Annotated in this window: 203 protein-coding genes, 5 tRNA genes and 2 pseudogenes (2 of these 210 running past the window's edge); 35 read left to right on the forward strand and 175 right to left on the reverse strand. The window is 42.7% G+C overall.

All coding sequences use genetic code 11. From position 1 onward, the window contains the following. From ABFV83_RS07400 to ABFV83_RS07460, 13 genes are all read right to left on the reverse strand, one after another. Positions 1–138 carry the 5' end (the start) of a ribose ABC transporter permease gene (locus ABFV83_RS07400; protein WP_349948255.1) on the reverse strand. The gene continues 825 nt to the left of window position 1, outside the view, so the window shows 138 of its 963 coding nt (coding positions 1–138); it begins with the start codon at positions 136–138; its stop codon lies beyond the left edge, outside the window. Next, positions 122–1,633: a sugar ABC transporter ATP-binding protein gene (locus ABFV83_RS07405; protein WP_349948256.1), complete on the reverse strand. Its 1,512-nt coding sequence runs from the start codon at positions 1,631–1,633 to the stop codon at positions 122–124. Before ABFV83_RS07405 ends, ABFV83_RS07400 begins: the two co-directional genes overlap by 17 nt. A gap of 30 nt (positions 1,634–1,663) precedes the next feature. Continuing rightward, positions 1,664–2,062, reverse strand: a complete 399-nt coding sequence (gene rbsD, locus ABFV83_RS07410) for a D-ribose pyranase (protein ID WP_349948257.1) — start codon at positions 2,060–2,062, stop codon at positions 1,664–1,666. Further along, positions 2,056–2,994: a ribokinase gene (gene rbsK, locus ABFV83_RS07415; protein WP_349948258.1), complete on the reverse strand. Its 939-nt coding sequence runs from the start codon at positions 2,992–2,994 to the stop codon at positions 2,056–2,058. Before rbsK ends, rbsD begins: the two co-directional genes overlap by 7 nt. A gap of 15 nt (positions 2,995–3,009) precedes the next feature. After that, positions 3,010–3,645: a deoxyribose-phosphate aldolase gene (deoC, locus tag ABFV83_RS07420; protein WP_349948259.1), complete on the reverse strand. Its 636-nt coding sequence runs from the start codon at positions 3,643–3,645 to the stop codon at positions 3,010–3,012. Positions 3,646–3,730: 85 nt separating this feature from the next. Further along, the gene (locus ABFV83_RS07425; protein ID WP_349948260.1) at positions 3,731–4,744 is read right to left on the reverse strand and encodes a LacI family DNA-binding transcriptional regulator; all 1,014 of its coding nucleotides are present in this window, start codon (positions 4,742–4,744) and stop codon (positions 3,731–3,733) included. Positions 4,745–5,032: 288 nt separating this feature from the next. After that, positions 5,033–6,973, reverse strand: a complete 1,941-nt coding sequence (locus ABFV83_RS07430) for a vWA domain-containing protein (protein WP_349948261.1) — start codon at positions 6,971–6,973, stop codon at positions 5,033–5,035. A gap of 12 nt (positions 6,974–6,985) precedes the next feature. Next, complete coding sequence (locus tag ABFV83_RS07435) at positions 6,986–8,221, reverse strand: hypothetical protein (RefSeq protein WP_349948262.1); 1,236 nt, start codon at positions 8,219–8,221, stop codon at positions 6,986–6,988. Position 8,222: 1 nt separating this feature from the next. After that, positions 8,223–10,325 (reverse strand): hypothetical protein, encoded by a 2,103-nt coding sequence (locus ABFV83_RS07440; protein WP_349948263.1) that lies wholly within the window; start codon positions 10,323–10,325, stop codon positions 8,223–8,225. Between the two features lie 237 nt (positions 10,326–10,562). After that, positions 10,563–12,356, reverse strand: a complete 1,794-nt coding sequence (locus tag ABFV83_RS07445) for an oleate hydratase (RefSeq protein ID WP_349948264.1) — start codon at positions 12,354–12,356, stop codon at positions 10,563–10,565. A gap of 484 nt (positions 12,357–12,840) precedes the next feature. Continuing rightward, positions 12,841–13,413 (reverse strand): TetR-like C-terminal domain-containing protein, encoded by a 573-nt coding sequence (locus ABFV83_RS07450; protein ID WP_349948265.1) that lies wholly within the window; start codon positions 13,411–13,413, stop codon positions 12,841–12,843. Positions 13,414–13,681: 268 nt separating this feature from the next. Then, a complete protein-coding gene (locus ABFV83_RS07455) occupies positions 13,682–14,914 on the reverse strand; it encodes a dicarboxylate/amino acid:cation symporter (protein ID WP_349948266.1) in 1,233 nt (410 codons plus the stop codon). A 28-nt stretch (positions 14,915–14,942) separates the two neighbouring features. Then, entirely contained in the window at positions 14,943–16,130 is a 1,188-nt protein-coding gene (locus ABFV83_RS07460) for a MalY/PatB family protein (RefSeq protein ID WP_349948267.1), read from the reverse strand. Positions 16,131–16,352: 222 nt separating this feature from the next. Here ABFV83_RS07460 and ABFV83_RS07465 point away from each other — a divergent pair, with 222 nt between their 5' ends. Beyond that, positions 16,353–16,898: a MarR family transcriptional regulator gene (locus ABFV83_RS07465; RefSeq protein ID WP_349948268.1), complete on the forward strand. Its 546-nt coding sequence runs from the start codon at positions 16,353–16,355 to the stop codon at positions 16,896–16,898. A gap of 169 nt (positions 16,899–17,067) precedes the next feature. On the opposite strand, the gene rpmF is transcribed toward ABFV83_RS07465, so the two are convergent. The 4 genes from rpmF to ABFV83_RS07485 all read right to left on the reverse strand — a co-directional run bounded on the left by rpmF (position 17,068) and on the right by ABFV83_RS07485 (position 19,786). Next, positions 17,068–17,247, reverse strand: a complete 180-nt coding sequence (gene rpmF, locus ABFV83_RS07470; RefSeq protein WP_158418430.1) for a 50S ribosomal protein L32 — start codon at positions 17,245–17,247, stop codon at positions 17,068–17,070. Positions 17,248–17,249: 2 nt separating this feature from the next. Next, positions 17,250–17,777: a DUF177 domain-containing protein gene (locus ABFV83_RS07475; protein ID WP_349948269.1), complete on the reverse strand. Its 528-nt coding sequence runs from the start codon at positions 17,775–17,777 to the stop codon at positions 17,250–17,252. A 225-nt stretch (positions 17,778–18,002) separates the two neighbouring features. Continuing rightward, positions 18,003–19,196 carry an acetate kinase gene (locus ABFV83_RS07480; RefSeq protein ID WP_349948270.1) on the reverse strand — a complete coding sequence of 398 codons (1,194 nt, stop codon included), beginning with the start codon at positions 19,194–19,196 and terminating at the stop codon, positions 18,003–18,005. Positions 19,197–19,216: 20 nt separating this feature from the next. After that, complete coding sequence (locus tag ABFV83_RS07485; protein ID WP_349948271.1) at positions 19,217–19,786, reverse strand: phosphate propanoyltransferase; 570 nt, start codon at positions 19,784–19,786, stop codon at positions 19,217–19,219. A gap of 165 nt (positions 19,787–19,951) precedes the next feature. On the opposite strand from ABFV83_RS07485, the gene ABFV83_RS07490 reads away from it, so the two are divergent. Continuing rightward, positions 19,952–21,211 (forward strand): nucleotidyltransferase, encoded by a 1,260-nt coding sequence (locus ABFV83_RS07490; RefSeq protein ID WP_349948272.1) that lies wholly within the window; start codon positions 19,952–19,954, stop codon positions 21,209–21,211. Here ABFV83_RS07490 and ABFV83_RS07495 read toward each other — a convergent pair. From ABFV83_RS07495 to ABFV83_RS07540, 10 genes are all read right to left on the reverse strand, one after another. Further along, the gene (locus ABFV83_RS07495; protein ID WP_349948273.1) at positions 21,206–21,712 is read right to left on the reverse strand and encodes an NUDIX domain-containing protein; all 507 of its coding nucleotides are present in this window, start codon (positions 21,710–21,712) and stop codon (positions 21,206–21,208) included. The genes ABFV83_RS07490 and ABFV83_RS07495 overlap by 6 nt on opposite strands. Before the next feature lie 36 nt (positions 21,713–21,748). Then, positions 21,749–22,093 (reverse strand): phenylpyruvate tautomerase MIF-related protein, encoded by a 345-nt coding sequence (locus ABFV83_RS07500; protein ID WP_349948274.1) that lies wholly within the window; start codon positions 22,091–22,093, stop codon positions 21,749–21,751. Positions 22,094–22,159: 66 nt separating this feature from the next. Beyond that, positions 22,160–23,332, reverse strand: coding sequence for an SAM-dependent methyltransferase (locus ABFV83_RS07505; RefSeq protein WP_349948889.1), 1,173 nt, complete (start codon positions 23,330–23,332; stop codon positions 22,160–22,162). Positions 23,333–23,405: 73 nt separating this feature from the next. Further along, complete coding sequence (locus ABFV83_RS07510; RefSeq protein ID WP_349948275.1) at positions 23,406–24,047, reverse strand: histidine phosphatase family protein; 642 nt, start codon at positions 24,045–24,047, stop codon at positions 23,406–23,408. 25 nt (positions 24,048–24,072) lie between these two features. Next, on the reverse strand, positions 24,073–25,437 hold the full coding sequence (locus ABFV83_RS07515) for a PFL family protein (RefSeq protein ID WP_349948276.1): 1,365 nt from the start codon (positions 25,435–25,437) through the stop codon (positions 24,073–24,075). Between the two features lie 39 nt (positions 25,438–25,476). Next, complete coding sequence (locus ABFV83_RS07520; RefSeq protein ID WP_054791792.1) at positions 25,477–25,749, reverse strand: ACT domain-containing protein; 273 nt, start codon at positions 25,747–25,749, stop codon at positions 25,477–25,479. Between the two features lie 23 nt (positions 25,750–25,772). Then, positions 25,773–26,570, reverse strand: coding sequence for an MBL fold metallo-hydrolase (locus ABFV83_RS07525; protein ID WP_349948277.1), 798 nt, complete (start codon positions 26,568–26,570; stop codon positions 25,773–25,775). A gap of 65 nt (positions 26,571–26,635) precedes the next feature. Then, on the reverse strand, positions 26,636–27,205 hold the full coding sequence (coaE, locus tag ABFV83_RS07530; protein ID WP_349948278.1) for a dephospho-CoA kinase: 570 nt from the start codon (positions 27,203–27,205) through the stop codon (positions 26,636–26,638). Positions 27,206–27,312: 107 nt separating this feature from the next. Next, positions 27,313–29,862, reverse strand: a complete 2,550-nt coding sequence (gene polA / locus ABFV83_RS07535) for a DNA polymerase I (RefSeq protein WP_349948279.1) — start codon at positions 29,860–29,862, stop codon at positions 27,313–27,315. Between the two features lie 87 nt (positions 29,863–29,949). Beyond that, positions 29,950–30,297 carry a zf-HC2 domain-containing protein gene (locus tag ABFV83_RS07540; RefSeq protein ID WP_349948280.1) on the reverse strand — a complete coding sequence of 116 codons (348 nt, stop codon included), beginning with the start codon at positions 30,295–30,297 and terminating at the stop codon, positions 29,950–29,952. A gap of 134 nt (positions 30,298–30,431) precedes the next feature. Between ABFV83_RS07540 and ABFV83_RS07545 the strand changes: the two genes are divergently transcribed. The 3 genes from ABFV83_RS07545 (at position 30,432) to upp (ending at position 32,722) form a co-directional block, all read left to right on the forward strand. Further along, positions 30,432–30,514, forward strand: a tRNA-Leu gene (locus ABFV83_RS07545). Between the two features lie 190 nt (positions 30,515–30,704). Then, entirely contained in the window at positions 30,705–31,547 is an 843-nt protein-coding gene (locus tag ABFV83_RS07550) for a hypothetical protein (RefSeq protein WP_349948281.1), read from the forward strand. Between the two features lie 545 nt (positions 31,548–32,092). Continuing rightward, positions 32,093–32,722: a uracil phosphoribosyltransferase gene (upp, locus tag ABFV83_RS07555; protein ID WP_054737837.1), complete on the forward strand. Its 630-nt coding sequence runs from the start codon at positions 32,093–32,095 to the stop codon at positions 32,720–32,722. A gap of 78 nt (positions 32,723–32,800) precedes the next feature. Here the strand turns inward: upp and ABFV83_RS07560 are convergent, their stop codons facing one another. The 8 genes from ABFV83_RS07560 to ABFV83_RS07595 form a co-directional block, all read right to left on the reverse strand. Next, positions 32,801–34,129 carry a sodium-dependent transporter gene (locus tag ABFV83_RS07560; protein WP_349948282.1) on the reverse strand — a complete coding sequence of 443 codons (1,329 nt, stop codon included), beginning with the start codon at positions 34,127–34,129 and terminating at the stop codon, positions 32,801–32,803. A gap of 11 nt (positions 34,130–34,140) precedes the next feature. Continuing rightward, positions 34,141–34,824 (reverse strand): UDP-N-acetylglucosamine pyrophosphorylase, encoded by a 684-nt coding sequence (locus tag ABFV83_RS07565; protein ID WP_349948283.1) that lies wholly within the window; start codon positions 34,822–34,824, stop codon positions 34,141–34,143. An 11-nt stretch (positions 34,825–34,835) separates the two neighbouring features. After that, a complete protein-coding gene (locus ABFV83_RS07570) occupies positions 34,836–36,950 on the reverse strand; it encodes a DNA topoisomerase (protein ID WP_349948284.1) in 2,115 nt (704 codons plus the stop codon). Between the two features lie 77 nt (positions 36,951–37,027). Then, on the reverse strand, positions 37,028–37,918 hold the full coding sequence (locus tag ABFV83_RS07575) for a DMT family transporter (protein ID WP_349948285.1): 891 nt from the start codon (positions 37,916–37,918) through the stop codon (positions 37,028–37,030). A 77-nt stretch (positions 37,919–37,995) separates the two neighbouring features. Beyond that, on the reverse strand, positions 37,996–39,054 hold the full coding sequence (locus tag ABFV83_RS07580; RefSeq protein ID WP_349948286.1) for an aldose epimerase family protein: 1,059 nt from the start codon (positions 39,052–39,054) through the stop codon (positions 37,996–37,998). A 66-nt stretch (positions 39,055–39,120) separates the two neighbouring features. Next, positions 39,121–40,209, reverse strand: a complete 1,089-nt coding sequence (gene asd, locus ABFV83_RS07585) for an aspartate-semialdehyde dehydrogenase (protein ID WP_349948287.1) — start codon at positions 40,207–40,209, stop codon at positions 39,121–39,123. A gap of 160 nt (positions 40,210–40,369) precedes the next feature. Further along, on the reverse strand, positions 40,370–42,604 hold the full coding sequence (locus ABFV83_RS07590; protein WP_349948288.1) for a DNA topoisomerase (ATP-hydrolyzing): 2,235 nt from the start codon (positions 42,602–42,604) through the stop codon (positions 40,370–40,372). A 12-nt stretch (positions 42,605–42,616) separates the two neighbouring features. After that, entirely contained in the window at positions 42,617–44,536 is a 1,920-nt protein-coding gene (locus tag ABFV83_RS07595) for a DNA gyrase subunit B (RefSeq protein ID WP_349948289.1), read from the reverse strand. 155 nt (positions 44,537–44,691) lie between these two features. On the opposite strand from ABFV83_RS07595, the gene ABFV83_RS07600 reads away from it, so the two are divergent. Continuing rightward, a tRNA-Gly gene (locus ABFV83_RS07600) sits at positions 44,692–44,762 on the forward strand. 219 nt (positions 44,763–44,981) lie between these two features. Continuing rightward, the gene (locus ABFV83_RS07605; protein ID WP_054737624.1) at positions 44,982–45,182 is read left to right on the forward strand and encodes a cold shock domain-containing protein; all 201 of its coding nucleotides are present in this window, start codon (positions 44,982–44,984) and stop codon (positions 45,180–45,182) included. A gap of 273 nt (positions 45,183–45,455) precedes the next feature. Here the strand turns inward: ABFV83_RS07605 and ABFV83_RS07610 are convergent, their stop codons facing one another. The 3 genes from ABFV83_RS07610 to ABFV83_RS07620 all read right to left on the reverse strand — a co-directional run bounded on the left by ABFV83_RS07610 (position 45,456) and on the right by ABFV83_RS07620 (position 49,087). Further along, positions 45,456–45,737 carry an acylphosphatase gene (locus tag ABFV83_RS07610; protein WP_349948290.1) on the reverse strand — a complete coding sequence of 94 codons (282 nt, stop codon included), beginning with the start codon at positions 45,735–45,737 and terminating at the stop codon, positions 45,456–45,458. A 405-nt stretch (positions 45,738–46,142) separates the two neighbouring features. After that, positions 46,143–47,549 (reverse strand): tyrosine phenol-lyase, encoded by a 1,407-nt coding sequence (locus tag ABFV83_RS07615; protein ID WP_349948291.1) that lies wholly within the window; start codon positions 47,547–47,549, stop codon positions 46,143–46,145. Next, on the reverse strand, positions 47,549–49,087 hold the full coding sequence (locus tag ABFV83_RS07620) for an alanine/glycine:cation symporter family protein (RefSeq protein ID WP_349948292.1): 1,539 nt from the start codon (positions 49,085–49,087) through the stop codon (positions 47,549–47,551). Before ABFV83_RS07620 ends, ABFV83_RS07615 begins: the two co-directional genes overlap by 1 nt. 283 nt (positions 49,088–49,370) lie before the next feature. Between ABFV83_RS07620 and ABFV83_RS07625 the strand changes: the two genes are divergently transcribed. From ABFV83_RS07625 to ABFV83_RS07635, 3 genes are all read left to right on the forward strand, one after another. Beyond that, positions 49,371–50,015: a GntR family transcriptional regulator gene (locus tag ABFV83_RS07625; protein WP_349948293.1), complete on the forward strand. Its 645-nt coding sequence runs from the start codon at positions 49,371–49,373 to the stop codon at positions 50,013–50,015. Between the two features lie 593 nt (positions 50,016–50,608). Next, positions 50,609–50,681, forward strand: a tRNA-Thr gene (locus ABFV83_RS07630). A 94-nt stretch (positions 50,682–50,775) separates the two neighbouring features. Continuing rightward, a complete protein-coding gene (locus ABFV83_RS07635; RefSeq protein ID WP_349948294.1) occupies positions 50,776–52,323 on the forward strand; it encodes an SPFH domain-containing protein in 1,548 nt (515 codons plus the stop codon). 119 nt (positions 52,324–52,442) lie between these two features. Here ABFV83_RS07635 and ABFV83_RS07640 read toward each other — a convergent pair whose 3' ends face one another. The 28 genes from ABFV83_RS07640 to ABFV83_RS07775 form a co-directional block, all read right to left on the reverse strand. Further along, on the reverse strand, positions 52,443–53,333 hold the full coding sequence (locus ABFV83_RS07640; RefSeq protein ID WP_349948295.1) for a GGDEF domain-containing protein: 891 nt from the start codon (positions 53,331–53,333) through the stop codon (positions 52,443–52,445). Between the two features lie 16 nt (positions 53,334–53,349). Continuing rightward, positions 53,350–53,895, reverse strand: a complete 546-nt coding sequence (locus tag ABFV83_RS07645) for a flavodoxin domain-containing protein (RefSeq protein ID WP_349948296.1) — start codon at positions 53,893–53,895, stop codon at positions 53,350–53,352. Between the two features lie 148 nt (positions 53,896–54,043). Beyond that, positions 54,044–54,115, reverse strand: a tRNA-Glu gene (locus tag ABFV83_RS07650). Positions 54,116–54,140: 25 nt separating this feature from the next. Next, positions 54,141–54,214 (reverse strand) — tRNA-Pro (locus tag ABFV83_RS07655). Between the two features lie 152 nt (positions 54,215–54,366). Next, positions 54,367–58,926, reverse strand: coding sequence for a PolC-type DNA polymerase III (locus ABFV83_RS07660; protein ID WP_349948297.1), 4,560 nt, complete (start codon positions 58,924–58,926; stop codon positions 54,367–54,369). Positions 58,927–58,934: 8 nt separating this feature from the next. Further along, positions 58,935–60,011: a flavodoxin-dependent (E)-4-hydroxy-3-methylbut-2-enyl-diphosphate synthase gene (gene ispG / locus ABFV83_RS07665; protein ID WP_349948890.1), complete on the reverse strand. Its 1,077-nt coding sequence runs from the start codon at positions 60,009–60,011 to the stop codon at positions 58,935–58,937. Between the two features lie 142 nt (positions 60,012–60,153). Further along, a complete protein-coding gene (gene rseP, locus ABFV83_RS07670; RefSeq protein ID WP_349948298.1) occupies positions 60,154–61,212 on the reverse strand; it encodes an RIP metalloprotease RseP in 1,059 nt (352 codons plus the stop codon). 1 nt (position 61,213) lies between these two features. After that, positions 61,214–62,356, reverse strand: coding sequence for a 1-deoxy-D-xylulose-5-phosphate reductoisomerase (locus ABFV83_RS07675; protein ID WP_349948299.1), 1,143 nt, complete (start codon positions 62,354–62,356; stop codon positions 61,214–61,216). A 101-nt stretch (positions 62,357–62,457) separates the two neighbouring features. Beyond that, a complete protein-coding gene (locus tag ABFV83_RS07680; protein WP_349948300.1) occupies positions 62,458–63,258 on the reverse strand; it encodes a phosphatidate cytidylyltransferase in 801 nt (266 codons plus the stop codon). A gap of 19 nt (positions 63,259–63,277) precedes the next feature. Further along, on the reverse strand, positions 63,278–64,000 hold the full coding sequence (locus tag ABFV83_RS07685) for an isoprenyl transferase (RefSeq protein ID WP_349948301.1): 723 nt from the start codon (positions 63,998–64,000) through the stop codon (positions 63,278–63,280). 201 nt (positions 64,001–64,201) lie between these two features. Next, a complete protein-coding gene (gene frr, locus ABFV83_RS07690; RefSeq protein ID WP_349948302.1) occupies positions 64,202–64,756 on the reverse strand; it encodes a ribosome recycling factor in 555 nt (184 codons plus the stop codon). A 14-nt stretch (positions 64,757–64,770) separates the two neighbouring features. Continuing rightward, on the reverse strand, positions 64,771–65,472 hold the full coding sequence (gene pyrH, locus ABFV83_RS07695) for a UMP kinase (RefSeq protein WP_349948303.1): 702 nt from the start codon (positions 65,470–65,472) through the stop codon (positions 64,771–64,773). Positions 65,473–65,628: 156 nt separating this feature from the next. After that, positions 65,629–67,332, reverse strand: a complete 1,704-nt coding sequence (locus ABFV83_RS07700; RefSeq protein WP_349948304.1) for a peptide ABC transporter substrate-binding protein — start codon at positions 67,330–67,332, stop codon at positions 65,629–65,631. A gap of 193 nt (positions 67,333–67,525) precedes the next feature. After that, positions 67,526–69,217: a peptide ABC transporter substrate-binding protein gene (locus tag ABFV83_RS07705; RefSeq protein WP_349948305.1), complete on the reverse strand. Its 1,692-nt coding sequence runs from the start codon at positions 69,215–69,217 to the stop codon at positions 67,526–67,528. A gap of 106 nt (positions 69,218–69,323) precedes the next feature. Further along, on the reverse strand, positions 69,324–70,301 hold the full coding sequence (locus ABFV83_RS07710; protein WP_349948891.1) for an oligopeptide/dipeptide ABC transporter ATP-binding protein: 978 nt from the start codon (positions 70,299–70,301) through the stop codon (positions 69,324–69,326). Then, on the reverse strand, positions 70,301–71,305 hold the full coding sequence (locus tag ABFV83_RS07715; RefSeq protein WP_349948306.1) for an ABC transporter ATP-binding protein: 1,005 nt from the start codon (positions 71,303–71,305) through the stop codon (positions 70,301–70,303). The genes ABFV83_RS07710 and ABFV83_RS07715 overlap by 1 nt, the downstream gene beginning before the upstream one ends. 13 nt (positions 71,306–71,318) lie before the next feature. Next, a complete protein-coding gene (locus ABFV83_RS07720; protein WP_349948307.1) occupies positions 71,319–72,359 on the reverse strand; it encodes an ABC transporter permease in 1,041 nt (346 codons plus the stop codon). A 17-nt stretch (positions 72,360–72,376) separates the two neighbouring features. After that, a complete protein-coding gene (locus ABFV83_RS07725) occupies positions 72,377–73,294 on the reverse strand; it encodes an ABC transporter permease (RefSeq protein WP_349948308.1) in 918 nt (305 codons plus the stop codon). A 129-nt stretch (positions 73,295–73,423) separates the two neighbouring features. Beyond that, positions 73,424–74,347, reverse strand: a complete 924-nt coding sequence (gene tsf / locus ABFV83_RS07730; RefSeq protein WP_349948309.1) for a translation elongation factor Ts — start codon at positions 74,345–74,347, stop codon at positions 73,424–73,426. A 189-nt stretch (positions 74,348–74,536) separates the two neighbouring features. Further along, entirely contained in the window at positions 74,537–75,277 is a 741-nt protein-coding gene (rpsB, locus tag ABFV83_RS07735) for a 30S ribosomal protein S2 (RefSeq protein WP_349948310.1), read from the reverse strand. Positions 75,278–75,599: 322 nt separating this feature from the next. Continuing rightward, positions 75,600–76,415, reverse strand: coding sequence for a GTP-sensing pleiotropic transcriptional regulator CodY (gene codY / locus ABFV83_RS07740; protein ID WP_349948311.1), 816 nt, complete (start codon positions 76,413–76,415; stop codon positions 75,600–75,602). A 133-nt stretch (positions 76,416–76,548) separates the two neighbouring features. Next, a complete protein-coding gene (gene topA, locus ABFV83_RS07745; protein WP_349948312.1) occupies positions 76,549–78,618 on the reverse strand; it encodes a type I DNA topoisomerase in 2,070 nt (689 codons plus the stop codon). A gap of 14 nt (positions 78,619–78,632) precedes the next feature. Then, a complete protein-coding gene (gene dprA / locus ABFV83_RS07750; RefSeq protein ID WP_349948313.1) occupies positions 78,633–79,733 on the reverse strand; it encodes a DNA-processing protein DprA in 1,101 nt (366 codons plus the stop codon). Further along, a complete protein-coding gene (locus tag ABFV83_RS07755; RefSeq protein ID WP_349948314.1) occupies positions 79,720–81,267 on the reverse strand; it encodes a YifB family Mg chelatase-like AAA ATPase in 1,548 nt (515 codons plus the stop codon). Before ABFV83_RS07755 ends, dprA begins: the two co-directional genes overlap by 14 nt. A gap of 236 nt (positions 81,268–81,503) precedes the next feature. After that, positions 81,504–82,283: a TIGR03915 family putative DNA repair protein gene (locus ABFV83_RS07760; protein ID WP_349948315.1), complete on the reverse strand. Its 780-nt coding sequence runs from the start codon at positions 82,281–82,283 to the stop codon at positions 81,504–81,506. Continuing rightward, positions 82,280–83,608 carry a putative DNA modification/repair radical SAM protein gene (locus ABFV83_RS07765; protein WP_349948316.1) on the reverse strand — a complete coding sequence of 443 codons (1,329 nt, stop codon included), beginning with the start codon at positions 83,606–83,608 and terminating at the stop codon, positions 82,280–82,282. Before ABFV83_RS07765 ends, ABFV83_RS07760 begins: the two co-directional genes overlap by 4 nt. 417 nt (positions 83,609–84,025) lie before the next feature. Then, positions 84,026–86,263, reverse strand: coding sequence for a hypothetical protein (locus tag ABFV83_RS07770; RefSeq protein WP_349948317.1), 2,238 nt, complete (start codon positions 86,261–86,263; stop codon positions 84,026–84,028). Further along, positions 86,250–88,433, reverse strand: coding sequence for an MMPL family transporter (locus ABFV83_RS07775; RefSeq protein WP_349948318.1), 2,184 nt, complete (start codon positions 88,431–88,433; stop codon positions 86,250–86,252). The genes ABFV83_RS07770 and ABFV83_RS07775 overlap by 14 nt, the downstream gene beginning before the upstream one ends. Before the next feature lie 240 nt (positions 88,434–88,673). Here ABFV83_RS07775 and ABFV83_RS07780 point away from each other — a divergent pair, with 240 nt between their 5' ends. The 3 genes from ABFV83_RS07780 to ABFV83_RS07790 all read left to right on the forward strand — a co-directional run bounded on the left by ABFV83_RS07780 (position 88,674) and on the right by ABFV83_RS07790 (position 92,285). Then, the gene (locus tag ABFV83_RS07780) at positions 88,674–89,255 is read left to right on the forward strand and encodes a TetR-like C-terminal domain-containing protein (RefSeq protein WP_349948319.1); all 582 of its coding nucleotides are present in this window, start codon (positions 88,674–88,676) and stop codon (positions 89,253–89,255) included. Between the two features lie 120 nt (positions 89,256–89,375). Then, the gene (locus tag ABFV83_RS07785) at positions 89,376–90,440 is read left to right on the forward strand and encodes a hypothetical protein (RefSeq protein WP_349948320.1); all 1,065 of its coding nucleotides are present in this window, start codon (positions 89,376–89,378) and stop codon (positions 90,438–90,440) included. Between the two features lie 171 nt (positions 90,441–90,611). Then, on the forward strand, positions 90,612–92,285 hold the full coding sequence (locus ABFV83_RS07790; RefSeq protein ID WP_349948321.1) for a S8 family peptidase: 1,674 nt from the start codon (positions 90,612–90,614) through the stop codon (positions 92,283–92,285). A gap of 34 nt (positions 92,286–92,319) precedes the next feature. Here the strand turns inward: ABFV83_RS07790 and ABFV83_RS07795 are convergent, their stop codons facing one another. The 19 genes from ABFV83_RS07795 to ABFV83_RS07885 all read right to left on the reverse strand — a co-directional run bounded on the left by ABFV83_RS07795 (position 92,320) and on the right by ABFV83_RS07885 (position 109,764). Then, entirely contained in the window at positions 92,320–93,516 is a 1,197-nt protein-coding gene (locus ABFV83_RS07795) for an MFS transporter (protein WP_349948322.1), read from the reverse strand. Beyond that, positions 93,513–94,370 carry a PRD domain-containing protein gene (locus ABFV83_RS07800; RefSeq protein WP_349948323.1) on the reverse strand — a complete coding sequence of 286 codons (858 nt, stop codon included), beginning with the start codon at positions 94,368–94,370 and terminating at the stop codon, positions 93,513–93,515. The genes ABFV83_RS07795 and ABFV83_RS07800 overlap by 4 nt, the downstream gene beginning before the upstream one ends. A gap of 20 nt (positions 94,371–94,390) precedes the next feature. After that, positions 94,391–95,815, reverse strand: a complete 1,425-nt coding sequence (locus tag ABFV83_RS07805; protein WP_349948324.1) for a glycoside hydrolase family 1 protein — start codon at positions 95,813–95,815, stop codon at positions 94,391–94,393. A gap of 13 nt (positions 95,816–95,828) precedes the next feature. Next, positions 95,829–97,748 (reverse strand): beta-glucoside-specific PTS transporter subunit IIABC, encoded by a 1,920-nt coding sequence (locus ABFV83_RS07810; protein ID WP_349948325.1) that lies wholly within the window; start codon positions 97,746–97,748, stop codon positions 95,829–95,831. Positions 97,749–98,081: 333 nt separating this feature from the next. After that, entirely contained in the window at positions 98,082–98,699 is a 618-nt protein-coding gene (locus tag ABFV83_RS07815) for a dihydroxyacetone kinase subunit L (protein WP_349948326.1), read from the reverse strand. Between the two features lie 89 nt (positions 98,700–98,788). Beyond that, positions 98,789–99,802: a dihydroxyacetone kinase subunit DhaK gene (locus ABFV83_RS07820; RefSeq protein WP_349948327.1), complete on the reverse strand. Its 1,014-nt coding sequence runs from the start codon at positions 99,800–99,802 to the stop codon at positions 98,789–98,791. Positions 99,803–99,835: 33 nt separating this feature from the next. Further along, positions 99,836–100,999, reverse strand: coding sequence for an iron-containing alcohol dehydrogenase (locus ABFV83_RS07825; RefSeq protein ID WP_349948328.1), 1,164 nt, complete (start codon positions 100,997–100,999; stop codon positions 99,836–99,838). 11 nt (positions 101,000–101,010) lie between these two features. Further along, complete coding sequence (locus ABFV83_RS07830; RefSeq protein ID WP_349948329.1) at positions 101,011–101,736, reverse strand: CoA-transferase; 726 nt, start codon at positions 101,734–101,736, stop codon at positions 101,011–101,013. 11 nt (positions 101,737–101,747) lie between these two features. Further along, a complete protein-coding gene (locus ABFV83_RS07835; protein WP_349948330.1) occupies positions 101,748–102,560 on the reverse strand; it encodes a CoA-transferase in 813 nt (270 codons plus the stop codon). Between the two features lie 31 nt (positions 102,561–102,591). Beyond that, entirely contained in the window at positions 102,592–103,926 is a 1,335-nt protein-coding gene (locus ABFV83_RS07840; RefSeq protein ID WP_349948331.1) for a CoA-disulfide reductase, read from the reverse strand. A gap of 21 nt (positions 103,927–103,947) precedes the next feature. Further along, the gene (locus tag ABFV83_RS07845; RefSeq protein WP_349948332.1) at positions 103,948–105,072 is read right to left on the reverse strand and encodes an extracellular solute-binding protein; all 1,125 of its coding nucleotides are present in this window, start codon (positions 105,070–105,072) and stop codon (positions 103,948–103,950) included. Positions 105,073–105,101: 29 nt separating this feature from the next. Next, entirely contained in the window at positions 105,102–105,362 is a 261-nt protein-coding gene (locus tag ABFV83_RS07850) for a EutN/CcmL family microcompartment protein (protein WP_054741092.1), read from the reverse strand. Then, positions 105,359–106,015, reverse strand: a complete 657-nt coding sequence (locus ABFV83_RS07855) for a phosphate propanoyltransferase (RefSeq protein WP_349948333.1) — start codon at positions 106,013–106,015, stop codon at positions 105,359–105,361. Before ABFV83_RS07855 ends, ABFV83_RS07850 begins: the two co-directional genes overlap by 4 nt. A 36-nt stretch (positions 106,016–106,051) precedes the next feature. Further along, positions 106,052–106,351 (reverse strand): BMC domain-containing protein, encoded by a 300-nt coding sequence (locus ABFV83_RS07860; RefSeq protein ID WP_054741090.1) that lies wholly within the window; start codon positions 106,349–106,351, stop codon positions 106,052–106,054. Next, entirely contained in the window at positions 106,352–106,711 is a 360-nt protein-coding gene (locus ABFV83_RS07865) for a BMC domain-containing protein (protein WP_349948334.1), read from the reverse strand. A gap of 21 nt (positions 106,712–106,732) precedes the next feature. After that, positions 106,733–107,011 carry a BMC domain-containing protein gene (locus ABFV83_RS07870; protein WP_038281638.1) on the reverse strand — a complete coding sequence of 93 codons (279 nt, stop codon included), beginning with the start codon at positions 107,009–107,011 and terminating at the stop codon, positions 106,733–106,735. A gap of 6 nt (positions 107,012–107,017) precedes the next feature. Beyond that, positions 107,018–107,356, reverse strand: a complete 339-nt coding sequence (locus tag ABFV83_RS07875; protein WP_349948335.1) for a BMC domain-containing protein — start codon at positions 107,354–107,356, stop codon at positions 107,018–107,020. A 16-nt stretch (positions 107,357–107,372) separates the two neighbouring features. Beyond that, entirely contained in the window at positions 107,373–108,794 is a 1,422-nt protein-coding gene (locus tag ABFV83_RS07880) for an aldehyde dehydrogenase family protein (RefSeq protein ID WP_349948336.1), read from the reverse strand. A 10-nt stretch (positions 108,795–108,804) separates the two neighbouring features. After that, a complete protein-coding gene (locus tag ABFV83_RS07885) occupies positions 108,805–109,764 on the reverse strand; it encodes a class II aldolase/adducin family protein (protein ID WP_349948337.1) in 960 nt (319 codons plus the stop codon). 271 nt (positions 109,765–110,035) lie between these two features. Between ABFV83_RS07885 and ABFV83_RS07890 the strand changes: the two genes are divergently transcribed. Beyond that, positions 110,036–110,803: a DeoR/GlpR family DNA-binding transcription regulator gene (locus tag ABFV83_RS07890; protein WP_349948338.1), complete on the forward strand. Its 768-nt coding sequence runs from the start codon at positions 110,036–110,038 to the stop codon at positions 110,801–110,803. 66 nt (positions 110,804–110,869) lie between these two features. On the opposite strand, the gene mtnA is transcribed toward ABFV83_RS07890, so the two are convergent. The 6 genes from mtnA to ABFV83_RS07920 form a co-directional block, all read right to left on the reverse strand. After that, positions 110,870–111,976 (reverse strand): S-methyl-5-thioribose-1-phosphate isomerase, encoded by a 1,107-nt coding sequence (gene mtnA / locus ABFV83_RS07895; protein WP_349948339.1) that lies wholly within the window; start codon positions 111,974–111,976, stop codon positions 110,870–110,872. A gap of 72 nt (positions 111,977–112,048) precedes the next feature. Further along, entirely contained in the window at positions 112,049–113,272 is a 1,224-nt protein-coding gene (mtnK, locus tag ABFV83_RS07900; protein WP_349948340.1) for an S-methyl-5-thioribose kinase, read from the reverse strand. 39 nt (positions 113,273–113,311) lie between these two features. After that, positions 113,312–114,331: an ABC transporter permease gene (locus tag ABFV83_RS07905; RefSeq protein ID WP_349948341.1), complete on the reverse strand. Its 1,020-nt coding sequence runs from the start codon at positions 114,329–114,331 to the stop codon at positions 113,312–113,314. Position 114,332: 1 nt separating this feature from the next. Continuing rightward, positions 114,333–115,844, reverse strand: a complete 1,512-nt coding sequence (locus ABFV83_RS07910; protein ID WP_349948342.1) for a sugar ABC transporter ATP-binding protein — start codon at positions 115,842–115,844, stop codon at positions 114,333–114,335. A gap of 41 nt (positions 115,845–115,885) precedes the next feature. Beyond that, entirely contained in the window at positions 115,886–117,055 is a 1,170-nt protein-coding gene (locus ABFV83_RS07915; RefSeq protein ID WP_349948343.1) for a substrate-binding domain-containing protein, read from the reverse strand. A gap of 694 nt (positions 117,056–117,749) precedes the next feature. Then, positions 117,750–118,937, reverse strand: coding sequence for a phosphopentomutase (locus ABFV83_RS07920; RefSeq protein WP_349948344.1), 1,188 nt, complete (start codon positions 118,935–118,937; stop codon positions 117,750–117,752). Between the two features lie 586 nt (positions 118,938–119,523). On the opposite strand from ABFV83_RS07920, the gene ABFV83_RS07925 reads away from it, so the two are divergent. Continuing rightward, a complete protein-coding gene (locus ABFV83_RS07925; protein ID WP_349948345.1) occupies positions 119,524–119,883 on the forward strand; it encodes a helix-turn-helix domain-containing protein in 360 nt (119 codons plus the stop codon). An 88-nt stretch (positions 119,884–119,971) separates the two neighbouring features. Continuing rightward, positions 119,972–120,391 (forward strand): pyridoxamine 5'-phosphate oxidase family protein, encoded by a 420-nt coding sequence (locus ABFV83_RS07930; RefSeq protein WP_349948892.1) that lies wholly within the window; start codon positions 119,972–119,974, stop codon positions 120,389–120,391. An 88-nt stretch (positions 120,392–120,479) separates the two neighbouring features. Here ABFV83_RS07930 and rpoN read toward each other — a convergent pair whose 3' ends face one another. The 11 genes from rpoN to nirJ2 form a co-directional block, all read right to left on the reverse strand. Beyond that, positions 120,480–121,850: an RNA polymerase factor sigma-54 gene (gene rpoN, locus ABFV83_RS07935; protein WP_349948346.1), complete on the reverse strand. Its 1,371-nt coding sequence runs from the start codon at positions 121,848–121,850 to the stop codon at positions 120,480–120,482. A gap of 247 nt (positions 121,851–122,097) precedes the next feature. Then, positions 122,098–123,126: a D-cysteine desulfhydrase family protein gene (locus ABFV83_RS07940; RefSeq protein WP_349948347.1), complete on the reverse strand. Its 1,029-nt coding sequence runs from the start codon at positions 123,124–123,126 to the stop codon at positions 122,098–122,100. A gap of 119 nt (positions 123,127–123,245) precedes the next feature. Continuing rightward, the gene (locus tag ABFV83_RS07945; protein ID WP_349948348.1) at positions 123,246–124,556 is read right to left on the reverse strand and encodes an L-serine ammonia-lyase, iron-sulfur-dependent, subunit alpha; all 1,311 of its coding nucleotides are present in this window, start codon (positions 124,554–124,556) and stop codon (positions 123,246–123,248) included. 157 nt (positions 124,557–124,713) lie between these two features. Further along, positions 124,714–124,971 carry a hypothetical protein gene (locus tag ABFV83_RS07950; protein ID WP_054741057.1) on the reverse strand — a complete coding sequence of 86 codons (258 nt, stop codon included), beginning with the start codon at positions 124,969–124,971 and terminating at the stop codon, positions 124,714–124,716. A gap of 18 nt (positions 124,972–124,989) precedes the next feature. Next, positions 124,990–126,264 carry a dicarboxylate/amino acid:cation symporter gene (locus ABFV83_RS07955; RefSeq protein ID WP_349948349.1) on the reverse strand — a complete coding sequence of 425 codons (1,275 nt, stop codon included), beginning with the start codon at positions 126,262–126,264 and terminating at the stop codon, positions 124,990–124,992. A gap of 62 nt (positions 126,265–126,326) precedes the next feature. After that, on the reverse strand, positions 126,327–127,502 hold the full coding sequence (locus tag ABFV83_RS07960) for a MalY/PatB family protein (protein WP_349948350.1): 1,176 nt from the start codon (positions 127,500–127,502) through the stop codon (positions 126,327–126,329). A 259-nt stretch (positions 127,503–127,761) separates the two neighbouring features. Further along, the gene (locus tag ABFV83_RS07965) at positions 127,762–129,846 is read right to left on the reverse strand and encodes a sigma 54-interacting transcriptional regulator (protein WP_349948351.1); all 2,085 of its coding nucleotides are present in this window, start codon (positions 129,844–129,846) and stop codon (positions 127,762–127,764) included. Between the two features lie 252 nt (positions 129,847–130,098). Next, on the reverse strand, positions 130,099–130,875 hold the full coding sequence (locus tag ABFV83_RS07970; protein ID WP_349948352.1) for an ABC transporter ATP-binding protein: 777 nt from the start codon (positions 130,873–130,875) through the stop codon (positions 130,099–130,101). Further along, positions 130,872–131,864 carry an iron ABC transporter permease gene (locus ABFV83_RS07975; protein ID WP_349948353.1) on the reverse strand — a complete coding sequence of 331 codons (993 nt, stop codon included), beginning with the start codon at positions 131,862–131,864 and terminating at the stop codon, positions 130,872–130,874. The genes ABFV83_RS07970 and ABFV83_RS07975 overlap by 4 nt, the downstream gene beginning before the upstream one ends. Next, the gene (locus ABFV83_RS07980; RefSeq protein WP_349948354.1) at positions 131,851–132,795 is read right to left on the reverse strand and encodes an ABC transporter substrate-binding protein; all 945 of its coding nucleotides are present in this window, start codon (positions 132,793–132,795) and stop codon (positions 131,851–131,853) included. The genes ABFV83_RS07975 and ABFV83_RS07980 overlap by 14 nt, the downstream gene beginning before the upstream one ends. Then, the gene (gene nirJ2, locus ABFV83_RS07985) at positions 132,792–133,805 is read right to left on the reverse strand and encodes a putative heme d1 biosynthesis radical SAM protein NirJ2 (RefSeq protein WP_349948355.1); all 1,014 of its coding nucleotides are present in this window, start codon (positions 133,803–133,805) and stop codon (positions 132,792–132,794) included. Before nirJ2 ends, ABFV83_RS07980 begins: the two co-directional genes overlap by 4 nt. Positions 133,806–134,182: 377 nt before the next feature. Between nirJ2 and ABFV83_RS07990 the strand changes: the two genes are divergently transcribed. Genes ABFV83_RS07990 through ABFV83_RS08000 form a run of 3 tightly spaced genes read left to right on the forward strand, consistent with a single transcriptional unit; the run spans position 134,183 to position 137,144 of the window. Then, complete coding sequence (locus tag ABFV83_RS07990) at positions 134,183–135,436, forward strand: ABC transporter substrate-binding protein (RefSeq protein ID WP_349948356.1); 1,254 nt, start codon at positions 134,183–134,185, stop codon at positions 135,434–135,436. Beyond that, a complete protein-coding gene (locus tag ABFV83_RS07995; RefSeq protein WP_349948357.1) occupies positions 135,433–136,134 on the forward strand; it encodes a GTP-binding protein in 702 nt (233 codons plus the stop codon). Before ABFV83_RS07990 ends, ABFV83_RS07995 begins: the two co-directional genes overlap by 4 nt. Further along, entirely contained in the window at positions 136,131–137,144 is a 1,014-nt protein-coding gene (locus ABFV83_RS08000; RefSeq protein WP_349948358.1) for an ATP-binding cassette domain-containing protein, read from the forward strand. The genes ABFV83_RS07995 and ABFV83_RS08000 overlap by 4 nt, the downstream gene beginning before the upstream one ends. Positions 137,145–137,288: 144 nt before the next feature. Here ABFV83_RS08000 and ABFV83_RS08005 read toward each other — a convergent pair whose 3' ends face one another. From ABFV83_RS08005 to ABFV83_RS08040, 8 genes are all read right to left on the reverse strand, one after another. Then, positions 137,289–138,248: a D-2-hydroxyacid dehydrogenase gene (locus tag ABFV83_RS08005; protein WP_349948359.1), complete on the reverse strand. Its 960-nt coding sequence runs from the start codon at positions 138,246–138,248 to the stop codon at positions 137,289–137,291. A gap of 120 nt (positions 138,249–138,368) precedes the next feature. Beyond that, the gene (locus tag ABFV83_RS08010; RefSeq protein ID WP_349948360.1) at positions 138,369–140,111 is read right to left on the reverse strand and encodes a phage tail sheath subtilisin-like domain-containing protein; all 1,743 of its coding nucleotides are present in this window, start codon (positions 140,109–140,111) and stop codon (positions 138,369–138,371) included. A gap of 65 nt (positions 140,112–140,176) precedes the next feature. Continuing rightward, positions 140,177–141,211 carry a LacI family DNA-binding transcriptional regulator gene (locus ABFV83_RS08015; protein ID WP_349948361.1) on the reverse strand — a complete coding sequence of 345 codons (1,035 nt, stop codon included), beginning with the start codon at positions 141,209–141,211 and terminating at the stop codon, positions 140,177–140,179. Between the two features lie 76 nt (positions 141,212–141,287). Next, on the reverse strand, positions 141,288–142,577 hold the full coding sequence (locus ABFV83_RS08020) for an alpha-L-fucosidase (protein WP_349948362.1): 1,290 nt from the start codon (positions 142,575–142,577) through the stop codon (positions 141,288–141,290). Beyond that, positions 142,570–143,607, reverse strand: a complete 1,038-nt coding sequence (locus ABFV83_RS08025) for a glycoside hydrolase family 18 protein (protein WP_349948363.1) — start codon at positions 143,605–143,607, stop codon at positions 142,570–142,572. Before ABFV83_RS08025 ends, ABFV83_RS08020 begins: the two co-directional genes overlap by 8 nt. Before the next feature lie 23 nt (positions 143,608–143,630). Further along, positions 143,631–145,181: an extracellular solute-binding protein gene (locus ABFV83_RS08030; RefSeq protein ID WP_349948364.1), complete on the reverse strand. Its 1,551-nt coding sequence runs from the start codon at positions 145,179–145,181 to the stop codon at positions 143,631–143,633. A 41-nt stretch (positions 145,182–145,222) separates the two neighbouring features. Continuing rightward, positions 145,223–146,137 (reverse strand): carbohydrate ABC transporter permease, encoded by a 915-nt coding sequence (locus ABFV83_RS08035; protein ID WP_349948365.1) that lies wholly within the window; start codon positions 146,135–146,137, stop codon positions 145,223–145,225. Between the two features lie 10 nt (positions 146,138–146,147). After that, positions 146,148–147,095, reverse strand: a complete 948-nt coding sequence (locus ABFV83_RS08040) for an ABC transporter permease subunit (protein ID WP_349948366.1) — start codon at positions 147,093–147,095, stop codon at positions 146,148–146,150. A gap of 341 nt (positions 147,096–147,436) precedes the next feature. Between ABFV83_RS08040 and ABFV83_RS08045 the strand changes: the two genes are divergently transcribed. Next, positions 147,437–148,864: an amino acid permease gene (locus ABFV83_RS08045; protein ID WP_349948367.1), complete on the forward strand. Its 1,428-nt coding sequence runs from the start codon at positions 147,437–147,439 to the stop codon at positions 148,862–148,864. A gap of 106 nt (positions 148,865–148,970) precedes the next feature. Here the strand turns inward: ABFV83_RS08045 and ABFV83_RS08050 are convergent, their stop codons facing one another. Further along, on the reverse strand, positions 148,971–151,235 hold the full coding sequence (locus tag ABFV83_RS08050) for a YARHG domain-containing protein (protein ID WP_349948368.1): 2,265 nt from the start codon (positions 151,233–151,235) through the stop codon (positions 148,971–148,973). 308 nt (positions 151,236–151,543) lie between these two features. Continuing rightward, positions 151,544–151,927 carry a VOC family protein gene (locus tag ABFV83_RS08055; RefSeq protein ID WP_349948369.1) on the reverse strand — a complete coding sequence of 128 codons (384 nt, stop codon included), beginning with the start codon at positions 151,925–151,927 and terminating at the stop codon, positions 151,544–151,546. Between the two features lie 380 nt (positions 151,928–152,307). Here ABFV83_RS08055 and ABFV83_RS08060 point away from each other — a divergent pair, with 380 nt between their 5' ends. Beyond that, entirely contained in the window at positions 152,308–152,523 is a 216-nt protein-coding gene (locus tag ABFV83_RS08060) for a hypothetical protein (protein WP_349948370.1), read from the forward strand. A 219-nt stretch (positions 152,524–152,742) separates the two neighbouring features. Here the strand turns inward: ABFV83_RS08060 and ABFV83_RS08065 are convergent, their stop codons facing one another. The 9 genes from ABFV83_RS08065 to ABFV83_RS08105 all read right to left on the reverse strand — a co-directional run bounded on the left by ABFV83_RS08065 (position 152,743) and on the right by ABFV83_RS08105 (position 158,914). Further along, positions 152,743–153,102, reverse strand: a complete 360-nt coding sequence (locus tag ABFV83_RS08065) for a NifB/NifX family molybdenum-iron cluster-binding protein (protein ID WP_349948371.1) — start codon at positions 153,100–153,102, stop codon at positions 152,743–152,745. Further along, positions 153,095–153,943 (reverse strand): Mrp/NBP35 family ATP-binding protein, encoded by an 849-nt coding sequence (locus ABFV83_RS08070; RefSeq protein ID WP_349948372.1) that lies wholly within the window; start codon positions 153,941–153,943, stop codon positions 153,095–153,097. Before ABFV83_RS08070 ends, ABFV83_RS08065 begins: the two co-directional genes overlap by 8 nt. Before the next feature lie 100 nt (positions 153,944–154,043). Beyond that, positions 154,044–154,904 (reverse strand): 4Fe-4S binding protein, encoded by an 861-nt coding sequence (locus tag ABFV83_RS08075; RefSeq protein WP_349948373.1) that lies wholly within the window; start codon positions 154,902–154,904, stop codon positions 154,044–154,046. Next, the gene (locus ABFV83_RS08080) at positions 154,882–155,286 is read right to left on the reverse strand and encodes a hypothetical protein (RefSeq protein WP_349948374.1); all 405 of its coding nucleotides are present in this window, start codon (positions 155,284–155,286) and stop codon (positions 154,882–154,884) included. Before ABFV83_RS08080 ends, ABFV83_RS08075 begins: the two co-directional genes overlap by 23 nt. Before the next feature lie 181 nt (positions 155,287–155,467). After that, on the reverse strand, positions 155,468–155,845 hold the full coding sequence (locus tag ABFV83_RS08085) for a DUF134 domain-containing protein (protein WP_349948375.1): 378 nt from the start codon (positions 155,843–155,845) through the stop codon (positions 155,468–155,470). Between the two features lie 592 nt (positions 155,846–156,437). Continuing rightward, positions 156,438–156,668: a hypothetical protein gene (locus ABFV83_RS08090; RefSeq protein WP_349948376.1), complete on the reverse strand. Its 231-nt coding sequence runs from the start codon at positions 156,666–156,668 to the stop codon at positions 156,438–156,440. 197 nt (positions 156,669–156,865) lie between these two features. Further along, on the reverse strand, positions 156,866–157,924 hold the full coding sequence (locus ABFV83_RS08095; RefSeq protein WP_349948377.1) for a YdcF family protein: 1,059 nt from the start codon (positions 157,922–157,924) through the stop codon (positions 156,866–156,868). Between the two features lie 206 nt (positions 157,925–158,130). Then, positions 158,131–158,517, reverse strand: coding sequence for an SPFH domain-containing protein (locus ABFV83_RS08100; RefSeq protein ID WP_349948378.1), 387 nt, complete (start codon positions 158,515–158,517; stop codon positions 158,131–158,133). Next, a complete protein-coding gene (locus ABFV83_RS08105) occupies positions 158,471–158,914 on the reverse strand; it encodes an SPFH domain-containing protein (RefSeq protein ID WP_349948379.1) in 444 nt (147 codons plus the stop codon). The genes ABFV83_RS08100 and ABFV83_RS08105 overlap by 47 nt, the downstream gene beginning before the upstream one ends. 212 nt (positions 158,915–159,126) lie before the next feature. Here ABFV83_RS08105 and ABFV83_RS08110 point away from each other — a divergent pair, with 212 nt between their 5' ends. After that, positions 159,127–159,378: a hypothetical protein gene (locus ABFV83_RS08110; protein ID WP_349948380.1), complete on the forward strand. Its 252-nt coding sequence runs from the start codon at positions 159,127–159,129 to the stop codon at positions 159,376–159,378. Between the two features lie 193 nt (positions 159,379–159,571). Here the strand turns inward: ABFV83_RS08110 and ABFV83_RS08115 are convergent, their stop codons facing one another. The 3 genes from ABFV83_RS08115 to ABFV83_RS08125 all read right to left on the reverse strand — a co-directional run bounded on the left by ABFV83_RS08115 (position 159,572) and on the right by ABFV83_RS08125 (position 162,156). Further along, positions 159,572–160,195, reverse strand: coding sequence for a hypothetical protein (locus ABFV83_RS08115; RefSeq protein ID WP_349948381.1), 624 nt, complete (start codon positions 160,193–160,195; stop codon positions 159,572–159,574). Between the two features lie 177 nt (positions 160,196–160,372). Further along, positions 160,373–161,134, reverse strand: a complete 762-nt coding sequence (locus ABFV83_RS08120; protein WP_349948382.1) for a nucleotidyltransferase domain-containing protein — start codon at positions 161,132–161,134, stop codon at positions 160,373–160,375. Beyond that, the gene (locus tag ABFV83_RS08125) at positions 161,134–162,156 is read right to left on the reverse strand and encodes a nucleotidyltransferase domain-containing protein (protein ID WP_349948383.1); all 1,023 of its coding nucleotides are present in this window, start codon (positions 162,154–162,156) and stop codon (positions 161,134–161,136) included. Before ABFV83_RS08125 ends, ABFV83_RS08120 begins: the two co-directional genes overlap by 1 nt. Before the next feature lie 1,188 nt (positions 162,157–163,344). On the opposite strand from ABFV83_RS08125, the gene ABFV83_RS08130 reads away from it, so the two are divergent. Beyond that, positions 163,345–164,310: a helix-turn-helix transcriptional regulator gene (locus tag ABFV83_RS08130; RefSeq protein WP_349948384.1), complete on the forward strand. Its 966-nt coding sequence runs from the start codon at positions 163,345–163,347 to the stop codon at positions 164,308–164,310. A gap of 323 nt (positions 164,311–164,633) precedes the next feature. Here the strand turns inward: ABFV83_RS08130 and ABFV83_RS08135 are convergent, their stop codons facing one another. Both ABFV83_RS08135 and ABFV83_RS08140 read right to left on the reverse strand, forming a co-directional pair. Continuing rightward, complete coding sequence (locus ABFV83_RS08135) at positions 164,634–165,128, reverse strand: DUF4489 domain-containing protein (protein WP_349948385.1); 495 nt, start codon at positions 165,126–165,128, stop codon at positions 164,634–164,636. Positions 165,129–165,681: 553 nt separating this feature from the next. Then, positions 165,682–166,062, reverse strand: a complete 381-nt coding sequence (locus ABFV83_RS08140; RefSeq protein ID WP_349948386.1) for a hypothetical protein — start codon at positions 166,060–166,062, stop codon at positions 165,682–165,684. Between the two features lie 74 nt (positions 166,063–166,136). On the opposite strand from ABFV83_RS08140, the gene ABFV83_RS08145 reads away from it, so the two are divergent. Then, positions 166,137–166,853, forward strand: a complete 717-nt coding sequence (locus ABFV83_RS08145; RefSeq protein WP_349948387.1) for a hypothetical protein — start codon at positions 166,137–166,139, stop codon at positions 166,851–166,853. Positions 166,854–166,891: 38 nt separating this feature from the next. Next, positions 166,892–167,332: an ABC transporter permease gene (locus ABFV83_RS08150; protein ID WP_349948388.1), complete on the forward strand. Its 441-nt coding sequence runs from the start codon at positions 166,892–166,894 to the stop codon at positions 167,330–167,332. A 582-nt stretch (positions 167,333–167,914) separates the two neighbouring features. Here ABFV83_RS08150 and ABFV83_RS08155 read toward each other — a convergent pair. Both ABFV83_RS08155 and ABFV83_RS08160 read right to left on the reverse strand, forming a co-directional pair. Beyond that, positions 167,915–168,730 (reverse strand): carbon-nitrogen hydrolase family protein, encoded by an 816-nt coding sequence (locus ABFV83_RS08155; protein ID WP_349948389.1) that lies wholly within the window; start codon positions 168,728–168,730, stop codon positions 167,915–167,917. A gap of 277 nt (positions 168,731–169,007) precedes the next feature. Further along, positions 169,008–169,195 (reverse strand): annotated as a pseudogene (locus tag ABFV83_RS08160) (hypothetical protein); the annotation flags it as partial. A 662-nt stretch (positions 169,196–169,857) separates the two neighbouring features. Between ABFV83_RS08160 and ABFV83_RS08165 the strand changes: the two are divergent. After that, positions 169,858–170,421: a 6-carboxytetrahydropterin synthase gene (locus ABFV83_RS08165; protein WP_349948390.1), complete on the forward strand. Its 564-nt coding sequence runs from the start codon at positions 169,858–169,860 to the stop codon at positions 170,419–170,421. A 326-nt stretch (positions 170,422–170,747) separates the two neighbouring features. Beyond that, a complete protein-coding gene (locus ABFV83_RS08170; RefSeq protein WP_349948391.1) occupies positions 170,748–171,233 on the forward strand; it encodes a helix-turn-helix domain-containing protein in 486 nt (161 codons plus the stop codon). A gap of 82 nt (positions 171,234–171,315) precedes the next feature. Here ABFV83_RS08170 and ABFV83_RS08175 read toward each other — a convergent pair whose 3' ends face one another. The 3 genes from ABFV83_RS08175 to ABFV83_RS08185 all read right to left on the reverse strand — a co-directional run bounded on the left by ABFV83_RS08175 (position 171,316) and on the right by ABFV83_RS08185 (position 173,226). Continuing rightward, a complete protein-coding gene (locus ABFV83_RS08175; protein ID WP_349948392.1) occupies positions 171,316–171,855 on the reverse strand; it encodes a methylated-DNA--[protein]-cysteine S-methyltransferase in 540 nt (179 codons plus the stop codon). A 31-nt stretch (positions 171,856–171,886) separates the two neighbouring features. Next, entirely contained in the window at positions 171,887–172,015 is a 129-nt protein-coding gene (locus ABFV83_RS08180) for an Ada metal-binding domain-containing protein (RefSeq protein WP_349948393.1), read from the reverse strand. Positions 172,016–172,575: 560 nt separating this feature from the next. Then, complete coding sequence (locus tag ABFV83_RS08185; RefSeq protein WP_349948394.1) at positions 172,576–173,226, reverse strand: flavodoxin family protein; 651 nt, start codon at positions 173,224–173,226, stop codon at positions 172,576–172,578. A gap of 124 nt (positions 173,227–173,350) precedes the next feature. On the opposite strand from ABFV83_RS08185, the gene ABFV83_RS08190 reads away from it, so the two are divergent. Together ABFV83_RS08190 and ABFV83_RS08195 are read left to right on the forward strand one after the other, a co-directional pair. After that, complete coding sequence (locus tag ABFV83_RS08190; RefSeq protein WP_349948395.1) at positions 173,351–173,677, forward strand: helix-turn-helix domain-containing protein; 327 nt, start codon at positions 173,351–173,353, stop codon at positions 173,675–173,677. Between the two features lie 137 nt (positions 173,678–173,814). Beyond that, positions 173,815–174,210, forward strand: a pseudogene (locus tag ABFV83_RS08195) (flavin reductase); the annotation flags it as partial. Positions 174,211–174,424: 214 nt separating this feature from the next. On the opposite strand, the gene ABFV83_RS08200 reads toward ABFV83_RS08195, so the two are convergent. Beyond that, positions 174,425–175,798 (reverse strand): amidase family protein, encoded by a 1,374-nt coding sequence (locus ABFV83_RS08200; RefSeq protein WP_349948396.1) that lies wholly within the window; start codon positions 175,796–175,798, stop codon positions 174,425–174,427. A gap of 274 nt (positions 175,799–176,072) precedes the next feature. Here ABFV83_RS08200 and ABFV83_RS08205 point away from each other — a divergent pair, with 274 nt between their 5' ends. The 6 genes from ABFV83_RS08205 (at position 176,073) to ABFV83_RS08230 (ending at position 182,913) form a co-directional block, all read left to right on the forward strand. Next, positions 176,073–176,462, forward strand: coding sequence for an IS110 family transposase (locus ABFV83_RS08205; protein WP_349948397.1), 390 nt, complete (start codon positions 176,073–176,075; stop codon positions 176,460–176,462). 747 nt (positions 176,463–177,209) lie between these two features. After that, entirely contained in the window at positions 177,210–177,368 is a 159-nt protein-coding gene (locus ABFV83_RS08210; RefSeq protein ID WP_349948970.1) for a hypothetical protein, read from the forward strand. A 714-nt stretch (positions 177,369–178,082) separates the two neighbouring features. Continuing rightward, positions 178,083–178,463: a DUF4183 domain-containing protein gene (locus ABFV83_RS08215; RefSeq protein ID WP_349948398.1), complete on the forward strand. Its 381-nt coding sequence runs from the start codon at positions 178,083–178,085 to the stop codon at positions 178,461–178,463. Positions 178,464–178,600: 137 nt separating this feature from the next. Next, a complete protein-coding gene (locus ABFV83_RS08220; RefSeq protein WP_349948399.1) occupies positions 178,601–181,537 on the forward strand; it encodes a DUF4183 domain-containing protein in 2,937 nt (978 codons plus the stop codon). Positions 181,538–181,614: 77 nt separating this feature from the next. Next, positions 181,615–181,989: a hypothetical protein gene (locus tag ABFV83_RS08225; RefSeq protein WP_349948400.1), complete on the forward strand. Its 375-nt coding sequence runs from the start codon at positions 181,615–181,617 to the stop codon at positions 181,987–181,989. Between the two features lie 30 nt (positions 181,990–182,019). Continuing rightward, entirely contained in the window at positions 182,020–182,913 is an 894-nt protein-coding gene (locus tag ABFV83_RS08230) for a hypothetical protein (protein WP_349948401.1), read from the forward strand. Positions 182,914–182,998: 85 nt separating this feature from the next. Here the strand turns inward: ABFV83_RS08230 and ABFV83_RS08235 are convergent, their stop codons facing one another. The 43 genes from ABFV83_RS08235 to dcm all read right to left on the reverse strand — a co-directional run. Continuing rightward, complete coding sequence (locus tag ABFV83_RS08235) at positions 182,999–184,075, reverse strand: PQQ-dependent sugar dehydrogenase (protein WP_349948402.1); 1,077 nt, start codon at positions 184,073–184,075, stop codon at positions 182,999–183,001. A gap of 561 nt (positions 184,076–184,636) precedes the next feature. After that, the gene (locus ABFV83_RS08240; RefSeq protein WP_349948403.1) at positions 184,637–185,107 is read right to left on the reverse strand and encodes a hypothetical protein; all 471 of its coding nucleotides are present in this window, start codon (positions 185,105–185,107) and stop codon (positions 184,637–184,639) included. Positions 185,108–186,158: 1,051 nt separating this feature from the next. Beyond that, entirely contained in the window at positions 186,159–187,649 is a 1,491-nt protein-coding gene (locus ABFV83_RS08245; RefSeq protein WP_349948404.1) for a D-alanyl-D-alanine carboxypeptidase family protein, read from the reverse strand. A gap of 574 nt (positions 187,650–188,223) precedes the next feature. Then, positions 188,224–190,473: an ATP-binding protein gene (locus tag ABFV83_RS08250; protein WP_349948405.1), complete on the reverse strand. Its 2,250-nt coding sequence runs from the start codon at positions 190,471–190,473 to the stop codon at positions 188,224–188,226. 366 nt (positions 190,474–190,839) lie between these two features. After that, positions 190,840–192,510, reverse strand: a complete 1,671-nt coding sequence (locus tag ABFV83_RS08255; protein WP_349948406.1) for a hypothetical protein — start codon at positions 192,508–192,510, stop codon at positions 190,840–190,842. Between the two features lie 400 nt (positions 192,511–192,910). Further along, entirely contained in the window at positions 192,911–193,855 is a 945-nt protein-coding gene (locus tag ABFV83_RS08260; RefSeq protein WP_092564498.1) for an HNH endonuclease, read from the reverse strand. A 156-nt stretch (positions 193,856–194,011) separates the two neighbouring features. After that, complete coding sequence (locus ABFV83_RS08265; protein ID WP_349948407.1) at positions 194,012–194,470, reverse strand: very short patch repair endonuclease; 459 nt, start codon at positions 194,468–194,470, stop codon at positions 194,012–194,014. Positions 194,471–194,474: 4 nt separating this feature from the next. Next, positions 194,475–195,257 (reverse strand): HNH endonuclease, encoded by a 783-nt coding sequence (locus ABFV83_RS08270; protein ID WP_349948408.1) that lies wholly within the window; start codon positions 195,255–195,257, stop codon positions 194,475–194,477. Between the two features lie 28 nt (positions 195,258–195,285). Continuing rightward, on the reverse strand, positions 195,286–196,275 hold the full coding sequence (locus tag ABFV83_RS08275) for a DUF6339 family protein (RefSeq protein WP_349948409.1): 990 nt from the start codon (positions 196,273–196,275) through the stop codon (positions 195,286–195,288). 19 nt (positions 196,276–196,294) lie between these two features. Beyond that, on the reverse strand, positions 196,295–197,161 hold the full coding sequence (locus tag ABFV83_RS08280; RefSeq protein WP_349948410.1) for a hypothetical protein: 867 nt from the start codon (positions 197,159–197,161) through the stop codon (positions 196,295–196,297). Next, a complete protein-coding gene (locus ABFV83_RS08285) occupies positions 197,151–199,208 on the reverse strand; it encodes a hypothetical protein (RefSeq protein ID WP_349948411.1) in 2,058 nt (685 codons plus the stop codon). Before ABFV83_RS08285 ends, ABFV83_RS08280 begins: the two co-directional genes overlap by 11 nt. Continuing rightward, positions 199,198–199,446, reverse strand: a complete 249-nt coding sequence (locus ABFV83_RS08290; protein WP_349948412.1) for a hypothetical protein — start codon at positions 199,444–199,446, stop codon at positions 199,198–199,200. Before ABFV83_RS08290 ends, ABFV83_RS08285 begins: the two co-directional genes overlap by 11 nt. A 237-nt stretch (positions 199,447–199,683) precedes the next feature. Next, positions 199,684–201,246, reverse strand: coding sequence for a DNA cytosine methyltransferase (locus ABFV83_RS08295; protein ID WP_349948413.1), 1,563 nt, complete (start codon positions 201,244–201,246; stop codon positions 199,684–199,686). 2 nt (positions 201,247–201,248) lie between these two features. Further along, a complete protein-coding gene (locus tag ABFV83_RS08300; RefSeq protein ID WP_349948414.1) occupies positions 201,249–201,605 on the reverse strand; it encodes a helix-turn-helix transcriptional regulator in 357 nt (118 codons plus the stop codon). Between the two features lie 124 nt (positions 201,606–201,729). Beyond that, positions 201,730–203,082, reverse strand: a complete 1,353-nt coding sequence (locus tag ABFV83_RS08305; RefSeq protein WP_349948893.1) for a recombinase family protein — start codon at positions 203,080–203,082, stop codon at positions 201,730–201,732. Continuing rightward, positions 203,000–204,280: a recombinase family protein gene (locus ABFV83_RS08310; RefSeq protein ID WP_349948415.1), complete on the reverse strand. Its 1,281-nt coding sequence runs from the start codon at positions 204,278–204,280 to the stop codon at positions 203,000–203,002. The genes ABFV83_RS08305 and ABFV83_RS08310 overlap by 83 nt, the downstream gene beginning before the upstream one ends. Beyond that, positions 204,277–204,687 (reverse strand): recombinase family protein, encoded by a 411-nt coding sequence (locus ABFV83_RS08315; protein ID WP_349948416.1) that lies wholly within the window; start codon positions 204,685–204,687, stop codon positions 204,277–204,279. The genes ABFV83_RS08310 and ABFV83_RS08315 overlap by 4 nt, the downstream gene beginning before the upstream one ends. Before the next feature lie 122 nt (positions 204,688–204,809). Continuing rightward, entirely contained in the window at positions 204,810–205,577 is a 768-nt protein-coding gene (locus ABFV83_RS08320; RefSeq protein ID WP_349948417.1) for an N-acetylmuramoyl-L-alanine amidase, read from the reverse strand. Continuing rightward, on the reverse strand, positions 205,564–205,977 hold the full coding sequence (locus ABFV83_RS08325) for a phage holin family protein (protein ID WP_349948418.1): 414 nt from the start codon (positions 205,975–205,977) through the stop codon (positions 205,564–205,566). The genes ABFV83_RS08320 and ABFV83_RS08325 overlap by 14 nt, the downstream gene beginning before the upstream one ends. A 77-nt stretch (positions 205,978–206,054) precedes the next feature. Continuing rightward, the gene (locus ABFV83_RS08330) at positions 206,055–207,446 is read right to left on the reverse strand and encodes a hypothetical protein (protein ID WP_349948419.1); all 1,392 of its coding nucleotides are present in this window, start codon (positions 207,444–207,446) and stop codon (positions 206,055–206,057) included. A 10-nt stretch (positions 207,447–207,456) separates the two neighbouring features. Continuing rightward, positions 207,457–209,274 carry a hypothetical protein gene (locus tag ABFV83_RS08335; protein ID WP_349948420.1) on the reverse strand — a complete coding sequence of 606 codons (1,818 nt, stop codon included), beginning with the start codon at positions 209,272–209,274 and terminating at the stop codon, positions 207,457–207,459. 15 nt (positions 209,275–209,289) lie between these two features. Continuing rightward, complete coding sequence (locus ABFV83_RS08340) at positions 209,290–209,652, reverse strand: hypothetical protein (RefSeq protein WP_349948421.1); 363 nt, start codon at positions 209,650–209,652, stop codon at positions 209,290–209,292. A gap of 2 nt (positions 209,653–209,654) precedes the next feature. Continuing rightward, positions 209,655–212,498: a phage tail tape measure protein gene (locus ABFV83_RS08345; protein WP_349948422.1), complete on the reverse strand. Its 2,844-nt coding sequence runs from the start codon at positions 212,496–212,498 to the stop codon at positions 209,655–209,657. 148 nt (positions 212,499–212,646) lie between these two features. Further along, positions 212,647–213,084, reverse strand: coding sequence for a hypothetical protein (locus ABFV83_RS08350; RefSeq protein ID WP_349948423.1), 438 nt, complete (start codon positions 213,082–213,084; stop codon positions 212,647–212,649). 70 nt (positions 213,085–213,154) lie between these two features. After that, on the reverse strand, positions 213,155–213,769 hold the full coding sequence (locus ABFV83_RS08355) for a hypothetical protein (protein ID WP_349948424.1): 615 nt from the start codon (positions 213,767–213,769) through the stop codon (positions 213,155–213,157). A gap of 34 nt (positions 213,770–213,803) precedes the next feature. Beyond that, positions 213,804–214,277: a hypothetical protein gene (locus tag ABFV83_RS08360; protein ID WP_349948425.1), complete on the reverse strand. Its 474-nt coding sequence runs from the start codon at positions 214,275–214,277 to the stop codon at positions 213,804–213,806. A gap of 91 nt (positions 214,278–214,368) precedes the next feature. Next, positions 214,369–214,533, reverse strand: coding sequence for a hypothetical protein (locus ABFV83_RS08365; protein ID WP_349948426.1), 165 nt, complete (start codon positions 214,531–214,533; stop codon positions 214,369–214,371). Further along, on the reverse strand, positions 214,530–214,907 hold the full coding sequence (locus ABFV83_RS08370; RefSeq protein WP_349948427.1) for a hypothetical protein: 378 nt from the start codon (positions 214,905–214,907) through the stop codon (positions 214,530–214,532). Before ABFV83_RS08370 ends, ABFV83_RS08365 begins: the two co-directional genes overlap by 4 nt. A 15-nt stretch (positions 214,908–214,922) precedes the next feature. Then, the gene (locus ABFV83_RS08375) at positions 214,923–215,582 is read right to left on the reverse strand and encodes a major tail protein (RefSeq protein ID WP_349948428.1); all 660 of its coding nucleotides are present in this window, start codon (positions 215,580–215,582) and stop codon (positions 214,923–214,925) included. Between the two features lie 3 nt (positions 215,583–215,585). After that, entirely contained in the window at positions 215,586–215,903 is a 318-nt protein-coding gene (locus ABFV83_RS08380) for a hypothetical protein (RefSeq protein WP_349948429.1), read from the reverse strand. Continuing rightward, positions 215,900–216,283, reverse strand: a complete 384-nt coding sequence (locus tag ABFV83_RS08385; protein ID WP_349948430.1) for an HK97 gp10 family phage protein — start codon at positions 216,281–216,283, stop codon at positions 215,900–215,902. Before ABFV83_RS08385 ends, ABFV83_RS08380 begins: the two co-directional genes overlap by 4 nt. Before the next feature lie 3 nt (positions 216,284–216,286). After that, positions 216,287–216,619: a phage head closure protein gene (locus ABFV83_RS08390; RefSeq protein WP_349948431.1), complete on the reverse strand. Its 333-nt coding sequence runs from the start codon at positions 216,617–216,619 to the stop codon at positions 216,287–216,289. Next, entirely contained in the window at positions 216,619–216,894 is a 276-nt protein-coding gene (locus ABFV83_RS08395; protein WP_349948432.1) for a head-tail connector protein, read from the reverse strand. Before ABFV83_RS08395 ends, ABFV83_RS08390 begins: the two co-directional genes overlap by 1 nt. 60 nt (positions 216,895–216,954) lie before the next feature. Next, positions 216,955–218,163 (reverse strand): phage major capsid protein, encoded by a 1,209-nt coding sequence (locus tag ABFV83_RS08400; RefSeq protein ID WP_349948433.1) that lies wholly within the window; start codon positions 218,161–218,163, stop codon positions 216,955–216,957. A 13-nt stretch (positions 218,164–218,176) separates the two neighbouring features. After that, positions 218,177–218,887, reverse strand: a complete 711-nt coding sequence (locus ABFV83_RS08405; RefSeq protein WP_349948434.1) for a head maturation protease, ClpP-related — start codon at positions 218,885–218,887, stop codon at positions 218,177–218,179. A gap of 72 nt (positions 218,888–218,959) precedes the next feature. Next, positions 218,960–220,234 carry a phage portal protein gene (locus ABFV83_RS08410; protein WP_349948435.1) on the reverse strand — a complete coding sequence of 425 codons (1,275 nt, stop codon included), beginning with the start codon at positions 220,232–220,234 and terminating at the stop codon, positions 218,960–218,962. Between the two features lie 120 nt (positions 220,235–220,354). Next, on the reverse strand, positions 220,355–224,977 hold the full coding sequence (locus ABFV83_RS08415; protein ID WP_349948436.1) for a hypothetical protein: 4,623 nt from the start codon (positions 224,975–224,977) through the stop codon (positions 220,355–220,357). Positions 224,978–225,210: 233 nt separating this feature from the next. Next, positions 225,211–226,758 carry a terminase TerL endonuclease subunit gene (locus ABFV83_RS08420; RefSeq protein ID WP_349948437.1) on the reverse strand — a complete coding sequence of 516 codons (1,548 nt, stop codon included), beginning with the start codon at positions 226,756–226,758 and terminating at the stop codon, positions 225,211–225,213. Continuing rightward, on the reverse strand, positions 226,758–227,237 hold the full coding sequence (locus ABFV83_RS08425) for a phage terminase small subunit P27 family (protein WP_349948438.1): 480 nt from the start codon (positions 227,235–227,237) through the stop codon (positions 226,758–226,760). Before ABFV83_RS08425 ends, ABFV83_RS08420 begins: the two co-directional genes overlap by 1 nt. A gap of 82 nt (positions 227,238–227,319) precedes the next feature. Next, positions 227,320–227,754 carry a gamma-glutamylcyclotransferase family protein gene (locus ABFV83_RS08430; protein ID WP_349948439.1) on the reverse strand — a complete coding sequence of 145 codons (435 nt, stop codon included), beginning with the start codon at positions 227,752–227,754 and terminating at the stop codon, positions 227,320–227,322. An 88-nt stretch (positions 227,755–227,842) separates the two neighbouring features. Continuing rightward, positions 227,843–228,736: an amidoligase family protein gene (locus tag ABFV83_RS08435; protein WP_349948440.1), complete on the reverse strand. Its 894-nt coding sequence runs from the start codon at positions 228,734–228,736 to the stop codon at positions 227,843–227,845. Positions 228,737–228,957: 221 nt separating this feature from the next. Next, positions 228,958–229,863, reverse strand: coding sequence for a hypothetical protein (locus ABFV83_RS08440; RefSeq protein ID WP_349948441.1), 906 nt, complete (start codon positions 229,861–229,863; stop codon positions 228,958–228,960). Positions 229,864–229,945: 82 nt separating this feature from the next. Next, positions 229,946–230,686: the 3' portion of a DNA (cytosine-5-)-methyltransferase gene (gene dcm / locus ABFV83_RS08445; protein ID WP_349948894.1), read on the reverse strand. Its footprint extends 567 nt past the window's final position; the window shows 741 of its 1,308 coding nt (coding positions 568–1,308); its start codon lies off the right edge, out of view — the gene reads right to left on this strand; its stop codon occupies positions 229,946–229,948.

The following is a 230,686-nucleotide window of genomic DNA, read 5'->3' on the forward strand; positions in this document are numbered from 1 at the left end:
AAACACATTAAACAGGTTGGAAACACTTAAAAAGCTTTCTGATAAAAAAGCGGCAAAGAGACAGATTACCAGTAAGATCAAAACCGAGCGATATATATTTATTTGGTTGATTAACCGTTTTTTAGTTTCCTGATTCATTTTCGCTTACCCCTCCAGATGCATGCGCTAATATTTTTTCCTGATTCATTTCCTGTTTGGAGATTTCTAATACCGTTCTTCCTTCCCGCATGACAATGACACGGTCACTGACTCCAATAAGCTCCGGCAGATCCGTGGAAATTACCAGGATGCTCTTGCCGGCCTCCGTCAGCTCATTCATAATGGCATAAATTTCCGCCTTGGCTCCCACATCTACTCCTCTAGTGGGTTCATCTAAAATCAGAATATCAGAATCTGCTAAAAGCACCTTTCCAAACACTACCTTTTGCTGGTTTCCGCCGCTTAACTTTCCGGCAGGCTGCTGTGCAGAACTGACTTTAATATTCAACGCTTTAACCTGTTCCTTTACGCGTTCCATTTCCAGCTTGTTGTCTAACCGGAATCCTTTGGTCAGCTTTTTTAAAGAAGACATGGAAATATTTTCTTTGATGCTTCTTATTAAAACAAGCCCTTCCTGTTTCCTGTCATCCGAGACAAAGCCGATTCCTGCTTTTAATGCTTTTCTTGGTGAAGAACAGTCCTTTTTTTCACCATGTACGAATATTTCCCCACTGTCCATTGGTATAGCGCCGTAAATCAGCTTGGAGAGTTCTATGGTACCGGCACCCAGAAGACCTGTAATCCCTAAAATTTCCCCTTTATGAAGCTTTAAGCTGACGTCATGGACTCCGTGGCTGTTCACCTTCCTGGCCTCAAATACCACTTCCTGGGGGTTGTAATCCCTTACCGGGTACAGGTTGGATACATTGCGTCCGACCATCATGGATACCACATCATCATAATCCGTCTCTCCAATGAGTTTTGATGCAACGAACTTTCCATCCCGGAAAACCGTAAGGCGGTCTGAAATCTGAAAAATCTCATCCATCCGGTGGGATATATAAATGATTGCGATTCCCTTTTTCTTCAGTTCCTCAATGGTCCGGAAGAGAATCTGGATTTCCTCTTCTGCCAGTGCTGCAGTTGGCTCATCCATAATAATGATTTTTGCTCCAATTGTCAGGCACTTGGCAATTTCCGTCATTTGAGCCTCTGCCACAGATAAGTTCCTGACCTTGGTCCTTGCACTGAACTTTAAGCCCAGATGATCCAGATTTTCCTGTGCGTCCCGGTACAGCCTGTTCCAATCCACCTTCCCAAACTGATTGACAGGAAGCCTTCCAAGATACATGTTTTCAGCCACCGACAGTTCCGGAACCATATTAAATTCCTGATAAATCATGGCGATTCCGTGCTTTTCTGCGTCTTTTGCGGAATGGAACACCACCTCTTTTTCATCCAGATACATGGTGCCGGAAGTATAAGGCTGTGCTCCCGCGATTATCTTCATTAAAGTGGATTTTCCTGCTCCGTTTTCTCCGCACAGGGCATGGACCTCTCCCTCAAAAATCTCCAGATGCACCCCGTCAAGAGCCTTGACACCGGGAAACGTCTTTACGATTGATTCCAGTTTTAAAACTAACCTTCCTCCCATATGTTTTCACCACTTCCCCTTTACTTCCGGTCAATATGCGCAGCCTGAGACCAGGACTACGTTGGTGTATCCCGTAAATTCGCCTGTCAGGATGATCGCCTTGGCCCCCTCAGTGATCTTTTTTAATTCCTTATGGGGCACATACTCCACCGGAATGCCTTCCGGCAAGAGAGCCAGCGCCTTCTCATGAAGTCCCGGGCTTACCTCAAGTGCCTCCTCTGCAAATATGGCCTTTTCCGTCACCATATACTTTTCTATTTCTTCCAGAACCTCCAGATAAGAGGGGCTTCCCGGCTTCCAGCCTAAGTCTACCCGTTCCACTCCCTTTGGAATAGGAAGGCCGGCATCTCCGATCACCAGCATATCCATATGCCTGAGTTCTGCCATGACCCTTGCTAATTGAGGGTGCAAAATTCCTGTTTTTAACATGACCGTTCCTCCTGCTTTCTGATAAATGAGTCAATTTCCTCCCGGTCAGGCATGGCCGGTGTGGTTCCGATTCTCTGTACCGAAATTGCGGCTAATGCATTGGCAAAGGCTGCCGCCTCCCATAAATCCTTTCCTTCTGCCAGGGCTGCCACCAGGCCGCCATTAAATGCATCCCCTGCACCGGTTGTATCAACTGCCTCTACCCGGTAAGCAGGCAGGAGGCCCCTCTTCTCAGGAGTTGCTAAGTAAACTCCTTTGCCCCCTAAGGTAATAAGTACATTTTTAACCCCTTTTTCAAAAAAGAAGTCTGCAGCTCTTCCTGCATTTTCTTCCCCATCCACCGGTATCCCGGTTAATATCTCAGCTTCTACTTCATTAGGTGTGATTAAATCCACCTTGCTTAAAATACTGTCACTGACCGGCTGTACAGGTGCTGTATTTAAAATGATTTTTACGCCTTTCTCATATGCAAGATCAATTACTTTTTCCACGGAAGAAATATTGGTTTCCAGCTGGGTCAACAGAAATTCCGATTGATCCAGCAGGTCTGAAATAGACTCTACTTCTTCATCTGTAATCGTGTCGCAGGCACCCAGAATAACGACGATTTCATTCTGGCTGGTGTTTTCATCCACCATGATCAGCGCGCAGCCTGTCTCTGTCTTACTGGTTCGGAATATCCGTCCCGTATCCATTCCCAGCTTTTTCATGGTATTTAGGGCCACATCTGCGAATGCATCCTCCCCAAGCTTTGTTACCATGGTCACATCGGCTCCCGCCTTATGAGCAGCTACCCCTTGGTTGAAGCCCTTGCCGCCCGGACCCATTTTAAAAATGCTTCCTTTAACGGTTTCTCCCGGAACCGGAAGATGGGGGCTTCTTCCCATCAGATCCACTACAAAGCTTCCGAAAACTGTTACCTTTTTCCCCATAACTCTTCTCCTTCCTTATAGCAAGACAATACCGTTGCCTGCCCCAATCCGGTCCGCTCCGGCTTCTATCATAGCCCGGGCTTCTTCTTGTGTGCGGATTCCTCCGCTTGCCTTTACTTTTGCCCGGTCACCTACTGTCTGCTTCATAAGTGCCACATCCTCCGGCAGTGCACCGCCTGTGCTAAAACCCGTGGATGTCTTTACAAAATCTGCTCCGGCTTCTATAGAAATCTCACAGGCTATTACGATTTCTTCTTTCGTTAAGAGGCAGTTTTCTAAAATAACTTTAACCACCTTACCTTGGGAAGCCTTTACAACTGCTTTTATATCATCACGCACCAGATCATAATTTTCATCTTTCATGGCGCCGATATTCATTACCATATCCACTTCATCTGCCCCTGCCTTCACTGCTTCGGAGGCTTCAAATGCCTTTGCAGAAGTCATCATGGTTCCCAGGGGAAAACCAACCACACAGCAAACCGCTACGCCGCTGCCTTTTAATTCCTGTGCAGCGAGAGGTACTTGACATGTATTCACGCACACCGATGCGAATCCATATTCTTTTGCTTCTGAACAATATCTTTTAATTGTTTCTGATGTAGCATCTGCCTTTAACATCGTGTGATCCACTAATTTTGCGATATCCATTTTTTCTCCTCTTTTCTTTTATTATCTATCCCCGGATATGTAACCGGTTACATACCCGGGGTAAAAATAAACTGCTAACCGCAGCCTATTTTGTTAATTCTGACCCGCGAAGCACCACCTGATACGGAACAAAGATTTTTCTGCCGGAGCTTTTGCTCTCTTTATTGGACAGCTTGTCAATGAGCATTGCCATTGCTTCATATCCCTGCTTCTTTGCATCACGTTCAATGGTTGATAGTCTGTAATCAATTATTTTAAGGGATTCAATCTGGTCAAAGCCTACGATTGATATGTCCCTGCCTATTTTAAGTTTCTGCTCGGTAAGATACTTGAGCACTCCCAGACTGGTCTGGTTATTGGAGGCAAAAATCGCAGTCGGCGGATCCGGAAGCTGAAGCAATTCCTTTGTCCGTTCGTATGCCTTAATGATCTTAAAGTCTCCGGATACAATATACTCTTCCTTAAGTTCAATCTCATAATCACTTAAGGCCGCCTTATATCCCTTTAACCGGTCTTTTCCTGGCATAGAAGTATTTGGACCTGTAATGATTGCGATCTTACGGTGTCCGGCATGAATCAACGCTTCCACCCCTTTATAAGCAGCGGCGTCATTTTCTACAAAAACCCCATCCAGACTGGAATTTTTAATGTTACGGTCAACTAAAACCACCGGAATTCCCTTGTTTTCAAATTGGATCAGCTTATCCAGAGTCACCCTGTCAAGCTCGGAAACCGGGGTTATGATCAATCCGGAAAGTCTTTGTCCTTCTGCCATCTGAAGGTACTGGTGTTCTCTTTCCTGCATTTCACCTGTATCAAATAAAACAATGTTATACTGTTTATTAGCCGCCAGTTCTCCCATTCCGCTTATGATGCTGGAAAAAAATTCATTGGCTATATCCGGGACAATAACCCCAATACTGGAAGAGTCGCGGATGCTTAAGCTTCTTGCTATGGCATTCGGTACGAAATCCGCTTCTTCAATCGCTGCTAAAACTTTCTGCTTCGTTTCGTCCTTTACGTATCCAGACTGATTGATTACTCTGGATACAGTCGCAGAAGAAACACCCACCTTTTTGGCAATATCCCGTATGTTCATTTATTAAATCTCCTTTATGTAACCGGTTACATATGAATATTAACATATTACGCAATGAATGTAAAGTGTTTTTCAACATTTTTTACAATGATTTTTGAACTTTTTTTATAAAAGTGTGAAAATTGCTTCTTCTATACCGTCTTATTGCTTATCTATTCTACTAATTGATTTTTTTCATCACTAATGCATTCCTTACAAAAGCAGCGTTTTCTCTAAAGAGCTGCTTATCGAGCGGGTAACCATTTCTATCCGTAAAAAGTTGGCATTCCTCGCATTCAGGCTTATCCGTCAGCTCTTGAAAATAGACTGCATATTCTTTTTTACGGCTTTCAGCAGTTCTTTAGGAAGCTTCTCCACTTGTTCTCCTAATATTATGCCGTGAGGCTCCTTGTAGCCGTCATTCCATATAAAATTAAATGTGCTTTCGCTGGCTGCACTGTTCTTTCCGATTTGAAAAGCGTAAAGGGCAACATCTTTCGATAAAAGCTCTTGGACAGCGTCCTTGGTCAGGCCGGGAAAACTGGAGGCTCCGTCAGTAATTTCAAAAACTATTTTTATATGCTTTCCGATTTTAAGCTGCCTTTCTTCTACAGGAGTGATGCTTCCGGATATTTCTTTCAGGCAGCTTGCATCGTCTGTAGCGCCATCGGTAGAATTAAGCCTTACGATGGAACGGATTATATCCGCCGATTCTTTTTCTCCGGAGGTTTTGTCCTTAAATTCTTTCATATGATAATATTTACTTCCGTAAAACCATGTTTCGCTTAAGACTTCTATTTTCTGGTTTAATTGTTCAGCATTTCGTTTAAGATATGTGTTCAAATCATCAATTGACAGCAACGTTACGGCCAGCGCTTCTCTTGCAGATTCAATCTTTGCAGCATTCATGGAGCCTGAATTATCTATAACAAAAGAAATTTCGATTCGTTCCGGCAATTGCTCTGCCTGGGTTTCCAGCAAATATCTGCTGAACACGGGAAGATTTTTATAATTTCCTTTTTTCTCCGCTTCCACAAAATCCGGATAGGCGGCAATAAAACTGTTAACGTCCAGCTTGCCTTTTATTTGCCCGTCTTTTTTTACGCTGATTTCTTTTTTGGCATCTCCAATAAGTTTACTCCAGAATTGGCGCATCTGCTTTCTTTCCGGCTTCATTTTATTTGAGTAATACTGAAAAAGCTGCTGATCATTCTGGCTGATGCCGTAAGATGTTAAATCGACCTTTCCAATCATTGTATTTTGAACTATTTCATTGTTTTTTTCCTGCTGGTCCAGCATCTCTTCAAGAATCGTTTTTTCTTCTTCCTCAGTGGATTCCAATGTATCCCTTTTTTCTTCTTCCGATTGTTCAAAAGGACTTTTTCTTTCACTTACCTGTTCCTGAGATGCGCCTTGGGATTTAAAAAATTCCATTGCATCTATTTCTTCTTTCCATAATTGCTCAAATACAGGATAAATAAAAGAACGAATCAGGGAATCTCTTTCTAAAATACCCTCTTCGCTGTTTATCTGACTTACTAATTGAGAATGAATAAAATCCAAAAAAGGCTGATTCAATATCCTTTTGCTCAATGGATTCTCACCGCAGCCTTTAATCTCAGGCGTTGATTTATAAATTTCCTTAAAGATAAAACTATTGATAAATGCCCTGTGCTTCGGCATTTCATCAATAGCCTTCATTTTATTGCCTGTCTGCTCCATATATGCAGCTATCTTTTTAAAATTAGCTTCATCTCTGTAAACAGGGCACATTTGCAGTACCCTTAAAAAGGAAGTCAGCTTATCCAGCCTGTGCAAAGCATCAAGTATTTCCTTTTTGACATATCCGGCTATCATATCCGGCTGATATGCCCTATCTTTTCCAAGCCCTTCTTTCTCAATGCGATGAAGGATATATCCGGTCATTCTGTCTTTTTCTTTTTTCCACCCTTTGCTTCTGTACAGATAAGCTTTCGTTTGTTTTTTCCAATCGGGATACATGGCAAGCTCATAATAAATATGCCATAAAATCTGATTTTCATCTAAGTCCCTGTCCAAAAAAGCCGCCAGCGGAAGATATAATATGCCCTTGGACGGATTTAACAAAAATCTTTCAAGCTTTGGATCAGGCATATACATCAGACTGGAATCCCCTGTAAACGTAGCTAACGAACGCTGCTCTCTCTGCAAAAAGGATTCCACATGTTTTGTTGACTCTTCTATCAGCTTCTGTTCATCATAATTAGGCAAGCCCCTTCCCTCCTACTGATATAACGGCAGATCCCACAAAGCTTCCGGGGTATCGATTCTATTAATATTTAGTGTGCATAATTCTCCTTCTACCCCCATCAGCAAATACTTTGATGGATAAAGCTTCAGCACATCGGTAAAAAAGGCCCCTTCCAGCATTGAATCTTTATTGATATGCCATTTTCCAAAATTTTCTTCCAGCAAATATATCATTCCGTCTTCGCTTAATATTACGGCTGTTCCTTTTGAAGACTCTGCATCAAAAAGATTCCCTTTAAGAAAATTTCCTTCATCAAGAATGTTTCTATCCGCCCCGTCAAGAGAAATGATATGAAGCTTACCATGATTCCCTATGGACAAAAGAGTATCCTTCTGACCCTTTTCATTTTCGAGACAATGGATTTTGCGTATTTCGCAATCTGGAATTTTAATTTCATTTACGATAGAAAAATGATTATATTTCTGTTTTATAAAATATATTTCTCCTGTTTTGGTGCCGACGGCAAAATCATCCGCTCCTGTTTTCTCCATTCCATTTATGTTTGAAATAGGAAGAGAAGCGTCTTTATGAAGTATCAGGCGGTATTCTTCTTTTTCTTTAACTATTTCCAGCAAAACCAGCTCTTCCTGCTCTTTTTCCGCGGCTATCAAATTATGGCTTATTGACAGGCATTGGCCAAACCAGCTCATTCCTGTTTCTGTCTTTATCTTTTTTATATGCATCTCCCCGCTTCCATTGGGGATTTGTTTAAAGTTGCTGCATGATAATAAATAGCAGCCGCCTTTGCTTCCAAAAAGCAGAATTTCATTCTTATTCAGCCTGTGAAAGGCCGATATCTTTTCTTTAATATCTTTAATGGGCAGACCCCATTCCTCCTGAATCCTTTCCTTGCCGGAAGGTTCCGTTCTTTTACTGATCTGAAAAAACTGCAATGCACAATCTGTACTTCCAGCAACAAACATATCCTGGGAAAGCCTTAAAACACTTTGAAAAAATCCTTCAAAGCCACAGGCTCCCAGCTTTGTTATAGATTCTGTTTTTATGGCATCCTTTGAATTTCCTGCATATGCCCTGTAATGGGGAATCATCTCCGTAAGAAGCTTTTCCTCCTTAGCGGAAAGCACTTCAAGGCATTTTTCAAAATCATCTTCTAAAATTCCTGTTTCCAGAATTTTATTTAGTTTTTGCCTTAAGTCTTTTACCTGCATTTTAAAATTTTCCTCATCAACCGATAAATTCAGCTTCATTTTAGCCTCCATGATTCTCCAAATGCTCAAGGAGAGCTTTTGAATGTTCCAAATGGGATAATTTCTGATCCAGCAGCTGATATTTTTTTGCATCAATCCTCAGCGTATCTTCCAGGTCCGCTTGAAAAATGTTCTTTAATTCTTCCGGTATATTTTTTCTTTGGGTACCCTTTCCAAAAAGCATATGAACTACATCCAAATGGCTCAAGGTCTGGGTTTTGGGGCGAACATAGCGATAAGGGCGGGTTCTGATTTCGTCGTAAGTGGTGATTGATTCTCCTATGCCTTTGGTTTCAATCTTCCAGCCTTCCTCTGCCGGAAAAAAGCCAAAGCGCACTGCCTGGGAAAGAATATAATTCTGATCGTCGGAATAAGTGATAGAGCTTATAAATCCGTCCCACAGGGCCTTGCTTAAATCCTTTTCTTCTCCTTGATTCCAATTGTCCAAAACATGCAGAATATTTCTTATGGACAATACGGATTCTCTAAGCTCCAGCTCCTCACCGGAAAAATCCTTTTGCTCTTCATCCTTCCATTTGCCCATAAATACATTTTGGGTAACACGGCAAAGCTGAGAAAACCGAAACAGCTCTTCAAGGGTCCGTTTGGGATTAGGTATTTGAATTGTTCCGTTAGCACTCGAAAGCCTTGCAATAATAACTCTGAAAAGTTCGTTTTTTTTCGGGTCTGCCTGTTCTTCCATAGAGCCTTTGGTATTCTGGGAAACGTAATTATATTCTATAGTTACAAACCGGGATTTAAACGCAGGGTTAAGTTCGTTTGTGCCTTCATAATTAACCATCTGGGTAGATAGATTTCCTGTTCCTATCAATGCAAACCCCGGCTTAATCAATACAGGACCTACCCCTGTAATATAAGCCGTACCCCCTGCATGGCGCTGCAGTATATCGTTTAATGCAATGAGATTCTGCATCGCGATGGTGTTAATCTCGTCAATAATTACAGGCCGGCCTTCTTTTACCGCGATCAATATTTCCTTCTCAATTTTCTTGATTTCCGTACCGAAAGCACTGTTGCTTGCAACCAATAAATCGGAGAAGCTGTTCCATATCTGTATTTTAAGCTGAAGCTTTTCTTCTTCCGTCATCTGCTGAAGCTTTTCTTCGTTTTCATGCAGCCACTGATAAAAATCTCCGATGATCATATCCAGATAATCATGATAGGATTTCTGAGAAAAGCTATGTTTGAGGGTCAGTGTCTTCTCCACAAACATATCTTCATAGGTCAGATTGTGAGAACCGGATATAAAGAGCGGCTGCAAAGACTCTATCTCTTCTTGCCTTCCATTTGTCAGTATTTCCTTATAATGCTGCTTTCGCTGTGTATTTATCTCCTTGAATTTTTCAATAGCCTCTTGTTCCCCGGCCTTTGGATTGGCGCAATACCATTTCTCCATTTGATCTTCAAGTTCTGCTTGAATTTTATTTTGTATTGAAAAATCCATGGCGGCTTCCGTGGCAAGCTGGGTCTTTCCGCTTCCTAAATGCCCTACAATATATACCGGCATTCCATGATTTAAAGAATCTATTACCTTTTCCTTTGCTTCCATTACATAAGGAACCGTTACTAAGCGCTGCTGATGCTGGGTTTCTATATCGCTCAGCAATTGACGGGTATGATAAAATTCCCATGCTTCGGCAGAGCCGTCCAAAAGCTTTTCTATCTCTTTTCTTAGGTGCTCTATACGGTCAACCCTGTATCTCGTAGCGGAATTGCTTCTATGATGGGAATAATTATTGCTCTCATAACTAACCCGCCTTTCCCATTTAAGAAAAAAAGTCTCGTACTCAATCAGATTTTCAATTTCCTCTATTGTCAAACCCTGATTTGCTGTTTCCTTTTCAACATAGGCCCTGTATTTTTCAAAATATTCAATGTCTGTATTTTCATCCGCCGCAGAGCTTTCGCTTATCTGTTCAAATCTTCTAAAGGCCTTGAAAAAGCCTCCTTGCCCGTCTGTAATTTTATTGTGCTCATCCTCTAATAACTGTGAAGATTCCTTTCGCAGCTGCTTTTCATACTGCTCCTGCATGGCTTCAATTGAGGGAATACAGCGCGGCTCAATGTCGTGTTTATCCTTCATGAAAAATTCCCCTTTGCACGATATTTATAGTCAAATAAATTCAAGCTTGTTTTAAAATCCATGAACAATGCATTTTTAAAAGTTTCAAAACATGCTCTATGACTGATATAGAACTTTTAGAACCCTTCTTAAATGGAATCTGTACATTTTTTAATTTGACTGGCTATAAATTAAAATCCCGGCTTTTAAAAAACCGGGATTTTAACCTTTTTATCTAATTTTACAACTTTGGTTAATTTATAAAACCCCATGTTCTTTCAGCATTACCTCAATGTCCGTTCCTGCTAACTGCTTCATAATCTTGCGTTTTGTAAGAGGAGGCAGGTTGAGCTTCGGTTTTTCTCCGTCAAGCAGACATATGGCTGCGCTGAGAAGATAACGAATATCGTAACGGGAACCAAATACTTCGGGAACACCCTTTTCCACTCCGGTTAAAACATATACGGCTTCCATAGCTGTACGTCCGGAATATTCAATGGTAAATACTGTATCGCGGCCGGGATCATCCAATGTTTCAGCGAACTGTCCAAGGAAAGCAAAGTTTACTGCATTCCTAGGCACTACATAAGGACGGTCACCAGATTCACGGGGCATAAATTGAGAAGTTATGAATGGCATCATTACTGGGATAGCTGTACATGTATTGGCTAACTCCTCTATTTCATTAACAGGTACGCCTATATGATACAACCATTCTTTTGTGATTTCCTTGCCGGTACAGTCTCTCATGGGCTTTTTAATATAGTCTCCCGGAACATCGGAGAATAATCCGTATACCCAAACTACAACGTCTTTTTCAGGCTGTCCGTAGTACTGCTCCTGACGGTTTATTGTCCAGCTCATAAGCCATGAAGAATCCAATGCGGTAACGATACCGCCTGTTACTGTACGGCCTGTATAAGGTGAGCGTTTTGTAATCTTTTCAATATATTTGGGCACGCTTTCGTCATGGCATGTTACAGTACAGGATTCCCAATTGGATTTTTCAGGCTCTCCGCAGAATTTATCCGGTCTTCCGAATTCATCGCATTGATCGGCGATATTTTTCCAAAGTGTCCAGCATCCGCCAGGTTCTTTATTGAAAGGAGCAGGCGTATTGTCATCGCCGCATCCGGAGCCTTCTGTCATGGAACCATTTGTAATAAATACTAAATCATTTTCCGACAAGTCTATAGAAATATCTTTTCCTTCTTTATCTACTGCAATAATCTTTGTAGCAGCTTTCTTTTCTTGAGAAATTGCAAACTCTACATTGTTTACGGTAACTCCATATCTGAATGTTGCTCCATTTTCCTCCAGATATTTAACCATAGGCATTACGAAGGAAGTGTACTGGTCATGGCGTGAGAACTGCAAAGCTGAAAGGTTAGGCAAACCGCCCACATGATGTATGAAACGGTTCATATAAAGCTTCATTTCAAGTGCGCTGTGCCAGTTTTCAAAGGCAAACATGGTTCTCCAATATGTCCAGAAATCACTGTCAAGAAGCTTGTCGGAGAATATATCTTCTATGGTTTTGTTTTCAAGCTCTTCATCGGATGTTGCTACAAACATGGCAAGTTCTTTTGCAAGTTCCTGGCCTAAATTGAATTTACCGTTGTCATAGCGAACGCCGCGTTCTTTTGTAATACGGCAATTGCTGAAGTTGGGGTCTTCAAGGTTTGTATAATACAGATGATCCAATACAGTCATATTCGGATCCTCTGTTGAAGGTAAAGAGCTGAATAAGTTCCAGAGAACCTCGAAGCACTGGCCCATTTCACGGCCGCCGCGTGCTACATAACCTGCGTTTTGCATAACTGCACCGTCTAAAGAACCTCCTGGAAGGTCAAGCTGCTCTAAAAAAACAATTTTACTGCCGTCCATATGGGCGTCCCGAATCAAAAAGCAGCCTGCTGCCAAGGCACCGATGCCGGTACCGATTAAATAAGCTTTCTTATCTTCGATTCCTTCCGGCTTTCTTGCATGAACCAATGCATGATATGTACCGTTTGTAAGAGTAAGTCTTTCATCATGAGTTTTAATTTTCATTCTTTGCCTCTCTTTCAAGATTTTTACTAACTGAAGTAATGTATAGCAAAATAAATGAATAACAGTAACAAAAACCATATATTTCAAATGGCTAAATATAGAGGTTTTATGTATTTAAGCCATTTATGAAAAACAGGCTTTTGCCACTCCCTTCATATTATTTTGCTTTAATTAGATTTTGAGCGCTCATCCGGCCTCAACAATAGGCAATATCCCATCAATTTTTGTAAACGCCGGCGCTCTTATTTCCTAATTGAGTTTATCATATAACTTTTTCACAACTTTTCATTAGACAAATAAGCCCAAGTGTTCAATTTTCGAACACTTGGGCTTATTTGTCTAATATTTAGACCTTAAAATAATCGAATTCCGCAAGCCGCAAATACTTTAAAAAAATCAGATTGAAATATTGCCCTGTCTTTCCCGCCTGTTTGCTTATTTTAAAGTTTGTTTACTTTAATCATCCATTTTATTTAATAATATTTTAAAAATCAAGTTTTCCGCTCTTTTTTAGAGACAGGGTAATATGACCGTCAAAAAGCTCGCCGATACGTCTGATAATTACATTGGGATCTTCTTTCATTCCTGAGCCTATCCAGTGCAGCACCATTTCAGTAAGAGCGCATTGATAGAAATAGGCTATAAGTTTCTTATCTTTGGTGGAAGCTTGAATCCCTTTGCTTTCGCTTTCTCTTTCAACATAACGGTACATAACATTTCCGGCGACGCTGAAAATATAGTTTTCCAATTCCTCTCTCTGCATGGAATTATATACATGATAAACCGCTCTTCTGTTTACCATTGCAAATTTAGCCGCAACAAGAAATCCTTCCTCCCATGAAAGGGTATCGTTATATTCATCAATGGCAGTTTGAAGCTCCGACTGGAAAATTTCCGATAGAATAGCATATATATCCGGATAATGGTAATAAAAAGTATTTCTGTTAATATCACAGGCTGTAACAATATCTTTTACTGTAATTTTATTCAACGGGCGCTCATTCAGCATTTTAACGCACATATCCCGAATCCTTTTTTTTGTATATAGCCGTGCCAAATTATACCTCCAGAACCCTTTATTTTTATTTGATATTATAACATAAAAGCCAATATTTGCAAATATCTTAAGCCTCCCCCTATTATCCGAAACTGGTCATAGAACGATCAGAAAAGCTCTCTTGTGCTAAGTACATCTTGAGGGGAGATGTAAGGAAACTCACGGCTTCTCCCTCTCTTAACGGAAAAGACGGACGATCAGCATTCCGCCGATAGTCCGTCTCTTGTTGTCGCATTTAGCTTGCCAACTACTCCCCAATTTAAAGTACTCAGCCGCAAAAACGATCTTTTTCTTTTTTCATCCAGTCCTTACCGTCAACGATCCTCGCTATCACCATAGCAAGTCCTGTATCCCCCGTTACATTCACTACAGTAGCAGGAGCATCTGTTATGGTCCCGATCAATACCATAACCGGTATGGCAACGGTAGGGAATCCAAATGCCGATATAATGAATATTTCAGCAACATATCCACCGGCCGGAATTCCTCCCATGACAACAGATGCTACCACCGCCACAACGATGGACATAATAATATTTCTGGGTGTTGCATAAGGAATTCCAAATATCGAACATAAAAAAGCAATTTTCAGGATTTGGATAATACATGCGCCGTCTTTATGTAAATTTGCTCCTAACGGTATGGTAATATCCGCAATATCATCAGGAATACCCAATTGTTTGCCCTGAATCATATTCAGAGGAAGAGTTGCCGCTGAAGAACAAGTTCCCAGTGCGGTTAATGTTGGAGCAAGTGCGGTCTTCCACCACCGTTTCACTCCGGCTGTACCGGCGCCAATATAAGCCATGACCGTTTGTGAAAAAACAAAATAGACAACGATGACAGCACAATAAATGATAATGGCACGGGAAAGAGGTCCTATTACCTGATCTCCATATTCTCCGATTAAGATCGCAAAATAACACCCCAAACCAATCGGTGCAATCTTCATTACGATTCCAATCACATTCACAATGATATCGGACAGTCCTTCCATAAGTTTTAGAACCGGCTTTCCTTTTTCTCCAGCCATAATAATTGCGATTGAAAACATAACGGTAAATACAATCAAAGCCATCAGATTGCTTTTAGAAAATAAAAGTGGAAAATCATTAACTGTAAACATACCTAAGAAATTCATGCTGCTGTTCACATTATCCGCCTTTTCTGCAAGATCCAGCACAGCGCCTTTGGCTGGGTCAAACATCAGTGCAGCAGCTACCATGAAAAGACATGAAATCACTCCGGTTATGATCGTGCCTATCAGAAACGTGATCAGTATTTTTCTTAGTTTCACCAAATTCTCCATTTTGGCAATCGCCGAAGTCAATGAGCAGAAAATCAGGGGAACAACACAACAGTAAAGCAAATTTAAGAAGATGTCCGCAACCGGCTGCAGTATTTTTGCGCCTTTCCCCCAGAAAAGACCGATCACTCCTCCCAGAACCATTGAACCCAGTAATATTACGGAAGATTTATATGTATTCCAAATGTTTTTCATATGTTTCTCTCCAATCACTTTTCAGTATTTACCTATTAATTTTTCTTAAATTTGTCTTTATGCTTTCAATTGCACTCATTACTATTTCAGGCGTCGTTCCTAAGTTCAGCCGGATAAAGCCTTTCCAGTTCTCACCGAACCATTCACCGTAATCGACAGCCAGTCTGCACTGATTTTGTGTAAATTCTTTTATTTGTTCAATGTCTACATAATTCCTTAAATCCATGAAAAGCAGGTAAGTTCCTTCAAGTGGAACAATATAAACTTCCGGGAACTCTTTCATCTCTTCCACTACCATCTGATAATTGTGACAGATCACCTTCTTCAGGGATTGATACCACTCATTCCCCCCTCTTAAAGCGGCCTCCACTGCCGTAATACCGAATATATTTACCTCCACATTATTAAATACTCTGGTGAACTCATCCCAGGTTTTTCTTAATTCCTCATTTTTGATTACAATCGTTGAAGTTAAGCAAGTTGCCAGATTAAAGGTTTTAGATGCTGCAAAGGCAGTAATCATATTGTCCCCATATTTTCCGTTGGCTATAGTTGCTGCCGGAATATGTTTTTTCTCTCCAAACACCAAATCCTGATGGATTTCGTCAGATACAACCAAAACATTATGGCGCGCGCAGATCTCCAGCATTTTCTCCAGCTCTTCTTCCGTCCATACACGGCCTGCAGGATTGTGAGGAGAACACATAATATACATCTTTACATGGTTCTCTTCAATTTTCTTTTCAAACGCTTCAAAATCAATGGTATAGATCCCTTTATCATAATTCAAATCACAAGTAACCAGATTACGTTTGCTGTCTTTCACACAGTTGTGGAATGGATAATATACCGGTGTAAGAATAATGACGGAGTCATTTTCTTCCGTATACATATTAACCGCCCAATACAAAGCCGCCACAACTCCGGGAGAAATCCGCATCCATTCTTTTTTCATTTTGTAACCATGATGGCTGTATTCCCAATCAATAACAGCCTCGTAATAGGAATCCGGCACGAAAGAATAGCCAAATATGCCATGATCAACCCTCTTATGTAATGCTTCAACAACAGCTTCCGGTACTTTAAATTCCATATCTGCCACCCACATGGATATCAAATCCGGATCCCCAAACCGTAGATCGAGCGCATCCCATTTTAAGGAAGCTGTCCCCATACGATCTACATAATACTTGCTGCAAAAATCTTTGACTCCCATTTAATAAACCCTCCTTTTAGTTTAATGCCTAAACAATTTTACATTTGAATTATATCGGTATACAAGAACTTTGTCAATATGTTTTTGTTTAATGTCTATACTATTTTTATACCTTTTTTCGATTTTTTATTTGATTTTTCCAGATTATTGTGTTAGACTTATGATTGGGTAAGTTTACCTTTATGGACTTTACACAAAATTTAATTAAAAGGGAATGAGTAAATGAAAGAGAACCAAAATTTAAATGAAAGTATTATTGACGAGACTTTTCACACATTAAATGAAAGGCACAATAGTATTTATCAGTTTGTTATGCGATATAATGACTATATAATCTCAACACATGATTATGGGCTTGGCATCCTGCTCAGCATGATTGAAGCACACACACTCACTTATATTGAGGAAAACCCAGGTATAACCATTACAGAGCTGGCCTCCTATTGGAATAAAACAAAAGGTGCATTATCACAAACAGTCAGCCGGTTATCTGAAAAGGGACTTGTTACAAAAGAAAAAAAAGAAGGAAATGCTAAAAATGTGCTCCTGTATGCTACAGATACAGGAGTGAAACTCAGCAAAGCACATAAACTTTATGATACAATCGATATCGCCAAGACAATGGGGGAACTAAAAAAGGAATGCACCCCTGAAGAAATCGATAACTTTTATAAAGTAATATCGGTATACAACAAAGTCATTCAAAATGATTTTGAAATCAACCGGGGAAAGAAAAATAATGTATGTTCTTCTGAACATTCAATTTAACCTCATCAAGCAGCAAAGCGGATTGCGAATATCCGGTTGACTTCCCTGCATCAAGCAGTCAAACTACGAGAAAGGCTCTTTTGAAAAATGAAAAGGCCGATAAAATAAGGCTTTCCGGAAATCCGGAAAGCCTTATTTTACCAGCTTTATAAGCTTATTCTTTTAAAGATTACTCAACAGAAATGATTTCTTTCTTGTTGTAAGAACCGCAAGCCTTGCATACTCTGTGAGGCATCATAAGTGCACCGCACTTGCTGCACTTCACTAAGTTTGGAGCGCTCATCTTCCAGTTTGCTCTACGTTTGTCTCTTCTTGCTTTAGAAGATTTGTTCTTTGGACAGATAGACATGGTTACACCTCCTTAAACTGTTTAAAAATATCCTGGATGACTGCCATTCTAGGGTCTGCAGACCTAATATCGCAGTCACAAGTCTCGTGATTGAGATTTGTTCCACATCTATTACAAATCCCCTTACAGTCTTCACTGCAGAGAACTTTCATAGGCAGGTTCAGTATGAGTTCATCACAAACCAACTGGTCTACATCCAGATTATAACCATTAACAAATGGTTGTTCTTTGAAATCTTCTACAATACCCGTATCCGTTTCACTTAAATCAAGAGTACGAATTACATCAAAATTCAGGTCAACACGCACCGGCTCCAAGCAACGGTCACATGGAATGAGCAAAGCTAATTTCGCTTTTCCTTCCACTTCCAGCTTTTTGTCTCCCAGATTCATAATCCGCAGCAGCACAGGTTCTGCATCCACCACTTCATAATCACCACCTGGCCCGTGATAGACCTTCATCTCAAGATCGGGTGTGTAAGTTTTCTCTTTCCCTTCCAGGGTGAACAACTCAGTTAAATTAATAAGCATACTAGTCTCCTAATACGCACCTATGTTATTATACATATGGGTGCACAATTTGTCAACAAATATTTCCATATTTGAAGTAACAGTTCAGCCGTACAGAAACATTTGTGCGATTTGTAAGTGGAAGCTTGCTCATCAGGCACAAATGATACAAATGTTTCCATAGGGCAGGTCAATCGGATATAATCCGCTTTGCCACTTGCTCACAGTGTGCCCCGCTTCACCGGATTATACCAGAGCCTTTGTCTCTCTTGCAATGGCCAGCTCTTCATTGGTAGGAATTACGCATACCTTTACCTTAGAATCAGGTGTGGAGATCATGACACGTTTTCCTCTTGTTTTATTGATTTCATCATCAATGGAAACACCAAGATAGCCTAAATATTCGCAAACCGCACCTCTGATAGGTCTATCGTTCTCACCTACGCCTGCAGTAAATACAATGGCGTCAACGCCGTTCATTGCTGCTGCATAAGCGCCGATGTATTTTGCCACGCGGTAAATAAATGCCTGAATGGCAACATCAGCCAGATGGTTCCCTTCTCCCTGTGCCTTCTGCACATCACGGAAATCGCTGGAAATACCGCCGGACATACCAAGGATACCGGATTTTTTATTTAAAATGTCCAGTACCTCATTGACGCTCTTGCCTTCCTTATTGCAGATAAACTGTACAACAGCAGGATCGATATCACCACTTCTGGTACCCATGATAAGTCCCTCTAAAGGAGTGAGTCCCATGCTGGTATCCACGCACTTGCCGCCGATGGATGCAGAAATGCTGGCTCCGTTTCCTAAATGGCAAACAATCACCTTGCCGTTCTTAGAATCCAGATCACAATACTTTAAGGCTTCATTGGATACAAATTTGTGGCTTGTTCCATGGAAGCCGTAACGGCGAATGCTGTATTTCTCATAATATTCCTGAGGAATTGCATACATGGAGGCTTTTTCAGGCATTCCCATGCCGAAAGAGGTATCAAATACTGCTACATTAGGAACTCCTGGCATTGCTTTCTCACATGCTTCAATTCCCATTAAGTTTGCCGGATTATGCAAAGGTCCTAAATCAAAACAGTCACGGATAACCTTTTTCACATCTTCATTTACTACGATGGAATCGCTGTAAATTGTGCCGGCATGAAGAGCCCGGTGGCCTACCGCAGAAATTTCACTGGTATCTTTGATTATGCCGTATGTTGGGTCAACCAATGCATCCATAACCAGCTTGATAGCAACGGTATGGTTCGGCATCTCTTTTTCTACTTCCATTTTCTCTTTTCCTTCTGCCTTGTGAGACAGCTTGGAACCGTTAATACCGATTCTCTCGCATAAACCGATTGCTAAGACTCCCTCATTCTCCATATCGATCAACTGGTATTTTAAGGAAGAGCTTCCGCAGTTAATAACTAAAATTTTCATCTTTCTTTAATTCTCCTTTATTATTTAATAATTTCGCCGTACTGTTCTCTGCTGCAGCTTGCCGCATTGGATTCATCTGTATCAATGTGCATTGCCAAAGCATAATTGTCTTTTACTCGTACAACCACATCTCCGAAGATAAGGCTTCTACCGTCTGTAGCAACCTTCACAGATACGATTTCATCATCCTTAACACCGAGTTTTTCTGCTTCTGCAGGAGTTGCATGGATATGACGTTTTGCAACGATCACGCCTTCTGTTATCTCGATTTCACCGACAGGTCCAATGATCTTGCACGCACCGCTGCCAGCAACGTCGCCGGATTCTCTCAAAGGCGCTGCAATTCCAATGGAACGGGCATCGGTTGCGGAAAGCTCTACCTGAGTCGCTTTTCTAACCGGTCCCAAAATGGAAATTCCTTTAAACTCGCCCTTAGAACCTATAACAGTCACTCTCTCCTCACAGGCAAACTGGCCTGGCTGGGATAAATATTTTTTCTTTGTTAACTCATAGCCCTTTCCAAATAAAATCTCAAGATGTTCCTGAGTTAGATGTACATGACGAGCTGATGTTTCAACGATAAAATTCATACCTATCTATTCTCCTGTTCTTTTAATCGATGTTTTTCACCGATTCTCAACTCTATTCTATGAGTATTCGTCAAAATTTTCAAGTGTTGTGTTAAAATAATTTGCATTTTTTGCGAAACAATCGCATAATAGAGTATAATAAAAAGAAAAAGGATATTTTTTAAGATGAAAAATAAAAATTCTCTTGCCGTTGGCATTATCGCTGAATACAACCCTTTTCACGATGGACACGCCTATCATATCAGGAGGGCCAAGGAGCTGACACAGTCAGAGTACTGCATCGTTGTCATGAGCGGAGATTTTGTCCAAAGAGGATCTCCTGCCATCTATGATAAATATACCAGAACAGCCATGGCATTGTCCTGCGGGGCCGATCTTGTGATCGAGCTTCCGTCAGTCTTTGCCTCCAGCAGTGCAGAGGATTTTGCCGCCTGCGGTGTTGCCCTCCTTAATAATCTGGGAGTGGTTGACGGCCTCTGCTTTGGAAGCGAATGCGGAAATGTGGAAAAACTTTCCGGTATTGCTTCTATTTTAGCCACGGAGCCCTCTGTTTATACGAAGGAGCTGCGCAGGGAGTTAAAAAAAGGGGCTACCTTTCCCCAGGCCAGAAACAAGGCTCTCATCTCCTGCGGGATCCTGGATGAGGAGGACGCCTCCATTCTGGCGTCCCCAAATAACATTCTGGGAATCGAATATTGCAAGGCTCTTTACCGGCAGAAAAGCTTAATGACTCCCGTCACCATTTCCAGAAAAGGGTATGGATATCACGATACCAGCCTTGCCCCAGAAGGTTTCAGCTCTGCCACCGGGATCCGAAAAGTCCTTCGTGAAAACCCGGATATTCTGATACAGGCGGAGTCCTCTCTGATTCAGGTACCGGATTCCGTAAAACAGATAATGGCCAAGGGCTTTCCAGTATTTCCTGATGATTTCAGCGCCTTGTTAAACACCACCCTGCTTAAACTGGACTACGAGGGAATTCCCTTTGAAAAGTATGCCGATGTTTCAGAGGAATTGGCGGCCAGACTTTTAAGGCAGCTTCCGGATTTCCTTCCTTTTGAGGAAAAAATCAACCACTTAAAAACAAGGCAGTATACCTATACCCGGATCAGCCGGGCCCTTCTCCATATCGCCCTCGGGATCACTTCCCACCAGGTCACTCTGGGACGAAACGCCGGTTATGCCCCATATGCCCGTGTTTTAGGCTTTAAAAAAACTTCCACAGACCTTATGGGAGAAATAAAAAAGAGAGGGAGCATCCCTCTCATCACAAAAACTGCCGATTCCAGGCTCATTCTTTCCGGAGCAGCCTGGTCCATGCTCCGGCAGGATTTTTACTGCTCCCATATTTATCAGACTATTCTACAGGACAAATATGGAATAAAAATGAAAAATGAGTTCACTCATTCCGTCGTCATCCTATGACGGCGGTTGAAGGAATTCGCTGATCCTGTCTTTATATAGAAGAAACCGGGATTTGGGAACTACGATTCCCTGTTTCCACATTTCAAGAAGCTGTTCAAATGTGGCAAATTTTGCATCTACCACTTCTTCCTGCTGAATGGTTATGTCTTTTATGGTAACATTTTGTCTGGTGATATAGGTGTCCACAAACCGCTCCTTCAGGCGGATGGAATGAATCAGGAGGAGCTGCTCTTTTTCTGCCCGGATCCCAACCTCTTCTGAAAGCTCACGAAGGGCTCCTTCAACGCTTGTTTCTCCAGCAAGAACAGAGCCTCCGGTGCATTCCCACATAAGGCCATAGGGCTTATCCGGATGCCTTCTGGTCAGCAGAATCTCCTGATTCTCGTTAACCAGCCATACATCCGCTACAAGGTGGTATTCTCCTGTACCCAGCGGAAGTCCGCGAACATGGGTTTTACCGGTGGCTACCCGGTTTTCATCATAAACATCCCAAAGCTCCATAAGCCATTCCTCCTGACCTAAGTATCAGCCGCGCAGTTAAAAGTTTCCTCCATTCCAACCCCAGTGATCCACTTCCTCATATTTTACATAAATTTTATCCTGGGCAATGGAAAGCACATCCTTATAGATTTTACAGATTTCAACAGTCAGCCGGTCGTAATCCCGTTCTGATGCATGTCCAAAAATCTTCACTTCCACAAAAGCCAGCTTTGTATTATTTTTCCCTTTAAAATAAAGGGAACAGTTATCTTCAAAACCAATCATGAGCCAGCTTTCCGATTTACCGGGAATGAGGCTGATGGCCTGTCCAAGTCTTGTTTTTAGTGCTGTTTTTTCTTCTTCTGATAATGTGACATTTACTTTAGAGTTGATGAAAGGCACTGATTACTCCTCCTTAAGCTGTTTGTTATATCATACCACAAATGACCAAAAATTACCATCTGCTTTCTATTTCCTATCCTCTTTTAACAGCAGATCTGCAAGGGTCAGCTTCCCATGGAGAAATCCCATGATTTCCTGGATCTCACTGCGGTTATCTTTCCTTCCTCCCTGTTTTACTCCCCTGATCAGAATATTCTTCGGAGTGTGCTCCATGTCAATGAATTCCAGGATCTGGGTACGGTATCCCTGGTTTTCCAGAATTTCTGCCCTGAGGGCATCGGTATAAAGGGCGGCCATCCGTTCCCGGATCAGTCCATATTGGAATACGGGAGCCATAAGCTCCTGATGCATGGTTTTGTTCAGCTCATGCTGACAGCAGGGAACCGATAAAATGACAGAAGCCCCCCATCGGACCGCCTTTGCCAGGGCATAATCCGTAGCAGTATCACAGGCGTGAAGGGTCACTACCATATCTACATGGTCCACTCCCTCATAGGAAGCGATATCTCCATGATAAAATTTTAACATATCATATCCATACCGTTCTCCCAGACGGTTACAGTCGTCAATGACCGTCTGCTTTAAATCCAGCCCGATGACGCGGATCAAATACCCTTTCAGCTCATGGAGATAGTAATACATGGCAAAGGTCAGATAGGATTTTCCGCAGCCAAAATCAATGATCACATTTTCTCTGTTCTTGTCAAGCCTGGGAAGGATATCCTCAATAAATTCCAAAAAACGGTTGATCTGACGAAATTTATCATACTTTGAAGCAATGACTTTTCCTTCCGCCGTCATAACTCCTAAGTCCACCAGAAAGGGAACCGGCGTTCCTTCCTTTATAATGTAGCTCTTCTGTCTGTTATGCTGAGGGACTGGGGAAGGTGCCTCAATTTTCTGCTGCCGCTTCACCTTGATGCTGAGACTTCCCTTTTTGCTCACCAGAACTCTTACCTGGCCTTTACGGGATTCCAGCTCCATCTGGCGCAGCTTACCATCTAACAGGTCTGCAATATAGGTTATGCATTCCTCTGCAGAATAATTCTTATGAAAGGCCTGGTTTCCCACCAGCTCCTCCGCCTGAAAAACCAGGCTTTTCTTTAGCAAAAGCGGGCGTACCTTTACCTTGGAAACGCCCTGCTTATCCGATGGATTGCTGATTACGATCCGAAGCAGATTTTCATCGAGAAATTCTCTGACTATTTGAATTAAATGTTCTTGTTCCTTTTGTTCCATAAAATCAGGCAATTCCTTTCTTTCCTGCCCATGTTCTTTGGGCATAAGGTACACCCCCAGGGTGTTTCTGCTTTCAGTTTTCTGCATCCACCCAGCTTACCCGCAAAAGCTCCGGATAAGGTTCCAGATGTGCAAAATCATTAAATCGTTCCATGAAAAAACGCCCTGTTTTTTCATTCCAGCACACTTCCGTGATGCTGCAGTTCTCAAGGGAATTTCCAAGGAGGCGGTAATATTTCGGCTCCATATGAAGCAGTGCTGTGGTCACAGTGCGGATCACTCCTCCGTGAGTCACAACTGCAACATTCTGGTAACCGCTTGCAGCAATTTCTTCAAGGACAGGAATGGCCCGTTTTATTACGTCCCCGGCGTTCTCGCCTCCAGGATAGGGCAAATCCTGTTCCATCCGTTCCTGCTCTTTCTTAAAATCTTTAAATCTTGCTGCTATGTCCCCATCCGCCATGCCTTCCATTTCTCCAAAGGAAATCTCCCTAAGTTCCTGCCTTATGATGTGCTTTCCATTCCAATAGCGGTTTGCCTCTCTGGCAGTTTCCACAGCCCGGATCAAATGGCTGGAATATACTGCTTCAATACCCTTGGAAGCCAGCCGTTCCCCGACTAATGCCGCCTGGCGGCGGCCTGCCTCGGATAGATCCACATCAACATTACAGAGTTTGCTGCTCTGCCTTCCATGGCGAATTAAATAAATATTCATCTCCTGTATCCTTCCTCCAGGGCAATTAATTTTTAAAGCTGTGAATGGGCGCCGGAATCCGTCCGCCTCTGGTTATGAATTTTTCACAGGAGTACCGGCTGACCGGCATAACAGGAGCATATCCTAATAAACCGCCGAATTCCACTGTTTCTCCAACGGATTTACCAATAACCGGGATAATGCGGACTGCGGTGGTCTTCTGGTTTACCATACCGATGGCGGATTCGTCTGCAATAATACCTGCAATGGTTGTGGCAGGTGTATCTCCCGGAATTGCGATCATATCAAGGCCAACCGAGCAGACGCAAGTCATTGCTTCCAGCTTCTCTATGTTCAAGGCTCCCATGGCTACTGCATCGATCATTCCCTGATCCTCGCTGACCGGAATAAACGCGCCGCTTAAACCGCCTACATAGGAAGAAGCCATGACGCCGCCTTTTTTTACCTGGTCATTTAACAGGGCAAGGGCTGCTGTGGTGCCCGGTGCACCTACCCGTTCCAGGCCGATCTCTTCCAGGATTTCAGCCACGCTGTCGCCAACGGCAGGAGTCGGTGCAAGAGATAAATCAATGATTCCAAAAGGAACATTCAGCCTTTTTGACGCCTCCTGGGCAACCAGCTGGCCCACACGGGTTATCTTAAAGGCGGTTTTCTTAATCGTCTCGCAGAGGACCTCAAAATCCTTTCCCCTGGCCGCTTCAATTGCAGTCTTAACAACTCCCGGACCGCTGACTCCCACATTAATGATGACATCCGCTTCCGTCACCCCGTGGAACGCTCCTGCCATAAAAGGATTATCATCCGGCGCATTGCAGAATACCACCAGCTTGGCGCAGCCGAGGGAATCAATGTCCTTGGTGGCCTTTGCCGTTTCCACTACGGTCTCACCCATAAGGGCCACTGCATCCATGTTAATGCCTGTTTTTGTGGAACCTACATTGACAGAGCTGCATACACGGTCTGTGCAGGCAAGAGCTTCAGGTATGGAACGGATCAGGTGTTCATCCGCCGCTGTCATTCCTTTGCTCACCAGGGCAGAATAGCCGCCGATGAAATTCACGCCCACTTCCTTTGCTGCACGGTCAAGGGTCTGTGCAATGGTCACAAAATCTTCCGGACTTTTACAGGCCGCTCCGCCGACTATAGCAATGGGAGTTACAGAAATTCTTTTATTTACAATGGGAATTGCAAAATCCTTTTCAATCTCCTTTCCCACTGCCACAAGGTCTTTTGCAACGGTTGTGATTTTATTGTATATTTTTTCATTCACCGCGTTTAAGTCACTGTCACTGCAGTCAAGAAGGCTGATGCCCATGGTAATGGTACGTACATCAAGCAGCTCCTGGTCGATCATTTTATTGGTTTCATTCACTTCAAACATATTTAACATATCGGGAACCCATCCTTTTCTTAAGCCTTGAACTTGTCATCAGATACGGTGCATGCTGGTAAAAATTTCCTCACGCTGGCATTTTACCTTTACTCCGATTTCATCACCAATCTGTTCCAGCTCGTCAGCCAGCTCCCCGAAAGGCTTTGTTGCGTCATTGATATCCACAATCATCATCATATTAAAGAAGCCCTGAACAATGGTCTGGGAAATATCCAATATGTTCACCTGGTTGCCTGCCAGATAAGTACAAATCTTTGCTATGATTCCTACGGTATCTTTTCCAACTACTGTAATAATCGTTTTGTTCATAATGTTTCTCCTCTTTCATTAGACTATACGGTGATAATTTCTGACATCTGATCTCTTTTTGCAACCTCTATGTAAAAATCCGATGCTTTATATGGATTATCTCCTTCTGTGATCTCCAGCCTTACGGTCTCATAAGCAAGCTCTTCATAATTATTCTCCTTGCTTAAATGGCCCAGCAGTACCTTTTTTAAATTATCATGGAGAATACAGCACAAAAGCCGCCCCGCATTCTCATTGGAAAGGTGTCCGTGATCTCCCAGGATCCGGCGTTTCAGATAGTAGGGATAGGGTCCTGCCTGCAGCATATTCACATCGTGATTGGATTCTAAAAGCACTGCATCAAGTCCCTGAAGATGCTCGATAATATACTGGTCGTAATGTCCCATATCCGTGGCAACCGCAACAGACTTGTGGTCATGCTGGATCCTGTAAGCCACCGGATTTGACGCATCATGGTCAATGGAAAAGGGCTTGACTTCCAGATCCCCCACATTAAAATCCACGTCAGGCCTGATGGCACAAAATAACTCCCTGGGATATTCCCCCAGATACTTCTGTTTTGATATCTCTTCCAGGGTCTCTCTTGTCCCATAAATAGGAACCCCATATTTTCTGGCAAGGACTCCAAGCCCTTTTGTATGGTCGGAATGTTCATGGGTAATGACGATTCCGGTAAGTTCACTACCCTTTATTCCTATCTCATTTAATCCCTGCTGGATCCGTTTGTTGCTTATCCCGGCATCCACCAGGATATGTGTGGAATCAGAGCCCACATAAATGCAGTTTCCGCTGCTTCCGCTTGCAATACTTACCAATCTCATTCTTTCCTCTTTTCAGCCCTGCTTTCCGGGGATAATGGTATACCCGCAGGGTGTTTTCCTCTGCTTTACAATATTTCAGCCAGTTGGCTTTTCACATCTTCCATGGAACCGTCATTTTCAATCACCCGCGTACAGCGTTTTAAAAACTCCGATTCAGAGGCCTGACTCGCTATGATGCGTTCCGAATGCTCCCTCGTATAGCCCCTGTTTTCCGCCAAACGGCGGATCCTGTTCTCCATTGACGCACGAACGTACCACATCTCCTCCCAGCTGTCATCCATTTTTTCATTCATAATTGCAAATTCTACCACAATAAGCTCTGCTTGGGAAGCAGAAATTTTATCCCTTATGGTTTTCCATACCATAGGGTGAATGATGTCATCCACGGTTTTCCTTGCCCTGTCATCCTGAAAAATACGTGTGGCCAGGGCTTTACGGTCAATGGTTCCATCGGAATTTAGAAGGCCCTCCCCCAGAGCTTCTGTCACAGCCAGATACCCTTCTTTTCCCGGCTCCATCAGCTCATGGGCTAATTCATCCGCTTTGATCACTTCCGCACCGTATTCCTCCTTTAAAATAGAAAGAACCAGGCTTTTTCCGGCTCCGATCCCTCCGGTCAATCCAATCACTCTCATCCTAACACCAACCCTTTATTCTCATGAAGGCAACGCCCCGCCGGACAAGGCTCCTTACCTATCCGGCGACAGCCCATAAAATACCTTGTAGAAGTCTGAAAGATATTTTACTTTGCATCAAACCAGGAATCCCCTACATTAGCCTCCACCTCAAGGGATACTGCAAGCTCTGCCGCATGCTTCATTTCTTCCACCAGAAGCTCTTTTACTTTATCAACCTCATCCTGATATGCTTCAATGAGAAGTTCATCGTGAACCTGCAGGACGATCCGGGATTTTAATCCCTGTTTTTTCAGGGCATTGTCCACACGGATCATGGCTATCTTGATAATGTCTGCCGCAGTGCCCTGAATGGGAGAATTCATGGCAACCCGTTCCCCAAAAGAGCGCTGCATGAAGTTGGAGGATTTCAGTTCAGGAACGGGACGGCGTCTGCCAAACATGCTGACCGCATAGCCCTGTTCTTTTGCCTCAGCCACAAGACCATCTAAAAATGATTTCACTCCCGGATAGGTTTCAAAATATTTGCTGATGTATTCCGAAGCCTCTTTTCTGGTGATGCTTAAGCCCTCACTCAATCCAAAGGAACTGATTCCATATACAATACCGAAGTTTACAGCCTTTGCGTTCCTTCGCTGAAGAGGAGTCACCTCATCAAGGGGAACATGAAACACCTGGGAAGCCGTGATGGCATGGATATCCTCCGCCTGACGGTAGGCCCCGATCAGGCGCTGGTCTCCTGACATATGAGCCAGCACTCTCAGTTCAATCTGGGAATAGTCCGCATCAACAAACAGGCAGCCCTCCTGAGGCACGAAAACCTTTCTGATTTCCCTTCCCAGCTCCATTCGGACCGGAATATTCTGTAAATTAGGTTCCGTACTGCTGATTCTTCCTGTAGCTGTGATCGTCTGGTTAAAGGTTCCGTGAATCCGCTCATCCGGACCAATGTAGGCTGCCAGCCCGTCTGCGTAAGTGGAATTTAATTTGGTCAGCTGTCTGTAATCCAGGATTAAGTTGACCGCAGGCCAGTCAGATGCCAGCTTTTCCAATACATCCGCTGCTGTTGAATAACCGGTTTTTGTCTTTTTTCCTCCCGGAATCTTCATATGGTCAAAAAGTACCTCTCCCAGCTGCTTGGGAGAATTGATGTTAAAGGTTTCTCCCGTTTCTTCATATATCTTCTGCTCCAATTCTGCAATACGGACCTTTAAGCGGTCGCCATATTCTTTCAGGCGTTCCCTTTCCACACGGATTCCTGCTTCCTCCATATGAAACAGGCTGTAAATCAAAGGCATTTCAATTTCATAGAACAGCTTATCCATGGCTGCCTTTTTAAGTGACTCACAAAGCAGGTCATGACATTTAAAGGCCACATAGGACATATAACAGATGCAGGAAACAGCCTTTTCCCTGTTTTCCTCCAGCGCGTACTTAACAGAGCCTTTTCCCAAAAGCTCTGTTTTGGATGGGATGGAAAGGTCCAGGTAATCCTCCGCCAGATCATTGTATTCATAGGAATCCTTTAACGGATTTAGCAGATATCCGGCAACGCCCGCATCAAATACCGGGCTTTCCGGCATAAGCTTTAAAAACGCAAGCTGGCTCTTTAAATGAATGACAGTTGTCTGCCCTGCCCTTTTACAGATCTCCTCTGCTTTCTCTGCCAGGTATTCCGGCTCAAGAGTTCCCTGAGGGATAAAGCAGTACACTTCTGTCTCACTGAGGCAAAGAGACAGGGCTGATACGGCCTTGTCCTCAACCACCAGCTGCAGCCCCAGCCGGCTGCCGGCTGCGCACTTTAAGAATATGGACTCAGCCTCTGAAAGGTCTGTAACTGCATAGAAGCCTGATTCCAGGGACGGTTCCTCCTCTTCTCCCGGAAAAGAGGCCGGAACGAAATCCATATCAATAATTTTTTGAATCTCCGCCTGTTCAAGGGTTTTCGTATAATCCAGGCGGATATCGCAATCCCTGCGAAGGGCAGTAAGAGCTTCCTTCCGCCTTACTGCTTCCTGATTCCCGGTAAGTGCTTCCCGGATTCTCTGGGATTCTATTGCTTCTATATGATTATAAATATTTTCAACGCTGTGATGTTCCCTTATCAGCTGACAGGCAGTTTTCTCACCGATTCCCCATTCTCCTGCCAGTGCAAAAACACCTGCAAGAGCCTCTGGCTCCAGGCCAAATTCTTCCCGTACAAGCTCTGGGGAATAGGATTTAAACTCCAGTCCCTCTTCCCCGACAGCAGGAAGCTTAAGGGTCACATGTTCTTCTACTGCCTGTAAAAGCGTTCGCTCATCAGACAGAATCACGACTTCCCCATCTTCCTCCTGGCACCGTTTTGCCAATGAAGCCAAAATATCGGTTGAAGTATATCCTTCCTTTTTAAGAACAGAAATATCCAGGGTAAGCAGCGTTTCCCTTAACCCCTCGTCCTCCTTTAAAAGCCCTTCGTACACTGCTGTATTTTTATATGATTCCTTTTTACCTTCTGTTTCAGAATCAAAGGCAACAGCCAGGTAGTCCGCTTCTTTTGCCTCCAAAAGCTTCATGATCAGGCTTTGAATACCTTTCGCTCCATTGGAAGGAAGTCCATAAAAGGCGTTCCTTAGCATACTGCTTCCATCTACTAATACTATCTTTTTTCTGCTCATGTTTCCTCTTTCCTGCCCACGCTTTTTGGGCAAAGTTCGCCCCGCTATATCGGGCGTAAAGGTATACCCGCAGGGTACATTTTCCCATCATAGTAAGCCCCACTGCATCCAGATCCGGCATTGCAGAAGGACTGTAAAAATCAGCGCCATTGCGCTGACCGTAGCTACCGCATACCTGGCGATTTTAATACATCGAATGACCTGAAGCCTTTGTCTGGACTGTTCTATGGCTGACTCCAGCGCTCCTTTTATATTATAATTCCCCGTTTCAGAATCCAGCTCCCTGATTCCCACATCCACAGTAAAGTATATTTCCAGCTCTTCCCGGCAATCCGGACAGGACTCCAAATGTTCCAGGAATTCCCCCAGTTCGTCGTCCGTCAGTTCATCATTGATGTATGGCATGACCAGACGTTCTACTTCCTTACATGTCATGGTCCTGACACCTCCTTAAATACATCTTCTGTCTATCATACAATATATTTTGTTCATTTTCAATTTAATAATCACAAAAAAACACTTGCCAAATGGAAAATCCTATGATAAAATAATGAGCGTTGTAAGGAAATGCCGGCATGTCGGAATGGCAGACGAGGCGGACTCAAAATCCGTTGATGGCAACATCGTGTGGGTTCAAGTCCCACTGCCGGCACTACACCCTTGGCAGGGAGCAAGGCTCTGGAGATCTGAGAAAATCAGATTTCCAGGGCCTTTTCTCTGTCTGGCAGCACCCATTTCCAATAATTTCCTATTTTTTTCTTAATTCGGGGAAAATCCCGGCCACAGCCCCAATATTTGTGATATACTGTAAAAAATCCGCAAAAATGAAGGAAGGTAATCCTATGAAACGAAGCACAGTTATCCCAGCCCTTTTCATCATCTGCGCCCTGATTTTAAGCGGCTGCGGACAAAAGAATTATGTTAAGACCAATTTGCCAGGCACCTCTGCCGCTGCGGACGGAGAATCCGAGCCCTCTGCCACGGAAGCATCAGAGCCTGTAAAAATCGAAAACCCTGATAATCAGGCTCAGCAAATGGAAACAAACAACAGCACTTCTTCCTCCGGCATCACTGCTGTCCTGCACACCTATAAGGAAGGAAATGTTTCCATTGAATATCCTGCTATCTCTGGTTTGGAGGATAGCGCAGCAGAGGAAAAAATCAACTCTCTGTTAAAAAGCAATGCCCTGAAGATATTAAAGGCCTATTCCATCAACAAAGAAAAGGACAGCCTTTCTGTTACAGCCAAGGTAAACTCCGTAGACAGGAAGCGGATCACTGCCATATACACCGGACTTATTTCCGGGGCTGGAGCAGCTCATCCGGTCAATGTGTTTTTTACCAACACAGTTGATATATCTCAGGCAAAGAATATAAGACTCAAAGATTATGCCGATCCAAATGTGCTGGCTGAATACATCCGTTCCGATGACTGCCAGTTCTACGATGCCTCTCCTGAACTTACAGAAGCCTTAATTCCTTTCCTTGCTCAAACAAGTCAGGAAACATATGCGACAATGTTCAAACAAGCGGATTTTCCCATGGAATCAGTATCCTCAGACTCCACTCCTGCTTTTCCGGAATCCTTCAGCTATGAAGATCACGGCACCATTATTATTTCCATTCCAGTTCCTCACAGCCTGGGGGATTTTGCGCTGATAAAATATACTCCTGAGACAAAATAGGAAAAATAGTTGCCTTTTACCCCTTTCTTTGATAAAATAGGACGGAAAATAAAAAGAAATGGGGTAGAATAATGAGTAACAACGAAAAACTGACAACCCGGGATTATCCGCTCAGCATCCAGCACCTGTTCCCTATATCCGGCGCTGCCGTGCATACCCTTACTGATAAGCTTCATTCCATCGCCGGCATTATTTTCTTTAAGTGTTGGCGCCTTAGTATTCCACTGCTGTACTAAATTTAAGGTTCCTGTATTCCCTGGTTCCTCCTTCGCTTTTCCGGCCGCTGCTACCGCAGTTATCCGACCGGAAGGAACCGTGATCCCAGGAAATCGGCCTTTAGCACAGGGTGGAATTATTTTTGCGGTATTTTGACTTGGATTCCCACAGCTTGGAGAACTTAATGTTAAAGCAAGCCCCATTTCATGAAACATTTCAGGTCTGTTTCCAGCAGTCATAATCGGAGTTCTTAGGAACCCCATATCGCCGGAAACTCCTGATACACTAAGAGAATAAAGAAAGGATTTAAAACTATTATGGACTTTTCAATGGACAATGTAACTGTTTTTACCCACCCGCTTATTCAGCACAAGATCTCTATTTTAAGAGATAAGAGGACAGGAACCAATGAGTTCCGCGCTCTCATCGAAGAGATTGCAATGCTGATGGGATTTGAAGCTTTAAGAGATCTCCCCTTGCAGGATGTAGAGGTGGAAACTCCCATTGAGACCTGCATGACTCCTATGATTGCCGGTAAAAAAATGGCTGTCGTTCCTATTCTTCGTGCAGGACTGGGCATGGTCAACGGAATCCTGGCCTTGGTTCCCTCCGCAAAAGTGGGCCACATCGGCCTTTATCGTGATGAAGTTACCCATGAACCTCACGAATACTACTGTAAGCTGCCAAGCCCTATTGAGCAGAGAACCATTGTTGTCACCGATCCCATGCTGGCAACCGGAGGTTCCGCAATCGCTGCTGTGGATTTCATTAAACAGCACGGCGGAAGGAATATCAAGTTCATGGCCATTATCGCTGCTCCAGAAGGCTTAGAGAAGCTTCGTGAGGCACATCCGGACATACAGATCTACATCGGACATCTGGACCGCCAGTTAAATGAAAACGCCTATATCTGTCCTGGCCTTGGTGATGCAGGGGATAGAATCTTCGGTACAAAATAGCAGACAAAAAAGAAATTCAAAAAACGCGCATTGATTTGGCATATTAAGCCGCTTCATGCGCGTTTCTTTTAGATATTTTTATCCGATTCCTTTATATAGAATGCTAAGTGCAAACACCAATGCAGCAAGAAAAACATAAACGAATTTTGCAGTAAAAAGATAAGCTGCCCCTAAAGGCTTCTTCCGTCCCCTGTTTAATTCTTCCATGATCCTGCCGTCTTTTAAAACCCAGTAAATCATGATGGAGCATAAAACAGCACCAAAAGGAACTACGTATATTGTTATCAAATCCATAAAGAATCCCATATACGGCTCATATTCTATGAAAAGCCCGGGAATAAATACTGCGGCCCCTACCAGGAAAATGGACTTTTTACGGGACAAGTGAAGGTGGGTCTGAACAGCCTCCGAGCACACCTCAAGCATGTTTACCAAAGAAGTCACCCCGGCAAACAACACAGAGAGGAAAAACAGCACTGCCACCCATCTTCCTGCCGGAATCATGGAAAATACCTTTGGGACTGTGATGAACATAAGGGGAGGACCGCTTGCAGGATCCATCTGGAAGGCAAAGACCGCCGGAATAATGGCAAAACCAGCCAAAAGCGCTGCAATTGTATCAAGTAGCGCGGTAGTAAGGGCTGCCTTGGGAATATCCTCCTTTTTATCCAGATAGCTTCCGTAAATGACCATTCCGGAGCCTGTAATGGATAAGGAAAAGAATGCCTGTCCCATGGCCATCACCCAGGTTTCCGGCTTCAGTAAGTACTCCCACCTGGGAACCAGCAGATATTCATAGCCGGCCAGAGAGCCTGGAAGAAAAAACACCCGTATTGCAATGATCGCAAACAAAATAAAAAAAGACGGCATCATGATTGCATTCACTTTTTCAATGCCCTTTAAAACGCCCCCTGTCAGTACTGCTACAGTAATGACCACCACAAGAAAATGCCAGGGCACACTGCCGAATTTTCCTGTCATGCCGGAAAAGTATTCCTTTGCATCCGTATTCATCATTACACCGGTCAGGGAACCAAACAGATACTTAAGAACCCAGCCTACAATAATAGCATAGCCAATGGCAATGCCAAGAGAGCCAATCAAAGGAATGGCTCCAAGAAATGCTCCGCCCTTTTTTCCTCTGGTCTTCATGGCATAATCATAGGAACCAATAGGGCCTGTCCCAGTCAGCCTTCCAAAAGCAAACTCGCCGGAAAGCCCGACTATACCAAACAAAAAAATAAAGCCGAAATACACCAGTAAAAAAGCAGCTCCCCCATACTGCCCCAGGCGGTAGGGAAACATCCAGATGTTCCCCATACCTACCGCAGAGCCAACAGAGGCGAGAATAAACCCGATCCGTGAACCAAAGGTACCGTTCTTCGCCGCAGTGTGTTGTTTATCCATTGTATTGTTCCTTATTCCTCAATAATTTTTTTCTCTACGATTTCTCCCTGATTCTTATAGATGGAATTCGCGTCAACACAGCTTCTGACACAGGAAAGAGGATAAACAATGGATTTCGGTCCGATTACGGTTCCTGGATTTAAGACTGCACCGCAGCCAATTTCAGTGAAATCGCCAATGATCGCGCCGAATTTCTTAAGTCCTGTCTCAATATCCCCGTCTTCTGCATGAACTGTAACAAGAGACTTATCGGTTTTTACGTTGGAAGCCAGAGAAGAAGCGCCCATATGAGACTTATAACCTAAAATGGAATCTCCTACATAGTTATAGTGAGGAACCTGTACACCGTCAAAAAGAATGGAATTCTTAATTTCAGAAGAGTTTCCTATTACAGCACCTTCTCCTATGATGGCATTGCCTCTGATGAATGCACAATGACGGATCTGTGCGCCCTTGCAGATGATTACATGCTCACCCATACAGGCTGTTGGCGGAAGATTTATGGATTTATGAATCCACACCGCTTTTCCTACGTGAACATACTCATCCTTTGGAAGACGCTCTCCCAGGGAAACGATGAAGTCACTGATTTTCGGAAGAATTTCCCATGGATAAGTGGTCTGTTCAAATAATAATTTGGCTATGGTATGGGTGGTATCAAATAAGTCCTGGTTTGTCATATCTTCTTTTTTCATTTTATAATCTCCTATTTTTGTTTTTTATAATTAGCTGCCGCAGCATCAAATACACCATGCAGATCGTAATGATTGTTGAGCCTTAAAACTCCTGCGGTCCGCCCGGCAACAAAATTCTCCAGTTTCTGCATATATTCTTCCGGGGTAATGGTCCCCTCGGCCACATAATTCAGCCCTTTTTCCCAGCTTGCCGTCAATTCCGGATTAAGGAGCTGTCTGATGGAAGCATTGACTACATCAAAAATCATTTCTCCCAAAAGAGTGGGAACAATTACCTGAGTCTTGCTGTTTAAAGAAAGATACTTGATATGAAACAGCTTTTTTAAAATCTCAGCCCGGGTAGCACTGGTTCCTATTCCGCTTCCCTTTATCTGGGCGCGGAGCTCTTCATCTTCTATAAGCTGTCCGGCGTTTTCCATGGCTAAGATCATGGAACCGGATGTATAGCGCTTGGGCGGGGAGGTTTCTCCTTCCTTAATCTGCAGCTTTTTAAGAGAAAGCTTCATCCCCTTTTTCAGGGTTCCAAGCATGGCAATAAATGCGGGATTATCCATTTGATTTTGAGAGGATTCCGGATTGTTTTCCTCCTGTCCGCTGTCTTCAGAGGGCGCTTCTGCTTTTCCTTCATCCTGCTGCTTCTTTTTCCCCCAGGATACCTCGGCGACCTTTAAATAGCCTGCTTCCAGCATGACACGGAAATTGGCATAGAAATGTTCCTTGCCCGGCACCTGGTTAACCGGTGCCGGCTCTGTATCTGCCACAAGCTCCAGTGCATATTTCTGATAGACAGCCGGCGGATAAAAGACGCTTATAAATCTTCTTGCTATGACCTCATAAACCTTCAGTCCCAGGGGAGAGAGTCCCCTTAATGCGGCCAGTCCCTGACCGGTGGGTATGATGGCATAATGGTCCGTTATCTGCTTATCATTAACGTACCTGGTTTTTTCAATGGTCTTGTAGGACCCCTTCTCCATAACCTCTGCCGCCGCTTCCGCCATAGGTTCAAAGCCCTTAAGCCCGGCAATGTTCTTATGGATTTCCTTTGCAACCGCCGTGGATAAAACTCTGGCATCGGTTCTTGGGTAAGTGACCATCTTCTTTTCATAAAGCTGCTGAACCAGCTTCAAGGTCTCATCAGGGCTGATCTTAAACATTCTGGAACAGTCATTCTGAAGCTCAGCCAGATTGTAAAGCAAGGGAGGATTCTTTGTTTCCTTTTTCTTTTCTATGGAAGCAACGGTTCCTTCCATGGGATTCATAAGAGACAGGGTACTGATCAGCTCTTCTGCGTATTTTCGTTCCTTAAAGCCATTTTCCTTATAAAGGAACGGGGATTCAAAATACCTGGATCCGGGGGCGCTTTTCCACTCCCCGTCAAAATCCATACCCGGTAGTTCCGGGTTTGCTGCATCCTCTCTGGAAAAGGTTCCGATTACACGGTAAAACGGGGTTTTAACAAACTCCCTGATCTCCCGTTCTCTCCGTACCACCATTCCCATGACACAGGTCATGACCCTGCCGACGGATATTACCGTATTCTTCCCGCTTTTTAAGTAATTGGAAATGTTCTGCCCATATCTTAGTGTAAGCAATCGGGAAAAATTAATTCCCATGAGATAATCTTCTTTTGCCCTTAAATAGGCGGAGGCCGAAAGATTATCGTATTCGGATTCATCCTTTGCTTCCCGGATGCCTCTTAAAATCTCTTCCTCTGTCTGGGAATCAATCCACACACGCTTCTGCTTCTTGTCCCTGACCCCTGCCATCTGCGCCACCAGACGGTATATGTACTCTCCTTCCCGCCCGGAGTCCGTGCACACATAAATGGTCTCCACATCAGGGCGGTTCAGCAGACTGCTTACAATCTTAAATTGCTTTTCAGCGTTTGGGATCACCTCGTACTTAAATTCCCTGGGAAGAAAAGGAAGGGTGGAAAGGCTCCACCGCTTGAATTTTGGATCATAGCTTTCCGGATAGCTCATCGTTACCAGATGCCCTACGCACCAGGTTATGATCACCTGATCCGATTCTATATATCCATCCCTGCGCCGTCCATTCGCCTTTAAAGCATTTGCAAACTCCTGGGCCACACTTGGTTTTTCTGCAATGTATAACGATTTTGACATATATCTCCCTACCGCCTTATGATAGTAACCCTTTCATTATAACACTAAAATTCATGAATGGCAAATCTTTCTGATAACTATGCTTTTGCGGAGCCTTTCCTTTTATACTCAGATAAGATAACAGAGGCGAACATCAGCACACATCCTGCAGCCAATTTTCTCGTCACCTGTTCCCCCAGAAACAGGACGGAAAACGTCAGTCCGAATACGGCTTCAAAAGATAAAATGATGGAAGAAGTATTGGGAGTCAGATGCTTTTGTCCCATATTCTGCAGAAGAAAACAGATCATGGTCCCAAAAATCCCCAGATACAGCAAACCAGTCATCATAGAAGGGTCGATCACGGTTAAATCTAAGGAACCTTCCAGAAACGGAGCTATTGCCCAGCTTAATATTGCCGCCACCACCATCTGGATCACAGTCAGAATAATGGGATCATGATCTACGGTATAACGGTCAATAAAAACAATGTGAAACGCAAAGAAAAAGCCACATACCAAAGTCATCAGATCGCCAGCATTCACCGATAAGTTTCCTTCCAGGGACAACAGGGCAAGCCCCAGCACTGCCATCCCTGCTGCTGCCACGTTGTTCCGGGAAGGCTTTTTTCTGTTATAAAACCAATGGAGAAACGGCACCAGAATCACGTATAATGTAGTGATAAAGGCATTTTTACTGGCAGTGGTATATTTAAGCCCATAGGTCTGAAAAAAATAACTGACAAACAAAAATACGCCTAAAAGTCCGCCGCACATCATATCTGTTTTACAGATCTTTTTCACCCGTTTCCAGAATACGGCCACCAGAGCAGCAGAAGCAATAGTAAAACGTAAAGCCAGCAAGTAGACCGGAGTAACCACTTCCACCGAATTCTTCATCACAACAAAGCCGCTGCCCCATATGATGGTTGTTATAATCAGACCTAAGACAGACAGCGCCTTGATTCCATTTCCGTTCTGTTTTTTCATATGTACACTTTAATGTCCTTTCATATAAGAGCAGGGGCGCAGTGTCCTGCGTCCCTGGTTTATTTTTCTGTTCGTTTCTATTTTATATTGGAGAACTTGTAAATGGTTGTTGTCTTGTATTCTTCGCCGGCCTTTAAGACTGGAGACTGGAATTCCGGCTTATTCACAGAATCTGGATAATACTGGGTTTCAAAGCAATAGCAGCAGCGTTTTTCGTATACCGCTCCGCCTTTGCCCTTTATTCCATTTAAGAAGTTTGCAGTGTAAAACTGCATTCCCGGGAGATCTGTATAAACCTCCATCCGGATGCCTGTCTTATCTGACTCCGATGCGGCACACAGGGAAACCTCACCTGGCAGGTGGTTTAAGACCCAGTTATGGTCATAACCTCCGCCGTATATCAGGGCCTCATATTCCTCATGGATATCCTGCTCAATGGGTTTCATCACAGTGAAATCCATGGGAGTTCCCTTAACAGAAGTGATCTCACCGGTGGGAATGGAACCTTTATCCGCTCTCGTATAAGCATCTCCGTCAATCCAGACACGCTGCTTCATGGCATCTGTGCTGCCCTGGCCGTCCAGATTGAAATAACTGTGATTGGTAAAGTTTGCTACGGTATCTGCATCACAGATCATATGGTAGGAAATCTCAAGGCTGTTATCCGGTGTAAGAGTATAGGTTACGGTAATGTTTGCATTCCCAGGGAATCCCTGGTCTCCATCCGGTGAAAAGAGGGAAAAGCTGACACTGGTTCCCAGATCATTTTCCTCTGCCTCACTGTCCCAAAGACGGCTCTGATAAAGATCCGGACCGCTGTGAAGATTGTTAGGTCCATTATTGGCTTTCAGCCTGTACTCTTTTCCATTGATGCTGAATTTCGCGCCTGCAATGCGGTTGGCGTTCCTTCCAATGGGAGCTCCAAAGTGAGGCGGATTTAAAAGATACTCATCTGCACTGTCAAATCCCAGGACCACATCAACCATGTTTCCACCCCTGTCAGGCATATTCATGTTGACCCAAACTGCACCCAGATTTGTGAAAGAAGCGGAAACTCCGTTTTTATTTACCAGTGTATACAAATACACTTCCCTTCCACCTTGCACATTTCCCCAAAGTTCTTTCTTGTATGCCATTTTCCTTCCTCCATATGCCTTTTATTGAAAGCTCCCTCCCTCCAGGCCGGGAGCTTTATGATTCAATCATTCCTTGGCTTTGATATATCCCTTTGCGGTTAAAAGCTCTGCGGACAGAACCGCACCGCCGGCCGCTCCGCGGACCGTGTTGTGGGAAAGGCCCACAAACTTATAATCGTAAACCGAATCTTCTCTTAAACGTCCTACGGAAATTCCCATTCCTTTTTCAAAATCCACATCAAGGTTTACCTGAGGACGGTTGTCTTCTTCTAAATACTGTATGAACTGTTTGGGAGCGCTTGGAAGTTTCAGTTCCTGAGGAAGGCCCTTAAAATTCACGATGCGGTCAATCAATTCCTCTTTGGTCGGTTTTTTGCGGAACTTTACGAATACAGCCGCTGTATGTCCGTTTAATACTGGTACCCGGATGCACTGACAGGTGATTACAGGCTCACTTGCTTTCACGATCTCTCCGTTTTCAACCTTTCCCCAGAGACGAAGAGGCTCCTGCTCGCTCTTTTCTTCTTCTCCTCCTATATAAGGAATGATGTTTTCTACCATCTCCGGCCAGTCCTTAAAGGTCTTTCCTGCTCCTGAAATTGCCTGATAGGTGGTAGCAACCACTTCATATGGCTCAAATTCCTTCCATGCCGTTAAAACAGGGGCATAGCTTTGAATGGAACAATTGGGCTTTACCACGATGAATCCCCGATCCGTACCCAGACGCTTTTTCTGATCCTCAATGACTTCAAAATGCTCAGGGTTGATCTCCGGCACCACCATAGGGACATCGGCTGTCCAGCGATGGGCGCTGTTATTGGATACTACCGGCGTACCGGTCTTTGCATAAGCTTCCTCAATGGCCTTAATTTCTTCCTTTGTCATATCTACGGCGCTGAAAACAAAATCAACACTGGCGGCAACCGCTTCCACTTCATTTACATTCATAACAGTCAACTTTTTTACGGACTCAGGCATTGGAGTGGTCATTTTCCAACGGTCACCTACTGCTTCCTCATAAGCTCTGCCAGCAGAACGAGGACTTGCTGCCACTGTCACCACCTCATACCATGGATGGTTCTCAAGAAGAGAAATAAATCTCTGTCCCACCATACCGGTTGCTCCTAAAACGCCAACTCGCAATTTTTTTTCCATCGCTTTCTCCTCTTTTCTTTTCATTTTGTAATCTTATCATATGCTAAATTCTTAATTATCCTATAACAAAGTGAAAAAAAAATCAATATTTATTCGCCAGAAAAATACATTTGTCCGTCCCGCAAATACATTTCTTTAAAATGTATGCTGCAGCAGAGCATTAAAGGCGTACCTTGCTGCCCTTTCCGTCACGTTTTCCAATCTTCAGCCGGTTTAAGTGGACCTCTTTTTCCTTATAATGAATGATAGGATCCTCGCCTAAAAGATGCACGGTCTCCAGCTCCTCACCGGGCGCCAGCTTGATTCCCCGCACGCCTCTGGCATTCTTCTTCATCTCAGGGATCTCCTCTACCTGGAAACGCAAAAATACGTCTGCCGATGTTTGAAGCACCACATCCGTCTGTCCTTCCACAAGCTGGACACTGATGACCCCATCCTCATCCTGAAGCTTGGTAGCTGCTACGGTCCTGTTATTTGTTTCAAATTCCTCGCCCGGCACCAGCTTTACAAGAGCCTGTCTGGTGGCGAACAATAATTTACGGCCCTTTAGGCCCTGTGCATGACATAAGTATATGATCTCTTCCCTGGTCCCGTCAAACTTGCTCAGATTATCAATAGGCGTTCCTTTATCCCGCAGCTTGCCGCCAGGGATATCCAGAATCTTCACCTGATGTAAATTACCCGTATTGGTAAAGATACATATTTTATCCGTATTAAAGCAGTTTACCACATGAGGATTCTCTGTTTCAATGGTTTCTTTATTTCTTTCATACGTATTCTTATCAAGCACCTTACAGTAGCCGAACCGGTCCATGACAAAGGCGACCTCTGATATGGCAACTGCCTCTTCTTCATAAACAGCTTCCCTTCCATCCTCAATAAGGGTCCTTCTTGGAGTTGCATATTCTGCTTTGATATTGTCCAGGTCTTTTTTAATGACCGCATCCATGTTCTTGCGGCTGGACAGGATTTTTTCATATTCAGCGATTTTTGCCAGCGTTTCCTTATACTCCTTTTCCAGTTGGAGAATCTCTAAGCCAATCAGCTTATAAAGGCGCATTTCCAGAATGGCTCCCGCCTGTTTTTCCGTAAAGCACAGCTTTTTCGCATCCTCTTCAAATCCTTTGACCCGGAAGTTTATGTTGGAGATATCTCCGGTCATCAGACAGTTTTTGGCGTCTTTTAAGTTCTTGGAACCTCTCAAAACTGCGATGATCAAATCAATGACATCACAGGCTTTTATAAGGCCTTCCCTGATCTCTTTCTTTTCCAGCTCTTTTTCCAAAAGGGTCTGGTACTTTCTGGTGGCATTTTCATATTGGAAATCCAGGTAATTTTTAAGAATTCCCTTTAAATCCAGAGTTTCCGGGCGCCCTCCTGCAATGGCAAGCATGTTGACACCAAAGGTATCCTCCAGCTTTGTCTTCTTATAGAGGATGTTGCGGATTCTGTCCACATCCGCATCCTTTCTCAGCTCCAGAACGATCCTGATCCCGTCTTTGTTGGACTGGTTGGAAATGTCCACCACATCCGTAAGCTTTTTGCTCTCAACCAGGTCTGCCACATCAATCAGGAATTTATTGATCCCGGCTCCCACCATGGTATAGGGGATCTCAGTGATTACCAGCTTATCCTTATCTGCCTTCCGTTTTCCAAGTTCCACCTCAATTTTGCCTCTGAGCTTGATTTTTCCTACGCCGGTTTCGTAGATAGCAGGCAAATCGCTTTTATTTGCGATGATGCCGCCAGTAGGAAAATCCGGTCCAGGCAGATATTCCATTAATTCTTTTATGGTAATATCCGGTTTGTCTATATATGCCCGGACTGCATCGATAACTTCACCAAGGTTATGGGGAGGAATGCTGGTGCTCATACCTACTGCAATTCCTTCCGCCCCGTTGATCAGCAGATTGGGAACCCGCACAGGAAGGACTTCCGGTTCCTTTTCCGTTTCATCGTAATTGGGTACAAAATCAACCGTCTTATCCAGGTCCTTTAAATAGACTTCCTCTGCAAATTTCTCCAGCCTGGCTTCCGTGTAACGCATGGCCGCTGCTCCGTCCCCCTCAATGGAGCCGAAGTTTCCGTGGCCATTGACCAGAGGCATCCCCTTTTTAAATATCTGGGACATGACTACCAACGTTTCATAAATGGAGCTGTCCCCATGGGGATGATATTTACCCATGGTATCACCCACGATACGCGCCGACTTCCTGTGGGGCTTATCATGGTTTAACCGAAGCTCGCTCATATCATATAATACTCGCCGCTGCACCGGCTTTAATCCATCTCTTGCATCCGGGATCGCTCTGGCTGTGATGACGCTCATGGAATAATTCATGTAGCTCTTCTGCATTTCCTCGGAATATTCTGTTTTAATGATTTTTTCTGCCATTACTCCTTCTCCTTACGCGTCAATCTCAGCTTCATCCGCATGCTCATAAATAAACTGCCGCCTTGGAGGCACATCGCTTCCCATGAGCATTTCGGTAATTTCCGAAGCCATACGGGCATCTTCGATTTCCACCTGTTTTAACACCCGCCTTTCAGGGTCCAGAGTGGTTTCCCACAGCTGTTCTGCATCCATTTCTCCAAGTCCCTTATACCGCTGCAGGGTAAATTCTCCCGTATGGGTCCTGCGGTAGCGCTCCAGCTCCTTTTCATCATAAAGGTACTGTTCTTCTCCCCGCTTTGGAACCACCTTAAACAGAGGCGGCATGGCTATAAACACATGGCCGTTATAAATAAGCTCCGGCATAAACCGGTACAAAAAGGTGAGAAGAAGGGTATCAATATGGCTGCCATCCACATCGGCATCGGTCATAAGGATGATTTTATGGTAACGCAGCTTTGAAATATCAAAATCATTGCCGTACCCTTCCGAAAAGCCGCAGCCAAAGGTATTGATCATAGTCTTGATCTCCCCATTGGCCAGTACCTTGTCCATAGACGCCTTCTCCACGTTCAGTATCTTACCACGGATAGGAAGGATGGCCTGATACTGCCTGTTACGGGCTGTTTTGGCGGAACCGCCTGCAGAATCTCCCTCTACGATAAAAATTTCACATTCTTTTGCATCACGGCTTTCACAGTTTGCCAGTTTTCCGTTGCTGTCAAAGGAAAACCTTGATTTGGAAAGCATGTTAGTCTTTGCCTTCTCTTCTGCTTTACGGATCTTCGCAGACTTTTCCGCACAGCCGATCACTGCCTTTAACACTTCCAGATTCCGGTCAAAATACCGCTGCAGCTCATCTCCTGCCACAGTGAATACTGCCTTTGTGGCGTCGGCACTTGCAAGCTTTGTCTTGGTCTGTCCTTCAAAAATAGGATCCGGATGCTTTACCGCTACAACGGCCGTCAAACCATTTCTCGTATCCGCTCCTGTAAAATTGGCATCCTTTTCTTTTAAAATACCCAGTTCCCTTGCATAGTTGTTGATCATCTGCGTGAAACGGGTCTTAAATCCAGCCAGGTGGGTTCCCCCTTCCTGGGTGAAAATATTGTTACAGAAGCCAAGAATGTTCTCCTCAAAGGTATCCACAAACTGCAGAGCAGCCTCTACTTCAACCTTATCCAGGGTTCCCTTAAAATAAATCGGATCGTGAATGGCTTCCTTCCCGGTATTTAATTCCCTTACATAAGCGATAATTCCATCCGGCTCATGATAAATAACGGTTTCCTCTTCTCCCTGCCTTTTGTTAGTATAGGTAATACGAAGCTCCGGATTCAAATACGCGGTTTCATGAAGACGGCTTTTTAACCATTCCGCTTTAAAACGGATCTTTTCAAATATCTCCCCATCCGGTAGAAAGTTGATCTCTGTTCCTGACTCCTTTGCTTTCCCTAACGTGGGAAGCAGGCCATCCACCAGTTCTACCGTTGGTATGCCCCGCTCATATTCGTCGTAATGAATCAGACCATTCTTATATATTTTAATTTTCATGTGGGCAGACAGGGCGTTCACAACCGAGGAACCGACTCCGTGAAGGCCGCCGCTGGTCTTATAGGCATCATTATCAAATTTACCGCCTGCATGAAGGGTAGACAGCACCACACGTTCTGCCGATATTCCCTTTTTGTGCATCTCCACCGGAATTCCACGTCCTGCATCCTTTACGGTACAAGACCCATCCGATTCCAGGGTGACCCATATCTGATTGCAGTAACCGGCAAGATGCTCATCCACCGCATTATCTACAATTTCATAAATCAAATGGTTCAGTCCCTTTGTCCCAACGCTTCCTATATACATGCCCGGACGTTTTCGAACCGCCTCAAGGCCTTCTAAAACGGTAATACTGTCCGCATTATACTGTGCTTTTGCCATGATACTCCTCCACATCTGGTATTGTCATATCCCATTATACAATGCCTCTTCCATTTTTGGCAAGTTTCTGGGATTTTTTTTGCTAAATTAATAAAAAGGTATTGAACTTTTCCAGCACCCTATGGTATAATATAAAACGTGTCAAATAAGATTACGCAGATATAGTTCATTGGTAGAACATCAGCTTCCCAAGCTGAGGAGGCGGGTCCGATTCCCGTTATCTGCTTCTTTTTTTATTTACAGGAAAAAAGAGGACTTCCGAAATAATTTGGATAGTCCTCTTTTTACGCTTGACTTCTTCGCGCTTCCATGCTATGCTCTATTAGTATTTTTAATAAAGTTTTGATTTCGCATATATTTGTAAGTCATTATTCTATTGATGATTTACACATATATGCGATTTTTATTTTTATGAAAATACAATAATCTTAAGGAGGTATCTTTCATGTATAAAGGTACAGTGAAATGGTTTAATGCACAAAAAGGGTTCGGTTTTATTTGCGATGAAGAGGGCAATGATATATTCGTTCATTTCTCCGGTCTTGCTATGGACGGCTACAAGTCTTTAGAAGATGGTCAGTCTGTCACTTTCGAAACAATCAACGGTAATCGTGGTTTACAGGCCGTTAATGTACACGTCGCATAATCTCCTGCCAAATTATTAATCACATCTAACTTATCCATTTTCTTCAAAATACCAAATTGATAAAATGTATATGTACCAAAATCTGTATATTAAAGAAGTCAGAGCTATGTTTAATAATTACAGCTAAGTCAGCAGGGTTTATTTATATATTCCTTGCTGACTCAACCTAAAATAACATTTAAACATATTTTTTCAAATAATCAATGACGCATACTTATTATAGAAATGTCCGTTTCTTGCTCAACTTTGATCTTCGCTTTTCTTTCCCCACTTTTAATACCTTATCTGAAATCCTTTTTCTTCCGACAGCGGGATTCGTACTGCCTGAAAGCTGTCAATCACAATATAACGGTCCTGCCTTAAACTGTCTAGCAGACGGTCTATTTCAGCTTCCCGCCCCTGCACTTCCATTTCCACCTGTCCGTCATCTAAGTTTCTCACCCAACCTGTAAGGCCAAGCCCCCGGGCAAGCTGCTGGGTCCGGAAACGAAAGCCCACTCCCTGAACCCGTCCGCTGACATATACGTGCTTTCGGATTTTATCCCATTTTTCCATAACAATCTCCTATACCCTGATATTTTCCAGCGACAGGGTCTCCTCATTACATATAGCTGGAAAATATCTCGAAGTGAGAATGATCTAAAAAGTGTTCTAGAAATTATGTTTTAAGCATAACATCCATTTTATGGTATTTCAATACTTATTTTAATTATTGACCATAGATGGTAAAACAAATTCAGATAGTTTATACAGTCTTTCATATGCTCTAAGGCTCAGGAGTAATGTTCCCGGCTCTGTTAATACTCTTAACTTTTTTGCTTTGTAACTCCTGATCAGCAAAATCCTGTGCAACGGATCTCTATTGTAATACAAAAAGGAAGCATGCTCCGGAGGTTCATTATGAAACTCCGGAGCATGCTTAAGAGGATATTTTTAAAAACATTAAATGATAACTTAGTTTCAGAATCCCTTAATTAACTCTCCATTCTTTGGTTCAAAGCGTCCGGTGAAGAAACGCAGAACTTCTGGCTCATATACCCATTTAAGGCCGCTGATATCATGTCTCATCTGATACAACTGGATTATTGCGTCAGCAACATAGTCCAGATGTGCATATGTATAAACCCTTCTCGGAATGGTGAGGCGGATTGTCTCCAGCTTCGGCACATGGTCCTCTCCTGTCTTAATGTCTCTTCCTGCGGAGATAATGCCGCGCTCCATGGTTCTAACCCCGGAGTACTCGTAAACAGCTGCCGCCAGAGCCTGTGCCGGGAAGTCCGTTTTCTGATCCAGATGGTCTAAGAATGTACGGGCATCTACGAAAATCGCATGACCACCGCTGGGCTTAACCATAGGAACTCCTGCAGCGTCCAGCTTCTCGCCAAGGTAACGGATCTGATTTACGCGGTGACTGATGTAGTTGTATTCCATTGACTCTCTAAGGCCAATTGCCATAGCTTCCATATCTCTTCCTGCCATTCCACCGTAGGTAGGCATACCTTCATACTGGACGACCATTCCAGTTGCACGGATATATAAATTTTTGTCATTCATGCACAGGAATCCGCCGATATTGGTCAGGCAGTCTTTCTTACCGGACATGGTGCAGCCATCGCCGTAGGAGAACAATTCGTGAACAATCTCCTTGATGGTCTTATCCTCATAGCCTTTTTCTCTTGTCTTGATGAAATATGCGTTCTCCACGCACCTGGTGGCATCAAACATTACCATAATGCCATGTTTATGGGCCATCTCGGATACGGCCTTTATGTTAGCCATGGAAACAGGCTGACCGCCTGCCAGGTTTACAGTAACTGCAAGGCAGATATATGGAATCTTGTCTGCGCCGACTTCGTCAATGAGAGCCTGGAACTTATTTAAGTCTACATTGCCCTTGAAGTCCAGGACTGCGGCTGGATCATGAGCTTCGTCAATAACCACGTCGCGGAAGGTAGCTCCATTGTGTTCCTGATGGAAGCGGGTTGTGGTGAAATACATGTTGCCCGGTACATAGTCGCCTGGCTTAATGGTAAGAGAAGACAGAATGTTCTCTGCGCCCCGTCCCTGATGAGTAGGAACTACATATTTGAATCCAAATAATTCTTGCACAGTTTCCTCCAGATGGTAAAAGTTCCTGGATCCGCCGTAGGCTTCATCACCCAGCATCAGTCCTGCCCACTGTCTGTCGCTCATTGCATTTGTTCCTGAATCTGTCAGAAGATCAATAAAGCATTCCTCTGATTTTAGCAGGAAAGTATTATATCCTGCTGTCTTGATGGCTTCTTTTCTCTCTTCTTTGTTAAGGTTGCCCATAGGCTCCACCATCTTAATTTTAAAAGGTTCTGGTGCAAATCTCATCATATCCATTATGATTCCTCCTTTAAAATGATTTTATTTTTCTTTTTAATTGAAAAATTCTTTTCGTAATCCTTAAGGGATGCAATTGCCTGGCCTGACAACGGAATGATTGCCAGCATATTGAAAATGGTCATCAGCCCTACTCCAAGATCTCCTAAATCCCACACAAAGCTGTATGCAGCGATTCCGCCGACAAATAGCATCACCAGTGCGAAAATCTTGTATCCTGTCTGAGCTGCCCATGTATCCTTGAAAATATAAGCCACATTACTGCGTGCATAGTATAGAATGCCAATAAACGTAGAAAAGCTGAACAGGAACAGGATAATTGCGATAAAAACAACTCCGAATCTGCCTAAGTGATAGTTCATGGCTCCCTGCAAAAGATCCATTCCCTCTAATCCTCCTATAACCTCAGCCGGTGCCAAAAGCATCAGAAATGCGGTACAGCTGCAGATTGCCAGGGTATCAATGAAAACGCCCAGAGACTGAATCAGTCCCTGCGTTACCGGGTGATCCACCTCGGCAGCCGCTGCTGCACAGGGAGCGGAGCCGCTTCCGGCTTCATTAGAAAAAAGTCCGCGCTTTACTCCATTCATGACAACGGCTCCCAATCCTCCTCCTACCAGAGGCTTTAGTCCAAATGCCTGAGAAAATATGGTGCCAAACACAGCGGGAAGCTGAGTAATGTTCCTGGCAATGATAAAAAACGTAATTGCGATATAGGCGCATGCCATAATTGGTACGACCTTGTCGAGCACCTTCACGGTAGCATTCTTGCGGAGCACGATACATGCAGAAACTGCAACCAGAACCACAGTAGTGGTCAACTGAGGAATACCAAATGCATTTTTAAAGGCAGTTGAAACCGAGTTCCCGATTACCTGGCTGATACCTGCCCAGCAAAGCAGACCTGAAAGCGCAAATGCAATTCCAAGGAATGTGCACTTGCACCCCTTTATGTAATACGTGTTGCCGTCCATTGCCACATATTCTGCTTCCTTCTGCACATCCTTTACAAAGATATCTTCATGCTTCACCTTTGTAATAAACCGGATTCTGTCCATGAAGTAGGCAGGTCCACCTCTGTATCCTCCATAGAGGGGATCTTTTTCTTTGTAAATCTGCGCCAGTGTTGATTCTATGAATGAAGTAGACGAACCTATAATAGCAGTCACCCACATCCAGAATACTGCACCTGCCCCACCAAAGGAAATAGCCGCTACCACGCCTGCCAGGTTCCCCATACCCACGCGGGTGGCCGTGGCGATAATCAGTGCCTGAAGACCGGAAATTGAATTCTGATCCTCTCCTGTTTTTTTCCTCAAAGTCGCCCGAATCATTTCAGGAAAAAGCCGGAATGGCAGGAATCTCGTTTTTATAGTGAAATATAGTCCTGCGGGAATCAACAGGATTACCAGCAATGATATGCCGAACTTGGTTTCACCATTTGAAAATTCCAGAATGAACATGTCGCCCCACAACAGGTTATTGAGTGCCATTACAATCTTTACGATGCAATGCACCAGCCATTCAAATAGTTGCATTTCCCCATCCTCCTTCTCATATTTAGTTTTTTGTATTCTAACTTCCAGTCCGTTCTATTGATGCATGATGCGTGATGCATCATGCATCGTTGAGTTTATTATACAATAATTTAAAAATTTGTCAATATTTATTTTTATATTTTTAAATATATTTATATTCCTATAGTTATGGGAAATATATAGACAAATCAGATCAACAATCGTCACTTTTATTGCTTTTAAGAAAGATTTATAGTAAACTGTAAAATACAAGCAATTAAAACTAATCAGGAAGGAGACGAAAATGAAGAATACTCTTGTGAAAATGACCCTAAGCGAACAGCTGTACAACATTCTAAAAAATGAAATCATGAGCGGAACCATTCCTCTAGGAAGCAAAATTACAAACAGAGAACTGCAGGAGCGTTTTTTAGTTTCCTCCACACCGGTGCGAGATACTATTAACAAGCTTTATCAGGACGGCCTCGTAAAAGAGGTTACAAAAACAGGTGCTCAGGTAATCAGCTTTGACTATGGATATGCGGCAGAAATCAATGAATTCATTGCGGCTATCTCCTGTGTAGCTCTCACTATGACCATTACCAGGGGGACAGCCAAGGAAGTGACAAAGCATTTGAAAAGATATCTGAAAAAGCAGACAATTGCTCCGGATGACGATGCCTACTTTGAGGCAGACTTCCATTTTCATAAGTCGTTCTTTGACTTCTGCGGCAATCAGTTTTTGAAAGAAACCTACAAGAGATACAATCTTATCCGCTTCCTTCTGATAAAGTTTGCTATCCGTACAGCTGAGGACCGGTCCTGTTCCATTAAGCAGCACAGGGATATCGTTAACGCCTACAGCTCCGGTGATTTTGACCTTGCGTCCCAGCTCCTTGAGCAGCACTATATCCATGGCCTTTCACTGATCAAAGAATACAATCCATAGAAAGAACCATCAGGCTAACGATTGTATCCATCCAGAAAAGTATTGGTCTCATTAATAGTTAACCAGCATTTCACATTTCTCTTATACCATTTGAACAGGGTTTCCACATTTTTAACAAACAGCTTGATGCACGGAAGCCCAGCCATTGTTTTTTCTATCTGAAATGTTAGGTCTAAAAAAGGAGACCTAACATTTTTTTAGGTTTCTTTCACTCTTTTCCATATTTTCCTTTTGTATGTAATATCTCATCTTTATTTAATTATAACATTCTATTAAAGGCATCCGCCTGCATTGGCCCGGCAAACACATACCCCGGATTACATCACAGGCCGCTGACGTTAAAAAATCTACGGTTTCTACGCATTATACTCCCTCTGCTGCAATGCATCGATAGGAATCTTCTATCCTTTGCATAAAAAATCAACTCCTCAGAAATAAGATTTTTCTCTTGGAATCCTTCACTAATTATAGCTTTTTATGTAAGGTTTGGTAATCCTTCCATAATTTAAGTTTTTTTACATGAAAGGGTTGATTTTTTACTATTTAGCTGTTATACTATCAAAGGTTCAGGCCTTGTAATAATACACCGGATTGCTTCCGTAGCGCAGTTGGTAGCGCAACGCATTCGTAATGCGTGGGTCGGGGGTTCGAGTCCCCCCGGGAGCTTATGAAAAACCTCGTATTTACGGGGTTTTTTCTTTATATAAAGAATTATCCTATACACTGTATCTGTAACATTTTAAGATTGAAAGGAGAAATTATGTTAGAAATTATTCTACCATTCGTTCTGGTCCTTTTAGCGGTAATTATCCTGCTTGGAATTTTAGCAAGCGGATACGTAAAAGCTCCGCCTGACAGGGCTTTCATTATTTCAGGATTGAAGAAAGAGCCAAAAATTTTAATTGGACGCGCCGGAATTAAAATCCCATTTTTAGAAAGGCTGGATAAGCTTTATCTGGGCCAGATGACGGTGGATATCAAGACAGAACAATCTGTGCCAACAAATGATTTCATCAACGTAAATGTTGACGCTGTGGCAAAGGTGAGAATCGAGCCAACAGAAGAAGGTATTAAATTAGCAGCAAAGAACTTCTTAAACAAAAACCAGGATCAGATCACACTTGACTTACAGGATTCCCTTCAGGGTAATATGAGGGAAATTATCGGTACTCTTACTTTAAAGGAAATCAATACTGACAGAGATTCTTTCTCAGATCAGGTTATGGAAAAAGCATCAAAAGATATGAAAAAGCTTGGTATCGAAATTGTATCATGCAATATCCAGAATATAAGCGATGAAAATGGCCTTATTAAGGATCTTGGTGCCGACAATACGGCAAGAATTAAGAAAGATGCTTCTATTGCAAAAGCCCAGGCTGAAAGAGACATTGCAATTGCCCAGGCTGAAGCAGATAAAGCTTCCAATGATGCAAGAGTGCTTGCTCAAACAGAAATCTCCCAAAAGAATAACGAACTTGAGATTAAGAAGGCTGAGTTAAAGAAAGAATCTGACACAAAACGGGCGGAAGCTGATGCAGCCTATGAAATTCAGAACCAGGAACAGCAAAAAACAATTCAGACGGCTACGGTAAATGCCCAGATCGCTAAAACAGAACGAGAGGCGGAACTTAAGAACAAAGAAGTTGCCGTTATGCAGCAGACTTTGGAAGCCGAAATTAATAAGAAAGCCGATGCAGAGCGTTATGCGGTGGAACAGAAAGCTTCCGCCGACTTAGCGAGAAGACAGCGCGAAGCGGAAGCAAAGAAATATGAGCAGGAAAAAGAGGCTGAGGCAAGGAAAGCCCAGGCTGAAGCCGAAAAATATGCTATGCTCCAGGAAGCCGAAGGTATAAAAGCCAAAGGTGAAGCAGAAGCCGCCGCAATCCAGGCGAAAGGTATTGCTGAGGCAGAAGCAATGGAAAAGAAAGCAGACGCGATGACCAAATACGGGCAGGCCGCAATGATGGAAATGATCGTAAAGGCATTACCTGAGATGGCAAAGGCAATTGCAGAGCCATTGGCTACCATTGATAAGGTTACTATTATTGACAGCGGCAATGGTGATTCAGGGGTCCCTTCCATGGGGGGCTATGTGCCGGCTGTCTTGGCTAAGACGATTGAAGCGGTAAAAGAAACAACAGGATTAGATATCACAGAAATCATGAAGGCAAATACATACGATGCCAAGGTAACCAGAAATGTAAATATCACTGGAATTCCTGATGGTACAGACATAAATGATCCGGCAAAAGCAGTAACTATTGCAGACATAAGTAAAGAAATTACTGAAAGCAACGACAAAGAATAAAAACAGGACTAAAAAAACACCTTGTATTTGTACAGACCCCCAAAAATCAGATTTTCAGGTCTAACTTTTGGGGGCACCACAATTTTTGACAGTACAGGGTGTTTTTTTTATCTTCTATCTTATATCCTTCCTATATCCGAACTTTTTTCCTTTTTTGCCTTATACATCTTTCCATCCGCCCTGCGTATAAGCTCCTCCGCAGTCACAGGAACCTCGTTCATGGTTTCTATTCCATAAGAAATAGAAAGAGGAACCCCTTTCACAGCCTGTCTTACCGGCATCTTTTTAACTTCCCTTTGTATACGGTCCGCAATTTCACGCGCCCGGTCTTCATCAGCGCCGCTCATGCAAAGAAGAAACTCATCTCCTCCATATCTTGCGGCCCAAACATCCTCAGAATCCGTATTTTGGGAAATGACTTTACCGGCCGCCTTGATCGCCATATCTCCTGTCTCATGTCCATAAATGTCATTAATTGATTTAAAGTTATCAAGATCCATAAAGCATACGGACAAAGGCACATGCTTCAATAAGGCATCAATAATATTAACCGGAAGGCGTTCATCCACAAAACGCCTGTTATAAAGGGAAGTGAGAGGGTCTTTCACAGCCGCATCATTAAGTTCCTTTATAAAGCGGGAAAATAGTTCTCCCTCATTATAATCACCGTTTCCGACAAACATTGTATCGGTAGCGTTTTTAAACAGCTCCAATACCGCAGGACTGGCGGCGTTTTCAATAGGAACAGCTGTCACAAGAAGAACCTCCTTCCTGCCCTTTTCCATCTTTATAAAGCTTTTGTTTTCGTGATAGGCTCTTACAGAAATGCAATTGTCACAAATTCTGCTGTTCTCCCAATAATGATAGCATACATCCGGCGTCTCAGCCAAAGAAGACTGTCGGTAGTCCAGAACCCTCTTGTGAAGCGGGTCCACCAAGCGTACCACATCATACATCTTATTAAAAAAGTCTAATTTGTCCTTTATCTCATCCAGCGAAATATAATCCATTCTAACCCCGTAATACTTATAAATCCCCAATATATTTTATAAGTGGCAATATGGTTTCTTTATTTGTAAAGTCAACGCTTTTCCCATAGCTTGCAAGCATCTCTTCATCTTCCTCAGTCAAAGAGTCCTGATCCCTTTTTGCCGCCATCTTGTAGACAAGATTCATCATTGTCCGATGCATGGGGCTGAGCTTTGAATAATTCATGCCTCCCCGCAAATGGAATACTTTAATCTTTTCCTGCATTTCCTCATTAAGCACCTTATTCAGGCCCTTTTTGATATTTTCCGTGTTAACTGAGTCGGAAGGATCAGCCAGCCCACAGGTAAAAAGCACCAGATTCTTCTGGGAGAGCCTGGAGAAATTCTTTGTCAATAACTTAATTCCGTTAACACCCCCGGCATACAGGCCGCCGCCAAAAATGATAGTATCATATGGTTCCAGATTACTTGCTTTTATGTCTTTTCCTTCAAACAGATCACAGGATAATTCCTTTGCGATCCATTCGGCATATTTTTTGGTCGCCCCATATTTTGATTGATATACTACAGCAATTTTCTTCATAACAGGCTCCTCTTATATTATTTATCTATGTAAGTACCTATGTATTACCAACCGTTTTATACCATTAACCAAAAAATAACAACATCCATATTATAAACTGTTCCGCTTAACGAAAAAACCCCCAGGCTGCTCCTGAAGGTTTTTATTATGACCTATCCGAGAATCGAACTCGGGTTTCCGCCGTGAGAGGGCGGCGTCTTGACCGCTTGACCAATAGGCCATTTACAAATATTACTGATACAGAATCGAGGCGACAAGATTCGAACTTGCGACCTCTGCGTCCCGAACGCAGCGCTCTACCAAACTGAGCCACGCCTCGATTACGTTAGGTAGTATAATACAAATCCCAGCGTATGTCAACCTTATTTTCAAAATTTTTTTATTTTTATTAAATACTGGAAAAATTGCTAAAAAATTCTGTAACCGTTTTATCCTAAAAAACCCAGGGTCACAGGGGTTTTGTTCCCCCTGTCAACCCAAGTCAAACAAGGACAGCTGGTTGGATTCCGGAAGATCAAAAAGAAGTCCCAGGTCTCCCATCAGGTCACAGACGGTCTTGCTGACCTTTGTCCTGTTTCTGAAATCTTCCCTTGACAGGAAGGTCCCATCCTTTACCGAATCCACGACAGCGTCAGCCGCCTTTTCACCCAGTCCGTCAATGCTGCTTAAGGACGGCATCAGCTTGCCGTCAATGATCTGGAAATGCCTTGCCTTTGCCCGGTAAATGTCTATGGGCATAAAGTCATACCCTCTTGCATACATCTCCTGTACAATCCTCATATCCCTTAAGGTATCCTGCTCTTTTTTAGAAAGAGTGTCGATCCGCTTTTTATAGTCGTCCAGATAATGCTCCAGCTTATCCCGCCCCTGACACATCAGCTCATAGCTGAAGCCATTGGCCCTGATGCTGAAAAAGGCGGCGTAATAAGCCAGAGGATAAAACACCTTGCAATAAGCAATACGCCACGCCATCATAACATAGGCGGCAGCATGGGCTTTGGGGAACATGTACTTGATCTTTTTACAGGACCATATATACCAGTCCGGAACTCCGTGGGCAGTCATCTCCTCTACCCACTCATCTTTCAGCCCTTTTCCTTTTCGTACGCTTTCCATAATGGTAAAGGAAAGGCCTTCTTCGAGTCCCATTGATATTAAATAAATCATGATATCGTCACGGGTACAGATCGCGGTCTGAATGGTCGCCTTCCCTTCCTGGATCAGGGTCTGGGCATTTCCCAGCCACACATCCGTACCATGGGCAAGGCCGGCAATTCGCACCAGGTCAGAGAAATACTTGGGTTGGGTGTCTATAAGCATCTGCATGGCAAAGTCCGTACCAAACTCCGGAACTCCCAAAGCTCCAAGCTTACATCCTCCGATATCCTCCGGCATAATTCCTAAGGCCGAGGTATCCTGAAACAGGGACATGACTTCCTTGCTGTCTAAGGGTATATCCTTTACCGGGTCAAACCCGATCAGATCCTGAAGCATACGAATCATGGTCGGATCGTCGTGCCCAAGAATATCAAGCTTTAACAAGTTGTGGTCAATGGAATGGTAATCAAAATGGGTGGTTACCGTCATGGTGGTCATATCGTTTGCAGGCCTCTGAACCGGGGTAAAGGAATAGATCTCCTCCCCATGGGGAAGCACGATGATTCCTCCAGGATGCTGTCCGGTGGTCCTTCTGACACCTACACAGCCCTGTACGATCCTGCTGATCTCACAATTACGTTTTCTGACTCCATGCTCTTCATAATAATTTTTCACATAGCCAAAAGCCGTTTTATCTGCCAGGGTACCTATGGTGCCTGCCCGGAAGGTCTGGCCCTTGCCGAAGATGACCTCCGTATAGTCATGGGCCTTACTCTGGTATTCACCGGAAAAGTTTAAGTCAATATCCGGCTCCTTATCTCCTTTAAAGCCCAGGAAGGTCTCAAAGGGGATATCAAATCCGTCCTTTGCCAGGGGAAGTCCGCACACCGGGCAAACCTTATCCGGCATATCACAGCCTGCCATACCGGAAAACTGTTTTACTTCATCCGAATCAAAATCATAATAGTGGCAGGAGGTGCAATAATAATGAGGACTTAAGGAGTTTACCTCCGTTATACCTGACAGATAAGCCACAAGGGAAGATCCGACAGAACCTCTTGAGCCTACCAGATACCCATCCTCATTGGATTTCCAAACCAGCTTCTGGGCGATGATATACATGACCGCAAATCCGTTGGATATAATGGAATGAAGCTCCCTTTCCAGCCGCTCCGTAACAATGGCCGGAAGGTTTTCTCCATAGATGGCATAGGCCCTGTCATAACAGATCTTTCTTAAATCCTCGTCGGAATTTTCAATGACAGGAGCACACTTATCCGGGCGCACCGGAGAAATCTTTTCACACATGTCTGCAATTTTTCTTGTATTTTTTATTACTACCTCTTCTGCCTTATTGGGGCCCAGGTAATCAAATTCCTTTAGCATTTCCTCTGTAGTCCGCAAATACAAAGGCGCCTGTTCGTCGGCATCTTTAAAGCCCTGGCCGGTCATAATGATCCTTCGGTAAACCTCATCCTCCGGGTCCAGAAAATGAACGTCACAGGTGGCACAGACCGGTTTTCCGAACTGTTCTCCAAGGGTTACGATTTTTTTGTTGATGTCGATGAGATCCTGCTCCGATTTTACCGTACTTTTCTCATCCCTGAGCATAAATCCATTGTTTCCCAGGGGCTGTATTTCCAGATAGTCATAAAAACTGACCAGTTTTGCCACTTCAGCATCGGAAACGCCGCGAAGAAGGGCCTGATACAATTCCCCTGCCTCACAGGCGGAGCCTATGATCAGCCCTTCCCGATACTTATTCAGCACGCTTTTTGGGATCCTGGGCCTTCTTGCATAAAAGTCAATGTGGGAGCAAGAAATCAAACGATAGAGATTTACCCTTCCCACATCATTAGCGGCCAGTATGATCACATGATAAGTAGGAAGCTTTTTAATCATATCGGCCGTCATGGTACTTAGCCCATTAAGCTCATCCAGGGTTTCCACCCCGCGCTCCCGGATCATTTTCACAAATGCCACAAATATTTCAGCCGTACAGCCTGCATCGTCTACCGCTCTGTGATGGTTCGCCAGGGAAATATTAAGCGCCTTTGCAACCGTATCCAGCTTATAGCGGTTAAGTTTGGGAAGGAGAAGCCTTGCAAGCGCCACCGTGTCAATGACGGTAGGATCAAAGGCCAGGTTAAACCTTGCCGCATTATAGGCGATAAAGCCCACGTCAAAGGCTGCATTATGAGCAACCAGAACGGAATCCCCGCAAAACTCCAGAAACTGAGGCAGTATTTCATTGATCTTTGGATAAGGAAGGACCATATTGTCATTGATACCCGTAAGCTGCTCGATCTCAAAAGGAATGGGCACATCAGGATTTACAAAGGTACTGAACTTATCCGTAATGACTCCGTTTATTACCTTTACCGCTCCAATTTCAATGATCCGGTTCCTGGAAGAGCTGAAGCCTGTTGTCTCAATATCAAAAACAACATAGGAATCCGACAAGCCCTGGTTTCTGGAATTTTCCACCAGCTGCTTTAAATCATCTACCAGATACCCTTCCACGCCGTAGATCAGCTTAAAGGTATCTCCCTTTTCCAGGGCATGATTTGCATCCGGAAAGGATTGGACACATCCGTGGTCTGTTATGGCAATGGCAGGCATTCCCCACCGCTTTGCCCGTTTCACGATATCCTTTACCTCTGATACGCCATCCATATCGCTCATTTTTGTATGACAGTGAAGCTCCACCCGTTTTTCAAGGCTGTTATCCACCCGCTTCCCGGTAAAATCCTCGGATTTCTTGATTCCAACCACTGACCCAAGAGTCAGCTCCCCGTCAAATTTGTCAATGGTCGTAACACCCTTGATGCGTATAAAGCTCCCCTGCACCACTGCTGCTTTTAAATCCTCAATCTGCTCTTCCCTGGCAAACATCTTCACCGTGATCGTATCGGTAAAATCCGTCACGTCAAAGATCATAATAGTCTTCTGGCTTCTCAGTTCTCTGCTGTCCACAGTTAAAATCTTGCCTCTGATGACCACTTCGCCGATTTCGCCGTCAATCTTCTCTATCTCAATGGTTTCCCCGTCAAAGTCCCGTCCATATAATACATCCGGATTATCCGAACGGCGTCCGTAGGAGGAGGAGCCCTTTTTATAATCCTTCCACTCCTTTTTCCCGGTATCCCCATCGCCTGTCTTTGGGGCCTCCTTTTTCCCTCCCATGCGCAGAGAAGGCACAGGAGTCTGGGAAGCCTGGTCAGATGGGGAAAAAGCCGCATATTCAGCCGTCAGGACATCCAGGGAAATACCATCTGCCATGGACGGGCCGGCTGCTCCCTCACCGTTTCCGGCGCCATACTCATTCCGGTCTTCACTATTCCTTATGGCAAAGGAGGTACGGCTCACGATTTCTTCCACCTCACGCTGCATCTGAAGCTCTTTTTGCTTTGCCAGCTCATTTTCTTTCGGAGCAACATATTCATACTGGACCTCTACCGGCATGCCGCACCGTTCATGGAAAATCTTTTCCAGAACTCTTTTTAAATCCCCGGCCTTTTCATGGGTAACAATGGTATCCTCTACCGTCATTTTAAGAAGATCCGGTTCAGGGAACTGGAATTCGGCTTTACGAAACATGTTGTATTCAATAATACTGTAATTTTTAAGCTCCACTAAAAGACTTTGACGGTATGCCTTTAAAAGCTTTTCCGGCGTGTACTGGCCCGATAAGCGGAACCGCTCTATAATCTTTATGGTGATCCGCTTGGAGGGAAACAACTGGTCCTTGATTCCTTTTTCCAGACCGCAAATATTTTGTTTATGTATGAGCCTTGGACTCATCAGGTAAATACGAATAGAGCTTCTATCCCTGCCTAAAGTGACCTTTTCCACTTCCACCAGATTTAAAAGCTCCCGTAATTCCTCTGTAATATGTAAACTTGGAAAAACTTCCAAAAATTTTTTTGACATTTTATCACCTATTGCATTTTCATAAGCTCTTCCTTCAGGGCATGAAGCAGCTCATCTTCCGGAACCTTGCGGATAATCTCTCCTTTTTTCATTAAGAGGCCTTCTCCGATTCCTCCCGCAATACCCAAATCCGCTTCCCTGGCTTCTCCCGGTCCATTTACCACGCAGCCCATAACAGCTACCTTAATATCAAGATGGTCGAATTCTGAAACCATTTTCTCCACTTGGTTTGCCAGAGAGATCAGATCGATCCTGGTCCTTCCGCAGGTCGGGCAGGATACTACCTCCACACCGCCTTTTCTTAAACCCAGTGTCTTTAAAATCAGCTTTGCGGTCTTCACTTCCTCCACCGGATCACCTGTTAAGGAAACACGGATGGTATCCCCGATTCCTTCATGGAGAATGATTCCAAGGCCTACGGAGGATTTCACTGTACCGGAGGCTAACGTGCCTGCTTCGGTTATTCCCACATGAAGGGGGTAATCCGACTGCATATCAATCAATTCATGGGCTTTGACGCACATGAGCACATTGGAAGATTTAATGCTGATAACAAGATTTTCATATCCCAGTTCTTCAATCATGCGGACCTTATGAAGAGCGCTTTCCACAATACCTTCTGCAGTCACCCCACCATATTTTTCAATCAGACTTTTTTCAAGGGAACCGCTGTTTACACCTACCCGGATGGGAATATCAAATTCCCTGGCTTTTTCCACCACAGCCCGGACACGTTCTGCTGATCCGATATTCCCCGGATTAATCCGAATCTTATCTGCTCCGGATTCTATGGCAGCAATGGCCAGCCGGTAATCAAAGTGAATGTCAGCTACCAAGGGAATTGCAATCTGTTTTTTTATCTGCTTTAAGGCTGCTGCTGCCTCCATATCCGGCACCGCAACCCGGATGATATCACAGCCAGCCTCTGTCAGGGCTTTGATCTGACCCACGGTTGATTCCACGTCCTGTGTTTTCGTATTACACATGGATTGGATCAGGACAGGATTTCCGCCGCCGATTACCCGGTCTCCAATACGGATTACTCTTGTTTTCTCTCTGCTCATACGTTCCTCCATTCTGTGCATGCCTATTCCCATACTGCCGATTCCAGGCACGCCCAAAACCGGAAGCAACCCGCTTTACGGGTTTCATCCGGTTATTATGGCAGCCATCAGGTAACCATATAAGTATATTCCTTTGGCCGTTACCTGATTAATTATGGTTTGCTCACGTAAATCTGCTGATATCATTAAATACTACAAATATCATGAGGGCCATAAGAGCCGCCATGCTGATCAGATTTACCAAGCCCTCTTTCTCCGGATCCATGCGCTTTCCTCTGATGGCTTCAATAATCAGAAATAAAAGCCTTCCTCCGTCAAGGGCAGGGATGGGAAGAAGATTCATAACGCCCAGGTTTGCACTCAGCAGAATACACATGCTGATCACATTCATAAGTGCCGCTGCAACGCTGACCGTAAGTCCGGCCTTAACTGAATCATCGATCATGACCACAATGCCCACAGGGCCGCTTAAATCATTGACGCTTGCCTTTCCGGTAAAGAGCATACCAAGGCTTTTTACTGTCAGCTTTACATCGTATTTCATTTCCATGTATCCATATTTTACAAGCTGGCCAAAAGAGGCGGCCTTCTGATTCTCAGGTGCAATGATAATGCCGATTAAATATTTTCCGCTATCCTCTGAATACTGGGGAGTAACGGAAACAGAGTGGGTACTTATATTGCCTGTAGAGGAATCAAGCCTGGAAAATTCCACAAGATTCATCTTTTCCTCAGGCTTTAAAAGCTTATAAAGAATATAATCCCGATACATGGATACATTTTCCCCATTGATCTGGAGAAGCTTATCTCCCGGACGGATTCCTGCCTCATAAGCAGGTGAACTTTCGGTTACTTCCTTTATATAGGTAGTATCATATCCGTTCATTCCTACAAGAAGCACTGCCAGAAAAAAGGCTAAAATAAAATTAAATATGGGACCGGCCGCAATCACTGACATCCTGGCCGGAATTGATTTGTTCTGGAACGCCCGCTCATCGGGGTTTTCCTCATCTTCCCCAAGCATCATACAGGAACCGCCGAGGGGCAGTGCCTTAATGGAATAAAGGGTCTCACCTTTTTTAAAGCGGACCAGCCTTGGCCCCATGCCGATTGAAAACTCAACCACCGCGATCCCGTTTATTTTTGCGAATAAAAAATGCCCTAATTCATGAATTAAAACGATCAGTCCAAAAACCAGAATCGCTACGATAACGCTGGACAATTTACCACCTGCTTTCTATATATTCATAAGCTGCAGCCTCTGCTTCAAGAATTTCCTCTATTGTGGGATTCTCTTTTATAGTATGCCCGTTCATAGCTCCCTCTATCATATCAGTTATTGCCGGATATGTAATTTCTCTATTTAAAAATTTGGCAACTGCCCTTTCATTGGCAGCATTGAAAACCGTTGGAAGTGTTCCGCCTTTTTTTCCGGCAAGATATGCCAATTTTAAACCGGGAAAATTTACCATATCTGGTTTTTCAAAAGTTATTTGACCGATACTCCAGAAATCCAGACGGTCACCGGGAAGAAATCTCCTCTCCGGATAGAAAAGCGCATACTGGATCGGGAGCTTCATATCCGGGGTTCCAAGCTGCGCCATAACCGCTCCATCCTCAAACTCCACCATGGAATGAATCACGCTCTTAGGCTGGATCACCACCTGCACCTGGTCCATTTCCACGCCAAAGAGCCACTTTGCTTCCATCACTTCAAGACCCTTATTGACCATGGTAGAGGAATCAATGGTAATCTTCCTGCCCATAGACCAGTTGGGATGTTTTAAAGCATCCTCCACCTGCACAGACTCTATCTCTTTTCTGGTTTTTCCACGAAAAGGGCCGCCGGATGCCGTCAGAAGGATCTTATGGATTGCTTTTTTATCTTCTCCGTTCAAGCACTGAAAAATAGCGCTGTGCTCGCTGTCCACAGGAAGAATCCTCACCCCCCGTTCTTTAGCCAATGGCATAATGATGTGCCCGGCAGTTACAAGGGTCTCCTTATTGGCAAGAGCAATATCCTTTCCAGCCTCAATGGCTGCAATGGTAGGACGGATTCCTATCATCCCCACTATGGCAGTGACCACAATTTCTGCAGAGCATTCCGTAGCAACTTCAATAAGTCCCTCCATTCCGGAAACAATACGGACCGGCAGATCCTTTACCGATGCCGCCAGTTCCCTGGCCTTATCTTCTCTCCACACGCATGCCATCTTCGGATGGAACTTTCTGATCTGTTCCTCTAACAGGCAGATATTGCTGCCTGCCGCCAGAGCAGTCACTTCTATATCCTTTTGATTTTCAGCCACCTCCAGAGTTTGTTTTCCGATGGATCCCGTTGAACCCAGAATTGCTATTTTCCTCATCTTATGCCGCTTACTCCTTTTCTTTTCCAATTTACCGCCATTCTTTCCGGGAAAAAGGCTTACCTTGTAAGGTGTTTCCAAAATCCAGGCCAAATGATCCTTTAACGTAAAAATGTCACCGCAAAATAAATGGCAGGAGCCGTAAAAAGCATGCTGTCAAAGCGGTCCAGAATTCCCCCATGGCCCGGAATTAATTTTCCATAATCCTTTACCTGGTGATTGCGTTTTATTGCAGATGCAGCCAGATCCCCAATCTGGGAGATTACCGCCCCAATGGCACAGGCCAGTCCGCAGGCTGCCTGGGGATTACGCATCTCCGTCATGGACCCTCCAAAAACAGACGCATAAAGAACTCCTAAAAGTGCTGCACCGGCCACTCCGCCGATTGCCCCTTCTATGGACTTCTTTGGGCTGAGTACAGGAGCCAGCCTGTGCTTCCCAATAAGCATTCCCACGCAATAAGCACAGGTATCACATCCCCATGAGCTTAAAAATACCAGCCACACCAGATATTTCCCGTCTGCCATGGTCCGGACCTGATAAAGATAGGACAGCATGACAGCAACATAAAAAACTCCAAAAAAGGCCACAGTCACCTCTTCCATCTGATACTTTGGAAAGGCAAATACATAAATACTCATAAGGATCATCAAAAATGCAATGGACATGAGCATCATAAACTGCTCTCCGCGAAACCACAGCAGCCCATAATAGGACAAGGTCGTTAAATATCCCATAAATCCCAGTGGGTTTTTCTGTATTTTCATCACACGATACAACTCAAACAAACCAATCATGGAAATGAAAATGGTTGTGGCAAAAAGCAAGACTCCCCCGCTTCCAACTGTAAAAAGAGCAATTATAACGAGAATGACTCCGCTTATCAGTCTGGTTGTAAACATGGCGTTTCCTCCCTCCGAATCACTTCACTCCCCCAAATCTTCGTTCCCTACTATTGTACGCTGCAATTGCCTTTTTCATCTCTTCCATATTAAAATCAGGCCAAAAGCAATCCGTGACATAGAGTTCCGTATAGGCCAGCTGCCACAGCAGGTAGTTGGAAAGCCGCAGCTCCCCGCTGGTGCGTATGAGAAGGTCCGGGTCCGGAATTCCCTCTGTGTCCAGATAAGAAGAAAAAACTTCTTCCGTCATATTCTCCGGCAAAAGCTTACCTTCCGCCGAATCCTTCATGATCTCCCTGACAGCCCGGACAATTTCATCACGGCCGCCGTAATTGACCGCAATGATAAAGGTAAGGCCTGTATTGCCTTTCGTCTCTTCCACCAGTTTACCGATTCCCTCTACAATATCCTGGTCAAACCGTTTCCTGTCACCGATCATCTTTACACGCACATTATTGGCCTTGGCGACTTTTAAAAGCCTGACCATATAATAGCGGAACAGCTGCATTAAGGCTCCCACTTCATCTGAAGTGCGTTTCCAGTTTTCCGTTGAAAAACCGTAAACCGTCAGATACTTAATTCCAAGCCTTGCTGCGTCCTCCACCGTTCTTTCTACAGTCACGCATCCTTCTTTGTGGCCCACGCTTCTTGGAAGCCCCCGTTTTTTTGCCCATCTGCCATTGCCATCCAATATAATTGCCACATGCTCCGGAATCACCATGTTCCCGTTCATTTTATCCATATAATGCCGCTCCTTTTAAAACAGAATAAAGAGTCTGCAAAGCAGACTCTTGCGCCGGAGCGCGGTTGCTTTAGCAACCATACTTCCTTAGCGCGGAGTGCGCCTCCTAGCGGAGCGCTGTTTTATATATCAGGGAATTCCAACAGAATTTCCTGATATATAAAACAGGACAGGCAAAATGCCTGCCCCTGTTCAACATTTTTATACAGTAAGAAGATCCTTTGACTTTTCTTCAATCATTTTGTCTACCTGGGCGATCATCTTGTCTGTCAGCTTCTGAATTTTATCTTCAGCCTCTGCCTGTTCATCTTCTGAAATTTCATCTGCCTTTAACTGCTTTTTAAACAAGTCATTGGCATCCCGGCGGATGTTACGGATAGCAATCTTTGCTGCCTCTCCCTTTTTCTTTACATCCTTTACCAGATCTTTTCTGCGTTCCTCAGTGAGTTCCGGAAATACAAGACGGATTACATTGCCGTCATTAGTCGGGTTAATTCCAAGTTCAGAGGTGAGAATTGCTTTTTCAATTGCCTTTAACAGGCTCTTCTCCCATGGCTGGATCACGATCATCCGGGCTTCCGGAATGGAAATATTGCCGACCTGCTGGATGGGGGTTGGCGTTCCATAATAATCCACTTTTATTTTATCCAGTACATGGGGGTTGGCACGTCCTGCGCGGATTGTCATGTATTCATTCTCCAGCGCTTTTAATGTCTTGTTCATCTTGTCTTCGTAAACCTGTAAACTCTCCTGCATATCGTCCTCCTGGTTTATGCGGTCACTATGGTACCGTTTATTTTTCCTTGCATTGCATTGGCAATGCTATCTTTTTCATTTAAGCTGAATACAGCAAGGGGCATCTTATTTTCCATACACATGATGGAAGCTGTTAAATCAATGACACCAAGCTGCTTTTCAATGACCTCCTGAATGGAGATCTTATCATATTTAACAGCATTGGGATTTGTCTTCGGATCGCTGTCATATACGCCGTCAATGGCCTTTGCCAGTAAAATGCAATCCGCATCCATTTCAATGGCGCGAAGCGCAATGCCTGTATCGGTTGAAAAATAAGGATGACCTGTTCCTCCGGCAAAAAATACAACTTTGCCTTCTGCAAAATACATGTTAGCCCTGTCCTTAGAAAAAAGCTCTGTCATGGAACCACATTCAAACGGGGTCAGTATCTGAGTACCCATCCCGGCATTACGAAAAATCTCGGAAACATAAATGCAATTCATTATTGTAGCAAGTATGCCGATCTGATCCGCCTTTGGACGGTCAATGGCATCGCTGGTTCTGCCTCTCCAGAAGTTACCTCCGCCAATAACAATGCCAACTTCGACACCTGCCTCCACGGATATTTTAACCTGCCGTGCAACCTCTTTAACAGTAGCTTCGTCAAAGCCCGTCTTATTCGCACCAGCAAGAGCTTCGCCACTGAGTTTTAATAATACACGTCTTGGATTCATAGCCTTAACTCTCCTGTACTTTTGTATTGTCTTAGGAGATTATAGCATACTTTCGGATGGTTGGAAAGAGGAAGTTTGCAGGCAGGGAGCAAAGACCGGATAAAAACAAAACACCCGGGAATTATTTCCCGGGTGTTTTTTAAATTCAGACAATCTTTACTGCTCCATGGTAGCATACTGGAAGAACCAGTATCCATATGGAGAATACCATGTGCCTTTTAACTTGGGATCCTGTAACCACGGCTGGCTGTAGTAAGCAACCGGAGCGATAGCGGAATCCTCTAAAATCATGTTCTCTGCTTCGTGCAGCAATGCATAGTGCTTTGCAACATCAGAAGTGGAGTTTGCTTCATCAAGCTTCTTATCAACTTCAGGGTTGTTGTACTTACCATCGTTATTACCGCTGGTGGACTTAAATAAGTTCAGCATATTGGATGGGTCGTCATAATCTAATAACCAGCCGTTACGTGCGATCTGGAAATCTCCTGCACGGCGGGTAGGTGTAAAGGTAGACCATTCAACGATCTTAATGTCCATATTAACTCCCAGCGCTTCCTTCCAGCAGCTCTGTAAATACTCAGCTAATGGTTTATGGAACAGCTGGTCATTGGTCATGTATTCAATGGTAGGGAATCCCTGACCATCCGGATAGCCTGCTTTTGCAAGAAGTTCTTTTGCCTTGGCAACATCAGCTTCATGATCGGCAACATTAAAGAAATCGCCGCTATTATTCTTACGGGTCACCTCTTCAAAGGAAGAACCATTTTCTGCATCAGAGATGCCAGGTCCAACGAAATTCGTTGCCGGGGCATAAATTCCCTGCATAACAGTATTGGCAACATAGTCACGGTCAATTGCAAGGCTAAGTGCCTTACGTACATCCGGGTTATTAAACGGTTCCTTCTGGGTCTGGAAGCTTATATAATATGTCCCCATGGTGGATCCGATCTGGAAATCCTCGGTCTCTCTAAGACTTGGGATTTCTTCCGTAGGAAGGGTCTTGATCATGGAAACTTCTCCAGCCTGATATGCGCTGTAAGTCGCATTTCCATCTTCCATCAGAACAAATTTCAAGGTATTTAAAGTAACCTTCTCTGCATTCCAGTAATTTTCATTTTTACCAAAGGTGATGTGGGAACCTGGTACCCATTCAACCATCTTTAAAGGACCATTGCTTACATAAGCTTCCGGCTTTAAGGTCCACTGATCGCCATTTGCTTCAATCGTAGCTTTTTGTACCGGAACCATGGATGCATGAGTGATCAGCTTTGAAAAATATACACAGGGAACTGATAACTCAACCACAAAGGTCTTATCATCCGGAGCGGAAACAGCCAGCGCATCCAGATCGCCTGCCGCTGCCTCTTCATATCCCTTTACATAGCCTAACATATCTCCTGCATACGGAGCAGCTGTGTTGGGATCAGCAAGTCTCTTCCAGGAAAATACAAAATCCTCAGCTGTCAGTGGTGTGCCATCACTCCACTTTAAGCCGTCACGAAGATGGAAGGTATAGGTAAGGCCATCCTCAGATACATCAAAAGATTCAGCCTGACCACCCACAATCTTGTTCTCTGGATCAACGATCATCAGAGGTTCAAATGCATGAACAATTATATTTGCACCATCTGCGGCGCTGTTCAATGCCGGGTCAATTGTTTCGGGATTTGGTCCAACCTGTACTGCAAGATCAAGTGCTGTGGATGTTCCATTCGCGGGAGCTGTGGTTTCGCCGCCGGCTGCCGCAGTTGTGTTTGTGTCAGAGCCTGCTTTTGTGCCTGCAGTATTATTTCCGCCGCAAGCGGAAAGAATCATACCGGAGGCCATAACAGCAGCCAACACAAGTGACATTTTTTTCATAAATTCCCTCCTAATAAAAATCATATTCTATCAACGCAATAACGCTTTAACCAGATACTGCGGCGACTTATTTTTTAGCATAACACAAAAACAGCAAAATAGCAACGGGAAAATAGTTTATCAGATAAGATTACACAGACAGAAAAACACCCGGGAATATTCCCGGGTGCTACTTATAAACAACAGATTTTTCTTATTCCATGGTAGCATACTGGAAGAACCAGTAGCCATACGGAGAATACCATGTTCCCTTTAACTTAGGATCCTGTAACCAGAATTCATTCCTATAATTAATAGGAGCAATGGCAGCATCGTTAAGGATTATGTTTTCCGCCTCATGAAGCTTCGCATAATGTTCTGCAACATCAGCGGTAGAGTTTGCTTCATTGAGCAGCTTGTCAAGCTCCGGATTTTTGTACATGGCATTGTTATTGCCGCTTGTAGACATCATTAAATTCAGCAGATTGGAAGGATCATCATAATCAAGACTCCATGAATCACGCGCAATCTGATAATCGCCGGCGCGGCGGGTAGGGGTAAAGGTAGCCCACTCAATGATCTTAATGTCCACGCTAATGCCAAGTGCTTCTTTCCAGCAGCTCTGTAAGTATTCTGCCACCGGTTTGTTATAGCCTGCATCATTGGTCATGTACTCAACAATCGGGAAGCCCTTTCCATCAGGATATCCGGCCTTTGCAAGAAGCTCTTTTGCCTTTGCAACATCTGCTTCATAATCTTCAATGTTAAAGAAGTCGCCGCCGTTGTTCTTCCGTGTTACATCCTCAAAAAAGGTTCCGCCCTCCGCATCAGAAACGCCGCGGGGAACAAAGTTTGATGCAGGAGCACCAATACCCTGCATAACAGTATTAGCCAGATAATCACGGTCAATCGCAAGGCTTAAGGCTTTACGCACATCCGGATTAGTAAATGGCTCCTTCTGGTTTTGGAAATCTATATAGGAAATACCCATGCCCGGTTCTACATGGAACTCTTCTTTGTCCTTAAGAGCCGGAATCTCCTCTGTAGGCACATCCTTAATCATGGATACTTCGCCGGTCTGATAAGCGCTGTAAGCTGCATTGGCATCTTCCATCAGGACGAATTTTAAAGTATTTAAAGTAATCTTATCTGCATTCCAGTAATTTTCATTTCTTGCAAAAGTAATATGAGAGCCTGGAACCCATTCGATCATCTTTAAAGGTCCGTTGGATATATAAGTCTCAGGCTTTAAACTCCACTGTTCCCCATTCGCCTCTACAGATGCCTGCTGTACAGGAACCATGGAAGCATGGGTAACAAGCTTTGAGAAATATACGCAGGGAGCGGATAATTCTACTACAAGGGTCTTGTCATCGGAAGCGGAAACGCCAAGTGCATCCAGGTCTCCGGCCGCAGCCTCTTCATAGCCCTTTACATAGCCCAGCATATCCGCTGCATAAGGAGCTGCCGTCTCAGGATCTGCCAGTCTCTTCCATGAGTACACAAAGTCATTGGCAGTCAAAGGAGTTCCATCACTCCATTTCAGACCGTCACGAAGGTGGAAGGTATAGGTCATCCCATCCTCGGATACATCATAAGACTCCGCCTGACCAGGAACAATCTTGTTTTCTGAATCCACGATCATCAGGGTTTCAAATGCATGTACGATTACGTTAGCACCATCGGCCGCACTATTTAAAGCGGGATCAATACTTTCCGGATCCGGGCCGACCTGAACTGAAAGGTCAAGGCCTCCTGATGTTCCTCCTGCGGGGGTGGTTGTCTCCCCGTTTGCCGAGGCAGTGGTACCGCCTGCAGATGGGCCAGCCGATTTATTACCGCCACAGGCGGAAAGAATCATGCCGGTTGCCATGACAGCAGCCAATACAAGTGACATTTTTTTCATAAATTCCCTCCTACAAAATATATTAATCGGCACAGCAACACGATATACGCTTGTTGTGCCGATCAATTCTTAGCATAGCATAAAAACCATAAAATGGCAATGGAAATCAGTTTACTTTGTCCAGGTGGTGGCATGCTGCATAATGGCCGGAAGAAACCTCTCTCCACTCCGGTTCTTGCGCAGCGCAAAGCTCGTCTGCATAAGGGCACCGGGTGCGGAAACGGCAGCCGGATGGCGGATTTACCGGGCTTGGTACATCCCCTTCCAAGACAATTCTCTTTGATTTACGGCTGATTTCCGGGTCTGCAATAGGAATAGCAGAAATCAGACTCTTGGTATATGGATGCACACTGTGGAAGGTCAGTTCATAGCTGTCTGCAAGCTCTACCATTTTTCCTAAGTACATAACGCCGATCCGGTTGGAGATGTGCTTCACAATAGAAAGATCATGGGCAATAAACAGGTAGGTCAGGCCCATTTCTTCCTGAAGCTGTTCAAACATATTGACAACCTGTGCCTGAATGGAAACATCCAGCGCCGATACCGGCTCGTCACAGACAATGAACTGAGGGTTCACTGCAAGAGCACGGGCAATGCCCACACGCTGACGCTGACCACCGGAAAATTCATGAGGATAACGGTTTGCATGCTCTGAATTAAGTCCTACGGTAGAGAGCACGGAAATGATCTGATCGGTACGATCCTTTTTACTGGAAGCTAGATGATGGATATCAATCGCTTCGCCGATAATATCCCCAACGGTCATACGGGGATCCAGACTGGCATAGGGATCCTGGAACACGATCTGCATCTTCTGACGGTAAGGGAGCATATTTACCTTGGTAATATCTTCTCCGTCAAAGAAAATCTTTCCTGCGGTAGGCTCATAAAGCCTGAGCAGAGTACGGCCTGTGGTAGTTTTTCCGCAGCCTGATTCTCCAACCAGTCCCAGAGTTTCACCCTTTTTGATTCCAAAGGAAACGTCATCTACTGCCTTTACGACCTTCTTCTCAAATAACTTGCCTCCGGCAACAGGGAAATACTGCTGTAAATTCTTAACCTCTACAAGATATTTATTGTCCATCATGCGTCTCCCTTCTGCGCCTGTTCATACTCCTGTTTCTGAAGCAGCCAGCAGGCACTATAGTGAATATCAGATATATCCGTATACGGCGGCATTTCACGCAGACAAATCTTCATGCAGGCCCTGCATCTGGGTGCAAAAGGACAGCCAGCCGGCGGATTCAGCATATCAACAGGGCTTCCTTCAATGGGAACCAGCTTGTTATGTTCTTTTTCCGTAAGCTTTGGAATGCTGCGAATCAATCCTTTTGTATATTCATGGCTTGGATTATAGAAAATATCATTTGTATCACCATATTCCACTACTTTTCCTGCATACATAACTGCAATGCGGTCGCACATGTTAGCAACAACACCCAGGTCGTGAGTGATCATGATGATTGCCATTCCAAGCTTTTCTTTGAGTTCCATCATCAGTTCCAGAATCTGCGCCTGAATGGTCACATCAAGAGCCGTAGTCGGCTCATCTGCGATTAAAAGCTTTGGTTCGCACGCAAGGGCAATGGCAATCATGACACGCTGACGCATACCACCGGACAGCTCATGAGGGTACTGCTTCAAACGCTTATCCGGCTCATTGATTCCTACCAGGGCAAGAAGTTCTCTTGCTCTTTCATTTGCCTGCTGCTTATTTTTATTTGTATGGAGCATGATCACTTCCGTAATCTGGTTTCCAATGGTATAAACCGGATTTAAGCTGGTCATGGGATCCTGGAAAATAATTGAAATTTCATTTCCACGGATCTTTCTCATTTCCTTCTCTGTCATCCGCTCAATCTGGTGGCCGTTAAACTGAAGGGATCCGCCGATCAAGCGTCCGGGATAAGCGGTAAGGCCCATAAGGCTGTAAGCTGTTACAGACTTGCCGGAACCGGACTCGCCAACAATGCCAAGAACCTCTCCCTCACGAAGATGAAGGGATACATCATTAAGAGCCTTAACTTCTCCTGCAGGAGTAAAGAAGGAAAGACGTTCATTTTCAATATTAACCAAATATTCACTCATTGATCTCTCCTCCTTAATCTTTCAGTTTTGGATCGAATGCATCACGCAGACCATCGCCCAACAGATTGAAACTTAAAATAATAATAGAAATTGCAAAAGCCGGTGCAAACAAACGGTGAGGATAGCTTTGCAGACCATTTAATGCGGCACTTGCAAGGCTTCCTAAAGAAGGCATGGGTGCAGCAACGCCAAGGCCAAGGAAACTCAAAAAGCTTTCCGTAAAAATCGAGGACGGAATCTGCAGTGTAGTCGTAACAATCAAAGTACCAATGCAGTTTGTAAGCAAATGCTTCTTAATGATATGACCGCTGGAGGCACCAAGGGCCCTTGCCGCGGTTACATATTCCTGTTCCTTTAAAATCAGGATCTGGCTTCGCACGATACGGGCCATACCCACCCAGTAAAGCAGGGCAAATACAACGAAAATACTGATCAGATTTACACCGATGACCTGGATCCACTGAAAACCTGGCTTTTGAGACAAGGCTTTTAGAGGCTGGTCAAAGGCAACGGAAAGCAATACGATAATCAGAATGTCCGGAACCGTATAAATCATATCAACAATACGCATCATGATCATATCCACCCAGCCGCCGAAAAAGCCTGCAATGGAACCGTAAATGGAGCCGATAAGTAAAATGATACAGGAAGCGATCAGACCGACCATCAGGGAAACACGGCTTCCCATCATGACACGGACCGCATAGTCACGTCCCAGACTATCCGTTCCTAAAATATGAGGAAATACATCCTCTCCCGCGTCCATGGCAGTCAGTTCCTTTTGGGAATACTGCATGGGAGCAAGATTTTCGCTTCCGCGGATCTGCTGCTCATAGCTATATGGGTAAAACTCAGGAACAATAAAGGACAATATAAATACAATAATGATCACAGCGAGGCTGACCATTGAAATCTTGTTCTTTTTAAGGCGCCTGATTCCATCCTTCCAAAATCCAACGCTCTTACGCATGACAGTTAGGCTTTCTTTTTCTGCATCACTTGCCGGGAGAAAGTCTTCCACATTAAGCTGCAATGATAATTTATTCTTTGGCATCTTCTTTCTCCTTTCCCTTACTTCAGATTAATCCGCGGATCGATGAATTTATAAGCAACGTCAACCAGCACATTCATGATAACCATTAAAGTAGCAAGGAAAATCGTAGTACCCATAATAAGAGGATAGTCACGTCCTGTAATGGAACCAATGAATTCAGATCCCAGACCTGGAATCGTAAATATCTTCTCAACAATAAAGCTTCCTGTTACGGTATAGGCTAAAAGCGGTCCTAAGTATGTAACGACCGGAAGAATCGCATTACGAAGTGCATGCTTAAAGATGCTGACCATCTGGGAAAGCCCTTTCGCACGAGCTGTTCGCATGTAATCCTGCCCCATAACATCCAGCATGGATGAACGCATCAGACGTGCGATATAAGAGGACGGGTAAAATGACAAAGCCATTACGGGCATAATGTAGTTTTTCCACGATGCCAGTCCAAACGTAGGAAGAAGTCCCAGCTTCAAGCTTAAAACATACATTAAAATAGTACATACCACAAAGCTTGGTACCGCGATACCGCATGTACTGAAGATAATAATGATATTATCAACAGCGGTTCCGCGCTTGAATGCAGCAATACTGCCTAATGGAACACCAACAAGAACAGCAGTCAGGATTGCCATCCCGCCGATTCTTGCAGATACAGGGAACTTTGTTTCAATGATCATATTTACTGTACGGCCACGCTGTTTTACACTCAAGCCCAGATTGCCGTGAAGCAAATCCTTCATATAGGTCGTATACTGTTCGCTTAATGGTTTGTCCAGGCCGTACTTTTCATTAAGGGCCGCCTGGGCCTGTGGACTGATAGCCTTCTCAGACATGAAGGGGCCGCCTGGCACCATATTCATGACAAAGAAAGTAACCGATGCAACAGCAAAGATGGTTACAATCGCCATAGCGATACGCTTTAAAATATATTTAGCCACTTTCCTCAACTCCTTTGGTATAGTGATGTTCGCTAATATGGAAACATCTGTCAATGGTAAACGGACACTGTCTTAAAAGAAAAATCCCATGGATACCCATGGGATTCCCCCCAGAATCCTGTTACAAGATTACTGCATCTGCTTTGCAACCTCTTCTGCAAAGTTGTCTTCCTTCTTTTCAAGGCCTTCGCCAGTTTCAAAGCGAACGAACTTCTTCACATCTACCTTACCGCCGACTTCCTTAGAAACCTGCTCTAAGTACTTGCCGACTGTTAAATCTCCGTCTTTTACATAAGCCTGGTCAACAAGACAGAATTCTTTTAATTCCTTGTTTAAACGGCCTACGATCATCTTCTCAAGAATGTTGTCCGGCTTATCCGGGTTCTCATTCTTAGCCTGTGCCTTTAAGATTTCTGTCTCATGAGCAATGAATTCCTGAGAAATTTCATCTCTCCTCACATACTTTGGTGTTAATGCAGCGATCTGCATAGCAATATTCTTTAAAGCTTCCTTTACCGCATCATTTACCACTTCTGCTTCCGCTTCGATCAAAACACCGATTCTTCCGCCGCCATGGATATAATCAACAACCACACCGTCAGTAGCGATCTTTTCAAATCTTCTGATGTTCATATTTTCACCGATCACTGCGATCTGGCTGGACAATGCCTGAGCAACGGTTAAGGAGCTGTCTTTTATCCATGTCTCTGTAAGGAATGCATCCATGTCTTTTGCCTGGGAAGCAAGGGCCTGAGCTGCAACATCTGCAACATATTCCTGGAACTGAGCGTTCTTTGCAACAAAGTCTGTCTCGCTGTTTACTTCAACGATTGCTGCAGACTTTCCGTCTCCGGTCACAACAGTGGTAACAATGCCCTCTGCCGCAATTCTTCCTGCCTTCTTAGAAGCAGCTGCAAGTCCTTTTTCTCTTAAGAACTCCACTGCTTTTTCCATATCTCCATCTGTCTGTGCAAGAGCTTTCTTGCAATCCATCATGCCCGCGCCGGTCATCTCTCTTAATTCTTTTACCATTCCAGCTGTAATTGCTGCCATTTGTTTTCCCTCCATCAATTGATTTCATCGCTAACGCCCATGCTTTTTTGGCATAAAGATATGCCTACAGGGTGTTCATTTCATCTTTGATCATCTCAAAGGTAATTTATACACAGGAACCTTTTTCCAGTAAAAAAAAGCTTCGACCCGCTTCTCAAAGCAGGTCGAAGCATCCAATCGCCTGAATAATTAAGCTTCTACAGTCTCTTCTGTTTCCTGAGCTGCTTCTGCTTCCTCCGCTACTGCCTCGCCCTGGTTTGCCTCGATCACTGCGTCTGCCATTTTGGATACAATCAACTTAACGGCTCTTATCGCATCATCATTACCTGGAATCACGAAATCAAGTTCTTCAGGATCACAGTTTGTATCAGCGATACCAATTAACGGAATTCTCAGTGTATGAGCTTCCTGAACGCAGATTCTTTCTTTCTTAGGATCTACAACGAAAATCGCATCCGGAATCTTCTTCATATCCTTGATTCCGCCCAAATTCTTCTCTAATTTATCCCACTCTTTCTTAAGAGCAATAACTTCTTTCTTAGGAAGAACATCAAATGTACCGTCCTCGGACATGGTCTCGATCTGCTTTAATCTTGCAACTCTGGACTGGATTGTCTTAAAGTTTGTAAGCATACCGCCAAGCCATCTTTCATTAACGAAATACATTCCGCAACGCTCTGCCTCAGATTTGATGGCATCCTGAGCCTGCTTCTTTGTTCCTACGAAAAGGATCTTGCCGCCTTCTGCAGCAATATCGGATACTGCCTTGTAAGCTTCATCTACCTTTACTACAGACTTCTGCAGATCAATGATGTAGATGCCGTTTCTCTCAGTATAAATGTATGGAGCCATCTTAGGGTTCCATCTTCTGGTCTGGTGACCGAAGTGTACGCCAGCTTCCAAAAGCTGCTTCATTGAAATAACACTCATGTTATTACCTCCATTTGGTTTTACTTCCGCCCGCTTCTTTTGCTTCCGAGGAGACCGGTATCCGGCACCTTCCTCCAGAATCCGCAGGCGTGTTTTTTGTCAGCCTAGCCAGTATAGCATATCTTTCTACACGATGCAAGTATTTTTTTATATTTTGTGTTCAAATCAAACACATGCTGCCATATTTTGTGTACTTATAAATCAACTGGATGGGAAGGCATATTGTCCGATTTTTAAATTAAATTTAAACGTTATTTCTTTCATCTTTTACTATAAAAAAAGAGCAGTTTTCTCTCTGCTCTTTTTCTTCTGACATTGGATTTTACATATCTTTTATATCACGGCGTTCCTGTATATTTTTAACGGTTCCGGCCTTAATGGTTTTCAATTCATCAAACACCACATCATTCAATACCTTGATATAAGTTCCCTTCATACCAGAGGATCTGGATTCAATCACTCCAGCGCTTTCAAATTTCCGAAGGGCGTTGACAATAACGGAACGGGTGATTCCTACACGGTCAGCGATCTTGCTTGCCACCAGGATGCCCTCATTGCCATCCAGTTCCTCAAAGATATGGGTAATGGCTTCTAACTCAGAAAAAGATAAGGTGCTGATTGCGGATTTTACAATCTGCACTTTTCTGGTCTCCTCCGCATTCTCCTCATTAACAGAACGCATCATTTCCAGTCCAACCACCGTAGTGCCGTATTCACTTAGGATGATGTCGTCTATATCATATTGGGAATCGGATTTATAAATAAACAGGGTTCCAAGTCTTTCCCCTGCAATGTCAATAGGTGTAATGATTGCCTGGTATTTTCTGATATTGTCACCAGTGAAACCCAGCGTTTCCAGATTAACGTTCTCCTTCGTTGATAAAATGCTGAGTAAACGCTCATTTAACATTGTATCGACATAACCGCCAACCTGGTCCGCGATCAGCTCCTGAATCTCCTCGATATTCGGTGTCAGGCCAATACCCAGCACCTTTCCCTTCTTGCTGATCACAAGAATATTCGAATTCAGGATCTCGGTCAGCACTTCACAGATATCGTTAAATACTACCTTATGCGAATTATTGTTATGCAATAATTTGTTAATTTTTCTAGTTTTGTCCAACAACTGTACGCTCATAGCCGAAAACCTCCTTAAGAATTTATGTGAAAAACTAAAATACACCTCTAATGATTAAATATTAACATTATTATATTCAAATAACAATAGTTTTTTGAAGATTTTCGATTTTCTTAATAATATTTCTTTTTTCCTATTTGTCAACGCTGTATCCGCATTGCTCATTTGAGCAAAGTAATTTGTTTCCTTTTTCAACCATGTAAGCACCGCACTTGGGACAGGTTTTCGTGGAAGGCTTCTGCCATGACATGAAATCGCATTCAGGATTTGCCTCACAGCCATAATATATTCTGCCCTTTTTGGTTTTCTTTATTACTACTTCTTTTCCGCATTTCGGACAAGGTACGCCGATCTTTTCCAGATAAGGCTTTGTATTCTTACAATCAGGGAATCCGGGACAAGCCAGGAATTTACCATGAGGGCCGTACTTTATGACCATGTTCCGGCCGCATAACTCGCAGATTTCATCTGTCACCTCATCGGCGATGGTCACGGATTCTAATTCCACAAGGGCTTTATCTACCGCTTCTTTTAAATCCGGATAAAAGTTTTTCACAACGGTCTTCCACTGGACGGAGCCATCTCCCACCCTGTCAAGAAGGTATTCTAAGTTGGCAGTGAAAGTAATATCCACGATGCTTGGGAAGCTTTGCTTCATCATGCTGTTGACCACTTCGCCCAGCTCTGTCACATAAAGATTTTTATTTTCCTTTGCCACATAACGTCTGGCGATGATAGTCGTAATCGTAGGGGCATAAGTACTTGGACGTCCGATCCCCTGTTCTTCCATGGCCTTTACAAGGGCGGCCTCCGTAAAATGCGCCGGCGGCTGGGTGAAATGCTGTCCGCTCTCTAGTTTATCCAGCTTAAGGATGCTGCCTTTTTCCAGATTTCCCAGCAATACATTGTTGTCTTCCTTATCATCTTCCTGTACATATACGGACATAAAACCGTCAAAGGACAGTCTTGAGGCGGAAAGCGTGAAAACATAGCTTCCGGCTCCCACTTTTACCGAAGTGGTCTCGTAAACGGCCGGCTGCATTCTGCTGGCTGCAAAACGTTTCCAGATCAGCTGGTAAAGCCTGAATAAATCCCGCTGCAGGGATTCCTTTACCATAACCGGGGTCAGGGCAATATCAGTAGGACGGATCGCCTCGTGGGCATCCTGGATCTTTGCATTGCTTTTTTTTGCCTGTTCCCCATTTGCCACATACTGGCTGCCATACTGCTTTCCGATGTATTCTCTTGCCGCAACATCTGCCTCTTCCGCGATTCTGGTGGAATCGGTTCGCAGATAAGTGATAAGTCCCACGGTTCCATGTCCTGTGACCTCCACACCTTCATATAGCTGTTGGGCCAGACGCATGGTTTTCTGGGTTGAAAAATTAAGTACCTTGGACGCTTCCTGCTGAAGGGTACTGGTAGTAAATGGTATGGGGGCTTTCTTGACTCTTTCCCCTTTTTTTACTTCCTCCACCTGATAAGTCTGATTTTCAAGACCTTTCAGTATTTTATCCAGTTCTTCCTTTTTACCAATGGCAATCTTGCCGTTTTTATCACCATAAAATTTTGCAGTCAGAGACTTTTTGCTTCCCTCCTGCTTTAAAATAGCTTCCAGGTTCCAGTATTCTTCCGGGATAAATGCATTGATCTCTTCTTCCCGGTCACAGATCAGACGCAATGCCACTGACTGGACCCGGCCGGCGCTTAAGCCTCTTTTTACCTTTGCCCAAAGCAGTGGACTGATCATATATCCAACCATACGGTCCAAAACCCTTCTGGCCTGCTGGGCATCCACCAGATCCATATCAATCGCTCTTGGGGTTTTTAAGGAAGCCTTTACCGCATTCTTTGTAATCTCGTTAAAGCTGATCCGGTACACCTGCTTATCCTTTAGTTCATCCAGCTTTAAGGCCTTCATCAGATGCCAGGAAATTGCTTCTCCCTCCCGGTCAGGGTCAGTCGCAAGATAAATCTTGTCGGCCTTTTTCACTTCTTTCCTAAGTTTGGCCAGGATATCGCCTTTTCCTCTGATTGTTATATATTTGGGATCAAAATCATGCTCCACATCAATTCCCATCTGACTTTTCGGGAGATCCCTCACATGTCCGTTAGAGGCATCCACTTCATAATTCGCTCCCAGGAATTTTTTTATCGTTTTTACCTTTGCCGGTGATTCCACAATTACTAAACAGTTCGCCATACCAAACTCCTCGCCTATAGTTTCTTACCATAATATTGATGGGACGTCTGCACGACACAGCCCTTTAGTTCTAATTCTAAAAGAGCGCTCATACAATCGCTGACAGACAATCCACTTAAAGATATAATCTTTTCCAGATTCATCGGTTGCAAATCTAGGCAACTATACACCATTTTTTCTTTTTTGACAAGTCCGTTCTTATCTTTTTCATGAACTCTTAATATATTACCACCCTGTAATTTGAAATATTCCAGCACAGAATCAGGGCCTAACAAAATTCCGGCGCCTTCGGAAATAAGCCGGTTACAGCCCGTACTTAAAGGATCTGTCACCCTTCCGGGAAGGGCAAAAATTTCTTTTCCCTGCTCAAGTCCCAGGTTTGCAGTGATCAGGGAGCCGCTTTTTTCCCGGGCCTCAATCACCAGGATCCCATCTGACAGCCCGCTGATGATCCGGTTCCTCATGGGAAAATTACAGGGCTTTGGTGCTTCGTCTGGCATAAACTCCGTAAGGATTCCTCCTTGGGCGGCCATCCGTTCATATAGTCCATAATTTTCCCTGGGATAGCAGATATTGATCCCGCAGCCTAAAACTCCATAGGTATCCCCGCCGGCATCTAACGCTCCCTGATGGCCCGCACCGTCAATTCCCCATGCCAGCCCGCTGATAATCTGGATTCCTGTCCTGGAAAGCTCCCTTGCCAGGTAAGCGGCCATCTGTTTTCCATAATTGGTACAGTTCCTGGCTCCGATGATGGAAACTGCAGGCCTTTCATCTTCAGGCAGCTTTCCTTTAAAAAAGATTCCCATAGGGTATCCATAAATTGCAAGAAGCCGTTTCGGATATTCTTTGTCATAAGGCGTAACAAAATGAATTCCTCTATTTTCCAATTCCCCAAGTTCTGATCTGCAGGCGTCTTTTTTTCTTTTCATCTCCTCAAAAAGGGAAACTTCTGTCTGCTTTAAAAGCCCTGACCGTTCCAATTCTTTTCCTTCTATATTATATATTCCTTTATAGCTTCCAATGTAATCATAAAGCTTTTTTATTTTTACGGCTCCCAGCGCCGGAACATGACAAAGCCAGTATAAATACTCCCGTTCCTCATGACGGTCCATAAATTCCTCCCCAATATTTTTCTTCCATGCTGCGCAGCCCCACCGCCTCTGCCAGATGGTTTTTTCTTATCTTATCAGAGCCTTCCAGATCTGCTATGGTCCTGGATACCTTTAATATCTTTTCATAACCTCTCACACTGAGTCCCAGATTTTCGTAAACCTTTCTTAAAAACTCCTGCTCCTCTTTTCCAAGACCACAGGACATCTCAATCAGAGCCTTATTCATGGAACTGTTAAAATATATCCCGCGGCCTTCAAACCGCTTTTTTTGAATCTTTCTTGCTTTCTCAACCCGTTTCCGTATGGAGGCAGAGGATTCACCGCCTCTTTTTTCCTGCAGCTCATCGTATGTGACCGCTGCGGATTCCGCGCAGATATCGATCCGGTCAAGCAGCGGTTTTGATATCCTGCTTAAATATTTGCGTACCTGCTGCTCAGAACATCTGCACCTTGTCCGGTCCGGGAAAAAGCCGCAGGGACAGGGGTTTAAGGCTGCCGCCATCATAAAGTCCGCCGGGAATTCATATGCGCCGAACATTCTGGAAACAGTTATTTTCCGCTCCTCAAGAGGCTGCCTTAAAAGTTCTATGGTATTTCTTTGAAATTCGGGTAATTCATCCAGAAACAGAACGCCTCCGGATGCCAGGGAGATCTCGCCTGGTTTTGGTATCCGTCCTCCTCCGGCCAGAGCCGTCGGGCTAATGGTATGATGAGGACTTCGAAAGGGCCGTTTTACCACCAAAGGCTCCTCCTGGGAAAGCAGCCCGCATACGCTGTATATCTTTGATATTTCCACAGCCTCCTCCATTGACAGGGAGGGCATGATCGTTGGAATTCGTTTGGCTAACATGGTCTTTCCGGACCCCGCAGGCCCGATATAAAGAATGTTGTGCATTCCCGCCACCGCTACCTCTGTGGCCCGCCTTAAGAGGAGTTGGCCTCCAATTTCTGAAAAATCTACATCATAAGTCTGCCTCTGTCCCATGACCCTGCCTTTTTTTAAATAGCTTGTTTTTTGTTTTTCCGGATAGTTCAGCTGATCCGTTAAATCTTTCAGATGGCCCACTCCGATAATTTCCATTCCTTCTATTACTAAGCCCTCTCTGACGTTCTCATTGGGCAGAAAGCACTGAGTCTTTCCGTCCTTTTTTGCAGCCGCGGTAATGGAAAGTGCTCCCCTTACGGGCTTAATCTCTCCGTCCAACCCCAATTCACCGGAAATCACGCAACTACGCAAAGAATCAGGCTTAACCATACCGGAAGCTGCCAGAATTGCCACCGCAATGGGCAGATCAAAAGCAGTTCCCTCCTTGCGGATGTCGGCAGGAGATAAATTAATAGTGACTTTTCTTGCAGGCAGCCGGAAACCGGAATTTCTTAGCGCCGTTCTTACCCGGTCCTGAGCTTCTTTCACCTCAGAAGAGAGATAACCAACCATGGAAAAACCCGGAAGTCCATCGCTGACATCCGCCTCTACCAGGATCGGGACCCCTTCTACTCCCTTAATTCCCACACTATGAACTTTACTGTACAAATACTGCCTCTCCTTTCCTTATGTATGCCCATGCTTTCCGGGCAGGGCCCACCCCGCTTTACCGGGTGTAAAGGTATACCCGCAGGGTATTTCATTATTCAGTTTCATAAACAACAAATCAGGAAAACATGCAGAAACGCATATGGAATGTTCCTGAACCGGAACCTGCTTTTATGATAACCGAAAGAAAGGGAAAAGGCAATGCTTTTCTCTCTTTTTCCCGAAACCGGAAGGACTTAGGAATCCTTTAAACCATGGGAAAATTCAGGCATATAGGCCCGGTAACGGAGCGGCATGTGATTACGCTGGCAAACCGGATTGGTCCGTTCTTTAATGGAAACACTTTTTCTGAATCGCTGAAAAAGTGCCTCATATTCGTCTTCATCCGACGCCTTTTTCATTCGTTCCTCCCACTCCGTTGAAATCAAATCCACCAGGAACCAGGGGCGGAATGCCGGATGCAAAACTGCCTTTCTCCTGTTTTCATCATAGATAACCCAACTCTCTCCTGAGAGGCGGTCCATAAAATGGGGAGCCAGAAGAACAAGTACATCATTCTTTGGTCCGATCCGGCTCACTAAAAGATCTCCCTCCATCTCCACAAAACGAACAAAGCCTGTGAGTAGATGAGTCTCATTATCAATATTTCGGCACATTTGAAAAATATCGAATACCTCCTTAACCTGGAGCATATGAACAATTTTTGCGCCAAAATGAAAGCCATAAATTAAAAAACGGTATATTTTATCCCCACGGTCTCTTTCCTTGCTTAATGCAGCTTTGTATACAGCAATATAGGCTTCCTCTGATATCTTTCCCCTGATAGCCTGTACCACCTTGTCTGCATTCCTGGCATTGACCGGAACCTCCTCATACTGGCAGAATAGCTCCATGGTGTCCCCATCTCCCATAAGTTCCAGCTTTACATTCTCATGTCCCTTTCTGCTGGTCCAAGCCGCATATACGCCGCTTAGAATGCCTTCCACACTGTTCTCGCACAAATAAACTGTCTTCATAGCCTGACTCCTCCTAAATCTGCCAAAGCAGGCACATTCATGTCATCAAACAAAGAAAGCTGGCGGAAAGTTCCCGCTGAACCGATCTCCCATACCTTTCTCTGCTCCTCACCCACAAGGTGGCTGGAAATGTAGTCTTCCTCGATCTTAACCGGATACATCATCCTGCCGGAACAGGTAATAAAATAAAGCGCCCGCTTTAATACAACGCCAATCTTTTTTAAGGCATCAAAATCAAGAGGCCCATTCCTTCTGGCCGCAATAATACGCTTCGCCGACTTTACTCCCATTCCGGGAACCCTCAGCAGAGTATAATAATCCGCCTTATTCACTTCCACCGGAAATAATTCCAGGTGGCGCAAGGCCCAGTCACACTTCGGGTCCAGAAGTACATTAAAATTAGGACGGTCTTCAGAAAGCAGTTCTCCCGCCTGAAATCCATAAAAACGCATGAGCCAGTCTGCCTGATACAGCCGGTGTTCCCGCAACAGGGGAGGTCCCCCCGGAAGGGCCGGCAGGCTGCTGTCCTGATTGACCGGAACAAATGCCGAATAAAAGACCCTTTTTAAATCATAATTCTGGTAAAGTGCCTCTGCCACCATCATCATCTGAAAATCATTCTCTCCAGTGGCCCCCACGATCATCTGAGTGCTCTGACCTGCCGGCACAAAGGACGGAGCCTTTTCGTATTCCATCAGCTCGTAACGGTTGGCCGCGATTCCTTTCTGAATCTGCTTCATGGGCGTTAGAATCTTGCTCCTGCTTTTACCGGGAGCCAGCTTTTTAAGGCCGTCCGCAGTGGGAAGCTCCAGGTTGATACTCATACGATCTGCCAGAAATCCGGTCTTTTCAATTAAGACCGGATCTGCGCCTGGGATTGCCTTTACATGGATATAACCGTGAAAATGGTATTCCTCACGAAGCTTTTTAAGGGTCTGGTAAATTAAGTCCATGGTATAATCCGCACTGTGAAGAACTCCCGAACTGAGGAACAGCCCTTCAATGTAATTACGTCGGTAAAACTGGATTGTCAGCCGGCACACCTCCTCGGGGGTGAAGGCAGTCCTTACCACATCGTTAGAGCATCGGTTGATGCAGTACTTGCAGTCATAGATACACTGGTTGGTAAACAATATTTTTAAAAGAGAAATACACCTGCCGTCTGCGGAAAAGCTATGGCAGATTCCCGCTGCCGTTGTATTCCCAAGAGCCCCTGCCTTTCCCTTTCGGTCCACTCCGCTGGAGGTACAGGCAACATCATATTTTGCGGCATCTGATAATATTTCAAGCTTTTCCTGAACACTTAATTCTTCCTGAATCAGCATTTTTACACCTCGAACGCATGTTCTTTTTCTTTATTGTAACATAGATAAATCTTTTTTTCAAGTATTTTCGAATGTATGTTCTGGAATCTGAAGATTTTGCACAATCAGAGCTATGAAAGTTCTTAATACAACATGGAAATTGGAATCCTATAAAAAAGCAACAGAAAAAGACAAGGAATTATATGACATAATCCATCTCTTTTTCTGCTGCCTATTAGTAAACTTAAAATTCTTCTGTTTTGAATCCCTTCCGGCCAGTCCTTCAGCCGGTCCGCGCATATTTATGTAATTTTGCCCTTCATCCGCCGTCTGGCAGAATCTAAGGGTCAGGTTATGTAACTTCGTCTAAAGCTTAATACAATGCCTCTGCCCAAGGCTTCACATAGTACTCCAGGAGGGAAAGATCCTGTTACATTGTTATTTAAAAACAGAAGTTATGGACGTCCAGATATATTTGAAGATATTTCCAATGCGGTGAAATATATTTCCGTCAGGATGAAAGTCCTCATCCACTTTTAAATCAACACTGTCCTCTTTATCTTTTATTTCTTCGGTACGAAGTATCATCTGAATGCTTCTGGGAGAGGGATTTTTCGCCGATGTCATGGACACCGGAGATGCCTCCAGATCAATGTTTAAAATGGTCGTATCATCCATTGTATATTCATCCCATTTATCATCAATCATCCCCTTGATGGTATCTTTTGCGTTTCTCAATACATCGGTCTGATCCAGCCCATTTCCCGCCTCATCTAACGTACCTGCAAGGCCGTTTAAGGTTTTCTCCGTGCTGCTGTTCAGGGAATCACCTACTACCTTCATCTGGCTTTCAAGAGAGCGGAAAAATACATTCATGGAATCAATGCCCCTGGAGGCGCTGTCCGTCATTTTTCCAACATCATTTAAGGTCGCGATCATATCATCATGGTGGCGGTTTAAAATACCATTTAACTCATCGGTGGAACTGATCAGATCATCGGCCGTATCACAGATGTTCCCTGTAGCAGTGGCTATGTCGATTATTCCGTTAATTGTTCCGTTTACAGGGCCTTTTAAAGAATGCAGGTCCTGCATCAGCATATCAGTCATCCCAAGCATTTTTCCCAAATCTCCGGTCAGTCCTGCACCGCTGTCAACAATCTGCGGAAGAATTGACGCCAGAGGAGCGGCTGCTCCCAGCATTTCCTTGGATGCCTTAGAAGGGGTGGCAATACGGCCGGTTCCCAATGCAGAGGACAAGTAACTGGTAAGGGCATTGATTTCCTGAATGGAGTAGCCTTTTTCATTAAACAGGTAGGAGGATATCTCATCTTCGTCTACGAGCCCTTCATCCTTGATCTCCTGGATTAAATTCCGCAAATCTTCATCCTTAATCCCTGCCGCTGACGTACTTAGGGTATTGCTAAGTGCTGCCAGCTTAGGAAGCGCCTGCCCAAGAGAAGCAAGCTCATCTGCCAGCTGCTTCTGCTCAGCCGTCAGGGTATTTAAGTGGCCTTCTACCTTTTTGACCTGCGCCAAAAAAGCCTGTGATTTTAAATCTGTCTGATTATTCTTTGCCATTTTTCGAAGTTCTTCCACTTCATCTCTTAAGTACCGGACGCTGTCCTGCAAATCTCCCAAATCCGGTGACAGGTCATCAAGAATACCCACCATGTGATTTGTCTGGGTCCTGATCTCGTTTAAAGCATTTCCGGCATTCTGGGTATGGTTGTAAAAGGGCCGCAGGGTCTGGGACAGATTGTCAAGAGCCGCCAGGGCTTCGTCCGCATTCTCATACACCTTGCCCTTGGAATCGGCAAATATCTGTCTGGTCTTATCAAGTCCTCTGAGACCATCCGCCGTATCCGCAATACCCTTTTGCATGTTCCCCATGGTATCAAAAACCACATCCAGGCTGTCACTGATGGCATCTGCGGAATCCTCCATGGTTTCCTTGGCATCTCTTAAATCCGCAACCTTATCAAGCTGGCTTACTGTCAAAGGCACCATCGCAAAGACTATGCCGGGAAATTTAAAATCATCGGAACCGATCCGGATGGAATAATGGCCTTCCTCCCCAGGCAGTTGAAAGAAAACAACCATATTTAAGTTGCCAACGGCCTGTATCTGGGCTCCTTCGGCCTCCAGGCTTAAGTTTTTATCCATATCCACAACTGTGTTTGCCATCAGGGCCATGTTATTCCGGTAGTAGTCGGATACTTGTTTATTGGGAACCAGATCTACATTGACCTCAATAAGTCCTTTTTCACCAGCCAGCTCTTCTGCCTTTTTTTCTACTCCGTTTAAACGGTAACTCACTTTAATGTCCCAGGGAAGCTGGGATTTCTCTGTTTTTGTCCGGCCTTCAAAATAAAAACGCGCTCCCGTTTCTTCCGGAGAAAAAGTGATGGAGCCGTCTTCTCCTATTACAGCTTCCGAATGGTCTGTTAAGTTCATTACCTTATCGTAAACTCCGTAATCCACGATACTGCTGTTCCCATTCATCAGATAATTTTTTACAATGCTGCTTTCCTTTATATCCCCATAAGGGTCCAGGGTCACATAAAGAGTTTCATCATACTGAGGTACATCAGGCGCGGCCAGAGCCGGCAGTACGGACTCAAGGGAAACGATAACAGCCAGGCCCATACTCAGAATTCTATTATACTTTTTCATGGTCATTCTCTCCTTTTATTTTTACTCTTCCATATCTTAAACGCCGTTTTTCCTTTCTCTTTGCCGCACGGAGCTGCTGCTTCTGAATCTGCTTGTCAAAGGTGCTAAGCAAGGCCGGAAGAAGGGAAAGCACTAAAACCATACTTAAGAGCGCTCCCCTTCCCACAAGGCGTCCCACCTGGGAAATAGCCTGTATAGACGACGTAAAAAACAAAAGATAACCGACTACCGTAAGAATACCGCCTGAGGTCAGAATGGAAAGGGTACTTTTTGAAATGGCAGCCATGGCGGAGTCCGTGTTATTCATGGTCTTCCTAAAGCCCAGATAATTATTAGTCATCAGGATGGAATAATCTATCGTAGCACCAAGCTGCAGGCAGCTTACAATGATGTATCCGATATATACCATGCTGTCCCCCATCACATAGGGCAGCGTCATGTTTAAGTAAATGGCTACTTCAATCGGTATGATTACAAGGATCGGAACCAGAACAGACTGGAAGGTGGCAAAAACAACCAGGGCAACTCCCGCCAAAGACAACAGGGAAACCTTATTATAGTCATCGGTCAATATGTCACGGATATCAATTGTCGTCGGAGTCATGCCTATCACATAAGCATCTTCCGGATAATATTCCCTGATCACCCGTTCCAGCTCCTGACTGCATTCAAAGGCGTACCGGCTCTCCTGAACTGTGTTTAGGGAAATCAAAAGCCTGGCATACCGCTCGCTTCGAAGTTGTTCGCTTACCTTCTCCGGAAGAAAGCTTTCCGGAATTCCCTTTGGCACGGTTCCTGCCATGGACATTGCATAATTAACAAATTCCAGGTCCTCCAAGGCATCTGTCAGCTGCCGTTCGGTCACAATAGAACCATTGGGAACTATTCCGATAATCATGTTTGATTTTCCGAATTCCTCATTGATGGCCCTGGTATCCTCAAAAACTCTGGTTCCCGGTCCGGCTCCGATGGCATCATCCCCGTAGTAGAAAACATTCATACTCTGTCCGAAATAACAGGGAACGGCCAGGAACAGGGCAATAATAAATACAGGCTTCCGAATCCGGTTCATCAGTTTTGCGAACCTGTCAAAGGAAGGAATAAAGGGCTTATGGGCTGTTTTTTCGATCTTATCATTAAAGTGCAGAATCAAAGTCGGCATAAGGAACAATACGGTAGCCAGACTGCAAATGATCCCCTTGGTCAGCACAAAACCCACATCCTTACCAATGGTAAAACGCATGAATGCAATCACAAGAAACCCTACAATGGTGGTGGCCCCGCTTGCCAGTATGGAACTGCAGGATTCCTTTATTGCCAGCTCCATGGCCTTATGCAGCTCAATGCCGGTATTTTTAATTGCCGTAAAAGTATGTAAAAGGAAAATGGAATAATCCATGGATACTGCCAATTGTAAAATGGCTGCCGTGGAAAACGTAAAAAATGATATGGTGCCAAACATCAGGTTAGATCCCATATTCAGGACAATGGCAATAATCATGACGAAAATAAACAAAAATGGTTCCATCCAGGATGTTGTGGTAAGGGTTAATATCACCCAGATGATTATAAGTGCCATTCCAATCGCCATGGTGATCTCTTTTGTTATGGATTCTTCCCGTTCCTTACTGGATACGGCACTTCCCGCAAAATAGCCTCTGTCTTTTCCTACAATTTCATAAATCCCGTCAACCGCGCTCCGGGTCACCTCACTATCATCGCCGTTTTCAAATATCACATCCATCAGAGCGTAGCCGTCACGATAATAATCTTCCATGGCAAAAGCATCCACAGACATCATATCCGTGATCCCCTGATTCAAAAAAGATGTTCCCATATAGACATTGGTGGTCAGATCCGGACCTATGACCAGATCCACCCCTTCCAGGTCGGATATCTGCTGTCTTATTCTTTTTGCTTCCTGAAGGCTTACATCCTCCACCATGATCCGGGCCATTCCAGGATATCCAAACTCATCCTCCATCACATCAAGAGCCTGTTTTGTTTGAGCAAACTGCGGCAGGTATTTGCTTAAATCGTAATTGACCTTTACAAAAGGAAAACAGATTGCACAGATGATGGCCGTAAGAAAGAAAAAAATCTCTATTTCCTTTCCCCTGAACACAATAAAATGTACGATTCTATCAAATAAACTTCTGTCTCTTTTCATAGTTTCCTCCATTACCCATCCTTATTCTGTTAATAGATATATTATTGACTTTTGAACACGTGTACATTATAATACTCTTGTAGATAAGTTTCAATAATCAATCAATAAAGAACAATCTATTAATAATCACAAATTTTATTTCAGTGCAATAATCAACACTTTTTGACATAATGATCATGACTTTTGGAGATTCAGACTCTGGAATTAGAAGCAAGTTCAGAAACACAATGGAGGAATTGTATGGAAATTCAAAAAAAGGATCGCCGCATCCGAAAAACTCAGAAGTTATTAAAGGAAAGCCTTCTTGAACTCATGGAAAAAAAGGACTTTAAGAATATTTCCGTAAAAGATATCACGGAACTGGCAGATTTAAACCGGGGTACCTTTTATCTTCATTATGCCGATACCTACTGTCTGTTGCAGGAGATGGAGTCCGAAGTCTTAAATGACTTCCAGGATATGGTAAGCAACTGCCGCTATGCATTTAAAAAGGACTCGCTCCTGCCCGTCGTCATACCAATCATACATTATATTGAAGAGAACAAAAAGATTTGTAAAATCCTTTTTGAGAACAGCTCCTCCAATGATTTCGTAAACCGTTTCCACACCCTTGTCTTAAAAAACGGCACAGCTGTCATCAGGGAGCAGTATCCGGCCGCCAGAGAAGTGACCCTTAACTATTACCTTGAATTTATCACCTATGGATTGACCGGTGTCCTAAAGCAATGGCTTGATACGGATATGCAGCAGCCAAAGGAAGAAGTGGCCGAATTTGTGGATAAGATGATCATGGGAACCGCAAAAAAGCTTCTGGTCGTTTAAACAAAATCATTTTTTATTCAAAATCCTTATTTTTCGTCTGGAATCAACCGATATATGAATATCGATGCCATCAGCCATTTCGCTGTATTTCGCATCAATAATTACACAAGGATGATCTTTATGCTAAAACAAAAAAAATCCAGGAAAGAGAAGATTCCCAAGACAAAGCCCCAAAAAGGGAAGGCAATAAAAACCAAACAAAATAAGGTAAAACCGGCCAAGGCCCCCAAAAATAAAGAAAAAGGAAAAGGTCTGTTGCCTAAAAATAAAAGAGTTCTCGTTTTAATGGCAGCCGCTCTGTTGATCGTTATTATGGGATCTGTTCAGGCCATTGTTCTGCTCACCTCCCAAAAGAAGGATGTGCAGAAAGAAGAAGCACAAGAAGCACCGACCTACTACTTTTCAAAAGACGAAGATATTTCTTCGGTTACTGAAATTGTAGGGGAACGGGATTTTAAAAAGCAGGAGGCTTCTGAAGCCAGCCTTGACACAGAAACGAAAGAAACTGAGGATCAGACAGAAAAACCTGAGGAATCTTCTGCCGGTGCTTCCTCACAAACATCCGGCATGGGGGAGTGTTACAAATACCTTAACGTGGAAGATACCTCTGCTGATATAAAAAGCTACATGGATTACCTGGAGGAAAAAAAGAATTTCATTAATATAACAGATAAGTCCCAGCAGCCTGAGTCCGGACAGCCTTCTGCAGACGAGGCATCAAAGACCAGCTCAGAGATCTATCAGCTTGCCGGGCCATCTAAAGATTCCTCTTCCTACCTTTCCATTACCCTGGAATCCGAAGCGGACAGCTATACCGTAACCACCAGCAAGGAAAACCAGCCCTGGAACACTTATTTTAAGGACCAGTGGAACCAGCAGAAAAAAATAATCGCTGATTTTGAAAAACAGCCAAAGGCGGCCAATACCATTGAACAGGCGGAGGATGCTGTCCGGGCCCAGAGTCAGGAAAAGCTTGGTCTGCCGGAAGCGATTGACTCTTATGAATATATTACAGCACCTGGAATATCGAAAATAGACGGAAATGATTATTATACTGTCAGGACCTACAAACGCCAGCCTGACAATACTCTGATTTATGTTGCCACCTATTTATTTGACTATAATACCGGCAGTGTAGCCTTTCAATACAATGAAGTAACAGGAAAGGCGGTTCCGCTGAACTGATTTCACACAAAAAAGACGGACAGTCCTACGGGCTGGTTCCGTCTTTTCCAATTTCCTTTTTATGTTGGAGGCATTAGCTCTCTTAAAGAACAGTAACCTTTCATGAAGCCCCATGTAAATGCATAAGATAAATATATACTGCGTTTAAAACAGCAGGTCGGGGGCTTTATCATGAATAAAATATTAGATAACGATTATTATGATCTGATCATCAGCAATGCTTTAGTTCCTGGTTTTAATACCGGAGATAACATAACGGTTCTGAATGATAAATATTCTTTGCTGCATATATGGAAAAACAATATGGACGCCTGTGACCTGGGCCGGCATCCTTATGATAATTTTCCCACTCTTTTTACACTTACTTCTAAAGTGAGCATGGAAAAATCAGGTATTACCAATGTCCGCAGACATCCCGATCTAAGCCTCATGGGGCTGGGAGTGACCATCGGCATCATAGATACCGGCATCGACTACCAGCATCCTGCATTCAGAAACCGTGACTGTACCACCCGCATTCTATCCATATGGGACCAGACCGACCAAAGCGGCAAGCCTCCCAAAGACTTTAGTTTCGGTTCGGAATACGGCAAAAACCACATAAATACCGCGCTGAAATCAAAGGATCCCTTATCCATTGTACCTACCTTTGACAGCAATGGACACGGTACGGCAATCGCCAGCGTTATTGCCGGTACTCCCGATGAAGAACACGATTTTACCGGCGTTGTTCCTCAAACTGAACTTATCGTAGTAAAATTAAAAGAAGCGAAACAAAATTTAAAAAAGCTGTTCTTTGCTCCGGAAGATGCCCAGTGCTATCAGGAATCAGATCTCATACTGGGAATTCGTTACATTCTCTCCGCTTCCCAAAAAACAGACCGTCCTCTCGTCATATGCATTGCAATGGGAAGCAGCCAGGGAGGCCATGACGGACTTGGCGTTATCAGCACTTACTTAGACCAAATCGTACAATTGCCCAGAACCAACGTAACAGTGGCAGCAGGGAATGAAGGAAACCACCGCAGACATTATTTCCATCATTCAGAGGCCGCGCCTTTCAGCAGTGAGTTTAACTTAAAAATAGGGAGAAATGATAAAAAATTCACAATGGAAATCTGGCCCTTTCCCCCTGGCAAAATAACCATTGAAATTTTCTCACCTAACCATGAAATCGTTCAAAGCATATCCCCTTCCGCCGGTGACTGCCAGAAATTCAGCCTTTCCCTTGGCCAGACTACCATATGGATCAATAATATCCTCTTGGAAGGCTCTACCGGGGATCAGGTTATTTTAGTACGGTTTGACAATCCAATTCCAGGAATCTGGCATTTCCACCTCACCAGCATAGAGAAAGAGCCTTTTTCCTTCCATTCCTGGCTCCCGTCAGGAAATTTAATTTCACACGAGACATATTTCTACCAATCAGACCCGAACACCACCATTACAGACCCGGGAAATGCCAGAAATCCCCTGACAGTTGCTGCCTATAATCAGTTGGAAGACAATATTCAGGTAGAATCAGGAAGAGGTTATTCAAGATTCGGTGTGATCGTTCCCGATATCGCCGCTCCCGGATACCGGATTCCCTGTGCGATCCCGGAAAATCAATATGGAAGCATTACAGGTACCGGAGCAGCCGCAGCACACGCTGCAGGAGCCTCTGCCATGATCATGGAATGGGGGTCCTGCAAAGGCAACCATACCACCGTCACCGGTGTCCAGATCAACCATATGATGATGAGGGGGGCACAGAGAAACAGCACCAATGCGTATCCCAATAATATCTGGGGATATGGCCAGATAGACGTATACAGACTGTTTCAAAGGATCTCTGTGATCTGATGAATGCATGGAATTTAAAATGTGAAAATGAGCTTTAGCTGCCTGCCTCCTGGCCGGCAGCTTCTCTTTTATAATATACGACTGCCCCAATGCCGCCCAGACAGGCAATCCCGGAAAGCAGCAAGTACCCGTTCAATATTCCTGCCCTTAAAGCCAGTGCCCCTGTAAAAACCGGGAAAGTTGTCATGCCCACCGCATATACAGCCTGGTATAGTCCCATTGCCGTGGATTTGCTGCAGGCCGGAATTTTCTGCATTGCTTCCGAGGTTGCAAAAGAAAACAAAATGCCGGTGGACATCCCCGGTAAAATTTGCAGCAGCAAAATCACAGGTACACTTCCTGCGGCCGGAACCAGTATACAATACAAAGCCACAACAGCAAATACCAGGGGGATCCAGAATCTTGGGCCTTTGCGGCTGCAAGTGCCGGAAGCTGCGAAAGCTGCAAACCCTACTGATGATATCATATAGATCACAGAGGATATCCCTACAATCCCGTCTGTTGCGCCCAGCGTTTTTAATATCTGGTTTGTAAATGACATGGCGGTGGTCAGCTGGATCCCCTGCTGAATCAGGGCAATGACAGAGAACATCCAAAGATGTCTGATTTTACAAACAGAAAGCAGTTCCCTTGTCTTATGTATGCCGGGTTTCACATCCCTTTCTTTGATCCCGGCAGAAAGAAGAAAAGCCAACAGGCCTGCACAGACGCTTAACAGACAGATTCCAGCCATGCCGATACGTTGATAGGTGATTGTGCTGCACAGAAAACCAAGAAGCATTCCAAAATTATTGAACAGTACAATCCGGCTGGTGGCTGCCTGCTGATCCCTGGCGGAAAAATGATTGGTATAGAACACCATAAAAGAAATCCACATGGCGGAAGCAAGTCCGGAGAAAAAATTGGCAATTAGAAAACCAGCTCCATTGCACCAAAATACCCGGAAAACAGATGCAGTCCCGGAAGCAATCGCTCCTGCCATAATAAAATACTTATGCCTGCCAACAGAATCCGCGCAAAGCCCTATGGGAAACCTTAACAGTAATTGGGAAATTCCATAAGCCCCCACAACCATTCCGGTAAATGCGCTGCTCGCTCCGCTGGCAGTCAAAAAAGTGGTCTGGTATGGAATATATACATATTGTGCAAACCAGAACAGCGATACCATAGCAAGATAACGGATTTCCTGATGGCGTGTAAACGTAAGCTGATTAAAAGTCTGTTCTTTCATGTTTTCTTCCTCTGAGCGTATTCCTCTAAAATCCTGTGAATGTGGACGGCTAAGTACATTTCTTCCTGTCTGGACAGCTTTGAATCAAATTTCTCTTTAATAAAAACGCCGATTTTTTTCACACATTCATATTCCCTGGTGCAGCTCTCAAGCACATGAGAGTAAAAAGAATCTTCATAATCATAGAAATCCTGATTGCCGTTTACAAGCCTCTGTGCAAAGAGACGCAGATGAGTCACAAAGCGGGTGTAGCCGATGCTGTCCTCATCGTAGAGAATGGAGAAATTGTATTTTACAATATCCAAAATTCCCTTGACCGTCTCAAATATCTTCTGGTTATCCGTACTGTCAGAGTTATTTGTCTGTGCATTGATAAAATGAAAAGCAATATTTCCAGCTTCATCTTCAGGAAGTTCCACCTGCAGCCGCTCCCTCACAAGCTGCAGGGCATATAAACCAACCTGGTATTCCTTTGGATTAAAACGTTTTAAGGTCTGCGTGTAAAAATTCTGTATTAAAATCCCCTCATTGTTTCTTTTTACAGCAAAGGACAAATGGTCCGTAAGTCCCAGATAAATATGCTCCATCAGTACCATTCCATAGGTGTCGATGGCATAATCAATGACCTGCTTGGCCAGCTCAAAATAGGTACTGTCTATTTCGGAAGCAAGCCTGATGATATTCTTGGATATAGACCGGTCCTTTAAGACAAATACCTTTTCAATGTCTTCACTTTTTAAACGGTGCCCGATGGACTTATTAAATCCGATTCCCTTGCCCATCAGGATCACTTCCCTGCCGCTGTCATCAAGTGCCAGCAGCAGGGAATTATTCATTACTTTTACAACCCTCATAACCCAACCCCATTTCTCACTCAGAGTTCGTTTCCATTGGTTTCAATCACTCGCCTGTACCAGAAATAACTGTCCTTTTTGATTCGGCGCATATCCTTTAAGTCATGGTCTTCCCGGTTGACATAGACAAAACCATACCGCTTTCGGAAGCCCTCATGGGAACTTAGAAGATCCATAAACGACCAGGGAGAATATCCCATGACCGAAACCCCGTCTTCCATTGCCTGGCTTATGGCCTGGATGTGCGCCCTTAAGTAGCTGATCCGGTACTCATCATGGATTTTGCCGTCTTCTGTCAGGGTATCGGCAGCTCCCAGACCATTTTCCGTAATAATGAGGGGAAGGTGGTATTTCTGATAATAGCTGTTCAACACGGTCCGAAGGCCAAGCGGATCGATCTGGGCTCCATATTCGCTGGAAGCCAGATGCTCATTTTTAATATGATGAAAATAACCATACTGGTCAAAATCCACTTCGTTGATGGGGAATGCTCTCTCCCCAGCCGGATGCCCCTCATCTGCCGGAAGATACCTGACACATAAGGTCCGGTAATAATTCAGGGCAATAAAATCCATCTTTGCGCCTTTTAAAATTTCCTCATCCTCCGGCTCCATAACCGGCACAATATTTCTTTCCTCCAGATAACGCATGTAATATCCCGGATAACAGCCGTAATAATGCATATCCAGGCAGTAATCCGTTTTAAACCAGTCGTTCATTCTGGCCGCCCACACATCCTCCGGTCTGTTACTTTCCGGATAGGTGCAGGTGGAGGATACCGCAGGACCTATCTTTCCATTTGGTATAATGGAATGGCAGGCTTTCACTGCCAGGGCATGAGCCAGGAACATGTGATAGTCCATCTGGGCTCTCTGGCGGTCGGCTTCCCATGGATCGTCTGCGGTGATGTTAACCCGCTCATTTACCCTCACCATAAGATTCTGCTCGTTGTGGACCTGCCAGTAGGTGACTCTGTCTCCAAAGGCTTTAAAGCATATGTTTGCATAACGCTCAAAGGCCTTTACACATTCTCTGGATTCCCAGCCATTGTATTTTTCAACAAGGGCGTAGGGAAGGTCAAAGTGATATAAGGTGATAAAAGGCTGGATACCCTGTTCCAGCAGACCGTCAATGATCTTATTATAGAAATCAATCCCTGCCTGGTTTGTTTCCCCATCTCCATCGGGTATGATTCTGGCCCAGGAAATGGAGAACCGGTAAATCTCCATCCCCAGTTCCTTCATGAGCCGGATATCCTCCTCCCAATGATGGTAAAAATCACTGGCGGCCTTACTGTCAGCCTGTATATCCGAACGCTTAAAGGAGTTTACATCGGCAACCGTAAGGCCCTTTCCTCCTTCATCCCATCCGCCTTCTATCTGGAATGCCGAAGAGGAGGCTCCCCACAAAAAATTCTCTGGAAAATTTGCTTTCCTTACTTCCATATCCTCATTTCCTTTACTGATTATTTTTGATTGCGATTACCGGCTTTTGGGGAGAAGCCCCGGCTCCGTTAATTCCCGTCACTTCGCGGAAAGCAGCGGTATTACTGATGATAATTGGAACAACCGTATCATATCCATCCTTCTTTAAGGCATCTAAGTCAAAGGACAGAAGTCTGGTTCCCTTTTTGACATGAGTGCCTTCTTCCACATATTTTTTAAAATGCTTTCCATCCAGCTGGACCGTATTGATGCCTACGTGAATAATCATTTCAGCTCCGCTGTCCAGCATAAGACCAAGAGCATGAAGGGTCGGGTAAACCAGGGTCACAGTACAGTCTTCGGGAGCAACGACTTCACCCTTTTCCGGGATAATGGCAATTCCGTTCCCCAATGCCATGGAGGAAAAAACCTCATCATTTACCGATGTCATGGGAACTGCCCTGCCTTCCACCGGCGAACTGATCAATATGTCTGCTTTGGAAGTGATATCCAAAACATCCTGAAATTCGGCTGATGCTTCCTCTGTTTTCCGGTCAGAAGCCCCGGCTGATCCAGAACCTTGTCCGCCTTTTCCAGTAATATCATCAAAACCAAAAAGCAAGGTAAGCCCCATTGCGCCAAAGAAGGATACGGCAACACCGATCAGATAATAAATAAAGGTCTTCATACCAAAAGCCGCATAGGTTGCAAAGGTAAGCACCCCATTATTGGCAAAGGAATCGCCGTACACGCCGCCTACGCCCATGATGGCACCGCCGATTGCGCCACAGATAATGGCATAGATCATAGGCCTTTTTAACCGCAGGTTACATCCGTAAATGGCCGGCTCTGTAATACCGCATACAGAAGCGGATATGGCCGCAGAAGCTGCCACTGTTTTTAAATCCTTGCTTTTCGTTTTTAACATAACCCCAAGGGCTGCACCGCCCTGGGAGAAATTTGCCGCACCGGCAAAAGCCAGCAGGTTCTGGTGGCCGAACTGGGCCACGTCATTGATACCAATGGGAAGCAAGGCCCTGTGTGCCCCAAAAATAACAAATACACACCACATACCGCCCACAAAAGCGCCGCACAGGGCAGGGCTTAAATTCATCATTCCAGTGTAGATAAAGTTAATGCCATTACCGATGTAGATGCCGATAGGGCCAAACACCATAAAGGTTGCAGGGATCATAACCAGTAAGGATATGCCTGGAACAAGTATGATTTTCAGCACTTCCGGAATTATCTTTTCTAAAAACTTCTGTATATATGCAAGAATAAACACCCCGATCACAATGGGAATTACTGATGATGCATAGCTTGCCTTAGTAATGGCAATACCGAACATGCTTACAGCTTCTTTCCCGGTCATCAGGGAAACAACTGCCGGGTAGCACATGGTACCGCCCAGAGCCATGGCAATAAATTCATTTGCCTTAAATACCTTTGCACTGGTATAGGCAAGAATAATGGGCATGAAATAAAACAATGCGTCTGTGGCAGCCATAATAAGAATATAAGTCTGGTTGACCGTAATATCCATCCCGTGATTGGAGGCCGTAATTCTTGCAATGGTCAGAAAACCTTTTAAAAGACCGGAGGCCGCAATCGCCGGAACCATAGGGGTGAACATGGAGGAAATGGCAATCAGAATCCGGTTCCAGACAGAACCCTTATCTTCACTGCCGGCATCTGTGCTTTCTTCTAATGATACCATGGGAAGGATTGCTTCGTAAACCTTTGTGACCTTTGTTCCCAGTACGACCTGGAACTGCCCGCCGCTTTCCACTACGGAAATAACACCTTCCAGATGTTCAATTACTTCTTTTTTTACCTTCTTTGAATCTCTTAACTCAAACCTTAATCTGGTAAAACAATGGGTGAGTCCCCTTATGTTATGGTCGCCGCCGACGTTTGCTATGATGTCTTTGGCTATTTGATTATAATTCATTTTCCAAACCCCTTTCAAGTGTTTTAATATCTCATCATCCGGCCGGAATGACAAAATAAAAAAGACCCGACCAAGCTATAGGAATCATAAGACCATAAATAATAATAAGTCTTATCACTCTTCGCTCAATCCGATCTTGCCTGCATTACCAGTAACACGTCTTCCTGTTTTGCTATTCAGTTGTACTCAACTAAGCACAATATAACACCGTTTGCAGATTGATGCAACCGATTTAAGAATTTTCTGCATTTTCACCAATTTTTCAACAGGAAAATCGTCTATTTTTCACAAAAAAACCGGAGCAAATCATTTCTGGTTACTCCGGTCTTTATTTTATCTGCCCGCTGCTGCCTTCATAATAAGTGCTGCCACAGCAGCCCCGGGATCCTTTAAGGAACGGGATGCTTCCCCTCTTGTTGCAGCTCTTCCGTGAACCGCAATCATCGTTGTGGTACGTTCAAAGCCATCCCATGCAGCCGTTGCAGCTTCCTCAAAAGCTTCTTTAAGGGGCTCTCCAGCTTCCACTTCCGCTTTAAGCACCTGCACTCCGGGATGAAATCCATCCAAAAAAGTCTTATCTCCTGGTTTTGCTTTGCCAAGATCAGCAACACCTGCCTCATAGGCTTCAAACAGAGCAACAACATCCGTATCGGACAATTCGGTCTTTCCTTTTAAGGTCTTTCCGGCACGCATCAGCCCTGCCGCCATCAATGTCCCCATGGTAGAAGGGACCTTATTTCCCATGGTCTTTCCTGCCTTGTACAAAAGCTTGCCCAGATCCGGCTCCGATCCATCCAATACCGCTTCGCAGGCCGCCTGGAATCCATCGGTCATGGTCAGTCCCAGATCACTGTCTCCCACAACACTGTCCAGTTCAATTAAATAGTTTCGGTTTTCCACCATGATCTTACTTATTCTGCCAAGCATGGCTATCAGTTCCTGCTGGTTCATATAAACCTCCATTCTGCCGCTGATGCCGGCGGCATACATAATCGTCACAAAGGGTATGTGTCCCTGCCACTTTCTTCTATATAATATCTTTAGACAATGCCCTGCTTAAAGAATGGGGTATCAGCCGGAGCATCCAGATAGCCCTTTAATTCCTCATCCATTTTCAAAAGGGAAATGGACAGGCCGGCCATCTCAATGGAAGTTACATACTCACCCACATAATAACGGTGGGCCTTGATTCCTTTCTCTTCCAGAATCTGATTGACCTTTCTCGCCACAATATACTGTTCGTCAAGAGGAGTGGCTCCAAGTCCGTTGACCAGAACCGCCACCTCATCTCCAGCGCAGTAAGGAATATCTTCAAGGATCTTTTCCATCATCTCTGATGTGATCTCATCTGCGGTTTCCATTTTCCCCCGGCGGATTCCGGACTCTCCATGGATTCCCATGCCGATTTCCATCTCATCCTCTCCGATCTCAAACCCCGGATGACCGACTCTCGGCACTGTACAGGGGGTAAGTGCCACTCCCATGGTTCTTACACTAGCAGCCGCTTTCTCTGCAATCCGTTTTACCTCTTCCAAATCCTTCCCGGCCGCAGCCGCAGCTCCAGCGCACTTATATACAAAAAAGATACCGGCCACTCCTCTTCTGGTGTTCTTTTCTCCGGGATCCGCCTTGGGAGATGCCACATCTTCCCCTGCAACAACGCTTTCCACACGGATTCCCTCTTCCATATCCGCCATCTCTGCCGCCATGTCAAAATTAAAGATATCCCCGTTATAATTTCCGTAAATATAAAGGACGCCTGCTCCGGAATCAATGCTTTTTGTCACGTTGAGCATCTGCTCCGCACTGGGAGACTGGAAAACATCTCCAACCGCGCAGCCATCTAACATTCCTTTTCCTACATAACCCAAAAACAGCGGAAGATGCCCCGAACCTCCTCCGGTCGCGATCCCCACTTTTCCCGCCACCTTATTGGAGGTAACCAGACAGCGTAAGTCGCCTTCCGCGTAAGTAACATAGTCTGGATGAGCAAGATAGATTCCCTCCAGCATCTCATTTACATAGTTTTCCGGCACATTAATCAGTTTTTTCATCTATTCCTTCTCCTTCCCACAATTTATTGCAGTTCAACCATATGCGTTCCGATATACTTCTATGACCTCTTGTACCGTCGGTTTAAAGGGATTGTCCTCCATACAGGAATCCCTCAGCGCAAGCTCTGCCAGAGCCTTAAAATCCATAGGATTTACTTTAAGCTCCCGAAGGTTCTGTGTAATCCCAACCTTCCTTGACAGCCGCCTGATACAGGCCACCGATTCCTTCACTGCCTGTTCCCCTGTCATGGCAGCCGCCCCGGGAAGCTTAAGTCCCTCCGCCACCTTCTTATACCGTTCTGCTGCTTCCGGTCTGCCTCCGTTAAATTCCATGACAAAAGGCAGCAAAACCGCATTGCAGATGCCGTGAGGCAGGTTCATGAGCCCTCCAAGTGAATGAGCCATGGCATGAACCATGCCAAGTCCTGCATTGGAAAATGCCATGCCCGCGCTGTATTCCCCATAAGCCATCATTTCCCTGGCTTTTTCATTGCTTCTGTCGGCCACTGCTTCCGGAAGATAGGTATGAATCACGTCCATTGCCCAAAGAGCGTCCTTATCTGTATAGGGGGTGGCCCGTTTCGCCACAGCCGCCTCAATGGCATGGGTCATGGCATCCATTCCTGTGGAAGCCGTAAGGGCTTTTGGCATGCTCATCATGAAATCCACGTCATTGACGGCAATGGTGACCATGCAGTTAGGATCTACCATACACATTTTGGAATGTCTTACCGGGTCAGTCACGATATAGAACGAGGTGACCTCAGAACCGGTTCCTGCGGTAGTGTTTACCGCAACAATGGGCATTCCCGGATTAAGAGAGCGGTCTACCCCTTCATAATCCTCTACCTTACCCCCGTTTGCCATCACAATGCTGACTGCCTTTGCCGTGTCTATGGCAGAGCCTCCGCCCACAGCCACCAAAAGATCCACTTTTAAAGCCCTGGCAGCCTCCAGGCAGTCATTCACAACCATTGTGGTGGGATTTGGCTCAACCAGGTAATAAATGGCATATTCCACCCCGGCTTTTAAAAGACAGGCCCCCACTTTGTCTCCGGTGCCATTTTTATACAGAAAGGGATCCGTAACAATGAGCCCCCGTTTAAATCCCCGTTTCTTAAGCTCATCCGGCAGCAGTCCGATGGATCCGCGGCCAAAAAAGCTGGTTCCTACTGCATTGATCCTCTCAAGTGCCATAAATGGCCTCCTTAGAATTCTATATTTCTGAAATCTCCCGGATCGATCCGTTTCAGCGCGCTCAGCTCTTCCTTTGTGGGAAGGGGCGTATAGGCGATATGGGAGTATTTTATGGGAAATCCGGTATTTTCCTGTACTTCTTCTAAGCTGGAAGTTGGGTGGATGGTTTCCAGGACCATTTCCCCGTTTTCCATTTTAAAGACGCATAGCGGGGTGATGATCCGTTCCACATTTCCCCTGGTAGTTACAAAATCCACCTGGTTCACAAAGGTGCGCTTGTCATGCTTTGTCCTCCAAAGAATCGCCCTTTTTGCCGTTGGAATGAGAACGGCACTGCCTGCTCCTCCCGGCATCCTCACCTTTGGTTTTTTATAATCTCCAATGACCGACGCATTGACATTGCCGCGGAAATCAAACTGGATCCCGCTTAAAAATGCAAGATCCAGCTCTCCTCTCATGGCCAGGTCAAATACTTCCATTAAAGGAAAATAAGCTGTGGCACGTTCCAAAAGCTCCGGGCCTGCACTGGTATACTTTTTAAGCCTTACCGGATCCGGATCTGTTCCGCCCGGAATATTCAGATGCACAGCCCCCGGCGCATGAAGCGCTTTTGCCAGCAGCAGCGCAATCATGGGCATATGGGAGGACACTCCATGAAACACCTTGCTGCCGTCAGGTATGAGGCGGGCCATGGCGCAGACCATAATATCACAGACTCTGTTTTTTTCTTCCATCATGCCATGCCCCCTTATCCTTTGTAGTCGGACTTTTCAAAAGCCTTTAAATAGGCATTCAGACCGTCCAAATCCTTCAGTTTTTTAAATCCCTTTAAATTCTTTCCGTCAATATCATAAGATCCCGGACAGGAACAGGGGGCCGCCCCTTTCGGCATTTTGACAACTGCTTCCACCAGAAAATGGGGAATATCCGCCTTTTTTGAGCTGCCAGTAAACGCAGATCCATGGACGATATTCTCCGCTGTCAGGATGACCCTTTTTGCTGCCCTGGAAAACAGAACATCCTCAAATAAGGGTCCTGTGATCCTGGCGTTGCCCTCTTCATCTGCCTCCTGCACATGGATGACCGCAACATCCGGCCTTATAGCCTTTACCACTGTCACCGGCTCTTTTGTAAAAGGATCCTCGACCCGTATAAAATAATCATTGGCATCGATCAGGTCGCTGATCACAAGCCCCTTTACAGGCATGAATCCCACTCCGTAGCTGGCGGCCCGGAGCGCAGAGATCACTGTATAACAGGCATGTTCATTTCCTTTCACAGTTCCGCTTTCAACAGCCCTGCGGTAATGTCCGGCCAGGGAATATTCACTTTCATAGCTGATAAAGCCGGCATCTACGCTGGAAACACAGCCTCCGAAGCAAAGCATGTCCACGTCCATGGCTCCTGCAGTCTTTACCAGCTTTAAGTCCCTTTTTTTCTGGCGGACCAGTTCCCGCACCATTGCCATGGGCGCCCGATGGAGCACATTACCCCCAAGGCCAAGGATATCCCCGTCATGGATCCGGGCTGCCGCCTCCTGCAAAGTCATTATTTTGCTCATGGTCTGACCTCACTTTCTATCCTGCTCTGCTTTATTTCGCTGCATTGCAGGCAATCTGAATGGCATCCCATACACCGGAAAAGGGAGGTGCATAAATAAGATCCGTCATTCCAAGCTCTGCCGTTGTCATCCCGCAGTGAATTGCCACAGCAAATACATCTGCCCGCAAAACAGCCCCCTTTTGTCCGCAGGTCTGTGCGCCAAGCAGCCTTTTTGTTCCTTTTTCATAAATCAGCTTAATGGTAATTGGCGTTGGATCCGGATAGTACGCCGGATGGTCATTTGCCTGGATGACCAAAGTCTTATAATCCTTTGAAAGACGTATGGCATCCCCTTCTCCCATACCCGTGCGTCCAAGCTCCAGCCCGCACACCTTGATGGCCGCAGACCCAAGAGCGCCTGTAAACTGTTCATGGCTCCCTGTCATATTAGCACCTGCGATCCTTCCGCATTTGTTTGCAACTGTTCCGAGTGCCAAAAAGCTGTCTTCCTCTAAAACTTCATGATAGACAAGAATACAGTCTCCCGCCGCATACACATCCGGAACAGAGGTTCTCATTTCCCGGTCCACCATCAGAGCACCGTTTTTCCCCATGGCAATTCCTGTATTTTTCAAAAATTCCGTACAGGGACGGACACCTACCGCAACGATCACTAAATCCGCCTCATAGGTTTCCTTATCTGTTTTTACATGATTCACATAAAGACCGTCTCCATAAAACCCTTCCACCTTTTCTCCGGTGTGAAGCAGGACCCCTGACTTTACCAGCTCTTCATGGGCCAGCGCTGCGATTTCCTCATCAAAGGGCATAAGAATTCTGGGAGCCGCCTCAAGCATGCGGACATTCTTTCCAAGGCTCAAAAATGCTTCCGCACATTCCACCCCGATATATCCGCCTCCAACGATGACGATGTTCCGGATTTCCGGCATTTTTGCGTATTCCTTTAAAAAGATCCCGTCTTCCATGGATTTCAGTACATGGACTCCCATAAGCTCCTTGCCCGGAAAAGGAGGAACCACAGCCGATGCCCCCACAGCTATCATTAATTTATCGTAAGAATCTGTAAATTCCTGGCCGTTTTCAAGATTCTTTACAAGAACCTCTTTCTTTTCCACGTCAACGGATCGTACCTCATGGCGGAGAAAGGTTTCTATGCCCATCTTGGTAAATGTCTCCCGTGTACGGGCGATCATTTTGCGGTAATCATTGTTATAGTCTCCCACATAATAGGGAAGTCCGCAGGCTCCATAAGAGAGAAAACCTCCCTTTTCATAGACCGTTACTTTTGCGTCCGGATCGACCCTGCGGATCTTGGAGGCGGCGCTCATTCCTGCCGCTACTCCTCCAATTATAATAATCTTCATGTTTTCTCCCTGATCATATCGTTACAGTTGGGTCATGCCATTTATCATTTGCCCGGCTTCCTTCATGGCTTCTTCTGCTGTCTTTTTTCCGGAAAATACCTCAAAGATTTTCTCATAAAGGACTCCGTTTTTCTCCCCAGCCTTTGACAGATCGGGAAGGGGTCTTGCAAGTTCCATCATCTTTTGCTGTACTGGAAACCAGGGACAGTCACCGGCCCCTTCCAGATAGCTTCCTCTTCTTATAGGAGCACCACTCTTTTTTCCTACCTTCTGATCCACCTCAGGCGAGCGAAGGTATTTAAGAAATTCCTCTGCAGCTTCCTTTTTCTTACAGCTTGAACAGATCCCAAAGGACCAGGTCACGTTCCAGGCCGTGGAAAACGTGGAAAATCCCAGGTCTTCCGGTTCCAGACAGCCTTCCTTAAAGACTTCTCCCATCTGGCCGCTCCAGGTAACTGCCATTGCTGCTCTTTTTTGCCGGACAGCCTCTGCAATTTCCCCGTTGCCGAAGCTTTCCGTACCATTAACTGCACAGGCTCTCAGTTCTATATAGGACTGAAGCCCTTTTACTGCCTCTTCCTTTCCGCAGACCGCAGATCCATGGGAGTCATAAGCGTCTCCCCCGTACATACGGAGAAAGGGAAGGGCATCGGTAAATATCTCGGACTTATCAGCCTTCATGGCCACTGCCTGTTCCCCGCAGGCCGCCTTGTAAGCTTTTGCCGTTTCTATGTATTCCTGGGGAGCAATGACGCTTCCAGGTTCCTTTCCCAACACCTGATAAAGCAGGCTTTTACGGTAAAGGATCATATGTCCGTCACAGAAGGAGGGAGATAAATATGCCTTTCCCTTGTATTTCATTTCTTCTGCAATTACCGGAAGGATGTCTTCTTCCTCAAGCTCCAGTTCCCAAAGGTATCCTTTTTCTGCAAAGTCACGAAGCCATAAATGGCCTGCAACCATGACAATATCATAATCCGCCTCTCCGGCAAATGCTTTCATCATCATCGGATAGTAATCCGCCCAGGGTACGATATGAAAATACACCTTTCCTTCATATCCGTCTAAAATCCCCAGTTCTTTATCCAGATACCCTTCCACCGCCGGATCTGCCACTGCCAAAACCTTAAGCGTTTCCTGTTCCATAAGCTCTACCTCTTCTATTGCTTTTAACCTTACTTTCCCGGCTGCGGCGGTCCATCTACGATGCCCACGATGTAGGCATCAACCGGCGCCGAACGGTCCAGGGCATACTGGGTCGTATTGTCAGTGGTTACAAGGACCAGTTCCCCAATTCCTGCACCAATGGTATCAGCAGCCACAAAAATATTGTTCTTATCCCCATAATAAGGCTCTACCAAAAGAAGCTTGAACCCAACTAAGTTCCTGCATTTTCTCGTGGAAACCACAGTTCCCATTATTGTTCCTAATATCATAGGGTCTCTTCCTTTCTAATGGTTACCCACTGTCCCTGTTTTAACTGGAACGCATTGGCATCGTCTGTGTCCACATGGAAATCCAGCCTGCTGTCACCGGTAACCCGAATCAGTACATGGCCAAGCACACCGCCCTTTGGCCCACCGACCGCAACGCTTACCCGGTCCTGATCCGATACCCCGAACCATTTGGCATCTTCCGGCGTCATATGGATATGACGGTCCGCAATGATGACGCCCTCTGTCAGCAGGACCTCTCCCTTTGGTCCTTTCAGCATTACCCCGGGAGTTCCCTTTAAATCTCCTGACGATCTTACGGCCGGCTGTATTCCCAGAATTCTGCAGTCACCGGAGGCCATTTCCACCTGGCTTTGTTTTCTCTCCGGCCCAAGAATCCGTACCCTGGAAAGAGTTCCTGCCGGGCCGGAGACAGCCACCTGCTCCTCACAGGCAAACTGCCCCGGCTGGCTTAAAGCTTTCATGGGAGTCAGCCGGTAGCCGGCTCCAAAAAGCACTTCCACATGTTCCTTTGACAGATGCACATGCCTTGCCGAGATTCCTACAGGAACCTGGTAAGGCTGTGTGCTCAGCCTCTTCCAGTTATCCAGGACCAGTGCGGTTACTTTCTGAATCAGTTCTTCCCTGTTTTCCATTGTAAGCCTCCGCCCTTAAGTACTTTCCCGTTCTTTTTATTTAAGGAAAGGAAGGATTCCGCCTATGGAATTATGGGGTCTTGGAATCACATGAACTGCTACTACCTCTCCCACTCGGGAGGCTGCTTCCTCTCCTGCTTCCACTGCTGCCTTGACAGCTCCCACATCTCCCTGAACCATAACCGATACCAGACCGGAGCCGATTTTCTCGGTTCCCACCATTTCAACGTCTGCTGCCTTTAACATGGCATCTGCTGCCTCAATGGATGCGGTAAGGCCCCTTGTCTCAATCATTCCCAATGCTAACATTCCCCTTTTTACTGCTGTCTCTGCCATTTACTTTTCCTCCTTAATCTTGTTCTCTTCTTCCTCTGGTTTTACACAATCCTTTTCCTTTTCATGCCTGTCTATCATATTTAAAAGCTTTATTACCTCCGGATGAGGGTTTTCAATGGATACGGACACCTTAACGTTGTCGTCTCCCACCATCCGTCCGGCCTCTCTGGCCGCCTCCACGGCTGCACGAACCGCCGAGGTCTCGCCCGCTAATACCGTGTGGCACAGCCTTCCTCCCAGCCTCTTATGACAGCTTACGATTTCCACTTCAGCCGCCTTTAAGGCCTGGTCCACCACCACTACGGTATTGGCATAATAATTAATTTCTAAAACCCCAATGGCGTTTCGGTTTGTTTTCATGACGCCCACCTTTGCTGCTGCCTATTTGATCCTTGGCAAAATTTTGTCAATATCCTGGTGCGGCCTGGGAATCACATGGACCGCCACCAGCTCTCCAATTCTGGAAGCCGCCGCCTCTCCTGCCTCGGTAGCTGCTTTTACCGCGCCTACCTCTCCGGTTACAATGACGGTTACCAGACCGGAACCGATTTTCTCGGTTCCCACCAGTTCAACGTCTGCCGCCTTCAGCATTGCATCTGCTGCTTCGATGGATGCAGTCAGACCCCTTGTTTCAACCAACCCAATTGATGTGGATGCCATATCTTGCTACCTCCTGAAATTTATAATGTTTTCTTCCCCGAAAGATACCTTTGTTATATGAGACAACGCCTTTGTTCCCTCATATGGGTTTTCAATGATCTCTGTCAGAACCTCATTCGGACTGTTAAATTTAAGAGCTGCCCGTTCTGCCGCCTCGCAGGCCTCTTTCACGTCATCAATTCCGCCTTCAAATTTCACCTGGACCGTAAGGGGAATGAACGCGGCCGTATCTTTGGGATTGATGGTGTCGATACCGATAATCCTCACATTTGCCGCCTTACAGGCCTTATCCATGGCATAAAGAACTGCCCCATATCCTGCACACTCCAAAAAGCCGATCGCCATATGTACCTTCCCCTCTCTAGATGATCCGCAGGCCTCCTTCTGCCAGCATGCATCTGCGTCTTCTGGTAAAACTTCTCGCACAGGTAAGACCCTCTCCGGTGGGGCCTGCGATGGTCATGGTCGTATGACCCTCTCCGCCGATCCCTACCCCTTTTAAAGTTGAACCGTTTTTCGTAAAAATGGTGGTTTCAATTACTTTTCCGAATTTGGTCATGTTCTCAACATTTCTGGAAAACATGGACGCCGTATGCCTGTTGCCAGACTCTGCCGCCACCGCACACTCCACACATTCTTCAAAGGTCCTTAACCGCACGATGGGAAGTATGGGCATCAGCTGCTCTACCATGACAAAAGGATGGCTTCTGTCTGTCTCGCAGATGAGAAGGCGGACATCCTTATGGCCGGAAACCCCGATCGCTTCCAAAAACCGGGCCGCATCCTTTCCAACCCACCTTTTATTCACTTCATAGCTGCCGTTTTTTTCAATCATGGCAAACTTAAGGATTTCATTTAACTCCATGGAATTAAGCAGGTAGGCACCTTCCTTTTCCAGCTTATTCACCAGTTCATCCGCGGCCCTTTCCATGACAAAAACTTCTTTTTCCGCCAAACACAAAATGTTGTTATCAAAGGAAGCACCACGGTAAATCTCTTTTGCAGCAAGGCTTATATCCGCGGTATCGTCTACAATGACCGGCGGGTTTCCCGCACCTGCTCCGATGGTCTTCTTTCCGGAGCGAAGCAGGGCATTTACCATTGGCATGCCTCCTGTACCAACCATAAGGCGGATTCTGGGATCAGCCGTCATTTTGCTCACTGCCTCCATGTCAGGCTCTTTCTGCATGGTGATTAAATTTGCCGGGCCTCCGTTTTCCACAATGGCCTGATGAAGAAGCTTCAGGCAGTGGGCACAGCATCTTTTCGCTCCCGGATGAACGTTAAACACAACGGAATTTCCTCCGGCTATCATGCTGATGGTATTGTTTATTATTGTCTCCGTTGGGTTGGTGGACGGCGTGATGGCTCCGATCACTCCAAAGGGAGCATACTCTTCTATCATCAGCCCTTCATCACCGGAAATGGCATCCGTGGTCAGACATTCCACACCCGGAGTTTTTTCAATAACAGCCATGTGCTTCTGGATCTTATCCTCAAAACGCCCCATTCCGGTTTCTTCCCAAACCATTTTTGCCAGGGTTTTTGCATGGCTTTTTGCAGTCAGCCGTATGGCCTCAATGATTCTCCGCCTGTCCCCGACCCTGTAATGCTCTGCCCATTGACGCTGTGCCGCGTGAGCCGCTGCAATGGCATCCTCCACCCGGTCAAATACCCCGTTTTCACTTTGAGAGGGAATACAGGAAGGCTTTACGCCTCTGCCTTCTATGCCTGCAAGCACTTCCCTTACAATCAGTTCTATCTCTTTCGCCCCAATTTCCATGATCTGCCTCCTAGCATAGCTGCTCTGTCACCCTTCTCACTACTTCGGCTATGATTTCCTCCTTTGCCTTACCTAGTGCTTCCGCCTGCACAGGCTTTTGTTTCTCTGAGGCCGAAGCCTTCTGTGCCACACCGGTACAGCCGCAGCCGGAAACCGGCAGGCTCTCTCCCGGTCTTACAATGGAAGTTACTCCTTTTAATGCAGGCCCCGGAACTTTTTGTTCTGCCGGCCGGACCTCTGATACCGAAACCACATCCTTCATGTTCGTCTCCTCCGGGGAGCATGGGGGAATCCCACCTGCTGTGATGCCAAGCTTATGCCGGATATCCAGCAGCTTATTTACCTGATCACAGGAAAGCAGATTCTGGCGCCCGATGATATTGCCTGTATACATCAATATGGTCGCATAATACTCAATGGATTCCAGCCTGAAAAATGCCTGGTAAATATCTTTTCCCCAGGTCAGCGCCCCATGGTTTGCAAGAAGTACGCCATTGTGGGTGTTTACAAAGGGCGCGATGGAATCAGGAACTTCATCCGTGCCCGGCGTTGCGTATTTTGCAACCGGGATTGATCCAAGCCCCAGCACCGCTTCCGTAAGGATGGCGGCATCCAGGCTGATCCCGGCAATGGCAAAGCTGGTTGCAACCAGCGGGTGGGCATGGGTGACTGCCTGCACATCCGGATTTTCTTTATAAACCCTGAGATGCATTTTAACTTCTGAGGAGGGCTTATATCTTCCCATCAGCACTTTTCCGTTTAAATCCATTTTCACCAGCATATCCTGTGTCATAAATCCCTTTGATACCCCGGTCGGCGTCGTCCAGATGGTGTTCGGTCCTACCTTACAACTGATGTTTCCATCATTTGAGGCCACAAAGCCTTTGTTGTACATGCGCCTGCCGATGTCCAAAATTGCCTTTTTGGCTTCAAAATCAGACATGTACTTTACGCCTTGAACTGTCATCATATCTTTACCTCCAAAGTCCAAACAACTGCATATTCTTTCTGTCCGAACTCTAATCTTTTATACTGTATTTTTACCACTTTTATGTTTGATTGTCAATGTTTTATGTTGTTTCATTTTTGATTTTACTCTTTTATTTCTATTTCGTCCATTTTTCCTTTACATTTAATCAAAATAATTATACAATATACTTATATGCCACCTGATTCTTATGGTTTTATATTGCATTTTATTTTAAACAAACATCTATTGTCATAAAGAAAGGAACATGCCTATGTTAGCAGTAACGAGGAAAGCCAAGATCAAAGATATTATTTTAGAAAAGAAAAGCGTTACGGTAACCGAACTTTCCAAAATCTTCTCCGTGACTGAGGAAACCATCCGGCGGGATTTAAAGCAATTGGAGGATGATGGGTTCCTGACCAGAACATATGGCGGTGCATTCATACAAGACGGGGTTGAGAATAACGTAGATTTAACGATCCGGGAAACCGCATATATGGAAAGCAAGCAGGCCATCGCGAAAAAGTGCCTGTCAATCATTCACAACGGGGACTCTATTTTCCTGGATGCTTCTACCACGGCCCTTCAGCTGGCAAAGACCTTACAGGGAATGCGCCTTACCGTGGTAACAAATTCCCTGCTGATCATCAATGAACTGTATGACAAAGAAGATATCCGCCTGATTTCCATCGGAGGCTCCTATACTCCCAGGGACAAAGCTTTTGTAGGCAATACGGCCCTTAAGAACCTGGAGTCCTTTTACCTGGATAAAACCTTTATGTCCTGCCGGAGCGTTTCCATGGAACACGGGATCACCGATTCCAATGAAGCTATTGCCGCCATACGCCAGATGCTGATGACCAGGAGCAATCACGTTTATCTCATTGCAGACCACTCTAAATTCGATAAGACTTCATTTATCCGGATATCCGGTTTTGAAACCATAACAGGACTAGTCACTGACAAACGGATGGACGACCAGTGGAGAGAATACCTTTTCAAAAACAATGTAGAACTTTATGAAGCAACGGAAAGTTGAGCCTGATTTCGGCAAGAGGATGTCCCAGTACCATTGAGACATCCTCTTTTTCTTATGCCAAAAAACTTACATTTCTTTTTCTTTCAGGGCCTCTTCCTTTTTCCTGAATATTTCTTTTAATGATTCTGTATAAGGCGCTTTGGCAATCCCATACTCTGTCACGATTCCTGCGATCAGATCATGGTCCGTTACATCAAATGCGGGATTAAATACCTTTACGCCTTCCGGAGCCATCCGTTTTTTATACCACATTTCCACTACTTCCTCTGCAGGACGCTCCTCAATGTGGATCTCCTTGCCGGTAGGGGTGTTCAAGTCAATGGTGGATGTGGGCGCGCAGATATACATGGGCACACCATAGCGTTTGGCTGCCAGAGCAACCATGGATGTACCGATCTTGTTTGCAGTATCCCCATTGGCCGCAACCCGGTCACAGCCCACAAATACGGCATCCACCCAGCCATTTCTCATGACTGTGGCTGACATATTGTCGCAGATCACAGTGACGTCAAGACCTGATTCCTTTAATTCGAAGGAAGTCAGCCTGGCCCCCTGAAGAAGGGGTCTGGTCTCATCGGAAAAGATGCGGAAGCCATAGCCTCTTTCGTGTCCCAGGTACATGGGAGCCGTAGCGGTCCCGTATTTTACCGTTGCCAGCTGCCCGGCATTGCAATGGGTCAAAAGACCATCACCCGGTTTCACAAGAGAAAGGCCATATTCACCTATCATCTTGCAAACCCAGATATCCTCTTCCCGGATCTCTATGGCCTCTTTATGGAGAAGCTCTACGATTTCAGGAACGGTCTTCTCTTTGTTTTTCAAAACCACCTGTTCCATCCGCTTCAGCGCCCATGATAAATTAACGGCAGTGGGACGTGCGGAATCAAGATAGTCCTTTGCTTTTTGAAATTCTGCATAAAAATCATCATAACCATCTGCCTTGATCTCTCTTGCGGCCAGATAGATGCCGATGGCCGCCGCCACTCCGATGGCAGGCGCCCCTCTTACCTGGAGAAGATAGATTGCATTCCAGATATCCTCCTGTTTTGTCAGGGAAAGAATTTCCGTATGATACGGAAGCTGTGTCTGATCTATGATCACCAGGGCATTGTTCTCCTCGTCAAGCGCCACGGTATCATAGTCCATGATGGATTTTTTTGTTTCTTCGCTCATTTTTGCCTCCTAATGAATTAAGCGGATATTTATCCCTTTCTTTTTTACCGGCTTTCAATCCTGCTGCCGGCCTCAGAATTTGTTTACTGCCTCTTTTATCGCGTTTATGTAATCCGCTCCGCGACGGAAGCTGCGGCGGTTCATGATATAATTCTTTGCCAGAGTAATGACGATCTTTTCGGCTCTGGCCCGTTTTTCCTTATCAGGAATCGTGGTAATATCAATAACATTGGCCATTCCCACGGTCCGGCGGATGGATTCAAGCCCTGCCACTCCGGCAGTATCGGAAAGGATGCCTTCCAGATACCATTCTTTGAATCCCGGGACCTTTGCCATGGTTTCCGTCACATACTCGTCAAATACCTTATTATATTTTTCAATGAACAGATCCACGATATCAGAGATGGTGTTTAAACACCAGCCGCAAAACTCTTCTTTTTCCTTTTCATCCTCTATGGCAGCATCACCGTTGCACCATGCAAAAAACATGTTTGCAATGACATTGCCGATATCATAGCCCATAGGCCCAAAGAAAGCGAATTCCGGGTCAAAGATATAGGTATGCTCCCTGTTGATAAACACAGATCCAGTATGTAAATCCCCGTGAATTAAGGACTGAGCATTGTTCATAAACTCAAATTTCAGTTTGGCAGCCTCCAGATGCAGGGCCTGATCCCCGTACAGTTCCTTTTTCACAAAATCCGCATTGGGAGGAAATACATTGTTCCTTTGGTTGTAATCAATAAAGGGCTCACTGTATACCAGATCTTCTGAAATTTCGCATAAGTCCGGATTGATAAAGCTTTTAACCAGCTCCTTCTTCTCTTTGTGTCCCATGACAATATCCGTTGTGCGCAGAAGGGAATTTACCATAAAGGTGGTCACATGGTCTGCAAATTTGGGATAGGTCTCATGCTTTAACAGACCGGTACGCATCATGGTATGGCCGGTCATATCCTCCATTGCCATGGCACACATGGTTCCGTCATACAGATAAACCTTTGGAACCAGCCCCGGTGCAAAGGAATCCTGAATTCCCAGGATCTTTGCTTCAATTCTTCCCCGGTCGGTGGAAACATGCATTTCTGCTGAAATACGAAGTGCTTCTCCTGCCTGCTTTACGATAATGGATTTCCCGCTTGCAGGATCCTTTACACGGAACACGTAGTTTAAGTTTCCGTCTCCGATTTCCTTGCATTCCAGACTGGCATCCTTATCAAACCAGGAGAGCTTCTCCTGAACATAATCCGGTACCTCTTCCGCTTTCATCAAAAAATAACTGTCGTATTTAGACATTCCTGTCACCTTCCCCTGATCAATATAACGTTTATGTTTTTAGTTTACATTTTTAGTCTTGCCGCTTGCATAGGTCATGGCAAGGGCAATGGCAAGGACTGCACCCTTTATGATGTTCATGGCATAATAAGGCACGGACATCATGATAAGACCGTTTTCCAGCATACCCACAAGCACCGCTCCCGCAAAGGTTCCGAATGCATTGGCTTTTCCTGCACCCAATACGGAAAACCCGATATAAGCCGCACACACGGAAGGCATCAGGTAGGCATCACCTGCTGAAATCTGTGCCGTTCCCACACGGGCCGCCAGACAGATTCCGCCGATAGCCGCAAAGGTTGCTGACAGAAAGTATGCAAGGATCTTATACTTTGCCACCGGAATTCCGGAAAGCTGGGCTGCCTCAGGATTTCCGCCTACCGCATACATGTATCTGCCGTGTTTGGTGTAATTTAAGAAAAAGTATGCGAACAGCACCACGCAGATCATGATGATGATCAGCCATGGTTCCTTTCCTAATGCCCGGAAGGCTTCAGGAACAAGACCGGGAGCCTGGGTCCCATCGGCACGGGTCATACGCTCTGTGATGGCGCCGCCCTTTGAATAGGTCATGGAAACTCCCTGATACATAAACATTACGGAAAGTGCCGCAACCATATCGGGTATCTTGAATTTAACGATCAAAATGCTGTTGATCACCGCAACGCTTAAGCAAATGACCACCGTAAGAATGATGGAAACACCGATATTGATGTTGTGCCATACAAAGCATGTCATAACAAAAACATTTGCAAACTGGGCCGTAGCTCCAATGGAAAGATCCATGCCGTTTACCGCCAGGGCAAATGTAAGACCAATTGCAATGATGGTAGTAATGGATACTGCACGAAGGATCGTGATCATATTGGACTGGGTCAGAAACATGCTCGATCCCGTATCCTTACTCCAGTTTCCAAATGTGAACAGGATGAACATGATGAGCATAGTTGCGATGGTACCCCATTTTGTCACAAAATCCCCAACGTTCCTTTTCTTTTTTACCTTCTCTGCCCCAGACATATCATTTACCTCCTGTCGAATAGTAAAGCAGTTCTTTTTCGTTTGTATCCGCTGCATTTAATTCTTTCATGATCTCTCCGTCATACATCACATAGATGCGATCGCAGATACTTAATATTTCCTGGAATTCGCAGGTGGCATAAATGATGCCTTTTCCCCTGGCTGCCAAGCCTTCAATCAACTCATACATATCCTGCTTGGCTCCCACGTCGATTCCCTTGGTCGGCTCATCGAAAATATAAACCTCCGAATCCTTGTTGAGCCATTTTCCAACGACCACCTTCTGCTGGTTTCCGCCGGACAACAGGGCAACGACCTGGTTCTCGGATGGCGTCTTGATTCCAAGGCCGCTTATCATACCTTTGGCGTCCTCTTTTTCCCGCTTCTTGTTTACCACAGAAAGCCGGTTCGTATATTTTTCCATGGCTGCCACAGAGATATTGGATACAACCGGATCCGAAATCAGGACACCTTCTTTTCTCCGTTCCTCCGGAACCAGTGCAAGCCCATTTTTAACAGCCTGGGTAGGACCTTTTGCCTTGATCACTTTTCCGTTCAGCTTCATGGTGCCGCCTGACTGCTGGTAAGCGGAAAACAGGGTCTTGCAAAGCTCTGTCTTGCCTGCGCCCACCAATCCTGCCACACCGATAATTTCCCCTTTGCAAACGGTCATGTTGATATTTTTTACTTTCCCTTCCCTTTCGGAAAGGTTTTCTATCTCAAGCAACGGCCCGCCGATCTCGCACTTTTTCTTGATGTAATTATCCTCATAGCTACGGCCTAACATATATTCGACAAGAGTATTTACTTCCAGTTCCCTAGAAAGCGGCAATTCAGTCACCAGCTTGCCGTCTCTCATAATAGTAATCGTTTCACAAATCTCATAAAGCTCACTTAAGCGGTGGGAAATAAACACGACTCCCACATTCTCTTTTGCCAGCTCACGGACCACCCGGAACAATTCCTGTGTCTCGGAATTGGAAAGAGGGGCCGTTGGCTCATCTAAAATAAGGAACCGGCACTTTTCCGCCACGCATCTGGCTATGAGAACCATCTGCTTTTGTGCCAGGGTAAGTCCTGATACCTGTTTGTTAATATCCACATCCACATTTAATTTCTTTAATACCGTTTCTGCTGCCTGCCTGATCTCTTTCCAGTGCACGATTTGTTTTCGCCCCATTTTATTGACCAGCGTGTTGAACATTACATTCTCAGCCACGGACAGATAGGGGATCAACGCGGTGTCAACTTCCTGAAATACGATTTCTATCCCAAGATTTTTTGCGTCTTTGGGGCACCGGATTTCCACCGGTTCCCCTCCAACGTAAATTTGTCCTGTGTAATGCGTATTGACACCGGCAAGCACTTTCATCAAGGTGGACTTACCTGCGCCATTGGCACCCACAAGCGCATGAATCGTACCACTTTTCAGACCAAAATCAACTCCATCCAAAGCCTTTACTCCAGGAAATTCGATGGATATATCTTTCATTTCAAGTTTCACTTCGGTCATGGCATCTCTTCCTTAATTATGTAATGAATACAGAGTGTTTTTTAATTTACATATTTGTTCTTGATTACATCAGTATACAAAGCGCCCTTAGGATCTTCGGCATCGCCCCAGCCATCAATGATGCTTCCCAAATCATTCATGGTGGTCTGATCTGTGAGCTGGGTTGTTTCAATGTTGCATGCATTTAAGTTAAAGTAATCCGGTGTCTCTTCTCCCATAAATTTCAGAGCCAGAAGACGGGCATCTACAATACCGATCAGCTTGGGATCAACGGCTGCAGTAGATTTCCATACGTCAGGATTCTTTACCATTAACTGAATGTCATCGTTGGATACGTCAATGGTGTACATCGGGATATCGGTACGGCCTGCGTCGTTTAATGCCTGTAATACACCCTTTGCCAGCTCATCGTAGCAGCCCCAGATGGCATCTACGGAGCCTTCCGGATATTTTGGAAGAATGGCTGCTGTCTTGTTGGTCATATCGCCGCGGGCATTGGCTGAATCAGATGGTGCAATCACTTCCAGAGTCTGGATCTTGCCTTCTGCTTCCAGCTTGGTATAGATTTCGTTACGTCTGTCCAGTGGCGGGATTCCAGGGCCCATGAAGGTCTTTAAAACTTTCATCGGGTATTTTCCGCCTTTTGCTTCAAATTCTTTCATCATGTAGCCAAGAGAAAGCTCAGCCAGGGCCTGATCATTCTGAGCGGTAGAAGTTACTCCTTCAAGAAGCTCGCCGCTTGCATCGCCGCCCTTAAATGGCATGGTATCAAAGGTGACAACCTCCATGCCTTTGTCTCTGGCAGGCTTTAACATATCGTAGGAATAAGAAAGCTGTCCATGAGATACGATAATTCCCTGATAATCCTTTGCAATGACCTGAGCTACCGTCTCCTGAGCCTTTGCATCATCGCCGTCCGTTACAAAGGTGTCTACGGTCCAGCCAAACTTCTTCCCCTCGGATACACAGCCGTCTAAAAACTGCTGGGTATGATCTCCTGCTGCCAGGTTCCGCACAACGGCAATCTTCTTTCCTTCCAAAGAGCCTGTGGCCTGGGCGTTTTCTACCTTCTCCGCGGCAGTCGTCTGTTCCGTTTTAGGGGCTTCCGTCTTTGCTTCTGTGGTTGCCGGAGCGGCTGTGCCGCTGCTGCCGCATGCAGTCATTGACATTACCATTGCCGCTGCAAGCACCATTGCTAACTTCTTTTTCATAAAGTAAACCTCCTTAAAAAATATAAAATATAGTTTTCTATTCCGGACACACCCAACCTGTCCTTCCTGTAGAAATTGTAGCATATTGTATCCGATTTTGCAATATTTTTATTTGTTTTTATTTACTTATTTTGTTTTATATTGTATTTAATTGTGATTTGTGTTGTTTTATGTCCTGTTTCAGATGTGATTTTAACTATTATATATATTTTTTCATCTTCTTCCATCAAAAATAGAATTAAATTAATAAGAATTGTTTGCAATCAAATTTATCCATGTTTTACTTATGTTTAAAGTGATGTATTAATTGTTTTTTACCATATATGATTCTTTCACAGCTAATTACAAAATAAAAAAGAAAACGGCAGCCTGTGAGCCGGATCCAGTAAAAAACTGTTCCTAACCAGCAGGGTTCCGTTTCCCCTTTCATCATTCTTTATAAAAAAACATCACCTTAAGTCTTGGCAGAATTCAGTACTCCTCCCCATTCCTGACCACCAGCTTTGCATCGGAAATCGGCGTAAAAAGCGAACCTGAGCCGGAAGCTTATTTGAAAGAAAATTATGGAGATCACTTTGTGCAGGAAAAATGAAACAAAAATACTTCCTGATGAAGAGCATATAAAAAGCACCTGACTTTACCTACGATAAATCATGTGAAAATTATCATAGACAAAGCGGTGCTTTTCGAAATCTTAAAGCAATTCTTCTATTGGCTCTCCAATCATATCCTGAGCTTTATTCAAACCGAAATTATCCAATACCGTTGCCCCGATCACTGCAAAAGTATTCTGTTCCTTTAATTCTCCGCAGCGGTCATAAGAGGGTGAATAGGCCAGGAAAGGCACCTTTTCCTTAGTATGGTCGCTTCCCTTAAAGGTAGGATCATTGCCATGGTCTGCCGTAATGAGAAGCAGATCATCCTCTTTTAAAAGTGGTAAAAGCTCTCCCAGCTTTTCATCGAACCGTTCCAGCTCAGCTCCGTAGCCAACTGGATCCCGGCGGTGTCCCCAAAGGGCATCAAAATCTACCAGGTTCACAAAGCACAGCCCTTCAAATTCCCTTTTTGCGATCTCTATGGTCTGTTCCATGCCATGAACACTGCTTTGGGATTTATTACCTTCGGTGAGTCCTTCGCCATCGAAAATATCATAGATCTTGCCTACGCTGATCACATCCAAGCCTGCGTCCTTTAATACATTAAGAGCAGTGGTTCCGAAAGGCTTTAAGGCATAATCATGGCGGTTTGGAGTTCTTTTAAACTCGCCTTTCTTCATGCCGACATAAGGTCTTGCAATGACCCTGCCCACCTTCCATTCATCCTTTAAGGTAAGCTCTCTTGCAATCTCACAGCAGCGGTAAAGCTCCTGTAGGCCAAAGGTTTCTTCGTTAGCACAGATCTGTAAAACCGAATCCGCAGAAGTGTAAACGATCATGTCCCCGGTAGCGATCTGATGCTCTCCCAGTTCATCCATGATTTCCGTACCGCTTGCAGATTTATTTCCCACAATCTTGTGTCCGGTGCGTTTTTCCAGCTCATCTAACAATTCCTTTGGAAAACCTGTCTCCGTAAACGTCTGGAAAGGCTTTGTAATGTAAAGCCCCATCATCTCCCAATGACCTGTCATGGTGTCCTTTCCCACGCTGGCTTCATTAAGCTTTCCATAATACGCCATGGGCTCAGCCACAGGCTTTACATGGCTTAAGGAACGCAGATTCCCCAGACCAAGCTTTTCTAAATTAGGCAGATTAAGATGATCCACTGTGGCATCAATATGGCCCAGAGTATCACTGCCTTCATCGCCGTACTCGGCGGCATTATCCATAGCACCTATTCCTAAAGAATCAATTACAACTACAAAAACACGTTTAAATCGTTTCATATTCCCTCCCTGCACATTAATCGCAGCATAAATTTTAATACAGTCCGCAAATAGTTACCTTCCCGGGTCCGTTAATAAACAGGCTCCCAGAGCAATCTTAATTATATTTTGGAAGCTTGTCTGTTACTATTATTTTATTCAATCATTTCCTGTATGACTCATGATATTTAAAACTAGGATACAGATCATCTTCATACCATACAAAAACGCTTCTAAGGACGCTATTGCAGGCCCTGCTGCTAAAAATTCAGTCATATTTCCTATACCGCCGGCATTACACCTGGCATAGGATCTTTTGAACATATCTTTCACTTTCATTATACAATTTTGTAGGATTTTTGCAATCTCTTTCTATGAACTTTTCAAACAAATCCCCTTGATTATGATCTGCACGAAAGGTCATGCCGGCATTGGCCTGTTTATTCAGGATAAATGATGTGCTCAAGCAAGCACTGGGGCAATGCACCCTTTCTTCCTTTCGCAATATCTCTCGTACTAACTTCTTCGTTGACAAAAGCCATAGGAAGAATTAAGATGTTTGTAATTGTAAGTGGCCGGAATTCGTATGAACTGCGCAGGTGAAGATATGAAAATACGCGATGAGTACACTTGTCCTCTGGAATTGACACATGATATTACAAAAGGCAAGTGGAAACCAATTATTTTATGGCAGCTGGGCAAGGGCTCTATGTCTTTGTCCCAGCTTGAAAAGGACATTAAAGGCATCAATCAGAAAATGCTTCTTGAACAGCTGAAAGAGCTGCTGGTTTATGGAATGATAGGCAAGCATTCTTTTGAAGGATATCCGCTGAAAGTAGAATATTATTTGACTGAACGCGGCAAAAGGTTATTGGATGCCATTACAATTATGCAAAGCATAGGCATTGACATTATGAAGGAACATGATATGATGGACTTTTTAAAAGAAAACGGTTTTATAGACTGAGCATACCCACAAAAATGTAAGTAATTTACTGCCCCGTTCTTTTGTGCTATGGTTTTCCCATAAACAGACTCAGGAGGGATTTAAAATGATGAGGGATGCAGAGAAAACCATCGGAAATTTAATTGACAAGCAGGGAGTTTCTTTTATAAGCTCATTGGATGATGAGGGGTTCCCCAATACAAAAGCAATGCTGCCGCCAAGAAAACGGGAGGGGATTAAGACCTTTTATTTTACTACAAATACATCCTCCATGCGTGTCAGGCAATTTCGCAGTAACCCAAAAGCATGTATCTACTTTTGCGACAAACGGTTCTTTCGGGGAGTTATGCTAAAGGGTACAATGGAGGTCTTAGAAGATCCGGAAAGTAAGGAAATGATCTGGCAAGATGGCGATACCATGTATTATCCTCAGGGCGTTACCGATCCGGATTATTGTGTGCTGAAGTTCATCGCCCAGACAGGCCGGTATTATTCTAATTTCAGTTCCGAAAACTTTATAATTGAATAAACCTTTTGCACAAATCCATAACCGGCCGGTCTGGCGCAGTCAATGAAGCATAGAAATAACGCGAAAAAGAGTCAGCCAAAAATATGATTTAGTTGACTCTTTTATTGATGTCATTTTTTATTTTTCTTTCAAAGCTGCCAGAGATCCCCAGCTCTTCACGATATTTGGCAATCACCCTGCGAGAAAGGCTATACCCCTTCTTACTAAGTAATTCTGCAAGCTTTGAATCACTATAGGGCTTTTCTTTATTCTCTTCATTCACCAGTTCACATATTAATTGTTTGACACCCTCCGAATTAATCAGGCTGCCGTCACCTGTGGGAACCGATGCGGAAAACAGGCTTTTCATCAGAATACAGCCTGCGGGGAACTGAAGATATTTGTCTTTTACAGCGCGGCTTATGGTCGAGGTGCTGACCGACAGCTTTTCTGACATTTGTGTCATGGTACATGGTTTTAGTTTGCCTGAATACCGAAAAAACCCATCCTGCTCTTCCAATATTGCATTTGTTATTTGAATAATGGTCTTGCGCCTCTGTTCCACTGCATGAGTGAGAAATCTTGCCCGCTCCAACTTTTTCTTAAAGTATTCAAACAGCTCCGGCTCTTTTACTTCCGCCATCATCTGGAGATAATAATCGTTTAACTGATAGTTTCCGCACCAATTGTCATTGATTTCTATATTCCATTTCCCATCCGGATCCATTGTAACGATAACATCCGGAATAATGTATTGCTTTTCGTTCTCTCCAAACCCTTGCAGGGGTCTTGGATTTAATGTGCTGATAAGAGCAACATATCTCCTTGCCTGTGCAGATGAAATATCCAATGCACGGGTAATTGAACTTATCTTCCCCTGGGATATGTCCGTTAAATGATGGGAAATCATGTATTTTAGTTTTTCATCATCCAGTCCCAGTGTTTCAATCTGAATTAATAAGCATTCTGCCAGATTTTTTGCAAAAATGCCGTTTGGTTCCAGCTTTTTTAGATCCAATAAACAACTTTCCGTTACCTGCTCATCTACACCGGTCAGCTGGGCAATCTCCGGAATCTCCAAATCTATAAACCCATTACGATCAAGGCTCTGTATTAAAAAATCAATAACCTTTAATTGTTTATCTGAGTAACGGTCTAACTCCAGCTGTTCATAAACATAGGTATAAATATTTTTCGTATTAGAAGTGTCAAGGGCCTGGTCGCTTCCCTCACTGCCTTCTTCATAAAACCCGGCGGTATTCTTTAAAGGCTCGCAGTTATTCGAATGATACCATGCCTGATAATCTTCCTGACCATAAGATTCAGCTCCGGTATTTGTCAGCTCCAGCAAAGGATTTTCCATATATTCATTTTCCATATACCGGTTCAGCTCACAATTACATAATGCAAGTAATTCCAGAGAAGATATCTGGTTTTGAGACAGTAACTGACGTTGTTCAACCGTTAATTTATGTTTCATGGCAGCCTCCCTCCTTATTTATCCGGCGTATCAAATTACATCCATTGCATTACAGATATGATACCATCCGATTATATTATATAACAAAATCCATGACAGCACTAATATTTTTTATCATTTTCTGTACTTTAATTGATCGGGATCATTCCGTATCATCCAGGCAAAAAGAGCGAAGCTGCATATGGCCCCGCTCATTTTTCCATGAAGAACATTCTGCACAAAGGACTTTTTTATACCGTCACTTTATTTATTCAAGAATTGTAACCCCATCAATTAATTCCTTTTCAAATTCCACCCTGTGATGCTTTGTGTATAATCCTGGTGCACCGCCTGTGTGAATCATGATGATCTTCTCACCTTTTTTGATTTTCCCTTCCATAACCATATCAAGGATGGCTGCAAAGCATTTTCCAGTGTAACAGGGATCAAGCAGGATGGCTTCTTTTCCTGCCAAGCGACAAACAGCATCCCTTACCTCCTTTGAAGGAAGATTGTATCCGCCCCGGACATAATCTTTTTCAATGTCAAAATCTTTCAGCCCAGCGCTTATTTTCATACCATATTTTTCTTTTACGCCGTCAAACAGTTCAACAATACCATGCTCCTTGTTTTCATCAAACGGAGAAATCGCAATACCTGTTAATTTTAAGCCGGAGTCTTCATTATGGAATCCGCAATACAGGCCCATATAGGTCCCTAAGCTGCCCACGGCAGAAATAACCCGTGCATCACCGATTCCCATGGCAGCCGCCTGCTTTGTAACCTCAACCGCGCATTCATAGTATCCCAGAATGCCAACATCATCGGAACCGCCAAGGGGTATGTAATAAACGGTTTCTCCCTGAGCCTCATATTTTTTGACGGTATCCTTAACCAGCTCCTTATACTGTTCAGGAGACGGACGGCCATCATCCTTTTTTATGATTACTTCAGCACCCATTAACCGGTCTAACAGTAAGTTGGCCGATAATTCTCCCGGATAATCTCCGATTGCAACAATCGCACATCTCATGTTGTATTTAGCTGCCACAGCAGCTGTTAACCGGCCATGATTTGTTTGAACTCCGCCCTCAGTAACAAGCATGGTTGCCCCTTTGTTCTGCGCCTCCTTTAAAATATATTCCAGCTTTCTAAGCTTATTGCCTCCCATTCCCAGACCAGTCATATCATCACGTTTAAGATACAATTGGATTCCTAACTCTTCTGAGATATTTTTAAGATACTCCAAGGGCGTGGGTAAATTCAAAAATGAGACTTTCTCCTGACCTAAAACCATTATAATGCCTCCTTATAGATGCTGTTAATAATACACCAATACCAGCCAATACCGGGCCTCATGTACATTACATGTGCCCCTGGCTGTATATATTCTAAAAAATTATCTATTCTTTATGATTACTCACCAATCATTATCTTTACAATTTCACGGTCCGTTTCACGCATTCCGTCCTTACCAAGCCGTCCCACATTACGTATGGTCTCCTCAACATCACGGTTAATAATTCCTTCGCCACAGCGGAACTGCTGCTCACCATTTTTAAACATGTCATGGCCTAAAAGCCCTGCCATAACACTGGTGGCTATTTTCCCTGCACAGGAAGGCTTCGCGCCGTCACAGATCATGCCAGAGGTAATTACAACAGAATTAACAAGAGTATGTGCTATCTCCTCATATCCGCCGCCTAATAAATAGGTGATACCACACGCGGCGGCACATCCGGCACTGACAGCGCCGCAGTAAGCGGATAAACGGCCAATTCCAGTCTTTTCATGAATGGATACCAGGTTTGCCAGGGCGAGAGCACGATATAATTTATCCTTTGCTGCACCCAGATCATTTGCGTACTCAATGACAGGCACTGAAACCGTGATCCCCTGATTTCCGCTGCCGGAGTTAATAATTACCGGAAGTTCACATCCGCTCATTCTGGCATCACTGCCGGCCGCTGCCTTGGCAATTGCGCGGTTACGGACATCCTTCCCATAAGAGGCCATCCAGGTGCTTCCAATGTTTGCACCATAGTTATTTTTTAATCCCTCTTCAGCAATCGCCATGTTATACTCAATTTGAGGATCTAAAATGTCTTTCACATCATCAACCTGCAAAGTATCTGCAAATTCGATTATATCTTTTAAGTTTAACAGGCTTTTATCTGTGAGACCTACCTCCTGAGTTTTTTCAATGGCATTTTCACTCCCCGGTTCACTGCCGTCTTCCAGATCAAATAATGTTTCTCCATTTTTCTCGATCAATATGATGTTTGTATGATACTGGGCAATTCTCAGTTTCACATACTCATTCCCTTTAAATAAAATGAGTACAATGTCAAATGTCAGTTCTCCGTCAATCGCTTTTACAGTTATCGGCACATTTTTAATATAGTCTCTTATCTCTGACTTTTTCTCGTTGCTGACTACCGAAATAACCTCCAGAATCTTTGCTGCGTCACCAGCAACGATTCCTGCTGCTACTGCTGCCTCAATTCCTTTCAGGCCAGCCGTATTGGGCACTACAACGCTCTTTACATTTTTAATAATATTATAGCTTACATTTACTTCTACTTTATCGGGCAGACTGCCAAGCACTTCTCTCGCTTTTGCCGCACCATATCCTAAGGCAATCGGTTCCGTACATCCCATCGCCGGCACCAACTCTTCTGTTAAAATCTTCACATAAGTTGTATAGCGTAAATCTTTCGTATCCATATCAATTCTCCCCATTACCTCAGACTTCCGGTTTGATATCTGTCATTTAAAAAAGCGGGGATTTGTGGAGGATTATTGGCAGCATCAGATTATGAAATCTAATGTTCTTATATATCCCCGCTTTTTTAATTCAGAACCTGCGCACTCCTTATGGATATTATAACTTTCCTAATACCTCATCCAGATCTAAGGTCTTGGTTCCGTCTTCAAGTATAAAAAATGGAATTCCAATCCCACCGTTTCTTTTAACCGCTTCATATGCTGGTTCTGTTTCACGGGCAGCAAGATATGCTTTTAAATCCTTTAAATCTGCTGATAAATTTTTGAAATCCACGCTGGCTTTCTTATCAATCAGCTTATGCAGTGCATACAGTGTGTCTGGACATAAGTGGCTTCCAATAATTGTTATTTTCATAGTTATTCTTCCTTCCTCTTAAGCAGTGATATCTGTTTTTTCAGCTGATTCTTTGTTGTTGCCTTTTAAGTGATTATTGATCCATTCTTTCCCTTCAACCATTCTGGCCACCATCATGGAAGCAATCGCATCACCAGAAGAATTTAAGCAGGTAGCTGCAGGGTCAAACAGAAAACCTAAGGTTGCGATTAAAGGAAATGCCTCTGGCGGAAATCCAAAAAGACTGACAATCAGCATTTCACCTACCAGGCCGCCGCCCGGTGCTCCGGATAATACAAATGCAGACAAAATAGCTACAACAATTGACATGGCATAAGTTCCAATGCCTGTAAAGGGCTGATGAAACACTCCAAATAAAAATGCAATTTTAACAATCGAAGATAATACCGAACCATCCATATGCATGGTTGCTCCCATTGGAAGTACAATTTCCCTAATATCTTTTGGAACTCCCATTTTGTCGCAGGCATCCAGATTTACCGGCAGAGCAGCCATTGAGCTTTGAGTTGCAAAAGCCGTCAGTGCAGGAGTAGGAACAAATTTCATCATACGGCGGACCGCTTCTTTTCCACCTGCCATGTAGGAATACAATGGAAAGAATATTACCACATAAATCAAACAGAGCGGATAATACAAGATCATGGAACGGCCGTAATCACCAATCAGGCTTGGTCCGAACTCACCTATTAAGTTGGCAAAATATGCACCCAGACCAATGGGGGCAAACTTCATGATTAAATTAACCATTTTCATGATAACATCATTTAGGTTTATAAGCATTTTACCAACAGGGCTTTCGTCACCGCCGCATGCACTGACACAGAATCCGAGCATGACAGAAAAAATAATCAATGGAAGCATGTTCTGGCGGCTTAAAAGATCGGGAAAATCAGAAACAGTAAGAGCTCCCACAATCATGTCACCAACAGCAGCCGCTTCTCCAACTTCCGCCGGACCCATAGCAATTGAGGTACTTGCTGCAGGCGGGAAAATATTCACTGCAAACAGGACAAGTACAGCTGCGACAGCACCGGTTCCGATAAAAACAACAATAAGATTTACTAAAATACTTCCAAGACGTTTCATATTTACCATGCTTCCGACAGCACTGGAGATAGAAACCATGACCATTGGCACAACGATTGTGAACATTAAGTTAAGGAAAATATCGCCAAGCGGCTTAACAATTTTAGCCTTCTCTCCTGCAATCAAGCCAAAACCTGATCCGATCAGGATACCCAATACCAACAGGATAGGGAACCGATAGCTTTTCCAGACATCTTTTTTATTCATAAGTACACTTCTCCTTTTCACCCCAAAATTTTGAATTTAAGTGACTTTTATAAGTATTTATCTCACAGACTATTTACTGCATCCTCCAGCTGTTTCATGGCTTTTGCAAGCACGCTTCGCGGACATGCTGCATTGAGTCTCATATAACCGGAAAGACTGCGGCCAAAGGTATAGCCTTCATTTAATCCCAGCTTTGCTTCTTCAATCATAAATTTTCTTAATCTTTCATTATTCATTCCCAATTCCCGGCAATCCAGCCATACCAGATAAGTAGCATCCGGTACATTGGGTTTGATTTTTGGAATGTACTTCTCACAATACTCCCTGATAAAATCAAAGTTTTCAGAAATATATGGAAGCAACTGCTCTAACCACTCTTCCCCTTCATTAAATGCCGCTTCCATAGCAACTGAGCTAAATGCATTATTCCTGTGAATGTCTAAATTCATCCAGAACTTATCAAAAGCAGCCTTCATTTCCAGGCTGGGAAAAACAGTGGTTGATGCCTGTAATCCTGCAAGATTAAATGTCTTGGTACCTGAAATGCAGCTTATGACATGATCCTTTGCCTTTTCTGATATCATAGCTGTTGGAGTATGTTTTTTGCCATGAAACACCAGATCAGAATGTATTTCATCAGAAACCATCAGCACATCATTGGCATAACAGATTTCAAACATCTTCTGAAGCTGCTCTTTTGTCCAGACAATTCCAAGAGGATTATGAGGATTGCATAAAAGAAAGATTTTTACCTTCGGATCTTTTGCTTTCTCCTCAAAATCCGCAAAATCAACCGTCCATTTTCCTTCCTCTTCAACCAGCTGGTTTTCAACCACCTTTCTTTCCCATGCTTCTGTAACATCATAGAATTCAGAATACACAGGAGTCTGAATCATAATGGAGTCCCCTTCCTTGGTAAACACCTTGACAATGGAAGACAGTGCCGGTACAACTCCCAGGCTCCAGCTTACTTTTTCCTTGTCAATCTTCCAGCCATGCCTGCGGTACTGCCAGCCAAGTATGGCATCAAAATAGGAGTCAGGCCGGCATGTATATCCCCATATCCCTTCCATTGCTTTTTCCACGCATGCATTAATGATTGGCTGTGCAGTCTGGAAATCCATATCTGCGATCCAAAGCGGAATCACATCCGTGGTGCCAAACTTTTTCTGCCTTTCATCGTATTTTCCTGCGCGGTTATTGCTTCGGTCAACTACGATGTCAAAATTGTACTTCATATATAGCTCCTTTCAGTTTTATACTTTTATATAGAGCAATACACGTGCCAACTTTTTATCAACAAGAAAAAATATAAATAAAAACGTAGAAAAAGCCTGCAAATGCTGCCTTTTCTACGTTTATCCTTTTGTTATATCTTGTAGAATTTTGACGTGAAAGGAAAAACTTTTCTTTTTGGTTGTCAACTGGTTATAAATAGGTCGTAAATGGTTTGTTAATCAATTACTATATGGTTGTGTACCGGATTATCTTAGCCAATTAATTCATTATCCAATCGACTCCTTTTTTGGTAATGCTGCTTCCTCCTCTGCCTCTTGAGACAATTACGTAGCCCTTTTCCTCTAATCTGCCTAATATTTTACGCACCTGAGGCTGAGTTAACCTTATCCTGCGCTTCTGTGCCTCCAACAGAATTTTATCCCGTCCAATGGATTGTCCTGTACGTTCTGCATCGTAAAGAATCTCCAGAATCACCCGCTCCTGTTCGGTTGGCATGTGGGATGTGCTTTGGTACTGAGGCGGCTTATCTGCGGCATGGATATTCCTTTCAGTATCTTTTATTCCATTCGTCTCTTCTCTGTATTTGCTTATTCGAAAAACCGGAGGCAAATCATCAATTGTTATTACGGTATGACCAGTGAAACACAAATAATCCACCACATTACGCAATTCCCGTATATTCCCCGGCCACTGGTATTTACGGAACAACTCCTTGATATCATCACTTAACCGGAATTTTCCCCCAAGTTCCTTTCGAAAACTTTCCAGAATTAAGAATACATCTTCCTCTCTCTTTCGAAGCGGCGGGATTAACACCGGCAAAGCATTGAGTCTGTAATAAAGATCCTGACGGAACGTGCCTTCCGCTACTTTTTCCTCAAGTTCTTCATTGGTTGCGGCAACAATCCGCACATCAACATGAATGATTTGATTTCCGCCGACCCGCATGATTTCACGTTCCTGCAAAACACGCAGCAGCTTTACCTGCAGCGCCGGACTCATGCCCTCCACTTCGTCTAAGAACAGAGTTCCCTGATGAGCGAATTCAAACAAACCCGGACGTCCTCCTTTTTTCGCACCGGTAAAGGCACCTTCTTCATAACCAAACAGCTCACTCTCCAATAAATTCTCCGGCATGGCTGCACAATTGATTGCCACAAAGGGCTGATCCCTGCGCTTTGATGCATTATGAACCGAATGTGCAAACAGCTCCTTGCCGGTTCCTGTTTCCCCGATTAACAAGACCGGAGATTCTGTGCAAGCCATTTTATTTAAAATAAATTTAGTCTTTAATATGGGCTCTGACTCTCCAATTACATCATCAAAACAATATTTGGCCCTATGCCCCTGGCCCTTTTTCATCAATTGAACCCGCAGCTCATTTTGACGGCGCTCCATGTCATTAAACTTTTGTAAAATGGCAAATGCACCAACGCAGGTCTCCCGCCTTAAGACCGGACGCACGTAAAGGCTTACCAGATTGCCTGCAACTCTCACAACCTGGGGATTTGTCTCCTTTTTCTCCTCTAAGCATTTCCGGAATGGTATATAGGGAAATACTTTTTCCCCCATGGTTAAAAGACTGCGATTTTCAGGAACACAGGTGATATCCACAGCATTTTTGTTGATTGCATATATTTCTCCATGTTCATTTACCGCGATTACGCCCTGATCAAGTACTTCCATAAGAATATCAAACTGGCTTTCCAATCTTCTGGAACGGTTAAACATCTGATCAAAATAATAGGTATTGGTACATACCGACTCCTGATACTGTTTAAACTCAGCTTCTTCCAGCAAATCGTCAAACCCCAGCCTGAAAGCGGCTTCAATCATGGTATCCGCAGAGCAGGTTCTCTGTCCCAGATTTATAATTGTGGGAATTCCACCTGGCACATAACGCTCTTCATCCGGAGTAACGGCAATCTCTGCCATATCAGTCAGCTTGCTTCCCGGTGCATAGAGTATAAACTTTAAATGGGTAATCCCAAGCTGTTCCAGCTGTGTCACTGCTTCTCTTGCCATTACCTCGGTGATATTAACGAAAATAACTTTCGTTCCCTTTGGAATCTCTTCCAAACGGCGCACTGCTTCCTTGAAATACGTAACCTGAATTTCCATCCGTTGTGCATCAGCCGGAATATACCGGTCCGGATCCCCCATGGCATCAAAAGCATCCGTTGAACCCATATATAAATCGCTGGGTTCCATATTAGCGGCCGTTCCATCCATCATGCTATAGTTTCGTACAACAACTCGTTCCCCAAATACCGACCGAACCTGTCCGGCATATGCTTTTCCCGCAAACGGGTCTAATGCAATAACCGCAATTCTCTTTTTCATGCTTTACCTTCCTGTAACAATATAAGCCTCCAACATCAGTCCACGCTTCTCTTACTCCAGTTATCTCTAGTATAACATAGCAAAAAAAGCAGGTAAAGATATACCTGCAGATCATTTCTGTCTGAAACAGGTGGTCACTGGATATACGTCTGACCTTTTAAAAGCGATTGATATAAATTTCTCCGGTATAAGTTATTATACGGAATTTTTTCAAAAGCAAATAGGATTCTCCATATAAGCGGCTGACGCCTTTTAAAATTTAAAGGAATAATAATAAGACTTCCCCTTTTCCGTCAGCCGCCGGATATCTACCTTAAAGATATCACTGATACAGCTATGAACCCTGCGGTCGAAGGCTTCCTCATAAGCGACCACCTTTCCCTTTTCCATCACAGCCAGCCGGTCTGAATAATTAAGAGCCAGATTGAGATCATGTAAAACCAGAACAATGGTCTTTCCAAGCTTCCTGTTTAAGCTGCTGATAAGCTCCATAATTTCGTAGGAAACATGAATATCAAGATAGGTTGTGGGTTCATCCAGAAAAATGACCGGAGTATCCTGAGCCAGCACCATGGCGAGAAAAACGCGCTGGCGCTCTCCCCCAGAAAGCTGGCGCATGTTTTTGTTTCGAAGCGACTGGCAGCAGGTCATTTTCATGGCATATTCCGCCAGCCGCTTATCCTCTGCAGAAGAAAAACTGACCGGAGACTGATGAGGATATCTTCCTGACATCACCGCATCTTCCACTGCCATATCCGGGATGTGGCTGCTTTGAAGCAGCACGGATACGTTCCTGGCAAACTCCTTCCGTTTCATGCCGCCGATCTCTTTATTCTCTAAAAACACCTTTCCCTTATCAGGCTGCAAAAGCCGGGAAGAAAGTTTTAACACGGTGCTCTTTCCGCATCCATTGGGTCCGACGATGGTGGTTATCTTTCCTTTTTCAAAATTTAAGTCCATATCACGGATCAGCGGCTGCCTGTTATAAGAATAAGTCACATCCTCAAGCCTGATCATAATTTCCATCATTCCTTCCGCCTGTTTTTAAGAATCAGATAAAGAAAAAACGGTCCTCCCATAAAGGACATCAAAATACCCACCGGCAGCTCATAAGGCAGAAATAAGGTCCTTGCCAGCAAATCACATAAAATAACGAACATCCCTCCTGTCAGGGCGCTGGCAGGGAGGACGAACCGGTTGTCCTTGCCGATCATTAATTTTACCCCATGGGGAACCAGCAGGCCTGCAAAGCCGATCATACCGGCAAAGCTGACGGCCGCGCCTGCAAGGATGGCTGCAATGGCCAGGTAGATGCACCGGCAGGCATTTACATTCATGCCCAGGGCTTTTGCGCTGTCCCCGCCAAGATTTAAAATGTTAAGACCCTTGGAACAGAGCATCGCCAGAATAAAGCCTGCAATAATAAAAACCGAGGGATAAACAAGAACATTTGAAGTAACAGAGGATAGTCCTCCTACCAGAAAATTTCCCGCACCTACGTAAGCATCCGGGTATAAAATCATAACCGTATTCATTCCCGCGCTGAAAATACTGTTAACCGCAAAGCCTGTTAAAACCAGAAGGACTCTTGACAATCTGCCGGTCATGGTAATGGCAAGAACCAGCATACAGGCAAGGAGTGCACCGAAAAATGCCGATAAAGGCAGGAAAAGCGGGTCTGGCGGCAGAAATGCAGATGCCAGCAGAACAAAAAATCCTGCCCCTGCATTTACTCCTATGATATTAGGGCTTGCCAGAGGATTGTTTAACACGGACTGAATGATCCCACCGGACACCGAAAGGGCACTTCCTGCAAGAAGGGCGGCTGTAACTCTCGGCAGGCGGATCGTAAGGAGGATCCGGTATAAAAAATCATCAGCATCCCCAGCGGTCAGGGTTGCAATGAGATCAGATGGCCTGATATTGCTGGTTCCAAGGCACAGTCCCAGCAAAATTGAAACCACAAGTCCTGCCGCCGACAAAAGGATAAGCAGCCCCGCCTTTTTATTTCTTTCCATAAAGAATCTCCGAAAGGTATTGATAGCTTTCTCCCCATTTTTCATTGGGTTTATAAAGGAACTTTTCCTTTGGCAGAAGAATGTAACGGTTATTTTTGACGGCAGTAAGGCCATTCCATGCCGGATTCTTTTCAATGCTTTCCTCTAAATTTTTCATTGCAAGGGCATCGTCATTTCCCATGGGGATCACAAAAATATAATCCGGATCTTCTTTTATGATGCTTTCCATGCTGAACTCCTTTAACAGGCTCTGATTCTCGTCGGCTATATTTTTACAGCCCAGGTCATGTAACATTTTTCCTGTCATGGTCCTGGAATTTTGCGCCACCGCTCCACCGGAGTAAGTTATGAGAAGTAAAACAGAGGGCGGCTCCTGATTCTTTGTGCCGGCAAGGATTTCCTCAATCTCTGTTTTTATATCCAAACCTTTTTTCTGATACATCTCTTTTCTCCCGGTTATTTCCGTACAGGTTTTAAGCATGGACAGATAGTCTTCAAAATATGTCACTTTAAAATAAGCAGCCGTAATACCTGCCTGTTTCAAAACCTCTTTGAGCGCTGTATGTTCCTTGGTTTCTGATGACAATAAAACCAGCTCCGGATTTAAAGCTATGATTTTTTCCACATTGGGACTGTTATATTTCCCTACAGAAACAGTTTCCTCTGAAAGTTCCATCCCTCTTTCATTAAATGCATCGTCCGTAACACCGGAAAGCCTGCCTCCGGCTGCCTGCCAGACTTCTGCAAAGCTCCCCATTAAAGCCACCACATGCTCCGGATTCCTGACCGCCACCTCCTGGCCCAGGGCATCGGTAAAGCAATACCCCTCCGGTATCTCATCAACCGGTTTCCCAGTCCTGCCGCCGCATCCGGCAAGCATATTTACTATCACAAAAAGCATCACTGCATACACCATGGTTATTTTCTTCAATTTATCAAGAAACCTCCCTTGCATAATTGTTTTCCGTAAGCGCAATAGCTGTCTTCCGACATATAATCACCGTCATTATAATATCCTGCCCGAGCGCGGCAGCCTCCGCACTCTTTCCCGTATATGCAGTCACGGCATGTCCCCTTGTAATCCCGGGTGCGCAGGGTTTTAAACAGGCTGCTGTTTTTCCATATCTCATCAAAGGGTTCTTTGCGGACATCTCCTGCTTCCTCGATCATATAGGCACAGGGGCGGACCTTTCCTACAGGGCTTACCACGCAGTAGGAAAGCCCGGCGAGACAGCCTCTGGTAAAGCGGGTATCCACCTCCAACTCCTTTGCCACTCTGGTAAATTGAGGGGCGCAGGTAGGCTTTATATCAATGGGAACCTCCTTCTGCTTCTTCATAATGGTCTTAAGAAGTCTTTCGTACTCCATAACTTTCAGCGAAGTTTCTTCCAGATATCTCCCCCTGCCAACGGGAATCAGAAAAAACAGGTAATTGGCTACCGCACCTGATTTCACGCTGAAATCAATGATATCTTCCACTTCTTCCTGATTCCAATCCATGATCGTCGTATGTATCTGAAAGGGCAAGCCGGCTTTTTTACAATTCCCGATCCCTTCTAAGGTCAGCCGGTATGCATTCTCATCTCCCCTGAACCTGTTATGCTTTTGTTCATCCAGGCTGTCAAGGCTGATTCCCATAACTGCTGCTCCGCATTTTTTCAGCCTTTTGGCCGCCTCCTCAGTAATCAGCATTCCATTGGTACCAAAAACAGGCCGAAGGCCCGCACCGGCCGCATAGGATACCAGGGTATAAATGTCCGGGCGCATCAGCGGCTCCCCTCCGCTGAATATCATAATGCGAAAACCGGTCCCGGCGATTTCATCGATCAGCTTTTTGGCTTCCTCCGTTGTTAATTCATCCGCCTTTTTACTGCCGGCATCCTGGTAACAATGCCTGCATTTAAGATTACACTGGTTTGTTGTCATCCATGAAACAATCATATGCTTTCTCCTTGTACTATACTTAAACCATTTAATTCATCTTAATTGCATCAGTCCCTTTTCATTCCATAAATTTTTGATTTTTTATCAGCACTATAAAAAACGCTCTTTACAGTACCTTCTATATTTAATTGGAAAAACAGCATTTTGGAAGCTGCATCCATTATAAATTCCTGCATTCCGGCCCCAAAACCTGTGGAAATACAGATAAATTTTTTAACCTTTCAAGAAAAACAGGCATAATTTTACTGAATCTAATAAATATTATCAATTACAATTCCTTATACGTTGTAATTACAACAACCAAATAGGAAATCACATGCTATGATATATATATCGAATAACCCAGACTTTATCACATATAGAAAGGACAAAACATGGCACATTATATAAAAGCTACCGACACCATTTACGATATCACTGAAAAATACCCCGAGACAATCGGACTGTTTGTTACAAATGGTTTTGAGCAATTAAAAAATCCAGTCATGCGCAGCACTCTTGGAAAGACGGTCACTCTGGAAATGGCTTTATCCATGCGAAAGCTCAATCAGGAGCTTTTCATGGAAAAGCTGGAAGAAACCATTAAGCAAAACCTCCCGGACCTCACCTCCGGGCTTGCACCTGCGAGAAAAGAAGGCGGAGGGGATATCCGCATTGAAGGCGTACTCCCCTGCCCCATCCGCCTTCCCCTTCTGGAAAAATTCGAAGCCTGGATGGCTTCCCAAAAAGATTCCATGGACTATAAGGTTGACTACAATTTAAAATCCGCCAACCTTGGACTGGATGATGTAAAGGAACGGATCATCGCCGCAGACGGCAATGCAGATGCCTTGTCAGATCTCTATCTTTCGGCTGGCTTTGACTTGTTCTTTGATAAAAACCTTATGGGACGCTACCGGGATTCCGGTACATTTGAAGATATTTCAGATATTGAGCAGATAAATCCTGATTTTGACAATGATGCCATTTCATTAAAGGACCCAAAGAACCAATATGCCATCATCGGCATCGTTCCGGCGGTTATTATGGTAAATACCGCTGTTTTAGGAGACCGTCCTTTTCCCGAAAGCTGGGCGGATTTAATGAAGCCGGAATTTGAAAACAGCGTCAGCATGCCTATGAAGGACTTAGACATGTTCAATGCATTTTTGCTGCACATCCACCGGTATTACGGGAATGAGGGCATTGAAAAGATGGGAAAAGCTCTTTTGCGCAGCATGCATCCGGCCCAAATGGTAAAATCCCATATTTCAAAGGAAGGAAATAAGGTTCCTGCCGTTACGATTTCCCCATACTTTTTTGCCAGCATGGCAGATGAGAAAAGTCCTCTCCGTCCCGTATGGCCAAAGGATGGGGCGATCATCAGCCCGATTTTCCTTTTGGCAAGATCAAAGAACAGGGAAAAGGTCAAGCCATTTGTGGACTTCCTGTATTCCAAAGAAATAGGTGAAATCCTCTCCTCTAACGGAAAATTTCCTTCTACCAATCCGCTGGTAAACAACCACTTAAAACCTGATCAGAAATTCATGTGGCTTGGCTGGGATTATATTCACAGCCACGATATTGGAGAGCTGATCAAAACTACAGAGCGGCTGTTTTATCAGGCAGCAGAAAAGGAGGCTTTATGAATCTGATTATTGTATCAGGCCCCCCTTCCTCCGGGAAGACGTCTGTGATCTTAAAAACCATTGCTTCTTATCAGAACAGGAATATAAAGGTGGGTGTTGTCAAATTTGACTGCCTTTATACCGATGACGATGCCGCTTATGAAAAAGCCGGTATACCGGTAAAAAAGGGACTTTCCGGCGCCTTATGTCCCGACCATTTCTTTGCTTCCAATATCGAAGAGGTGGTAAATTGGGGCAATGAGGAAAAGCTGGACTTACTCATTACTGAATCTGCCGGTCTTTGCAACCGCTGTTCTCCTTATTTAAAGGAAATCAAGGGAGTCTGTGTCATTGACAATCTTTCCGGCATCAATACCCCGAAAAAAATCGGTCCTATGTTAAAATCTGCTGATTTTGTGGTGATTACAAAGGGGGATATTGTCTCCCAGGCGGAGCGTGAGGTTTTTGCTTCCTGCGTAAGCTCCGTAAATCCCCGAGCAGTCACCATGCATGTAAATGGCCTGACCGGGCAGGGTGCCTATGAGCTGGGAAGCCTTCTTTATGATGAAAACCAGAACATCGAATCCGTCCAGGGCATGCAGCTTCGCTTTCCCATGCCTTCCGCCCTCTGCTCCTATTGTCTTGGAGAAACAAGGATCGGAGAAGCATTTCAGATGGGAAACGTTAAAAAAATCAATTTGGGGGCAGATAAAACATGATGGAATTAAGCTTAGACCAGCTTCTTAAAGAGTATCCCTTTGTAAACGCATACTTTGAACAAAATAAACTGGATATTGCCGGATACGGGGATAAAACTTTTCGGGAGTTTTTAGATCATTTTACAGAGGAAGAATTGGAGGACCAGGCCATTGACAGGGAAAAGCTCCTGTCCGATCTTCCTGTCTATTTAGAGCAGATGAGTGCATTTCTGGGGCTTGAAAAGAGCAACCGGGTCCTTTCCATGACAATCCTGGCGGGATATGACAAATCCGGCAATCCGGAAGGCTTTTCAGAGCTTACGGTGGAAACCTCTCAGATCATTTCTATCGTAGGACCTACGGGGTCCGGCAAAAGCCGCCTTTTGGCGGATATCGAATGGGCGGCGCAAAGGGATACGCCTACAGGCCGCAGCATTTTGATCAATGGAAAGAAGCCGGATAATAAATGGCGTTTTTCCTCCAACAACCGGTTGGTGGCACAGCTGTCCCAGAACATGAATTTTGTCATGGACCTTACGGTAGAGGAATTTTTAAGGATGCACGCCGTAAGCCGTCTGGTAGAGGACCCCCAGACTGTAATTGAACAGATTATCCTGGCCGCCAATGATCTGGCGGGAGAAAAATTTGACTTAACCACTCCTGTCACCAGCTTAAGCGGAGGACAGTCCAGAGCCCTGATGATCGCAGATACCGCTATCTTAAGCTCTTCTCCCATTGTTCTCATCGATGAGATCGAAAATGCCGGGATCGACCGCAAAAAAGCTCTTGAGCTGTTGATTTCTTCCGATAAGATCGTGTTAATGGCAACTCACGACCCTCTTCTGGCGCTTATGGCAGACAAACGGATCATCATTAAAAACGGGGGAATCAGCAAAGTCTTAGATACTAATGAGGAAGAAAAGCTCTTGTTAGAGGAACTTGAAAAAATGGATTCCCTGATACAGACTGCACGTCAGGAGCTGCGTAAGGGAAGTACCTTGTCTGGGAAAACCCTGAACATGGAGATATAATCTTATGTAACAGATAAAAAAAGAATCCTGTCTGGCGGCGGATGGGTTCAGACCTCCGCCGACAGACAGGACTTTTCTGTTTTTATTTCAACGCTGCAATAAATTGGCTGATCGCTTCCAATCCCTCAATCAAAACCTGCCCAATCATTGATTTACAACGTTCCTTGGCTGTCCCTTCACATAAGACTTTAGATTATCCACTGCAATATCCATCAGTCTCTGTCTCGTCTCTTTCGGAGCCCAGGCAATATGAGGGGTAATGATACAGTTCTTTGCTTTCAGCAGCGGATTATCTGCCTTCATAGGTTCCACCGATACAACATCAACTGCCGCGCCACCTACTTTGCCGCTGTTTAATGCTTCCATTATATCCTCTTCCACAATAAGGGGACCTCTGGAGCTGTTGAGAATCATAACATGATCTTTCATTTTCGCTATGGTCTCTTTATTGATCATTCCCTGAGTCTCAGGAAGAAGGGGGCAATGGAGGGAAATTACATCTGAATTTGCAAGCAGCTCATCCAGATCCGCATAATGGCAGGTTTCCGATTCCAGGCTTATATTCCTATTTCTGGAACAGGCTAAAATGTTCATACCAAAAGCCTGTGCAATTTTAGCCGTGGCCTGTCCGATTCTTCCATATCCAATAATTCCCATGGTTTTTCCCGCCAGTTCTGTTAAAGGGTAATTCCAAAAGCAAAAATCTTCCCTTCTGGTCCATTCCCCTTCCATGACACATTGGGAATGTGCACCAATGTGATGACACAGCTCCAATAAAAGGGCAATGGTAAACTGGGCAACAGCTTCTGTCCCATATGCAGGGATATTGGACACCGGAATGCCCTTTTCCTTGGCTGCCTCTACATCCACAACATTGTAGCCGGTTGCCAGCACACCGATGTATTTTATAGCAGGACATGCCTCTAATGTGGATTTACTGACAGGCGTCTTATTGGTATAGACTATCTCCGCATCGCCGATCCGCTCCACAATCAGCTCCGCCGGAGTCCTGTCATATACCGTAACCTCTCCCAATTCTTCCATTCCGCTCCAGGATAAATCTCCGGGATTTTCTGTATATCCGTCTAATATTACGATCTTCATTTTGCACTTTCTCCTGTCCTGCCGCCGGAATTTTTTGTTAATCTTTTGGCAAAGTCCGTGTCTGGTTCATGACACGCATTGTACCAATAAAAATGATTTTACCTGTTTTGTTCATATTTCTTATTCTGCCAACTCACTGGTTTTTTGAGTGATTCTGAAGATTACAAATTCAGCCGGCTTTACAGGTGCAACGCCGATCACACAAATCAGCCTTCCGTTATCAATATCATCCTGGCTCATGGTGGACCTGCCTATGTTCACAAAAAAGGCTTCATCCGTAGAACTGCCGGCAAAAGAACCATTTCTCCACAGATTTGTTAAAAATATACTGATGGTTCTCTCTACACGCCCCCACAAAACTTCATCATTGGGTTCAAATACCACCCAATTGGTGTTTGCCTTAATTGATTCTTCGATAAAAATAAATAAACGGCGGACATTGATGTATTTCCAGCTGCCGTCACCGGAGACTGTCCTTGCTCCCCATACACGGATGCCCTGTCCGGGGAATACGCGGATTAAATTGATTCCCTTAGGATTTAAAATATCCTGCTCGTCCTTGTTAAACTGGCAGTCAAGTCCCACACATGCCCTTACCACCTCATTGGCCGGAGCCTTATGAACGCCTCTGCTGTTGTCGCTTCTTGCATAGATTCCCGCCATGGAGCCGGAAGGAGGAATTGCCGCATTTTTCTTATCCAGGGGATCGAATACCTCCAGCCATGGGTGATAAAGAGCTGCATAGGTACTGTCAAATACCTCCCTGTGAGCAATCATATCCTGTATCTTTTTGGATTCTCTCGGCATATCAAGGATTGCAAAACGGCTTTCAAGATTTTCACAATGGGCCACAAGGGTCAGCTGCACATTGGGATCCGTTACTCCCGGAACCGCCATAACAGAAACCTCGTCATTGTCAAGAAACGACTGGATTCCCGTTCTTCTGCCCGCTCCATTGTCCACACCGATAAAATCAGCCGCAGTGATCTCGTCTACGGAGCCGTTGCTGCCGCCGCTGAGCACAATGACAGGGGATACGGTATGAGCCGCCGTAAACTCGTCAAAGGGGGAAACCGGAGCTTCCGTCTGCTTTCCAATGTACTGAGCAATGATGATATGGGATTTTGCAGTCTTTTTGTCAATATAATTGGGGGCTGACACATTAAAGGAAACATTCTCGAAGGTTTCAACCAGATCTTCATACTTCACTTCCAGATTCATTTCACAGGTTGAAATTATTTTTCCGGGAAGAAGCTCCGTATCCACCACCTCCCCTGTAAATTCTGTTTCAAAGGTGATGATGTTGTCCTGATTGGCAACCACTCTGTTGTATTCCACCGCTGTTTCCTTCTTAGCCGTAAAAGCGACCACGTCACCCGGCAAAAAGCCTGCTCCGTTCTTTACTCTATATTTTTTTCCGCCTTCGCTTTCAAGCACTTCCAAAACCTGGGTTTTGGCCTTACCGGACGGCGTTGCACTGACGCTCACTCTGTCTCCCCAGATTCCCGGATTCTTTGCAATCAATTGAACTGCAGGCGCCTCCTTTGAGGGGGCAAATCCCATCGCCTGCTTTGCACCGGAAGGAGCTATTCTGCTGATAAAGCACCTTGTCCCTCCGTTGATAAAAAAATGCTCCACTGCATAAGCCAGAAAACGGTATTCTCCAAATTCATTTTCTGATAAATACCCGCCATAGGTCCTCTTAAAATCCGCAAAACCAGTAACTAACTGGGGCACGCCGAAAACCGGCCCTTTTTCCGCCAATCCTGCAAACCCTGCCGTACTGGTACCTACCCCTTCTATTGGCTGGGCGCCCGAATCAAATTCTTCGACATATACTCCTGGTGATAAATACTCTGCCATAAAGTTCCCGGTTTCACGGCATAAAAATCTGTGAAACCAGATCCCCCCTTCTTTTGTTTTTTTAATTATACATATCCGGTGGAATCCACAGGGGGGTCCATATTCCTTACGGAATCTCTATAAATAATCGCCGTATTTACAAAGGTAACGCCTCTTCTGCGGACATTATCCTGATCTATTTTTTCACAAATTAATTCAACGGATTTACATGCCATCTGATTAATATCCACCTCCGCCGTGGTAAGCTTAGGAACACAAAGCTCCGCATAAATGTCATTATCAAAGCTTACAATGGAAATGTCCTCCGGCACCCGGTAACCCTTCTCCGTTAACATTCGGATAAACCGGTACGCTGTATCATCACAGTTGCAGACAAAAGCAGTAGGCATATGCTCCGGCAGCATAAACTCCACATTTTCATCCTCCATATCCCGGTCTCCGATGAGCCACTCATCGTGAATAGGAAGTCCAGCTTTCAAATGCGCACGGCAATAGCCGAGATACCGGTCCATAATACTGTTCGTAGCAGTGATTGTTCCCACAAATCCAATGCTTTTATGGCCGCACTTCATCAGATACGTTGTCAATTCACACATGCTGTACACACTTTCTGTAATCACGCAGTCCATATCAAAATCATTGTCATAGGTATCCGCTAAAACGCAGGGAAGCTGTGTCTGTTTCGCCTCAGCCAGAAACGTTTTTTCAATATCACCCAGAAAAATAACTCCGGCTATGTCATGCTTTTCCAGCAGCAGCTTTCCTTTCCTGTCCTCTCTGGGGTTAATGGGAAACAAGTGAGCCAGATAACCTCGTTCATTTAATTCCACAGAAATCCTCTGATAAAACTTTAAATAAAACCCGGCTTCTCCATAAGCAAACTTTTCCTTCATAAAAATGGCAATATTTTTTGAATTTCCGGAACATGCCTTTGAACTTTCCGGAAGTTTATAATTCAACTCTTTGCTGACTGCTATGATTTTTTCTTTTAATTCCCTGCCAACTCCGTCCTTTCCATTTAAAGCCTTGGATACGGTTACTTTACTGATTGACAAATAATCTGCAATATCCTGCATTGTTACATTTTTTTTTCGTTTCACCTTCTCTACCTCTGCGCTGTTATTACTTTTTTATTTCACTCATTATAATATATATTGCCAGATTATTCTACGCTTTTCAGGAATAATTCACTAACCCCCCAAAACCGCCATACATCTTAATTTCTCCTTCCAGCTCAACTTTTACCACAGTCACCAGATCGTGGCAGTCTTCTGCTGTCATCTGAATCCAAGTGGTCCCCGGAATCTGAAACCAGGGAACTCCGCCATGGTTTTCATAATACAGCTCTTTGCCTGAATGCAGAACGGTAATTTTCTTTATGGGGCTGCACAATCCCTTCAAACAAATGGATTCCTTTGGATTATCGTACACAAACAGATATAAAGTTTCCCTGTCAGAAGATATGGTACTTCCGCCCAGATAATAACAGGTCGTAATCCCTTCATCTGTGTCATAAACAGCCTCCTCATGCTCCCGTATCCAGGAGCCAAGCCCTGTTAAGATTGCCTCCTGGCGGGAATCAATGGTCCCGTCCTGGCGCGGTCCGATATCAAGCAGCATATTTCCACCCATAGAAATGCAATCGCAAAACATACGAATGATCTGGTTTAGAGATTTGTACTCATTGTCCTTTGGCTGGTATCCCCAGGAACTGTTAATCGTAGTACAAAACTCCCAGTCTCCCTTTGGCCTTGTAATAGGGATTCCCTGTTCCGGCGTCTTATAATCCCCATAGCCCTGCAGTCTGGAGTTGATGATCAGATCCGGATTCAATGATTTTAAATAATCCTTAAACCCAGGCAGCCCCCATTGGCTGGCGCTGCGTTCCCAGTCTCCGTCAAACCAGAGTAAATCCACCTTTCCGTAATTGGTAAGCAGTTCCTTTAACTGATTGTTATTAAATTCTAAAAAACGCTGCCATTTTTCCTGGTCTTCTTTTCCATCAACAGGGGACGTAAAGGGGTTTATTTCCTTTGGATTATCAGGAATTTTCCCATCTGTATAAACGCTGGCATAATCCTTATGGGACCAGTCGATCAGCGAATAATAAATCCCCAGATGAATGCCGCGCTTTCTTATTTCCTCTGCATATTCTTTTACAATGTCCCGTTTTGCAGGGGTCTTTTTTGCCACGCTTAAATCACTGAATCTGGTATCAAACAATGCCACGCCATCATGATGCTTTGCAGTCAGGACAGCGTATTTCGCCCCTGAACGCTCAATCAGATCTGCCCAGGCAGACGCATCAAATTGATCCGCATAAAATCCATCCAGCTGTTTCATATAGTCTTCATAGCTGATGGCTCCATTGTAAAAGGACCAGGATTCTGCAATTCCGTTGACTGCATAAATCCCGTAGTGTATAAATATTCCAAGCTTTGCATTATGAAACCAACAATTATTCATGATCATCCGCCTTTATTTTCTCAGCTATAAGTGGAATCAATGTATGAGTGCCGTCCTGACTGTATTCCCAGAACATGATACCTGCCAGTTTCCGGTCCTTGATATAATTGATTTTACATTGGATCGACTCTTTATCATCGTAGCTGATAAAGTTACATCCATTAAATAAATAAGGTGCCTTTGCTTCCTCATCCCAATACCTTGTGTATCCGTTTTTATCAATATAATCTGTAACCAGTACGCCATAATCCGGCCCATACCCTCCGGTGGTTTCTGCCATCTGCATAAGTCCCCTGTTCCTGTCAGGCACGCCTTTCCAAACCCGGGAATAAAAGGCGGCTCCGATAACAAGTTTCTCTTTGGCAACCCCCGCCTGTTCAAATATGCTTACCGCATAATCCGTACTGGCTGCGGATAGATCTGCATTGTTCGTATATAGATTCGTATGATGTCCTGTCTGGACCGAAAAACCGCCTCTTAAATCATAGGTCATCAGCATCACATAATCCAAATACTCTGCAACCTGATCCATCTGGGTACAGCGGAGATAATAAGAATCTCCGCCTGCCGCAATGGATAACGTACAATCTCTGTCTGTAATGGCATCCAGTTCCTCCCTCAGCTTTTTTATAAGCAGGGTAAAGTTTTCCTTATCATTTTCAGAACAGTCAATCCCTGCAATTCCCACACAAGGATATTCCCAGTCAATGTCAAGCCCGTCTAAGCCGTATTCTTTCATAAGTGCAACCGCTGATTCGGCAAACACCTCTCTGCCCTCTTTCGTGGAGGCCGCTTCGGAAAAGCCCCCGCTTCCCCAGCCCCCTATGGACAATACAAGTTTCAAATCCGGATTCAGAGCCTTGACCCGTTTTAGTATGTCTAAGTGCCCCATTGGATCCCATGTTACCACATGATCTTTGACTGCGGCAAACGCCAGATTTATAACATCCAGACAATGAATGTCCCTGTCTCTTAACAGGATAAGATTTTTGGTTTCTATATATCCGATCACCAGGTTTTTCTGTTTCATTTATTTTCTCCAACAACTGATTATTAATTGCTTAAGTACCGTGCTAAGGCTGCATTATAAATTTCCATGTACTTTTCCAGCCCCACATTGTTTAAAGACTCCAGGTATGCTTCCCAATCCTTGTCAATGTCAGACTGATTGGTGGTCCATCTTGCCTTATTTTCATCTACAATTTTTTGAATGTCCACAAACAGGGAGGAAATCTGCTTTGATTCTTCTATTGTTAAGTTAATAAGCGGAACCGGAGGAGCCAGATACTTAGAATAAAGCTCTATTCTTTCTTTTTTCTCTTTTATGCTTTTTGTTTCAATAATATATGTATCCATAATTTCGGAACATAAATTTGTGGCCACATAGGATTCCGGCGCTTCGGAATTCTTTCCGGGAATGGAGGGTATCAGCTCATACTGATCGCCAACCGGCTTTAAAGAGTTTCCAAATCTTAAGTACAGCGAGTTTTCTGTTTCAAAGAAGGAGTCCATATATCTCATGGTAGCCTCCGGATATTGGTTGGAAGTAGTGATCACACCTCTGTTCTTATCAATACTGAAATCAAGAGAGCCCCATACCTGATCCCCATTCGGCCCTTTTAATGGTTCAATGGCAATATATTCTGTACCTTCTGTTTCCAACGGCCCATTGGTAAGGTAGGCCCCCACACGGCTGGAACCGATTTTCGACATGTACTGATTATGGTCCTGAGTGAATAGTTCCACGTCAATTAATCCCTCTTCATAGAGCCTGGCCGTCCACTTGACGTACTCCTTATAGCCTTCCTGGACAGGGGTAAATAAAAATTCATCTCCCGATCTCATCAAATAGGAAGAACTGTCTGTAATACCAAATGCTCCGGAAAATCCCGCGTCACCATTCCAGATGTTATAAGGCGTCTTTGGCTCATAGGTAAATGGGATTACGTTATTTTTTCCACCTCCGTCAAGGTCCATGGTTTTAAATGCACAAAGCACCTCTTCAAATTCATCCGTTGTCTTTGGAATCTCCAGCCCAAGCTGGTCCAGCCAGGTCTTGTTAATATTTAATGTGGTAGACTGCACCGGCTTCTGGTCTTCATTGATTGAAGGAATTGCATAAATATGACCATCAGGGAAGGTAATTGCTTTCCGGATCTCCGGATTTTCATCCAGCACACGCTTAATATTGGGTGCATAATCTTCAATCAGGTCCTCCAACGGACGAAGGATTCCTTTTTCCGCATAAGAAAGAATCTTTTGGGAAGACAATCCGGAGAAGACGGCATCCGGTAATTTTTTTGATGCCAGTGCCAGATTCAGCTTTTCATCCGCTCCGTCGCCGCTTATGGTCTGGTAATCTACGAATACATTTGTCTGTTTGGAAATATCCTGGAAAATTGGATAATCATTCCACTCTCCGTTGCCGGGTTTTCCAAAACCAATTGCTTTGATGTAAATTGGTTCATCCGCAACGGGATACCCTGTTTTCTTCACCTCTACCGTTTTTGCACTGGTTTTCTCTGCCTGCTTCCCACACCCCGACACTGCAACAGATGCCATAACAGCAAGGAAAGCTGAAACAATGATTCTGCTTTTTTTCATTTTTTACCCTTCCTTTCATCATCTTAATTCAAATTTATCACTTATCCCTTTACAGCTCCTATCATCATTCCTTTGACAAAATGTTTCTGAACAAAGGGGTACATACAAAGTGCCGGCAAAGAAGCCACTACAATCACACCATACTTTATCATCTCTGCCAGATGACGCTGCTGCTCCAATGCATCTAAAGTCATAGCGTTGTTCCCTGCCACCTGTTGCTGCTGAATTAATATTTCACGGAGAATCACCTGCAGAGGAAACTTGCTTCTGTCCACCAGGTAAATCAACGCGCTGAAATAGGAATTCCAGTGTCCCACTGCATAAATCAGCATCATTACTGCAATAATGGGCTTGGAAATTGGAAGCACAATGCGAAAGAAGTATCTAAAATAATCACATCCATCCACAACGGAAGCCTCATACAGTTCTTCCGGAATGCTCTGTTCAAAGAAAGTTCTTGCCACAATCAGGTTATATACTCCAACAGCCCCCGGAAGCACCAGAGCCCATATTGTATTATCCATATGAAGGGACTGTACCAAAAGATAAGTAGGAATCAACCCTCCCCCAAAGAACATGGTAAAGACAAATAACAGCATGAGGGGTTTGATTCCCGGCAAGTCCCTTCTGGAGAAGGCAAATGCGGCAGGGATGGTAGAAATCAGGTTAATTGATGTACCTACGGCCGTGTAAATAATGGAATTGCCATACCCTGTCCAAATGTCTTTATATTTAAAAATCTCCTTATATCCGTCCATATTAAACCCTTTCGGAAACAGAATCACTTCGCCGCCGGCAACGGCAACCGGTGAACTAAATGAAGCGATTACGATAAAATACAGGGGATACAGCACAACCATCATCAGCGTAAATAATATGATATGGTTCACAATATCAAACACCTTATTTGCCAGGCTTTGATTTACAAATTGTTTTCCAAATACTTTTTCTATCATCTCTACCCCCCTACCATAACGACGTTTTTGATATACGTTTTGCAGCTTGATTCACCGTAAGCAGTACAATGCAATTTACCACGGAGTTAAAAAGACCAACTGCCGTAGAAAAACCATACTCACTGTTTACCAGACCGATCTTATAGATATAAGTAGATATAATTTCTGATACTCCCAGATTCAAAGGATTCTGCATCAGATAAGCTTTTTCAAATCCAATCCCCATTATCGAACCGCAGCTTAAAATTAAGGTAATAACTATAGTAGGTAAAATCATAGGCAGGTCGATCCAAAAAACTCTCTGAAACTTCGTTGCACCGTCTATAGTAGCAGCTTCATGCATCTCAGCGCTTACCCCGGCAAGTGTCGCAATATAAATAACCGCATTCCAGCCCATGCTCTGCCAGACACCGGACCAGACATAAATATGACGCCAGAACCTTGACTGCCCCATGAATAATATAGGATCCCGGCCAAAGAACTTTACCAGCTGATTGATCAAACCGCCGTCCGTGGAAAGAAAAATATTTAAAATACCGACCAGAACTACGGTGGAAATAAAATACGGTGCATATGTAATGGATTGTACTGCCTTTTTAAATCTCAAATTCGCTACATAATTTAATCCCAATGCCAGGATAATAGGAATGGGAAATCCCACAATTAAAGAATAAAAGCTGATGGCCAGCGTATTGATCAAAAGATTCTGAAACTGTGGTGAATGAAAAAATCTGGTAAAATTTTCAAAACCCACCCATGGACTCCCCATAATTCCTCTTAAGGGGTTATAGTCCCGAAATGCAAGCTGGATTCCATACATGGGAACATAGGAAAATAAAATCAATCCAGCCAATGCAGGCAGCAAAAATATATATAGCTGCCAATTCTTTTTCAATCTTTTCCCCATACTCATGCTGTGTCTGTTTTCTTTTGTCTGCTTTTTTTGTCCTTTTTTCACATAATACCTCCTCTCAGCCATTGCCCTCCCTTTACTTGTTAGCTATTGTTAGCTATTGTTACTTAATCTATACTTAACTTTTCTTCAATATATTACCTTATTTTTCGCCTGATAGCAAGCTTTATTTTGGCATTTTGTTAGTTTTTCGTTGACAAGCCCTCGCATAACTCCTGATTATTTTATAATTTTCAAGAAATATTTCTGCCTTTTTTATACATTTTGACCGAATCAGGCAAGTTCTCCACTTCAAATACGAAAAGACGGTAATTGTGTTTTTAATGTTTCGAATAACTTTTCCGTTATCTGAAATAATAATACCAAAAACAAAAGTGAGGAATCCTATGAAAAATAAAGTGAATGGTCTTACTGCAGGACGCTTAACGATGATGGCTCTGGGAACCGTGATCGGCGGTTCCTTTTTTTTAGGCTCGTCAGTTGCCATTAAGGCTGCCGGTCCGGCAATCATTCTTTCTTATTTGATTTGCGCTATTATGGTTTATTTCATTCTATTTGCGCTTTCGGAAATGACGGTATCCAATCCGGATTCCGCTTCTTTCCGAACATTTGCATCTCAGTATATAAACAAAGGCACAGGCTTTGTGGTGGGCTGGGTCTATTGGACCGGAATGGTCATCTCCATGTCGAGTGAGGCCACCGCAGTTTCTATATTGTTCCGGACGTGGTTTCCGTCCGTCTCGATCCCAATCCTGGGTACCGCCCTGATCGTCGGGGTAACGCTATTAAACCTTTTGGGAGCAAAACAGTTAAGCCATCTGGAAAGCATTCTCTCAGCTATAAAGATTATAGCGATTATCGGATTTATTCTTTTAGGCTCTTTGATTGTTTTTGGTATCTTACCGGGTTCCCGTCCCTTAGGGATCAGCATATTGCGATCGGAGCCATTTCTCCCCGGCGGCCTAAAAAGCCTGGCCGGAAGCATGCTGATCGTTTTATTCACCTATGCAGGTTTTGAAATCATCGGACTGGCTGCCAGTGAAACAGAAGATAAACAAAAAAATGTGCCCCGTGCCATCCACCTGACGGTTTTCTGGCTCGTGACACTTTATATTCTGTGTATTTCAATTCTTTTGCTGCTGGTCCCCAGCGAATCCTTAAGCGAAGACGTCAGCCCTATGGTTACGGCCTTAAACCTTTACCAAATGACCTGGGCCGGAACTGCTATGACAGTTATCTTGATCAGCGCAATTTTGTCTACTATGGTAGCTGCAATGTTTGGAATCGGAAGAATGCTCCGTTCTCTTGTGGATGACCGGCTTGGTCCTGCATTTTTAAGGGACCAAACTGATGTTCCCTACCGGGGAATCTTATTTTCCGGTCTGTCCATGATGCTGTTTCTGTATGTCGGATTATTTTTTCCCGAAGTCTATCTGTTTTTGATCAGCTCCGGGGGATTCGCGTTGCTTTTCACTTATATCGTGCTCATGTATACCCATATCCGTTTCCGGAAAAAGAACGGGAAACCGGAAGGAAACTGCCGCCTGTGCGGATTTCCGTATAGTTCCCTGTTTACCATGGCCGGATTGATCATAGCCATATTTAGCATGCCTTTTTTAAAAGGACAGACCTTAGGTTTCCTTGCAGGCATGGCACTTGTTGCTTTTTTTACGGTCTGCTACGCAATTGTAAAGGTAACAGGCAAACAAAAGATGCCGGAACAGAAACAATATCCAGCAGGTACACCGGAGCATCGCCGTATTTTGACGGAATTTTCGGAGGAAATCTCTGATACGGACAGGAAAAAGAAATAAAATATTTCCCTGGCAAGTGGCGGCTTTGAAAAACACTCAATTCAAAGCCACCTCTTACCTGTTTATCTCCCTTTATTTTTTTGGATATGATATACGCTTCAAATTTTCACTCCATATTTTGCTGCTGTTTCTGAATCAAAGAGATATTGAACCGCTCGGTTTCATTCAGCATATTTTCTTCAAAATCTTCTGGAGCAATGGTTCCTTCATACCAGCTGCATTGATTAAAATATCTCTTCAGTTCCTGATCAGCAAATCGCCTGCCATGTCTTGCATAAATCTCGTTTTTGGCGATCCGCTGCTGGCCGGCTGAAAGATTCCATAAATCCTGCTCCTGCAACCGACTATGGCTGCTGTTAGGAAATACAAATTCAGCCCCGTCATATTTTGCCGTATCAGACTGAATCCGGAAAGCATCCCGGATTTGACCGGTCTCACTTTGCATCTTATTGTATTCCTCTCTTATTGCACTGTCTTCCATATAAAATGTCACATCTGTTGGCCGTGACATTACGTAGACATAGGGACCATCATATCCCCATACTTCATAATCCGGCAGATTCACATAGCTGCAGTCCGAATACGTCTGAATATAGAATAAAACTCCATCGCCCATCAAATCATAGGATTTTTTCTGATGGTAGCTGCACCCTCCCTCAAACTCTTTTCTAACTGCAAGGCCATTCCAATCTTCCGGCAAAACCAGCTCAAAGCCTGGCGCCTGGGAATCAGAAGCCTGAAAAGCCGGCTCCTGCTCCGTTTCAGACACCTCCGTTTCCATTGACTCCTCTTCTGCCTTCGCTGTATCACTTGTTTGCGATATGAGTTTTTCAGCTTCAGTCTCTTCATATGCTCTCGTTTCACTTGCTCCCGAATATGTACCCATTAACATATCGCCACCAAACACAACCGTACAAATGCAAAGCACCCCGGTTAAAACAATCCGGCACACAAGTCCGGCCTTATCTTTGAGAAAATCCGGGGATTCCAAATAGGTACAGGATCCATATCTCATGGCCTCCCTGACGGCTATATTTTCAGGGCTGTACGAAAGCAGATTATTGCAGATATCTTTTGCCTTTTCAGTTTCACCTGCCTGCACATGAACTTTCATCTGAATGGGCATAAGCGGGATACGATGAAATGCATCTGGATAACGATCATAATACACATTCACGTAGGCTTCTGCTTGTCCAAATTTCCGATCCATATAAGCCTTCCTGATTTCAGTTAACAGAAGTACCGCCTCTCCCTTCTTTTTTAATTTAGGATAATTATTTACAAGCTGCTTCTGGTATGCAAATTCTGCTTCGGCCTCTTCTCCCCTTCCTAACCCCAGGAAGCATGCCTGAAGAATATTACTGTGAAACAGCTGCATCATTTTCTTTTCCTGAACACCTTTCCAGCCATAATCCGCCAGTCTCAATGCCTGATCATATCTTCCTGCCCTGGAAAGTCCAACGGCAGCATTATGTACTTGTATCTTATAGTAAGACTGATAACGGTAAGAACCATATGACGCCTCCATTAAAAAAGCTGCAGCAGCAGTAAGAGGCCGATTCTCTCTTGTAAGTACCTCTATATGCTTTATTGCCCAATAAACTTCTAAAACAACTCCTAAACTTACAATCACCAGAGTGAAAATTAAAACAGTTCTTATACGGTCTGCTGAATTCAGAAAAACCCACCTGTATAAATATTCCTGAAGAACGTAAAGACTTAATCCACATACAAAAAATACTATCAGGCACCGGTTCCAGTATCGTCTCCTGTCATGAATCAAAAACCACCGTTTCCCGGCTTCAAATGCTGCCTGATTTTCCGGATAATCCATAAATTCCAACAGTATTTCTTTTGCATGGTCTCTCTTTTTTTTATTATTCTTAAAAAACGGAAAAGCGCCCAGTATCCCAAATATGGCAACAACATACGGGTAAAGGTACGCCCGAATATTGGCCATCCCGCCTTCACTACAGCGAATGGAAGACAGCCCCTCAGAACTTAATATTTCCCATTGCCACTTTTCTGTATTGTCAAGGCCAAGCAGCCAAAGATGAATTGGCGTGCTGTCTGATATTTTTTTCCTGATATTTCCCTCTATTGTCAGCCTCGTCTGCTGCTCTTCCGATTTTCCTGTATTGCTGACCGCAACATGAACGCCTTTTACCGCAGTAAAAACATCAACATTCCCGCCATTTGCCCCAACATTAATTACAAATTTCTGATCTGACGGCATAATTTCCATATCCAAAAAATGCAGCCGCTTTCCTTCACTCAGAGAAATCCACAGTACAAAGCAACCGATCAAGACGCCCAGTCCATAATATAAGAACCGCACTTTGCTTAACCTTACCCCAACTTTTTTATCCATTCTTCCACTCCTGCTAAAAATATATAGAATAAATTTAATGATAGCACAAAAATGAATCAAAGAAAAACTAAATCATAAATATCTTCTAACAAATCATCTTTTTGCTCTTCTGTTTTTAATTCTTATTCAAGCGGTTCCTTCTGGCCGCCTAAATAATTCGGCCTGCCTGATGCCGCCCTTAATAGCATAAAAATAAGCCCGATAAAAGGGCCAGTTAATTTATTTATTTTGTTTTGTTAAATAATATAGCAAAAGCAGTATCCTGAATTTGAAGAATACCGCTTTTAGCCTGAGACTAGCATTTGTTATTAATGATTCCATACTACAAAGCAAAACGGATGCCCGGCAGGATCGAGCATAGTAATCCACTCTTCACCGCCATATTGCTCATTAGCAATTTGGGCACCTAATTTAATTGCTTTTCCAATCGCTTCCTTTAGTTCATTTTTATCGGCTACTGCAAAGTCCAAATGCGCCATCATTTGCTGTTGCCCCGGTTGTGATGGCCATGTTGGAGGAATGTAATTTTCATCATATTGAAAAGCTATTCCCATTTCTTCTTCATCCGAGTGTATCCCCACAAAAGTATCTAGTTCAAATACCACTGGCCAATGCAAAAGACCTGTGTAAAAAGCTAGCAGCTGCGGTATATCGCTGCATTCTAAAATCACTGTTTTTAATTTAATTGCCATATAGACCTCCTTTGGTTTTCTTTATTGTAACAAAGAAGGATATTACTTAAAACCTCAATAACAATTAATAAATAACTATGAGTACAGCATTATTGTTATACTAAATAGCGATGAAACAATGGGGTTGAATGGGGTAATTCCCATGGTTTTGATTCCCGGCTGTTAATGGGGGCCAGTCACCCGGTATTATCTTCCCTATTGTACTTTTAGGCGGCATAGTGATCGGTCATGTCAATTACATATTTACCGCAAATTTATTATTCTGAGTAGTTTAATTGCTGTTTTAACTCGTAATTTAAGATTTAAAACGAACATATGTTTGCTTTTTGATTTTGTATATGTTATACTACTTATGAAAAGATACATAAGGAGTAATTATAATGGAAAAACAATTTAAAAAAGATGAATGTTGCGTTTTTATTGAATACGGATTAAATGCGTTGGAAGAAATAGGTTGGTATGGCGAAACAAAATTTGTATGTCCTCTGTGCGGATATAATAATGCCAACGCTAAAAGGATTAAAACACCTAATAAAGTTCGTAATAAGTCAACCTGGTTATATTGTGAAGAATGCGGAATGCTTGTTCATGGATAAAGGATCAGAGGGAAAGGCATAAATGTCCTGCCTCTTTTTTATAGAGGGATTATTTTTATTATTTAGTTTCAAGATTTCCTGAAGGCTAAATATTTACAATGATTTGACTTCTACGCTTTTTTAAGAGCAAGGAGCGCATTTTCCCTGCTCTTAAAAAACAGACACCAAAAGCTGCTATTGTAATAAAATAAAGTGCAGTCTTCCTATATAAATCCTTAACTATTCTCCGCATTCATCGTGATGTTGGTGCTCATGGCAAACAGAACCTGTAGATTTCAGAGTACCTTGCAGATAAGCTTCCGCTGCTGCTTTCGCATTACCACTTGCCCCGACGATCACTTCTATGCCTTTTTCATTAAAGATATCAACGGCACCGCCGCCCATTCCACCTGAGATAACTACATTAACCCCCCTGTCATTTAGAAAGTTAGGAAGAAATCCAGGCTTATGCCCTGGGTTTGGTATAGACTCACTCTTAACAATCTGATTGTTTAAAGCTTCAAAAATATTGAAGTTGACGCAATGCCCAAAATGCTCGGTTACCTTTTCGTTTTCACTTGCCACAGCAATTTTAATCATTTTCTTTCTCCTCCATTTTTTCTAATATTTTTGCGACTGAATCAAACCAGTTTCCGTCAAAAAGCTCTATCATACCCTTATCGCATGCAGCTGAAATTTTCGGATCAATCGGCAATTTTGCAAGAACCTTTAAGTTATGCTTCTCAGCAATTTCTTCAATATGGCTATCACCAAATATTTTATAATCCTTGCCGTTATCAGGACATTTAAAATATGACATATTTTCTACCAGGCCAATGATGGGTATCTTCATCATCTCAGCCATTTTGACCGCTTTCGATACAATCATCGATACCAGCTCCTGCGGAGATGTGACTATTATAATCCCATCAACGGCAATTGATTGAAATACCGTAAGGGGAACATCACCGGTGCCCGGCGGCATATCAATGAACATGAAATCCACATCGCTCCAGATAACATCAGTCCAGAATTGCTTGACGGTACCGGCAATAATCGGTCCTCTCCAGACAACCGGATCGGTATCGTTTTCTAAAAGTAAATTGACAGACATAATGTCAATGCCAGTCCTGGTTTTGACGGGAAATAATCCAAATTCGCTGCTCGTAGCTTTTTCCTTAATACCAAAGGTTTTAGGAATAGACGGCCCAGTAACATCCGCATCAAGAATGGCGGAATGAAACCCCATTCTGTTCATTGTAACCGCCAGCATGGAAGTAACGAGTGACTTTCCGACACCTCCTTTGCCACTGACAACACCAATCACCCTTTTGATGCTGCTCATTGTGTGCGGTTTCTCAAAGAAATCGGTTTTTTGTTCTTGTCTTTCTGCACACTCTTCCGAGCAGCTGCTGCAACTTTGGTTGCAATTATTGCTCATAATATCAGCTCCTTTATTTTTCATTATTATTATTTTGAGTTTCTTTTTTAAACGTTCTTAGTTCTTCACCATGATCATCATACCCCTAGCCACCGCCTTCTTAAAACAGCAGTTCCATGGTCTTTTTATAGATATCTTTTACTGCCGCCCCCGCTGCACAATTACTATCCACAATGGTCTGCCCTCGATTGATGGCTTTGACTGCTTCCGGATCAAAAGGTATCTTACCCATAAAAGGCAGGCCTTGTTTCTTACAAAGCGCCTGGATTTTATCTGTATTTCCATAATTGGTATTAAATTTGTTAACACAAACTGCTGTTTTCGTTCCAAACTTTTCCGCAGTTTTTATAATTCGCTCCATATCACTTATGCCTGATATGGAAGGTTCAGCCACAATTAATACCATGTCCACACCCCTAAGGGATGCAATGACAGGACAGCCTATACCAGGAGAACCATCAACAATAGCAAGTTCGACATTCGCTGATGCCGACTTCATCTGTTTTTTCACCTCAGTGACCAGCTTACCAGAAGTACCGCTGCCCATTTTAAGTTCTGCTGTTGAAAAAACTTTTTCTTCATTCTCATACAACATAAGCGCTCCGGCTGCAGCTGGCTTTAAAGATACAGCGCCTGTAGGGCAAATGGCTTCACAGACCCCACAGCCCTCACAAGCAAAAGGGTCTGCCTTGTATGTCTTATTTATAGAAATAGCATCAAACCTGCAGTTTTGTCTGCACTGGTCACATTCAATACACTGTTGCGGGCTTATCTCAGCTTTGGGCAGGCCATAATAATCTGCTTTCACCGGTTCAGAACGCTGTCCTGTTATAAGGTGTAGGTTCGGTGCATCCACATCACAATCCGCGTAAGCCCTGGCATTGGAAAGCTTGATATACGCGCTGGCTATCGTCGTTTTTCCCGTGCCACCTTTGCCGCTAAGGATTAGCAATTGTTTCATGCCGCACCTCCTTTGTCACTGTTTCTAACAGAGAAGAAAAAATTGCCTGATATTTTTCATTTTCCCTTACGGCAATTTTTGCATTTGAATTCAACATCCCAAGCTCATTATCAAATGGAATTCGGCATAATATCTTAATGTTTCTTTCCAAACAAAAATTTTCTGCAGGATTTTCTCCTTCCAAACATTTATTAAGAACCACTCCGCATTGCTTACCTCCATGACTATGAAATCCAGCATGAATTTCATCCAGCAAAGAAAGTTTTCCGGCAATAAACGCATCAATATTCTCTTTGGCTGGAGCATTTGTGGTTTTGAATATTTTGATATCAGCAGCATTGAACACATCAACAGCATTTTCACCACATCGGGGAGTAAGCAATGCGTCTGCCTTATTGTCTACGATTATTTGTGCAGCCTTAACCCCTCGCCGCCTGTACTTACCGCTGCAGTGTTACCAAGAAATGTACCTTCTTTCGTCTCCGAATCCACATCAGTCTTCGGCATACTATGAACATTTTGAGGACACACAAAGGGTTCAATTACTTTTTCTGAATATATGATCAATCACCTTGATCCTCATTATCCGGACACCCACGGCTTCGCTCATATCTACGGCAGCCACGACCACAACCATTTCCCATACCGTCGCAAAGCCGATATTCGCCTCCTTCAATCAACAATACCTTTCCGTTTACTAATGATTCAGCCAGCTTCTTTCTCGCTTCGATATAAATACCTTGTACCGTTGTGCGAGCGACATTCATCTTATTTGCACACTCTTCTTGTGTAAAGCCTTCTAGATCGATAAGTCTTATCGTTTCATACTCGTCAACTGTCATATTCACACAATTCGTCGCATCTGCAGGGAAACCAAGAGGTCCGAATCGATTGCTCTCGGGTAAGCAGCATACTTTTCTCCATTTCATTGGCCTTGGCATAATCCTATCACCTCACTCGCATTATGTAGTAGCAGTGTTTATAGTCCCGCTCCAAGGACTTTATTACTATACTGTTTTAGATACTGTGGACTGGTTTCACCTCTCTCCCGCTTGATGATTTCAGAAAGGAGAAAACCGATAAAGCGGATTCCCATATCATTGCCGCTATACTTATGTCTGGCATGAACTTGAAATCCTGCTCAGACACATCTTATCGTAAAGAAGTATTTAAATCATATGACCCGCTACCGTTTTGATTAAGTGCAGGAGCGGGCATAATATTTCCAGATGCCTCTCATATCTCTTCTGCCCATTTTATAAGGCTGTCAAACCTCTCTATGAAGCATCCAGGTGCCATACGATTTAAACCCCCTTTATTTATGACATATGTCAATTACATTTTCTATTATACTCAGTTTATGACATATGTCAATTACTTATGGAATATTTATTCTAATATACTTATTAAAAATATTTTTTTAAAGCAATTAATGTCAGCAAATTGCATTCATAAAAGCCCGCCCATGGCTGATAAACATAAAAAAGAGTAATCGTTAATTAACGACTACCCTTAATTATTGGTTTTTGGGGATTATAAAGATTTATCTACCTTATTTTTAGCTTCCGAAAGACTGGCTCCTGGCCTTTTCCTTTGTTGTTTCATGGGCATTTTGTACTGTGTTTCTGCAAATTTAAAGTGAACAATATCCTCCACATCCATATCCTGTAGCTTATAGTCTTGATATCTATCAATTTTATATCCAATAGCACAATGGTATGGGTGAAGATAGCCAAAATCAGGTAATAGGAAATTCTCATGCATAGAGTCTACACCACCATGCCAGCATTTTAAAATTCCTCTGGCAAATCTCCTTTAAAAACGTGAGCCATTTATGTGTATTGCAAGACAGCAATTGCCTCTCATAGATATTCTCAATTTTACATTGCTCATAGATTGTCTTTCTCAATAAAGTTATGTTTGTTGAGGAATAGTTCTGCTATCTCTGTATTTTCATGAGATTACAGATTTTGCAAATACCAACTCAGTAAATAGCCTGCACCCAATATGAAAAAAGAAGCACCTAAAACAACGACATATTTTCTACGCCAAAATACCAGGTAAGCGATCCATTCACGAACAAAGGCATTAAGGGAAAAATATAGCTTGGTACGGGAGCCGCGTCCATCGCATAAAATTCCCAGATGCTTGGATAAAAGCAGAGCGCGGAACACATGGTAACGATTTGTAACCACCAGCAGATTTCCTATTTCCCCTTGTGCGTCCTGCTGAATCATCTGATAGGAAAATTTTAGATTTTCTTCAGTATTCACAGATTGGGATTCTACCAGAATATCCTCTTCAAGAACACCATGCTCTATAGCATAATACTTCATCGCTTCACCCTCCGGGAGGGCCTCATCGCTTCCTTTTCCCCCAGAAAACACCAGACGGCTGCCAGGATTCTGATGGTACGCTTCTATTCCTTTTTGAATCCGGCCCGCCAAAAGTGGTGTTACTTCTGTGCCATTTCTCAATCCACTTCCCAAAACAATGATATACCGGTATATTTTTCGACGGTTTCTCAGCAAATTTAAAAAATTACTTATCGTATACATTGCAAATAAAGAAAGAGTAAAGAAGAACACAAACGAAAGGTATACATACAAAAAATTGAAGAAATCATTCTCCCATATATCACTCAACATTGGCCAGACCACCAAATATGCGATATAACATACACCAAATCCAAGAGAAAGCATATGCGAAAGGGAAAATCCCTCTTTGCGTATTAATTGGATTCCTGAAATCAACATCGTTGTAATGAGCACAAACGGAAACATCAAAATTGCGGCTGCAAGTACAACCGCACAAACCACTAAAACGATGCGAACAGGTAAAAATTGTTCAAATGTTACTAGAACAAGAACGCACAGTCCTAATATCGGTAATAGCGCCGCCAGAAATGAAATCCCTAACCAGAGGCTTCTTTTTTCTTTGTGATACTGCCACTCAAACCATGCTGTTCCTGCAATAGCAATCAATACAAATGGAATAATAAAAATTAGTTTGTAATTCATAATAATCTCCCGGTTCAGTTGTCAGAGTTAATGCCAATTACAACCAACCTCCAGCACAAGTCTAACTATTTTCTAAATTTTTTAAAAAACTATAAAAACTATTATTACTTGGTGAAATAATAACAGTTCTGCCATCATTTTTCAACTTTTCAAATACCCTTTGATTCCTATTGTTTGCATTAATGATATAAGATATTAGCATTATATTATGTTTCTGCAACTCTGCCCATCAGCTCCCGCAGCTGCTCCAGCAGTGCACCGCTGCCGGCTACGTTGATATTACCGACCTGCATGCAGATCCGTTCCAGACACTCTAATTCCTTTAATTTATACAGCGTTTTATTTTCATCCATTAGCTTTGCCGTATTCAACAGCGACCGGGTGGAAGCTACTTCTTCTCTCCTGGTAATGACATTAGCCTGAGCTTTCCGCTCGGCGATCAGCACGGTATTCATAATATCCCGGATCTCTCCCGGTAAGATAATATCCTTAATACCGACAGTCAAAAATTCGATGCAGTAGTCATCCTGTACTTCTTTCAGCTGCTCACAGATAAAACCTGAGATTTCTTCTTTTTGCTCCAGAATCTTCATCCAAACGATATTTGCCGATATATTCCCTGACTACCAGCTGCACGCAGGCATATATCTGAGCTTCCAGATTTTTGATGGTCTCAAGCATTCTTTTCACCTGAGTAACTTTGTAAGTACATAACAGATTGACTCTGATACCGATCCGGTCGGCTGTCAGGATTTCCTGGCCGTTGATCTCTATGGTTCTGGCTTTTAAGTCGACCACCATCTGATTGTCAAAGTACAAAACACCTGTTTCACCCGGTTTAATCTCAACTTTCTTATAATATTTCAACGGAATATGAGCCAGGCAGGATTTTGTTATCTCTTCCTTCATTTTCGGTTCTCTCATATCCAGCAGCTCATACTCATATCGATTCCAATTGTTCCAATACAGATATACCGGCTCGGTCAGCACCTGCTGTACCGTACCATTTGATCGCAGGACACCAATATGCCCCTCCGGAATCCGAATATGTAATACTCTACCGGCAATGTACCAAAATCGACTGAACCTTCCATTTCTTCAATTACAACTTGATAACCAACCATTCCCGGATACCAGTATTTGCCGCAGTATAAGGTTTTAATAAAAATACCGTCCTTCATTAGAAAACCACATTAGTTGTTATGGAGATTTTAGACGAGCGTAATGCACTGGAAAGAACCATGCTCCACTTTTCCTGCTATCAGAAAAAAGTCGAAAGAGTAGATGAAACAGGTAAGTATCGCTGTTCCATCTACTACGACAAAACCAGGGAAACCGAGCTGCTAATTCAGGTGCTGGCATTTGGCCCATTGGTGCGGGTGCTGGGACCAGTTTCCTTTCTGAATCAGGTTAAGGAGCGGGTTCGCCGGCAGCAAATACTAAACCCACCATAAAACAAGTATTATCTATCATAAGTATAAATTTACATAGTGTTATTGATGGACGAGGGACAGTAAACATCCCGTCAAAACAATCAATTATAGGGATAAGTATACCTTCACTTTACTCCCCCCCTCGTCTACGGGATCATATTTCCAGTCCGAGGCCAAAACACGCCAAATGCATTGGACCTTGGCGGGATACTTCTTAGTCCTCAATCCTTATCCGATACCAGTTTTCTTTTATCCTTATATCGGTTCTGTCTTCATAATCATATTCCATCAATAACTTTGTATCAATCCGGTCGTCCTCGGAATAAACCATAAATTCAGAAGCTCCAAAACGAATTGCATATTGCAGAAAAGCCACATCCTCATGACCAGCTTCGCCACCTACAGAAAAAGCAGTACCTTTTTCTATCTCTCCCCTGTGAATTTTATCTACAACAGTTTGATACCTGCTAATCTGCAAATCGGTTTTAAAATCTGACAGCAAAGGAGATATGTATGGCTCAACAAACCATCCGCACGCAATTAACCCGATGGAAATCAAGACAGACAGCAGGCTGTTTCTAAAATATATTTTCTGTTTCCGATACCGAATCGCCTGTACGATAGTTATTAAAGACAGCATGGGAACAAATAAAACAGATGTAAGCAAGGTTAGAGTAGTCAGAAGTACTGCAAGCATACTGACTGCTGTAAAAACAAGTGATAAACTGTGTACAATTGCAAAGCATAACAGGATGATTCCCGGAATAGAGTATGCTTTTTCTTTTTGTAATGGTTTTGTATAAGAACCCTCTTGAAAACTAATCTTCATTCCACCCATTCTCGCCCCGTCAGTGTATTTTAGTTCTTATATCTGGTATTAAATTCATCATAATATAAGCTCCATTAATTTAAAATTTGTCGGTTTCCTGTTATGCTCATAATCCATGGTTGTGTATTTTCTTCCTGATTCCATTGCGCTCAAATTTTCAAACCATATAAATATAATATATCAAAATTATCCCAAAGTCTTTAAAAAAATATCATTTAGACTTTTCCATTCACGCTTTCTATCATCTGCAATGCCTTCCACATAGTTTTTTTGTCTTCCTATTTCACTGATAATAAAATCCCGGATAATAGGAATCTGCACACCTTTTTCTCGTTCGTCGCTCCTTTTTTTGATTTCCAGCAACTCATTAATTCCATTACGCAGTTCTGCCGGCATATCCATTTTCATAAGATCATCAAATAATACTGGTGGCGGACATTGACATTCCTGTATGTATTTTCCTGCAAGCAGCGGCCTTAAAGCATAAAAATACTTCTTATATTTTACCGACTCTTCCTGTAAATACCGGTTATACGTACTATTTGCAGTTCCGTAATAATGATATGCTGCCACTTTCACAGAAAAGTAGTTTTTTGCCTCATCATATATCTGTTTCCATAATTCTGTCGTCTTATATACAATCGGGGATTTACTCCATTCAAATAAAGTCGCATTTCCCCCGTAAAACTGTTTTAATACTTTCTTTAAATCCCAACCATTGATATCCAGCACTTCATCAAGCTGCCATTCTATAACATCCCTTGATTCATTGAGCTTAAGATAATCTTCTTTTCTTCTGACATAAATAAATCGCACATCATAATCACTATCCGGTAAAGCAAATCCCCACGCTCGACTCCCTGATTCCACCGCATGCAGTACAATCACATTTTCATTCTTTTCAATTTCTAATAACTTTTGTTCAATTTCTTTTGTAATATCACACATTAATAATCACCCTCTATTACTCTTTTGTTAATATACTCCACAAACGCCTCTACTTTTTCCATATCCGGATTATCTGGTAAAACACTTACTTGAACCGCCCTTTTAAGCCGCCCCTCGTAATCAGCAAGTATATCATAAAATTCTATGTCAAATGTCCCATCCTCTCGTTGAAACCCACCATTTCTTATCTTCATAAGCAAATCCAGGTCATTGCTCCGATTCGTATTTATTTCACCTTTTTCCAAGATATCTATCGCCATCATAAACAATCGGATTAAATGCATGGCGTGCTTATTCAAATGATTATCATCCTTTTTCTTATTACGTTTTCCTATCTTATCATAATCCCTCACAACATTATGCATGACAGACCACATATTTTCATAATCACGAAGCGGTAAATGTTTATAGACCGCATCCACAAAAATTTCCGTATCCAATTCCGGGTTTTCAGCCTTATCTATGTAAAGATGTATACTTCCTCTATCGAAACTGGCATAACGTCTCTGAAAGTCCTCCAATGCATTTTTGACCGAATTTAATATATGTCTCTCCTTTTCTGTCTGCGGCATGGAATCCCTGGCTATCGCATTTTGGAGGCGTCTCAGCTGTGCACTGGCATATCCCCCAAAGGATTTTGCTGCCCGTTTTGATAGAAAAATCCCCGTATTATCAAGAAGTTCCTGACCCAATTTCGTCTTTATCAGATACTGCTCTTCGTCTAGTCCAAGAATCTCACAAGTGTTTGGATTACACTCAAGCAGCAGCTTCACTATCTTATTAAATGCATAAATCACTGTATCCGTTTTTCCATCCTCATACTGCTCAAATTCAGTTAAGCCAATAAGATCAGATGGCATATTCAAGGTAATACCCCGAAAATCAATATCACTATCCCCGTTATTTGTACCATAAGCATAACTTCCACCCAGACCAAGAAGGATAATTCTATTCCCTAACCTTTCATGTTCTCTAAGGAAATTATATTCACTTGTATTCATTAGCTTTTTGAAATCTTTCATGTTCTCTCCCCCAGCATTCTATTTAAGCCACTACTTCCTTAATTCTAATTATTCACCCAAAATTCTGAAAGTCCGTTGTTTACCGCTCTTTCCGGCTTAGCAGTCAAACGGTTTCCACATTCCTCGCTGAGATGATTCTGATGCCTGGAGGGCGTGATCGGACCCTAGCTGGATCGATCGGGGCGGGATCCTGAAGTCTGGCAACATTATATTTCTTCTTCACCAATGGATTTTCATTTATTCTTTTTATTGTCTATCTAATATTAAAAAAATAAATTTAAAAAGAGATATATGAAAAATACACAATATAATCCTAATGTTAATATCCCTTAAATAAATTATTGTCTACGAAGAGCATTCCAGCTGTAAACGTAATTACCGGAAAAAATATATACTCACAAAATAACCCTAAGGCGCTGTTTTTATGCCCGGAGAGGTTACCTCCTAAAATGCAGGGCCTTTGTCAACACCTTAAACTTGGCTCAAAATCCTTCATACGCTTATTAACATGATGAAAATCGAGTGTATGAAGATTCCTGCTTATTTTCTTTTCCTGGATCAGGACATGGGCTATGATGACGCTTGACTTTTCAAACATCTCTAAAACTTTCGAAACGTTTTAACAGCTTTCGAAGCTTTCGGTTCATAATATATGTACATATGCCCTGTTGCTGGATAAAGTCCATGTGACGTGTGCAGACGCCGCCAAAATATGCCTCTATCTGGCAATTAGTTTTCTCATATTCTTTTTTTCTCCTTTGATTTTGTGCTTTTTCCCAAAAGATTTACGTGTAGTATTTACTGTACAAGTATAGCATTTTTCGTTAATTTTTTAAATTAAATTTTTAACCTTTCTTATAAAATCAGCAAAAACTCAAATTTAATGGGCGTTTTATCGACATTTTATCTTCTCATATGGTAAAGTAAAACTATATATTGGAATTAATTGTCATCCAATTTTATAAAATATAGGTGCTGTTAAGGATTTTTGCAAATTTTTTAGACATTTGGTTAACGGAAAGTTAACCGGCTATGTGATCGGGCATGGATGATACCAAGAGGTACAGAAAAATCAAAAGATGCAGAATTTAAAAGAGGAAAATGAAATAACAGCAAGTAAAATCAAGCAGCAATCTCTCTATTTCTTTATAATAAATGCAGGGTGATTGAAACGAGGTGAATAAACAAATGTACGAGTGGCAGAAACAAATTCAAATAATCGTTGATGAAATTGACAAATGTATTAAAAGTTATAATGACGAAGCCTTGACACTACGCTTTCTTTCTCGCAGGCTGGGTTATTCCGAATTTTATACAACGAGAAAATTCAAAGAAATATCGGGTATGCAATTTAGGGATTATCTGCGGCATAGAAAATTAGCCTTTGCACTAAAAGAGGTTCGGGATAGTGAAAAAAGCCTTTTAGATATTGCTTTTGATTATGGTTTTTCATCACATGAAGCTTTTACCAGAGCTTTTAAGGGAACATATGGTGTCACTCCAAGTGAATACCGAAAAAAGCCTAAGCCTGTCGTTCTTCGTACAAAAATAAACCCTTTCGACCGCTACTTTTTAGGATTAGGAGAGATTGGAATGATGAAATCTACAGATAATGTTAAAATTTATTTTGTAACCATTCCCGCACACAAATTTTTGCACATTAAAAACTATGAAAGTAATGGGTATTGGGATTTTTGGCAAAAGCAAAGTCTTATTCCTGGACAGGACTACGAAACAATTTGCGGATTACTCGATAGTATCAAGGGCAAATTAGATGACGATGGCGGAAGCGAACCTAACTGCGGAAGCGGTCAGATTATGGCGTACATTAACGACCCAAACGGTAGGCTCTGCGACTGGGGTATTCCGCGTACAGAGTGTTGGGGTGTACGACTTCCTTTTGATTATAAAGGGGAAGTGCCACCGCAAATGCTTATGGCTGATATTCCCGAAGCCGAGTATATTGTTTTTGAACATGGGCCATTCGATTATGAGCAGGAAAATCGTAGTGTAGAGGAAAAGATTGAAAAGGCAATGGCAACTTTTGATTTTGCAGGCACTGGTTACTGCTTTGATACTTCCCCCGGCAGATTAATTTACTTTTATTTTAATCCAGAACGGTTTTTTAAGTATATCAGACCAGTGCGGAAGTAAATAAAATTAACTTCCTATCCATTACACAGACGCTAATGAAGAAATCAAATAGAACATTAAGTAATGTATACACTTGCCGCCATAACAACGGTAATAAAAAACCGTTGTTATGGCGGCAGGATAGCTATGCGTCTGTACAAAATGCAGTAGCCTAACGGCGGTTTTGCCTCTATGGCTAGATGAACTTTCACACAACAAACATACACCAACCTGTCCATGTAAAAATCAATGATCTTCATTGCTGCTATTTGAGAATATAAGAAAGGATTAACTCAAGAGGAACTATCAAAAAAATAGGTATTGCCGTAAAATCAGTACTGAATTTAGCAGTCGCAGCCATTATCGGTAACAATGGCGCTGAGTGTTGCACCACCGATAATAGGACTGACATCAAACGTAACTACAACCAGATAGGTGCAGCAGTCATTCATACAGGAATCGCAACCACAATCACATACATTAAAATTAAATGAATCAGCTATAGTTGCAAAAACTGTTGTGGAATATTCATATATTCCGCCAACTGGAATGAGAGCCAGCTGATCTGAACACTCTTTGAAGATTTGAAATCTATAGCTGCCTATTAAACCTATAACAATATTCGCAGCAAATGAAAGCAGGATACAGGGATGCTCATATTCTGAAGTATCAATCTGTAATGAAGCAATCGTACGCGTTATACCTACTCCAGTAAAATAAGGAAATACAACAAATCCTGGACTTCCGCATCTTAATGCAGTTGGGGTTGATTTTTCTTGTTTCTTCTCACAACAGTCATCGCAGTAGTACTCACATTCACATTCACATTCATAATTCATATAAAAATCTCCATTGTTTAGGAATTATATTTGATAACAAATTTAATAATTTTTACCTGCATCTTATACATTATTATATTACGTTAATTTTAGAATTGTGAGCAACTCAGGATAAATGTTTTTTTAAATGGCATCCTTATGAATATATCAGGGCTAAAAGTCCTGCTTGTCCTCGAAGCTTATACTATCCCAGGTGCTGGTTACTGCTTTGATACTTCCCCCGGTAGAATAATTTACTTTTATTTTAATCCGGAACGGTTTTTTAAGTATATCAGACCAGTTCGGAAGTAAATAAAATTAATTTCCTATCCACTATACAGACGCTAATGAAAAAATTAAATAGAACCTTAAGTAAGTACACATTTGCCTCTTTTAAGGATATGGCGGTATCTTAGGAGGTATCGCCATGTTCTTTTTGATTTTGTATTATGCAAGGACCAAACAGAAAATAAATGTTATGCCTGATTGAGGTTTTCTCAGCCGGCATTTCTGGGTTTATAGAGCCTCGCTGCCGTTCTCGGCCTCCGTTCTTTTAATTTCAGGAAAATTCAAATTATCTGTTCTCTGTAACTCCTGTAACATACGCAACCAACGGCTCCATTGTTGATTGATCCGTAAAATCAATCTGTTTGCCATACATTTCTAACATTGCTTTATCTTCTTCACTTCGCTCAAATATCGGTTTCTTTTCAACCGACTTTTTGTGGCTGATGTGGAGCAGCTTGTCCTCGACGAACCCACAACCGGCCTCGATCCGCTGATGGAGGGCGTATTCCAGCAGTGCGTCAAGGAGATGCGGACTGCGGGAAAGACAGTGTTTCTCTACAGCCACATTCTTTCGGAAGTGGAAGCCGTTTGCGACCAAATAGGCATCATCCGTGGAGGAAAAATGATTGAAGAATGCAGTATGGAAGAACTGAAAGCACTCATCCATCAACAGGAACCGCCTACGTTGGAAGCGTTATTCTTGAACTACTACAAGAGGGATGCCGAAAGGGGGCGCTTAAAGTGATGAAATATTTTCACGGCACACTTTCTCTCACCAAGCTATATCTGCGGCAAAACCGCATCTTCACACTTATCTGGCTGCTGCTGCCTGGGGTATGGCTGGCTATTAACACGATATCGTCGCTGGTGCTGTTTCCTACGCAGGAAGCGTTGGTGGAGATGGGTGTCAGTCTCATTGATCCATTGACAGAGGCCATACACGGGCCACTGCTGGATATTTCAGTGGCCGGATTTGTCACTTGTCGTACCAAAGTGTTTTTGGTGCTGTTGGGCGGGATTTTCAGCGTGGTCCACATGATTCGCCACACCCGGTTGGCCGAAGAACAGGGCAAGCGGGAGCTGCTGGACGCCAACGTCACCGGCAGTCTTGCAACCCTGACGGCGGCGCTTGTGAATATGATTATCATCAACTCTATTGCGGCAGTGCTGGCCGTATTCACAATGGTTGCACTTGGTTTGGGGTTTGCCGGTTCACTGGCCCACTGCCCGGGCTTCTTTGCCTCTTCCTGCGTGTTGGGAATTCTGGCAGGAGTAGCCGCGCAGTTTTTTGTAAGTGCCACGGCGGGCTTGTTCCCCAGCGAACGGGCAGGGCTTTCGCAAAGCCGGGGCTTCGTAATCTTAGTGCCCTTGCTTGGCGCACGCAAAAGAGCCTGTTTCTCGCATGGTTTTGCTTTTACGGAATCTTTTCCTTCGCGATCGGCTGTGCCAGTTACTTGATGGTGAGCGCCGTCAGTTCAGCGAAGGCTTTAGCAGAGTTGATCGAGCGGCTGGGCGGTATAGACCGGGCGTTTTTATCGCTGATGTTGTATATTTTCGGGATGCTGATCTCTATTTATGTGATTATGTCGGCAAGTATTCTTCGCCGGGAGGAGACGGCCAAAGGTGAGACATTATTGTCTATGCCGGTGCATCGAAAGAGACTGTTCTTGAGCCATATGGTCTACAGCTTCGGCGGCTCGGCGGCTATTATGCTGGTATCTGGATTCTGTGTAGGCTTGGGTGCGGTAATCGGCACAGGAGACCGCGGGGCGCTTTCCCGGCTTTTCTTTGAAATGGCGGGAATGATTCCGGCAGTCTGGATTATTGGTGGTATCGCCTTGTTGCTTTTTGGTGCATTTCCAAGGTGGATGATCGGAAGCAGCAGATTCCCGAAGTACTCTACGCCCTCTCTCCCTTCTCCTGGATTACACCGTTGAAAGCCGTCCAGCCAATGGCCGCGCCGCTGGCACTATGTATTGTGACAATCATACTGACTGGAATGGGGATTGCCCTGTTCCGCCGAAGAGATGCGGCGTTGTGATATCGGAAAACAGGGCAGCTAATGATCGTTGGCATTGCTTAAACGGAGCATGTAATTTTAATGGATATTGGCAAATCTTCACAACAAAGATCCGGTAACTTTGGATATTGAATTATATGATAATATAAAGTAAATTCATTCGAAAATACTGTGAATAAATAAAAATAGGCTAAATCTGTAGGTTGTTTAAGTTCACCTAACGCTTAGCCTATTTTAAATTGGAGGTAAATCGATATAGCACATCAGTAGTTGTTCAGCAACTTCCATTCCATCATGACCTGGAAGTTTAATATCCTTTCGTTCACAATTTGTTGAGGCTGTAATTCGGATTTCTGGAAGACGTGGTTTGGCCTTGGCGGAATGATTATTCCAGACAAAATAGACGCTAAGTCTCTTTTTTGAATGGCTCTGTTACGTCCATGTTCTGCTCTTAGATTATGCCATAGATTTTAAGATTTAAGGCTGCCTAAAGCACCACCTATATTTCCTCTACTTTGTATAAGTCTGTTCTTCTGGCACTCAAAAGCGGCAATTTACTTCGGATATTTTTGTTTACTTCCAAATTAATATCGATTACAGCAGTTGTCGGCTTTTCGTCAGCGCGGTAAACAATGTCTCCCCATGGTGATACCACAATAGAATTTCCATATGAAATGTAAGGACCATTTTCATCCCTAGCAGGAGCCACACCGATAGTATACAATTGGTTATCAACTGCTCTCTGACGGAATAAAAGCTCCCAATGGGCAGGACCTGTTATCATATTAAAAGAAGCAGGAACAACGATCATTTGCGCATCTTTCAATGTCATAATCCTACTCAACTCAGGGAATCGCATATCAAAGCAGAGGCAAAGCCCTATTTTAATACCGAAAGCTTCCAACATAGTAATACTGTTTCCTGCAGAAAAAACATCAGACTCTTTAAACCTCTGCCCGCCTTTGACATCAATCTCAAAAAGATGAATCTTTCTGTGTCTCGCTATTTCATTTCCAGCAGGGTCAAATACAAACGAAGTATTGAATATTTGGTTTCCATCTCTTTCTGGCATACTTCCGCCGATAAGAAATACACAGTTATTTTTTGCTGCATCAGACAGCATTTTCCATGTCTGTTCCCCTGCTTGTTCAGCATAAACTGGAAAATTCTTATTACTATAGGGGCACATAAACATTTCAGGAAGTATAACCAACTCTGCACCTTGTTTGGTACACTCGTAAATGCTCTGCACAGCATATGAAAGGTTCTTTTCTTTTTCACTTGTGACTGGCATTTGTATCAATCCCACTTTCATATTAACCTCCATCATATCCTGTTTCTTAATCCATTTTTCTCAATAAAATAAGTAATCCGCCAACATAAATCAATACTATTTCTCACAGCGAAATCAATCAAGTTTGTGTCAAATATCTGCTTCATTTGCTCTTCTGTAAATATCATTCTTCGCGGTGTGTGCATAATTTTTTCCTCGCTGTATAGCCTTATGCTATTAGCTCAGCCCTTTATACTCTTATTTTAGTGCAAATATCTTTCAATAATTTGATCTCTATTATAGATATTAAGTATCCTTATTATTTCAAGACCTTTCTTTTCCAAAATATTTTGATAATCATAGTCAAAGGAAACATATCCATACAACAAACCTTCTCTCTTGAAGAACAACCAAATCCCTAGCCAAGCCAGCCGGCTTGCAAGAAACATAAACAATCCTATCCACGCCAAAATCAATGATCTTCATTACTGCTACTTTTGGGTATAGGAAAGGAGATTCATTAGTCCCCTTGAATTCACAATTGAAGACCTTCTCGAACTATAAGCCATATTATATTATATCATTCTTCCGAAAAAAGTACATAGATTTGCAGAAGATAGCAGTAAATAGCAAATTGAATCAGCTCCGTGGTGTATAGACTCATAGCGCCCCTGGTCTCACCGCGGAAATCACATTGCGGCTCTCAGAGAACGTATTTAGTGGTTGCCCACCACAATAGAGGTAAAAATCATGAAGATGAGTCCCGGCAAACTAAACATAGTAAGAACGATCTAGAAACTCGCGGATATAAATTAACGCGGGATAATTATGCTACTATTACAAACAAGAATACCTTTGGTAAAGCAAGATATTTATACAAGTATCGGATAAAATTATGAAAATTTTATAAAACACAGATAAATAGGACTAATTTATAATATTGTTCAAAATTATTCCATTATGATATTGATATTATATACTTTTTAATATATAATATTATTAAACTATCCCATACCAATCAAAATTGATTACAATATAAACACGCGAAGTACCAATTAGCGATCTATAGTTTTTGATACGGTAATACAGGCAAACTGTCAAAATCAAACATGTGCTCATACGGGAGCAACAAAACAACCCGTAAATATATATTACAAAGGAGAATAAAGATGAAAAGTTTTACTACATTCGATTTGCAATATGCACATAGGTTCTTTGGGTTCAAAGGAGAAGCACAATATTTGCACGGACATACGGGTATACTGACAATTGAAGTCGAAGATACTATTAACGCGGGAGTCAATATGGTATTCCCCTGCAATGAAATTAAGAAAACCGCTTGGGAAGTTTTACAAAACTTTGACCATGCTTTGGTTTTAAGGGAAGACGATCCTTTGCTGCCCGCAATTCTCGGCGTCTACGAAGCACAAGGCATTAAGGACGGCGCACCAACCAATAAGCAAAAAGGTCCCGCTTTCAAAACGGAACTTGCAACAGCGTATCCGGAATGTCGGTTAGTTGTTACGAAAGAAACAATGACCGTTGAAGGTATGATTAAAATAGTTTACGATTTACTAAAAGATAAATTAAATATAGTCAAAATCACGTTTACCAGCGGAGTAAATGGCGCTATTGAAGAATACGAACCCCAAAAAGATATAGACCGTTGCCCATTATGCGGAATTGCGTTAAACGAAAATGGTGTATGTCCCAAATGTGGATACAGGAAATAATGTAATTTGCTATTTTAAATAATAAATAAAAAAAGGCCATAGGCTATCCACATATGGAAGTGGTGTGCTCCCTGTCAAAAGGACAGTAAATAATTAAATGGTTTTTGTACCGTCAGTCATTTTGACTGGCGGTACTTTTATGCCGTTAATAAATATTTCTGATGATACTCCATTGGGACATTACGAATAGTTTTCTCTGTATTCTTTGGTTGTTATAATAATCAATAGGATTTTGCACTTATGGGTAAACGGAAGGTTGAGCAACTGGAGGTACGAACCATGAGTGGCGGTGGGTACGTATTTATGAAGAAATAGGACCGTCAGGATTGCTTAATCAAATACATAATCAGTCCTACTCAAAAGATATAAAGTTGCAGGCTATCCACGATTACCTGAACGGAAACGGCTCTCAGAATGATATCTGTAAAAAATACGGAATTCGTTCTCGAACCCAACTCCGACGATGGATCAAGGTGTATAATACTGGTGGAACGTTAAAAGAAACCACCGGAGGTGCCTCTATGAAGAAAGCGAAAACTACAACACCTGAAGAACGTCTGATTATTGTAAAGGATTGTTTGGATAATGATAAAAATTATGGTGCGATGGCACTCAAATATAACTGCTCTTATCAACAGGTCCGTAACTGGGTAGTACGATATGAGAAAATGGGGGCAGCCGGTCTGGAAGACCGCCGCGGCAGGCGTATCGGTTCACAATCGAGCCGGACTCCGGAAGAGGAACTTCGTAATAAAGTAGCTGAGTTAGAGCGAAAGAATAAAGACTTGCAGATGGAGTTTTATACGACATAGCAACCACTCTTACTAACTAGTTTAGATGAGATAACCATTTACCCCATCTCAATAATCCTCATTTTTCCACTTTCCATTTTTACTACAATGCGGTCCCCTTTTTCGGAACAAAAAAGCGTTCCATATTCACACCCTCCAATGTAAGAAGAGCTGATTTCGTATCAATGCCGCCTGCATATCCGGTCAAACTCCCGTTGGCTCCCACAACCCGGTGACAGGGAATGATGATAGAAATGGGATTATGGCCAACTGCCCCGCCAACCGCCTGACTGGACATGCTGCTTCTCCCCATCTTTTCCGCCATTTTTCTCGCAATATCGCCATAAGTAACTACCTGGCCATAAGGAATTTGACAAAGGATTTCCCACACTCCCTGCCTAAATTTACCACCAATTGGCGCTATCGGCAATTCGGAAACCGCAGGTTTCTTACCGGCGAAATACCGGTCTAACCAATCCTCTGCATTTTTAAAAATAGAACGGCTATGATCCTCTGCCATTTTTTCTTTTATTGTACCGCCAAAATACTTTTGCCCTTCCAGCCATAATCCCACCAGAGCCCTGTCATCAGCAGCCAGTCTAATCACCCCCAAAGGTGAACTGTAATCCGTTGTATAATACATAAAAAAACCTCCTATAGTGAATTCCAAAGATTCAACGTAGCATAACTGCGCCAGGGACGCCAATATATATTCCCGTTGATGACACTCCCATTAAAAAACGGCCATCAAACCTTGCGTCCTTCGCCTTAAATGCCGCATACAATCCAACATCATTCTTCATTTCTTTATCATCTCCTGTTATAAACATGGAAGCTACTCTCATTTGAGCGATTGCTTGCATAAGGTCATTCTTACATAATAATATACTTCGTACGTTCAATGGAATCACCTGAGAATTAACTTTATTTAAGTATATCATACTGATTCAAAATTATCTGGCAATTTTCAGACATAGATATCATTAATATTCTCTGGTATTCCTAAAATATATAATATCGAATCAATTCACTCTGGCTAGCCAGCTCACACATCTATAATAAAACACCAGTCATCTGCCTAAATATGACTGGTGTTTCTACAGTTTAATGCTTATCTATTTTTTTCAAAACGTTCATTTTCCTTATCCCACCACGGTAATTGGAAACATATTTCACTTTAATTGAGTACAAAAGCGCGCCTACACCTCTCCACACACACAAACCTTTGATCTGCTGGTCTTTACGATTCAGCAGAACGAGGGTTTTAACATTCTTTGCTGCTGTAATTCTAATGACCATTGAATTTAGCACAGAATATCTGTAACGTATCAACTTGTCAAATTCTGTGTTGATTTCCTCCTGATTATTTAAATATCTTGGTAAACCTTACGCCTAAATCATATGCCATTTGGCAATGGACAGGGAATTGTTCTTCCTTTACTTTAGCCTTTTTATCTCCGTCAAAGGTAGTAATCACATATTTCGAGTAATCATCAAACTGATATGTATCATTGACAACTAATGCTTCAAAATAGCCGAATACTCTTTCTAAATCCATTTCCGAAAATCTTAATCCTTGTACATATCCCAAGTCATTCATTTGCTCTGCCGTTACATTCATGGTGTAAATAAATGCGGCCGGTATTTTTCTTCCGAATACGCTCCTATAGCCGGTTGTATAGGTTTGATATGGGAACATCAATCTCTCCATAAAAGAGCGCATATTGCCCGTAACCGATTCAAAATAGATCGGGGAACCAAGAATGATTGCGTCTGCATTGGCTGCTTTTTCAAGAACAGGCGTCAATCCGTCTTTATATGCACATTTCCCATAGCTCTTGTCATTTTTCAGTTTGCAGGCAAAACAGCTTATACAGCCTTTATAATCCAGATCGTAAAGATGGATTAACTCCGTTTCGGCTCCCTGGGATTTTGCACCTTCAAGTGCTTTTTCAAGCAGGGTCGCAGTGTTTTTTGTTTTTCTTGGACTTCCATTTACTGCGATAACTTTCATAAAATTCTTCCTCCTAAAGATTGTTCTTGACTTTACTCTTAAAACTATATATCCTTATACAAAAGTATACAAGTATGCACATATTTGTTATATACTAAACTTTTGGTTAGTGTTGGAGGTTTATATGATAGACTTTGAAAGCAGATTCGGAAAATGCCCCATGTACTACACAATGTCAGTAGTCGAGGGCAAGTGGAAATGGATTATCTTATGGGAAATCTATAAAGCCGAAATAATACGGTATAACAAGTTAAGAGAAGAATTGCAGCCTATTGCACATAGAACATTGAGTAACCAACTAAAGGAATTGGAAGCAAGTAAATTGATTCATAGGGAACAATATAACGAAGTTCCTCCTAAAGTAGAATACTCATTGACCAATAAGGGGAAAACGCTTATTCCTATCCTTGATCTTATGTATCAGTGGGGAGAGAAGCATATCAATAAGTGAATGAGGGATTACCGGTTGGCACAAAACGTATATCCACTGTACAATCTGTTATATTTAAAAATCGACCTTCTTCAATATCTCTATTGGGTATATTCCGGACCTTGCTTGCCTTTGTATAGATATGAGGCAAAGAAAAGAAGCCGATATTTACTGTTCTTGTTAGAGAAAATAGATTTACCAAGCATCAGCTTGAACAAAACCCTGAATTTACAATAAATATGCCCTATGGACCGTTTAATAAAGAAATATTGGGATTTTGTGGGACAAAATCAGGACGCCAAGTTGATAAAATCAAAGAGCTTAATTTAACACTCGAAGCCCCTAATATCATTTCGGTTCCAGCAATCAAAGAACTTCCGTTAACACTTGAGTGCAGAATTATATACAAACAAAAACAAGACAGCCATGCAATTACCGAGGAAAATAAAAAGAAATTTCATCCTCAAAATGTTGACAGTTCATTTCCTATGGCAAATAAAGATTTTCATACTGCCTATTACGGCGAAATTGTTAGTGCATATATTATAGAATAATTAAATACATTAGTTAAACTTTAATCATATTAGAAAACAGATGATGATATAAGGGAAACTGGGCATAACAATTCAAGTTTTATAGGGGATATCCCAAGAAACAGCGTTATAATACAGACAAGGACAGAACCTTGAAATAACTGTTCTGTCCTTGTATAACTATCAACATATCTTATATCAGGAGTATCCCAAAGATTGTGTAATCACAGCTTTTTTAATACCCAATAAATTTAGGTTCAACTCTTCTGCCTGCGATTTGTTCTATTGCATAAGCTGTGTTTAATAATTCTTCATCAGTTTGGGCGGTGATATTTATTCCAAAAGGCATTCCATCATTATATAGCCCGCAGGGTACTGTAATCGCCGGTAAACCTGTATATTGAACAATTGGGTGATCTTTAAATATAATACATACATTTACATCCTTAAGCTGATCCTTCATATATAGTTTAGTGAACTCTATATCTTTTAATATATCCAGATAAATAGATTCTGTCATTTCACCAGAGGTATTATTCTGGGCATCTTCTAATAATATTTGACCATATCTTAAAGTTTCTTCTTTATGAATATTGTTAAAATCAATTATTTCCTTTAAATTTTTTATTTTATAATCTAACGGTAATTCAGCTAAATATTGATTCATCGCATGTTTAAACTCATATTTTTTAATGATATCTATCTTTTTATTAGGAATTGTGTTGAGATGTATTTGTTTTAAGATTGCACCAGCTTCCTTTAAGTTATCTAAAACACCATTAGCCTTCTTTTCTTCTTCCTGCGACATATTATCTATGGCAGATTGATCAATTCCTATTACAGTACCTTTAAGATTTGTCTTTTCTGTAAAGTGTATTTTATTAGCTGATATTTCATTAAAAATAATGATTGCATCTTTAACGGTTCTTGTCATGGGACCAGCCATATCAAGAGTAAAACTTATCGGTATAATCCCTTTTATGCTCAAAGTCCCCTTGCCTGGACGATACCCTACAATACCATTCTTTAAACCGGGGGATATGATAGAGCCAGAAGTATCCGTGCCAAAAGCTGCCGTACATAAATTAGCTGCTACTGCAACTCCTGAACCGGTGCTAGAGCCTGCCGGATTTTCACCTAAAACGTATGGTGATTTTACAATTCCTCCTTTGGAACTATATCCGTTTGGCATTCCTTTCGTCATATAATTGGCAAATTCAGTCATATTTGTTTTGCCAAGAATAACAGCACCTTTTTTTCTCAAAATTTTTACAATCTCAGCGTCCGTTTCTGGGCTTGAATCTGCCAATGCCAGTGATCCTGCGGATGTGTGCAATCTATCTGCAGTATTTATATTATCTTTTAAAAGAATAGGTACCCCATAAAGCAAACCAGAATCATCCTTATTTCTTTCATCAAGCTCTTCTGCTATTGTAATAGCATCAGAATTTATCTCAAGAATAGAATTTAATCCATTAAAACCTTTGTCGAAAGAGTCAATTTGCTCTAAATATTGTGAAACAATCTCTTTTATAGAGAAAGTTTTATTTTTTATTATTTTACTTAATTCAGTTATTGTTACTTCGTTTAAATTTATTTTGGCTGCCATATTAATCTTGTATAATGTTTTTAGAAGTTAAACACCATAGCTTCCTTTCTTTTTAATATCGTGGTTCAATACATTCAGATACTGTGGACTTTTGATTATTGCCCTGTAGCTTTGACTACTCTATAGGAGTGTATTGCCGCTACCTTTATCTGAATTGTTTATTAGCTGGAGGTGCCGCAGCATTGCTCCTGAGTACTTATTTCAGTCAAGTCTACGATGATAATGTTTGGTGAATATCACGGTATCAGACTTTTAGAAAAGGAGGGTTAACCTCATGATTTACGTTGGTATTGATATTGCCAAACTCTATTATTTCGCCTCCGCCATATCTTCTGATGGCGAAGTACTCATCGAGCCGTTCATATTTTCTAATGACGGTGATGGCTTCCAAATGCTAGTCTCTAAACCCGATTCCCACGAACATGACAGCAACATCATCGGTCTTGAATCAACGGCACACTATGGCGACAACCTGGTCCGATACCTTGTTGCCGGTTCCTTCAATGTGTGTGTTATCAACCCGATCAAGACATCTACTATGCGTAAAAATAACATACGCAAGAAAAAGACGGACAAAGCCGGCACTTACATCATTGCCAAAACGCTTATGATTCAGGAATCCTACAGGTTCTTTACTTTTTATAACTTAGATACGCCCTTGTAAATGCAACTCATAACGTTATGAAAAACAATGCCACCTTCAAGGCTTATTATGATACCAAGATGTCGGAAGGCCGGACTCATTATAATGCTCTTGGCATTGTGCCGGAAACTTGTCAGGGTCATCTGGAAGATGCTTACTGACGAAGTTGAATTTAATCTCGATTAAAAGATCTGTATACCAATATCGGTAGATTTTGAAAATGCACCCTTAGGGAACTTTATTAAAGTTACTCTTTTTTACCATCGATACAAAAAAGAAATTTCCTACAAATTTATGCTTGACTTTTCATAGCTGGTCTCCTGCATCTATTTGACGTTCTCTCATGTATCAATAATAGTTTTATTTTTACTATTATCTTCCTATATATTTCGATTTATTCATAGTAACGTTAGCAGATAAGTATTATAAAGCTAAGCTTATACCCCAAAATACGTTGCAACGCCGCAAAGAAATGATATTGTGGTCAATTAACAAAAATATTTTGCCATTTCCTAACCTTATTAAACAGGTCTTTTTCCTCCCGTTGAGCCGAATAGCTGCTTCATCGAAAGTCTGTTCCCCTGTTCCGGAAGTTAGCTGCAAACTCATTAGCTGTTTGCCGAAGGTAAGACCTCCCTTTTGGCAGTGAGGGATATCGCATTGGTTTCCTTCGGAGTGATTCTAATACGCGAGGTTGCTGATGCTCCGGTTATCATGGGTATCTCAAAGCCTGCTGATCTAAAATTCCCACCGAGAGGAGGTGATACGATGAACCCACTTTACGTTGGCATTGGCTATGACCTCAAATACAAAGAGGTCAACAGGTTTCAGCACAAACGTGCGCTCGCTTTAACTGCCCGAAAACTGGTTCGGTTGGTTTTTCGACTGCTGAAAGACAACCGCCTATATATCCCGGTCGAGGACTAAAGTCCTCAACCACAGGCCGCCCTGTTTTTTAAAGCACAAGGGCAGGGCTTAAGTTTGTGTTGCCTTTTTACCGTCAAGCAAGCCTTTAAGGTGGCTTTTTAACTCTTTCATTTATTTTTTTCCTCTTGACTCAATACCATTAGACTTTTTGAATTTTGACTAATTATACCTTATTTTTACATTGTTTTCAATATTCCTCTTGCTATGTATAAAACATTCGCATTAATCTTGTTAATCTTTTGTTTATTTAATAAAATACTATAAAATATGTATTTTAACAGATCAATTATCGAATCTGCTCAAAGTGCTTTTCTTTTATTCCGCAGAATCATCGGATTTCTGCCGCCAGGTGCAACAGGAAATTTGAGATAGCAAAGTATTCAGTTCATAATACAAAAACTGCATTTTGTTTAACTTTATTCTGCTTTATTTAATCCATTCTCACGCCTCTAATCTTTTCCTTTTTTTCTTCTTGCCTTAAACATATGATGTAATGAAGTATGATTCTGTCTTTTATATTAATTACTGTTATCTCAAGCCATATTTATTCATGCCTTGTTGGCAAATCCAGTCCGGGAAAGCCGTATTGGAAACAAATCAAAGATTTATTAATATACTATAATAAGTGGTTGTGAAATTTATTAAAAAGCTGAAATTTATATGGCATTCAAAATTTTGCAGACACCTAAAATATAAGCAGAAAGGAGGTCAATAATGGCTACGCAATTATTCAAACTCGTAATAGATGCTACTACTACAACCGATACTGCTATTAATCCGGAAGTTGATAAATATTTTTATGAGCTGAGAGAAGATGAAAGAACTGGTGGTACAATTACTATTCCAGCTACTCAATTTACGGATAACAATGGTGATATTATGACAGGTAATCTTACCACTGCTGCTACAGATAATGGATATTACCTTTTATTTATAAATGGCGTATTACAGCAATCCAGTTTGTATACAGTCAGTACCGACGGTTCGCAGGTTGTTATTACTGATGCAGCTACAGTTCCTGTTGGCGCACCAATTACCTTAATTGTAAATAACTTTGCTCCGGTATCTGATTCTACAACCACAGTAACAACGTAACTATTATATTTAAGGATGTGTAATCATTTGCACATCCTTTTGTTTTCAAGGATTTCTATTTTTATAATAAAGAACCTATTTTTTATGGAATACATAAAATAATAAAATAGTATATCCTTATTCTTGGAGTGATTGCTATGTTTTCTAAAAAACTATTACATGCAGATGTTTATCAATATAATGCCTTGTCTGATGGCATAAAAAAAGTTTACACAAGTAATGATGAATTAAAAAAATATGGGAACAGAGGCATACTTAATCCAGATAGTGTTTCTTATTATAATTTGTTTATTAACGGAGTATTGCAGCCAAAGGTTAACTATGAAATTCAAAAAGATCTCCTTTTGCTTAAAACTGAAGATGTTCCTATCATAGGTTCCACTATCATTATTCTTTTCGTTGCCTTTAAAAATGAGGAATTCACGAACCTTAACTTTGCTGAAGCAAAAGGAACAATACCTTCAGGCCATATTTCCGTTGGGCCTGTAACAGATGTGGGGATTTCCATTAAGGATACCGTTCTATCTCCCCTGAAACTGGAGAAAGTTATAAAAGCCGGGCCTGATTTTGTTCTCACCGGTTATATAACCTGCTGGGAATTCATGCTGACAGTAAATAATACAGGCAATATACCAATCAACAATATTGTTGTAACCGATCAGATCTTATTGGATTCTGTTTTAAATGTAAAAATCTTATCCTCCTCTCATGGTAACATTTTAATTGATGAAGGGGTTATTAACTGGAATATAGACATGATAGATGCAGGAGAATCTGTCACTGCAACTTTTAAGGCAGAGGGTTACTTTTCTGCCAGCGGTATCCGCTGCATCAGCAGTGGCCTTGCAGCCGGAAACAGTCTTTCCGGACCTATGAAAACCGATATCATCTGCACCGCGCCAATAAATGTGGGAAAAGGCCTGAATATTAACAAAATCACTACATGCGGCCCTGCAAAAGTAAATGTTAAGAAGAACAACGCCTGGAGAGTTGAAATAAACTTATCCAATCTTAGTGATAATAAAATATTTGATATTTTTGTGGAAGATGTTTTGCTTATTGAAAACATCAGTTGTGTTAAAATCGTCAGTGTATCTTATGGAACTGCTGTTTTAAAAGACAATAAGATTCTCTGGAACATTGATATGTTGGACAAATCAGAGAACTCCATCCTTGTGGCAGACATCATCGGTTCATTTTCTGCAGATGGGATCAGAAGCTTAGATGTCGCTTCAGGAATCGGTCATATAGGTACGGGCAAATTATTTACAAATACTTCCCGGGATTTTCAAATCACGGTATCCCCAGCCACTGAACCGGTAAAAAAAGAATTATTGCTGCAAAACTTTGTACTAAATGAACCGTTGAGTGTACCTTTGGGTCAGGTTAAAAAATGGTGGTTTTCCCTAAAAATCACTAATCCCACAAATGATGTTTTAAAAAATGTTATTGTGACAGATTATATCCTGTTTGATGAGCTTCATAGTGTATGTACGAAATCCATATCTTCAGGTCATATTTCTGTTTCTGATAACTCTATAATCTGGAATATTGAAGAACTTCTTCCCTGCAGTACATTAACAGCCACTTTTAAAGTGGAAGGCTCTTTCCATGCTGCCGGGCTGCGTTCTCTTACCAAAGCTATTGGAACGGCTTCAAACCCAAATTCAGACGCATGTATCATATCGAAGATATCTTCCGGATCATCAATCAGAGTTTGTGTTTGTAAGCATAATAAAAAAAGAATCCCTGTTGTGGGCAAAGCCTTTCCTCAATATAAACAAAAATATTGTGTTAAAGATGTTTGTGTGGATATGGCTGACCATGACTTTAAGAGTATTACTTTTAAACCCGGAGTTATCACTGAAAACTCTCTGACAATTACCGACCTGGAAGAAAAATCAAATTACAAAAAAGTCAGCTTCCTCTTAAAACTGCCTTTTGAAATAACAACGTCAAATGATACTGTCCTCCAAGGCAGTCTGCCAAATATAGAAGAGAACATAATTATGCTTTTCCCAGAATCAGAGGATGACCTGTCCTCTCATGTTGTGGTAGAAACCACTTCAGAACTTTTAGAAGCGTTTATGGAACGAGACGGTGAATTATATTTTTCAGTCAAAGCATATATTGTGATTAAGGCAGCGGAAACTGTACAAACATTAATTCCTGACTTTGAATTTTATTCAGATAATTCAACCAATGTTTCCGGGAATAACCGGTGTGCGGATATATTCGGCAATCTGACCATAGAAAAATACATTGTATCAGGGCCTTTAGAAGTCAGTGGCAATACCCCCTTTACCTGGAGAATCCAAATTAAAATAACAAACAACGGACATGGGCCGGTCAGTAATATTGTTATGACAGATCATTTACTATTAGATGCATTTGAAAGTTTTCATATTGTCAGCCTTACACAAGGAACGGTAAACAGGAATAACACTCAGATTATCTGGAATATAGGAGCCTTAAATTCTTATAGTACCGTGGTAATGACGGCAGAAGTTACCGGATTCTTTTACAACAAAGGGAAGCGGATTCTTAATGCAGAAAACTATCAATATAACACTGTGTCCGATGGGATAAAAAAGGAGTTCACCTCTGATGACGAGCTGCTTCTGTATGGCAGCCACGGCATACCTGATCCAAATAATGTGTCTTTCTTCAGTCTGTTTATTAATGGAGTATTACAGCCAGAACCTGTCTATACAGTAGAACCGGGTCTTTTAATCCTGAAAACAGCTAATGCACCTCAAAAAGGAGTACCCATTACTCTTGAATACTTAATTATAAAGGACGAATCAGGCCAGCTCCTAAAAGCAGAAACATATCAATATAACACGCTTTCAAATGGAGAGAGAATTTATACAAATTCGGATGAATTGATTATGTATGGTGACAAAGGAATCCTTGATCCCAAACAAACTTCCTATCAAAATCTTTTTGTAAATGGAGTTATACAACCCGGAATCAATTATATAGTGAAAGAAGGTATGCTTATATTAAGAATAGAAAGCACGCCTGCAAAAGAAATTCCTATTACAATACAATTTATTTCTCTATTCACATAAATGAACTGTTTTATGAGAAAACCATCTATTCTAAATATCATATGTTTGAACTATAAAAATGTATAGGAGTTTTATCAATGGACAATAACACGAAACTAATGAGCATTGTTTTTAGTTCGGAAGAAAACCCATTATTTACAAGAGAATATGCTTCTGATATTGTCTTGTTCCAAACGTTTTCTGCCGCACAGACCAATACAGCAATCTGGACACCAGATTCCGGTAAAAGTATATTTCTTACGGCATTTCAGGTCTCGGCTTCTGTTCCGTTGACTATTCAACTAAAGAGAGGGGGTAATAATTCTTTTTTGTCAATCATTCTTACAAGTACACTTGCCACTTATGGTGAAAGCTACCCTTCTCCAATTAAGTTTAACCCGGATGAAGTAATCTCCGTCACTACAAGTGCTGCAGGAACCGTAAATATATCCCTCATGGGCTATGAATTTTAAGGCCATGATAAAACATCGAAGGAGGATTTCATGGCTAAACAAATTATTCAAAGAAACAATAGTATGGTACAGGATAACCAACAAATTAATGTAACCCTGGAAGAAAGCTCAGATATCATTAAATATGATAGTTTTGGTATTTTATCTGCCAAAAAAAGTATTTGGGTTCCGGAGGCACAGAAAAGCATTCTTCTCACTGCAGTGGAGGTATCGGCGCCCCTGGATATATCCATTATACTAAGTGATGGTGATAATGACTTTCTCTCTCTGAGAGTAACGGAACTCCTCAGCACTGTAAGCCAGCGCTTCTCTTCCGCTTACAGGCTTAAAACCAATAATGCCCTTATGATCAGTACATCTGATGAAAAAATAAACTGTAATACTTCCGGTGCTGTCAGTGCAACACAAGTTGCTTATAATAGCAGAAGCGATTTCATTAATGTTAATAATGCTGTCGGACTTGCTAACGGAAGTCTTGCTGTTTTAAATTCAGGATTGCTTAATCAAACAAGAGGGAGGATCATTTTAGGATATAGTATGCTGCCATCAAACTATGCCTATTTAGAAATTACAAGTGTTGTGATTAAATATTATTGCCGCCTTAGTCTGACCCTGGCAGTGGGGGTCAGTTCAATGATACTCTATTGGCGGCCTGATTCCCTGGAAAACTGGATCGAATTACAGCAAATGAGCCTTTCCTTAATAGGAGCTATTGATTATTTAACAGTTCCTGTCACATATGACATAACCAATGCAGTACTGCAAGCATCAAATCCCTGGGAAGTAATCAGTAATATGCAGACATCATTTGTCGGAACTCATACCGGACTGGGCCTTGGAAATGCAGTGCAGCTGGATGCGGTAGAAGTTAAAATCTGTATGTCCGGTAAAAACCAAATTACACTTTTTGGCTATGAAGCCTAGGTTGTTAAATGAACGTAATAAGTGTTAATGGGTATGAGGAACATTAAATAATGTTCCTCATACCCATTACGTGCAAAGTGTTATATTATTGTACCAACCGGAGGAGTTTATCATCTCCGGGATTCGGAATCCCTCTGCCATCCAAGTTACTGGTTGTAAGGTATATAAAACCATCCCCCGCCTGATAGGCCTCCCTTAATCGTCCGTAATTGCCTTGCAATAACGGTTCCACATTAACCACTTGTGTCCCTGATTCATCAAAGGTGATTGCCAGGAGTATATTCCCCCTGAGTGTCGATACAAACAACTGTCCCATTCGGGGACCGGAGGTTATAAAGGCTATTCCCGCAGGGGCCCAAGTATTATCCTCACTTTGTATGACAGGTTTAATAAAATCATATCCCTGCATTTCCTCATCACCTGTAACCAAAGGCCAGCCATAGTTGCCGCCCGGTTGTATAATATTAATTTCATCATGGGCTGTTTCTCCATGATCCGAGGCATATAGCAAACCCCTGTTATTCCAGGCCAAGCCCTGAGGATTTCTAAGTCCCAGGGCGTAAACTGGTAAACCCTGAAAGGGATTATCAGGCGGAATACTTCCGTCTGTTCCAATCCGCAGAATCTTACCTGCAAGACTGTTTATGTCCTGTGCAAGATAACGTTCACCGGCATCCCCAGTAGTTATATACAGGTAACCATCGGGGCCAATTTTTATTCTTCCGCCATTATGGAACTGACCTGCCGGAATTTGGTCCAAAATAATTTCCTCTCCGAATGCTGTGTTACCCTGGATATGCATACGTACCACACGGTTGTAAAATCCTCCGTTTTCCTGATAAGTATACATAAGATAAATATATCCGTTTGAAAGAAAATCCCTGTCCAAAGTAAGCCCCATAAGCCCGCCTTCTCCTGTACTGACAAAAGGAGAGTTGAATGTATATACCGGCACCGGATTTAATATACCGTTTTCTATGACACGCAAGTTTCCGCTGCGCTCCGTAAAAAACAGCCTGCCATCCTCACTAATGTCTATTGCCCAAGGTATACGGAGGTTTTCTGCAATAGTCTGAATCTGGAATGAAGAATTCCAAAAGTTAAGTATACCTAACTGATTATAATCCTCTTCGCTTAATCTGATAAACCTTCCGTTAATCATGGCTTCTTCCTTAATATGCTTTACCGGCATTGCCTGCCGTATCTTTCCTAGTACTATATGTAAAAAACAGAATTTTGTGTGCGGTATCTCTTGTTTAAGTGGAATAATAAAAACATCCCCACCTGAAAGTACAATGCTGTTAAAACTATGATTAACCGGCAGTCCTATACTAAATATCATCGGTACATTAGTATAATCCTGTCATTAATCCAATACCAAGCATGCATAAAGCTACTATTACACAAGAAGCAATAGACATAATTACTCCTACTTTTTCAAAGTCTTTGATTGAAAAACAACCGGCAATGAAATTGGAATTGAAATGCCTAATAGTTCTGATACTTGAGGAGAAAATACCCAAAGTAAAACTGTAACAACAAAACTGCCGTAATCCGACAACTCCGGTGACCAGGGCAGGTACCGGATCCATTGGCCTCTGCCGTTTCAACCAGCATATAGACGACTGCATCGTCTACCGCATCCCGCTCTTTGTTGTATTATAAAGGGATTTCTTCTTTATCTTATCTCGTTAGCTTCTTTTCAGTAGTACAAGACCGCACACTAATCTTGTATATATGAGTGTATTTCATCTAATAATTTATTGTCATCTACAGATATTACACTATTTTTTGAAGATTGCGTATAGATGATTGAATCCTTGCCAACTCTGTTTACCGCTACAACATATTTTCCACCTATTTCAACACTTCCTTTCAAAAAGGTAACCAATATTTTACCATCCTCGCCTTTTTGCAAAGAATCACCTTTGATAATATCTGTAACATCACACGTATAAGTGTTTCCATTATGCACTAAGCCTTCAACCTTTAAATCTTCGATAGATACTTCCAAAACCAGATCCGCTTCTGACACTATTGTTTTCATATCAGTGGATTCAGTATAAGTAGTTTTACCACCATCCGTTGCAGAAGTGCTTTTGCTCAAACTTTTTATGTCTCTGACATATTTACTGATTTCGCTGGCCTGATTAAGTTTATTTTTATTATTAACAATTATAGGCTGATCGTACATAGTACTTTCTTGAGTATCTGTAAGAGGAATAAATATATTTGTAATCTCCTTTCCCACAGAGCAAATGGACAGGCGAAAGTAAAAACCGCCTGTCCATGTTCAAAAGTAACTTTTTTGGTTACACTTTTTAATCATCCACATAATTAAAAATATAGTTATTGTATATCAACTTAATTCTGGGGCACACAAATTTAGTTCTGGCCCACTTGATATCCTTACAATGCCATCTTTCACCAATCCTCTCCTCATCAGATCGTAAGAATTCTTTCATTTCACACATAAAATCTTGATAGCAATCCGCCGAGAAAATATATTACTAAATATCAAACAATGCTAATACCTCTTTAACTTTACATTAGAATTTTTGAATCAGTATTATAGTAATACTATAAATACTTCCTAAATTTAAAATTTTCACTTTCACACGCTCCTTTCAATTTTACTTTTATTGCATTTTGGGCAATAAAAAGGCCGATGCATAAATACGTCAGCCATAATTATTACTCATTAACAAAAAAACCTATTCACCTTTCATTAAATTTTCCGCATCAATATGTGAGCAAACATTGTATTCAAATTGAATACATTTAAGAAAAAATAAGCTGCTTCCATGGTTTACCATACATAGTATGAATTTAAAAATTATTTAAAAGTGCTTAGATAACCATTAACAGTATCACTATTTCCAGTACAATTAAAGAAGAGATTGGAGTTGTTAAGCTCACTGAGGCCATGAAGGAAACCGAAGAGTTTAGAGAGCTAGTCTTACAGATAGACAGACCGCTATCTAAGCCCATGCCCTTAAGGGAACCTCCGTTGATGTTCTACTACAAGCTGTAGTAAGCAACCGGCTGCTCCGGTGTGATTTCTACACTGGAGCCATATGCATGAAACCAGGTGTTTCCATCGTGTTCCTAATCAGATAGCTTGAACCCAGAAACATATAAGACATAACAGTTGCAAACAAAAGGCAGATAAACATAATCAGAATATTACGCAGCATTTCTTTTTTAGGTTTTCCAGTAACTTTTCATAAAATTCCCTTTAATTGTCAGAACTTGAATTTGCCCCTTCGGCGGCCTCTGCATTTGACAGAAGAGGTTCTGCGCCTATGCTCCATAATGGAGTTAAATTCATCAGCGGAAATGCCTGAATCTTGGAGGCGTCTCATGCGCTGCTCCCGGCGGATTAAAGATTCCTGCTCTTCACGGTGTTTCCGATAAATCAAAAAGGATATGATACCTCCCAATGCTGCGATGAATATCACACCTCCTAAAATCAACCAGGCAATCAATGGAATTTCAAAGGGGCGCAAGGCTCTTTCTCGGTAGTCATCTGAAGCCGAAGGTGTTGACTGTTCATCTAAGGGAAGAGGGGGGCGAGGAGTAGATATCTCCTCTTGTCCCTTAATTAGAGCCTGATTCACTTCCAGGAAGGTATAGCCCACCACCCGGTCATTGTAGCGGTAGTTGATTTTTGCAATAGCGCCTTCCGGGTCTCCGGAAGAAATATCGTAGCTAAGCTCTGGTATTGCATCGGAAAAGTCCGCTGTTTTGGGCAAGATAATCCGGCTGTCAGGGTCCAGGGTCAGGGCTTCCGGCTTGCTCATAGACAATCCGCTAAAATTTAAGTCACTAGTAATAAAGCTGTAGGTCTTTTCGTAATCCGCAGCTTTTAAGGAAACGAAGTTTTCAAAACCAAAGTCCAGAAGTCCCTTGGTATCTGTCCAGTACTGGGGGTTGGATCCTTTTAAAATGACAGCAATTAGCTTTAGGTTGTTTTTTTCTACACATGTTACTAGTGTATTTCCTGCCAGTGAGGTGTAACCCGTTTTGCCTCCAATTATACCAGGATAGTAAAAAGAATCATTTTTTTTCATCATCCGGTGTTTAGGATATATGGAAAATCCCTCTGGGTTGATGGAATTGGGGGGAAGTTTATAATAGGTTGCGGAATCAATTTCCTCAAAAACAGGGTTGCTGAAGGCTGCCCTGGAAATGAGGGCCATGTCATATGCAGAGGTGTAATGCTCCGGATCGTTAAGTCCGCTTGGATTGGCAAAATGGGTATTAGTACATCCAAGTTCTTTTGCTCGGGCATTCATCATATCCGCAAAGGCTTCGATGCTCCCAGCTATATGCTCTGCCAGGGCATTAGCCGATTCATTGGCTGATTTAAGCAGAAGGGCGTAGAGACAGTCCTTGACCGAGAGCACATCCCCTTCGTCAATTCCGGCATTGCTACTATCAGCTTCTACGTTATATACGGCATTGTGGGAAAATGTCACCATTTCATCCAAATCGCAGTTTTCGATTACAATCAGTGCAGTCATGACCTTCGTAATGCTGGCCGGATAATACTGTTCGTGTATGTTCTGGCCCCAAAGCACGGTTCCTGTGTCAGCATCCATTAGAATGGCTCCCTGAGCCTGGGTCGATGCGCTGGAGGGCCACTCAGGTGCTGCCCAGGCATTGGAAAAAGAAAATACAGAGAACGTAAAGCATAGGAAATATAGCAAAATTCTTTTTGTAAATTGAGTCATATTGAATAATTTCTCCATAAATTTGATTAAGTTTTGAAACCCTTAGTTTGAAAAATATAGGTTATAATATTAGAGATATTAAAAAGTAATAAAACATTATTTTTAACTATGAGAGGGTGAAGAAATCTCTATAAAAACAACGCTTCTTTGATAAGTCTTAAGGCTGAAGGCATCTTGATGATCTTTTAGCCATTGATTTATATATACCCTACCTTTCAGGGCGTGTCAAGTGCAGGCGATATTTTTCTGTCTTGAACACAATTATGATGGCTTAACTGAACAATTACTTATTTCGTCTTATAACCATTCCGATCCTCTTCATTATAAGAACTCACTGACTTGCAATATCGCAGGCAATCATCCATTTCTACTTCCATCATTTCTTTGACGGTTCCACTGAGTATATCTTTTAGTGTATCTCAAAAATCCTGAGTGAATTCTATGTCATACTCCTCAAGAAACTGCCGGATAATGTTGCTTTTTTATCTGTCACTTGTACTTTTTCTACAGCTTTCTTTTCTATAGCCATAAAAAAGGTCTTCTATGTTTGGTGTGCTCCCTGTCAAGAAGACCTTTAAAAACCATATTTACAGAAAAACTCTTCCCGAACCTTCACTATTATTGTGTGTAAAATCACGTAATTTGTAATATATTTATAAGATTTTAACACATTCAAAACGGCTATTCTATATTTACCCGATTCTTCATTATATAACTGAAACAATATTTCAATTGCAAGATCCCTGATTTCTCTTATCCCATCACAATCTAACAGTCCAAATCGTGTATGCGAAATACCTCCATTTGATGTCGCCTCAATAGATTGAAACTCAAATTGTAAAATCCATTTACAATAATATATTATCAAAACTGCTACATTGGAACTATTGGTTTGATGATAATAATCAATGAATTGTTTTAACAGATTAAATTCAGATTTATAATTATAATAATGTGATTTTTTGTCAATGGAAAGTTGTGACTTCAATAGAAAATAAAAGTCCATTGGCTGTTCCGTATTTCGCTTTAAATGGAATAACAGTAATTGAATCGCATCATCAAATTCATCTGCTCTCTTAAACCCAGCAATCATCCGAAGAAATTCAGATTTTATATTTTCATTATTACTTTTGCTCTCAAAATCATACATCAAAAAATCTTCATGTATTTCTGGCAACTGTTCTATTTGCTGTTTTATGAAATGTAAGGTTTCCGTTTTAACTGCAACATAGAATGCAGACAAAAATTCCATCTGCACTTTCTTGTTCTTAGTACTAAAATACCCCCACGACTTCTTCATTTCTGAAAAATCATACTGCTGCAGCTCATTTGAATAAAACAAATTCATTAGTGTGTTAAACGCATACACAATTCTCCCTCTATATTTAGGAAAGCAAATGTTCATCGCATCCGAAATTCGAATATATTTACTTTTATAAAACACCAAAAAAAGCAGATAATTACTCAACGCCTGTTCACTAGATTTAACTGCCAAATCTTTATATATATCAACAATCTCCAATTTATGCAGTTCAAAATAAGCATCCTTTATTTCATTTTCTGAGATATTATTTGTTGCTGCCAGCTTATATATTATATGTTCTGAATCATCTAATCTTATAGAATCAAATAAGGCTAACAATGCCCCTGTAATGACTAATGCCCTACCCATTTTATCAACAATGTCCTGATAATAAAAATCATAAATATCGATAATATTATTTAGATTGCCTACTTTTTTTTCCATTAGGCTAGTGGCTGCCATAATTGCAAGACGCATATTTCCGCCACTCACCTTAACGATACGTTCAATGCAATCACTATTTAGCACCCCAAATTCCTGCTTTAATATTTCTTTTATATTATTGTCAGAAAGTGGCTTTAGCTCATATGTTTGCGGCAGCACCTGTTTCTTAATGCGTATTAAAATATCATTATACGCATAGTCACGTACCGTTATAATTAACTTCGTCCTATATTTTCGACTTTTATTAATGCAAATATCCAGAAGATGCGAGAGATGTGCTAGCATATTTGCATCATCTACAAAAACGCAATAATCAACCTCATCAACAAAATGTGCTTTCAGATCCTCATAAATCGGTTCACCATTCTGCTTAACACAGCGAAATACATAATTGTTTTTCTTCGAAAATTCTCTTCCAACCTCCAAGGCTAATCTAGTTTTACCCGCACCTGATTTACCGCTAATAACCACAACGTCAGAACTATTTAAAAAATCTAGTACTTCGTTTTTTTCCTCCTCCCTACACAATAGCTGGTTGCTTAATGGAGTTGTAAATGCACTAGATTCTGATTTTTTTATAAACTCTACATCTTCTAAAATTTGATTTGTATCTATTGAAACATTCAAGTACTCTTTGGCCAAAGCTTGATATTTGTAATATAAGTCCTGTGATAACTCACCAATGCCAACTAACTTAACATTGCTAAACAATTCATGCAACACCTTATTCTCCCCTGCAGTTAATCTGGTTGATGTATGGCAACAAATGATTTGTTCAATATTCGATATATCAATCCCTGTTTTCCGCTTATCAAGACAGGATTCAATATCGGCTTTGATTTTGACAAAAGGACTGCTTTTTACCGTTCCATACATAAGTAAAACATACTTTCCATCTTCTGTCCGAGCATACGCATCTGGAGTTCCTTTTGTTGTTTTATCAGTTCCTAACTGAGCACCTAAGGGAGACCAGTTATCAACTCCATATTTACGATGCAGATAGCAATCAAGAAGTTTTTGGTAGCAACCACCCTCCATCTGTAAAATCCCATTTTGGATATCATTTATTTTCGACATGACAGTCTCCCCCAGAAACCAATTTTCCAATATTATAATATAAATTTGAAATAAACCATAGGAGGGCAAGCTAATCTTTTTTAATTAAATTGATTTTTGCGAGAATGTAATGAACTTTTTCATATATGTTCTAACCGTAGTTATATATTATCAAGCCTTAAATATCATATAATAGAAAAGGACATGAAAGTATCCACTCTCACATCCTCATTCATTACCGCCTATCTTCTAATCCTCTTTATTTATTTTTCGCTGTAACAGGACTATGGATTCTACGTTCCTTTGAACGAGAGTTTTATACTACATGGCAAAAGTAATTCCAATTTTCAACAGAGGGGTAGCTGATTTCCCCCATCTAGGAGCAGATTATTTTTTCCCTAATAAATAAAACTTCCAATTTTCTATTTCAATAATATCATTTGATATATCCACCTCCACTTCTTGTTGCTTTTTATACGATGCTTCAATCAACTCGTAAAGCAAATTAATATAATCACCCGATTTTGTCTGATTAACAATTTCACAAATATTAATAAATCGGTACCAATTACACCAGCAAGCCTCATTACTACTACTATGATCTATTGAAAATCGTGAAAAATGTCTTCCTATAACAAATAGTCTATAATGCCACTTCTCTTCAAATTCATACGATTTAAGATTAAAAGCATCTGCCTTCTCTTTATTACTACTTTCCTCTAACCATTTATGAACAGACTCTATCCATTTATTACTTGTACTAATGAAATTATTTTTCTTGCTATTTCTTTTAGAAAGAGAATCTCCAAATGGTTCCTGCCATTTCAATTGGAACATAGCCATGGTATTTGTCCCTTTATCAATTATTAAGGCATCTATATCTGTTATCCTCTTCTTATTAGCGTATATGTTTATATTCTTATCAATTTTCATAAATCCAACTCTGTCAGGAATTTTTTTATATAATTGTCGTCTAAATAATTCCTCTCGCCCATTATTTTCCCTATTCCAATCGTTTGGAAATCGATTTTGCAACTGTTGAAATAGAAACATAAATGGATCCACAAGAAAAGACAGGGAAACTCTCATTAATATCGTTTTTGATACTTTTAAAAACATAGGATATGAATGATTATGTGTATCTTTAAGTTTATCTAAATCATCCTTTTGAGTTGTTAAAATTCCAATAATTTTTCTTGCAGTCGTAATAGGTATATTTAAGGCATAATGCAATGTTAATGCATTATCCTCTTCCGTATGATAAACATCTACAATATCAATTAATTTTATTTCCGGATGCATTTCAATATGTAATTTACAAAATTCCAAATGTTTTAATGTAATGCCTATAAACGTAATTATTGCAGCAACATAATCTTTATATTCAACTTCACCAAATATTGCATTATCTTCAAAGTCTAAACATCCATAAAATTTAGAAGCCTTTTCAAGTGCTTTCTTTTCAAAATACCTATCAACCCTATCATCAGCATTATAACCTATAAACTTCTCATTATGGACAAATAGTAATTTCTTCATTATATTTTGTATTTCAGCAAAATCATCCTTGTACAATTCTACATTAGCTAATTTATCACAATAATTATAATAGTCTTCTAGTTCAAATCTTTCCATTGGATATTTATCAGTATTTAAAATAAATTGATATTTATAATCACCAATCTTGCTAAATCTTCCCAACTTATACTTGCACATATCCAGAAACTTTTCGATAGCTAATATTTTACTATAATAAATCAGCATCAATTCAACGTTTAATATTTCTTTATCTGTTAGACTAAAACCAGGATACCCCTCATTATCAAATTCCTTGTATGATAATTTTAAAATTGCTGGCCAAGCCTGAATCGCTAATGGATACCCTGTGGCTTTTTTTTGCTGAAATCCAGCATCTATATATTTCGCAAAAATAATTGTATAAATTAGAGAATCTTTATCTATATCATTTTTCATTTTTCGTTTTAAATTCCCTAAAAAGTGCTCTATATCTTCATATTCTTGTCTCCCACACATAATCATCTCCGCTACTGTTATCATAAATACTTCTATCTTTTGCCAAAATGTTCATTTACTTTACCCCACCTCAGTAAGAGTAAACATATTTCACTCCAACCAACTGTAAAAGAACACGTACATCTCCTGCTCAAATCCCGAAAACCTTTGATTTACTGCACTTTCCTCTCCAACAATACTACCGTCTCCACATGCGGTGAAATACAATTTTTATACTACATAGCAAAAGGGGTCAATTACCCCTTTATTATTGTTTAATATTTTATAGATGTGTGAATTATTCTGTTTCTTATACTCACTTCACTTTTTTCCACTCTTGAACTCTCTTATTTATACTCTAATATCAATAATATCTATTAATTTTTCATCCCTATTCAAAGTTGGTCACCATTATATATTTATTATCTATTATCTGAAACACATTTTACTGTTTATCATCCAATATATCAAACCAATTTTGATATATGTCACTAGTTCTCACACCTGTACTTTTACTTAAATTACATTTATCACATAACAATTGCAAATTTGACACATCATTTATGCCCCCTTGTTCTAAAGAAACGATATGATCATAATGCAGCCCCCGTTCCTCCATCACACTATATACTGAAGTCAAATCTCTCCTACAAAAAGTACACTTGCCTCTATCTCGATGAAACACTGCCCTCTCTACCCATTTAGGAGTATATACATGGGAGTATTCATTGTCATGAGTACGAGCTATATACTCATTAAACTTTAATAAAAACTCTCTGTTCAGAAATAATATATAAAACATCTCATGAGCGATCTTCTCCATTACAGCTTCATACCAACCCGTTAATTTTAATTCTCCCAAATATTCATATAAAATATCTTCTATCAGCTCTTCATCGCTATCCAATAACCACTCAGTAAATTGGGGTTCATGGTCAAAGTAAAACTTGAGTGCTTTATCTATTTGAAGAGTATATTCAGCCCCTTCTGACCATATAGCTCTAATAATATTCTGCTTTTTAAACTGTTCGTGTTTTTTTAACAAACCATGATATTTTTTATTTTCACCTTCCAAATCAAAAAAATTATGCAGATCATCTATATCCGAATTATCACATATATTTTCATTTCTTTGACTATTTAATTTTTCAATTTGTTGATTCAAGCTCTTTATGTCATCAAACATATCCTCTTCCATAATATTGCCAGCTGCCCATTGACAAAAAAGAATCAGTATTGATTCTTTTTTGTAATTTTCCGGTATAGATTCTATATACAAATGAGAAAACTCCGATAAATTCACTAGAAACTCTTCCGTCTGATATTGAATTATATTACTGACAACATTACAATAATAATATACATTAAAATATTTCATCTCAATATTCATAAATTATCCACCACCATAAAATAATTTAATTTCTCTTCCCCAGCACAGTAACCATAAACACATTTCACTCCAACCAACCGCCAAAGCACACCAACATACTCCCTTTAGCTTAACCGCTGGAGCCCTTTGATTAAATCAATTATCTTAATTATCATCTTAATCCTCTCCATCTTTTGTGATAATATCCTCACCTATTTTATTACAGAAAATATGCTCTTCTATCGTTTTGATGCATCCATTAAGATCCTTTTTTATATCTTTTCCCCAGAACCGCAAGACAGACCAGCCTAAATTACGGAGCTGCTTATTCACTTCTTCGTCACGCTCCATGTTTCTGGAAATTTTCCTAAGCCAATAATCACTATTATTACTTTTTTGGAGACGGACTTTCATTTCCTCCCAGTCTTTTCCGTGAAAAAACTCTCCATCACAGAATATGGCTATTTTATATTTTGTAAAAACAATATCGGGATGACCTGGAAGCTTTTTATAATTTTTTCTGTAACGATATCCTCTTGCCCATAAAGCCTTCCTTAGAATCATCTCGATTGCCGTATCTTTAGCTTTTATACGTTTCATATTCTTTTGTCGTTGCTGAGGAGTGAGATTATCCACATTATCACCTCTGGAATATCATATCATTATGGTATTCAATAAAATCTTTTGCTGGTAAGAATTTATCTGGAAGACATATCTGCCTGTGGTTATAACTCATAAACCATCCTCTGGTTTTCTCATCCATCTCAGCATGTATTACAGCATTGGAGACCAAAATCCGAAAATCCTGTGTAATTGTAATCAGCCCTCGATCAAAAGCTTTATCATGTAAAGAATTCAAGCAAATCCCGTTTCGTGGATTTGTCCGTTCTGTCTGTTCATCACTCACTTTCCACGGTTTTATGTGGCTCGCAATAAGCAAATCTGATTTAGACAATCCCGTCACGCAACATCGGCTACCATAAGAATTCAGAACTGTTATTCTAAAGAAATACTGTCCAATTCTTGTTTTCATCAACTGTTCTCTATATACTCCAGGCGGAATATTATCTATATCCCCCATATCTATGATCTCATGAATTTCAAGGTTCTGCATATTCGCTTTGATTAACTGAGCCCGATATGTCAATTCCGTCCAATTGCTGGAAAACTCGGAATATACTTGGGCATCCATTTTGCTTCCATGTGCCATAGCCGTTACATTCCGTTGCTGTAATTTCGTATCAAAATGTGCTAGGTTATGCATCTTTAAACCTACAGAACCTGGGGTTCTGCCCAAAAGCTCTGCAAGCTCAATTATATCTATATTAGATTGACTGATTTTTCCAAACGGTGTACGACAGTACAGATCAAATGCCAGTATTGTTTCATCTCTGCTCCATTTAACTCCATTTCTATTTTTCATATGTAACACCTATCCACCGTTCTGCTCTCTATTTTATCTCAGTAACCTGCCAAATATCCTTGCTAATCTTGAATTTAGCTCCTATAAAAAGACCTTCAAGTTTAGGCTTTGTCTGTAGCTTGTTTTTATCAACCGCAATAGGCATTACTCGCTGTGTCTTCAGATTCATGACAACAATTTTACTATTTCTCTTAACAACCTTCCTGTTTATAGAGTTTATATCTTTTCCAGAATTATCATCGTTCTTTTCTCTAAATTCCATTTCAAGTACCACATTATCTAGTGTAGACTTTGCCAAGTCATATGCCAATTCTTTAGACAACGAATCCAATACGATTACCCCACCAGCTTGATTCAAATTCAGAAAATATTGTCTGATAACATTACGTTTGAGGTCTCCATGTTCTTTCAAAACTTTTAGAGCAGCTAAGAGCAGTTCTTTATTCCTAGCCAATGATCTCTCTGTTGAAACAGCAAAAATATCCTGTTTACTCAAAAAATACTCTGTCAGTTCATAAGGATTGTTTACATTGCTCTCATCATAAGTTAAATAGGCACTCCAGTATAAACGTGCAATCCCCTGCCGGACAAATGCTTTACCCTTTGAAGCCTCATAAAAATATCTTGTTCCAATGCGAGAAACTATTTTATCTTTCCCAGCATCATTTTCGTCATCTTCAAATGCTACATCAATCCCCCACCTCTCCCTCATATAGTCCCAATAAACGTTGTGTGCTAAGAATGCCCACAATCTTAGATCACTTGCCTGCACTGGATTAAGTCTCCCCTTGAAAGCTTCATAAATCCTTATGGCATTTTCACAATCTGTTTTAGAATCTCCTATAAGAAGTTCAACATCAGGAATCATCATACCAGTATTAAATGAATAATTACTAAGTCCTTTTTCTTCAAAATAACTGTCAATCCACTTATCTTTTGAATTGTATAGAAAAACATTGTTGGGTATATCAGACTTAAGCATATCAAGTGCATTATCTTTCATAAAATTAATAATCATACGTACCTCCTGCTTGCTACTATTGTTTTGCGGCCTTGCTTAACAACTCTAGTGACTGAGCCGAGTTATCATTTAGTAGGAGTTGAGCCGTTCCTATTGGGTCGTTAAGTAATTTTTTATACTTATTATCCTCCCCATTTGCAGCCTTTGCAATCAACACCTTTAACGTCTTATACCAAGCATATCGTGATAAATATCCATTTTCACCATGCAACTCATCACGGCATACCTCTGAAATAGCCTGAACAATTGTCGGAACTACATATATTGCATTCAATAATGGTATTTTCCAAGGTTCGTACTCCCCAATAAGATTATACTGTTCATACTGCTTTTTGGGTAAGTGAATCTGTATAGTTGCATATTCCCATTCACAAAACATTACTGAACAATTTTCATCATTTATAAAATGTACAATCGGGTCACCTTTTTTAATAATATCATTCTTATATATTGCATCAAATTTCTGCCTTTCGCCTATGGCCACGGCTTCTCCCTTATTGATGCTAAACGATATTCCTTCAAAATCTTCAGAAAAATCTTCATTAGAAAAGTCCAAAATATTCGTTAATGCAATTATACAAGGGCATAAATCTACTCGTTCATGTACTGTACTAGACGGAATAAAAATATTCTGTCTATTGTCTCTGCTTATTTCCAATTTTCGATACCAGGTGGAAATGCATTGTATTTGTAATGCATAAGCTAAAATCCCTTGTTCCAGCAACTCACTAATTCTGCTATTCGTCACTTCATAACCAATAGATAAATCAAATCCATCATTTCGATTCGTTTTCTTAATATCTGCTTTAAAAATTCCTGACTTATAGTCAATTGCCTGATTACGCAAAATTGGATATGGATAATTCATCGCACTATTCAGCATAAGCAGTCACCTCCAATGGACATCGCTTTACATTATGTAACTCTATGATAAGAATCACTTTTTCACCTTTATCTATATGAGGAATTTTTATAAAATCCTTCTCCAGTTTTAATGCCACCCCTTTATTTACGGCTGACTTAACCTTAGCATTTCTCTTATCCTCATCATCTGAACCAATTCTGAGACGTATGTAGACCTCGTCTGCTGCTTTTAAAGGTATGAAAGAAACTCTAAATGTGTTATTTCTACTATCATAAGGCGTTTTAACCCCTGATATCGAAATACCATGCAATATCGCTTTACCTGCATTTTTAACTTTTTTCTGTTCTTTCTTACCTAGCATACTTACAGGTCCATCTGGATCCGGCAAAGGATCCGGTGAAGGGTCTGTTCCCGGGAATGGACCTGGATAAGGTCCCGGATAAGGCGGGTGTGGTAGTTTTGGTTCTTGTGGTTGTCTTCCACCTGATAGTTCTTCCTCTCCCTCCCCAGGCACAACAATATCAATTGGCTTATTGGCTCCTGTTTTTTTAGGAACAACTGCTATATCTGATACTTTTGGGACGTTATTTCTTATTCCGACAGGAACTATATCAACTGGCATTGGTTCAAAAAATGCATATGCACTTTCCTCCTGATCTTCTGTTCCATCACTTTCTTGGTTTGGAAGCAAATCACTTAAACCAAAAGCACCCGTTTCCTCACTAACAATTTCCGGCATTTCTTCTTTAATTTTATTTAAAATCCATGCATGAATTGCCTTTAATATTTTATCGGCTTCTTCTCGATTATCTTCATATTCATCTTTGCTCCATGCGTCATGTGCTTGGTTTTCGCATTTTCTCAAAAAGCTATTTATATTATCTGTTGGTTCATCAGATTCGCTACATTCCCCTGTCGCAATAAAAATACCGCGAAAATATGCACCTATTCTAAATGCTGTATCTTCCTGTATTTTCATTCCTGCTTTTCTCATTTGAAGTATACGCTTTTCAGAGAAATCCGGATCTACCCGCAAATATAGCTCCACACTACCTTTGTTCTTAAATATCTCATTAAAATGTTTTGTCATGCCTGATGTATCATTCAAGATATTCCAATAAATAGAAGCGCTAAACTCAATTTCATTTTCTTTACAATATGTCTCATAAATTGATATCATCTCTGACAAGTTTTCTTTATTGATATCAATTCGTTTATCACCATCAATAATGGATACTTCCAGATTCCCCTTAAAAATTGTATAAAAGAAGAATTCAAGAACACTAACAGCTATCTGCTGCATCCAATCCTCATCTTCCTGAAAGCCTAACACAAACAAATCGGTTCCATGTTCTGTCCGACGAAATATATCTGGAACGGCTTGAGTGTCATAAATAGCTTTACAATCTTCTTCCTCTACCAATCCGAACAACCCTACATTTTGTTTTAACTTTTCATCTTCATCCTTAAACGTGGTCAAAATTGTCTTTCCTTGTAACGCTACTTCCTCATTCTTATTATATGTAGAATAAATAATCGTTCTCAGTGATGAAAAATTGAAGGGAGCAAACTTACCCACACCAAATGAACCACTTTGTCCATTTCCTTTATTTGTTGCACTGATTTCCCTAACTAATCCAGTCCAGTTACTGCCTTTTTCCTGTTTTGCACCGATGAGTCCAATTGTATTGTAATCACTTATTTTCAAAACCGGAATCAAGTCACCTTTATCAAGCAGTTCTTCTGACGCTTTTTTTAAAAGAGCCATTTTCTTACCATCATCGCCTTCGTGATAATAATCATAGCATCTCTTAATGACTTCTGACAACCTATCTGCACCAGGAACTTCTCTTTTTGAAATCTGTATTACTTCAAAACAAGCACGTGCAGGTCCCTCTATATTACTATCTTTTGCATCTATTACATTTTGAAGAATTTCCTTGGCTAGCCCAATATAACGTTGTTTCTTAAAAATGCCAATACCAGCATTATTTACACCAACCTTATCTCCAGTACCTAATGGACTAAAGCACCATTTATATCTTTCGTTCCATTCATCGCCCATACCCCTTCTCCTCCAACGTAAACTTACTACCATTCTGGTTATCTTGCTTATTGTATCTTTTTTTTGCTTCATCCAATTCAGTCTGAATTGTATTAAATATCTTAGCAACATCCTTTTGCGAATAATCGTAGAGGCTCTGATTAGAACAATTCCCTAACAATTGAATCATATTGATAATTTTGTTTGTCCTAGCTTCAGCTATTCTCACAAATTTTTCACGTTTAGACTCTTCTTTCATTTGATACCTCCGGCGATTCTATGAATTTTATATTATGATTATAATATATCCCAAACGTTATGTATATGTCAATTATTTTCATATTATTTTTAAAATAAATATATTCATTCTGTTTTTATTAAACAGTATATGTCAAGCATAAAATTAAAATATATTTATAATTTTCATTTTAAATTATTCATTTTAAAATTATTTCAAAAATAATAGGCGTAGGTTATCATTTCCCTACGCCTTATTTTACAAATATTTTAATAATTCTTCTGCAATTCCTTTTGCCATCAAAATAGGTACAGCATTTCCAACCTGTTGATATTGAGAATCTTTTGTCCCTTTAAATATAAAACTATCTGGAAAGGATTGCAGTCTCGCTGCTTCCCTTACACTGATTGCCCTATTAAGTGTTGGATGAATCCACATAGATTTTCTCACATTAATAACTGTTCCACTTGGCTTCGAACTATCAAGTTTCAGGTATATACTGTTTTGTGTCCTTGCTGGGTCAGCGTAATTATCTTTCATATCATCAGACAGCTTATGGAAGTTTTCTCCCTCATTTAGAGCCTCAAATCTTTTCTTGGCCTTTTCTCTCGTTTTTGGCACAATGTGATTATTGACACCCGTAGAATCCTGTCTCATTAATACCGCATATTCCGATAAATTTTCCTGCCCGATGTAAGGTATTTCATTAATTTCTTCTACATCATCTGTTACATTATATACCGCTAAATCCATAATTGCCTGTCCTACGTTTACAATTGGCAAATGCCTGTCTTTTGGCATCTCTATCTTCTCAGCCTTCAACTCATCAGATTTTACTCCCAGTACTATGTACCTCTTTCTCTCCTGGGGAACACCAAACCAAAGAGAATTTATCTCACCACTATTAATTACATAATCATCTCCAAGAATTTTGTTTATATAATCAATAACCGCATATGATTTAACAGATGCAGTTATCGCCCCTGTATTTGGATTCCTTTGAAATTTATATATGATTTCATTATCTATTAATTCATCTCTAAGTCGAAAGCTTTTCTGAAATTTAATAAATAAGCCCAGTTCTTCAAAATATTGGTGTAATTCTGGTAAGTGAATATATTTTGCAGTATTTATCAGAATATCAAATTCAAATAAATCTTCCTGTAAACATTGTTCTATTTTCCTTACTATTGTCTGCCCGTTCTTTTTAATGTATTTTGGAAGTCTATCTTCATTGCTTCTATTTTTATATAAAACATTCAGTAATTGAAATAATTCATCATTAATTCTATATTTATCCTCATTACCATTATCAAAAATATCCATCAGATTAACTTCATCATAATCTCCTTCAGATATTACCAAGTCGTCATCTCTCTTTTTTATTCCAAGTGCTTCAATAACTTCATGGTCACAATATGAATCATAAAAACGATGTGTGTCAGATGAAAGCATACTGACGTTTTCCATAACAAAGGCTCTAGGTTCTATTTCCTTTATTGCTCTAAAATATTCTTTTACCAGTGAATTGTTCATACTAATGATATGATTTTTTTGTCTGTTTGCATTAGAGAATCCTTGGCATGGCGGGCCCCCAATAACTACATCTATCTCTCCACTTTTCTCTGCTAGATCCTTAAAATTGTATCCTCGCACATCAGGAATCATAATAATATTCCCGCGTCCCTTATGATTTTCTACATATGTTTTACTTGCATTCTTGTTATTTTCTGCTGCTGCAACTATTAGGAATTGATTAGTTAACTCAAATCCGTAGCTCAAGCCACCTGCTCCAGCAAATAAGTCTACTGTTTTTAACATAATTATTCCATTTCCTCCGCGTATACCTTAATTTTTCTTAACGAAGTCTCTCCCATTTTTTTTTGAGCCAAGACCTCCAGCAGACTATAGGCCTCTTTATGACAGGCAATATAGTCTGCTATATACGGCGGCAACTTCCCTCTTGCATTAGATGCTTGTATAAGCAAATCCTTATACTCATCTTCAGTTAAGTTCATACAGCCCGCTATTTTCTTTAAATCTTCATCTGAAAACGGTCCATTTTTATTTGTTTCGACACCACTTATTAACATCGGCGTCTTTCCAATTGCACCAGCAAGCTGTTTCTGTGTGATTTTCTTGGATCTTCTCAATTCTCTAAAGTATGTTCCAAAGCTCATGTTTTCACCCTTTTTAAGTAAATAAATTTACTTATTTAGTATATCATGTTCTAATAAAAAATCAAGAAAAACTTGAGCATAGTATTTTGAAATTTCCGTCCAGCCGGCTCATATTTTTACCCTTTTAATTTTTCCACTCAATTTCCGTCCCCTCCAGAAACACTGCCACAATCATCCCACTCTCATACACCTTGACATGATCCACCGTCTGGAGCATTAAAGCAATATCCATCTCCTGCAAGGGCTGCGCCTCCTTCGTAATCTCCATAAAGTCCATCGCCCGAAACTTTGCCAGCATGTCAGCCCCCTGCATCTTCCCCTCCCATTCCGGTGCAAGCATCTCTCTGCACTCTAACAGCCGGTTCCATGCCATCAGGTAAATCTCAATCAAGGTATCCTCTTCTACATGCCTATTTGCACAACCCATAACGCCCTTCACCTTATACCGTTCACTACACTGCCAAATTTTCCTCGTTTCCCCGGCATTGCTCCGCCACCCTTTCCGGGTAAATACCTTATTACACTCCCCACAGACAACCTTTGAGGCAAACGGATTCTTCTCCGTATTATTGGAATAGGATTTGGTACCATGCTCCTCCAGATACCGTTTCCGCCGCTCAATCTCCAACTGCACACATTCCCATATCCGCGGCTCAATAATCGCTTCATGGTCATCTTCAATGTAAAACTTCTGTATTTCTCCCTGATTCATCGCCCGTTTCTTAGTAAGGAAATCAACAGTGTAACTCTTCTGTAGTACAGCATCACCTTTATACTTTTCATTTTCTAGCATACTCTGTAGGGTTGTCACTTGCCATTTTGTACTTCCATCCCAGTTAACAACACCTTCCTGCTCAAATATCCGTTTAATATAATCAACCGTTTTCCCGCTTAAAAACTCCGAATACAATCGCTTCACAACCTGTGCCTGCTTCCGGTTAATAACCAGTTTGCCCTCCTCATCCGTGTCATAACCAAGGAACCGTTTGGTACTCATCTTATGCTTCCCTTTTTCAAACCGCCTGCGTATTCCCCAGGTAGAGTTTTCAGAGATAGACCGACTCTCATCCTGTGCCAGTGAAGAAAGGATAGTGAGCAGTACTTCCCCTTTGGTATCCAAGGTATTTATATTTTCCTTTTCAAAAATGATACCAATACCTAATTCTTTCAGCTCCCTCACATAGTTCAGGCAGTCCAGCGTATTCCTTGCAAACCGTGAAATAGACTTTGTAATAATCATGTCAATCTTTCCCGTCCGGCAGTCTGCTATCATACGTTTAAACTTATCCCTCTTTTTGGTATTGGTTGCTGAAATACCCTCATCCGCATAAGTACCTGCATACTCATAAAGGGGATTCTCATTAATAAATGTAGTGTAATAATTTACCTGGTTCTCATAACTTAATAACTGTTCTTCTTGGGCGGTTGATACCCTGCAATAAGCCGCTACCCGTAACTTCCGCACACTCTGGCTCATACTTTCGTCCGTTGATGAAATCTGCCTTGCAGGTATAACTGTAATGTTTCTTGCCATGTACATTCACCTCCTCTACCACCGTTGGTTCTGTAATGTTCCGCTTTATGACCTCTGTATCATCTACCCGCACTCCCCGGCAAGCTTGTTTTCCCTCTTTAATATAAGTGCTGCACAGCCACTGAATCTTTCCTTTATATACCATTCTGCGCCGGAGATTCTTTCCGCAATATGGGCAAATCAGCATTCCGCTCAGCGGATATCGGTTCTGGTACTTCTCAGTACCGTCAGCAGCAATATTACTATTTTTCTTCCGGCGTTCCCTTTCCGCCTGTACCCGGTTCCATTTCTCCTCACTCACGATAGCCGGGTGGTTATCTGTGATGTAGTAACTCTGCACTTCACCACGATTTAATCTTGACTGGTTCCGCTTATTCTCCGGCGTGAAGTATTTCTGCAGGTGATAGTCCCCTTTGTACTTTTCATTGGTCAGCACCCCATTTACCGTGCCTTCATTCCATTCCACATCGGTCACGGTCTTTACCCCAAGAAAATTCATTAGGCTTTTCAGTCTGGAATTTCCCAATCCCAACAAGGTCATGTCATAAAGAAAATCCACTACGAATGCCTCTTTCTGGTTAATTGCCAGTCCACCATACTCATCCTTGTCATACCCAAGGAACCGCTTGGTATTAATCATGATTTCTCCCTGCTCAAACTTCTTTTTAATGGTCCACTTGTTGTTCTCGCTTATGCTCCGGCTCTCTTCCTGTGCAAAAGAAGCAAGGACGGCAAGCATCATCTCGCCGTCCCCGGAAAGGGTGTTGATATTCTGTTCTTCAAAAAAAATACCGACACCCAGTTCTTTCAGCTCTCTTGCAACTTTCAGAACGGTGACGGTATTTCTCGCAAATCTCGATATTGACTTTGTTATGATTAAATTGATTTCCCCTGCCCTTGCTTTTTTCAGCATTTTCTGGAACTGTGGACGGCTCTCGCAGTAGCCGGAGATTCCCTGGTCGGCATAGACTCCGGCAAACTCATACTCTGGATTAGAATTAATCAGGCGCTCATAGGTATCTGTCTGATTTTCCAGCGAGTCCTCTTGCCTTCTGCTGTCTGAAGACACCCTGGCATAAGCACAGACACGCTTTTTCTTTTGTTCCACTTGGAAAACAGGTTCCAGTATCCGGATTTTCATGGGCAATCACTTCCTTCAAAATAATCCCGGGCAAACTGTTGAATCCGTTTATATATGGGTTCAGCTTCTTCTGGTCCACGGATGCAGATAACCTCTACACTGTTTTCCTTACATGCTTCCATAAATTCCATGAACTGTTTCCAATCCCTTGCTATGGTGTCTGCCTTCATGGTCACTACCACATCCCACTTACCAGCCCGAATCTCCGACTTTAACTGGAGAAACTTTTTCCGATTCGGATTTGTACCAGACTCTATTTCAAAGAACAATGTCATTTTCCAGTTCCCTGCTCCGTATCTTCCATCAAGGCTCTTCTGAATTTCCTCCAAAAACTGTGTGTAATCATGGTTGCTATGGTTCATCCTACAGTAGAATGCTGCTTTTTTAACTTTACCTGAAACTACCATAATAATAAGAACTCCTTTCATTTTTTGGTAGTCTATTAATCACTCTTAACCGCTATAAAGTCAAGCAATTCAGCGGTTTCCACCGCCTTTTCTTCTGTTCTATATTCTGGGCTTGCTGGCATCTAAATACGGGCAGCATAATCCAAGGATATCCACCCATTCCTGTTCTTCTGATAGGACTTCAACAGCCCCCATTTTGCGGCTCCCTGACCCGCAGATTCCTCTACGATGGTAAAGACGCCGATTCCTATAAAACCCGGCTGTTTTCCGTAATTTGTTCCGGGTCCTTTGCGGATATGCAAATTCGGAATTGACACTTTCACCTTATAGGAGTTAGAAGACAGACTTCCTATGAACTGTTCATAGTCCTTTACATAGGAAGAGTTACCTTCATTATCACCAGAACCACAGCTTTGAATCTGCAGCTTGAACTCCTCCCACATGTCCTTAGCCCGGATTTGTGACGGACAGTTCTTGGCACACACATCATAATGCTGTAATACCCGGTCAGCCGGAATTCCGGTTTCTTTCATCAACAGGCGAACAAATGCCACTGTGTTTGCAAACGCCTTATTAAAGTCATACCCGGCCTGTACACACATTTCCACACCGATACTATTCTTGTTGTTCACAGTTCCAAACAGCCGCCCGCCATAATTTACCCCTACGTGCCAACATCCACAATCATTGGAAGCTGCCTGGTACACCGTGTTACCATCATCCGTATAATAATGAACGGAGGTGCTTAAGTTCCCATTAAACTGTGCTTTGGCATGAGCCAGGGCATCTGCTCCGGCACGGAAGTTGTCCGTATTGTGGATTACGATATACTGTGGATCATTTACGCTGTAAGTGTTATTAGATGTCACATAACTCCTATTTACCTTCATGGTCTTCATTCTCCTTCAACTGCTCCAGGACATCCTTCATCTTCTTTGGAATGGGAAGTCCAATCAAAGCGGCATTTTCCAGAATGGAAATCCCCTCATTGGACAGATAGAAGAAAATCACGGTTGTCCGCAGAACACTCCCATTCTGAATCACATGAGTGTCAATGATGTGTGCCACCGCCACCAGTGAAAAAATCACCACCTTCTTAAAAATCCCACGGAAACCAATCTGACTGGAAAGTTCTTTATTCGAAATTCCAACCATCACTCCTGTCATATAATCTACTACTACAAAAACAATCAGTGCATATAGAAAGCCGTCAAAACCTCCCATTACTGATCCAAGTGCGCCGCCCATGGCGGCAAAAACATACTGCATCGTGTTTGCAACATCCTTCATCGTATTGCCCTCCTTTTATTTTCCTGCACAAAAAAAACAGCCCGAAAGCTGTCCAGCTACTGTGATATAGAATTTCCTCATTCTTGCGTCAGTGTATATGTTATCTTCATGGTCTTATCTACTGTCTTCACCACTGCCGAAGACAGGTTATTAATAGATGCCAGATAAGGTGTCAGCAGGTACATTGTCCGGTATTCGGAACCATAGCTTCCACCCCAGCTCAAAAGGAAATTTTTATACTGAAACAATGGTGTTGCCGCATCATTCAGTCTTTCGCTCCCTTGGGTTGGGATAATCTTATCATCAATCGTAATTTGGAAATCCCCTCCGATAATCAAATCACCAATCAGGGTCATATAAACCTCACAGTTTCCTTTGTCACAAAGCGGTTTCCATTTGGAGACAAATCCCAGATTGATTAATGTTACATCCGAAGAATTCGCCGTATTAATTTTATATACCCCTTCTTTATTATTTGCCATAACATACAGATATCCCTTCCGTACACAGCATTTTAAAACCCGCTCCGGATAAGAACCGCTCTCATCCCGGTTTCCCACATCTATGAGCATTGCATTGGAAAGTACCCATTCCCCCTCCGTTATGGAATAATCGGTCTTTGAGATTTTTACCCACAACATTGTAGCACTGCCGGAGGAATTTCCTTCATTGGAAAATCCGTACCAATAGCCATTCGCACCATCCAAAAATTCTCCATAGAGTGTATACTTTCCCAAAAAGCGAAAGGTGGTGGTCTGGATTACTTGATCATCCAATACCGTACAGGTCGTATCATCCAGTTTCTCATTTAATCCGATACTGAAAATGGGAACACGTACTTTACGAATCCGTACAGCGGTATCCTGATAAGTAATAGAGCAAAGCAAATCATTTTCATAATCCACTTCCACCGCCTCAAACAGCACCAACTGCTTTTCATTGGACAAACTGCCGATATCTACACTCTTTAGCTTCAAAAAGGTGGTGCTGTCATCTATCAGGCTCCCATAAGCATTTGTTCCGCCTTGTGCACTGGTTAGTGCTGCCGCCGCTATGGTTCCATTCCCCTGGCTTGGAGTGAATTCCCATACGAACTTGTAGCCATTTTCCAATACCTTACTCTCTGTAAGATTCAAACTTCCTCTCGCCAAATTTGCCGTTGAATTCACGTTGTTAGAAGCATAAGCTACAGGCAGGTTATCCGATGAAGAATAGATATTATCTTTCTTCTCGTCCAGTGCTTTGGAGAAAAGCAGGATTCCTCCAATCATATTCGGGCAGATGGGAAGTAACCCTTTGTTCCACTCAATCCCGTCAATACTGGCTGCCACCTCATAAAAAACTCCCAGTGGATTCAAACCAAAGATGTGATTCACGGCATTGGTAATCATGTTTTCCTCTGCCACTGTTTCCACTTCCCCGGTATTTATATCCATAAGTTCCAATGTCATCGTTCCTTTTAACTTCATTACAACCTCCTTAACTGGTATCCACTGGTAGACCAAATGCACCAATGGAAATCCTGCTCATACTGTCAGCCATCTGACTCTGCATCAGTTCCATAGTCTCTATTCCGATGGACTCTGTAAAATCTTTGACCATAAACCCTGCTCCAAACCGGAATGAAGAAATGGTTTCATCTATCGTAATCTTTCCGTCCCAAGCCAAAGCTGCTGCCATGCCCTGTCCGCTGATTGAAGCAATGCAGCCACCCGTTTCTATAGTTCCGCTTCCGCCTTCCATTCTCAGATACACATTGAACGTATTTGTGAAGTTCGGAATCAGATTTTCGATTGGATAATACAACGGCAGTACATGCTTTCCGCTGCCCCAGTTCTCTACCGGATAATGAGCTAGAATTTCTTCATCGTTGAATTCGTACTTCACAAATGCCACAGCTTTCTCGTCTGCTGAAAACGTGACCGGCAGTTCTACATGTACGGATATATCTTGAGTGGTTTCCATTCCATCTTCCCCCTGTACTGGAATGGGAACCAAAATGGTTCCTGCTGCCGTTCCGATATGCTCCTTGATATCCGCTATTACATCTACCAGAACTATAGCAAAAAACTGCACATGGGTTTCCTCTGCCGCCGCAAACTCAATACTGATAATCTTCACACTTGTATCATTCATCGTATACTTAGAAGCATTGGTAAAGGTATGAATTCCTATCTTCCCCGCTACAATCTGGTTCAGCAGTCCGGAAATGTTCTTGTCATTCTTAGACTTTGCCTGCGCCAGTCTTGGGTTCTTCCCTGCGCATTTCAGGGAGTGTTTTCCGTTGATTTTTACCTGATATCCGGTGACGCAGGCTAACTGATTTTCATCTGCATGACCGCCTGAGAACACCAGCACATCTCCCAAATCCAGTGCCGGATTGCCGATGGTATCTGAATCAAAAGGTACATAGCGGATAATAGACAGATCTGTAAGTATATTTTCCAGCAGTGTCTTTCTTGTTTCAACCAATCCAAACTGCAAAAGCGGATTCACGCCAAGGTTCATAGTTAAACCATCGTCCGACTCCAATGCGTAATACTCGGAAATCTGCGTCTTGATATTGGTGGAACTAACGGCGGTATACCGGGTAATAAAATCAGAGAAGCTGCTGGAAAACCGTTGCCTGTCAGAAACCGTCATCACGGGCTGATTCCCATACTTACGAAGCTCCAGCTTTCCTTCCCGGTTAATGCAGAAGAACCCGCCAAGCACCTGTCCCACATAGAACAGCACATCCCGGTATGTTTCAATGTCATTCTCCGTATAAACCGACAGCAGCTCTGATCCATTGGGCATGGCTTCTATCTCTGCCTGGGTGTGTACCAGTTCCACGTTACATGCTTTACAGCACAAAGCCAGAAACGCATAGGCATTCCCTGCCGTTTCAAATCCATTAAAGCTTTTCTCAAACCGGAGCATGTAATCATATGCCTTGATTTCCAAACAGCGTATGGTGCGGTTTGCCTCACTGATTTCAAAGATTCCCATAGGGACTTCCTCGTACACACCATCGGTCACTTCCAGGCGAAAATTCATTCTTATTTCCGCCCCTTCCAAAGTATAGCGGTCAATCCCGGAAAGCAACGTGATTCCCAGTTCTGCGGCATATACCGTTCCAATTTCTATCTCTGTACTTCCACAGCATTGACTGGTAATATACCCGGAACCTTTGACAATGTCCTCACTGCTAAAGGTATATTCCATTCCTGCTTTTGTGGTAATTTTCCCAGTCCAGCAGAACTTCCGGGTGTTCTCCTGCACCGCTTGTAAAAAGGCTTTGCTTACCGGATACATGAAACACCACCTTCCTTAGAATTCCCGCAGTGTAAAGGACACCGTCCATAAGCCTTTGTAGGAAGTGTCTTTCACCAGGCTTGCTTTATAGCCCTCTATATACATCTCTGTTTGACGGATATCCAGTGTTTCTGTATCAAAATACTCCACGATTATCTTGGACTTCCTGCGAAATTCCGCCATGGCCTTTACCCACTTGGGACTTAAGGAAAAGGAAACCGGAATGGTTACCACCCCGCTCCTCACCACATCCCTTTGCGTGGTTCCGGCTTCCGTTTCCCCTCCGGTATCCGCCTCCACATCAGACAGTTCCACTTCATAGGAATCCGGCATGGGAAGCGGTACACTGTCAAAGGCCAGATATTGAATGAATGCCATATTTACCGCCCTCCTGATCTGAGATTCTGCCTGTTCTGTGCATTGATCACAACTTCATCCAGCAAAGTACTGCCAAGGTACACCGGGATAATGATGGTTTCCGCACCGTCCATAGTGATTCTGCTTACCGAATCCTTAATGCCAGAAAGCGAGTGACTGATGGAATTAGTAGATGCCGCCTGCTGTGCCATCATATCTGCAGTATGCACCTGCGGGCTGACCACCATATCGGAAGCCACGCCTTTCACGGCGTTTTCCACTAACCCCCGGCTCTTTTCAATGCCCTTTGCCAACCCCGCCATGAAATCCGGCATCCAGGATTCGTATTCCGTAAGCGGTCCTTCGTCCGGAACGGAGAAATGGAGGAATGCCGCAATCTTGTCTGCTATGCTCTTGACCGCATCCACTACATTTCCAACAGCATTACGGATACCGTCTGCGATTCCATTGACAATATCCACACCCCAGTTCCAGGCGCTGGATGCAAGTCCCTTGATATATCCGACCGCTTTCTCAAATCCATTCTTTATGGCATTATATACGTTACCCATGGAACTGCTGATGCCGTTTACGATGTTATTGAAAATATTTGTAACAGCGGTTTTGATGGCATTCAGCACCGTAGATACCGTATTCTTCACAGAATTCCAGGCTGTACTTACCACGTTCTGTACCGTACTCATGACCGTGGATATTACATTTTTAATACCATTCCATACCGAAGAAACGATGTTCTGAATCGCATTCAGAACGGTGGTAATGACTATCTGGATCGTATTCCATGCCGTAGTAAGGAATGTCTGCACCGCCGTAACTACCGTTGTGACCACTGTCTTGATGGCATTCCAAACCGTAGTGACAATGGTCTGGATTGCTGTCAGCACTGTGGTGATGATGGTCTTATAAATGTTGAAGTAGGTAGTGACAATAGTTGAAATTACCGTCAACACGGTTTGGAACAGGTTCTTGATACCTCCCCACAAAGCGGAGAAAAATGTGGCAACCCCATTCCAGATGGTCTGTGCCGCCGTGGAAATTCCTGTCCAGATGGTAGAGAAGAACTGGGAAATCGCTGTCCATGCCGCACTGGCTGTCTGCTGAATGCTCTCCCACAGTCCGGTAAAGAACTCCTTTATCGCATTCCAGATGCTGATGCACGCAGCCTTAATTTCATCCCAGTGAGCAATCAATAACTTGCCAATGGCAATCACTGCCACTATCACAGCGATAATAGCCAGGATTGGTACACCCACACTGGCAATGACCGGAATCAAAGCAGAAATGGCAGGTGCTATCATACCGACCACACTCATTACTGCACTGATTCCCGTGGCAATCTTACCTATGATAATCAGTACCGGACCGACAGCCGCCACAATACCTGCAATGATTACAATCATCTTTTTGGTACCATCTGACAGCCCGGAAAACCATGTGGTGAATGCCTGCATTTTCTCCGCCAGTACCATAATGATCGGAGCCAGTACACTCATAATGGCAGAACCCAGTTCAATGGCTGTGTTCTTTAACTGGTTTAAAGCCTTCTGGATGGTATATGAATTGGTGTTCAGTTTTCCGAAAGCCGTCTCTGTTGCTCCTGTAGAATTATGCATTTCTACCAATGTTTCATTAAAAGTTGCAGCACTGTCACCAAGCAGAATCAGTCCAGCTTTCCCAGCTTCTGTACTTCCCCATAAATCACTAAATGCCAGCCCCTGTTCCTTTGCACTATCAGAAATAATCTGCAGCACGTCAGAAAGACTGGCTCCCTCCTGCATAAGTTCCAGAAAGGATTTTCCGGTTTTCTCTTTTAAGGTATCTGACACCTTTGTACCAGACTTGCCAAGTTCATTAAGCATGGAATTCATGTAGGTGGTGGATTCGGCAGTTGCAACACCGTTGGAAGTCATAATCGCATATCCTGCCCCCACCTGTTCCAATGCTACACCATTGGCTTTCGCAGTAGGAATAATTTTTCCCATGGAAGAGGACAATTCCCCCACTGTGGTTTTACCAAGATCCTGTGTCTTAATCAGCACATCGGATACCCTGGTTACCTCGGATGCCTCAAGACCATAAGCATTCATTATGGTAGTAAGAACATCCAAAGCATTTCCAGCTTCTGCAAACCCAGCTCTTGCCAGTTTGGTTGAATTGGAAACGAAATTAACCGCATCTCCAGTCTTCTGCCCTGACGAAATCGCATCATACACGTTGTTGGCAATTTCCGCGGAACTAATACCCGTCTGGTTGGATAAGTCTATGATTGCCTTTTCCAGTTCCGAGAGAGGAACTTCCGTAGTATCCGCAATGGTATTAACTTTCGCCATAGCGTCTTCAAAGTCCATTGCCATCTTTGCCGAAGCCCCGCCGGCTGCAGTGATAGCTGCAGTAACCGGGAGCAGCTTCTTTCCGGCGGAAGTGGCAGCATCCCCGAACTTTCCAATCTTCTCTGCTGCCTGTGTAAACCCTGACAGGGAGGTATTCGTTTCCTTTGCCTGTTTTTCAAGATCTTTTAAGTTCTGCTCTGTTTCGATGATTTCCCTTTGCAGAGCATCGTACTGATCTTTGGTAATCTGGCCATGCTCAAACTGCTGCTGTACCTGCTGCTGGGCTGTTCTTAACGCCTCAAGCTTCTCTTTCGTTTCTCCGATGGCATTCTTTAAAAGTCTCTGCTTCTGTGCCAACAATTCCGTATTGTGCGGATCCAGCTTTAAAAGTTTCTCCACATCCTTTAGCTGGAACTGTGTGTTGCGGATTTCCGAATTGACACCCTTTAATGCAGTTGTAAGTTTGGTGGTATCTCCGCCGATTTCCACCGTAATCCCCTGTATGCGGTTGGCCATTGGATACCCCTCCCTTACGTTTGAACAGAAAAAAAGAGCCAATTAAGGCTCACAATGCATAGAAAAGACACCTGCCATTTCTGACAGATGCCTATGTATTTACTATTCTTTTTTACTGTTCCAATTGGTCTATTTACTACTCTGGAATTTATCGCTCACTCATATACTTGTTGATTTCATCAGAAGATAATTTTCGTACTTCTGTAGAAGTATATTCTTTATACTCTCCTACAGCGAATATAGGTACCATTTGTTTACAAATTTTATCTTTATTTTTAGTTAAAAACAGCTGTAAATCCTCATTCTTTGCAAAAATTTTATAAGAAATTCTTCCCTTATTGCTTACGATTTCATAAATACCACATGATTTTTTCATCGTATAATCTGCTGTCCGCATATAAAGTTTTGCAATTTCTAATGTCTTGAAAGGAAAATTCCACCTTTGCAGACCTCTTTGTGGGTCATGCTCAATACATATACAACGCCCACAAGTTCCACAAATATATTGAGTATGGTTTTGCAAACAATCTAACGGCTTGAGCAGCGGTGTTATTCTATTTTCATCAACGTAACATTCTTCACACATATAAATGGTCACTCCTATACAACTACTAGCTTTTATGAGTTAATCATCTTGACAAACTGATTTGTTCATTTTATGAACATCTCTCAAATACCTCCTTTTGTATTTTGAGATAGTGTTGCAAACTACTAATTTCATTTTCTTTATCATAATCATCTTCTACCATTTCAAAGGCATTTGCCTCTGCAAATTTTATTGTATACTTTCTTACCATAACAAGTAACAGGCTAACATTTTCTATCGAAAATGTTATATTGATATTTCCGTTCTCATGGTTCTTCTTTATTTCTTCCAATGCAATCAATACCCTGTCTATTTTTTCTTCATTAACGGCACCGTTTCTGATTGATTCAACATACTCCAAAAATGATTCATTAAAATCTACTACACATTTTGGAATCTTTACATCCTCATTTTTCTTGTTTCTAATAACAACATAGGTTACGCCTGCTGCTACAGCAGTAACAATTACAGTCCCAATGAGAAAGTATTTATTCTTTTTGGCAAACTCCATAATTTGGTTTTTACTAGCATTGTTATCTGCTTTAAATACTGATGTTTCCTTCAAATGTTTTACAATATGTCCTGCCTTATTTCGAACCACACCACCAAATCTTATCAAGGTTCCATTATCAATTCCTTGTTGTATTACTGGTGGTATTTCAAATGTAATTTGTTCCACTGCCATAATATATCTCCTCTACAACATCAAACTTACTAAATTAACTTTCACAAAGTCCAAACGTTTTCACTAAACATGCCTCTATATCTAGAGCCTCTTTTTCACTTATCTTTTTTTCTTCCGAAATTGTTTTAATGATTAATATTTCTTCATGCCACCAGTTTTTATCATTGTCGTGTAACCATTTTTTTGCTTTGCCTTTATCTGGATACTCACAAAATTTAACATCACTCTTATAATTTACTTTTTTTGAACCGCTTTTTCCAGCAACCAGTGCATATTTGTTATTGTCATCGTCCAAATAAAACTTAACATATGCAAAGTAATATAAATTTTTAATATCCAATGAATCTTCAAATAAACGTCTTTTTCCACGCCCCCATCTATTTTTATCTTGTTCAAGAAATGTATTACAAATTTCGATTCTACCTTTATATTTTCCGGAATTTTCTAACTCTCTAAGGATATCATCCATGTCTATTTTAAAATTTTTTTTTACATTTTCACTAATCACATAGATTACCTCTAAGTTCTAAGTTATCGCTGAACTCGCCAGCCATTTCTGCACTAAGTATAACAAGAAACGGCTGGCATATCAACGTAATTCAGAACAGATCCATATCCTCCTGCGTTGCCACTTCCGCAAACTTGCATTCATCATTTCTGCTCTCCGCATACATGTCATTAATCAGTCCGATGGAAAGCAGTTCTAGATCCTGTATAGAAAGCCCCAACTGCACACACCGCAGGAGGAACAGCGGTGTTGTCATTTCACGCTCTGTTGGGCGAAGTTTTTTTTAGCCTCCACATCTGTCTGCACATTCAATCCCCACAGCTCTATCAGCTTCGGAAGCACCTGGTAAATGGAAAATGTATTAAATCCATCCAACCATTCCTCCGGCGTGTCGGGAATGGAACCCTCTGCATGTTTCGCCATCACAAACGCAATGTTCTCAAACATCTCCAAGGAAAACAGGTCAAGCCCGGACTCCCCTTCTTCCGAACCATTTACGCTCTGCTCCAACGCCCGCAAATCCTTATAAATATCCCTCTGGAACTTCAAACGGTAAATCCGTGGAATTGCCGCTGACGCTTTAAATAAAACATTCTTTCCATCAATCTCAATTGTCCTGATAATGCTCATGTCCTTTCCTGCCTCCTATGATTTTTTTGTATCTGTTTCTTTCTCTGCTGTTGCTGCCACTGTCCTACTTATGGCCGGTGCTGAAAGTGCAGATGCCTGTGCCGCTTGCACCGCCGGAGTACTTGCGGGCATATACACCGACTCATACCACTTATCGTACGCAGCCTGAGCGGTGGCATCACCAGTCTTTGCCTTCACATACCCGCTTGCCAATGGTCTTGCTTTAATGGTCAGCGTTTCTGTCTGCACTTCTTTGGATTCTTCATTGCTCTTTGACTCAATCTTTGGCCTGGAGGCAGAACAGTTATACAGCACATGACGGATTTTCTTCACGTCCCCATCAAACTCAAAGAGCAGGGCAAAGCTGCCTGTCTCCGAATTGCAGTTTTCCACCAGCACCTTGTTGGCATCTGCTTCTTCCTTTAAAATGTCCGTGCGGAAGGACTCTGGAATCATAGCAAGCTCCAGATCCCCGTCATAGCCCATATTGTTATTAATAATGTAATACTCAATGCCATCTGCATAAAAGGATTCCGGCTCTCCGTTGGGATCCAGGCTGATGGACACTGCTCCCGGAAGTGCCGCCGGAGTCCCAAAGGTACTCGTCCCATTTTCTCCTGCCTTAATCGGTGCATAATGGGCATTGCACAGATTGAACTTCACTTTATTTCCCACTCACTAAACCTCCATTTCATACAGTACCTCGTACAGATTTTCTGAATCAATCCATACTTCGCTTTTCCCATAAAAAATGCCATGCCTGGTAAGCACAGCCTCCACCTGTTCTTCCAGTTCTATGGATTTCTCATCGGTATACAGTTCCAGATGCAGTCGATTCACTTTGAAATAAGTGATCCCGTCCGCCGCAAAATTGTTAGCGCCCGGATAAAGAAAGACTAAAAAGGGCGGCTCCGGGGACTGTCCTTCTACAAAATGGTCATAGGCAAAGGGTAGTCCTGTTTCCTCTGCCATTGCCACTACCTGTTCATGGTTCATCCCGAAAGCCCCCTTTCGATTCTGGAAACCAGTTCTTCTTCTCCTCTCTGTTCCGCCGGAGCAATATGTGGAATGGCAGCCACCCGTCCGCCTCCCCGCTTTGCATGTCCATGTTCCAGAAGATGAGCTATCTGATACCTGTCACGGCTGTGTACTACCATGGTGAGGGAATTGGCATTCTCCTTTACCTTCTTCGTCGCCCAGCTTTTCTTGTATTTTCCGGTACGCACCGGGGCAATTTCCTGTATTTCTTTCTTCACAGACTTACTGGTTTCTGTGACACACTCCTTCATTACTTCATTGGATAAATCCACATACTCCGCCATGGACTGGGCGATGGCATCTGCCATCTGATCCACGTTCAGCCTTTGTTCTGCCATACCCTACCTCTTCCCTTTCTCCGCCCGCAGCTTAATGGTTTTCTTCTGGTACTGCATGAAATCCACGAAGGTGATATTATAAACTTCCCCTTTAAACACAATCCTGTATAAGGTGCTGTCCATAGATTCCAGTTCCCTGCAGTACCGAACAATAAAATAGAGGGAAGCCTCCTGGTTCACCTGTGCCGCCTCCCAGTATTCCCGGCCGGACAGGTTATTCACATAAGCGTGACAGGAATAGTAATCTTCCCACACGTTCTTCTGGTTTCCGGTCTTATCCTTCGTGATATTATTTTTCTGGATAAGGATACTCTCCCGCCACTGCCCGATCTTCATCAGAACACCTCGTCCCTCTGCCCGAACAGCAGGCACTTCAACATCAATGTCAACTCTTTGAAATCCGCCTGCTCCCGGTTCTCATACAAGTAGGAAATGCCATACAGCACAGCCGTCTTCACAGGATCCGGCACTTCCTCCATCTCCTCAAACGTCCGGTGTAAAATGTCACTGCACAGACTTTCTGATGTGGCACACAAGCCCAACAGGAAATCGTCCTCACCGATACTGTCAATCCGTACATATTCTTTGATTTCTTCCAATGTAACTACCATAGATGCCTCCTTTCACAAAAAAAAAGACCTGCCCGCTAAAGCAAATCCTTAAAAATTCATTCAGGCACCACTTGCTGCCTTCATGGCCAGCACTTTCACTGCTTCCGGCAGAATCAGCTTACCGTCCACTCTCTGGCTTCCAAGAAAACCAACCTGGCCGGTGGCTGCAAATAACTCATTTAGACGTTTAAAGGAACGCCCCTGTCTGTCGGCAATCCAGTAATACTTGAAATCACCAAAAGCAATGACTTTTCCCCCTGCCGCAATGGCCGGCGCATAAGCAGATGTCACAACGGGACGGTTTAAAACCGTATCCGGCTGCCCTGCCTGCACGGAAGGCTGCCAGATATAAGTGCCGTTATTGTCCTTCAGCTTACGGAGTGCCTTTACCGTGGAATCATTCATCACAAAAGTGGATTTCTTACGGTACGGGCTTTTCACAGAATAGAACAGATCCATCACATCATCAAAAGTAATGTTTGCCGTAGCTGTAGTCACACCCTCAGAAGCTCCGCCTGTAGAATTGAAAATTCCAGTAGGTTTCCCCTTTCCATCACCCACAAGGAATGCTTCTTCCTCTTTCGCACCAATTCTTCTTGAAAACTCATTGGAGATATAGGCTTCCATGTTAAACACGCTGTCATTCAGCAGCTCATCAGAAACTTTAATCATAGTTGCCACCTTATAAGCCGCAATGGATACCTGTCCGAAAGAATCATCAGACTCCGGAATCTGTCCTTCCTCATCTACCCAGGAAGCCTCTCCTTTCGTCGCCACAACCGGAATTTTCCGGTCACCGCTGGAGGTCTGGATTATGGTTGCCAGAGTACGGAACACATTCTCTTCCTCCAGCCCTTGCACCAGCGTCTGCTCAAATTCATCCGGTACTAAATATCCACCCTCGGAGTCCGTGCCAATCTGCAGTGCATTATTCACATCGTAGTAGTTCTTCTTACGCATGGCGTTCCAGAACTCCCTGCGGTATTCCATGCCTGCTCTGCCCGTCTTTTCTTCACCGGATGGATTCCCGTTTGGTTTGTTGGTAATCGGTATACTGGTTGGCTTTGACAGTTCCAGGTCAATGGCAGCATGGCGTTCCAGACGCTCAATCTCTTTGCCCAGGTTCACCACATCTGCCTCCATTTTTTCATACGTGGCAGTATCCTCCGTACTAAGGCAGCCGTCCTCACAGCGCTTCTCATCCAGGAATTTCTTCGCCGCTTCCCATGTCTTCGCTCTTTTCTCCCTTAATTCTAAAATCTGCTTCATGTATTCTTCCTCCTCAATGACTTAATAGATTCAAACGTTTTTCTAACTGCTCTGCCGGAATTCCCTTCTTTTCGGGCTTCTTCGGGATTAACTTATCTAAAAGGGAATTGGCCACCGCCGCCCTGGAAAACATCATTCCTTCCACTTCCAGACCATTTTCTTTCTCCCTGTTTCCGCTTTTGTTTTCTAAAATCTCATCCGCAAATCCAAGTTCCACTGCCTTCCTGGCATTGAACCAACTCTCTGCATCCATCAGATGGGAAATCTTTGTCCGGTTCAGCCCGGTCTTGATTTCATAGGCGTTCATGATACTTTCCTTCACCTCGTCCAGCATGGCTCCGGCTTTCTTCATCTCCTCCGAATCCCCGATGGCAACCGTCATGGGGTTGTGGATCATCATCATGGCAACCGGGGACATCTGTACCGTAGTTCCTGCCATAGCAATGACCGAGGCCGCCGATGCCGCCAGAGCATCCACCTTCACGGTCACATTTCCCTTGTAATCCATCAGCATGTTGTAAATCTGTGCCGCCGCAAACACATCTCCGCCCGGAGAATTAATCCAAACCGTAATATTTCCAGTTCCAGCGTTTAGCTCTTTTTCAAACAGCTTCGGAGTGACTTCATCCCCGTACCACGTTTCATCCGAAATCTCTCCGTTCAGCACCAGTGTCCGCTCCTCATTTGTTTCATTCCTAATCCAATTCCAAAACTTCCGCTTCATCCCTGCACCCTCGCTTTCCGTTTTTGGATAAAAAAAAAGCCAGCAGATAATTTCTCTTTCACCTGTTGGCTTCTATTGCTTCTGTATATGATTTTGCTGCTCCATCTCATTCTTCCCGGCAAACAGCCCCGCATCTTTCAGTTTCGTCATGTTTCCATTAATCAGGTACAAATCCCCGCCTTCCTCTGCCGGGATCAGGTTCATATCCTCCATCTCCCGAATATCGTTCGTGGACAGCCACCCATTCTGTCTACCGATGGAATACCCTGTCATCCGGCTCTGGTAATCCCCGCGGAGCAGACCGTCCACGTTTAGTTTCAAGAAATACTCGTTCTTTTCCTTCGGAAGAAGCAATGCCCTCTGTAAAGACTGCTCCCACCGTATCACCCACGGGTCTAGCGTATACTTCACAAACTCTAAAGACTGCTGCTCAATGTTGGAAAAACTGGACTTCTCTAAATCCCCTACCATATGGGGAGGAATCCGGTACAGCCTTGCAATCTCATTTATTTGGAACTTCCTTGTCTCCAAAAACTGTGCTTCTTCAGGCGGGATGCCAATCTGCTGGTACTTCATTCCTTCCTCCAACACCGCCACCTTCCCGGCATTCTTAGAACCACCATACACCGAGTGCCAGCTTTCCCGTACCTTCGCCGGGTCTTTTAACACCCCCGGATGCTCCAATACACCACCGGGATTTGCCCCATTCTCAAAAAAAGAAGCTCCATACTCCTCACAGGCAAGCGTCATGCCCACGGCATTCTTCGCCATAGCAATAGGTGAATATCCCACCAACCCGTCAAAGCCAAGACCAGGGATGTGTAGGACATCCTGCTGACGCAGATACACCCTGCCGTATTCCTCAAAATTTGGGTTCTCGTCACTGTTTCGGGTGTAAATATAATAAAGCTGCCCGTTCTCGTCACGGTCAACCTCCATTTTATCCGGCAGAAGTGGATACAGCCCAAGTACCCTGCCATTCCCATCCCGGATAATCTGCGCATAGGCATTGCCCCAAATAAGAAGGTGGCTCATCAGCGTCTCCCTGAACACAAAGGAGGTCATCTCTGGGTTCGGTTCATCATGAAGCAGGCGGTACAGCGAATGGTCATACACCCGTTCCTTTCCGGTGTCCGTATAGCGGTATACATGGATGGGCAGGGATGCCACTGTTTCCGAAAGAATCCGCACACAGGAATACACCGCTGTGGTCTGCATGGCCGTCCGCTCATTCACATTTTTCCCACTGGTACTTCTTCCAAAGAAAAAGGAATAAGCCGAACCTCCGTAGCTGTCCTTTGGCTTATCCCTGGCTCCCCGGATTGCTAAAATAGATACTAATTTCATACACTCATCCTAAAAATAGGTAAAAGAAAAACACCTCCGAAGAGATGCTTCTCAGGATAACATTAATTTTTAACTGCCCGGATTACTTACCTGCCTTCAATTGAGTAGCAAAATTCAACCCTAACACAACCAAGAAGCTGGAAATTCAGACACCCTGTCTATAAGCATCTGCATGGAATAGTTTTCTTCTTTTGAATTTTTCAAAGAAAATAAAACTGGCTTTTCAATCATTCCATTTGCAGTAGTCCACATCTCATGCGTATTTAGGATCTTTAAATATTGTTCAACCCGTTTCTCAAAATCAAAATTTCGATTATACGCATATGCCAGATATTCCATATCCATATTGGGATAGAAGAAATTCAACCTTCTGCTAAATCTCTTTTGATTTTCTCTATTTCGCTCAATAATATCCTGTAATAATCGTCTAATACTATCATCACTCAGGAATGGAATCAATTCCACAATTAAATCCTGCACACCATCCCACTCCCAATTTGCATAGTCTTTTGGTCTTTGTAAAACAAGAGAAAAAATCAACTCTGCCTCTATATTTTCACCGTTTCGAACTGCCTCTTTTAATAATGATATAATGCTTCTCCATTCATTGCTACCAATAGTACTCTGTTGCGAAATCTTCTCCAGGTATTCTTGTAAAGACTCCCCATCAGTCATAATATCATCTTCGTCAAACCACCGTTGAGGAATTTTATATGAATTACGCAGTTCACATCTTTGTTCATAGCATTCTGGTCTGATTTCTTTCATATCTTTCTCTATAACAATTCCACGTTTATTGGCATTAGCTAAAATTGCCTTCTTCAAATCTTCTCTATAAATCGCATTTATATTATTATTATACAAACTTCCAGCTAAAATTGGAAATACAACGCATACACCTTCCCAAAGTTCAAGGAGATTTTCTTTGCTATCCTCACTACTTTCTAAATACGCTATTACAGCATCAAAAACCGTCTGGCACCACTGGTTGTCTCTATTATTTGGTATATGACTAAATCGAATAATATCTCCGATTCCACATCTTCCTGCAGATGAGGCAACAGCTGCTTCCATATATACTTCTGCTCGATTATCCCCGGTTTCACTTATCACGCCTGATATATTAAGCAGTTGCACTCCTAGAGTTTCCCATATATACGGATTATTAGAAGATAAATCTTCATACCATCTCAATAAATTGTAACCACCGTATTCTTTATGGCTGGAATATCCCATAATTCTTTTTGCGTCTAAAAGCTTTTGGGATTTCTGACATCTCTCAGTCCATCCCATTCTATTACCCATCTTAATAAACCTAGTGGCGCAATCTTTAATTTCTTCTTGTGACATTTTCCAAACTTTTCCTTTAGGTGTCATCCATAAATCATAAATTTCTTTTAATATGCCAGGATTTTTTTCATATTTCAGAACAAACTCCCATAGGTTTTCTATTAGCCAGCAAGAATTCTTCATACGCTTTTCAAGTATGGGTAGTGCTAATAGCTTATATTTTTCATCCATTTTGTCCAGAATTATTAGCATTACAATCATTAAGTGCTGTCGGAAATCTCTTATTTTGATTTCTACCCCTATGTCAATCGAAGATTCTCCTCTAATAATGCAACCTACATATCTGCTAAAATCCTCATCTGACATGCTAGTGTCTCCGCCATTAGCCATCACATATAAATCATTAACAAACAGAATTTCACTCACCAAGAATCTCCACTCATATGGTTTCCCTTGATTATCTTTGAATTTATCAATTCCTTCATCTGCCAAATGAATGCATTTATCTATATCGCAAAAAGCATATGCCCATATCTTGTACAGAAATTCAAGATATGTATTCTCATGAGCATTGATTCTTTCTAAATCTGGACACTCCATTGTACAGTTCCCCAATGCCAAAGCATACAAATACAAAACAATACTCTGTAAGCTTCCGGTTATATTTTGTGAACAGTGTTGTACAAAATATAATATTACATCTTTTTGCCCGTAAATAAGCAATTCGTCAGTAAACTTATAATAATCGTCTGGCCAATAACACTTTACAAGATAATGTACTGTATTTATTGCTGATATGGTTATATTTTCTTTACCGGCTTCAAAAACTCCCTGTGAAAAAAAGGCCTCCGCATCTTCATTACCTTCTATTAAGTCCTCATCAGGAGAGCATCTTTCGCCAAACATAAAGCACAATTTTCCATACATCCGCAAAGCTTTCTGCAACGTATCTTTAAAGTTATAGTGATGTTTCTTATCTTCATCAGATGCATATTTATTTCCGATTTGTCCTGGTGTTCTGTTGGCATTCCACCGTTTTAAAGCACCTTTCGCCCTATCTTCATAGCCTGATTCCAGCAATTGTTTTACTTGCACCAAAGCATTGAATAACTCACTTACAGACATAAGGCTGCTACTAAGTGCCTTTGTTTCGCATGGAAGTGGTGTATCAACATTGTAAACACAGTCTTCATCAGAAAATATAGAATTCTGATACTGTGTGATTGTACCTATTGCACAAGAAACATCAACCAGATAATTTAAATCTCCACCCTCTGCTAATGTCTCAAGTACTAAATATGTTTGATCTTCTAAATCTATTAACGGACAATGCATTAGTATTGCTTCATAAGCATACTTTGCATTAAAGTATTTCGGTATTTCTTTTCTACGGTCAGCCATAAGCAAACTTTTGAACAACGAATCATGCTTTAGAGCAATATTCGTATTCTCTGTCAGTATATAGTCACAAATTCTACTGGCAACCAAACGTCTGCTCTCACCAGCTGCTTCAAATCTCTTTATTAAAAATAATCTAACATCATTTATATATGCTGCGTAGGCCCCTTTATTATTTTTAATTATCAACGGTTCAAGACCCTGCAGCCAACTTGCCAACTGAACATCCGTTATTATTATAGAATCCTTGATAAGTGACTGTAGTAGTTGTAATGTTATTCCTCTGTTGATTAATGTCATTATTCCAGATAATACTATCTCAACATGGATATATTGATCACTCCACTTTTCGAGCGCACTATTCCAGATATAATCGTAATATGCATCTATGCCATTTGCTAATTTCCTTTCTGAAATATACTTCTCATAATTACAGATGGAATAGTGGCATCTGGCATCATAAACTGCATACATAACTGATAAAGTATTTCCTTTTGTTACTGTAAGAATATATTCTGCAATTTCACTAATTGATGCATCATCGAAAACCACTTTATCTTTAAGTAACAATTGTTCAATATCATCCGTAATTAATGGTGGTACTGTCTTTGCAATTACTTCATCCCCTCTAATCCATAAAGGATAATCAGCATTATTTGAATATGGCTGTCCTGCTAAAATAAATACCACGCCTTTTGGTAAACGACTCGGGGATGGTAATGTACTTAAAAATGTATTTTTTCTTCCTGCACGTGCAGCGTGATCTATTCCATCCACTGCAATAACCGTAGATTTTCCTGTCTTTTCATACAAACATTGTGCTAAACGAAGTACTTCTCTCTTTAAAGCATCGATAGAATGAAATGCTTCAACAGCTACCGGAACATTATATTCTTCCATGCAACCTTCAAATTTATCTCTAATTTGGATCAAGGTGTTTTTCCAAAAATCCTCTGAGGAATATAAGCCTTCATCTGCAGGCATTACATCATACTCTACCTGTATAGGTTTAAATGCATGGAATCTGGACGCAATTATACTATCGTTTTTATTTGCTATATAACTAATAATATTTGTTTTTCCTGCGCCTGGCTCTCCCGATATAAAAAAGACACCCTTATTTACCGATAAAATTTCATTTTCCAAATCGACTATCCATTGCTTCCGTGATTCAAAAAATGGCTCTTCAGTTGCAAAATAATGTTCACCTACAAGTTCATCCTTTTTTAAGCCCAATATAGTACGAACTTGCTCCTTGGTAATTTCTTCCTGAGCACGAGTAGAAATCGTCCAATCTGTTAGACCACGCAGCAAACGATTATGATACTTCTCACATTGACGTATATCAACTTTTAATAGGCGTGCAAGTTTGTTGCTCACTGATTTCTTTATGTTATCCAAATCATTATTCTCATCAGAATAGATTTGAAATTCCTTTAAAAATATCAGTTTTTCCGCATCAGATAATCCCGGCATCTTCTGCAATATATTGTCAAAAGCAATTTTATACATTTTCCCAAGTTCACACATTGATAGCATGGAATTATTTACCATATCAGAAAACTGAATATCTGAAATTGATTCAGCAACATTCAATTCTTTTTTTAGTTCTGTCCAAAATTTTTTTAACGCTGGTCTCCTATAACCTTTACCATTCGGCGGTGTATAAGTTTGGTTACCGATTTCTCTATTTGTATACATTATTGGAGTACATTGCCTATATTGGTCTTTAATCCTTTTCCAATCATCACTATATTCTCTGATACAGGCCGGCTTAGTTTTTCCATTCTCTGTATGCTCACAGAATAAAAAAGTATAGGTTAATGAACTGTCTTTTCTTGTATGTTTTACCTGTATACATTCTAGCTTTTTATCAACATACTTTACTACAACATCATCTAGCCCCTGTTGTTGAGATGCCTGCAGTGTTACACCAATAACATTAGAATCAGGATTCAATAAATCAAGTACTTTTTCTAAACCAACGTACCATTCATACCAATATGCATCAGCTATACCAGCAAGCAAATTCTCTCCCATTTTTCTAACCACCATTCCAATTTATTTCCTGCCACGGACTTCAAATCAAACTTATTGTTCGTAAAGGCATTGATGACAATCACACCTATATAAATGACTTGTATAACAACCAAGTCATTTCTCTTTACCTACCGACTCTGACAGAAAAATCTGCGTTGTGTTTTTATCTTTGCCTTTATATAAAGTATCACTTATGCAATATGAATATTTTAATTTCTTTCTCTCAGTATAGCATGAAGCCAATCAGATTAAAATACCAAAATGCCCCTATCATCGTACACACTTCCGCTGTTTCCACCATTCCGTATTGCTCTGTCCAAAGCCATCACCGCAGCCACCGCACCGTCAATCTTTTCCGTGGACTTTTCCTTATCCGGTTTGATATTCCCGGCCGGGTCCTGGCGGATAAAGATGTTATCCATCATCCAACGCAAAACCGGATGTCCGCCATGAGCCAGTTTCTTCTCCAGTGTCAGCTTCATCAGTTCCTTGCTGGGCGGTGACATATCCTTGAACCCCTGCCCGAATGGAACCACCGTGAATCCCAGTCCCTCCAGGTTCTGTACCATCTGCACCGCTCCCCAGCGGTCAAAGGCAATCTCTTTAATATGAAACTTCTTTCCCAAATCGTCTATGAATCTCTCAATAAATCCATAATGTATCACATTCCCTTCTGTGGTTTTCAAGAATCCCTGCTGCTCCCACACATCATATGGTACATGATCCCGGCGTACGCGCAGCCGCATGTTCTCCTCCGGTATCCAGAAATACGGCAGGATAATATATTTTTCTTCTTCTGTCCTCGGAGGGAATATCAGGACAAATGCTGTAATGTCAGTGGAACTGGACAAATCCAGTCCGCCGTAACATTCCCTGCCAATCAGTTCCACTTCATCAACCGTAAAATCACAGGCATCCCATTTCTCCATCTGCATCCACCGGGTAGATTGTTTCACCCACTGATTCAGACGGAGCTGCCGGAAGATGTTTTCCTCCGCCGGATTATCTTTAGCGCTTAGATAAGCGTTTCTGACTTTTTCTATATCAATGGTATATCCCAGAGACGGATTCGCCTGATACCAGACCTTCTCCAATGACCAGTCTGCATCATCCTTCGCCCCGTAAATCACAGGATAGAACGCAGGGTCTATCTTTCTCCCAAGTATAATATCCTCTGCCTTCTGGTGCTGTTCAAAACACACCGAGTTCCGGTCATTTCCTGCCGTTGTAATCAGAAAAAACAACGGCTGTGTTCTGGTATCACCGGATCCCTTCGTCATGACATCAAACAGTTCCCGGTTCGGCTGTGCATGTAATTCATCAAAAATAACCGCATGGACATTCAGACCATGTTTCGTATAGGCTTCTGCGGAAAGCACCTGGTAAAAGCTGTTGGTCGGCTTATATACCAGCCGCTTTACCGACATGACTGGCTTTATCCGTTTTTTTAGTGCCGGACACTGATCTACCATATCCACCGCTACATCAAACACAATGGATGCCTGCTGCCGGTCAGAGGCACAGCCATATACCTCTGCACCCCATTCCCCGTCTCCACAGGTCATATAAAGAGCAACAGCCGCTGCCAGTTCCGATTTTCCATTCTTCTTCGGGATTTCCACATAAGCGGTGTTGTACTGGCGGTAACCATTATCTTTAACTGTACCGAACAACTCCCGGATAATAGTATCCTGCCAAGGCAGAAGCTCAAAGGGAACTCCCCTCCATCGACCTTTAGTATGTTTCAGGAAGTTGATAAAGTTGACCGCATATTGCGCTTTTACCTCATCAAACATTACCGGCCACCGCCTTTATACAAGAGCAGTTCCATGGCATCGCTTTCCTTATCCTCCCCATTCTCAGCCACAATGCGGCTTCTGGAGGAGGGGGTAAGTCCAAACTGCTCACAGAACCGGTTCATGATTTTCAGATAGGTCTGAGCAATGGAAACCTGCGGCACCTGCTGCCAATAACCGGAAGGTGTCTTTACGATGGTTCCATGCTGCGTAATAAATTCCTCTGCCTCTTTCCACCGGGCATATGCCTGACAGTATCCGGCAAAAGCCGCCATATCAATCTCAGTGAGGATGCCAAGCTGCTCCATCTGCTTTGCCATACGCTTCCATTCCTTTTTCGCTTCCTCCTCCAGCCAGACCGGACAGCGTGGAGCCTTCTTATCCGGTTTTGGCTCCTGTGTGTTTAAACTCCGCTTTCCCGGATTCCCCTCCAGTACTTTTACCGCCGTAGGCTTTGGTTTTCTACCGCTCTGTGCCATCTGCTCCACCTCCCCTCTGTGTTTCCGGCAAAAGAAAAGAGCCTCCGAAGAAGCTCTGATTCCTTGATTCATCAGCTTATTTTTATGGACAGCTTTCCTTCAAAGCACGTTTTAATATAAAGTCATCAAATCCATATTTGATATAAGCCCTCTCCAGAATCCCGTAATAATTGTAACTCGGCTTAATTTGTGGGTTTCTCTCATCCATGATGTAAACCATAGCGTTGCATGTCTCTCCGTTTACAAGAATCGGCAGTTCCTTTTTATAATAAAACTTCGGACACCCTTCATAGCGGTCCAGTCTCCGTTCATCTTCCCTGCTGATTTCCCAAATCAGAACCGGAACATGACTCCCTTCCTCCGGTTCAATCGTAGCGTAGGCTCGATCCTTAGCGCCTTTGAACAGCAGCCGGTGACTTTCCACAACTGACGTACCAACAACTCTTGCAGCCGGGCACCTGTGTGCCATCTGTTCCTCATCCATGTTACTTCCATAAGCAATATACAGTTTCGTCATATAGCATCTTCCTTTCCTTTTTATAGTTAGTTCTCCCTCCTGCCACCCCAAGAGCGGTCAAGCCGCCACTTGGGGGAAGGTTATGTACTTATGCCCCGTGTCTCCAGGCTGAGTTTCCATCGAGATGTTTTAAAAAGTGCAGCCTGCAGGTCTTAAACTCGTCTCCAATGAGTCCAAGCCGAAGCATCCAGCACCGGAATGCGTATTTCTCGTTGTCGGTAACCGTCCGACTTGGAGATGCTGATTTCTGTGCCAGTGCCTGGTGGCTGACCGCCAGACAGAACTGAATGTATGCCTTGACCTTCCCGGCATGAGTGGTGCTGTTGAAAAGCCGGAACTCCACCGTTCCCTTAGTGAAGGTGGCATGCAGGTTCAGTCCATGGTAGCGGGTAGAATTATAATGCTTATTCCGGTTGCTGTTGGGGTCTTCCGCATACCAAAGATCCTTAAGCTCTGCCATCGTCTTCGGCTTTTTCTTGTTAATAGTTTCAATCAGCTTCTCATTCACTTTCTTGCAGTAGGAAAGCCTCCTTGGGTCAATCTGCAGGGCTTTGTAGAGAATATCCTCTTTGCTGGCAATGATGTTCACCATATTCCGCAATGTCTGCGGGGTGAACCGGCTGGCATCCACATGAATGTGAATCCCGCATTTCTCGCTGGCAAATGCCCCTTTGTGACGGAGCTGCCGGATGATATTCTGCAAATCCGGGATATCTTCGTAGGTAAGAATGGGACTGACAATCTCTGTTTTGTAAGTGTCATCCGCACTTACGATTCTCCCCTGCACCCTCTTCTTTGCCATGATGCTGGAATCGTAGGTAGCTTTCCAAATCCTGCCCTTCCGGTCTGTTGCCTCGTAGGTTTCGTAATAGGTTCCTGCATAACAGCTTTCAGTCCCGAAACACTCTGCAATTACCGCTGCTGCTGTTTCCCTGGTAATCCCTGTCAGTTCAATCTCAATCCCGAATTTCTGTGTTTTCATATATTTATGCGCCTCCTGTGCTTTCTTCGTTTTTTCTGGTATCATATTGAGCAGGCTCAATAAGCGTAGTCTATTAATCACTCTGAAAGCACATTTTATCCAGTTAATCCGGCGCATAATGTACACAAAAATTTGGGTGGAATCTGCCCATCAATCGTGTGTTTTTACGGGTTTCTTCTATATTTATAATAAGGCAGGAAACCATGTGTTTAAGCCGCTTTCTAAGGTTCTTCCTTCTCCTCTGTAATTCCGGTTTCTTCTGAAAGCAGTTGGTTTACCAAATCATTCATCAGGGTATCTTCCTCAGTTTCTGCCTGCCCTAAAACTTCCTGCTCCGCCTGTTTCCGGGCTTCAGCCCTCTGGCGGCTTCGTACCTTTGCCCTTTCAATCTCCTCCGGAGTGCGGAAAGCAGAATGCCCTTTTAAATTGGCAAGCATCACCTGACGTATCTTTTTCCCCTCTGTCCCGCCAAGACCCAGGCGTAAAAGCCAGATGCGCATATAATACTTCTCGTTCTCTGCAATGGTTTCTGCCGGATTCACCCGCTTGCTGTCTAAGGCTGCCGCGCACATACTCGATGCCAGTTTTGCATAAGCTCCCATGTCCTCCTCATTTTCAGAAAATGGAAATGCCTCAAACACAATCTCGTCCTCTGTAAAATAAAAGCCTTTGTTCCGCTCATTCCCTTTACAGGAATGGAGCAATTCCAGGAATTCTCCTCTACACTCCGGCTCTGTCTCCTGCAATTTTACAAGGAACTCATCATTTACCTGGAAAGCTTTTCTCCCAACGGCTTTGTTTAAAAGGTACTGTTTGCTATGGATCATGAAGACCAGGTTCTTCAAACTCAGTCCCGTATGCTCTCCCATAGGAATCTTAATCTCCAAACCCTCTGTCTCCTCTTCCCTTTCCACGAGTCCTCTTTCCACCAGACCAGCAAGAATCATTTCCTCCAGTTTCTCATCCCCGTCCGGGAGTTCTACCTCGCCGGTCCGGTTTACAATGCATTTCCCAATCTGGTATCCGCAGCTTGGAACACCCAGGTACCGGGAACTCTCCCCTGTAATTTCGCAGATTGCCTTGACAACGTCTTTCCTGTTTTCCGTAATTGTTATAATTTTCTTCATAAGCCTTTACCTCCGTTTTTTTGGTACTACATAAATCACTCTAAACGGGTGTAAAGTCAATGCAATTCTCCATCTTTCCAGATTATTTTTCATTCTTTCGGAAGCCATAGTTATCAACCGTTTCACAGGATTCCGGCAGTGCCATCGCCACTGCATAAGCCACCGTAGCAGTCACCGCATTCCCTGCCTGCTTGTAAAGCTGGGATTCGGAATTGACTGCTGCCGCCCTCTCATACAATGTATCCGGAAATCCCTGCAGCCGGAAACACTCACGTGGCGTCAGTCTGCGGATGCGTCCGCATTTTAAGACGGTTCCCATCTGGCAGCCCGTGTCCAATGTCTGGGAACATCCTTTACCCACACGCCCTCTCCGGGTTACACTTTTGGGATATGCCAGACAGATTCCATCACCGGGATGGGCAATGTCATATCCCTGCTTTGTTCCATTTCGGATAGGAATTTCTACTTTATCCTCCTGCATTGATTTTTTACATAGGTAGACACCGTGCCGGTCTTGGCCTGTCAGCGTAAACATCGGCTCACCGTCCTCTTTCATCCACCTGCCATTCTGCCGCTTCTCTATCCTTTCCGGTGTCAGAACCGCATGGACTTCCATCACACCAGAATTACTGGCACGATAGTTGATAATACCTTCGTTATATCTGGCCTGGATACATCTTGCCACTTCTGTGACCTTAGGGCGGCTGCACTGGTCAATGAAATACAGCCCCGTCATTGCTCCCATTCCTCCGCCATTAGCCCCAAGGGTAACCGATACCCCGTCCGGATTATAAACCCGATATCCCTGCATACCCCCTATAAC

It is taken from the genome of Lacrimispora sp. BS-2 (assembly GCF_040207125.1).
GTDB lineage: Bacteria > Bacillota > Clostridia > Lachnospirales > Lachnospiraceae > Lacrimispora.

Excerpts from the sequence above, each read along its gene's own strand:
- ABFV83_RS07405 (WP_349948256.1), bottom strand. The coding sequence starts at position 1,633 with ATGGGAGGAAGGTTAGTTTTAAAACTGGAATCAATCGTAAAGACGTTT.
- rbsD (WP_349948257.1), bottom strand. The coding sequence starts at position 2,062 with ATGTTAAAAACAGGAATTTTGCACCCTCAATTAGCAAGGGTCATGGCA.
- rbsK (WP_349948258.1), bottom strand. The coding sequence starts at position 2,994 with ATGGGGAAAAAGGTAACAGTTTTCGGAAGCTTTGTAGTGGATCTGATG.
- deoC (WP_349948259.1), bottom strand. The coding sequence starts at position 3,645 with ATGGATATCGCAAAATTAGTGGATCACACGATGTTAAAGGCAGATGCT.
- ABFV83_RS07425 (WP_349948260.1), bottom strand. The coding sequence starts at position 4,744 with ATGAACATACGGGATATTGCCAAAAAGGTGGGTGTTTCTTCTGCGACT.
- ABFV83_RS07435 (WP_349948262.1), bottom strand. The coding sequence starts at position 8,221 with ATGAAGCTGAATTTATCGGTTGATGAGGAAAATTTTAAAATGCAGGTA.
- ABFV83_RS07440 (WP_349948263.1), bottom strand. The coding sequence starts at position 10,325 with ATGAAGGATAAACACGACATTGAGCCGCGCTGTATTCCCTCAATTGAA.
- ABFV83_RS07445 (WP_349948264.1), bottom strand. The coding sequence starts at position 12,356 with ATGAAAATTAAAACTCATGATGAAAGACTTACTCTTACAAACGGTACA.
- ABFV83_RS07455 (WP_349948266.1), bottom strand. The coding sequence starts at position 14,914 with ATGAAAAACATTTGGAATACATATAAATCTTCCGTAATATTACTGGGT.
- ABFV83_RS07460 (WP_349948267.1), bottom strand. The coding sequence starts at position 16,130 with ATGGGAGTCAAAGATTTTTGCAGCAAGTATTATGTAGATCGTATGGGG.
- ABFV83_RS07465 (WP_349948268.1), top strand. The coding sequence starts at position 16,353 with ATGAAAGAGAACCAAAATTTAAATGAAAGTATTATTGACGAGACTTTT.
- rpmF (WP_158418430.1), bottom strand. The coding sequence starts at position 17,247 with ATGTCTATCTGTCCAAAGAACAAATCTTCTAAAGCAAGAAGAGACAAA.
- ABFV83_RS07475 (WP_349948269.1), bottom strand. The coding sequence starts at position 17,777 with ATGCTTATTAATTTAACTGAGTTGTTCACCCTGGAAGGGAAAGAGAAA.
- ABFV83_RS07480 (WP_349948270.1), bottom strand. The coding sequence starts at position 19,196 with ATGAAAATTTTAGTTATTAACTGCGGAAGCTCTTCCTTAAAATACCAG.
- ABFV83_RS07485 (WP_349948271.1), bottom strand. The coding sequence starts at position 19,786 with ATGAATTTTATCGTTGAAACATCAGCTCGTCATGTACATCTAACTCAG.
- ABFV83_RS07490 (WP_349948272.1), top strand. The coding sequence starts at position 19,952 with ATGAAAAATAAAAATTCTCTTGCCGTTGGCATTATCGCTGAATACAAC.
- ABFV83_RS07495 (WP_349948273.1), bottom strand. The coding sequence starts at position 21,712 with ATGGAGCTTTGGGATGTTTATGATGAAAACCGGGTAGCCACCGGTAAA.
- ABFV83_RS07505 (WP_349948889.1), bottom strand. The coding sequence starts at position 23,332 with ATGGAACAAAAGGAACAAGAACATTTAATTCAAATAGTCAGAGAATTT.
- ABFV83_RS07510 (WP_349948275.1), bottom strand. The coding sequence starts at position 24,047 with ATGAATATTTATTTAATTCGCCATGGAAGGCAGAGCAGCAAACTCTGT.
- ABFV83_RS07515 (WP_349948276.1), bottom strand. The coding sequence starts at position 25,437 with ATGTTAAATATGTTTGAAGTGAATGAAACCAATAAAATGATCGACCAG.
- ABFV83_RS07520 (WP_054791792.1), bottom strand. The coding sequence starts at position 25,749 with ATGAACAAAACGATTATTACAGTAGTTGGAAAAGATACCGTAGGAATC.
- ABFV83_RS07525 (WP_349948277.1), bottom strand. The coding sequence starts at position 26,570 with ATGAGATTGGTAAGTATTGCAAGCGGAAGCAGCGGAAACTGCATTTAT.
- coaE (WP_349948278.1), bottom strand. The coding sequence starts at position 27,205 with ATGAGAGTGATTGGATTGACCGGAGGGATCGGAGCCGGAAAAAGCCTG.
- polA (WP_349948279.1), bottom strand. The coding sequence starts at position 29,862 with ATGAGCAGAAAAAAGATAGTATTAGTAGATGGAAGCAGTATGCTAAGG.
- ABFV83_RS07540 (WP_349948280.1), bottom strand. The coding sequence starts at position 30,297 with ATGACATGTAAGGAAGTAGAACGTCTGGTCATGCCATACATCAATGAT.
- ABFV83_RS07550 (WP_349948281.1), top strand. The coding sequence starts at position 30,705 with ATGAAACGAAGCACAGTTATCCCAGCCCTTTTCATCATCTGCGCCCTG.
- upp (WP_054737837.1), top strand. The coding sequence starts at position 32,093 with ATGGACAATGTAACTGTTTTTACCCACCCGCTTATTCAGCACAAGATC.
- ABFV83_RS07560 (WP_349948282.1), bottom strand. The coding sequence starts at position 34,129 with ATGGATAAACAACACACTGCGGCGAAGAACGGTACCTTTGGTTCACGG.
- ABFV83_RS07565 (WP_349948283.1), bottom strand. The coding sequence starts at position 34,824 with ATGAAAAAAGAAGATATGACAAACCAGGACTTATTTGATACCACCCAT.
- ABFV83_RS07570 (WP_349948284.1), bottom strand. The coding sequence starts at position 36,950 with ATGTCAAAATCGTTATACATTGCAGAAAAACCAAGTGTGGCCCAGGAG.
- ABFV83_RS07575 (WP_349948285.1), bottom strand. The coding sequence starts at position 37,918 with ATGAAAAAACAGAACGGAAATGGAATCAAGGCGCTGTCTGTCTTAGGT.
- ABFV83_RS07580 (WP_349948286.1), bottom strand. The coding sequence starts at position 39,054 with ATGGCATACAAGAAAGAACTTTGGGGAAATGTGCAAGGTGGAAGGGAA.
- asd (WP_349948287.1), bottom strand. The coding sequence starts at position 40,209 with ATGGAAAAAAAATTGCGAGTTGGCGTTTTAGGAGCAACCGGTATGGTG.
- ABFV83_RS07590 (WP_349948288.1), bottom strand. The coding sequence starts at position 42,604 with ATGGCAGAAAAAATCATTAAAACAGAATATTCCGAGGAAATGCAGAAG.
- ABFV83_RS07595 (WP_349948289.1), bottom strand. The coding sequence starts at position 44,536 with ATGGCAAAAGCACAGTATAATGCGGACAGTATTACCGTTTTAGAAGGC.
- ABFV83_RS07605 (WP_054737624.1), top strand. The coding sequence starts at position 44,982 with ATGTATAAAGGTACAGTGAAATGGTTTAATGCACAAAAAGGGTTCGGT.
- ABFV83_RS07610 (WP_349948290.1), bottom strand. The coding sequence starts at position 45,737 with ATGGAAAAATGGGATAAAATCCGAAAGCACGTATATGTCAGCGGACGG.
- ABFV83_RS07615 (WP_349948291.1), bottom strand. The coding sequence starts at position 47,549 with ATGGATATGATGAGATTTGCACCAGAACCTTTTAAAATTAAGATGGTG.
- ABFV83_RS07620 (WP_349948292.1), bottom strand. The coding sequence starts at position 49,087 with ATGCAACTATTTGAATGGCTGGTGCATTGCATCGTAAAGATTGTAATG.
- ABFV83_RS07625 (WP_349948293.1), top strand. The coding sequence starts at position 49,371 with ATGAAGAATACTCTTGTGAAAATGACCCTAAGCGAACAGCTGTACAAC.
- ABFV83_RS07635 (WP_349948294.1), top strand. The coding sequence starts at position 50,776 with ATGTTAGAAATTATTCTACCATTCGTTCTGGTCCTTTTAGCGGTAATT.
- ABFV83_RS07640 (WP_349948295.1), bottom strand. The coding sequence starts at position 53,333 with ATGGATTATATTTCGCTGGATGAGATAAAGGACAAATTAGACTTTTTT.
- ABFV83_RS07645 (WP_349948296.1), bottom strand. The coding sequence starts at position 53,895 with ATGAAGAAAATTGCTGTAGTATATCAATCAAAATATGGGGCGACCAAA.
- ABFV83_RS07660 (WP_349948297.1), bottom strand. The coding sequence starts at position 58,926 with ATGTCAAAAAAATTTTTGGAAGTTTTTCCAAGTTTACATATTACAGAG.
- ispG (WP_349948890.1), bottom strand. The coding sequence starts at position 60,011 with ATGCACAGAATGGAGGAACGTATGAGCAGAGAGAAAACAAGAGTAATC.
- ABFV83_RS07675 (WP_349948299.1), bottom strand. The coding sequence starts at position 62,356 with ATGAGGAAAATAGCAATTCTGGGTTCAACGGGATCCATCGGAAAACAA.
- ABFV83_RS07680 (WP_349948300.1), bottom strand. The coding sequence starts at position 63,258 with ATGTTTACAACCAGACTGATAAGCGGAGTCATTCTCGTTATAATTGCT.
- ABFV83_RS07685 (WP_349948301.1), bottom strand. The coding sequence starts at position 64,000 with ATGGATAAAATGAACGGGAACATGGTGATTCCGGAGCATGTGGCAATT.
- frr (WP_349948302.1), bottom strand. The coding sequence starts at position 64,756 with ATGCAGGAGAGTTTACAGGTTTACGAAGACAAGATGAACAAGACATTA.
- pyrH (WP_349948303.1), bottom strand. The coding sequence starts at position 65,472 with ATGAATCCAAGACGTGTATTATTAAAACTCAGTGGCGAAGCTCTTGCT.
- ABFV83_RS07700 (WP_349948304.1), bottom strand. The coding sequence starts at position 67,332 with ATGAAAAAAATGTCACTTGTGTTGGCTGCTGTTATGGCCTCCGGTATG.
- ABFV83_RS07705 (WP_349948305.1), bottom strand. The coding sequence starts at position 69,217 with ATGAAAAAAATGTCACTTGTATTGGCTGCTGTCATGGCAACCGGCATG.
- ABFV83_RS07710 (WP_349948891.1), bottom strand. The coding sequence starts at position 70,301 with ATGGACAATAAATATCTTGTAGAGGTTAAGAATTTACAGCAGTATTTC.
- ABFV83_RS07715 (WP_349948306.1), bottom strand. The coding sequence starts at position 71,305 with ATGAGTGAATATTTGGTTAATATTGAAAATGAACGTCTTTCCTTCTTT.
- ABFV83_RS07720 (WP_349948307.1), bottom strand. The coding sequence starts at position 72,359 with ATGCCAAAGAATAAATTATCATTGCAGCTTAATGTGGAAGACTTTCTC.
- tsf (WP_349948309.1), bottom strand. The coding sequence starts at position 74,347 with ATGGCAGCAATTACAGCTGGAATGGTAAAAGAATTAAGAGAGATGACC.
- rpsB (WP_349948310.1), bottom strand. The coding sequence starts at position 75,277 with ATGAGTGTTATTTCAATGAAGCAGCTTTTGGAAGCTGGCGTACACTTC.
- codY (WP_349948311.1), bottom strand. The coding sequence starts at position 76,415 with ATGAGCGTACAGTTGTTGGACAAAACTAGAAAAATTAACAAATTATTG.
- topA (WP_349948312.1), bottom strand. The coding sequence starts at position 78,618 with ATGGCGAACTGTTTAGTAATTGTGGAATCACCGGCAAAGGTAAAAACG.
- dprA (WP_349948313.1), bottom strand. The coding sequence starts at position 79,733 with ATGGACCGTCATGAGGAACGGGAGTATTTATACTGGCTTTGTCATGTT.
- ABFV83_RS07760 (WP_349948315.1), bottom strand. The coding sequence starts at position 82,283 with ATGAAGACAGTTTATTTGTGCGAGAACAGTGTGGAAGGCATTCTAAGC.
- ABFV83_RS07765 (WP_349948316.1), bottom strand. The coding sequence starts at position 83,608 with ATGCTGATTCAGGAAGAATTAAGTGTTCAGGAAAAGCTTGAAATATTA.
- ABFV83_RS07770 (WP_349948317.1), bottom strand. The coding sequence starts at position 86,263 with ATGAAAAAGTATAATAGAATTCTGAGTATGGGCCTGGCTGTTATCGTT.
- ABFV83_RS07775 (WP_349948318.1), bottom strand. The coding sequence starts at position 88,433 with ATGAAAAGAGACAGAAGTTTATTTGATAGAATCGTACATTTTATTGTG.
- ABFV83_RS07780 (WP_349948319.1), top strand. The coding sequence starts at position 88,674 with ATGGAAATTCAAAAAAAGGATCGCCGCATCCGAAAAACTCAGAAGTTA.
- ABFV83_RS07785 (WP_349948320.1), top strand. The coding sequence starts at position 89,376 with ATGCTAAAACAAAAAAAATCCAGGAAAGAGAAGATTCCCAAGACAAAG.
- ABFV83_RS07790 (WP_349948321.1), top strand. The coding sequence starts at position 90,612 with ATGAATAAAATATTAGATAACGATTATTATGATCTGATCATCAGCAAT.
- ABFV83_RS07795 (WP_349948322.1), bottom strand. The coding sequence starts at position 93,516 with ATGAAAGAACAGACTTTTAATCAGCTTACGTTTACACGCCATCAGGAA.
- ABFV83_RS07800 (WP_349948323.1), bottom strand. The coding sequence starts at position 94,370 with ATGAGGGTTGTAAAAGTAATGAATAATTCCCTGCTGCTGGCACTTGAT.
- ABFV83_RS07805 (WP_349948324.1), bottom strand. The coding sequence starts at position 95,815 with ATGGAAGTAAGGAAAGCAAATTTTCCAGAGAATTTTTTGTGGGGAGCC.
- ABFV83_RS07810 (WP_349948325.1), bottom strand. The coding sequence starts at position 97,748 with ATGAATTATAATCAAATAGCCAAAGACATCATAGCAAACGTCGGCGGC.
- ABFV83_RS07815 (WP_349948326.1), bottom strand. The coding sequence starts at position 98,699 with ATGAACCAGCAGGAACTGATAGCCATGCTTGGCAGAATAAGTAAGATC.
- ABFV83_RS07820 (WP_349948327.1), bottom strand. The coding sequence starts at position 99,802 with ATGAAAAAACTGATTAATGTGCCGGAAAACTATGTAAATGAGATGCTG.
- ABFV83_RS07825 (WP_349948328.1), bottom strand. The coding sequence starts at position 100,999 with ATGGCACTTGAGAGGATCAATGCAGTAGGAACCAGCTTTTTTGGCCGC.
- ABFV83_RS07830 (WP_349948329.1), bottom strand. The coding sequence starts at position 101,736 with ATGATGGAAGAAAAAAACAGAGTCTGTGATATTATGGTCTGCGCCATG.
- ABFV83_RS07835 (WP_349948330.1), bottom strand. The coding sequence starts at position 102,560 with ATGAGCAAAATAATGACTTTGCAGGAGGCGGCAGCCCGGATCCATGAC.
- ABFV83_RS07840 (WP_349948331.1), bottom strand. The coding sequence starts at position 103,926 with ATGAAGATTATTATAATTGGAGGAGTAGCGGCAGGAATGAGCGCCGCC.
- ABFV83_RS07845 (WP_349948332.1), bottom strand. The coding sequence starts at position 105,072 with ATGGAACAGGAAACGCTTAAGGTTTTGGCAGTGGCAGATCCGGCGGTG.
- ABFV83_RS07850 (WP_054741092.1), bottom strand. The coding sequence starts at position 105,362 with ATGATATTAGGAACAATAATGGGAACTGTGGTTTCCACGAGAAAATGC.
- ABFV83_RS07855 (WP_349948333.1), bottom strand. The coding sequence starts at position 106,015 with ATGGAAAACAGGGAAGAACTGATTCAGAAAGTAACCGCACTGGTCCTG.
- ABFV83_RS07860 (WP_054741090.1), bottom strand. The coding sequence starts at position 106,351 with ATGGCAGAGACAGCAGTAAAAAGGGGAATGTTAGCATTGGGAATGATT.
- ABFV83_RS07865 (WP_349948334.1), bottom strand. The coding sequence starts at position 106,711 with ATGAAAACAAACCGAAACGCCATTGGGGTTTTAGAAATTAATTATTAT.
- ABFV83_RS07870 (WP_038281638.1), bottom strand. The coding sequence starts at position 107,011 with ATGGCATCCACATCAATTGGGTTGGTTGAAACAAGGGGTCTGACTGCA.
- ABFV83_RS07875 (WP_349948335.1), bottom strand. The coding sequence starts at position 107,356 with ATGGCGATCGGCTTTTTGGAGTGTGCAGGATATGGGGCAGTTCTTTAT.
- ABFV83_RS07880 (WP_349948336.1), bottom strand. The coding sequence starts at position 108,794 with ATGGAAATTGGGGCGAAAGAGATAGAACTGATTGTAAGGGAAGTGCTT.
- ABFV83_RS07885 (WP_349948337.1), bottom strand. The coding sequence starts at position 109,764 with ATGATGACAGTTCAAGGCGTAAAGTACATGTCTGATTTTGAAGCCAAA.
- ABFV83_RS07890 (WP_349948338.1), top strand. The coding sequence starts at position 110,036 with ATGTTAGCAGTAACGAGGAAAGCCAAGATCAAAGATATTATTTTAGAA.
- mtnA (WP_349948339.1), bottom strand. The coding sequence starts at position 111,976 with ATGAGCGAAGAAACAAAAAAATCCATCATGGACTATGATACCGTGGCG.
- mtnK (WP_349948340.1), bottom strand. The coding sequence starts at position 113,272 with ATGTCTAAATACGACAGTTATTTTTTGATGAAAGCGGAAGAGGTACCG.
- ABFV83_RS07905 (WP_349948341.1), bottom strand. The coding sequence starts at position 114,331 with ATGTCTGGGGCAGAGAAGGTAAAAAAGAAAAGGAACGTTGGGGATTTT.
- ABFV83_RS07910 (WP_349948342.1), bottom strand. The coding sequence starts at position 115,844 with ATGACCGAAGTGAAACTTGAAATGAAAGATATATCCATCGAATTTCCT.
- ABFV83_RS07915 (WP_349948343.1), bottom strand. The coding sequence starts at position 117,055 with ATGAAAAAGAAGTTAGCAATGGTGCTTGCAGCGGCAATGGTAATGTCA.
- ABFV83_RS07920 (WP_349948344.1), bottom strand. The coding sequence starts at position 118,937 with ATGAAACGATTTAAACGTGTTTTTGTAGTTGTAATTGATTCTTTAGGA.
- ABFV83_RS07925 (WP_349948345.1), top strand. The coding sequence starts at position 119,524 with ATGAAAATACGCGATGAGTACACTTGTCCTCTGGAATTGACACATGAT.
- ABFV83_RS07930 (WP_349948892.1), top strand. The coding sequence starts at position 119,972 with ATGAGGGATGCAGAGAAAACCATCGGAAATTTAATTGACAAGCAGGGA.
- rpoN (WP_349948346.1), bottom strand. The coding sequence starts at position 121,850 with ATGAAACATAAATTAACGGTTGAACAACGTCAGTTACTGTCTCAAAAC.
- ABFV83_RS07940 (WP_349948347.1), bottom strand. The coding sequence starts at position 123,126 with ATGGTTTTAGGTCAGGAGAAAGTCTCATTTTTGAATTTACCCACGCCC.
- ABFV83_RS07945 (WP_349948348.1), bottom strand. The coding sequence starts at position 124,556 with ATGGATACGAAAGATTTACGCTATACAACTTATGTGAAGATTTTAACA.
- ABFV83_RS07950 (WP_054741057.1), bottom strand. The coding sequence starts at position 124,971 with ATGAAAATAACAATTATTGGAAGCCACTTATGTCCAGACACACTGTAT.
- ABFV83_RS07955 (WP_349948349.1), bottom strand. The coding sequence starts at position 126,264 with ATGAATAAAAAAGATGTCTGGAAAAGCTATCGGTTCCCTATCCTGTTG.
- ABFV83_RS07960 (WP_349948350.1), bottom strand. The coding sequence starts at position 127,502 with ATGAAGTACAATTTTGACATCGTAGTTGACCGAAGCAATAACCGCGCA.
- ABFV83_RS07965 (WP_349948351.1), bottom strand. The coding sequence starts at position 129,846 with ATGAAAAAGAGAATTGCGGTTATTGCATTAGACCCGTTTGCGGGAAAA.
- ABFV83_RS07970 (WP_349948352.1), bottom strand. The coding sequence starts at position 130,875 with ATGATGGAAATTATGATCAGGCTTGAGGATGTGACTTATTCTTATAAC.
- ABFV83_RS07975 (WP_349948353.1), bottom strand. The coding sequence starts at position 131,864 with ATGGAAAGAAATAAAAAGGCGGGGCTGCTTATCCTTTTGTCGGCGGCA.
- nirJ2 (WP_349948355.1), bottom strand. The coding sequence starts at position 133,805 with ATGATTGTTTCATGGATGACAACAAACCAGTGTAATCTTAAATGCAGG.
- ABFV83_RS07990 (WP_349948356.1), top strand. The coding sequence starts at position 134,183 with ATGGCACATTATATAAAAGCTACCGACACCATTTACGATATCACTGAA.
- ABFV83_RS07995 (WP_349948357.1), top strand. The coding sequence starts at position 135,433 with ATGAATCTGATTATTGTATCAGGCCCCCCTTCCTCCGGGAAGACGTCT.
- ABFV83_RS08000 (WP_349948358.1), top strand. The coding sequence starts at position 136,131 with ATGATGGAATTAAGCTTAGACCAGCTTCTTAAAGAGTATCCCTTTGTA.
- ABFV83_RS08005 (WP_349948359.1), bottom strand. The coding sequence starts at position 138,248 with ATGAAGATCGTAATATTAGACGGATATACAGAAAATCCCGGAGATTTA.
- ABFV83_RS08010 (WP_349948360.1), bottom strand. The coding sequence starts at position 140,111 with ATGGCAGAGTATTTATCACCAGGAGTATATGTCGAAGAATTTGATTCG.
- ABFV83_RS08020 (WP_349948362.1), bottom strand. The coding sequence starts at position 142,577 with ATGAATAATTGTTGGTTTCATAATGCAAAGCTTGGAATATTTATACAC.
- ABFV83_RS08025 (WP_349948363.1), bottom strand. The coding sequence starts at position 143,607 with ATGAAACAGAAAAACCTGGTGATCGGATATATAGAAACCAAAAATCTT.
- ABFV83_RS08030 (WP_349948364.1), bottom strand. The coding sequence starts at position 145,181 with ATGAAAAAAAGCAGAATCATTGTTTCAGCTTTCCTTGCTGTTATGGCA.
- ABFV83_RS08035 (WP_349948365.1), bottom strand. The coding sequence starts at position 146,137 with ATGATAGAAAAAGTATTTGGAAAACAATTTGTAAATCAAAGCCTGGCA.
- ABFV83_RS08045 (WP_349948367.1), top strand. The coding sequence starts at position 147,437 with ATGAAAAATAAAGTGAATGGTCTTACTGCAGGACGCTTAACGATGATG.
- ABFV83_RS08050 (WP_349948368.1), bottom strand. The coding sequence starts at position 151,235 with ATGGATAAAAAAGTTGGGGTAAGGTTAAGCAAAGTGCGGTTCTTATAT.
- ABFV83_RS08055 (WP_349948369.1), bottom strand. The coding sequence starts at position 151,927 with ATGGCAATTAAATTAAAAACAGTGATTTTAGAATGCAGCGATATACCG.
- ABFV83_RS08060 (WP_349948370.1), top strand. The coding sequence starts at position 152,308 with ATGGAAAAACAATTTAAAAAAGATGAATGTTGCGTTTTTATTGAATAC.
- ABFV83_RS08065 (WP_349948371.1), bottom strand. The coding sequence starts at position 153,102 with ATGATTAAAATTGCTGTGGCAAGTGAAAACGAAAAGGTAACCGAGCAT.
- ABFV83_RS08070 (WP_349948372.1), bottom strand. The coding sequence starts at position 153,943 with ATGAGCAATAATTGCAACCAAAGTTGCAGCAGCTGCTCGGAAGAGTGT.
- ABFV83_RS08075 (WP_349948373.1), bottom strand. The coding sequence starts at position 154,904 with ATGAAACAATTGCTAATCCTTAGCGGCAAAGGTGGCACGGGAAAAACG.
- ABFV83_RS08085 (WP_349948375.1), bottom strand. The coding sequence starts at position 155,845 with ATGCCAAGGCCAATGAAATGGAGAAAAGTATGCTGCTTACCCGAGAGC.
- ABFV83_RS08090 (WP_349948376.1), bottom strand. The coding sequence starts at position 156,668 with ATGCATGAGAATTTCCTATTACCTGATTTTGGCTATCTTCACCCATAC.
- ABFV83_RS08095 (WP_349948377.1), bottom strand. The coding sequence starts at position 157,924 with ATGAATTACAAACTAATTTTTATTATTCCATTTGTATTGATTGCTATT.
- ABFV83_RS08100 (WP_349948378.1), bottom strand. The coding sequence starts at position 158,517 with ATGAAGATTCTGGAGCAAAAAGAAGAAATCTCAGGTTTTATCTGTGAG.
- ABFV83_RS08110 (WP_349948380.1), top strand. The coding sequence starts at position 159,127 with ATGGAGATTTTAGACGAGCGTAATGCACTGGAAAGAACCATGCTCCAC.
- ABFV83_RS08115 (WP_349948381.1), bottom strand. The coding sequence starts at position 160,195 with ATGGGTGGAATGAAGATTAGTTTTCAAGAGGGTTCTTATACAAAACCA.
- ABFV83_RS08120 (WP_349948382.1), bottom strand. The coding sequence starts at position 161,134 with ATGTGTGATATTACAAAAGAAATTGAACAAAAGTTATTAGAAATTGAA.
- ABFV83_RS08125 (WP_349948383.1), bottom strand. The coding sequence starts at position 162,156 with ATGAAAGATTTCAAAAAGCTAATGAATACAAGTGAATATAATTTCCTT.
- ABFV83_RS08130 (WP_349948384.1), top strand. The coding sequence starts at position 163,345 with ATGTACGAGTGGCAGAAACAAATTCAAATAATCGTTGATGAAATTGAC.
- ABFV83_RS08135 (WP_349948385.1), bottom strand. The coding sequence starts at position 165,128 with ATGAATTATGAATGTGAATGTGAATGTGAGTACTACTGCGATGACTGT.
- ABFV83_RS08140 (WP_349948386.1), bottom strand. The coding sequence starts at position 166,062 with ATGGATGAGTGCTTTCAGTTCTTCCATACTGCATTCTTCAATCATTTT.
- ABFV83_RS08155 (WP_349948389.1), bottom strand. The coding sequence starts at position 168,730 with ATGAAAGTGGGATTGATACAAATGCCAGTCACAAGTGAAAAAGAAAAG.
- ABFV83_RS08165 (WP_349948390.1), top strand. The coding sequence starts at position 169,858 with ATGAAAAGTTTTACTACATTCGATTTGCAATATGCACATAGGTTCTTT.
- ABFV83_RS08175 (WP_349948392.1), bottom strand. The coding sequence starts at position 171,855 with ATGTATTATACAACGGATTACAGTTCACCTTTGGGGGTGATTAGACTG.
- ABFV83_RS08180 (WP_349948393.1), bottom strand. The coding sequence starts at position 172,015 with ATGAAGAATGATGTTGGATTGTATGCGGCATTTAAGGCGAAGGACGCA.
- ABFV83_RS08185 (WP_349948394.1), bottom strand. The coding sequence starts at position 173,226 with ATGAAAGTTATCGCAGTAAATGGAAGTCCAAGAAAAACAAAAAACACT.
- ABFV83_RS08190 (WP_349948395.1), top strand. The coding sequence starts at position 173,351 with ATGATAGACTTTGAAAGCAGATTCGGAAAATGCCCCATGTACTACACA.
- ABFV83_RS08200 (WP_349948396.1), bottom strand. The coding sequence starts at position 175,798 with ATGGCAGCCAAAATAAATTTAAACGAAGTAACAATAACTGAATTAAGT.
- ABFV83_RS08205 (WP_349948397.1), top strand. The coding sequence starts at position 176,073 with ATGATTTACGTTGGTATTGATATTGCCAAACTCTATTATTTCGCCTCC.
- ABFV83_RS08210 (WP_349948970.1), top strand. The coding sequence starts at position 177,210 with ATGAACCCACTTTACGTTGGCATTGGCTATGACCTCAAATACAAAGAG.
- ABFV83_RS08215 (WP_349948398.1), top strand. The coding sequence starts at position 178,083 with ATGGCTACGCAATTATTCAAACTCGTAATAGATGCTACTACTACAACC.
- ABFV83_RS08220 (WP_349948399.1), top strand. The coding sequence starts at position 178,601 with ATGTTTTCTAAAAAACTATTACATGCAGATGTTTATCAATATAATGCC.
- ABFV83_RS08225 (WP_349948400.1), top strand. The coding sequence starts at position 181,615 with ATGGACAATAACACGAAACTAATGAGCATTGTTTTTAGTTCGGAAGAA.
- ABFV83_RS08230 (WP_349948401.1), top strand. The coding sequence starts at position 182,020 with ATGGCTAAACAAATTATTCAAAGAAACAATAGTATGGTACAGGATAAC.
- ABFV83_RS08235 (WP_349948402.1), bottom strand. The coding sequence starts at position 184,075 with ATGATTAACGGAAGGTTTATCAGATTAAGCGAAGAGGATTATAATCAG.
- ABFV83_RS08240 (WP_349948403.1), bottom strand. The coding sequence starts at position 185,107 with ATGTACGATCAGCCTATAATTGTTAATAATAAAAATAAACTTAATCAG.
- ABFV83_RS08245 (WP_349948404.1), bottom strand. The coding sequence starts at position 187,649 with ATGACTCAATTTACAAAAAGAATTTTGCTATATTTCCTATGCTTTACG.
- ABFV83_RS08250 (WP_349948405.1), bottom strand. The coding sequence starts at position 190,473 with ATGTCGAAAATAAATGATATCCAAAATGGGATTTTACAGATGGAGGGT.
- ABFV83_RS08255 (WP_349948406.1), bottom strand. The coding sequence starts at position 192,510 with ATGATAACAGTAGCGGAGATGATTATGTGTGGGAGACAAGAATATGAA.
- ABFV83_RS08260 (WP_092564498.1), bottom strand. The coding sequence starts at position 193,855 with ATGAATATTGAGATGAAATATTTTAATGTATATTATTATTGTAATGTT.
- ABFV83_RS08270 (WP_349948408.1), bottom strand. The coding sequence starts at position 195,257 with ATGAAAAATAGAAATGGAGTTAAATGGAGCAGAGATGAAACAATACTG.
- ABFV83_RS08275 (WP_349948409.1), bottom strand. The coding sequence starts at position 196,275 with ATGATTATTAATTTTATGAAAGATAATGCACTTGATATGCTTAAGTCT.
- ABFV83_RS08280 (WP_349948410.1), bottom strand. The coding sequence starts at position 197,161 with ATGCTGAATAGTGCGATGAATTATCCATATCCAATTTTGCGTAATCAG.
- ABFV83_RS08285 (WP_349948411.1), bottom strand. The coding sequence starts at position 199,208 with ATGGGCGATGAATGGAACGAAAGATATAAATGGTGCTTTAGTCCATTA.
- ABFV83_RS08290 (WP_349948412.1), bottom strand. The coding sequence starts at position 199,446 with ATGAAAGAAGAGTCTAAACGTGAAAAATTTGTGAGAATAGCTGAAGCT.
- ABFV83_RS08295 (WP_349948413.1), bottom strand. The coding sequence starts at position 201,246 with ATGTTAAAAACAGTAGACTTATTTGCTGGAGCAGGTGGCTTGAGCTAC.
- ABFV83_RS08300 (WP_349948414.1), bottom strand. The coding sequence starts at position 201,605 with ATGAGCTTTGGAACATACTTTAGAGAATTGAGAAGATCCAAGAAAATC.
- ABFV83_RS08305 (WP_349948893.1), bottom strand. The coding sequence starts at position 203,082 with ATGAGCCAGAGTGTGCGGAAGTTACGGGTAGCGGCTTATTGCAGGGTA.
- ABFV83_RS08310 (WP_349948415.1), bottom strand. The coding sequence starts at position 204,280 with ATGAAAATCCGGATACTGGAACCTGTTTTCCAAGTGGAACAAAAGAAA.
- ABFV83_RS08315 (WP_349948416.1), bottom strand. The coding sequence starts at position 204,687 with ATGGTAGTTTCAGGTAAAGTTAAAAAAGCAGCATTCTACTGTAGGATG.
- ABFV83_RS08320 (WP_349948417.1), bottom strand. The coding sequence starts at position 205,577 with ATGAAGGTAAATAGGAGTTATGTGACATCTAATAACACTTACAGCGTA.
- ABFV83_RS08325 (WP_349948418.1), bottom strand. The coding sequence starts at position 205,977 with ATGAAGGATGTTGCAAACACGATGCAGTATGTTTTTGCCGCCATGGGC.
- ABFV83_RS08330 (WP_349948419.1), bottom strand. The coding sequence starts at position 207,446 with ATGAAGTTAAAAGGAACGATGACATTGGAACTTATGGATATAAATACC.
- ABFV83_RS08335 (WP_349948420.1), bottom strand. The coding sequence starts at position 209,274 with ATGTATCCGGTAAGCAAAGCCTTTTTACAAGCGGTGCAGGAGAACACC.
- ABFV83_RS08340 (WP_349948421.1), bottom strand. The coding sequence starts at position 209,652 with ATGGCATTCATTCAATATCTGGCCTTTGACAGTGTACCGCTTCCCATG.
- ABFV83_RS08345 (WP_349948422.1), bottom strand. The coding sequence starts at position 212,498 with ATGGCCAACCGCATACAGGGGATTACGGTGGAAATCGGCGGAGATACC.
- ABFV83_RS08350 (WP_349948423.1), bottom strand. The coding sequence starts at position 213,084 with ATGTGTGAAGAATGTTACGTTGATGAAAATAGAATAACACCGCTGCTC.
- ABFV83_RS08355 (WP_349948424.1), bottom strand. The coding sequence starts at position 213,769 with ATGGCAGTGGAACAAATTACATTTGAAATACCACCAGTAATACAACAA.
- ABFV83_RS08365 (WP_349948426.1), bottom strand. The coding sequence starts at position 214,533 with ATGACAACACCGCTGTTCCTCCTGCGGTGTGTGCAGTTGGGGCTTTCT.
- ABFV83_RS08370 (WP_349948427.1), bottom strand. The coding sequence starts at position 214,907 with ATGAGCATTATCAGGACAATTGAGATTGATGGAAAGAATGTTTTATTT.
- ABFV83_RS08380 (WP_349948429.1), bottom strand. The coding sequence starts at position 215,903 with ATGAACCATGAACAGGTAGTGGCAATGGCAGAGGAAACAGGACTACCC.
- ABFV83_RS08385 (WP_349948430.1), bottom strand. The coding sequence starts at position 216,283 with ATGGCAGAACAAAGGCTGAACGTGGATCAGATGGCAGATGCCATCGCC.
- ABFV83_RS08390 (WP_349948431.1), bottom strand. The coding sequence starts at position 216,619 with ATGAAGATCGGGCAGTGGCGGGAGAGTATCCTTATCCAGAAAAATAAT.
- ABFV83_RS08395 (WP_349948432.1), bottom strand. The coding sequence starts at position 216,894 with ATGGTAGTTACATTGGAAGAAATCAAAGAATATGTACGGATTGACAGT.
- ABFV83_RS08400 (WP_349948433.1), bottom strand. The coding sequence starts at position 218,163 with ATGAAGCAGATTTTAGAATTAAGGGAGAAAAGAGCGAAGACATGGGAA.
- ABFV83_RS08405 (WP_349948434.1), bottom strand. The coding sequence starts at position 218,887 with ATGAAGCGGAAGTTTTGGAATTGGATTAGGAATGAAACAAATGAGGAG.
- ABFV83_RS08410 (WP_349948435.1), bottom strand. The coding sequence starts at position 220,234 with ATGAAATTAGTATCTATTTTAGCAATCCGGGGAGCCAGGGATAAGCCA.
- ABFV83_RS08415 (WP_349948436.1), bottom strand. The coding sequence starts at position 224,977 with ATGGTGGTTAGAAAAATGGGAGAGAATTTGCTTGCTGGTATAGCTGAT.
- ABFV83_RS08420 (WP_349948437.1), bottom strand. The coding sequence starts at position 226,758 with ATGTTTGATGAGGTAAAAGCGCAATATGCGGTCAACTTTATCAACTTC.
- ABFV83_RS08425 (WP_349948438.1), bottom strand. The coding sequence starts at position 227,237 with ATGGCACAGAGCGGTAGAAAACCAAAGCCTACGGCGGTAAAAGTACTG.
- ABFV83_RS08430 (WP_349948439.1), bottom strand. The coding sequence starts at position 227,754 with ATGACGAAACTGTATATTGCTTATGGAAGTAACATGGATGAGGAACAG.
- ABFV83_RS08435 (WP_349948440.1), bottom strand. The coding sequence starts at position 228,736 with ATGAAAACACAGAAATTCGGGATTGAGATTGAACTGACAGGGATTACC.
- ABFV83_RS08440 (WP_349948441.1), bottom strand. The coding sequence starts at position 229,863 with ATGAAGAAAATTATAACAATTACGGAAAACAGGAAAGACGTTGTCAAG.